Source organism: Microbacterium sp. CH12i (assembly GCF_000685355.1).
Classification (GTDB): Bacteria; Actinomycetota; Actinomycetes; order Actinomycetales; family Microbacteriaceae; genus Microbacterium.
Map to the genome: position 1 here is coordinate 1 of NZ_JHET01000007.1, position 227,408 is coordinate 227,408.

A 227,408-nucleotide genomic window follows, 5' to 3' on the forward strand; every position below is an offset into this window, starting at 1 on the left:
CCGGAGCCGTTTCGTCGCCGAGTCGCCCTTCTCCGGCGCGGCGTCGGCCGTGCCGGTCGCCGCGACTGCGCCGCCGAGGACACGCGGGCGCGAGCTCCTCGAACGTGCAGTCGAAGATGTCCAGCAGCGCCACCAGCGCCTGCATGTTCATCCGCTCCGGCTTCTCCGCCGCGAGCCGGTAGACCTGACTTGTCGACAAGTAGACACCGCGCTCTTCCAACAGCGGGACCAGCTTCGTCGTGGAGAACATCCCCGCCGCCGCCATCACCTCCCGCAGCCTCCACTCAAACCCAATCAATCTCATCGCCCTGCTCCTTCCTCATCGCTCGGCCTCAGCCGTGTCCGTTCAATCGCCTGACTCATCATCGTGTTCATGTAGTCAGCGCTCACCCCGGTGTAGATCGCCGTCGTCGACTGATGCAGATGCCCGACCTGGCGTTGCACGAACGCGGGATCGACGCCCGACTCGATCAGATGCGTCACGTAGGAATGACGCAGCGCATGCGGCGTCAGAACCTCATCCAGGCCAAGTGCTGTCCGGTAGGTGGCGAACCTCGTCTCGAGCTCCCGAGTGCGGAGCCTCGTGCCGCGTTCCGACAGCCAGAGCGCCGTCGAGCCGTCACGAACCATCAGTGGGCGCACCTGCTCGACATACTCCTGGAGAGCGTCGACCGCCCAGTCGAACAACGTCACGACGGCGCGCCGCTTCGGTGGTCCGCCGCGCGAGGATTTCCCGTGACGGATCTGCATCACCCCGAACTCCCCGAACTGCGGTGCCTTCGGGTTCCGGTAGAAGTCGGTGATGTCCAGCCCGACCGCCTCGCTCGCGCGCATGCCCCAGGCGTAGACGACCTTGAAGAGTGTCGCGTCCCGGAACGCCGGCAACGCACCCTTGCGGTGCTCGTCCAGCAACCGCGACACCTCCGCATCCGCATGATCCAGGAGGCGCTGCAACTCAGACCTGGTCAACGGGCGTCGGCCGGGCTTGCCTCGTAGTCCTGCAGGTGCGCGAGCGTGTTCCACTCATGACAGACCTGAACCGGATGCGTCCCGAAACGCTCCATGCACTCGGCGACCCAGCCGTAATGCGGCGAACAGACGTAATTGCAGAACGTGCGGACTGCACCCTGATACGACCGGATCGTCGACGCCTCCACCTGCCTCTGCGACACCAGCAGAGTCATCCACTCGTCGAAGTCTCCCGCCGACCACTCCCACGGCTTCTTCCCGGCGTAGGCCTCGAATCTCCGCACCACGCCCAGCGCCCGAGCCACCGAGTCCTCCCTGAGCCGGCGGCCACCGACCTGCTGCATCCGCCACCCCTCGAGCATCGCGTCAAAGACGGCTTCGTGGGCGTAAGGAACGACACCCCGCTCGCGAGATACAACGACGACGCACCATGCGGAATCCGACCCATCGACAATCCAATCCATCCGTATAACGCTCTAATCATGCATTAAACGCGAACCCTGAGGATGGACGCAAGACTTCCCCGCGGAATGTTGCGCGGTAGATCGAACGCACCGATAGTGTTTCCGACACAGACGACGACTCGGATCCTGCATCGGATGCAATACCGCGGGGAAATCGCCATCGTCGGAGCACGGGCCGCGACTCCGTATGGCGAGCACATGGCTTCGGAGCTCGCGGGTGATCTGGCCGCGACGGGAACCCTCATCGTCTCCGGCGGCGCCTATGGCATCGACGGCACGGCGCACAGGGCGGCTCTTGGCGTGGGCGGTGCGACTGTGGCGTTCCTGGCTGGCGGTGTGGATCGCGCCTATCCGAGCGGCCACCAGCAGCTGTTCGAGAAGATTCGCGGCGGCGGTGCCGTCCTCAGCGAGGTGCCGTGCGGCACAGCCCCCACAAAGTGGAGGTTTCTTTCGAGGAACCGACTCATCGCCGCGTTGGGCGGTGCGACGGTGGTTGTCGAGGCCGGGTGGCGAAGCGGTTCACTCAACACCGCGGGCCACGCGGCTGCGCTCGGGCGCCCGCTGGGCGCAGTGCCGGGCCCGGTGACATCTGCTGCCTCCGCCGGTTGTCACCGGCTGATGCGAGAGTACGACGCGCGTTGTGTCACGAATGCGGAAGAAGTTCGGGAGCTCCTCGGACTAGATGCAAAGGACGTCACGGCCGAGGAGCGGCGGGACCCTGATCAAATTCGCGTGCTCGATGCGTTGAGCGCACGGACGGCGCGTGCACCGCGCGATCTCGCGCGCACGGCTGGTCTCTCTGAGGAACGTGTCGCGGCGATGCTCGGCCTGCTCTCACTAGACGGAACGGCCATACGAACGAGCGCCGGCTGGCGTCTTGCTGCCGTGGACTGAGTCGATCAGGCGACAGACGGCGCAGCGGCGAGGCGCATCCGCACTAGGGAACACGCGGGGCATGCTGGAATGGTGGAACTGACCGTAGCGGCTGATGCGTTCGCCACCCACCTGGAACGGGTGCGGCGACTGTCTCCGGCGACGGTTCGTGCATATAGATCTGACCTGCGAGACCTTGTTCAGACCGTGGGCAGTGTGCCGTTGAACAAGATCGAGCTCGAACAGCTCCGCGACTGGCTGTGGCGTTCGACGCAACGCGGAGACGCACGCTCTACCCTTGCCCGGCGTGCGGCGGCTGCACGCTCATTCTTCGCGTGGGCGAAGGAAGAAGAACTGATCAGCGTCGACCCGAGCCTGCGTCTCATTTCGCCTAAACGCGGTCGCACACTTCCGGTCGTGGCATCCCAGGACGGCATGCGTACCCTGCTCGACTCGCGCCGCGATGCGGCCGCCTCCGGCGACGCCATCGCGTTACGCGACCATGCGATTCTCGAACTTCTCTATGCGTCTGGTATGCGCGTTTCGGAATTGTGCGGCATCGACATTGACGACCTTGATCAGGATCGGGCGACCGTTCGCGTCCTCGGAAAAGGGTCGAAGGAACGCGTCGTCCCATTCGGGATTCCTGCACGCGACGCGATCGGCGCGTACCTCACGCGTGGGCGCGCGGCGCTCGTTGCACGTACAGAACTTGCGACACCCGGTGTGTTCCTCGGTGCGCGCGGAGGCCGGCTCGGTCCGCGTTCGGTGTACACGATGGTGGCGAAAGCGCTCGGGCCGATCATTGGAGCGGATGCCGTGGGACCGCACGCACTGCGCCATTCTGCGGCCACGCACCTGCTGGACGGCGGAGCAGACCTTCGTGCCGTGCAGGAGATCCTCGGCCACGCGAGCCTCGGAACAACCCAGATCTACACGCACGTCTCGTCTGAGCGCCTCACGGCGACTTACCGGCTGGCGCATCCGCGCGCGTGACTGCCAGCGCCTCACAGCAAGGCAGCAGGATCGCACGTGGCACGTCGCCGAACATCAGCATCGGATTGATGTAAACGCTGTTGAAGCGAACACCGAGGTGTAGCTGATCCGCAGGGGAGTGTCCGCCAGTCACGACCGTGCCGATGTCGTCTCCGGCGCTGACGACTGTGCCAGGGGTGAGAGTTGAGTCCACCGGTTCAAATGTGGTCACGAGCCCCTCACCGTGGTCGATGGTGAGGAGCGGACGATCCACCACCACACCACGAAAAGCCACAACGCCGTCCGCCGGAGCATGCACGACACTGCCGATTGTCGCAGCCAGATCAATTCCGCGATGTCCTGGGCCATAGTCGTGCGCGGGCGCTTGGAACGGGGTGACGACGTGGCGCGAACCGTCGACCGGCCAGGCCCATGGCGTGTCGAGGCTCGGTGGGGGGAGTGCAGCGCCCGAAAGAAACCCGAGCAAAATGAGGAGCGCGACCGCTCGGCGCACGCGCATAATGCGTACTCGAGAAACGCGGGAAACTTGCATGGCATCATCCTGGAACAATCGCTGCGATCGCGCTCTCCGATACTCGAGCTCTGTGGAGAACACGCGACATTGCGATGGCTGTGCAGGGCCGGTTGGGCACCGCATGATCCTGTACACTGGGAGTCGCACCTCGAATATCGGGGTGACTACGCGTGCCCAGAGCGACTTCAGTCGCGGCATCCATTCCCGAAGGTCCTGCTCCTAAGAGCGGGTGGGAGTGCGCCGGGTACTAGGACTGCTGGTCATCAGACCGGCAAAATAACCTCAACGGCGCTCAACGCGCCAGAACCAGGAGACGACCATGGCTGTGGTCACCATTCGCCAGCTGCTCGACAGCGGCGTGCACTTCGGACACCAGACCCGTCGGTGGAACCCGAAAGTCAAGCGCTTTATCCTGACCGAGCGCAGCGGCATTCACATCATTGACCTGCAGCAGTCGCTGGGTTACATCGACAGCGCGTACGACTTCGTCAAGGAGACGGTTGCCCACGGTGGCACCATCCTCTTCGTCGGTACGAAGAAGCAGGCTCAGGAGATCCTCGCCGAGCAGGCAACGCGCGTTGGCCAGCCGTTCGTGAACCAGCGCTGGCTCGGTGGGCTCCTCACCAACTTCCAGACGATCTCCAAGCGTCTTGCACGCATGAAGGAGCTCGAGGAGCTTGACTACGAGGTGCCGGCCAACAGTGGCTTCACCAAGAAGGAGCTCCTGCTCAAGAAGCGTGAGCTCGACAAGCTGCACAAGTCGCTCGGTGGTATCCGCAACCTGACCAAGACGCCGTCGGCGCTCTGGGTTGTCGATGCAAAGCGCGAGCACCTTGCGATTGACGAAGCTAAGAAGCTCGGTATCCCGGTGATCGGCATCCTCGACACGAACGCTGACCCGGATGACTTCCAGTACCCGATCCCCGGCAACGACGACGCGATCCGCTCCGTCTCGCTGCTGACCCGCATCATCGCTGACGCAGCGGCCGAGGGCCTCCAGCAGAAGCACAACCCCGACTCGGGCGAGGCAGAGCCGCTGGCTGAGTGGGAAGCGGAGCTGCTCCAGGCTCCTGCTGAGACCACTGAGGCCGCCGCCGAGGCTCCGGCTGAGGCTGCTGAAGAGACCAAGGCTGAAGAGCCGGCCGCTGAAGAGACCAAGGCTGCTGACGCCGAGGTTGCTGAAGAGCCCAAGGCTGAAGAGCCCAAGGCTGCTGAAGAAGCTAAGCCTGCCAAGGCCAAGCCCGCTAAGGCTAAGGCTGATGAGGCTCCGGCTGACGAGGCGACCGAGGCTCCGGCCGAGGCTGCTGACGCTACCGAAGCCAAGTAACCCCTCTTACACACACATCACGAAGCAAGGAGCCACCACACATGGCCAACTTCACCATCGCTGACATCAAGGCGCTGCGCGAGCAACTCGGCACCGGAATGGTCGACACGAAGAAGGCGCTCGAGGAGGCCGACGGAGACCGTGAAAAGGCCGTCGAACTCCTCCGCCTCAAGGGTGCGAAGGGTAACGCCAAGCGCGCTGACCGTTCTACCAGCGAGGGCTTGATTGTCGCTCGCGAGCAGGCTGGCAGCGTCACGATTATCGAGCTCGCTTGCGAGACCGACTTCGTCGCGAAGAACGAGCGCTTCATCGCGCTTGCTGACAAGGTCGCCGACGCCGTGGCTGCCGCCAAGGCAAACACGGTTGACGAGGCTCTCTCGGCCGCTGCTGGCAGCCAGACCGTCGGTGTGCTGATCTCGGAAGAGGCAGCGATCATCGGCGAGAAGGTCGAGCTGCGTCAGGTTCGCACGATCTCGGGCGACTCGCTCGAGGTCTACCTGCACCGCACCAGCAAGGACCTGCCGCCGCAGATCGGCGTCGTTGTCGCCTACACAGGCGGCGACGCAGAGACCGCTCGCAGCATCGCTCAGCACATCTCGTTCGCCAACCCGTCGTACCTGTCCCGCGAGGACGTTCCGGCAGCTGACGTCGAGAAGGAGCGCGAGATCGTTACTGAGATCTCCCGCAACGAGGGCAAGCCTGAGGCCGCTCTGCCGAAGATCGTCGAAGGCCGTGTCTCTGCGTTCATCAAGCAGGTCGCACTGCTCGAGCAGGACTACGCCAAGGACAACAAACTCTCCGTCGCCCAGGTGGCGAAGGACGCCGGTATCACCGTGACGGACTTCGCGCGCTTCAAGGTCGGCGCGTAGCAGTTGTGGAGGGGTTCGGATCCGCAATGATCCGAACCCCTTTTTCATGCCCAAAAGGCACTATCTTGAACCGGGACGAGAGGATCTCACACCCATGACTGAACGCACACGACGCCGTCGCGTCCTACTCAAGCTCTCTGGCGAAGCATTCGGAGGCGGGCAGCTCGGCGTGAACCCTGACGTTGTCAGCCAGATCGCACGAGAGATCGCGCAAGCCGTTGACCGCGTCGAGATCGCGATTGTCGTCGGTGGTGGCAACTTCTTCCGGGGCGCCGAGCTCAGTCAGCGCGGCATGGACCGCGGGCGTGCCGACTACATGGGCATGCTCGGAACCGTGATGAATGCTCTCGCACTGCAGGACTTCCTCGAGCAGGCCGGGGCACCCACGCGCGTGCAGTCCGCTATCTCGATGACCCAGGTCGCTGAGCCGTACATTCCGCTGCGCGCAGAGCGACACATGGAGAAGGGCCGCGTTGTCGTATTCGGCGCGCGCCGGCTTGCCATATTTTTCTACCGACACAGTCGCCGCACAGCGCGCGCTTGAGATCGGTGCAGAGGAAGTGCTCGTCGCGAAGAACGGCGTCGACGGGATCTACACTGCCGATCCCAACAAAGACCCGTCGGCAACTCGAATCGAGAAAGTCACCTATCTCGATGCGCTGCAGCGTGGTCTGAAAGTCGTCGACTCCACCGCGTTTAGCCTGTGCATGGACAACAACATGGACATGCGCGTATTCGGTATGGAACCGGCCGGCAACGTCACGCGTGCGCTCCTCGGCGACCCGATCGGCACACTCGTCACTGCCTGATAGCGCGGTGCCAGGGGAGCGGATGCGCACCCCGTTAGAATCGAAAGACCACCCTGACGATAGGAGTCGCCGTGATTGCGGATGTCCTCGCTGAAACCACCACTCGCATGACGCGCGCGTTCGAATCTGCCAAGGAGGACTTCGCTACGGTCCGCACTGGCCGCGCGAACCCCCAGCTTTTCCAGAAGGTGATGGTCGATTACTACGGCACACCCACCCCGCTGGCCCAGCTCGCGTCGCTCGCAAACCCAGAAGCACGCTCGCTGATCATCACGCCCTACGACAAAACGGCGCTCAAGGCTATCGAGCAGGCCGTTCGTGACATGCCCAACCTCGGTGCAAACCCGACGAACGACGGCAACATCATTCGCGTGAGCATGCCCGAACTTACCCAGGAGCGCCGCAAGGAGTACGTCAAGCTCGTGCGGACCAAGGCTGAGGACGCCAAGGTTCACGTGCGTGGCATCCGGCGCAAGGCCAAAGACGAACTCGACACGCTCAAGAGTGATGTCGGCGAAGATGAGCTCGCGCGCGCCGAAAAGGAATTGGACGCTCTTACGCGTCAGCACGTCGACTTCATCGATGACGCACTCAAGCGCAAAGAGACCGAGCTTCTCGAGGTGTGATGCGGCATGAGTGATGCAACCGGAGCTGATGACGAGAATCGACCGCAGACGCGGCGCGAGGCTCGCGACGGCGCGACCCCGGAAGCAGAAGTCGCAAATGTGGAGATAGTCCCGATTGTCGACGAGGCGCTGGTTCCTCCGCGCCCACCGTTGCCAGTCAACTCTGATCTCACTGGCGACCCGGCCGCGCTCATGCGGCAGCAGTTACGTCAGGCGCGCGGAGAATTCGAGAGCCATGTCACCCAAGCACGCGAGCACCTCGACCAGGCCAACGAGCGGATCAAAGCACGAACCGGGCGCGACCTGATTCTGGCGATCCTCGTCGGACTGGCATTCGGAGGTGTGCTGCTGGCCTCGCTGCTATTCATCAAGGCTCTGTTCGTGCTGATCGCACTAGCCGTTGCTGTATTGGGTATCTTCGAGTTTTCTCGCGCGCTGCGCACCTCGGGTCGACGCATCGACATCGTGCCGCAGGTCATCGCAGGTGTAGCGCTGGTTCTCGCCGGGTACTTCGCCCCCGTGTGGTTGAGCTGGGTCGCACTGATCTCGGCAGTTGCCTTCGTCGTCGTGTGGCGCCTCATCGCCCAGATGCTTGCGCAAGATGGGCGCACCTACGGCGATGTGCTCACCGACGCGCTCGTGGGCGGATTCGTCCAGGTGTACGTGCCGTTCCTCACGAGCGTCGCGCTTATGCTGCTCGTCCAAGAGGGCGGCCAGTGGTGGGTGCTCGGTTTCGTTGCAATCGCGGTAGCCGCTGATACCGGCGCATATGCTTCGGGGCTCGCTTTCGGCAAGCATCCCATGGCTCCTCGTATCAGCCCGAAAAAGACCTGGGAAGGCTTTGCAGGCGGAGTGGTCGCAGCGATTGCAGCCGGAGTTCTCCTGGCCCTGTTCCTGCTTGAGCTGCCCTGGTGGGCCGGCGTCATCTTTGGCGCCGCGATTTTGCTGTCAGCAACTCTTGGCGACCTCGGCGAGTCGATGATCAAGCGCGACATCGGCGTCAAAGACATGAGTTCGTGGTTGCCGGGCCATGGCGGGCTTCTTGATCGGGTAGACAGCATTCTCCCGTCGACCATCCCCGCGTTGGCCCTTTACTTCTTGCTGTCGCCCTGGGCAGTGCTCTGATGACTTCGGATACGGTGAGTGATGTGACTGACATCGAACAGGATGAGACGCGCCACGCGTTCAGCGTGACCAGCGGCAGAACACGCGGCTACCACCGCGCCGCGGTCGACACCTTCCTCGCTGCAGCACGTGAGAGTTTCGAAAATGACGTGGACGAACTCTCCGCCACCGACGTACGTGTTGCATCGTTCCCACTGGTCAAGGGCGGCTACAGCATCGACGAGGTCGACGCCGCGCTCGGACGAATCGAGGACGCCTTCGCAGCGCGTGAGCGGGAGCGTGTCGTGCGTGAAGCGGGTGCAGAGGTCTGGGTTGGCGAGGCACGATCAGAAGCGCAGATCATCTTGGACCACCTTGCCCGTGGACGCCGACACAAGTTCGCGCGGACCGGTTTTCTCTCGTTCGGCTATCGGGTCGATGAAGTCGATCACGTCGCCGCGCGCATCGCGCGCTACCTACGCGATGGGGATGCGCTATCGGTCGAGCAATTGCGCTCGGCCGCTTTCCGGATGCAGCGCCGTGGGTACCGAGAAGAGCAGGTCGATGCGCTTCTTGACGCCACAATCGATGTGATCCTCGCCGTCCGCTGACTGTTCCCATGGTCATCTCAGGTGCGCCCGGATAGACTGGGGTTATTGTGACTTCTGGTACCGAGATCAATTCCGCTGGCAACGCTGCCGCGTCAGCGAACTCTGCGACCTCGAAGTCAGTGGGTTCCGCACCCGCGAAATTACGGGCGCCTCGCTCAGGTCACAGTCCGCGGCGTCGAAGCATGGTCGGCGTTCTTGCCGCTTTTGCTGTGGTCGCTTTTGCCGCCGCCATTGTCGCGCCGACGGGTATGGCACTGGCCGATCCGCCCACAGCCGATGTAGAGACCGCGTTCTCGTTGGCCGTGCAAGACACTCAAGATCTCACCGTCACCGCCGAGGGTGCGAGCATCACTCCCGTTCAGCGTGGTGGCTACAGCGTTTACGTGACGCCTACGCCCACTCCTACACCCGAGCCTGAGCCGGAACCAGAGGCCGCCTCTTCAGAGCCTTCCGGTGGCAGCGCTGGACCGCTTTTTTACACCGGCGGCGGTGCTCCCGCTGAATGGATGGCTGCGGCAGGTATTGCATCCAGCGACTGGGGCTTCGTCGACTATGTCGTCTCTAAAGAGAGCGGCTGGAACCCGAACGCCACCAACAGTTCTTCCGGCGCGTGCGGTCTCGTGCAGGCACTTCCGTGCAGCAAGGTGCCAGGCAACGGTTACGATCCGGTCGACAACCTCCGGTGGGCGAACGGCTATGCCACTGGCCGCTACGGCAGCTGGGCTGGCGCCTACCAATTCTGGATCAACAACAACTGGTGGTAATGCCTCGACATGCCACGTCCTCACAGACGGCGCCAAGATAACACCGGCGCTGACGATTCCTTCGAACGCCTGCTCGCTGGCTGGAAGCGCGGTGAGACGCGTCAAGGACGTGAGTGGACTGTGCAGCCGATTTCGGCACGGCAGGCACAGAAGGAGTACATCTGCCCCGGATGCCGGGGCGCAGTCACGCCGGGCACCGCGCACCTCGTTGTCTGGCGTGCAGACGGAGTGCTTGGCGATGCGGCCGATCTCGCCGCGCGCAGACATTGGCACACGCACTGTTGGCGGATGGCATGAGTATGGAAATTTAGCGCTCGTTCATCCGCGGAATGACCACCTGACGGTAGATGATCAGGATGCTCGCTGCGACGGGAATCGCGATGAGCGCACCGAGCAGGCCAAGTAGCGAGCCACCGGCGAGTGCTGCGACCACGACCACCGCGCCAGGAACAGAGACTGCGCGGCTCATGATGCGCGGAGAGATCACATACGCCTCGATCTGCATGTAAATCAGGTAGTAGATCCCGGCCGCCAGTGCGGTGGCGGGGGAGCCGAGTCCGGGGATGAGGCACGCGAGCACGATGATCGTCGAGCCGGTGAGAGTTCCCACCAATGGGATGAGAGAGAAGAAGAACGCTACGACGGCAAGCACAGCAGCGAACGGTGCGCCGATGATGCTCAGATAGATCGCGCTGAGAATACCGTTGATGACACCCAGTGTGACCTGCCCCATCACGTAGTAGCCGACGGAGTCGGTGATCTGCTCAGCGAGATCGACGAAGCGCGGACGCTTGGATGCCGGTACCAGCTGGTACACGGAGCGCTTTAGCGACGGTGTAGAAGCAGTGAGGTAGATCGTAAGGATCAGCACAATGAATGCGCCGAACAGCCCGGCCACCAGGCCGACGCTGGCGCTGATCACGCCGCCGGTAATGTCGCCCATGTTCGCCAGCAGCCAGGTCTGCGCCTCGTTGAGGAGGCGGTCAATGTCGAGCGCGGGGAACACATCGCCCAACCAGTTGCGCAGGTCTCCCCAGATGTCATTGCTGCTCTGGACCAACTGTGTGATCTGGCGGACCAATTGGCTCACCTGATCAATGATGATCGGCAGCACGATCAGGATGATGCCGGCGAAGATGCCGAGCACGCCCATAATCGTGACCAGGACAGCGAGCCAGCGCGGAAGTTTCCGGCGCTCGAAGAATGAGATGACCGGATCAAGTCCGAGACTGATGAACAGAGCTGTTCCCAGATACAGCAAAACTGTCGACAAAGACTCGACGCTGCCGATGAGCAGAATTCCGAGTCCCACGCCAAGCGTCGCCACCAGGGCGGTGCGGAACGGGTTATGGACCTTCATGCGCTCTCCTCGAGAAGACTGATCTCAGGGTAGTCGGCGGAACGCAGCTGCCATCCACGACGTGCCGAAAGAGACTCCTCGAAACCCCTCGTAGTCAACACACAGGAGATTTCGATAGTCTGAAACGTCGAGCGGAGATCTGGGCGAGGCGTCCAGATCACGTAAGGAGACTTTTCGTGCGTTTCGTTTGGGCCGTCGTGGCCTTCGTCCTGGCCACGCTTCTCATCGGAGCAGGCATCGCTCAGCGAACCATCTTTAAGGGCCCTTCCGCCCAACAGGTGGCGGTAACCGTTGAGGATCCGGCACCTTATCTGCTTGTTGATGGGGCAGTGCTTCGTGAGCACACCGGTCAGCAGACGCTGCTCATCCGGGGCGAGGGCGATATTTTCGCAGCTTACGGACGCACGGCTGACCTTGAGGCGTGGCTGTCGGATGCGACATACAGCTCGATTACGCCGAGCGCTGATGGCGGCACTGTTTCGAAGCTCGTCAAGCCGACTGCGGACGACGCGCCCGCCGATGCCGGGCGTAACCCCAGCGGGTCTGATCTGTGGCTCGACTCATTCAGCGAAACCGACCAACTCATCACCGACATGCAGTTGCCAGAGGGCATGAGCGTGCTCATCGCCAAAGACGGCACCGCAGACGCACCAGACGACATCGTCGTCTCATGGCCCTTGGACGACACAACGCCATGGGTCGGACCGCTCATCACCGCGGGCATAGCAGTTCTGCTGTTCGGAATTGTCATGTATGTACTGGCTATTCGCCATCAGCGACGTGGCCGCGGCCCGCGGCGTAAGGGCCCTGGTCCTCTTCCGGTGACGGAAGCGATCGATATGCAGCTCGAGCACGCTCCCGACCGTGGTGCTATCGAATCACCCGAGAACGACGCGCCCAAAGCGGAGCGCCGCGCTCTCAGCACGCGACGTCGCCTGTTGGTTCTGCCAGCGTTCGGCGTTGCCGCACTGCTTTTCGCAGGATGCTCAAGCGACTCATGGCCCCAGCTGGGCGAAGCTTCGCCGACGCCGTCGCCGACCCAGACGGTAATCACTCCCGAGAATCAGAAGCCACCGGCCGTCACCGAAGCTCAGGCCTCACGCATCTTGCAGAACATCGCAGCGACGTTAGAAGAAGCCGATACGACGCTCGACATCGACCTCGCGGGCACCCGCCTCGAGGGTGCCCCGCTCGATGCGCGGCGCACTGATTACACCTTGCGCACAACGCTCACAGATCGAGCGCTGCCCGCAACGATCCCCACCGATGTCGTCGAGGTGCTGCTCCCACAGGCGACAGACTCGTGGCCCCGGACAGTGCTGGCACTCACGAAGAGTAAAAACGACGACACGGTTCCGCCCGTCATCCTCACCATGACCCAGGAAGATCCGTGGGCGGAGTACAAGGTCACCAACGTTGCCGAGATGCAGGCGTCCTCGCAAGTGCCCGAACTTGCGCCCGCATGGCTCGGCACGAGCCTCATCACCGAGAACGCCGCGGCGTTCTTGGAGCTTGCGCCGAACGAACTCGCCGCGGCGTTCGCTGACGTGGTGGATTCGGCGGAGAAGAGCCCGTACTACGGGCTTTTTGATCCCGTTTCGATCACCCTCGCCACCTCGATCACGGCCAGCCGAGATGCTGTCGTACAAGCGCTCGTCGACAACGGCGCAGCCACGACTTCGAGCGCGGCTTTCGATATTGCGCCGAGCGCCGCACCGCCAGTTGCTCTCGCGACGCTCGACAGCGGTGCGATCGTTGCGGTCTCTATGATTGATAGTGAAACTATTGCCCCAACCTCGTCGGATGCCGTGATCAAGTTCGGTGACAACGCCGAGGCAAAGACTCTTACGGGCGTCGAGGAGGCCGCGAAGGGCGTAGTTACCACATACGGCCTGCAGCTGTTCTTCTCGGTGCCTGCGCAGGGTTCAACTGCGCAGATTCGACTTCTGGCAGTGCACCAAGACATTCTTAACGTGGAAGTGATCAAGTGAGCGATATCTCCGCAGCCGCCCTTCGAGGTGCTGTCGACCTTTCGACCCTGCGCAACCGTCCTGCGGCACCCGCGAATCCTGTCTCTGCTCCACAGGACGGCGATACACCGGCGCCCGGCGGCTTCATTGTCGACGTGACAGATGCCACGTTCGGGCAGATCCTTGAGCTTTCACGCACGGTTCCGATCGTGGTCGACCTCTGGGCCGAGTGGTGTGGCCCATGCAAGCAGCTCAGCCCCATCCTCGAGAAGGTCGTCACCGAGCTCGGTGGCCGCGTCGTGCTCGCCAAGGTTGATGTCGATGCGAATCCTCAGCTCGCTCAGAGCTTCCGCGCGCAGTCGATCCCGATGGTCGTGGCGCTCGTCGCGGGCCAGCCGGTGCCGATGTTCACCGGTGCGGTTCCTGAAGAGCAGGTGCGTCAGGTGTTCGACCAGCTGTTGCAGATGGCAGCGCAAAATGGTGTTACCGGCTCTGTCGGTGGCGCTGTGCCGGAAGATGGCGAGCCGGAGCAGCAGCCAGAGCCCGAATTGCCCCCGCTGCACGCCGAAGCGTTTGCGGCGATCGAGGCCGGCGACTTCGTCACGGCTATCACCGCGTACGAGAAGGCTTTGGCCGAGAATCCTCGTGATGAGGATGCCCGCGCCGGGCTTGGCCAAGTGCGGCTGCTCAATCGCGTGCAGGGCGTTGATCTTCAAGACGCACGTACCGCCGCCGCCGCCGCGCCGCTCGATCCAGAGGCACAGTTCACTGTCGCCGATCTAGATATCTCCGGCGGCCACGTCGAAGATGCGTTTGCGCGCCTCCTGGACCTGTTTGCTGCGATGCCGACCGACGAGCGTGCTCCTGTTCGCGAGCGTCTCGTGGAATTGTTCGGTCTCATCGGTGCGAGCGACGCACGCGCGTGGCAGCACGAAACCGGCTGTCATCATTGCTGTTTTGACCCTTTGACAGGGTCGGGGCTCAGCCCTGGTGTCGCAGCCAGATCGTTGAAAGCGCTGGCAGGGTGATTTTCGTCGTGGGCGTGCCATGCTCACCTGCGGTGTGTGCGGCGACGCGACCGTAATTGCCGATGCCGTGGCCGCCGTACTCGACAGCATCCGTGTTGAGGATCTCGGTCCACACGCCGTCCACGGGGAGGTCAAGCGCGAGTCCCGCCCGTTCGACGCCCGCGAAGTTGCTGATCACGACGACGCGCCCGCCGTGCGTGTCACGACGCTCGAAGGCGATGACGTTCGGGTCCCACGATGGCGCACCAAGGCGGCGGAAGCAGGTACTGTCACCGTCGCGCTCCCAGAGCGGTGCGGTGTCGCGGTACACGCCGTTCATCGCTCCCACGAATTGCTGTAGCTGCGCATGCGAGGGCTGATCGAGCAGCCACCAGTCCAATGACCTGGACTCGGACCACTCTGCCAGCTGGCCAAATTCTTGCCCCATGAAAAGCAGGTTCTTGCCGGGGTGGCCCCACATGTACGCGAGGTACGCGCGCACATTCGCGAGTTTGTGCGCGTGGTCGCCCGGCATCTTCGACAGCAGACTGCCCTTGCCATGCACGACCTCATCGTGACTGATGGGCAGGAGGTAGTTTTCACCGAAGGCGTAGACGAAGGAGAACGTCATCTCACCCTCGTGGTGTGCGCGATACATCGGGTCCCGGGAGATGTACTGCAGAGAGTCGTTCATCCAGCCCATGTTCCACTTGAACCCGAAGCCGAGACCGGCGTGGTCCGTGCGTCCGGTGACCCCGGGGAAGCTGGTGGATTCCTCGGCGATCATCACGATGCCGGGATGGGCGCGGTAGGCGGTGGCGTTGACCTCTTGGAGGAAGCGGATCGCCTCTAGATTCTCTCGACCGCCATGGATGTTCGGCTCCCACTGCCCGTCTTCGCGGGAGTAATCGAGATAGAGCATCGAGGCGACGGCGTCGACGCGCAAACCGTCGATGTGGAACTGGTCGAGCCAGTACAAAGCGTTTGCGACGAGGAAGCCGCGTACCTCCGGCCGACCGTAGTCGAAGATGAGGGTGCCCCAGTCCTGGTGTTCGCCGCGGCGCGGATCTGGATGCTCGTATAGCGGTCGCCCGTCGAAACGCGCCAGCGCGAACTCGTCCTTGGGGAAATGGCCTGGCACCCAGTCCAGGAGTACGCCGATTCCTGCCTGATGCAGACGATCGATCAGGTAGCGCAGATCATCAGGTGTGCCGAAACGTGCGGTGGGGGCGTAGTAGCCGCTCACCTGATAACCCCAAGAACCTCCGAACGGGTGTTCCGCGAGAGGCATGAACTCGACGTGCGTGAATCCGGTCTCGATCACGTGCGCGATCAGTGGATCGGCGATCTCTCGGTATCCGAGACCCGTTCGCCACGAGGCGAGGTGCACCTCGTAGATCGACATCGGCTGGGCGACCGCACGAGTGGCCGCACGCCGCGTCATCCACGCGCCATCACCCCAGGAATATGCGGAGAACGGCACGACCGAGGCCGTCTGTGGCGGCACCTGGGTTCGCTGGGCCATCGGGTCTGCCTTGAGAATCCAGCGACCGTCCGGCGTCAGAATCTGATATTTGTAGAGCGTGCCAGGAGTCATGTCGGGGATGAACAGCTCCCAGACGCCGCTGACGCCCATCGAGCGCATGCTGTGGCCTTCGCCGTCCCAGCCGTTGTGCTCGCCGACAACGCGCACAGCCTGGGCGTTGGGAGCCCAGACAGCGAACGAAACTCCGATCTCGCCGTCTACCAAGTGGGCGTTGGCACCCAAGACTTCCCAGAGCCGTTCGTGGCGGCCTTCGGCGATGAGATGAAGGTCCATGTCGCCGATGGTGGGGGTGTGCCGGTAAGGATCGCCTGCCAGTTGCTCTTCCCCGTCGGCGTACACAGTCGCCACGCGGTACGCCACGGGTGGCCCCTCGTGCTGCGCCGACCATATGCCGTTCGCGGCATGTTGGAGAGCCAGGCGCGTTCCGTCAGTGAAGACTGCCACGACGCTGGTTGCCAGCGGGCGACGCACCCGGATCGTCGTCTGGGGGTGACCGGCAGCATCCGTCGTCGGGTGGGCGCCGAGCAGATCATGCGGGGCATGGTGAGAGCCAGCGGAGATCGCTTTCCATTCCGGGGTTGCAATAGGGCTCTGCAGACCGTCGACGTTCTTTTCTTCGCTCATGATCGCACCTTCACCTTCAGGATGTGCACCGGTTCGGCGAACGCGTCGAGGCGCACAAAGTTGTGATCGGTCCAGGGCCACACGGCGCCGGTGACGAGGTCTTCAACCTCATATACCTCACCGGGTTCAACACCCCAGCCCGGGTATCCAGATGAACTGTGGTCTCGCGTACAGAGTGCGGGTCGACGTTCGCGACGACGATGATCGTGTCAGAGTGTCCGTCGTCGGTGAATGCTGCCTCGAGATGCTTCGAGTAGACCAAGATGGCGTCGTCATCGCTCCAGTGCACGGCGAGATTACGCAGCTGACGGAGGGCGGGGTGCGCTCTACGGATTGCATTCAGCTTTCGCAAATAGGGCGCAAGCGAGTCGCCAGCGGCTTCCGCGGCCGCAAAGTCACGGAACTTGTATTCGTACTTCTCATTGTCGATGTTCTCTTCAGCGCCGGGGCGCGCGACATTCTCGTAGAGCTCATACCCGGCGTACACACCGTAGGTCGGGGCGGCCGTAGCAGCAATCGCCGCGCGGATACGATAAGCGGCGCGTCCGCCGAACTGCAGGTATTCGGTGAGGATGTCTGGAGTGTTCACGAACAGGTTCGGCCGCAAGTAGTCGGCTGTCTCGGTGGCAAGGCCGGTAAGAAACTCTTCGAGTTCGGACTTGGTGTTGCGCCACGTGAAATAAGTGTAGCTCTGCTGAAAGCCCGCGGCGGCGAGCGCACGCACTGGCGCAGGACGCGTGAACGCTTCGGCGAGGAACACAATGTCCGGGTCTATCGCACTGACGCGAGCGATCAACCACTCCCAGAACCACAACGGTTTGGTGTGTGGGTTATCGACACGGAAGATCTTCACACCCTGGCTGATCCAATGCTTGACGATGCGGAGCACCTCATCGCGCAAGCCTTCAGGATCATCGTCGAAGTTCAGCGGATAGATGTCCTGATATTTCTTCGGCGGATTCTCGGCGTACGCGATTGTGCCGTCCGGGAGGGTGGTAAACCACTCTGGATGCGTGGTCACCCATGGGTGGTCTGGTGACGCCTGTAAAGCAAGGTCGAGTGCGACTTCCAAGCCGACCTTGTGCGCTTCGCGCACGAAGAAGCGGAGATCAGCAAGCGTGCCGAGGTCTGGATGCACCGCATCATGCCCGCCTTCGGCGGCACCAATGGCCCAGGGCGAGCCGGGATCTGAAGGACCGGCCACGAGACTGTTGTTCGGTCCCTTGCGATGCGTGCGCCCGATCGGGTGGATCGGCGGGAGGTACAGGACGTCGAAGCCCATCTCTGCGACCCCGGGAAGGCGCTTGGCCGCGCTCCGGAACGTACCGCTCTTGAGGGTGCCGTCCTTCTTGCGCTTGGCGCCTTCAGAACGAGGGAAGAACTCATACCAGGCGCCGACTGCTGCCATGGTGCGCTCGACGAGGATGGTCTGCTCCGGTGTGGCAGCGGAGAGGGAAAACAGTGGGCGTGCGGCGAACACAGCCGCGACGTCTGCATCCGTGGCGACGGCCAGCGCGACGGCAGAATCAGTCTTGCTCAGCGTCTCGGCGATCGACGCGAGACGCTTGCGCTCGGCGCCAGGACGGTTCTTGTCGCGGGCAGCGCGGCGGAACAGTTCCTCGCCGAGCGCAGACATCACCTCGACGTCCACACCCGCGACAATCTTCACGGATGCTGCATACGCCCATGTTGCGAAGTCGTCGCCAAAGCCCTCGAAGCGGTAACGCCAGATGCCCTGCAGGTCGAGCGCAACTTCGGTCTGCCACCTGTCGGTGCCGTCCTCAAGTGGGGTCAGGCGATGCAGGGTCTCGGCGCCGTCTGGCGCGGTGAGACGAAGATGAGCACCGATGCGGTCGTGTCCCTCGCGGAATGCCGTGACACGGAATGGCACCACCTCGCCGACGAATGCTTTCGAGGCGAAGCCGCCAGGGGTGAACGGCGTTGGCTCGGCGAGCGGAATTCTGCCCGTCCGCGTACCGGCGCTCGCATCGACGGCACGGGGCCGCAGGGGGATCTGTGCGGGGCTTCGAAGCGCCGCGGGACGATTGCCAGAACGTGCAGACACACCCCGAATGTACCGCGCTTGTGATGTCCTGCACACCCGTAGCGGACAGCGTGTCGAGCGTGCGTTACTCGACGCGGAAGAGCCGCATCGAAGTACCGGGCATCGGCAGCACATCGCCGGGTGCAAAAGTCTCGGATTCGACGTCAGGATGCTCGTCTGCGCTCGACCACAGCGACACGAATGCGGTCGCTCCTTCGATGGCATCCGGCAGCGTCACGTCGATCGGAGTCTCCGTGCCGTGTACGACGAGCAGGACGCGATTGAGTGGCTCGTCCACGGGCGTGGATGCCGCGACGTACTGCAGCGTGCGGTTACCGGGGTCGGTCCACTTCTCCGGTTCCATCGTCTCGCCGTTCTGGTCGAACCAGTCCATGACCGACGCATTCGGTGTGTGTTCACCCAACCGTGCGTACCGACTCGGACGCAATGCGGGGTTGGCGAGACGCAGCCTGGTGAGGGCTGCGACGTGGGCGCGCAGATTGAGCTGCCACTCCTCGTGTTCCCAACTCAGCCAGGTGAGAGCCGAGTCTTGGGCGTATGCGTTGTTATTGCCTCGCTGCGTGCGGCCGGTCTCGTCACCGGCGGCGAGCATGGGGATGCCGGCGGAGAGCAGCAGAGTGCCGAGGAGGTTGCGCATGGCCTTGCGGCGGGTGGCCAGGATCTCTGGGTTATCCGTCTTCCTTCAACGCCATGGTTGAACGAACGATTGGTATCGGCGCCATCGCGGTTTTCCTCGCCATTGGCCTCGTTGTGCTTCATGTCATAGGACACGAGGTCGTGCAGAGTGAAGCCGTCGTGCGCGGTGATGAAATTCACGCTTGCGAGCGGCCCGCGCTCGTCACTGAAGGTGTTTGACGACCCGGCAAGACGCGTAGCGAAGCCACCGACGCCGACCGGCGCCGATGCGCGGCGGGCGTAGTCGATATCGCTCAACCAGAAGTTGCGCACGCGGTCACGGTAGCGGTCGTTCCACTCGTGCCATCCGGGTGTGAAATTGCCGGTCTGCCAGCCTCCCAGCCCGACGTCCCATGGCTCAGCGATGAGCTTGACATCCTGCAGGGCAGGATCGTCTCGGATCGCGAGGAGCAGTGGATGCTCGCGGGTGTATTCGTGTGTCGCATCTCGGCCGAGCGCCGCGGCCAGATCGAATCGGAAACCGTCGATCTGCATTTCCTGGGCCCAGTATCGAAGCGAGTCGAGCACGAGCCTCGCGCCGGCGTCCTTCGAGGTGTCGAGGGTGTTCCCGCAGCCCGTGGTGTCGATGTATGCGCCGTCCGGCTGTTGCCGGTAGTAGTTGGCGTTGTCGATTCCACGCAGGCTCGAGCGGGGACCACCGATACCTTCTTCCGAGGTGTGGTTGTAGACCACGTCGAGGATGACCTCGAGTCCCGCCTCGTGCAACAGCCGCACCATGCCCTTGAACTCGGCGAGGACGGCCTCTGGGCCTTCCTTGCGAGCATCTTCGGTGGCGTAAGCGGCGTGCGGGGTGAAGAAGTTCAGGGTGTTGTAACCCCAGTAATTCGTCAGGCCACGTTCGAGGAGGCGAGGTTCGGGTACGAAAGCGTGAATCGGCAAGAGCTCAACGGCGGTGACACCGAGCGAATGGAGGTACTTGATCATCTCGGGGTGCGCGAGACCGGCGTAGGTGCCGTGCAACGCCGGCGGGATGTCGGGGTGACGCTTGGTCATGCCCTTCAGATGCCCTTCGTAGACCACCGTCTGGTCGAGCGGTGTCTGCGGCTTCTTCGAATCGCCCCAGTCGAAGCCGTCGATGATGACGACAGAGCGCCATTCCTCGTAGCCGTCGCCTTGCGCGAGCCCACGAGCGTAGGGGTCAAGAAGTAAAGTCTCGGGGTTGAACGTGTTGCCTGGAGCGTGGGGACCACCGACGCGGATGGCATAGCGAGTCCCTGGCTGCAGCAGATGGGTGGTGACTTCCCACACATCTGAATCGCCACGCTCGAGGGGCACCTCATCGGTAACCCAGTCGAGGTCGGTTTCGTCGAATGTGACGAGCTCAATGGAGGTGGCGTTCTCGGACCAGACCCGCAACGTTGCGACACCGTCGTGCAGGCGCACCCCGAGATCGTCGAGGGCGGGGCCGACGAACGCGGCAAGATCACTGGACTCAAGCATGAATACACAATAGGGGGGTGCGCTGGAGTCTCACGACCAGACGCACTCGGTTTCACGCCCTGGTTCGCAAGAAATAGGGGAGAGTTAAGGGATGCGGTTCTATCTTGACCATGCGGCGACCACGCCGTTGCGGCCTGAGGCACGGGATGCGTGGCTCGCGGCAACAGACGTCGTCGGCAATGCGGCATCCACTCATGGTGCAGGCCAGGACGCGCGGCGCCTGCTTGAGGAATCACGTGAGCGGATCGCTGCGGTGCTCGACTCGGATGCGATCGAGGTTGTGCTGACGTCGGGAGGAACCGAGTCAATCAACACGGCGCTTCGTGGGCTGTGGGCATCCCGCCCCGCCGATTCTGACGCGATCGTGCTACCAGACGGCGAGCATCACGCGAGCATGGACACAGTTGCTGCCCTCGCTCGTGAAAGCGCAGATGTGCGGGCCGTCCCAATCTCTTCGGACGGCCGCATCGGGTTGCAGGAATTTGTCGCTGCGCTCCCCGGCGCGGCGTTGGCGACCGCACTCGTTGCAAACAATGAGGTGGGAACGGTCAACGACGCGGGCGCCCTGACTGCCGCTGCGGCTTCCGCGAATGTGCCACTGCACGTGGATGCGATTGCTGCGCTGGGGCATCTTCCGGTGTCTTTCCGTGAATTACGGGCGGATGCTGCGCCTGGCGTCGGCCTCGTCGCCATGAGTGTCGCCGGGCACAAGATCGGCGCCCCCGTGGGCATCGGCGCGCTGGTCGTGGCGCGCACGGCCAAGATATCGGCGTTGCTGCACGGCGGTGCGCAGCAGCGTGGGCTTCGCGCCGGAACCCAGGACGTTGCCGGGGCTGCCGCATTCGCGGTCGCGCTGGAACTCGCCGAAGCCGAGCGCGAGACGGAGGCGTTGCGGCTTTCAGCGTTGCGGGATCGCCTCGTCGACGGCATCCGTGCGGTCATCCCTGCCGCGGAGCTTCTGGGCGACCCTGTTGACCGGTTGCCGAATAACGCGCATGTGCTGTTTCCGGGCGCGGTGGGGGAGAGCCTGCTGTTCATGCTGGATGTCGCCGGTGTCGCGGCATCCACCGGGTCTGCATGCCAGGCCGGGGTCGCAGAACCGTCACACGTGGTGATGGCGATGGGGCGCAGCGAAAGAGATGCCCGAAGTGTGCTGCGCTTCACGCTGGGACGCACATCGACCCACGAGGATGTTGATGCCGTGCTTGCCTCGATTTCGGATGCTTATCTCAGGGCATCCGGGAATCTGGGCGCTCGCTGAGCCTGTCGAAGCGTCACGCTCGTAGAATGGACTAATGCGAATTCTTGCGGCGATGAGTGGTGGCGTGGATTCTGCCGTGGCAGCTGCGCGCGCTGTCGAAGCAGGCCACGATGTCACCGGCGTGCACTTGGCGCTCTCGAGGGCTGGCGGCACGCTGCGCACGGGCAGCCGCGGGTGTTGCACGATCGAAGATGCGATGGATGCGCGTCGCGCCTCTGACAAGCTCGGCATCCCTTTTTATGTATGGGATTTCTCCGAGCGGTTCCGCGACGATGTGATCGATGACTTCATCTCCGAGTACCAGGCCGGCCGCACCCCGAACCCCTGCATGCGCTGCAACGAGAAGATCAAGTTCGCAGCACTCCTAGAGCGCGCGATCGAGCTGGGCTTCGACGCGGTCTGCACCGGCCACTACGCCACACTCATCGATGGTGAAGGCGGGCTCGAACTGCACCGCGCGTCTGACAACGCGAAAGATCAGTCCTACGTGCTCGGAGTGCTCACTGCTGAGCAGCTCGCGTACACGTACTTCCCGCTCGGCGAGACACCGTCGAAGGCACTCGTCCGGGCTGAGGCCGCCGAGCGTGGCCTGAGCGTCGCGCAGAAGCCGGACAGTCATGACATTTGCTTCATCCCCGATGGCGACACGCGCGGGTGGCTTGCAGAGAAGGTCGGCGCTGAGCAGGGCGAGGTTCTTGACCGCAGCGGCGCCGTTATCGGCTCGCACGACGGTGCGCACGCGTTCACGGTCGGGCAGCGTCGCGGCTTGAAGCTTGGCATTCCGGCGGCTGATGGGAAGCCCCGGTTCGTGCTCGAGGTGCGTCCGGTGTCGAACACCGTGGTCGTCGGTCCGAAGGAAGCACTTGCGATTGGCGAGATCTCGGGGGAACGCCACAGCTGGGCTGGTGCTGGACCAGTTTCTTCTGAGTTCGATTGCCATGTGCAGATCCGCGCGCATTCTGAGCCGGTTCCTGCACACGCGGCGGTGTCATCATCAGGGGTGACTGTGGTTCCCGAGGTGCCGCTTGATGGTGTGGCACCGGGGCAGACCGCGGTGCTCTACCTTGGCACTCGGGTTCTTGGCCAGTTCACGATCGATCGCACCGTTTCTGCTGTTCCGGTCGACGCTTAGCGCACTGCAAACGACTCGCATTGTCGGTGCCCGCTCGTAGACTGACCAGGTGCCTGAGAACATCTCGCTAGACGACGCCCGCACCGAGGCCGAAGAGCTGACCACGCGCATCCTCGATGCGAAGGATGCCTATTACGGGCGCGACACCTCTGTCGTTGACGACGCCACCTACGACGGGTGGATGCACCGACTTGAAGAGCTTGAGCGTCTTCACCCCGAGCTTCAAGGCCAAGACTCACCCACGCAGATGGTGGGTGCGGCAGAGGCCACCGGGCTCGACACGATCGAACACGCAGAGCGGATGCTGAGCCTCGACAACGTGTTCTCACTCGATGAGCTGCGTGAGTGGACGGCAAAGGCGCAGGCTGCAGCCGGCCGTGAGGTCGCCTGGCTCACCGAGCTGAAGATCGATGGCCTCGCGATCAACCTTCGCTACGAGAACGGCCTGCTGACTTCCGCCGCAACCCGTGGGGACGGGCGCGTCGGCGAGATCGTCACAGAGAACGCGCTGCGACTGGCAGATATCCCCGAGCGCCTCTCTGGTGAGGGGCATCCGTCGATCGTCGAGGTGCGTGGCGAAGTCTTCATCCCCGTCGCCGCATTCGAGCGGTTGAACGCTGCCCAGGCAGAGTTCCGTGACCGCGCGTACAACGACGCTCTGGCGCGGTGGGACGCCCGTGGTGGTGCGAAGAAGCCGTTTGATGAAGAGAAGGCACGCGCAGCCGCTGCACGCCGATTCCCGTCGTTTGCTAACCCGCGCAACGCGGCAAGCGGGGGTCTGCGACAGCAACTCGATAAGAAAGACGGGCTCGAGCTCGAAGCAGGCCTCCTGCGGGTAAATTCGCTGTCGCTGTACGTTCACGGCGTCGGTGCGTGGCAGAACCCTCCTGTCGCGGCGCAGAGCGAGGTCTACGACCTTCTCGCGCAGTGGGGACTGCCCACGAGTCCGCACTCGAAGGTATGTCATGGCATCGACGAGGTTGCCGCGTTCGTCGAGTATTTCGGTGAGCATCGTCACGATATCGAGCATGAGCTCGACGGGATTGTCGTCAAGGTTGACGAACTGGCGCTGCACGACGAGCTGGGGATCACGAGTCGTGCGCCGCGGTGGGCGATCGCGTACAAGTACGCTCCAGAAGAAGTGCAGACGAAGCTCATCGACATCGTCGTCTCGGTGGGGCGTACGGGGCGGGCGACGCCATTTGCCGTGATGGAGCCTGCACACGTTGCGGGTTCTGTCGTACGACAAGCGACGCTGCACAATAAAGATGTCGTGAAAGCTAAGGGCGTGCTCATCGGCGACACCGTGGTGCTGCGCAAAGCCGGAGACGTGATTCCCGAAGTACTGGGCCCGGTAGTGGAGAAGCGCGATGGCAGTGAGCGGGAGTTCGTCATGCCGGTCAACTGCCCCGAGTGTGGCACCCCGCTTCGTCCGATGAAGGAGGGCGATATTGACCTCCGCTGCCCGAATGCACGCTCCTGCCCGGCGCAGGTGCGCGGACGAGTCGAGCACATCGGCTCTCGAGGGGCCCTCGACATCGAGGCGCTCGGCGAAGTGACCGCCGCGGCGCTGACCCAGGCTGAGGCGCCCGCAGTTGCACCGCTCGATACCGAGGCTGGGCTGTTCAATCTCGCCCTGGAAGATCTGGTGCCAATCTCGGTCGTCGTGCGGGATGCTGAAACTGGGCTGCCCAAACAAGATGATGACGGGATTGTCAAGACTCGCTCGCCGTTCCGCCGCAACGCTACTGCTGCCGAGAAGAAGTCAGGGGCTGAAGGTCCTCTGCCGTCGTCGCAGGCCCACACGCTGCTCGCCGAACTCGAGAAGGCGAAGACCAAAGAACTCTGGCGCCTGCTGGTGTCGCTGAACATCCGGCACGTCGGACCGGTGGCAGCGCGAGCCCTGGCACAGTGGTTCGGCTCGCTCGACGCGATCCATTCAGCCTCACGTGAAGAGCTCGCCGCAGTCGAGGGCGTCGGCGTCATCATCGCCGACTCGCTGCTTGACTGGTTCACGGTCGACTGGCACGTCGACATCGTCGAGCGATGGGCGGCGGCGGGTGTGCAATGGGCGACGCCCGGTCATCCTGGGCCCGGTGCAGCCGTCGCCGAAGGGGGAGTGCTCGACGGACTTACGGTCGTTGCCACCGGCTCGCTCGACGGGTACACGCGTGACGGCGCGCAGGAGGCGATCATCAGCGCCGGCGGTAAAGCGGCTTCCAGCGTGTCGAAGAAGACCGACTTTGTTGCTGCCGGTCCGGGAGCGGGCTCCAAACTCGCGAAGGCAGAAGACCTCGGCATCCGCATCCTCGACGCAGCACAGTTCCACATCCTGGTGACGGAAGGTCCCGCCGCGCTGGACGTATGACGAAAAAACGGGCCCACGTGAGAAATGATGTCTCACGTGAGCCCGCCTGAAACTACTTAGTCCTTGTGGCGAGGCTTGCGGAACGGCTTGTCGCCGTCCGTGTGGGCCGGGCGATCCCGGCGCTCGTAGCCGCCGCCGTGCGATCCGTCGCGCGAACCGCTGTCGCGACGCCCGGGAGAGCCACGGTCGGCCTTGATCTCGATCAGGCGACCCGAGATGCGGGTGTCCTTGAGCTTCTCAAGCACGCGCGAGTCAAGGTTGACAGGCAGCTCGACGATGGTGAAGTCCGGCTTGATGTTGATCGCACCGAAATCGTCGCGGCCGAGGCCACCCTCGTTGGCAAGGGCTCCGACGATCTGACGCGGTTCGACGCGGTGACGACGACCGACCTCAATGCGGTACGCGGCGTAGTCGCCACGCCCACGACGCTCGCGCGGCTCGCGAGCCGGACGATCGCTGCGGTCGCGATCGTTACGGTCATTGCGAGGACGTGAGTCGCGCTCGACGGCAACAGTCAGCGGGTCGTTCGCGGGATCGAGCAGCAGGGGCGTCGCACCCTGCGCCACGACGGCGAGAGCAGCAGCGACATCCGACTCGGGCACATCGTTGTTGCGCACATAGTGCGCGACGATGTCGCGGAATGCTTCGATGCGTGCGGTCTCCGCGAGCGCCGCGGTGATGGCATCGTCGAAACGTGCGAGGCGGGTGGTGTTGACATCGTCTGTGCTCGGCAGCGTCATCTGAGTGGGCGCCTGACGCGTTGCCTTCTCGATGCTCTTGAGCAGGTAGCGCTCGCGCGGCGTGATGAAGCTGATCGCGTCACCCTTGCGGCCAGCGCGCCCGGTGCGCCCAATGCGGTGCGTGTACGACTCGGTGTCGGTCGGGATGTCGTAGTTCACGACGTGGCTGATGCGCTCGACATCGAGGCCACGCGCCGCAACATCGGTGGCGACCAGGATGTCGAGCTTGCCGTCCTTGAGCTGGTTCACGCTGCGCTCACGCTGTACCTGTGCAACGTCGCCGTTGATGGCAGCCGCAGAGTATCCGCGGGCCCGCAGTTTCTCGGCCAGTGTCTCGGTCTCGTTCTTCGTACGGACGAAGACGATCATGCCGTCAAAGTTCTCGACCTCGAGGATGCGCGTGAGGGCGTCGACCTTCTGCTGATACGAGACGACGAGGTAGCGCTGCGTGATGTTCGTGCTTGACGCGGTCTTCGACTTGACCGTGATCTCTTCGGCGTCGCGCAGGTATTTCTGCGCGAGTCGTCGGATCTGTGGGGGCATCGTCGCGGAAAACAGTGCGACCTGCTTCTCGGCAGGCGTCTGAGCAAGAATCTGCTCGACATCCTCGGCGAAGCCCATCTTCAGCATCTCGTCGGCCTCATCGAGCACGAGGTACTTCAATGCGGAGAGATCGAGGGTGCCTTTGGCGAGGTGGTCCATGATGCGGCCGGGGGTTCCGACCACAACGTGCACGCCACGGCGCAATGCAGAAAGCTGCACACCGTAGCCCTGGCCTCCGTAGACGGGGAGGACGTGGACGCCCTTCATCTTCGCGGCGTATGACTCGAAGGCCTCGCAGACCTGGAGCGCGAGTTCACGGGTCGGGGCCAGCACCAGCGCCTGAGGTGTCTTCTGCGAGACATCGAGGCGCTCTAACACTGGCAGAGCGAAGGCAGCGGTCTTGCCGGTCCCCGTCTGGGCCATGCCGACGACGTCGCGGCCGCCGAGTAGCGTCGGGATCGTTGCCGCCTGGATAGGCGAGGGGGTCTCATAGCCGAGGCCGCGGATTGCAGCAAGGACAGGGCCGGTAATGCCGAGTTCCTCGAATCCAGGGGTCGTCGGGGATTCGTCGGTGGGCTCGTTAAGCTGTGCGTCTTCAAGGGTCACTAACTAAGGGTAGCGCCCCGACGTGCGCCTTGCCTGTGAAGACGCGCTTTCAGACGCCGCTTGTCAGCTTGATAATGTTCGCTTTGACTTCGCGACGCAGAACTTTGCCGATCATTGACTTCGGTAAGTCGTCGACGGCGAAGAGACGACGCGGCACTTTGTAGGGCGTGAGGATGCCGCGCGCGAATGCGCGGATCGACTCTTCATCGAGCTCTGCGCCAGCCTCGAGGACCACTGCGGCCACAACCTCTTCGCCGGAATGTCTGCTGGGGAGACCGATCACAGCAGCATCTGCGATCGAAGGATGTTGGCGCAGTACGCTCTCCACCTCCGACGGCGAGACGTTGAATCCGCCGGTGATGATGAGTTCCTTGAGTCGGTCGACAATGCGCACGAATCCCGCGTCGTCGATCGTGACGATGTCGCCGGTGCGGTACCAACCGTCGACGAATGCTTCCTCGGTCGCTTCCGGCTTGCCGTAGTAGCCAGAGAACACCTGTGGCCCGCGGACCACGAGTTCCCCTGGGGTGCCCGGCGCGACATCCTGGGTCGGATTGTCCGGGTCGATGACGCGGCACTCGGTCCCGGGCAGGGGCAGGCCTACTGCGCCGGGCACCCGATTGTCCGCCACCGGGTTCGCCATCAGCACAGGGGAGCATTCGCTCAATCCATAGCCTTCGACGAGGTATCCGCCGGTGGCTTCTTCGAACGGTACGACCAGATCGTGCGGCAGGGCCATCGCGCCGGAGATCGCGTACTGGATCCCTTGGAGCGAGACACCTTTGGCCTTGGCTGCGGTGAGCAGTCGCTCGGCGATCGGCGGCACGAGAGGCAGGAAAGTAGCTGGATGTTTTTTGACGACGTCGAGCACCATATCCGGGTCGAATTTTGGAAACAGCACCAGCCGCGCACCCATTGACATCGCAACGGTCAGACAAAGGGTGAGTCCGTAGGAATGGAACATAGGCAGAACCGCGTAGAGGACGCAGCCGGGCCCGTGTGGGATGGCCGGGACCCAGGCCCGTATCTGTGCCGCATTCGAGAGCAAGTTGCGGTGGGTGAGTGCAGCGCCCTTCGGCGTTCCGGTCGTACCTGAGGTGTACTGAATGATGGCGAGATCGTCGGTCCCAGGCCGCGGATGCGAGGCGGGCAGTGCAGCAGAGCCCGCAACGTTCTCCCACGCGATGACATCACGAACAGTCTCGGTGAGGGCGGCGCGCGAGGCGCGGGCCTTCGCGATCGGCAACCGGAGTGCGAGGCGAGTGATGAGCGGCATCGCCCTCGTGATGTCAACCGAGATCAGTGAGCTCACAGCGAGGTCGGCACGGAATTCCTGCACCGTCGCCACGACCTTGCTCCACACGATGGCGTGTTTTGCGCCGTGATCCTCGAACTGTTTGCGCAGCTCGCGCGCGGTGTAGAGCGGGTTGTGTTCGACGACAACGGCGCCGAGGCGCAGCACCGCGTAAAACGCGATGATGTGCTGCGGGCAGTTCGGCAGAACGATCGCCACGGTGTCCCCGGCGCTAACGCCGAGGTCGCGGAGTCCTGTGGCTGCGCGGTCGATAGCTGCCTGCAATTCGACGTACGTGGTTTCACGACCGAAGAACTGCAGGGCGACGGCATCCGGGTAATCGCGCGCGGAGCTTGCGACGATATCGATGAGTGAGCCCTCAACGGGCGACAGATCTTCCGCCACGCCTTCGGCATAGCTTTCGACCCAGGGACGAGGGGGAACGAACGTCGTCATGCAACTCAGCCTAAGGCGATCCACGCACGCGCCGGTGAAGTGGACGCGGCGAACTAGACTGGAGGAGTGTCTGAAATCACCCCTGATCTCGTGCGCCACCTCGGTGTGCTCGCACGCATCCAGCTGAACGAGGACGAGGTGTCGCGGCTCACCGGCCAGCTTGACGCCATCGTCGACAACATCGCGAAGGTGTCGGAGGTGGCAACGCCTGACGTGGTCGCCACGAGCCACCCGATCCCGCTCGCGAACGTCTTCCGGCCCGATGTCGTCGGCGAGACTTTGACGCACGAGCAGGTGCTGCAAAACGCACCGGATGCCGCGGACGGCCGTTTCCGCGTAACCGCAATCCTGGGGGAAGAGCAGTGAGCGACATCATCCGCTGGACCGCCGCCGAACTCGCCGACAAGTTGGGTTCTGGCGAGGTCTCGAGTCGTGAGGCCACCCAGGCGCACCTCGATCGCATTGCCGCTGTCGATGGCGACGTGCACGCTTTCCTGCATGTGAATGCCGGCGCTCTGGCCGCGGCCGATGCCGTCGACGCGCAGCGCGCTGCGGGGGAGAAGCTCGGACCACTCGCCGGAGTCCCGCTGGCCATCAAAGACGTTCTGGTCACCACTGACCAGCCCACCACGAGCGGTTCGAAGATCCTCGAAGGGTACATGTCGCCCTACGACGCGACGGTCGTCGCGCGTTCGCGTGCTGCCGGCCTCATTCCGCTGGGTAAGACCAATATGGACGAGTTCGCGATGGGTTCCTCCACGGAGCACTCCGCGTACGGTCCGACGCGCAACCCGTGGGACCTTGACCGCATTCCGGGTGGATCGGGGGGTGGCTCTGCCGCTGCTGTGGCAGCATTCGAAGCCCCTCTTGCACTGGGCTCTGACACGGGTGGCTCGATCCGTCAGCCTGCGCACGTTACCGGCACCGTTGGTGTGAAGCCGACATATGGCGGTGTGAGCCGCTACGGCGCGATCGCACTCGCATCGAGCCTCGACCAGGTCGGGCCCGTCACTCGCACGGTGCTTGATTCGGGTCTGCTGCACGACATCATCGGCGGCCACGACGCCAACGACTCCACCTCACTCACCGACAAGTGGCCTTCGTTCGCGGATGCTGCGCGCGAGGGCGCTCGCGGAGATGTGCTGAAGGGTTTTCGCGTCGGCGTCATCAAGGAGCTTCCCGACTCTGGGTTCCAGCCCGGTGTGGCCGCATCCTTCCGCGCTGCGCTTGACCTGCTCGAGGCGAATGGCGCTGAGATCGTCGAGATCTCCACACCGCACTTCGAGTACGGCGTTGCGGCGTACTACCTGATTCTTCCTGCCGAGGCATCCAGCAACCTGGCGAAATTTGACTCGGTGCGCTTTGGCATGCGGGTCACGCCCGAAGGTGCTGCGACCGTCGAGGACGTCATGTCCGCGACACGCGAGGCCGGGTTCGGCGATGAGGTCAAGCGGCGAATCATCCTGGGCACTTACGCGCTGTCTGCGGGCTACTACGACGCGTACTACGGCAGCGCACAGAAGGTGCGTACGCTCATCCAGCAGGACTTCGACGCAGCTTTCGAGCAAGTTGACGTCATCGCGACGCCGACCGCCCCCACCACGGCATTCAAGCTCGGTGAGAAGATTGATGACCCGCTGCAGATGTACCTCAATGATTTCACGACGATCCCGGCGAACCTCGCCGGTGTTCCAGGAATCTCGATCCCGTCTGGACTCGCTGAAGAGGATGGGTTGCCCGTTGGCATCCAGTTCCTCGCGCCCGCACGCGAAGACGCACGTCTGTACCGGGTGGGTGCGGCGCTTGAGACCGCACTTGTCGACTCGTGGGGAGCCCCGCTGCTCACCCGCGCACCCCAGCTCGTAGGAGGGAACCGCTGATGGCCGCGCCAAAGCTGATGGATTTCGACAAGGCGCTTGAGCTCTACGAGCCGGTACTCGGCTTCGAGGTGCACGTCGAGTTGAACACCAACACGAAGATGTTCTCCGACGCGCCGAACCCCGCCAACGAGAAGTATCACGCAGCGACGCCGAACACGCTGATCGCGCCGGTAGATCTCGGTCTGCCCGGATCGCTACCGGTCGTGAACGAGACGGCGATCCGCTCGTCGATCAGCCTCGGGCTTGCTCTCGGTTGCTCGATCGCGGAGTCGAGCCGGTTCGCTCGGAAGAACTACTTCTACCCTGACCTGGGCAAGAACTACCAGATCTCGCAGTTCGATGAGCCGATCGCGTATGAGGGTTCGGTTGAGGTTGAGCTCGAGGATGGCACGCTCGTCACGATCCCGATCGAGCGCGCGCACATGGAAGAGGATGCAGGGAAGCTGACCCACATGGGCGGCGCAACCGGTCGCATCCAGGGTGCCGAGTACTCGCTCGTCGACTACAACCGCGCCGGCGTTCCGCTGGTCGAGATCGTGACCAAGGTCATCATCGGTGCAGAGCACCGCGCCCCCGAGTACGCCAAGGCGTACATCGCTGCCATCCGCGACATCGTGCGCGGCCTAGGTATCTCTGAGGCTCGGCTGGAACGCGGAAACCTGCGCTGTGACGCGAACGTCTCGCTGCGCCCGCGCGGTCAGGAGAAGCTGGGAACCCGCACCGAGACAAAGAACGTCAACTCCATGCGCTCTGTCGAGCGGGCCGTCCGGTACGAGATCCAGCGCCAGGCGCAGATTCTCGCCGACGGTGGTTCGATCACGCAGGAGACTCGGCACTGGCACGAGGACACCGGCACAACGTCACCTGGTCGCCCGAAGTCGGATGCCGATGACTACCGTTACTTCCCCGAGCCTGATCTGCTGCCGGTCCGTCCGACGGCTGAGCTGATTGAAGAGCTGCGCGCGGCCCTTCCAGAGCAGCCGGTGGCGCGCAGGCGGCGGCTGAAGGCTGAGTGGAACTTCACCGACCTTGAGTTCCAGGACGTCCGTAATGGCGCTCTGATTGACGAGGTCGAGGCGACGATCGCTGCCGGTGCGACGCCGGCCTCCGCACGCAAGTGGTGGACGGGGGAGGTCTCGCGTCTTGCGAACAACCAAAACAAGGATGCCGCAGGGCTCATCAGCCCCGCGAACGTCGCTGCCCTGCAGAAGCTCGTGGACGAGGGAACCCTCACCGACAAGCTCGCGCGGCAGGTTCTCGAAGGCGTTATCGCAGGCGAGGGCACGCCACAGGAAGTTGTCGCAGCCCGAGGACTCGCGGTCGTTTCTGACGACGGCGCACTCATCGCCGCGATCGATGAGGCGTTGGCCTCTCAGCCTGACGTGCTGGCCAAGATCAAGGACGGCAAGGTTCAGGCCGCCGGAGCCATCATCGGCGCGGTCATGAAGGCGATGATGGGCCAGGCTGACGCGGCTCGCGTGCGCGAACTGATTCTGGAACGCGCAGCGCAGTAGTTGCTGAGCGGCTGGCATCCGCTTCCTGAGCCTGTCTAAGGGGCGGATGTCAGACCTCACAGCGAGAATGGAACCATGGGTCGCGGGGATGGTCGAGAGCGGGTGGTCTCTCCGGACGGAGCGGACGACGCTGGCACGCGCATTCTGCACGTCGATATGGACGCGTTCTACGCGGCTGTTGAGGTCCTCGATGATCCTTCATTGCGCGGACTCCCGCTGATCATTGGCGCACCGGATGGCCGGTCAGTGGTCTCTAGCGCCTCGTACGAAGCGCGCCGCTATGGTGTGCGCGCGGCGATGCCGGTGGGGCAGGCGATGCGACTGTGCCCGACTGCCAAGATCGTTGCGCCGCACTTCGACCGCTATCAAGCGGTTTCGCGTCAGGTGATGATGGTCTTCGAATCGATCACGCCTCTGGTCGAGCCGCTATCTGTCGATGAAGCGTTCCTCGATGTGCAGGGCGTGCGGCGGCTGTGGGGGAGTCCTGCTCAGATTGCACGGCTCGTGCGGGAGAGAGTCCTTGCCGAGGTCGGCATCACCTGCAGCGTGGGTGTGGCGGCGACCAAACACGTTGCGAAGATGGCGTCAACGATTTCGAAACCCGACGGGATGCTGGTGGTCGCAGCAGCAGACACCCTCGATTTTCTTGCGCCGCGATCAGTGCGCGCGCTGTGGGGAGTGGGTCCCAAGGCCGCTGAGTCGCTGGAGGCACGCGGCATCCGAACCATCGGCGATATTCGCTCCACTCCTCAAGAGATGCTTGATCGGGCGGTTGGCGCGGCACTCGGTGGCCGTCTGAGTGAGCTTTCTCGTGGTTTGGATTCGAGGGCTATTGAGACTGCGCGGGTGGAGAAGAGCATCGGTCATGAGGAGACCTTCGAGACGGATGTGATGGATCGAGAGTTTTTGCGCGCTGAGCTGCTGCGTCTCGCCGATCGCGTCGCGGCGAGGCTGCGTCGCGCCGAGTGGGAGTGTGCGACGGTTGCGATCAAGATTCGCTTCGATGATTTCACTACGCTCAGCCGCTCGCAGACGCTGAGCGAACCGACCTCGGTCGGTCAGCGCATCGGCGAGGCGGCGCAGACGCTGTACGAGTCGATTGATCGCCGTGATCCCGTGCGCCTGGTCGGCGTGCGGGCAGAGAAGCTGCGCCCCGCGGGTGGCTCGGCATTCGCACTGTGGGACGATGACGAGCACTGGCGCAAGGTCGAAGGCGCCCTTGACGATGCTCGAGCTCGATTCGGCAATGCCACCATCAGTCGCGCCCGCCACGTCGGACGCGGTGACGGGCGCGGTGCGGCACAGCATCCGAAAGCGCACGGACTCGATTAGGCTCCCGCGCCCCGCGATCCTCGACTAGCGTGGAGATATGCCGAACATCGCACTGGACCTCGGAAAGCAATTCACCTCATTCGGCGTGAAGAGCGCCTACGGAGAACCGCAAGATGTCGACGGGGTGAGTATCACTCCTGTCGCCTTGACCTGGGCCGGATTCGGCGGTGGCGCTGATCAGGACGAGAACGGTGGCGGTGGCGGCGGTGGCATGTCCATTCCGCTCGGTGTATACGTTCGCCGTGAAGAGGGCCTTCGCTTCGAACCGAACATCATCTCGCTGCTCGCCGTCGCAATTCCTTTCGTGTGGGTTGCAGGTCGCGCCCTCGCGCGCATTATTCGTGCCCTCAAAAAGTAGCGACCCGGTCGCGCAGGCACTGAGGGGTGCCACCGCGCGGATCATCGACGCGGTGGTCGAAGTCTCGGTGGGTAATCCGGTCGTTTTGATCGATGGCCGCGCAGGAGCGGGAAAGTCCACTCTTGCGCGTCTTGTCGCCGCAAACTGGCCGTTTACCGGCACCCCTCAGCTCATCGCCCTCGACTCGCTGTACCCGGGATGGGACGGTCTGGATGCAGGCGCCGAGCGAGCGCTGCACGATATTCTTCGTCCCCATGCCAGGGGTCTGCTCAGCACCTGGCGTCGCTGGGACTGGGAACACGAGGTAGAGGCCGAAGCTCACGCCGTCGCGCCCGCCCTCGGCGTCATTCTCGAGGGGTGTGGAGCGCTGAACCCGGCGACAGCGCGCATTGCCGATGTGCGGGTGTGGGTCGAGTCGCCGGAAGCGTCTCGCAAGCGCAGAGCGCTCGAGCGCGACGGCGATGACTTCCGTCCGCACTGGGATCGCTGGGCAGCGCAGGAAGCGCGACACATCGAGCGGGACGATCCCCGTGCGCACGCCACGCTGCAGGTCACGATTCCTTAGCTCGTCGCGTCAGGCCCGTCAGGGGCGGTCGTCAGGCGCGGTCGTCAGGCGCGGTCCCATCGTAAGCATCGGCGATCGCGATGAGACCGTCCAGGCGGAAGCCCAGCCAGTCGTAGATACCGAAGCGCGGGTCTTCCGGGTCATGGTCGTCATCGTCGGTGGTGATGTCGAGGTGCGTGGCAATCACAAGTCGCAGTGCGGTCAGGGTGCGTAGCCACGCATCAACGTCGGCTACGGCAATGGTGACATCGCGTGGTTCCAGCACTTCGTCGCCGACGAGATCCTCTCCGGCAGTGTGGAGGAAAGGCATCAAACCTTGACGCACGACGGCGGCATCCGCGGTACGACGATCGAGCAGATCCCCGCGAGTCGCGGCCGAGAACTCGGCCGAAGCTTCGGCATCGTCGGGATATGCAGTAGGCGTCAAACGTTCGATACCCCGGTCGGGTGTCTCTGCGGAATCGTTGAGCATTGACATGAACTCGTCAACGAGACCCGCGAGATGCATGCCCTCCACGACTGCCAGTGAGAGGTTGATCGTGCGCTGACTCATTGCGGGGCCTTTCGAACCGTGGCCCAGAGCCCGTAGTCGTGCATCGCTTGTGCGTGCATTTCCATCGTCTCGCGCGGACCTGTTGCGACGATCGCATGTCCCTCGTGGTGCACCGAGAGCATGAGCTGGTTAGCGCGGTCTGCGGAATATCCGAAGTAGGTGCGAAAGACTCGGGCAACGTACGTCATCAGGTTCACCGGATCGTTCCAAACGACGACCTCCCACGGCTCGAGTGGAGCGGCGTGAAGGTCAACGAGTTCATCGATATCAGGTGTTGCGAAGGGAGTGCTCATGCCCATCCCAGTTCGTGCAGTTGCGCGTCATCGATGCCGTAGAAGTGCGCGATCTCGTGGACGAGTGTGGTGTGCACTTCGTCACGAAGCTCGTCCTCGGTGTCGCACTCGGCAAGATGCGGTTCGCGGAACACGACGATGCGGTCGGGCAACTCGCCCATGCCGTAATTTCCGCGCTCGGTGAGAGCAAGCCCATCGTAGAGTCCGAGCAGACCGAGGGATCCATCTTCAGGGCGATCCTCGACGACGAAGACGACGTTGTCCAGCCCGTCGACCATGTCGTCGGGTAGTCGATCCAGCTCGTCAGTGACAAGCTGCTCGAAAGCAGCAGCATCCATTTCCATCACCATCAAGCCTATTGCCCGTCCAGCGTCAGTGGACCAGCAACAGGAGCACTGCTACCGCGAGGAAGAGCACGCCGAAGACGATGTTGAGCGTCCGCTGCCCTCGGGCGGTTCGGGTCACGCGCTGGAACGGCTTCGCTGCGACGGCGAAGAACCCCCACATCACGAGGACGTCGACGACTACGACCGTCGCGATGAGAATCAGATACTGCGGAAGGGCAGGCTGATCAACTTTGATGAACTGGGGGATGAAAGCCAAGAAGAAAACGATGGCCTTGGGATTCAGCAGGTTCACCCAGAATCCGCGCCGCACCATCGACCAGCGTCCTTCGGCCAGCCGTTGCCCCATCTCCTCGTCGGTTACCGCGGCTACGGGGCGAGCAAAGATGAGCCGCAGGCCCAAGTACGCCAGGTAGGCAGAGCCGGCGTACCGGATGATGTCGAAGAGCAGGGGAGAGCTCGCAACGATCAGGCCGACACCCGCGGCAACAATGATCACATGCACGATCAGAGCGAGCTGCTGGCCGATCACGCCCCAGATCGAGCGTCGCCAGCCTTCTGCAAGCGAGTTCGACATCGTGTTGATCGCGCCAGCGCCGGGAGTGAAGCTGATGACGACGGATGCCGTAAGCAGCGAGAGCCAGACCGTCAGAGCCACGTGTTGATTCTACGGTGCGGTGGGAACGATGAATGCCCGCGTCGTGGGGTGGGCTCGCGTGACTTTTCACGTAACGCCGTGACACGAAGCGTCACGGATTTTGGCGGGGCGGCTCGGTGGCATCAGCATTCGAGAAGCGGCTGACACAAGCACAGCACTGTGGCTCCCTCATATTCCTACCCCGACCCGATTGCGCCTGGCAAATGATCAAAATCAAGAATCTCGTCAAGGAGTATACGAATGGCTCCGGCGTCACCCGCGTCCTTGACGGCGTGGATCTGACGATCCACCCGGGTGAGGTGCTCGCGGTCGTCGGCCCGAGTGGTGCCGGAAAAAGCACACTCGCACATTGCGTGAACCTGCTTGAACGACCAACATCAGGGAGCGTTGAGGTCAACAGCAACGACCTTACGCGCCTCAAGAGCCGAGAACTCCGGGTCGCACGTCGTTCGATTGGAACAATCTTTCAGAGTGCTGGTCTGCAAACACGCCGAACGGTCGCGGAGAATGTCGGACTGCCCTTGCGCTATCTCGGAGCAACGGATCGCGCGCATCGGCGTCGAGTCGCTGAGCTCCTCGATCGAGTCGGTCTGAGCGAGCGTGCTGACTTCTACCCGCATCAACTTTCCGGCGGGCAGCAGCAACGCGTCGGAATCGCACGTGCCCTCACCCTTCGACCCTCAGTGCTGCTGGCGGACGAGGCAACGTCTGGACTCGATCCCGAGACCACACGATCAATCACAACGCTCCTTCGCGAGCTCCGTGACGAGCTGGACCTTGCGATCCTCTTCATCACTCACGAGATGGACACGGTGGTCAATGTGGCTGACACCGTTGCTCGACTCGACCATGGCCGCATCGTCGAACATGGTCAGATTGGCGATCTTCTCGTCGATTCGCAGTCCGCCGTTGGCGCTGCCCTGATCGCAGTTGACTCGCGCGCGGCACGGTCATTCGCAGACGCCGCGAACGACGTGTGGCACATCGCATATGGCGCAGAAAATGTGCGATCAGATTGGCTCGCAGTCCTCAGCGCAGAGGTGGACCCGCAGATTGGACTCCTGCAAGCGGATGTCCGCATCGTGAATGGCTATGTCGTTGGCTACGCCCTCGTCCGTGCTGCGAACCATCGGCGCGAAGCATTCCGAGACAGCGTCCGTCGGCTTGGATTGAACGGCACTTTGCTCGAGGGCACGGATCTCCGCCAGCGCGAGCTTGAGGTGGTCGGGCAATGATCCGCGCTGCGCACGGTACCCCGTTCAGCGACATTCCAGCGCTGATTCTTCCCGCCCTCGGCCAGACGCTGCTCATGGTCGGAATTGTCATGGTCGTTGTGCTGCTTCTTGGCGGCCCTCTCGGCGTTCTCCTGTTCAATCTGGGGGAGGGGGGCTTGTTTCCAAACAGAACTTCGCACTCCGTTCTGAGTTGGACTACCAGCATCGGTCGGTCAATACCGTTTCTGGTGCTGATGGCCGCGATCATTCCCTTCACCCGCTTCATCGTCGGGACGAACATTGGGATCGCTGCAGCAGTGGTACCGATGTCGATCGCGGGAACCGCATTCTTCGCACGCATCGTAGAGAATGCGATTCGAGCAGTGCCTTCCTCGCTCGTGAAGGTTGCACGAGCGTCCGGAGCATCCAACCTCCAAATCATCACCTCAGTCCAGATCCATGAGGCCGTACCGATCCTCTTGGGCGGCCTAACGATCAACTCGATCGCGATGGTCGACTACTCGGCCATCGCCGGCACCATCGGCGCTGGCGGACTCGGATACGTTGCCGTCACTTACGGCTACCAGCGATTCGACCAGCCGGTGATGATCGCCACGATCGTCGTGCTTGTCGTGCTTGTCGGCGCGATTCAAGTCTTCGGTGATATTGCCGTCAAACGAACGACACCGCAGCTCCGCCGACGCAGCACTACGTCCGCAACCAAACGACCCATCAGCAACGAGAATCGCATCAAGGAGAACGCATGACGAACACAGCAACTGTTCGCAGCCAGCCAGAGCCAATCGACGAAATTGAACTGAAGAAGCGCAAGAAGTGGCCGTGGATAGTCGGGGGAGTCGTCGCCGTCACCGCGGTTGCCGCCGCGATCATCGTTCCTCAGCTCGGCGACACGCGCTCCGCGAACGAGATTGCAGGCGCGACGCTGTACGTGGCAACGGTCGAGGGCCAGCCAAGTGAGACAGCGCTGGTGAAGTTCGTGGCTGAGGAAGTGGCCCCGAAGTACGGCATCAAGGTGGAGTTTCGTGGACTCGCTGACAGCACCACGATCAACCGTGCAGTGAGCGAAGGAGAGATCGCCGCGACGGTCTACCAGCACAAACTGTGGCTCGGTCAAGTGCTGGAAGCGAACCCCGATTTCCTGGAAGAGGCCGCGACGCCTGTGTTCCGTTGGGGCTTCGGCCTCTGGTCCGATAAGTGGGCCACGCCGGATGACATTCCTGAGGGGGGCACGATTTCGCTTTACTCAGACCCTGCGAACGAAGCACAGGGACTTTACGTGCTGCAGGCGGCAGGCCTTATTGAGCTTGACCCATCCGTCCCTGTCTACGAGGTGACGGTGAAGGACATCGTGAGCAACCCGAAGAACCTGTCGTTCACGTTGCTTGACTTCGCTGCACAGTCCCGCGCGCTGCCTGATCTCGATGGCGCAGTTGGATACACCGAGTACTACCTATCCGCAGACATCCCTCTAGAACAGCTGATCTTCGCTCCTGCACCCCCCGATGAGTTCGTCGGGCAGCTCACCATCGGTAGCCGGTGGAAAGATACCGAGAATATTCAGAATCTCATCAAGGCTTTCCAGGACCCGGCCGTTCAAGATTGGCTGGCGACAAACCCCGAGTCGGCGAACCGTTTGCTTCCGCTCGACTGAAGCACGCACGGTGAAGGGCTCGGCGCGTGGCGCCGGGCCCTTCAGCTTTCCCTGAGCAAAGAAAGGTGGTGACGTTCACGCCGATCAAGAGTGGAACTCTTGTCGTGGGTGTGAACGTCACCACAGTGGGGTGGCTAACGGGGCTTGAACCCGCGACCCCCGCGACCACAACGCGGTGCTCTACCAACTGAGCTATAGCCACCATGCGCCTGCGTGAGCAGGCAACTAGACGAGTGTATTACACGTCTGGGGTGAACGACGAAACGACCCGATCGGATAGCGTGCGTGCCTGGTCGCTGGTGGGTCCTGGCTCGTCTACGAACACCGCTTCGCGGTAGTACCGGAGCTCGCGGATCGACTCGAGAATGTCGGCGAGGGCACGGTGACCGCCGTTTTTCGCCGGTGCTTGGAAGAAGACGCGCGGGTACCAGCGTCGTGAGAGTTCTTTGATGCTGGAGACGTCGACGTTGCGGTAATGCAGCCACTGATCGATTTGCGGCATGTACTTCGCGAGAAACATGCGGTCAGTGCCGATCGTGTTGCCGGCAAGCGGCGCCTTGCGCTCGAGGGGCACGAACCGCTTGATGTACTCGAGGGTCTGTGTCTCTGCATCCACCAGCGATACGCCGTTGGGGATCTCTTCGATCAGGCCGGATGTCTCGTGCATCTTCGTGACGAAATCGTTCATGTGTGCCAACGCAGAGTCGTTCGGTTTGATCACGACTTGGAAGCCAGGGTCGAGCACTCGTAGCTCGAAGTCTGTGATGACGACAGCGATCTCGACGAGCTCATCGTGCTCAAGATCGAGACCCGTCATCTCGCAGTCGATCCAGACGAGCCGGTCGTTCTCTGATGCAGATGCCATGTATTCATCCTAATGAGGGCGTCGACATCGTGACTTGTCCCCCAGGCACGATTCGAACGTGCGACCGGCGACTTAGAAGATCGATGCTCTTCCACTGAGCTACTGGGGGTCGGCTAACAGGATACCGACACTTCAGCGTGTGTGACATCACTCACCCAGTGAGTACCTTGATTCACCCATTGCGCAGCGACTGCACCGCGTCGTCGGCACGCCAGAATTCACCGACGACGCGGAAAGCACCGGTCGTGAGATGCAGGCGCTCGGCACGGTAGCGCAGGCCGAGCGGGTCGGCCACAGTGCGTAGATGGCCGAGGATGCGCCCGGCCGTGTCTTGCACACGCCAGAGATGATCGGAGGCGCGGACGAGATGCTCGCGCTTGGACGCAAGCTGTGGTGTCGCGTAAAGCACCTCAGGCAGGTGCTGGATCTGAGTATTGAACATCGGGATCTCCTTCCAACTCGAACATATGGCCGACCACAGACATTTCGAGGGGGAGCTTTCCTCCACTGATCAGGTGCTCTGGTGAATTGTCCACCGAACATGTTCTTCGGACTGCGAACCGAGGCCCAGCGGGCGCATCCTGTTGTGACCCGGGCATGTCCCGGATCACAGAGGAGAAAGCCATGAACGACACCGTCACGATTTTGGGGCGCGTTGGCGCCGATCCGAATCGGAGCGAAACAACCTCGGGAGTGCCCGTGGTCAACTTTCGGGTCGCCAGTCCGCAGCGTCGATACGACTCGAAGACGCAATCATGGATCGAAACCGGCACTAATTGGTACAATATTTCCGCGTTTCGTCAGCTCGCCGACCATGCAAAGGCTTCGCTGCGTCAGGGCGACGGTGTGATTATCACGGGGCGGCTGAAGGTACGTGAGTGGGAGACCGCCGGGCGTAAGGGGGTCAGCGTCGACGTTGAAGCGGAAGCGATCGGGCACGATCTGCGCTGGGGTGCGAGCGCCTTCATGAAAGCCAATCGGCTCGCGCCGTCACAGCAGGCGGCGCACGATCCCGACGGCGTCGACACTCCGCCAGCGGCGGATGCAGACACGCCGCAGGCCGACCACGAACTCGAGTCCAACGACGAAGCGGAAGAAGGCGAGGAGTCATCTATGGCGCTCAGCGGCTCAGGATGGGGAAGTACCGATTGAAGTCGCGCCCCGGTGAGCCGAAGCCTCTGTGAGGTGCAGCGCGGAGCGTGGGGAGCAACGGCGGGCCCGTAGAATCAGTGCGTGCCCCGCCGACTCCCCATCGCTCGCCAGCGTCTCGCTGCCGCGGCAGTGACCACTCTCATCGGTCTTACGCTGGTGGCCTGTACGCCGGAGCCTGCTCCATCTCCTGAGCCATCGGTGACCGCGTCGCTCGCGCCCACTACGTCGCCGACCCCGACCCCTGAGGGGCCGACGTTCCACCCGGATGGCACCGCCGAAGACAATCTGCCGATCTTCACATTGGTCACGCAACAGGTCTGGGATTCCGGCCAGACTGGTTCAGGTCGCGCATACATCGACGCGCTGATCGCGGCTGGCTTCAACCGCGACGACATGCAGGTCACACAAGATGCAACAACCGTGGGCAACCCGGCCGAGAGCATCCAGTTCTCGGTCCGCTGGGGAGCAGACTCCTGCCTTGTCGGACAGTTTGGGCCGTCGACTGGTGGAGCCGTGACCGCGATCATGGATCAACTCGCCGAAGGACGCTGCTTGGTTGGCAATACGCGTCCGATCGACTGGTGACCCAGAGCCGGTAGGCTGGAGTGTCGTTCTTCGACGCCTACATAAGGAGCGGTTTTCGGTGGCTGAGTACATCTACTCGATGGTTCGTGCACGTAAGGCAGTGGGCGAGAAGCTCATCCTCGACGACGTAACGATGTCGTTCCTGCCCGGAGCGAAGATCGGCATGGTCGGCCCGAACGGTGCCGGTAAGTCGACGATTCTTAAAATCATGGCAGGACTCGACATCCCGTCGAATGGTGAAGCGAAGCTGAGCCCCGGGTACACCGTTGGCATCCTCATGCAGGAGCCTGTGCTCGACGAATCGAAGACGGTGCTCGAGAACATCGAAGAGGGCGTTGCGATCAAGCCGAAGCTCGATCGTTTCAACGAGATTTCTGCCCTGATGGCAGACCCTGATGCTGATTTCGACACTCTGCTTGCCGAGATGGGCGTACTGCAGGAAGAGATTGACGCGGCAGAGGGCTGGGACCTCGACTCGCAGCTCGAGCAGGCCATGGATGCGCTGCGCACACCTCCAGGAGACGCTGAGATCGCTCCTCTCTCCGGTGGCGAGAAGCGTCGCGTGGCCCTCGCGAAGCTGCTTTTGCAGAAGCCAGATCTCCTGCTCCTCGATGAGCCCACTAACCACCTCGATGCTGAGAGCGTGCTTTGGCTTGAGCAGCACTTGAAGGCATACAAGGGCGCAGTCATCGCGATTACCCACGATCGGTACTTCCTCGACAACGTCGCAGAGTGGATCGCTGAAGTCGACCGCGGACGCCTCATCGGCTACGAGGGCAACTACTCCACCTACTTGGAGAAGAAATCTGAGCGCCTGAACATCCAGGGCAAGAAGGATCAGAAGCTCGCAAAGCGTTTGAAAGACGAACTCGAATGGGTGCGTAGTAGCGCCAAGGGCCGCCAGACCAAGTCGAAGGCCCGCCTGGCTCGTTATGAAGAGATGGCAACGGAGGCCGAGCGCACCCGGAAACTCGACTTCGAAGAGATCCAGATCCCCGCGGGTCCTCGTCTCGGAAGCGTCGTGATCGAGGCGAAGAAGCTCAACAAGGGTTTCGGCGACCGTGTCCTGATCGACAACCTCAGCTTCAGCCTGCCCCCGAACGGCATCGTCGGCATCATCGGCGCCAACGGTGTGGGAAAGACCACGCTGTTCAAGACCATCGTCGGCCTTGAGTCGCTCGATGGCGGTGACCTGAAAATCGGCGAGACCGTCAAGATCAGCTACGTCGACCAGTCCCGTTCGAACATCGACCCGAACAAGAACCTCTGGGAGGTCGTGTCCGACGGGCTCGACTTCATCACCGTGGGTAAGACCGAGATCCCCTCGCGTGCGTACGTCTCGAAGTTCGGCTTCAAGGGTCCCGATCAGCAGAAGAAGGCCGGTGTGCTCTCCGGTGGTGAGCGCAACCGTCTGAACCTCGCCCTGACGCTGAAAGAGGGCGGCAACCTGCTGCTCCTTGACGAACCGACTAACGACCTCGATATCGAAACTCTGAGCTCGCTCGAGAACGCGCTTCTTGAGTTCCCCGGCTGCGCCGTGGTCATCACTCACGATCGTTGGTTCCTCGACCGCATCGCCACGCACATTCTGGCCTATGAGGGCACCGACGAGAAGCCCGCACAGTGGCACTGGTTCGAGGGGAACTTTGAGTCGTACGAGAAGAACAAGATCGAGCGTCTCGGCGCGGACGCCGCGAACCCTCACCGCTCGACGCACCGCAAGCTGACGCGTGACTGAGGCACGAATCCACGTCCCCATCCACTTGCGGTGGGGCGATCTCGACGCGTTCAACCACGTCAACAACACCTCGATGCTCAAGCTTCTCGAAGAGGCACGGGTTCGTGCATTCTGGAAGCCAGAACCGGGAGAGACAGCGCCGCCGACGGCAGTGCTGAGCTCGAGCATCGAATCGGGAACGCTGACACTGATCGCGCGGCAAGAGATCGAGTACCTCGCGCCGGTGCCATATCAGCGGCGCCCGCTCGAGGTACAAATGTGGTTCGGTAAACTCGGCGGCTCCAGCATCGAGGTCTGCTACGAGGTTTTCAACGCTCCCGAAAGCGAGACGCGGGTCCTCTACGCGCGTTCGACGGGCGTGATCGTGCTCGTGGATGCAGAGTCCGGGCGCCGACGCGGATCATCCCCGAGATGCGTGACGCATGGATGCCATACGTGGGCGAGCCAATCACTTACGCGCACCGCTGAGTGCGAGGCTTGGCCGCGAGGCCGCTCAACTCGCCGGCACTCGGATCATGATCTCCTGCGCAACAGTCGCGGCGAGAACACCGTCTTGCGTGTAGATCCGTCCGGTGGCGAGCCCTCGCCCTCCGCGGGCGTTCGGCGACTCCTGCACGTAAAGGAGCCACTCGTCGACCCGTGCGTGGCGATGCCACCACATCGCATGGTCCAGGCTCGCGACCTTCAGGCCTGGAGTTGCCCAGGTCACCCCGTGTGCGCGCAGGATTGACTCCTGAATGGTCATGTCGCTGAGATATGCAAGTGCCGCGCGATGAAGCCGTGCATCGTCAGGCATCGGTGCGCGCATCCGCATCCACACGGCTTGCTGCGCGGACGGTTCGCCGTCCACGGATAGGTACATCGGTGACTCGACGTGGCGGGTATCGACCGGTCGTTCGCTCAGCATCCTCACGGCGAAGGCTGGTGCTCCCGCGACCCGCTGCTCATCGGGCGCGATGTCGTCGGGCTGCGGAATATCCGTTGGCATCGGCCGCGCGTGCTCGAGTCCCGGTGCCTCATCCTGGAACGACGCGATCATCGAGAAAATCGGAACGCCGTTCTGGTACGCCTGAGAGCGACGCGTCGAGAAGGACCGGCCGTCATGGATGCGGTCTACTGCAATCGTGACTCCCTGGGCGGAGTCACCAGGACGAAGAAAGTAGCCATGCATGGAGTGCACTGCACGGTCTTCCGGCATCGTGCGTTCGGCAGCGATGACCGACTGGCCGAGCACCTGGCCGCCGTAGATTCGACCGGTTGGCATGCTTTGCGATCGTCCGGTGAAGATGTCCTCCGTCGTGCGAGCTTGCGTTTCGTCGAGATCCAGCACGTCGATCAGATTGTCGACGGATGCCTGAGCCTGTGCATCTGCGCTCATAGCGCTCCTTCCGGCGACCACCGGTCGCGTCGTTGATAGTTTAGAACGCGTGCCCCCTCGTCTCGTTCTCGCCGATGCTGACACCGCCCGAGATGTCCTCACGTTCCTCGGTCGGGCCCGACTGATCTCAGACGACGGCGTGCGGCTGCAGGGTGCGCGGGGTGTTCTCGCGCTGACGGCTGCAGCGCTGGCACCCCAGGGTCTCTTCGACCGCACCCCGACGGTCCTCGCGATGCGAGTGGTGCATGCCGACCCCGAGCTGCAGTGCGACATCGTCGTCGACGAGCTCACACCAGATCAGGACGAGCGGATGCTCGCACTGCCCGAGACCGGCCGTTCACCCGCCTGGGCGGGGGTAGCACCGCCGCGCGGAGGCTGGGAGCACGTGGGCACTCTGGAAGCGTCGACGATCGCTCAGCGCGCGCAGTGGGGGATCTCCGCTGTCGCCCGTGGCACGCCTGCAGGATCGGGCGAGGAAGCAGTGCGGACGCTTCGCGCATCGATCTGGGGTGAGCCTGATGAGGATCTCGCTGACCTCGCGCGCGGTGTCGCTTTCGCCGCGCATGCGTTCGGGTTCATCTCTGGCGAGGAGACGGTGACGCTGACGTCATCCGGTCGCTGGACAAGGCTGGGGTTTCGCCGCGGTCACGTGCTCGCGCGCGGCCCGGTAGCGACAGGCTTGACGGCCGTGCGTGGAACCGGCCCTTCGACGGGCTCGGGGACTGAATCCTAGAAGCGCGCCGCCGCACGACCGGCCTGGCGGCCAGAGAACAAGCATCCGCCTAGGAACGTTCCTTCGAGCGCGCGATAACCGTGCACGCCCCCGCCGCCGAATCCGCTCGCTTCGCCCGCGGCAAAAAGGCCGGGGATCACCGCTCCGTCCGACGCGAGCGCGCGTCCGTCGAGATCGGTCTCGATCCCACCCAGCGACTTCCTGGTCAACACGTGCAGTTTCACGGCAACCATCGGCCCCGCTGACGGGTCCTGCAGGCGGTGCGGTGCCGCGGTGCGAATGAGTTTGTCCCCCCGGTAGCTGCGCATGGATCGCAGCATCCCGATCTGGGCATCCTTGGTGAAATCGTTGTCGATCTCCCGATCGCGTGCGACGACCTCGCGTCGCACCTGATCGATGTCAAGAAGCTCACCGCCGTCGGCCTGGCTCATCTGTTCGAGGAGGGTTTCGAGATCGTTCTCGACGATGAAATCCGTGCCCTCGTCGAGGAAGGACTGCACTGGCCCCGTCGGACCCTTCGCGAGTCTCGACTTCAGCAACAACCCGACGTCTTTGCCAGTCAGGTCGGGGTTCTGCTCACTGCCCGAGAGAGCGAACTCCTTCTCGACGATTTGGCGTGATGTCACAAACCACGAATGGTCGTGCCCGGTCGCGCGTAGGTGCGCGAGCGTTCCCAGCGTGTCGAAACCGGGAAACAGTGGCACGGGGAGGCGTGTGCCGGTGGCATCCAACCAAAGCGATGACGGACCGGGCAGAATTCGGATGCCGTGGGCTGGCCACACCGGATCCCAGTTGGTGATTCCCTCGACGTAATGCCACATTCGATCGCCATTGATCAGGTGCGCTCCGGCCGCTGCCGAAACGCCGTGCATCGATCCGTCGACATAGGCCGGCACGCCGGTCAGCATGTGCGCGGGGGGAGTGCCGAGTCGCTCTGGCCACGCCGCACGCACCAGGTCGTGATTGCCGCCAATACCGCCGGAGGAGACGATTGTTGCAGCGGCGATGATCTCAAACTCGCCTACGACCTCACGAGATGAGGGGATGCCGCGCGCTGCCGAGCTGTCCGTGAGATGCTCGCCACGTGCGCCGACGACGGCGCCGTCGGCGAGTATCAGCTCTGTCACCCGGTGGCGGGAGAGGATCGTCAGGTCCCCGCTTCCTCGGCGCGGTGCACAGCCTCAGCGAAAGGTGCCACGATGCCGGGCCCGGTACCCCAGGTGATGTGGAATCGCGGCACGGAGTTTCCCGGCCCGATCGCCCCATACCCGCCGCGCTCGGCCCAGCCGACCACCGGGAAGAACCCGACACCACGTTCGCGCAGCCACGCGCGTTTCTCCCCGGCAGCGAACTGCAGATAGGCCTCGGCCCAGGCGCGTGGCCAATGGTCCTCCGCGCGATCGAAGCCGGCATTGCCGAACCAGTCTTGTGTGGCAAGGTCCAGCGAATCCTTGATTCCCAGGCGTCGCTGCTCAGGGGAGTCGATGAAGAACAGTCCGCCAAACGACCACCAAGCTTGGCCTCCAAGGTTTGATCGGGGTTCCTGATCGATCAGGATCACGCGCTTGCCGGCCGAGATAGCTTCAGAAGCGGCCACGAGCCCTGCCAGCCCCCATCCGATCACAAGGACGTCTGCGGAAAGGGGTGTGGTGGTCATGCTTTCTCCGTTGAATCCTGACTGCTGCTGCGGGTTTCCAGAGTCGTACGTCCAGCGGAAGCTGGACCGATTCCCGATGGCTCCATAGTGTTCACCATTGCATATGCCGCGCGCTCGAGGTAGTCCCACAGCGTGGCATCGTGCAGTGGCGACAGCTGTATCTCGTCAAGGGAGGTGCGCATACAGCGCAGCCACCGGTCTCGTGCGTCGGGGTTCACGTGGAACGGCATATGGCGCATGCGCAGACGCGGATGGCCGCGCTGCTCGCCGTACGTCGTGGGTCCGCCCCAGTACTGCGCGAGGAACATCGTGAAGCGATTGGCCGCAGGGCCGAGGTCTTCTTCTGGATACATCGGCTTCAACACCGGGTCGAGCGCGACTTCGCGGTAGAAGATATTCACAATCTTCTCGAAAGTCGCGTACCCGCCGACCTCATCGTAAAAAGTCACTCGTTGTCCTTGGGGTCGGCGGGCTCGCCCGCAATGTTCTTCTTGCGCCAGATTCCTCTGGCGACGGGCGGAACTCCCGTGATCGGGTTCGGTTTGGTTCTCGGAGGGTTCGCACCGCGCACACGACGTGCGCCGTCGGGGCCTGTGGGCATCACGGATTCGAGGCTGGGCAGCGCAAGCCCCATCTCTTCGATCGCAGCTTTCAGCCGCATCCGCAACTCGCGCGCCACGTCATCCTTCGCGTTCGCTCTGGTCTTGAGCACAACGCGGATGACGAGAGCATCGCCGGTGATCGACTCCAAGCCCCATACCTCGGGGCGCTCGACGATTCGGGTGCGCCACTTCGGGTCTTTTGCGAGCCCTTGGGCCGCAGTGAGCAGCGCCGTCTCTACCTCGGGCACGTCGGCGTCCACGGGGACACCGAGATCGATGATCGCGCGTGCCCAGCCCTGGGACATGTTGCCGATGCGCAGGATCTCACCGTTGCGTACGTACCAGAGCGTGCCATTGACATCACGGATCTGCGTGACGCGAACACTCACGTGCTCGACGACGCCACTGGCCAGCCCGGTATCCACGACATCGCCGATGCCGATCTGGTCTTCCGCGACGATGAAGAGGCCGTTCAACACGTCCTTGACGATGTTCTGAGCTCCAAAACCGAGTCCTGCGCCGACGGCCGCAGTCAGCAGCGTAAGCGAGCTCAGGAGTGCCGGCGACAGCGTCCCGACGATCAGCAGCAGCACGACGACGACGAGGATGACGTTGATGATGTTCTGCAGGATCGAGCCGAGCGTGCGCGTGCGCTGAATCAAACGCATGTCTGCGAGCGGAGAGCGCTCCAGCGCCTGGGTGTCTTCGACGTTGGCCTTGGATTTCGCGCTGTTCACGATCCGCTGGACGACACGTCGGATCACGAGTCGCAGGACGAACCCGACGGCGATGGCGATCGCGATGATGATCGCGACGCTGAGCGCGTTTCGGCCGACCTCGCCGAGGATCGTCAAGAACGTGCTCCACGCCGCATTGACGTCGGGCGCAACAGCGGCGACGGACGTGTCAATCGGAAGTGTCAGCACCTCTTGATTCTAGTGAGCGGGCCTCTGCGTCGGCTGGAAAGCGTCGATGCAGAGGCCCGCTCAGAAGGTGTGGTGACTCAGGCTTCTGAGTCGGGATCTTCGGCGTCACGAGCCTGTGCCGCGAGGGCACGCTCGACATCAGCCAATCCTTCGCTCACGAGACGTCGGAGTGCGGGCGAGGCATCCGCGTGTGCAGACAGCCATGCACGCGTCGCATCGCGCAGCTGGACGCTTGCCAGCGGTGTCGGGTACAGGCCGACGATGAGGTAGCTGGCGATCTGGTAGGTGCGCGACTCCCATACCGGCAGCAGCATGTCGAAGTAGTCCTGCACGAACTCGCCGAGCACCTCAGTGCTGTTCGGGTGAGTGAATCCCAGAGCGGCGGAGCGCACGATCGTGTTGGGCAGGTCGGCGTTGTCCACGAGCGACGACCAAGCAACGCGCTTGTCCGCGGTGGTGGGCAGGGCTGCACGGGCCTGAGCCGCGAACTCTGCACCCTTTGAGGTGTTGTCAGCCGCCAACGCTGCATCGATGGATGCCGCGTCCGTCGCCCCAATTGTGGCGAGGCCGACCAGAAGCTGCCAAGACAGGTCTGCATCGATCTCGAGTCCAGCGAGAGGCTCTTCGCCGGAGCGAAGACGACCGATGATGCCGGCATGCTCGGGAGTCACGAGCGCGTTCGCGAACGCGGTGACGAACTGCAACTGGCTATCACTGCCACTCTTCGCGCTATGCGCAAGGTCCCACAGGGCATCAGCGACGCGAATACGCGCGGCGCTACGCTCTGCGGGCGCCACGTACTGCGTGACGGTCGTGCGCAACTGAGCAAGCGTCGTGCGCACCGTCGTCGACTCGGTCTCGCGGCCGATATTGCCGAGCACGAGATCGACGTAGTCGGATGCCGGAGTCTCGGCGTCGCGGATCTGATCCCATGCGGCGCCCCAGAGCAGCGAGCGAGCGAGCGGGTCAGAGATGTCGCCGAGGTGCGCGATCGCAGTGGCCAGCGAACGCTCGTCGAGACGGATCTTCGCATAGGCGAGGTCGTTGTCGTTGAGCAGCACGAGGTCGGGACGCTTCTTGCCCTGCAGCTCTGGCACCTCAGTGCGGTCGCCGTCGACGTCGATCTCGGCATAGTGCGTGCGGGTGAGCGTGCCGTCGACGAGGTCGTAGAAGCCGATACCGAGGCGGTGCGGGCGAATCGTCGGATAGTCGGCAGGAGCGGTCTGGGTGACAGCGAAGCGGGTGATCACGCCTTCTGCGCCTTCGGCGATGACGGGGGACAGCGTGTTCACACCAGCGGTTTCCAACCACTTCTTTGACCACGTGCTGAGTTCGCGTCCGCTGGTGGCCTCAAGCTCGGTGAGCAGATCGCTGAGCTCGGTGTTGCCCCAGGCGTGCTTCTGGAAGTACTGCCCGACGCCGGCGAAGAAGGCATCAATGCCGACCCAGGCAGCGAGCTGCTTGAGGACGGATCCGCCCTTGGCGTACGTGATGCCGTCGAAGTTGACCTGCACGTCTTCAAGATCGTTGATCTCGGCGACGATCGGATGGGTCGAGGGTAGCTGGTCCTGACGGTACGCCCAGGTCTTCTCCATTGCGTTGAACGTGGTCCACGCTTCGGTCCACTCGGTAGCCTCTGCCGTCGCAATGGTCGATGCCCATTCGGCGAACGACTCGTTCAGCCACAGGTCATTCCACCACTTCATGGTGACGAGGTCGCCGAACCACATGTGCGCGAGTTCGTGCAGAATCGTGACGACACGACGCTCTTTTACTGCATCCGTCACCTTGCTGCGGAAGACATACGTCTCGGTGAACGTGACAGCTCCGGCATTCTCCATCGCTCCGGCGTTGAATTCCGGGACGAAGAGCTGGTCGTACTTCGCAAACGGGTATGGCACACCGAACTTCGACTCGTAGTACGCGAAGCCCTCGCGCGTCTTGTCGAAGATGTAGTCGGCATCCAGGTGCTGCCAGAGGCTCTTGCGGCCGTAAACGCCCAGCGGGACGATCTCGCCGGATGCACTGGTGAGCTCGGAGAAGGTCGACTCGTACGGTCCTGCGACGAGCGCGGTGATGTAGGAGGAGATGCGCGGAGTGGGCTCGAAGCCCCAGGTAGCTGTCTCGTTCTCATCGTGAATGATCGGCTCGGGGGTGGGGGAGTTGGAGACGACCTTCCACGCCTGGGGAGCGGTGATGGTGAACTGGAACGTGGCCTTGAGATCCGGTTGCTCGAAGACAGCGAATACGCGGCGGGAATCCGGCACCTCGAACTGCGAGTAGAGGTACACCTCGCCATCCACAGGGTCGACGAAGCGGTGCAGACCCTCACCGGTGTTGGTGTACAGGCAGTCTGCATCGACGACGAGGACGTTCTCCTCCTGCAGACCAGACAGCGTGATGCGCGAATCGGAAAACACATCGCTCGGGTCGAGCTGCTCTCCGTTGAGCGAGATCTCACGCACGTCGCGAGCGATGAGGTCGATGAAGGTAAAACTTCCGGGCTTCGCGCTGAAGCGCACGACGCTGCGGGAGCCGAAGACCTCGGCACCCTTGGTCAGGTCCAGCGAGATCTCGTACGACTGGGTGTCGATGAGAGCGCGACGTTCCTGCGCTTCGATTCGGGTGAGGTTCTCTCCAGGCACAGCTATATCTCCCAGGGGTTCGGGGGCGGCCACCAAGATTCGGCACGGCTGGCGCCGACGGCAACCATGACAGCCTACGCCAGGACGCGCGACGCACGCACGAAGAGGTGAAAGGATGATGGGGTGACCGTGACTGATCAGAACGCTGTCCCTTTTGCTTCCGCCGCTGCCGCAGGCGGTGACAAGTTCATGGCGACCCCGGTGGCGTACGACGCCATCCTGCTCGCGGGATTCGGCGGTCCGGAGGGGCAGGACGACGTCATCCCGTTCCTGCGCAACGTCACGCGCGGCCGGGGAATCCCTGATGAGCGTCTCGAAGAGGTCGCGCACCATTATCGGCACTTCGGGGGAGTAAGCCCGATCAACGCGCAGAACCGCGCGCTCAAATCGGCGCTCGAAGCCGAGCTCGCCGAGCGCGGCATTGATCTGCCCGTGTACTGGGGAAACCGCAACTGGACCCCGTACCTCGCCGATGCTGTGTCGCTGCCGCCGATAACGCACACACCACTCTGCTTGCATTCGCGACGAGCGCATACAGCTCCTTCTCCAGCTGCCGTCAGTACCGGGAGGACTTCGCGCAGGTGCTCACTGAGACCGGGCTTGGCGAACGCGTAACGATCGACAAGATTCGCCCGTTCTACGATCACCCGGGATTCGTGGACGCATTCGTCGAGGGAGTGCGCGCGGCAGTCGAGAAGTTCCTCGCCGAAGGCGTCCACGCGGCCGACATTCAGATTCTCTTCTCGACCCACAGCATCCCTTCCGCGGATGCGGTGCGCTCGGGGCCTCGTGACATCGACTGGGGGGAGGGGGGCGCGTACGCGGCACAGCATGAAGCTGTCGCGGAATGGGTGATGGATCAGGTTCGCCAAACGCTCCCCGCTGCCGCCGACGCTTCGTGGGAGCTCGTCTACCAGTCGCGTTCTGGCCCGCCGTCCCAGCCGTGGCTGGAACCAGACGTGTGCGATGTGATTGGTGAGCTGGCCGGTCGCGGACGCCAAGCCGTCGCCGTCGTTCCGCTCGGCTTCATGAGCGATCACATGGAAGTCCTGTGGGACCTTGACACCGAGGCCGCAGAAGCCGCCGAAGCCGCTGGACTGAGCTTCACGCGGACTCCGACTCCGGGGGTTTCCGAGAAGTTCGTTGCGGGCATCGTCGATCTCATAATCGAGCGGTTGGAAGGACGACCGCGCTCCGAACGTGCTCATGTGACCGATCTGGGGCCGGCGTTCGACATTTGCCGCCCTGGATGCTGCGAAAAACGTTCGTGCCGGATTCAAACCCGCCGCGGCCGGCCTCGCCCCCTGAGCCAGTTGCAGCATGCGCTCATCAATATGATGGTGGGCATGCGCATCCACATCGCCACAGACCACGCGGGACTGGAATTTTCCACTCAGCTGCAGGACCACCTGCGCACCGCCGGCCACGAGGTCATCGATCACGGGCCGATCGAATACGACGCCGTTGACGACTACCCAGCGTTCTGCATTCGAGCAGCGCAGGCCGTCGTCATCGATCAGACGGCAGGCGTAGAGGCGCTGGGCATCGTTTTCGGAGGTTCCGGCAACGGCGAACAGATCGCGGCGAACAAGGTGCGGGGTATCCGTGCCGCGCTGGTCTGGAATCTCTCGACCGCTGAGCTTGCCCGCGAGCACAACGACGCCAACGTGATCTCGATCGGCGCGCGACAGCACACCTTCGAAGAAGTCGTCTCGTTCATCGACCGTTTCATCTCGACACCGTTCTCGGACGAGGAGCGTCACGTGCGCCGAATCGGACAGATCGCCGCGTTCGAGCACGACGGTTCGCTGCTGCCGGATCCTCGGGTCTGACGTGCCTGAGGGACATTCCGTCCATCGGATCGCCCGGCAGTTCGACCGCAACTTCCTCGGCAAGATCCTCCACGCGTCGAGCCCACAGGGGCGCTTCATCGAGGGCGCCGCTGTGCTCGACGGACGCGAGGCAGTGAGTGTCAAAGCTGTCGGCAAGCAGATGTTCCTTGAAGTCGAGGGTGACCTCTGGCTGCGCGTCCACCTCGGGCTCTACGGCGCCTGGGACTTCGCAGGCGAGATCGTCATCGATCCCACGATCGCCTCGGCTAATGGGCGAATGGGGCAGACCAATCAGCGCGGCACCGACCTCGCCGCTGACGAGCCCATCCTCGACAGCGCAGGCGAGAACTCACTGTCATCGATCGGCGCCCCGCGCCGGACGAGGGTGCACGTAAGAATGTCGGAGCAGACCAAGGGGCTCGCCGACGAAGGCGTCGAATGGCCGCCGCCGATTGTCGGCCAAGTGCGTCTGCGGCTGATGACCGACATCACTGCTGCCGACCTGCGCGGACCCACAGCCTGCGTTTTGCAGACACCAGACGAGATGCTCGCCACGGTCGCGAAGCTGGGGCCCGACCCTCTCGTCGGCGATCCTGCCGCGAACGAAGAGCGTTTCGTTCAGGCCGTGCGAAAGAAGTCGACGCCGATCGCCCTTCTGCTGATGGACCAGTCGGTCGTGAGCGGCATCGGGAACGTCTATCGCGCAGAGATGCTGTATCGGGCGCGGCTCAACCCCCACACCCCTGGTCGAGATGTTCCTGAGGAGCTCGTGCGCGCGCTCTGGCACGACTGGGTTCGCCTGCTGGCGATCGGTGTCGAGACCGGTCAGATGATGACCATGGACGATCTGGCTCCCGATCAGTACCGCGCAGCGATGGCGAGCCGCGACGACCGGCACTGGGTTTACCACCGGGCGGGCCTGCCGTGCCGCGTCTGCGGAACTGAGATCGTGCTCGAGGAGATCGGTGCACGCAAGCTCTACTGGTGCCCGAGGTGTCAGACCTGAGACGCACGCTCCCAGAGTCTGTCGAACGGCGCTGCCGCGCAGCATCCGTCCTAGGCTGAGCACATGCGTCAGAACCCGAGTTTCACGTTGGCCGACATCGCCGAGATGCGACGTGTGATCGAACAGAACCCTTGGGCGACGATCGTCAGTGCCACCGACGAAGGTCAGGTCGCATCGCACTATGTGCTCATGCTTGACGAAGACCGCGACGACCTGACGATTGTGGCGCACGTCGGGCGTCCTGACGACCTGATTCACGGGCTCGGGGAGCGGGAGTTGCTGGCCGTGTTCCAAGGCCCGCACGGTTACGTCTCGCCCGGCTGGTACGGCACCGACGTCAAGGCAGTTCCTACCTGGAACTACACGGCAGTTCACCTCTCCGGTGTGCCAGAGATTCTCAGCGCTGAAGAGAATCTTCGAGTGCTGGATCGGCTCGTTGAACGCTTCGAGGGACGGATGCCGGATCCGCGGCTGATGTGGGAGCGTCCGAACGACGAAGCATTTGTGCAGCGTCTCGCGGCGGGAACCGTGGGTTTCCGACTCACTCCGACGCGCGTGGTGGCGAAGCGCAAGCTCAGCCAGAACAAGGATGCTGCGACGGTTGAAAACATCATCGCCGAGCTGCAGGGGGACGGCGTCTACGCCAGCCCTGCCCTTGCCGCAGAGATGCGACGCGCACAGGAAGCCCGGCCTGGTCGTTCGTTATGACGGCCATCAATGACGCGGTCGGGATGATTCGTGAGGTGCGAATTGCCGGGCCAGGACGCGAATACCTCATGGATTCTGAGCCCGTCGATATTCTCCTGGACGGCGACCGGATTGTGGATATCGCGCCCACCGGCGCCCTGCGCGGTAGCGGCGCTGTCCTCGAAGGCCACGGAGCCTGGGTCGTGCCGGGACTGTGGGACAGTCACGTGCACACCGTGCAATGGTCGCTGGCTTCCGAGCGCGCGCAGCTCGCTCACACGAAATCGGCTGCGGAAGCCGCTGCGCAGATGTCGAATGTCGCGGCTCTTACGGACGGTCGACGCATCGGTACCGGGTTTCGAGACGCGCTCTGGCCGGACGCTCCCTCCATCGAGGCATTGGATGCCGCGACGGGAGAGGTACCGACGTATCTGATCAATGCGGATGTGCACAGCGTCTGGATGAACTCCGCCGCGCTCCGACGCGAAGGGTTCTCCACGCCGGACGGGATGTTGCGAGAAGACGATGCTTTCGACATCTCTCGGCGGTTGAACGCCGTGGAGTCTGCACACGGCGATCGCGCGGTGGCGGCCGCGGGAGCAGCGGCTGCGGCGCGGGGAGTGACGGGCATCGTCGACTTCGATATGGCGTGGAACGCAGAAGCCTGGTCGCGGCGCGTAGCGGCGGGATTCACTTCACAACGCGTGGAATTCGCGGTGTACCTCCGAGACTTGGCTCGCGCGATCAGCGAAGGACTCCGCACGGGGCAGCCGCTCCGGGGCGCACACGGACTCATCCACATGGGCCCGTTGAAACTCATCAGCGATGGTTCACTCGGCACGCGAACGGCGGCGTGCTCGCATCCCTATCCTGGCGACGCGACCGACTTTGGCGTGATGAACCTCTCGCCAGCTGATCTCATCGATTTGCTTGCGGAGGCGACAGGGGCAGGCCTCGAGGTCGCCGTTCACGCGATCGGGGATCGTGCTGTGACATCCGCTCTCGATGCCGTCACTGCCACCGGCGCCACCGGCACGATCGAACATGCGCAACTGGTGCGCCATACCGATATCGCACGTATTGCGCGCCTCGGTCTCGCAGCCAGCGTGCAGCCGCAGCATGCGATCGATGACCGCGACCTTGTCGATGGGTTCTGGGCCGTGCAGACGGCGATCGGCTACCCGATGGCTTCGCTGCTGCGAGCGGGCGTAGAACTGCGGCTGGGATCCGATGCGCCCGTCGCCCCCCTGGATCCCTGGACGGCGATCGCGGCTGCCGTGGAACGGACAGACGATGAACGCCCGCAGTGGCACCCGCAAGAGCAGCTGACACGCGACGAGGCGCTGAGCGCGAGCGTGCGTGGCTCGATCCGTCCGGGAGGTATCGCAGACCTCGTACTGTGCGGCGCAGACCCACAGGCAGCATCCGCCTCGATGCTGCGAAGGATGCCGGTGCTTGCGACTCTCCTGGCCGGACGCATCACGCATCTCGCCTGACGCGCTACCGTCGTAGGGTGCATCAACCTGCTTCCACACCTCCGACCACTCGAGCCCGCGCCAGGCGCGATCGATCACCGGAGCATTCCGCGACGTCGAGCTTCATTCCCCATGTCCAGGGCCTACGCGCGATCGCTGTGCTCTTGGTGGTGCTCTACCACTTCTGGCCAGGGCGACTGAGCGGCGGTTACGTCGGTGTCGACGTCTTCTTCGTGATCTCGGGCTTCCTGATCACCGCCCACCTCGCACGCGAGATCACGTCGACCGGCACGGTGAAGCTCGGACAGTTCTGGGCCCGGCGTGCGCGGCGGCTATTGCCCGCTTCGCTGCTCGTGTTGCTCTTCTGTGCGATCGTCGCAGCATCGCCATACCTGATGCCGACGTCGGGACTGCCTGCTGAGTTGAAAGAGATAGTCGCATCGACGTTCTACGTCGAGAACTGGTATCTCGCGTTCAACTCTGCGGACTATCTCGCACATTCGGGCGACCCGACGATGGTGCAGCACTACTGGTCGCTGTCGCTCGAAGAGCAGTTCTACGTTCTCTGGCCGTTGATCATGCTGCTGGCGGCCTGGATCGCGGTGAAGTGGTTCCGCGGAAGCCGGCTCAAGGCAGCGGCGATCGCCATCGGCGTCGTTTCCGTCGCGTCGTTCGTATTCTGCGTCGTCTTCACGCTGACGAACCCGGCACCCGCCTATTTCGTCACCTTTGGTCGCATGTGGCAGTTTGGCGTCGGTGCGCTCATCGCCCTCGTCCCTGCGTTACGCGTGCGCAATGCCGTGGTGAGTTTTGTGCTCGGCTGGGCCGGCATCATCGCGCTGCTGTACACGGCGTTCCGATTCGACGGACAAACTCCGTTCCCCGGCTACGCGGCGCTGCTTCCCACGCTCGGAGCAGCCGCGGTAATCGCAGCATCCAACACCGATCGCTGGTGGTACCCGACCAGACTGCTCTCGGTGCCGCCGATGCGCTTCACCGGTGACATTTCTTACAGCCTGTATCTGTGGCACTGGCCGCTCATTATCATCGCGCCGTCTGTACCGTTCTGGGGGCTCACGATCTATCACCGGGTGGCCCTCCTGGCACTGTGCTTCGTGCTCGCCTGGCTGACGAAGAAGTTCGTCGAGGATCCGGTTCGCTCTTGGAAACCGCTCACATCCAGGCCACCGAAGGTCTCGCTGTGGGCGGCCCTCGCCGCGATGATCGTGGTCGGTGCGGTCGCGCTGGGGGGCTGGGTGGTCAACGCTCCGGCATACCAGGCGGGCGTGCAAGCCATCACGCAGTTGCGTGAGAACCCGCCGGAGTGCTTCGGCGCGGCATCCGTGCTCGACCCATCGTGCGGGGATCAGTCACCCGATACGATCCTGCCCGCACCGGGGTTCGCGGGAGTCGATCGCCCCACTGATGAGCAGTGCTTCGTGCAACTCAATGATTCTCGCGCCGTGGCATGCGAGTTCGGATCGGATGACGCGGATGCCCCGCAGGTCGCTCTCGTCGGTGACAGCCACGCATTCCAGTTGCTGACGACGTTCGAGTCGATGGCCGATCGCGAGGGCTGGCACTTGAGACATTCTTCAAGGGTGCCTGCCCGTGGAGCACGACTCCGCTTGCCACGGGCGGTTCTTTTGGGACCGCATGCTCCGACTGGCGTGCGGGTGTGGCAGACGAATTGGCAGCGCGCGAGTTCGATGTTGTCTTCACCGCGGCGATCTCGAACACGCCGTATTCCGCGGCGGGCTTCGAGTCCCCTCACGCCGCGGCTGTCGCCGGTTACCAGGAGGCATGGGCGACGATGACCGATCGCGGCATTCCGGTGGTCACCGTGATCGACAACCCTGGGTGGGAGACCGACCCGAACAAGTGTCTACGTACGCGTGACGCCATTGAGTGCGAGGGACTCCGCACGGATGTTCTCACTGCGAACGATCCGCTTCGGGATGCCGCAGATGGTGCCTCGAACGTGACGCTGCTGGACTTCACCGACGTCTACTGCAACGACGACACGTGCCCGGCTGTCGTGGGCGGTGCGAACGTGTATCGCGATCAGGACCACCTGACAGTGACATTCGTTGACTCTCTCGCCCCGCAGTACGTCGAGGCCATTCAAGAAGCGATGGCCTCGAGAGGCAATTGACGACTGCATGCAATTGACGACTGCACGCAATTGACGACTGCACAGAGACGAAGAACGGGCACCGGGATGATCCCGGTGCCCGTTCTTCGTCTGATGCTTACTCGGCGATGTGTGCGACGAGGAACCAGCGGTCCTTCTCGAGGCCGCGCTTGATCTCGATCGCCACATCCTGGCTGGTGAGGTCGATGTCATCGAGGCCCTCGACTGCAGCTTTTGTGTCTACGAGAATCGCGTCGATGTCGGCGATCACGTTGCGGATCAGCTCGCTCGACTGGGTGAAGCCGGCCGGCACCTCGGAGCTGGACTTCTCTGCAACAGTGCTCACCCGCGCGTCGATCGGTAGTCCGAGAGCGACGATACGTTCTGCAGCGGTGTCAGCGAAGGCACCGGCGTGAGCGACGATCGTGTCGAAAAGTTCGTGGACGCCAATGAAGTTCGCGCCGCGGACGTGCCAGTGGGCCTGCTTGCCATTGATGGTGAGGGCCTGAAGTCCGAGGACAACCGGCGACAGGAACTGTGCTGCGGCTGCGGCCACAGTGGGGTCGCTGGCAGTGGTAGAGACGGTCTGTGACTTGCTCATTATTCTTCCTCCAGAACGGCGGTTTCGTGCCTGATGGGTACAACGCTACTCAGCCTGAATGATTCCGCAAGCAAGCTGAGGCTCGGCTTATCCGGTGCGACTTCCGCGGAATGACGCGGCAGTGAGGGTAGTCTCACCTCATGAGCATCTCGTCAACAGCATCCGTCCTTGCCCTGGGAAACAAGACGCCGCGTATCGCGGACGACAGCTTCATCGCCGACGGAGCGCGTATCGTCGGGGAGGTCACCCTCGAGTCCGGGGCGAGCGTCTGGTACAACGCTGTGCTGCGCGGAGACTCCGCAGGCATTACGCTCGGAGCCGGCAGCAACGTGCAGGACAACGTCTCTGTCCACGTCGACCGCGGGCATCCGGTTCTCATCGGCGAGAATGTATCGATCGGGCACAACGCCGTTGTTCATGGCTGCACGATCGGTGACGGTTCGCTGATCGGTATGGGCGCAGTGGTCCTGAGCGGCGCCGTGATCGGAAAAGGGTGCCTGATCGCCGGTGGTGCGGTCATCCTGGGTGGCACCGAAATCCCGGATGGTTCGCTCGTGGCGGGGGTGCCGGCAAAGGTTCGTCGCACCCTCAGCGACGAGGAGCGTGCAGACCTGATTGGGAACGCCGAGATCTATCGCGGACACCTGCAGACTCACCGCGACGCCACCGCTATTTGAACCTTCGCGGCACCGATAAGCTGGTGTCATACGGGGCGGTGGCCAAGCTGGTTAAGGCAGTGGGCTCATAACCCAACGATCGTCGGTTCAAGTCCGACCCGCCCCACCGTTGGTCTTCGATATACCGCTCTGCGACTAGAGCGGACGTGCGGTGATGTTCTCGCGGCCGAGATCCTTCCGGGCTGTTCGCAGGCACCTCGTGCAGAGGATCTCTACCGTCCGCGGGTGATCCTCGCCGCAGGTGCAGTCGATCGTCACCCGCCACTTCGCCTTTCGGCCGCAGGCTTCATACGCCTCTTCGCCGCCGTGGTCACACTCGCACAGCTGCGGTGCGTTCGAATCCAGACCCATCGCGATCTGTTCAAATGCCTCTGCGAAAGGATCGACGGTCTCACGCTGCTGCTCGCGCGCGGGCGCGTCTGTCTTGTGTCGCATCACATCACATCCCCGATGTAGGAGTACTTGACGAACACCTCTGCGGCGATGCCTGATTCTTCCAGGACGCCTTGCAGGGCGCTCATCATGTAGTTGGAATCCCAGCCCATGTAGAGGAAATGGGAGTGGTCCAGCGAGTCCCACTGACCTTTCCACGCCATTTCATCGTATATCGGTCCGCCCCGCCTGAGGCTGTACGTAATCGCCGACTCACGATCATCAGTCCACGCGCGACGGAAGATCCGGTTGAAAAGTGCGCGGACGTCCTTGATCTCCCAGTGCTCACCACGATATTCGACATAGGCGAACTCGCGATCCCAACCTGCCGGCCAGCCGCGGCGGCGCACAGCATCCAATATCGGAGTCAGACCGTCGTCGTCGATCTCGGGAAGATCTGGTCGCGCCCAGATGCGCAGCAAAGTCTCGGTGAGACGAGCGGTGCGGCGAGAAATCGCCGCCGTGCCCCAGGACGCCGTTTCGGTGAGCGCACGCGTCTCAGTGACCGCGCTGCGCGAATAGGCATCAGAACGCTTGTCGGGATACGACGCACCGAACACCCGCTGTGTCAGTTCCTCTTCCAGCAAAGTCAGGTTGCCCAGCGTGGGAGCCAACGCCCGGTGGCTGTTCTGCTCGTCCTCGGTGTACTCGCTCCAGGAACGTGTTCCATCGCCCGACCACGAGTCGCCGGGTGCGAGGGGCACAATGTGCTCCACGTCGAAATCAGAGGTGTCTTCGACGTCTTCCAGGCGTCCCAGCACATACGCCGGGTGGGGGAGTTCGCTGTACTTCAACACGGCGCTGACGCGCTCATCCGATGGTGTGATGCGTGCGATGGCGCGCATGAGAGTGTCACGGCCAGCGTCACGGGCGCGGCAGAGTCGAGCAATGAGGCGCTCGGTCGGCAGATTCACGAGTGCGCGACGAAGGTAGAGCGCCTGGACCCACTCGAGTGTCTCGATGAGTTCTTCGCGCGTCGAGAGCCCACGCGAATGGTCGCTGTACGCGCTCATCACCAGCGGGTATCCGGCCTTGCCGAAGGTGTTCACGAACTCGAGCTGGCGGCGGATCGCGGCATCTGGCTCAAGCGAGGGATCCAGCAGGATGCCGTAGATCTCGGCGTAATGGCGCCAGACAGCGGCATCCGCCTGCAAATGTTCGACATCTACGCGAGGGAAAGAATGACGGAATGCGCTGTACACCCCGTGCTCGCCGTGAGCTGCGACTTCGCGCCCGGTCGTCATCACAAGGTATTGGCGCCAGAACGCGCCGATGGCCTCGCCGGTGTGCTGTTCAATCGGCAGCCAGAAGCGTTCTTCAACGGCGAGCTGCTCGGCGTGGGTGAGTCCCATCAGGATGTAGTTGTGGATGAGCTCGTGATCGCGCAGCGGCTCACCGGTCGAGTTCAGGCTCTCGAAGATCTGCTGCGCGTTGGCTGCAACCCCCAGCGTGATGGATACGTGTTCGATCCTCTGCAGGCCGCGCCAGATGCGAGGCGCCTCATCGGCGTGCACCTGACTGCGGAAGAAGGCGTAATTGTCGTCGAAGCGTGACTCGCGGTCGGCATCCTCACGACGGTCGAGCACGACCGATTCGTAGAGCTCTGCCCAGGCCTGGTGAGGGCGCAGCTTGGTCCTTGATGCGTCATCCGCACGCACGAGTACGCGCTCGAGTTCCGCCGCCATCGCGGGGTTGCTGTCGCGAACGGTGTGATGGAGAGCTGCGACCAGCAACATCAGCGTGGTGATGCGCTGCTGGCCGTCGATGAGGATCAGATCTGTTTCTGATGCATCCTGCGCGCTCAGAATCGACCCGATGAAGTGGCGGTGGGTGTCGGTCTCGTCGGCAACAGCCCGTACGTCGGAGAGCAGACGTTCGCACCCGCCGATATCCCAGCGATATTGACGCTGGTAAACCGGAACGACAATCGTCGTGTCCGGCGCGGAAAGCCACTCAATCGTGTTGACGGCGGTCGCTTCGACATTGGTGGCCGTTGCCATGGTCTCGCTCTTGCTCCTCACGATGGCGAAATTCTGCGCTCCGCCGTCATCGAGTCTAATGGGGATCGATTCTTCCTCGACGTGTCCTGTGGAGTGTGGATTACTCGCTGTTAGGGTTGCCTTATCAGGCTTGTTAAAACGTGCTGGCCCCCGATGAAAGGACATGACCTAGATCATGGGATACATCAAATCCGCTGCTCTCGAGGAAACGGGCTTCGTCGTCCTCGACAGCTACAAGCAGGAACTCGATCCAAAAGAGTGGCTCGATATCGAGTACAACGACTGGAAGTCGTCGGGCGACACCCGCTTCGCCCCACTCGCCAGCGCCTTCGGCGACATCGAGTGCAACGGCTTCTGGAACCACAAGCCACCGCGCACTGACAAGGACGGCGTCTGGATCGAGTCGCAGGTTGCCAAGGCTCCGAATCTGGCGCGTCGCGCGCAGGAGCCTGGCGCGAACGTTGGCCGCTGCCGTGTCATCGAGTTGCAGCCGACTCCCTATGGCGAGTGCCTCTACAACCTGCACCAGGACGACAACAACCGTCTGAACCCCGACGGCACTGGCTGGGTTGTGCGTGGGTTCTTCAACCTGACGGATGACAAGGACAGTTACTTCGTGCTGCGCGAGAACCGCACCGACCCGAGCATTGAGTACCGCATTGCCCTCCCGGCTGGCGCGCAACTTATCGTCGACACTCAGCGTCTGTGGCACGCAGCCACCCACAACGGTGACGAGCCCCGCTACAACTTGATCACGTCGTGGACCTCGGGCCCCGAGCTGGACGCGTACATCGAGAAGTACCACGGCACTAATGATGTGACCAACTACGAGGTCGCTCAGGATGTCCTCGAGGCCGGCTACGCAGAGCAGGCCCGCAAGGATGCCGCTCGTGCGGCGTATTACGCAGCCAAGGGCCAGCAGGTCAAGCAGGCGATGAGCGAGGCCTAAGACTCGTTCCGCACAAGAATGCCCCGGTCAGCAGGCCGGGGCATTCTTCGTCTGAATCACACGCTTGTGATTTCCTCCGGAGTGAGCGATAATCGCCCTATAACCGCATATTGTTGCCACGCTTCGTGGATTAGGTCGTTGGGGAAGACGCACCTGAAGAAACGGAGAGATCATGGCGACGGCTTACGCTCGCGGAGTGGTGTACATCCACTCTGCCCCACGCGCGCTCTGCCCGCACCTCGAATGGGCGGTGGGACGCGCTATTGGTCGCGCCGTGAACTTCGACTGGAGCGACCAGCCCGTGCTCGAAGGTTCCCGCCGGGCCGAGTTCTTCTGGGACGGCCCGATCGGCACCGGTGCAGCGCTTGCGACGTCGATCCGCGGGTGGGAGCACCTGCGCTTCGAGGTGACGGAAGATCCAACCCCCCGCAGTGACGGTGGTCGCTGGCTGCACACTCCCGACCTCGGCATCCACTATGCGCAGACCGATGCCGCCGGCAATATCGTCATCGGTGAGGATCGCATCCGCTACGCGATGGAGATCGCGGCCGGCAGCGCGATCGAACTGCAGCGCGAACTTGATGTCGCGCTCGGATCCGCATGGGACGAAGAGCTGGAGAGCTTCCGCCACGCCAGTGACGACGCGAGTGTCGTCTGGCTGCACAAGGTCGGATAAAGCCTGGGTCGGGAGGCGTCAGTATCGGATGCCGGTGACTAATCCCGGACGCTGAGAACGCGAATCCCGACCCGAGTAACGAAGCGAAGGATCAGTCGTCGTAGCACGCGAATGCTGCGACGGCGTTGTGGCCGCCGAAGCCGAACGAGTTGCTGATGGCGAGCTGTGGCCCGTCGCCAAGCGGCTGCGGGTCGCCGGACACGTGCAGCGGGATCTCGGGGTCCTGGGTCGTGATGTTGATCGTCGGGGGAGCGACGCGGTCGCGGATCGCGAGAACAGTGAAGATCGCTTCGAGGGCACCCGTGCCGCCGAGCAGATGACCGGTGGAAGCTTTGGTCGCAGACACCGGCACATCGTGCACGCGGTCTCCGAGGACACTCTTCAGCGCGATGTACTCGTTCGGATCGCCGACGGGCGTGGACGTCGCATGCGCGTTGATGTGAGTGATCTCATCAGGCGTGCGCCCCGCGGCCTCGAGCGTCAGCTTCACAGCGCGAGCTGCACCCTCTGGGGCGTTCGCGGTGATGTGATAGCGTCCGCGGTGACGCCACCGCCGACAACTTCGGCGTAGATCTTGGCGCCACGTGCCTTGGCGTGCTCTTCGGTCTCAAGGATAAGGACTGCTGCGCCCTCACCCATGACGAATCCGTCGCGGTCTGCCGAGTACGGGCGAGAGGCGGTAGCAGGATCGTCGTTGCGGCGAGAAAGCGCCTGCATCGACGCAAACGAGGCGATCGTGATCGGGTGGATTGCTGATTCGGTGCCACCGGCGATCACGACATCAGCGAGACCTGCTTGCAGGTGCTCGTAGGCGTTGACGAGCGACTCTGTGCTGGACGCGCATGCTGAAGCGACGGTGCGGGCGAACGCGCGCGCCGTGAAATGAAGGGAAAGGTTGCCGGCGGCCGAGTTCGGCATGAGCATCGGCACCGTCATCGGCATGACGCGCCTTGGTCCCTTCTCGCGCAGGGTGTCCCAAGCATCCAAGAGAGTCCAGACACCGCCGATGCCAGTGGCAAAATCGACGCCGAGTCGCTCGGGGTCAACATCGGGGGAGCCCGCATCTGCCCAGGCCTCCATCGCCGCGATCAACGCGAACTGCGAAGACGGGTCAAGTCGCTTGGCGACGGGACGCGCGAGAACTTCTTCCGGACGCACGATCGCTTCTGCGGCAAACGTCACCGGGAGCTCGAGTTCAGCAACCCACTCGTGTTCGAGAGAGCGTCCACCGGACATTCCGGCCAGCAGGTTGGTCCAGTTTTCCGGTGCCGTTCCGCCGATGGCGGAGGTGGCACCAATACCGGTGACGACGATGCGCTTGGTCATGAATGTGGTTCCTTGTTCAGCGGGAGACGAACGAGAGTCGAACGGGTTGCCGGAAGATGGAGGATGCCACACGCCGCGCACAGCGGCGGTGGCATCCCTCAGGGTGTTACGCCTGGCCTGCGACGATGAAGCTGACAGCGTCGCCGACAGTCTTGAGGTTCTTGACCTCGTCGTCGGGGATCGTGACGCCGAACTTCTCCTCCGCGTTGACGACGATCGTCATCATCGAGATGGAGTCGATGTCGAGGTCATCGGTGAACGACTTCTCAAGCGCCACCTCAGAGCCGTCAATGCCGGTCTCGTCAGTGATGAGCTCGGCGAGGCCGGCGAGGACCTCATCGTTGGTGAAAGCCATGTGTCTTCCTCTTTCTTGCGGGTTGTTTTCGGAACCGTGGAACAGTCTAGAGAACGCGGGCGCGTTCTCAGGGGAGCACGACGACTTGAGCCGCGAACACGAGGCCAGCGCCGAAGCCGATCTGGAGTGCCAGCCCACCTGATAGCTCGGGGTGTTCGGCCATCAAACGGTGGCTGGCGAGCGGGATAGATGCGGCCGACGTGTTGCCGGTCGTCTCAATGTCGCGCGCGATAACGGTGGACTCTGGCAGCTTCAGCTGTTTCGCGAACTCGTCGATGATGCGCATGTTGGCCTGATGCGGGATGAACGCGGCGAGATCAGATGCCTCGATACCAGCGACCTCGAGCGCTTGACGTGCGACCTTGGCCATTTCCCAGACCGCCCAGCGGAACACGGTCGGCCCCTCCTGGCGAAGGGTGGGCCAAGGCACATTGCCTTCACCGTCGCGGAATTCGGTCAGCGTATAGTTCATGCCGACCGCGTCGCGCGGGAGCCGTCCGAGCCCCAGACGCGGGAGCAATGCCGGGGGTGTCGCTCGGGCCGATAAGGGCGCGCCCGCACCGTCACCGAGCAGGAACGAAATGCTGCGATCGGCAGGGTCGACGACATCTGACAGCTTTTCGGTGCCGATCACCAGCGCGTAGTGTGCGGCGCCCGTCCGGATGAGGGCATCAGCCTGAGCGATCGCGTAGGCATATCCGGCGCAGGCCGCGTTGACGTCGTACGCGGCTGCAGGGTTCGCGCCGACGCGGTCGGCGACGATTGCGGAGACGGACGGGCTCTGCTTCGGGTTGCTGATCGTCGCGACGATGACAAGGTCGACGTCGGATGCCGCGACCCCTGAACTCTCGATCGCTTCGGCGGCCGCAATGCTCGCGAGGTCGATGGCGTCGGTTTCCTTCAGCGCCCTCGCGCGGGTGATGATGCCAGTGCGCTGGCGGATCCACTCGTCGCTGGAGTCGATCGGACCGATCAGGTCCTCATTCGGAACCGCGTTCTCACCGCGTGCCGCCCCGTAGGCGTAGATGCGGGTGAATGCGGGGCCGGTCGCCTGCTTCAGTGTGGGGGTCATGCGGCTGCTCCGTTCAGCAGCTCAGCCGCTGCATCGAGGTCTTCAGGGGTTTTGACGGCGACTGTCGGCGTGCCGCGCAGTCCGCGCTTGGCGAGGCCGGTGAGGGCTCCCGCCGGTGCGAGTTCAATGAGGCCGGTGATGCCGTTGTCGGCAAACGACGTCATGCAGAGGTCCCACCGAACGGGGGAGGACACCTGGTTGACGATGAAGTCGAGCGCATCGGCGCCCGAGGTCACAACCGAACCATCTTTGTTTGTCCACAGCGTGATGCTGGGGTCGTTCGGCGTGATCTCGGCGACGGCGGCGCGCAACGCGTCGACTGCCTCGGACATATACGACGTGTGGAAAGCACCAGCGACCTGCAGCGGGATGACCCGGGTGCCTTTAAGGGGCTCCTCAGCGAGCGTGGCGAGCGCAGGCAGAGCGCCTGCGACAACGATCTGACCGCCGCCGTTGTAGTTCGCCGGGGACAGCCCCAGTTCGCCGAGGCGCTCGAGAACGGGTGCCTCATCGCCGCCGATGACCGCGCTCATACCGGTCGGAGTTTGCGCTGCGGCATCCGCCATCGCCCGCCCGCGGATTCCTACGAGGCGCATGGTCTCTTGATCCGAAATCACGCCGGCACCGACGAGCGCAGCGAGTTCGCCCACCGAGTGGCCGGCAAGCCCGTCCGGAGCGCGTCCGGCTCGCTGATTGAGTGCCTTGGCGGCGATCAATGATGCGGCAACGATGAGCGGCTGCGCGATGCGCGTGTCGCGGATCGTGTCGGCGTCGGACTCGGTGCCATGCAGGACGAGGTCGACCTCCGCAGCCTCAGAGTAAACGGCGAGGGCATCGGCTACGCCATCCAGCTCTAGCATGGGGAGAGGAAACCGGGGGTCTGTGAGCCCTGTCCAGGGCAAGCGACGACAATCACCTACTTAGTCTGCCAACGATCTCGCCGGAACGGTGGATGAACCCTCACAACATTCCGAGATTCCCTTGTGTGTGGCGTACAGAGGCGGATCAAGGTCAGCGTGCGCGGCGGTTCGCCGGCCGACGTCGAACCGACTCCGTGGTTCCGATCGAACCCAGGATCAGTGCCGTCTGCAGAATCAGTGCCTCACGAGGCCCGGTGGCGTCCCAGCCGATGACCTCGCTCACACGCTTGAGGCGATATCGCACGGTGTTCGGATGCACGAACAGCTCCCGCGCGGTCGCCTCGAGCGAACGGCCGTTGTCGAGATAGCTCCACAGCGTCGTAACGAGATCTGTGGAGTGCGCCTGCAGCGGCCGATAGATGCGCTCGATGAGCGTCTGCTTAGCCAGCGGGTCGCCGGCGAGGGCGCGCTCTGGCAACAGATCATCGGCCTCTACGGGACGCGGGGCTGTGCGCCAGGCGCGCGCAACTGCGAAGCCTGCGAGGGCCGCGCGGGCGCTTTGCCCGGCATCGACGAGAGCGGCAACCGGGGGACCGAGTACGACATAACCGACACCGAAAGAGGGCTCGAGTCGTGTGGCGATTTCTTCGAACGCGAGGTCATCGTCTTCTTCTTCACGTCCGGCGACACGCGCGCGGCCGAGCACGAGGACGAGTCGCGATCCCTGCACGCCGATGAGTACGTCAACGGCCAGCTTTCGTGCTGTACGACGGACATGGTCGACGTCGAACTGCGGGGGTGTGGTTCCCACGAGCACGCAGACTTCTCCATGACCGTGCCAGCCGAGGGCTGCGATGCGGCTGGGCAGTTCTTCGTCAGCCTCGCCCGTGAGAATGGAGTCGACGACCAGCGCTTCGAGACGAGCGTCCCAGAGACCGCGTGCCTCGGCGGCACGCGCGTACACATCGGCCGCGGCGAACGCGACGTCACGTGAGTACAGCAGGATCGCTTCACGCAGCATTTCGCCCTTGCCGGCGATGCGTTCTTCGGTGATCTCAACGGTGACGCGGATCAGCTGCAGCGTCTGAGTGAGGCTGACGCTGCGCAACAGTTCGCGCGGAGCGGCGGCGAAGATATCTGCCGCGATCCACGGGGTCGACGTCGGATCATCAAACCACTGGATGAACGACGTGATGCCCGCCTGTGCCACCAACCCGACAGCTGAACGTCGGGCCGGTGGCATATCGGCGTACCAGGGAAGGGTGTCTTCGAGACGCTGAATCGTCGCGGTCGCAAGGTCACCCGAGATGCGGCGCAACCATGTGAGCGTCGCTGGCTTGTCCAGTGACGCGGGAGAAGAGCCGGTCACGTGTGGCTCAGCTCTCGCCGCCGGCGTTTCCGCTCGCGCCAGCGTTCACGTTGTGGAGGTCATACTTCGCGATCGCCTGCGCGATGACAGAACGATCGAGCTGGCCTTTGTTAGCGAGCCCCTGAAGTGCGCGAACCACCATCGACGGTCCGTCGATCTTGAAGAAGCGACGTGCCGCCGCGCGAGTGTCTGCGAAACCGAATCCATCAGCACCGAGCGTGTAATACTCACCCGGAACCCACTGACGAATCTGGTCCTGCACCGCGTGCATGAAGTCGCTCGTTGCGACGAACGGTCCTTCAGCATGCTGCAGCTTCTGCGTGACGTACGCAACCTGCGGCTCTTCCTCAGGGTGCAGGAAGTTGTGCTCGTCTGCCGAGAGACCGTCGCGGCGAAGCTCAGTCCAGCTGGTGACAGACCAGACGTCGGCGACAACGCCCCAGTCCTGCTTCAGCAGTTCCTGCGCTTCGAGCGCCCACGGCACGCCGACACCCGAGGCGAGCAGCTGCACGCGGGGGCCCTCGCCTTCACCCTCGGCGATGCGGTGAAGACCCTTGCGGATGCCCTCGACGTCGACGTTCTCAGGCTCAGCGGGCTGCTTGAACGGCTCGTTGTAGACCGTCAAGTAGTACATGACGTTCGGGTCGGGGTGCGTCCCGCCGTACATGCGCTCGACGCCGTCTTGCACGATGTGCGCGACCTCATACCCGTATGCCGGGTCGTAGGTGACGGTGGCAGGGTTGGTCGACGCCAGCAGTGGCGAGTGACCGTCGGCGTGCTGCGTGCCTTCACCGGTCAGCGTGGTGCGTCCGGCTGTTGCACCGATCACGAAGCCACGTGCCATTTGGTCAGCGGCAGCCCAGAAGGCGTCGCCGGTGCGCTGGTAACCGAACATCGAGTAGAAGATGTAGATCGGGATCAGCGGCTCGCCGTGAGTCGAATACGAGGTGGCTGTCGCGGTGAACGCCGCGGTGGCGCCCGCCTCGTTGATGCCGACGTGCATGATCTGGCCCTGCGGGCTCTCCTTGTATGCCAGGAGCAGCTCGCGGTCAACGGCAGTGTAGTTCTGCCCGTTCGGGTTGTAGATCTTCGCCGTCGGGAAGTAGGCGTCCATGCCGAAGGTACGAGCCTCGTCAGGGATGATCGGCACGATGCGGTTGCCGAAGCCCTTGACCCGCATGAGGTCCTTGAGCATGCGGACGAACGCCATCGTCGTGGCGACCTCCTGGTTGCCAGAACCCTTCTTCGGGAAGGCGTAGTCCTTCTCTTCAGGAAGTGTCAGCCCCACGTGAGTGGTGCGACGCTCTGGCAGGAATCCACCGAGGTCGTGCCGGCGATCCAGCATGTACTTGATCGTCTCGTCCTCGGCACCCGGGTGGTAGTACGGCGGGCGGTACGGGTCGGCTTCGAGCTGAGCATCCGTGATCGGAATCTGCATGGTGTCGCGGAACAACTTGAGGTCGTCGAGCGTCATCTTCTTCATCTGGTGCGTTGCGTTACGCCCCTCGAAGTGCGGACCCAGGCCGTAGCCCTTGACCGTCTTCGCAAGGATGACGGTCGGCTGACCCTTGTGCTCCATCGCTGCCTTGTAGGCGGCGTACACCTTGCGGTAGTCGTGGCCGCCACGGCGCAGCTTCCAGATCTGGTCGTCGGTGTAGTCCTTGACCAGTGCGGCGGTGCGCTCATCGCGGCCGAAGAAGTGCTCGCGGACGAATGCGCCGTTCTCGGCCTTGTAGGTCTGGTAGTCACCATCGGGGGTGACGTTCATCAGGTTCAGCAGCGCGCCATCGGTGTCGCGGGCAAGCAGGTCATCCCACTCGCGGCCCCAGACAACCTTGATGACGTTCCAGCCGGCGCCGCGGAAATACGACTCCAGCTCCTGGATGATCTTTCCGTTGCCACGCACAGGGCCGTCGAGGCGCTGGAGGTTGCAGTTGATCACGAAGGTCAGGTTGTCGAGACCCTCGTTGGCTGCGACCTGCAGCTGACCGCGAGATTCGACCTCGTCCATTTCGCCGTCACCGAGGAAGGCCCAGACGTGCGAGTCGGCGACGTTCTTGATGCCGCGGTTCTCGAGGTACTTGTTCGTCATCGCCTGGTAGATCGCGTTGATCGGGCCCAGACCCATCGACACGGTCGGGAACTGCCAGAACTCCGGCATCATGCGCGGGTGCGGATAGGACGGGATGCCGTTGGGGGCGCCGGACTTCTCCTGGCGGAATGCGTCCAGCTGGTCTTCGCTCAACCGGCCTTCGAGGAAGCTGCGGGCGTACATACCGGGGGGAGGCGTGCCCCTGGTAGAAGATCTGATCGCCACCAGAGGCAGCGTCATCCTGACCTCGGAAGAAGTGGTTGTGACCAACCTCGTAGAGCGACGCGGCAGACGCGTACGTCGAGATGTGGCCCCCGACGCCGATGCCGGGCCGCTGTGCACGGTGCACGGTGATGGCAGCGTTCCAACGGATCCAGTGGCGATAACGTCGCTCGAGCTCTTCGTCGCCGGGGAAGGCCGGCTCGTTCTCGGATGCGATGGTGTTGATGTAGTCCGTCGTCGGGACCATCGGCACGTTGAGGTGCAGCTCTTTGGAACGCTTGAGCATGCTGAGCATGATCTCGCGCCCTCGGCCTGGGCCCTTGGCGTCAACGACGCCGTCAAGCGACTCCTGCCACTCACCGGTCTCTTCCGGATCGCTGTCAAGGGGGCCTTGGGAGTACGGATCCTGGTCGTGAACGGTCACGTGGAGCCTTTCGTCAAGCTGGCAGGTTGTGCCAAGGAAACGGGAAGCGACGCGGGGAGCCTTGTTGGCTCGGCACAACGCGCGCCATATTCAGCCTAGCCCTGTTCAACGTGTGCGTCGCGCATCCAGACACTGGATAGAATGGAGTCACCAGGGCCTGTAGCTCAGCTGGTAGAGCGCCACGTTTACACCGTGGATGTCGTCGGTTCGATCCCGGCCGGGCCCACCAAAATGTACTGCTTGTAGAGGTCGACAGGGTCGATCCTGAGCACTCGCGCGATGCCTTCGAGCTCGTCTGCGAGGAACGGGGACTTACCCTTCAGCCGCTCACTCATAGACGACGGTGCCAGGCCGATGCGAACGGCGACGAATCGAGCCGAGCGCTCTTCGTCGTCTATGAGGTTTTTGATGAACTGACCGCGTGCGCGGCGTAGGTCGCGCGCTTCGTCCTTCAGCGGGATCACGTTGCTCTGTGTGCTCATGATTCGAGTGTACGGGTTTCCGGTCAAGTTGACAATAAGAGCCGGTCAATTCGTGCGAAGATTCGGCAACACGCCCTTTGATGCGCTTGCAAGAATTCGGAATATCGCACACACTTACCGACATGACGAACCAGCAAATTGGTATTCCAGACAAGGTGCGTGGGGTTGCCGCCGAAAAGGGGTACACCCAGGAGCGCACGGCGCTGATCATCGGTATCTCCCGGACGCAGCTTGTGCAGCGGTACGCGGGCCGCACGGCATTCAAGGCTGACGAGATTCTGAAGCTCGCTGTCGAGATGCGTGTCCCTGTCGAACGGTTCTTCCCGAGCGAGACCGACCTTCACGAGTCCGCGCCAGTTGAACTTGCGGTTGCGTCATGACCGCCCGTTACGACAACCCGCTTCCTGCCGCCGAGTCTCGCCGCTATGCAGACGTGCTGTGTCGGTTATTGACCTCGCTGGATAGCGAGGTCGTCTTCGCGGCCTTGATCAGTGAGAGCAAGTCCGATCTCTTGGACGCCGAACGCGAGGAAGTGCATCGCTTCCGCGAGTTCCTGGATGGCCGGGTCTTGGTGCCCTTTGAGTCGTTCGATCTTCGCCGTCGCGCGCTGGCACTTTTGGATGCCTTCGAGGACGAGAGTTTGGCGGCTGGCGAGGTCCATGGTTCTCCTTCGATCGGTGCCGTCGACGTCCTACCGTCGCCGGTCTCTGACCCGATCGTAGGGGACGCGTCCGGCGCTCCCGCATCCCCAGCGGTTGCAGCGCCGGGCGCACCTTCGGGGAGCGCGTCATGAACGCGGCGCCGTTCGTTGCGCATTCCAGTCGTGGTGAGGTCGGCACTGCCGCCGACACTCTGACCGGTGCGCTCCGACACCAGAGGACGTTGCGCGGGGTGATCAAGCGCGCAGGCGAGGTTGTCGTCAAGGCGATTGCCGATCACGTGGCCGCTGAGATCGGTGAGGACCACCCGAATGCGCTGAGTCGTCTCGACATCCTTGACGGTGTCGGCAACCGCGGGCGTGACGCATGAGCGCGCTCGAAGTGTTCCGCTTCGACGGCGTCGAGGTGCGCACCGTCGTGATCGATGGCGACCCGTGGTTCGTTGCATCGGACGTTGCTCGCATTCTCGGTTACCGCGACGCGTCGAATTTCACGCGTCGGCTCGAAGACGACGAGAAGGGTACTCATCCAGTGAGTACCCCCGGCGGAGTCCAGAGCGTCACCGTGGTGAGCGAGTCAGGTTTGTACGTGGCCGTGATCGGTAGCCAGGTCGAGGGTGCCCGCGATTTCAAACGCTGGGTGACACGTGATGTCATCCCGGCGATCCGGCGCACAGGATCGTACGTCGCGGCGCCCGAACTCTCCGACGACGAGATCGTGCACCAGGCGCTCGCGATCACCGCACGCCGTGTGGAGCAGCTCGAGACGCGTGTCGCCGAGCTCGAACCGGTAGCGGCGCACGCAGAGACGTTCCGTCAGGCCGAGGGGCTCCGAACGATCGCGGATCTCGCGAACGACTTCAAGGCGCACTGCGCTGAGCGGTTCCCGGGCTTGAAGGTCAAGCACCAAGACGTATACGACCACGCCGGCCGACTTGGACTCATCATCCGTGGCGCGTCGGTTCGTCATAACCAGCCGACGGCGAAGGCGATCGAAGCCGGGTGGGCTCGCGCTCACCGCACGACCTACGGCACGAACACCCGTGGCACGCAGACCGCCGTGTCGACGCGACTGACCCCGCGCGGTGAAGCGCGCCTGTGGGACGGGCTCGCGGCCTGGCTCGGCGCTCACGGATCGCTTGCGATCCCCAACTGACCAGAAACAGCGAAGCACCCGCGGGAACGGGTGCTTCACCAAACCAGAAAGGCAACTCTGATGCCTCAGGACAATCCTAACTTCTTGGCTCTCGAAACGCGCGACGGTCGCGCGACGTTGGGCGGCAAGCGTCGTCTGCTCGACGACTTCGACGAGGCAGTCGAAGCGGCTGACGAGATCGACGGCCAGGTCTTCGCGATCGAGCCCATCGAGGCGGCACCGTTCGCACCTGTCGCCGCGATCACTCACGTACGCCTCTCTGCCGAGCCGATCTCCGCGATCCCGGACGTCGTCGTCTATCCGCCCTCGTCGCAGGCGGGGCTGCACGCGATCCGAAACCGGGTGGCGTGATGCGGCGCTGGTGGCCGCTTGAGCCGTGGCGGTTCGTGCTCGTCGCGACGGCGATCCTGCTCGCGATCCCGTGCGGCATCGCCGCCGCCGCACCGGTCTGGAACGGCGCCGACCTTGCCGTTCTCATCTGCCTGGCGATCTTCGTCGCCGCATTCACCATTCGATCGAAGGAGACGCGCTGATGGGCGTGAAGCTGTCGGGGAGCCTTCCCCAGGAATATGACCGAAACGGCATGGACCGGCTGCACTCGCAGCTCGTCGGCCATCCCGACCGTCGACACCTGATCGTGATGGTCGTGGACAACCTCCGCACGACGATCGAGCACGGCGGAGATGACGAGCGCTACACGCCGACAGCGGGCGTCCTGTTCATCGAGCCAGTCGTCGACCGCGACGACAAGGACACGATCACCGAGATCCTCGCCCGTGTCCGCGCCGAGCGCACCGGTGACGCGACCCTCGACTTCGACTTCGGGTTTGAGGATCCGCTCGCCGAGACCGTCCGGAAGATGGCCGCCGACGGCATGACTGTGAGCTTCAACCGGAGCGGAGACGATTCATGACCGCCACGATCAGCGCCGCGCGCATTGTCGTCCCTGAGGATGCACCCCGCGAGGTGTGGATGTTGGAACGTGGCGAGGGCCCGACGGCATCCGTGGTCTGGGAGATCGCCCGCGGCGGCATCAAGACGTGGCGGCGCATCCTCGAGCAGATGATGAACGGCTCCACGTTCCGCGGCAACCGTGCGACCCGCGCCGGGCACGCCCGCGAGGACGCACTGCTCGACGAGGCCGCCGAGCAGCTGCACTCCGTCGCTCCGAACGGTGCACTGTGGGCCGCCGCAAGCAATGACCTGCACCGGGCGACTCCGGACGGCATCGGCCGCAACACCGATGGCACGATCGTGGCGGTCGAGGTGAAGTCGCACGAGTTCGGCTGGGAGAAGGAGACAATCCCGCTCGAACACATGGCGCAGATGCAATGGCAGATCCACGTACTCGGTGCGATCTCCGCGCTTTACGGCTTCGAAGTCCGTGATGAGGACGACATGCCGCCCGCCGACGGCGCGACATGGATCGATGTTCCCCGCGATGACGACCTGATCGACTTCCTCGTGATGCGCGCGAACGCGTTCATCGCCTGGCGTGACGCCGGATGCCCTGACGTCGACGACCTGACCGAAGAGGTGCGCGCCGCGAACGACGAGTGGGCGCCGCTGAAGCGCGCACTCGACGACGCGGCCGCCGCGGAGAAGAAGGCGAACGCGGCGCTGAAGAAGGCCATCGCGAAGCTGCCGCACGCCGAGCGCTTCGGCGCCGTCGGCATGGGCGAGCACGGCGGCTTCCAGCTCACAGTGTCAGAGAAAACGGAGATCGACGAGGCCGCATGGTCGGACGCCGACCCGGACGTCTACGCCCACGTCGAGCATCTGCGCGAGCAGCTCGCGGCGATCGAGGCCGTCGGCAAGAAGAACTTCCCGCGCATCAAGCGCACCCCGTCGATGCGATTCCAGGATGTCGAGGTTGAAAATGTCTGAGCTGGTTGAGAAGAAGACGATCGGTGAGGTCGAGCACATCGTGCACGCCTCCCGTCAATGGGATGGCACCGGACCGGTCGAGTTCTCCGACGACGGCGAGACCTGGGTTCAGGCATGGTCCCCGACGGTCGAGCCAGAGACGAACGGCGCCGTGGCGGTTTCTCATCCGAAGTTCGCGCGAGTCGAAGTGTTTCGCAAGGACGTCCGCGTTCCGACGACGGTGACGATCCGCTGGGATGAGCAGTTCCCCGCCGCATCGGAGGAGTGGGCGGCGAAGTGGTTCCGCTCACCAATGCGGCACTTCGGCCGTACCGCCCGCATGGTCGGATTCCGGCAGACGTTCCGCGACCTGCTCGGCGACATCGTGATCGAGGACGAAGCGGACGACCGCACCACACCGGCTGCCGCGGCCACAGCTCCGGTCGCGCCGGTCGAGCGGAGATGGGCGAAGGAGATCGCAGAGGCGCAGTCTCCGGAGCTCCTCGACGCGATCGAGAAGGATGCCCGTGCCGCGCGGATATTCACCCCGGACGCGGAGGGCACTGCTTTGCACCGGCAGCTTCGCACGCGCCGCCGCGAGATTGAAGCCGCATCGAAGGAGAGCGCGAGCGCGTGGGATATCCCCGCCGAGGCACCCGCTGAGACGGTGTCCGGACGCCCTGCTCCGAACGACTACCTGCCTCCGGTGAATCGTGCCGCGCGTCGCAAGGCCGCTCGCAAGAAAGGCGGGAAGCGATGATCGTCGACCAGGAAACCGGAGAGGTCACCGAGAACGCGCCGACGACCGTCGAGCTCGTGCCGTTGAATCTCGCCGCGCTGAACGAAGACGAGATCGCGGGGATGTTCCCGACGCCGATGCAGTGCGCCGCGGCTCTGCTGCAGGCGCGCGGAATGATCGCGCAGGCTCCCGCTGTTCTCGCAGCACGTTCGAAGGCCGTCAAGGACGCGAAGCGTGAGCTGATCGTCGCCCGCGGCTACGCACGCCAGGCCGCGAACGGTCGTGATGCCGAGACCCGCCGCCTCGTCGCCGAGAGCGACGCCGAAGTACTCAAAGCGTGGGACCGGATCGACACCGCCGAGCTCGCGCTCGAGTACGCCCGCGAGCGCCGCAAGTCGCTGTCTGAGGACATCGACATCTTGCGGTCCTTGAATGCCAACTTCCGAGGAGAACACCGATGAGCGTTCAGCTGCTCGGATCAGCCCGCATAACGGCCTCGAACGCTTCGGCCGCCTTCCGGATGTCTTCGGCGAGATCATCGACCGAGATCTCCGATCGATGCAGATGTTCGAACTCATCGGGGTCCGCGACCCACTCTCGAGTAAGTGTGAAGCATCGCGCCACAGCAGCCGTGGAGGACTCGAAGTCGCCTCTCGCGACCGTGTCCTTAGCTCGGTCGAGAAGCGTGAGGAACATGAACGCTGCAGGTTCTCCGGTGCCGGTCACTCGCAGCATGAGTTCACGCTTGGCCTTTGGACGTTCCGGGTCCTTGAGGCCTCCGACGGCTGTGCGCAGGCAATCTTGCGAGAACATGTGGCACGCGGCCTCGCCGATCTCCGTGCGACGAATCAGGCGTTCGCGAGAGATCGCCTCAGCTGTCGTGCGCAATTGGATGCTGTTGGCCTCCTCGAGCGCGTCTGCCGCTCGTTTCCATGCATCGACGGCAGCGGCCTCGGCGGCCTCGGCGCTCTCCTTTGCTGCCAACGCGTCAGCTCGAGAGACCCACGCCATGATCGCGGCTGCGCCGGTGCCGAGCGCGCTGATGATCGCGATGAAGAGGGCAGCAATTTCCATGCCTCGCACTCTATCGGGGGTGACCCGATGACCGCGCCCGTCGGATACAAGCACCCGAGCGTGGGCTGGAACGGCCTCACGGTCACGGATCTGTTCTGTGGGGCTGGCGGATCATCGTCTGGGCTCGTCGAGGCGGGTTACCGTGTCGTGATCGCAGCGAACCACTGGGCGTTGGCGATCGAGTCGCATCAGGTGAATCACCCAGAGACGGATCACTCGCAGGCGGACATCTCGCAGGTCGACCCGCGTTACTTCCCGCGCACGCACGTGCTCTGGGGGAGTCCAGAGTGCACGAACATTCGATAGCGAAGGGCATCAAGCGTCAACGCCAGCAGGATCAGGCGCTGTTCGAGATCGACGGCACCCGACCGCTGCCGGATGAGGCCGCGAACCGGTCGCGAGCGACGATGTGGGACATCCCGCGGTTCGCTGAGCATCACCGGTATATGGCGATCATCTTGGAGAACGTCGTCGATGCGTACCGGTGGGATCAGTTCGAGGCCTGGCAGATGGCGATGAAGTCGCTCGGCTACCGGATGCAGATCGTGTGGCTGAACAGCATGCACGCACAGATCGGCGGGATGCCTGCGCCGCAGTCTCGGGACCGGATGTACATCGTTATGTGGCGTGAGGATCTCGCGACGAAGGAGCGGCCCGCACCGAACGTCGGCAAGTGGACCCGACCCATGGCGGTCTGCCAAGAACACGGAGAAGTCCAGGCAGTGCAAGCGTTCAAGAAGGCCGAGCAGTGGGGCCGATACCGCACGCAGTACCTCTACCGTTGCCCTGATTGTTTCCAGGTCATCGAGCCGGGGTGGTTGGCCGCTGAGTCGATCATCGACTGGTCGTTACCCGCGCAGCGCATCGGTGACCGGGTGAAGCCTCTCGCGGAGAAGACACGTGAGCGCATCCGGCGCGGCATCGAACGTCACTGGGCGCCGATCATCGCAAAGGCCGCCGGAAACACATACGACGGCGTCACGACGGGATCGAACTACCTCCGGGTGTCCGAGCTCGACGCACCGATGCCCGCGCAGCTCGGCACCGCAGAGCACGGACTAGCCGTGCCACCGCCGTTCCTCGCGCAGTTCCGTCAGCGTGAGCGCACGCAGACGCTCGGTGACGCGCTACCCACGGTTGTCGCGGATGGTGCGAACCATGCGCTGATCGTGAATCACGTCAGTGGAGCGGACGCATCACGGTCCGAGCCGGTCTCTCGAGTACTGCCGTCGATCGTCGCCGGTGGCACTCATGCGTCGCTGCTGGTTCCGGTGGAGGGGCGTGAGGGGAAGCTGGCGGCATCTGCTGCTGATCCGCTGCGCACACAGTCGACGCGAAATGAGACGGGGCTGTTGATCCCGCTCCGGAATCATGGCGTTGCGAAGCCATCTTCGCATCCGATCGACACTGTGAGCGCTGAGGGCAACCATCATGCGCTCGTCATGCGGAACAACAACGGTGGCGCGGAGATGTCCACACCGGTCACCGAGCCGCTGCGCACGCTGACCACGGCGGGGCATCAGTCGATGATCGAACCGCAAGCACCGATCAGTCTGGACGTCGATGACGCCGGGTTCCGGATGCTCGAACCACACGAGATACAGGCGGGCATGGGCTTCGCCCGCGACTACCTGCTGCTCGGGTCTAAGCGGGACAAGGTAAAGCAGGCAGGGAACGCGGTCACGCCTCCCGCCGCGCGTGACCTTGGGCATGCGGTCGCTGAGTTCCTATTGGCGGTGGCAGCATGAGCGCCCCGTCGACGAAGACTCGAACGGAGGTCTACGTACGGGATGGCTACCGGTGCGTGATGTGCAGTGCGGTGGAGGGTTTGTCGTTCCAGCATCGCCGCGCGGTGGGCATGGGCGGGTCGAAGAACCTCCCGGTCCCTGTCGATGGGCTCGCGTTGTGTGTGACGTGCAACGGTGCGTGCGAGGCGGAGCTGCAGGGTCCGGCGCTCGCAAACGGGTGGAAGGTTCGCCGGTGGGCGAACCCTGAACGTGTGCCTGTGTTCTACCCGTCCGAGTTTGCCTGGTATCGCCTTGAAGGTGTCCGGCGGGTGCGGATCTCGTCGGCGGTCGCAATGGAGATGGGCTGCTCGGTCTATGGCGATGAGTGGCTCAGATGGCGCCTGGCGGTGATCGCTGGTGGCCGATAACAAAGACGACTACGTCTTCGACGATGCTGCCCGCGCCCGTGCACGGGAAGCACTCGCGGTGGTCGACATGATCCACGAAGGCAAGCGACCTGTCGCCTTTGCGGGCAGATGTCGAATGCGCTCGACCGGTTCGGACTCTGCTCAAAAACATCCGAGACGCACAAGGACTGGCGTGCGGGTCTGCGCGCCGAAACGAAAGCAGGGGCGCGGTGAAGTACTGGATTGTCATCGAGTGGAACCAAGCATCCGGACAACCGCGGGCCGTCGACAACGGCGAGTTGTTCTGGACGAAGGGCGAGGCCGAGAGCGTGGCACTTGCTGAGCGCGAGAGCACCACCAAAGTCGGGCGCTGTGAAGAATACACCGTCCACGAGATTGAACTGGATCGATACCGATGAGCGCCATGCCGAAGTTCGCGATGACGTACGTCGTCTACTGGCCCGAGCAGGGCGTGCTGAAGGTGGGGCGCGCGTGGCGGTTCCATCGGGTGCAGATGATGGTCCGCTCCGGCGGTCACATTGTCGTCCTCGCTCGCGGCACTGACGCGACGTGGGAGACCGAAGCGCTCCGCGTGATGCGCCGCTGGTTCCCGGCCGCGTTCACCAGCGACGCCGCCGCGCACGAGCTGCTGTTCATGGGCCGCGGGTGGACAGAGTGCTTCAAGATCGACGAGCACCACCTGCAGCTCGCCGTCGATCTGTGTTTCGAAGGTTTCGCGAGAGGGAATGACCAAGGTGTCAACGAAGAGCGTGCAACGGAAGATCAGCGCCGAGGATCTGCAATTCCTGGGATACCTGCGGGCGCCGATGGCAGCGAAGCCGACAGCGCTCGGCCTGTGGGTGCACACGGACGGCCTCGGCCGACGGGAGATGGTGCCGGAGCTGATAGCCGCGGCGATCTACCCGGGCGAAGCCGCGACGGATCTGGTGATCGAGCATCTGCTGATGCTGGACGAGTCCGGGTTCCTGGAGCTGTATCAGGACGACGAGGGGGAGTGGATCGCACTCTCCAGACCGCTGAAGCTCGATGCGCGCCTGGCGCGGTCGGACTGTCCCGCGCCACCCTCACGCGCACGTTCGCGAAGCTTCGCGGCTGTGGGGGGAGCGAGGGAGCGGGCGGGCGCGAGGGTGCGAGCCGAGCAGGGCGAGCGGGCTGGGCAGTGGGCGACGTGGGCGGACGAGCAGGAGCAAGCGCCCCGCCTCCGGCACGACCGCTGCTGCTGGATGCTCCCCCCATCGGATGCCCGGATCACCCGCACGGCAGGTTCGCCAACTGTGGTCCCTGCGGCACTGCCCGGAAACGTCACGATCGCTGGGTCCAGGAGGCCAGATACGGCGAGCAGATGACCGAATTCGAGCAGACCCAGGGCAACGACGAGAGCGACGGGGGAGGTGTGGGGAGATGTCTTCTGACCTTGTGATGGACCGTCGCGACGACCGCTGGATGGTTGCCGATGAGCAGTTCGAACTCTTCGTCTCGTCCCTGCAAGTCCACGCCGGCCGCCGAACGAGATTGGCGCGTGAGCAGCCAGTAACCCCGCCCGAGGTCGAAGCGGAACGCGAGTTCGAAGAGAAGACAGAACAGCTGCGACGAGCGATCGCAGGAGAGCGCGAGCGGTGGCTCGCAGAGCAGAGGAGATCGGCATGAGCAACTGGCCCGAGACGATGAAGGTCGGTCCCATTGGAGACTGGCCGGGAGAACTCACCCGACAGCGGCGCGCATCGAATTTCAGTGCGACGTTCTCGGACACGCTGCGCATCCTGCGCCGAGAGATCTACAACATCGTGGACACGAAGGCGCAGCAGGACTCCGCCGAGGTGCTGATCGCGATCCCCGCTGGCGCATTCCGCCTCGACGGCGCCCGTACGCGAACGCGAAGGCCGAGCACCCGGGCATCATCTTCTCGATCGACTCCCGGCACGGCCACCTGTCCTATCCGTGCGACACCTTCACGTCATGGCAGGACAATCTGCGTGCCGTCGCGCTCGCGCTCGAAGCACTCCGGAAGGTCGATCGCTACGGGGTGACTAAGCGAGGCGAACAGTATCGAGGGTTCCTCGCCATCGAAGCGACCGCCGCGCCCGCCGGCTTCGCACGCATCGACGACGCGACTGCATTCCTGCTTGGACTCGCTGGCGACGAGCGCGAGGCACATCAGGTCAAGATCGGCAACGACCTGCGGGGAGTCCTGCGCGCCGCCCAGAGAAGCGCCCACCCTGACGCAGGCGGCGATGCGGCGACGTTCCAGCGGGTGTCTCTCGCTGAGGCAAAACTACGAGAGGAAGGTCTGGTCTGATGGCCGGCGAAACAGTAATCACAGTGGTGGGGAACCTGACGGCGGATCCGGAGCTGCGTTACACGCAGAACGGACTGCCGGTGGCGAACTTCACGATCGCGAGCACGCCAAGACACTTCGACAAGGCGTCGGGGGAGTACAAGGACGGCGATGCGTTGTTCCTTCGTGCGTCGTGCTGGCGTGAATTCGCTGAGCATGTCGCGGGGAGTCTGACGAAAGGCATGCGTGTTGTCGCGCAGGGTCGCCTACGTCAGCGTTCTTACCAGGACCGCGAGGGGAACCAGCGGACGTCGATCGAGCTCGAGGTGGATGAGATCGGACCGTCGCTGCGATACGCCACGGCCGTGGTCACCCGCGCCGCGCGCACCGATGGTCAGCAGCGCCCCGCGGCATCCGCACCGGCGGCCGCGTCCACCGATCAGTGGCCGACGCAGCAGCCTGCCGAGGGCGAGTGGGGAGGGTTCGGCGATGACACTCCGTTCTGATCTGCTCGTCGAGCTCGAGCGGGCGATCGCCGATGAGGCCTACGACGGCGGATTCGGTGTGCTCAGCGAGGGCCAGTTCACACAGCTGGTCAGCACCCTGGCATCGACCGCGCTCGCCGTGGTCGAGGAGAAGCAGAAGCCGAAGATCGAGATCCACATTCAAGAGGCGCGGTGCATGGCGTGCGGTCAGCTCGGGCATAACTGCCCGACAGGCGGGAGGTTGTTTCGATGAGCGAGCGTTACTGCATCCGTGGGTGCAAGCAGAGGGGATCGCACTATGCGACGTGCGCCTGGTACGGGATCGAGGAGGGCCTGGTGTCCGCCGTCGCCGCGCTGCCGAATACTCCGGAGAAGTGCACGGGCTGTGCTGAGAAACCTGCCCGTGATCATGCGCTGATCTGTGACAGCTGCTTCTACCGGTTGCGTGGCCTGGTGAGGGATGCGGATGATCTGATGGGGCGGCTGCAGTCGTTGGCGGACCCGTTGAAGGCGACGCCGACGGATAAGGCGCCGGGTGGGCGGGCGGCCGCGGTCGAGCCGCCGGCACCCGTGGACGCTGATCTGCTGGATGCGCTGAACGATGTCTGGCACACGCTGCACTCGTGGGAACGGTTCGCAGATCACCGCACGCTCGAGGCGGTTCTCCCGGATCTCGTGAACGACGCAGAGCATGTGCGCGTGCTGGGGATCGGGTTCCTGGATCGGCATCCACCGTTCGAGGGCCTCCGAGACTTCTGGTCCGTGCAGGACGCGGTCGATAAGTGGGGTGTGGAGCGTCGCACGAAGGGCGAGCCGACGTGGGAGGTCCCGAATGACCTCGACGAGGAGGCTGTCCCTCGCCCTGAGTGGGGAGACCCGCTGTTGAACCGTGACGACGCCGCGAAGGTCGCAGGCTCACTGCGCACGCTGCGCCGATGGCGAAAGAACGAGCAGATCACGCCGGCGGGGGAGATCTACGTCGCGGGCGTGCGCACGACCCTGTTCCGGCATTCCGAGCTCGTGAAGCTGAGGAGCGAGATGAAGGCGAAGACCGGGCGACCTGCCAAGACCACAAACCACGAGATTGGGAGACACGATGTCAAAGCGTGAGCGGTTGTACGACGTGAGCGTGTCTCAGGCGCTAGAGAAGATCCACGTAGTTCGGGCGCAAGCAAGGCCGAGGCTAAGCGCATCATCGTAGACCTGACGCGCGACCAGCTTGACGAAGATGATCCCCGCATCGTGGAGTCGTTCGGCGGCGCCATCGGGCCGGAGAAGGTCAGCAGTCTGGTGCGCCTTGTGTCGGGAGATCACAAGATTGAGAGTCAGGCATGAGCACGCACACGAAGGTCAACGAGGTCGTCTACTCGGATAGCGAGTGCCCCTTCGATTGCAGCCACGACGAGTGCCCGACCGAGCGCGTCGACATCTGCCAGGAATGCTCGCGAGAGAGCTGGGAGGAACACGAGGGCGGTGTCATCACCTGGGCCGAATGCCTGGACAACCTCGCGCTCGATGAGTTCGACCGCCCGGCAGATGTCGAGATTGGGAGGCATCGTGAGTGATCTTCGGATCGTGCCGGTGGACCTCAGGCACGCGCAGGAGTTCGTGGACGCCCATCACCGGCACCACGAGCGCCCGGTCGGGCACAAGTTCAGCATAGGCGTCGCGAAGGGCGAACAGCTGGTCGGTGTGGCGATCATCGGGCGTCCCGTGTCGTCCGTGATCCAAGCAGAGGGATTCACTCTCGAAGTGATCCGCACGGCGACGGACGGCACCCGCAATGCGAACTCGATGCTGTACGGGGCTGCACGCCGCGCTGCGTTCGCGCTCGGCTACGACCGGCTCATCACCTACACACAGGACGGCGAGAGCGGCGCGAGCCTCCGAGCAGCTGGGTATCGGGTTATCGCGAAGCGCCCGCCACGTAAGGGATGGGACACTCCGAGCCGCCCGCGCGTGAACAAGAACGATCGCGTCGCCCGCACCCTGTGGGACACGTCGGCAGATGTCGAGATTGAGAGACAGCCATGAAGTGCGGCTACTGCGGCAGGTTCATGGCAGCGATCGATTACGGACTCTCGTACGGCACCGAGTGGGTCTGCTCAAAGCAGTTCGATCACATCGTCGCCGATCCGGCGCACTGGACGGTCAGCGACCTTGACACGGCCGTGCGGGTGGCGAAGATGCGCGCTGGGCTTGATCCCGACCAGAAGCACCTACCAGCCACGTTCATCGATCACATGGATGAGGAATGGCGCATGCCGTTCTGGAAAGCACAACTTGAAGCGATCGTCGCGGCTGGGGCCGCTGCGGATGTCGAGATTGGGAGGCAGCCTATGGAGCCATCTCCCGGGGGAACCGATCGTCCCGGAGGCTGAGGAACAACTCGCGGCGCGCGTCCGCGTCAATCTCGTAACGCGTGGCGGGAGGAAACTCAAGGCGATCGGGGATGCCGTCCCACTCGGCTGTTACCGTCAGCCAGTCCCGTCCGGACTCCTTCACCACGGTTGTATCGAGGTGTTTGATCGACTTGCGTTCGACGAGGTGCCACTGGGTCTCGGCGGAATGGTTCGCGGAGTTGGCGGGCTTGTCGATGGTAACGAACAGCGCGAAACGCTCGGTCAAGCCGAAAAGTGTGAGGCGGGTTGACTCATACGCTCCAAACGCGTCTCGTCTGAGCTCAAGATACGTGAACTTTTCGCCGTCGAGCCAAAGCTCGATCCGATCGCTGAGCTGCTCAACCCAGTACGGGTACTGCTGCGGGTAGCGGCTGCCCTTCAGATCCGACCAGTTGTAGTCGATAGCCGATGCCAATTGTTCGGACAGGTTGTACATGGTCGCTCCTCGATGCTCGTGTGTCCACACACTATCGATAGGGGGCCATATAGAAGGCGCCAGAGGACACGCCGAGCAGATCGGCCGGAAACGTGGCCGCCACTCCTGTTATGCTGTGCATGCACTAGTAGTGACGGAAAGCCTCGCCCTGATCGGCGGGGCTTTCGTCGTTGCTGGGCACTGCCCCCGCCACCACACGCTCACATCCCTCTGCAAGCGACGTGCTGCCATGACCTCGCGTGACCTGGTGAGAGGGTCGGCGCTGAGAGAGCAGCCGAAGACGGTCGCATGATGCGCACACTCGAGCGGTGATGGGCGGCGGGGCACAGATTTAACTGGTGCTGGGCGAAGGTGCGCTCTTGCTCCTAGGCGTGAAACGGATGACGTCGGAACCTTTCAGGGTCGATCCGTCGCCGTCCCATGTGACACGCCCTTCCGCGCGCAACTCGAATAGAAGGTTCGCGAGCTCGCCAGGCTCCACATCTTCTCGCCGCGCAAGCGCCTTAGCAATCTCATCAAGGGTTAGCGATTCACTGTTGCGCTGCTGCCGAAACGAGAGCAAGCGGATAACACGTGACCGCAACGGAACTCTGCTGGCGAGCTCGTTGACTGACTCGCGAACCACCGGGTCCATTCGAGATTGCAGGCCAGCCACTTGCTCCCGCGTGATGCCGAGCTCTGTGCTTATCTTCGCCATCTGCTCTAGAAGTTCGGCGGACGCCTCACTTTCTTCCGAAGGGGAGGCAGCAGCGTCCTCCTTTCGCCAGATGTGACTGCTCATGTCGTCCATCGTCTTCTTGACGATGGAAAAACGTGTCCGAATACATCCTGTTGAACAGCAACTCGAGACGGTCGACGGCTCCTTCAATGCTGTTCGAAGCGGATCTCGCGCTCTCGGCTTGCTTCGACGCCAGTACGAAAAAAAACGATGGCCAGTGCAATAGCCACGATCGCGAGTACCAGCGAGGCTATAGACGAGACCAGGCTCATCAAGTTCAGTTGTTCGGTCATCGCGGGTCTCCTGACAGCGTCATTGTCGTACAGCAGCCTCTGATCCTATCGGCCGTGACTCGTCGGAGGTGCTTGCGTGGGTAGTCGTAGCATCCGTGACGGGAAGGGCCACCGTGCCTACCGTCGCCTGCAGGCCGCGCTCAAGCGCCGCACGAAGGCGCAGAGCCTCCCGTGCGGGTATGGATCACCGTCGGGCTGGGGATGCGGCGAGCAGATCGACACCGACCTGCCACACACTCACCGCCTATCGTTCACTGCTGACCATGACCAGGCGCTCGCGAACGGCGGCCGGCTCGTCGGCCAGATCCTCATCCCGATGCACAAGTCGTGCAACTCCCGGAAGAGCGACAACGCCGTCGCCGAGATCTGGGCAGCCACCTGACCGAGAGGACACCATCATGGCTATAAGCAACAAGGTAGACGTCGTCATCGCCGAGGGTGAGCCCGCACGCGGATGGGAACGCCTTGCCGGAGTGCTCAACGAGGTCGCCGCGACCCTCTATGTCGCACCTGACCCGGATCGCCGCTTCATCGTCCTTGCGCCATCGAAGCGTGCGGGCACTGAGCACGCTGCAGCCGTGGGCATCGATCCGGTCGCTATCGTCACGCCTCGCAGCATGCATGGTGCACGCGGACTCGTCGTCGACGAGATCATCGAGGCGCCCGGGCTGAGCACCGAGGAGCGCGCCGAGCTGATGGCCGAGACATCCCCGGCACTCGTGACGAGCAGCGCCGACTGATGGCCATGCTCGCCGGAACGATGAGCTTCGTGTGTTCCTCGCTGTGGGGGATGACGGAGAGCCTTGCGAGGTGGGTGCCGTGAGCGTCCCCCTGCGCGCATCTGAGGACTCGCCTGGCGTGATCACGATCCATACCGCTGAGGCCATGCAAGCCGTCGAGAACGCCCTCCGCGGCCTCTCCGATGGCCCTGACGCCCGCGCCTGATCCCAGATCGTCAGAAAATCCAGACATGCCCCATCACTGCCAGTCTCCCGCGCGGTCCTGGCAGTTCTCTCCGTGTGTTAATTCACGAATGTGGGGGAATTGAAGGGGGTGGGGGGAATGGGACGACCCAAAGCGCCTTGCGGCACCGAATCGGCGTACCGGCGGCATCTCCGCAACGGCGAGCCCGTTGATGATGCGTGTCGTGACGCGCATGCGGAGGGGCGTCGGAACTCGCGGCGGTCACCTGCTGCCTCGGCGGCGCCCGTCGCGCCTGCACTGAGCGATGCTGTCGACGATGACGTGGTTCAGGACGATATGAAGCTGATCGTCGACACTCTTCGTACCGCGTTCACTTCGATTGCGAAGAAGGACCCGACGCGGCTTGCGCCGATTGCGCGTGAGTTCCGTTCTGCCGTCGAGCTGTCAGCGGGCCGCGTGATGCGCCGAAGGAGCTGACCCTTGCCGAGCAACTCGCCGAAGCCCGCGCTGCTCGGGCTGCAAGAGCCCCGAGTAAGGGCGCTGCCTCTTAGTCGTCTCGACACTCTGATTGATGACGTTCTCGACATCTGTGACCTCGCCAACATTCGTTGCGATCCGTGGCAGGAAGGTGCGCTTGAGGCGACGCTTCGATTGACGCTGACGGGCAATGGGCGGCGACTGAGTTCGGGATCCTGGTCTCTCGTCAGCAGGGCAAGGGCAACATCTTGCTCCCGTATGAGCTTGCTCATCTGTTCTTGTGGCCGCGTGAGGATGGCGCGCCGAAGCTGATTGGTCACACCGCGCACGAGGGTGCCACGGCCCGCGAGGCTTTCCGCCGCGCGCGCCGCGCGATTCTCGCTTCTCCGATCCTCCGCGCTGAGCTTGTCGGCGGTGGTCGGCAGACGGCGCAGGGCGTTACTGGAATTTCGACTGGAAACGGCAACTGGGCGATCGAGCTGAAGAACGGCAACCGCCTGATCTTCTTCACCCGGACCGGATCTGCTGGCGTTGGAATCTCGTTCGACGTGCTGATCGTTGATGAGGCGCAGCACTCGCCTCTTACGATCCTTGAGGCGTTGCTGCCGACGACGGATGCCAGCCCGAACAAACAGGTGTTGTTCACGGGCACGGTCCCGAAGGAAGATCAGGACGGCGAGTACTTCGAGGGTCTGCGTGATCGTGGCCGCATGGGCGGTCTCGAACGTACCGGCTGGATCGAGCACACGCCGGTCGGGTCTGATGATCCGAAGACCGCGGCGAAACTTGACCTCGGCAGCCCGCAGGTGTGGCGTGAGGGTAACCCGGGGCTCGGCATCCGGCTTGCGTGGAAGACAGTCCAGGATGACTGGGATCGCATGGGGCAGACGAACCCAGATGCGTTCTCCCGGCAGCGGCTGTCGATCTGGCCGAGCCGCAAGGTTGAAGAAGCTGCGAAGCTCTCTGAGCTCGACATCGAAGTGTGGAAGCGTCACGCCGACGAGAACGCAGCCGTCGGCGGGGATGGCGTGGTGCTGTCCCTGGCGCTCGGCCGCGGCGGAGGATACGGCACCATCGGCGCCGCGGTGCGAGTGGACTCAGAGTCGATCGCCGTCGAGCACATCCACACTGAGTCAAGCACGCGCTGGATCGCACCGATGCTCAAGAAGCTGAAAACCGAGTACGGAAACGCCCTGGTAGTCCTCGATCCGAAGAACGCTGCGGCAGTTATCTCGGCATTGGAGCACGCGAAGGTGAAGTACCTCGCGATGAACCTCGACGAGATCGCTGCGGCACACACGCTGTTCATCGAGCACGTGAACGCCGGGCTCGTCCCTCACCGTCCGCAGAAAGAAGTCACGAAGTCGCTTGAGCTAGCGACGACGCGGAACATCGGCCGGGCCGGTATGACGTGGGAACAGTCCGACCCGAGCAAGCCCGTGTCGATGGTGCAGGCCGTGACCTGGGCGCTATGGGGCGTACTCAAGTCCGAAGCGTCCCCGAAGAAGCGCACGCCGCCGCCGCCGAAGGCTGCAGTACTCACTCGCGACGACGTCGCTCATAACGAAGTAGATCTCGCTATCGCGCGGTTCTGATGAAGGGGGTTCGCCTTGGCTGAGATCGGATATCAGACGGACGGCTCACTTCCCGGATGGGGCAGCTGGATCGGCGAGACCAACGAAGAGAATCCTGACCTTCAGTGGCCGAAGTCGATCAACGTGTTCGACCGGATGCGCCGCGAAGATCCGCAGGTAAAGTCCGTACTCCGCGCTGTCACGCTGCCGATCATGCGCACCGAGTGGGCGATCGACGGCACCGGATGCCGCCCCGAGGTCGTCGAGCACATAGCGGCAGACCTCGGTCTGCCGATCAAGGGCCAGCCCGCCGCCGCACCGCAGCGCACGAAGGGCCGGTTCTCGTTCAAGGAGTTCCTGCGCCTCGCGCTGCTCGAGCTCGTCTACGGTCACTCGTTCTTCGAGCAGGTCTACGACCAGTCCAACGGGGCGACGCATCTCGCGAAGCTCGCATGGCGGCCGCCGCGCACGATCTCGGATATCGAGGTCGCGAAGGATGGCGGCTTGGTCGCTATCAAGCAGGGTGGTCTCGCTGGGCGCGGTAGCGTGCGCATTCCTGTTGCTCGCCTCGTCGCTTTCGTGAACGAGCGCGAAGGCGCGAACTGGCTTGGCGAGTCGCTACTCCGTTCGGCCTACAAGATGTGGCTGCTCAAGGATCGCGTTCTGCGCATCCAGGCACTCGCAGCGGAACGCAACGGCCTTGGCCTTCCGGTGTTCACGGTCGGCACGCCGCCCGAGGGCGAGGACTTCGACAAGGTCGTCGCCTGGCTGGATGACGAGATCAAGCGCGGTCTGAAGATCGCGAAGGATGCCCGTGCTGGCGAGGCCGCCGGTGCTTCTGTGGGTCCTGGATCCAAGCTCGAGTTCGTCGGTGTGACAGGGAAGATTCCCGACCTCGACAAGCCGATCCGGTACTACGACGAGCAGATCGCTCGCGCAGTACTTGCCCACTTCTTGAACCTCGGAACCGAGACAGGATCGTGGGCCCTCGGGTCGACGTTCGCGAACTTCTTCACGGACTCGCTGAACGCTGTCGCGCAGCACATCGCCGACATCACACAGCAGCACGTCATCGAAGACCTCGTCGATCTGAACTGGGGACCGAACGAACCTGCACCGCGCCTGGTGCCGGCGGGGATCGGCGAGCAGCAGCAGATCACCGCTGAGGCGATCAAGTCGCTCATCGATTCCGGCGCGGTCAAGCCGGACGACGGACTACGGGCATACGTGCGTGACAAGTTCGGTCTGCCAGTCGAGGACCTCGCACCCGACGCGGGGGACGACGAGACCGCACGCGAACTCGCCAAGTTCATTGCTGAGGTCGTTCAGAAGATCTACCTCGGCACGGACAAGCCCGTGCTGAGACAGGACGAAGCGCGCGACATCATCCGCCGCGCCGGTGCCGACATTTCCGGTGATGGACCCGACGTGAGCCGGATGCCATCGACGCCAGCTGAGGAGGCCGCATGACGAACGAGCACGCCGGTGTGAACCGGTACTGGGGCAAGAACAGCCCGCCGAAGTCGAAGGCGGAGTTCTTCGACGCGATCACCATGCCCGCACCTGCCGGTGAGGGAAGCATCGCCACGATCCGGATGTACGGTCCGATCGACTCCTACGGCGGATGGTGGGGCATCAGCGCGAGCGACGTCAGCGACGTTCTCGACGGCCTGCCCGACACGGTGACGCAGATCATCCTGCGGATCAACTCACCTGGCGGCGAGGTATTCGAAGCGATGTCGATCCTCAACATGCTGCGCGCCCACAAGGCGAGCGTGATCGGAGTCATCGACGGCCTGGCCGCATCCGCAGCATCCGTGATCGCAGCGGGATGCGATGAGACTGTCATGTCGCCGGGCACGCAGATGATGATCCACTCGCCGTCGTCGATCGTCTGGGGTAATGCCGCTGACATGCGGAAGGTTGCTGACGTTCTCGATGGCATCGAGGAGTCGATCATCTCGATCTATCGCGACAAGGCAGGGGAGTCCGCATGGGGCGAATTGCTCTCGGCGGAGACCTGGTACACGGCGCAGCAGGCCGTTGAAGTCGGGCTTGCCGACCGCGTCGCAGTCGTGAAGGACGCGGGGGAGACCTCGACGGCCGGAGCGGACGACGATTCGATCGAGCCGCTTGAGGGCGACGATATCGACGACATGTACCAGGCCGCGCGCGCACGTCTCGGCTTTCACACCACTGGCGCTGTGGCGCCCATAAAGCTCCCGAGCTCGTCCGAGCCGGGTGACCCCAACCGAAAGGAGAACGTCGTGGCTTACGACGATCTGACGGCTGGCCTTCGCGAGCGGCTCGGCGTGACCGATGCCGCTGCAACCGACGAGACGCTGCTCGCAGCTGTCGACGAGGTACTCGCGGAGCAGTCCGAAACCCCCGCGGCTGCCGCCGCATCGATCCCGTCTGGCACGCAGCTGATCGAGGACAACGTCCTCACCCAGCTGCGCGCGGATGCCGTTGCTGGCCGCGAGGCACGTAACGAGCAGATCTCCGCACGCCGCGACGGCATCATCAGCGATGCATTGTCCGCGGGGCGTATCAGCGCGGCATCTGCTCCGCAGTTCCGCGCGATGCTCGACGCCGACGAGACGGCCGCCTCCGCGGTCATCAGCTCGCTGGCCGCCAACACGGTTCCGGTCGAGGAGGTCGGTCACTCCGACACCCTCACCAGCGCCGACGACTCGCTCTACGCCCAGGCGGGCTGGGGCAACGACGAGAAGGAAGGTGCCTGATCATGGCTGATTACCTGCCCAAGTTCAAGCCCGGACAGGCTGTGACCTTCACCGCATCGGCCAACGTGGTCGGTGGGCGTCTGGTCGAGGTCACCGGCAACCGCACGGTCGGCCCCGCGGGCGCTGACGCTGCCGATGTCGTCGGCGTCGCCGCGTTCGACGCTCTGGCCGGCGATCCGGTCACGGTGTACATGCGGCCCGGGGGCGTGCATCCGCTCACCGCCTCGGCTGCGATCGTCGCTGGCGTGAAGGTCTCTGCGGCTGCGGCCGGGAAGATCCAGACGATCGGATCGACCACCAACCCCGTCGGCCTCGCTCTTGAGGCCGCAGCCGCCGACAACGACGTCATCGACGTCCTGTTCATCTAAGGAGGGACGACATGCCGTCGTACACCTACCCGGTTGCCCGTCCCACGGGCACCCTGTCCACGGAGCAGATTCACCTGCTCCTCAGCAACCCCGCGCTCATCGCGCGGCGAGTGGCCGAGCTGACCGACCAGCGGTTCATCTCGGACTACCTGCTCGCGAACCGCTACACCGCTGAGGGTGGCGGAATCTTCTACGAGACGGGTGAGCAGATCTTCCCCGCCGATGCGTCGGAGTCTGTCGGCCCGAACGGCGAGTACCCCAAGACGGTACTCACCACGGGCGAGCTGGCCGCCGCGAAGACCGACAAGCGCGGTCTCGAGACGGACATCACCGACGAGAAGATCAAGCAGGCAGGTCAGGTCACGGTGAACCGTGCGCTGACCAAGCTCGTCAACGGCGTCGTCCGCGACGTCGACGCGATCGCCATGGCAGTCATCGCCTCGAAGGTGACCGACACGTTCGCCTCGAGCGCGTGGACCACTGTCGCGAACGTCGTCACGGCACTTGCCGCGGCGAAGGCGAACCGCGAAGATCTCGCACTGGGCCTCGACCTCGACACCGTCGCACTCTCGGGTGCGCAGTGGGCGAAGGTCATGGGGCTGTTCGCTTCGGCTGGCGTCCTGCCGCGAGAGGGCAACGGCAACCCGCTGGTGAACGGGAGCTTCCCGCAGAACCTGCTTGGGTACACCTGGGTCACCTCGCCGCACATCGTCGGATCGGATCCGATGCTGGTCGATCGCGTGCAGCTCGGCGGAATGGCCGACGAGGATCTCGGATCGCCGGACTACGTCCGCGCGGGTGAGTTCAACGTCGAGACCTACTCGAACCGCAACAAAACGGACAGCTACACCGTTCGTGCTCGTCGCGTGACGGTCCCTGTTGTCCTGGAGCCGCACGCCGGCCTGAAGATCACCGGAACGGGTCTCTGATGGCTGCCGCGCCGTCGGCTGAGCAGAAGGCGGCGGCCGACAAGGCTGCTGCTGAGAAGCAGGCCGCAGAAGAGAAGGCGAAGCAGGAGGCATCCGAGGCCGCCTCCACCGAGCCTGAGAAGGAAGCGGAAGATGCTGAGCCACGCTTCATCGTGACCGGCCCGGTCGCGGTCATCCGCACCCCGGACGGCTCGGAGCGGTACTTGTACCGCGGCGCGCACGTCCTCCCGGATGCCTTCGACGCGGACAGCATCAAGCACGTGGTGAGCCTCGGCCTAGTCGCCGAGATCAAATAAGAGATAGGGGGCGATGATCATGGCGGTCACGCACGACAAGATCGGCACCGATGAGGACCTCGCACGCGAGGTGCTCATCATTGGCCACGACATCGCCCCCTGCATCTCCTCGTTCGTCGATGACAGCGAGGACCAGAAGAACGCGATCGCGATCCTGCGTCGCGTCTACAAAGATCTTGCCGGTCGCGGTTCCCGGCTCGTGAAGGGCCAGCGGATCGGGTCGCGTCCGTCGACTACGCAGACGTCGAGTCAGCGTTTGACGGTCAGCCTGGGCGCGCTCTGCGGGCGCTGTGCAAAGCACCTGCATCCCCAGGTCTCTCTGTCGGGTCTTTCCCGATTGAGCGCCCCATCGCTCGCCTGTGGCCGGAGCGTTACTAATGGACTTTCCGTTCGGTCGTACCGTGTTCCGGTTGCGCGCGGGAACGATTACAGACCCGTACTCCGGGGATGAGACACCGGCGGACTGGTCGACCCCGGCGACGCTGGAGATTCCCGGCGCGTTCGTCGCGCAGACATCGACTTCGCTGCTCGGCAATGCGACCCGCGAGCAGGCAGTTGAGTCGAAGTCCCTGTTCTGTGAGGGCAGCTTCGACATCCAGAAGGGCGACCGCATCCGCGATGGCGCGGACGGCGCGCCGATCTACTCAATCGACGGCATCCCTCCGGCGGCGGATACGAACCCGTTCACTGGGTGGACGCCGCCTCGAGAGATCCCGCTGACCCGCGCGGTCGGCTGAGCGAAGGAGACCCCGATGGCTCGTAGTGGCAACACCGAAGTCGAGTTCAATGAGCGGTTCTTCGAGACTGTGCTTAGGCAGTCGAAGGTTGAAGCGCTCGTCGACGGCATCGGGAACAAGGCGCTCTCGAATGCACGCGCGAGCGCACCTGTTGACGATGGCGACTACCGCGACGGACTCCACCTGGAGCATTACGAATCCCGTTACCGGCGCACGACACGCATCGTCGGAGACGATGACAAGACGCTGCTGCTGGAAAGCAAGGGTGGCTACCTCGCTCGGGCATTGAAAGCGGCGAAGCAGTGAGAGTCACTCCGCCCGATCTTGAGCTGTGGCTGACGGGCTACGTGCGCGCCATCGCGGCTGCTGAGGGCGTGAACGTGTCGGTGTCAAACAAGGAGCCGCCGACGCTGTCATTGCCGCTCACGCGTCCGCTCATAGTGATTCGTGACGACTCCGGTCCACGCCTCTCGCATGTGACCTTCGACCGGTCTATCGGTGCGTCTGTTCTCGCCGGATCGCGGATGAACGACAAACCCGCGAACGACATCGCCCGATGGCTCGCAGCGGTCCTCTTCGACCTCGACCTTCCTCTCGGCCCGGACGTACCGGCGCCGATCTCCATGCCGCCGATCGCAGCCGTCGACCCGTCCGGGTGCAATGGCCCGTACGCGGTGCTTGAACAGCTCGACGTCGCACGCCGTTACCTGACGGCGCAGTACGTCGCGGCCGGCTCCTGGTGAGCTACCAACCCGACACACGGAGGAAGCATGCGGACGATTTGGAAGTTCCCTCTTGGGTATAGAGGAGACCCGCGGTTCGAAGTCGAGGTCCCTCGCGGCGCTGTGCCACTCCGAGTCGACTTCGACCCCGCCGGCGAGCTCGTGATGTGGGCGGAGGTAGATCCGAAAGCGGAGCGCTCGCTCGCTGCGGTCACTGTCGTCGGCACAGGGAACCCGATCCCGGAGGGCGTTGGGACGTATGTCTCGACATTCATGTCGGAGCCGTTCGTGTTCCACGCCTATGTCGTAACTCCGTCATAGAGTGAGAACGGCCCCGGGGAGTGCGTCAACACTCAACCCGGAGCCTGACCCAACAGATCGAGCTAAGGCGATCGGAGGGCTGCGATGCAGTCTACCCAGGCACGCGGATGCACCATCGATGGATGCGGCCGAAAGCACAAGGCGCGAGGTCTCTGCCTGCGTCATTACCAGCTGCAATGGTCGAGCGAGAACCGCGACAAGACCAACGCCGCGGCGCGTGCGTCGAAGGCCAAGAAGCCGGATTACTACCGCGAGCAGAACGCCCAATGGTGGCGTGACAATCCCGGTTACCATCGCGTGCGGTACGCGAAGAATCGCGATGTCCTCCTCGGGCGCAATGCCGCATACCGCGCCGCGCACCCCGAGCGCAGGCGAGACGCGGTGCGACGGTGGGCAGCGCGACACCCTGAGTCGATTCGCGCGAAGGATGAGCGATACCGCCAGGCGAACCGTGAGCGCTTTCGACAGAAGGAAGCCAAGCGGCGCGCACTGAAGGTGAGCAACGGTGCCTTCCAAGTAACTGAGCGCGACGTTCTTCGACTCGTTGCCCGCTTCGATCACCGCTGCGCGTACTGCGCAACCCCGTTCACTTCCAGGTTTCACCTGGACCACATCGTGCCGCTTGCTCGGGGCGGTCACCACGCAATCGGGAATCTCGCGCCAGCGTGCCCCGATTGCAACCTCAGCAAGGGCAAACGCCTCTTGACCGAGTGGCGGAAACGTCGGCAGGCGTAACCGCTCCATCCCATCCCACTAGGGCCTTGCATCGCGCGGGGCCCTTCGTATTTGAAGGAGTAATTATGGCTGCCGACTCAAGCGGCAATGACCTGAGCGCCGTTGGCGTCCCGATCACTGGCGTCGCCGCGTTCGCGCCGGTCGACGTCGCGAACGTCATCACCAAGGCCGAACTCGGTGCATCCCCGCTCACCCTCCCGGTGGCGGCGAAACGCCTCGGCCTGTACAAGGTCGACGGTGGCCCCGCCCCCGCTCGCGAGACTGGTGATGCGATCGAGTTCTTCCAGAAGGGCTACACGCTCGCTGGTGACGGAACTCGCTCCGTGGTCATCAACCTCGCCGAGCAGAACCCGAATGTGCAGGCGCTCACGGAGGGTGCTGAGCCGGATGCGAACGGCGTGATCGAGGTCTCCTCGTCGCTGCCCGACAACCGGTTCATCCTGTATGTGGTCACTCGATACCGAAACGGAATCGAGAAGCGCCAGATCGGTGTGGCATCGGTCACTGCCGTCGAGCCTGACCAGCAGACCCGAGGCGAGGTCGAAGGTCAGGCCGTGACGTTCACCTGGCAGGAAGACCCGCTGTTCAACAACGCGCCGTTCTGGCAGTGGGGCCCCGCGATCCCCGGTAACCCGGTCGTTGCCACGGGCGCTACGGCTGGAACACCCGGTTCGTTCACCCCCGTGGGCGCTACTGTGCCGGCGACTCTCGCTGCGCTGCAGGGACTGGGTGCGCTCGGCCAGACCGCTGCATGGACGACCGGTCAGCACGTCGTTCTCGGTAATGCCTCGCAGGCCTACTGGGATGGCGACAGCTGGGAGACCGGCACCGCCGCGTAGCAAGACCGGCTGGTCGGGGTGTCGTCGGGTCATCCCGACCAGCCATCAACACACATCACACCCGACATCCACCCGATAACCCCGACAAGGAGAACATCATGGCTACACCCAAGACCAAGTCCGAAGACCCCGGCTACGACTTCGACAACTGGACCGAAGACGACGAGACGAAGGCGATCCTCGCAGCCGTCCCCGACGTGCGTTTCATCATCGTGGAGCGTCGATTCGTTGGCCGTCTCACCGACGGCACGATCATCGAGGTTCCTCTCGCACTCAGCCTTGACGAGGTCGACGAACTCCAGGCGGACTACAGCACGCCGGTCGATCAGTTCAAGGCGATCCTGAAGAAGCTCGGCGGCGAAGAATCCGCGAAAGACTTCTCCAGCCGCGACATGGTCGAAGCAGCGATCCTCGCAGAGAAGTACTTCCGGACCCTTCAGCGCGTTCAGCAGGCGGCCTTCCCGGAATGATTGCCGTCGCCCAGATCATCCGAGAGCACCGAGGACCGGTCGCACGCGCTTTGCGCGGGTTCGGTGTAGGCATCTCTGATCTGGCGACGGCCTCACCTGGGGGGAAGCGAAACTCCTCATCGAGGAAGCTTCCGCTGATACCTCCACACACCTCGGCGCTGAGCTCGCCGGGTGGGCGTACCCGGCATCCACGCTCGAGCTACTGTCGCTGATCGCGCAGATCGGTGATCACAAGGCGTCGACGAAGCTCATGCCGTGGGTTCTTCCGGATCCACGGAAGAACGAACCGCGCGCGGATGCCGCAGAAATCGCAGAAGCTCAAGCAGCCCTCGACGACGGGTTGATCTTCTCGTCCTGAGTGGAGGGGTGTGCATGTCCTCTGAAGTCGGCTCCGGCCACGTTTCGATCTTCCCCGTGATGACGGGATTCAAATCTCGTGTCGCGAAGGGGACGAAGGAGGCCGGAGCCGCCGGGGCGAAGAGCTTTGACGGTGGATTCAAGGGTGCCGGGGCGACGGCTGGGCGCACGATCGGGAAGAACCTGAAGTCGGCGCTGTCGTCGTCTGCTGCAGATCTCGGTGCGGCTGAGTTGCGGAAGCTGAACACTGACGTTGCCTCGGCGTCGCGTGCACTGTCGTCCGTGCGACTGAAGCAGCAGGACGAGGCCGGCAAGGTTCGTGTCGCTGAGGTGAAGCTGCAGGAGGCGATCGCGAAGTCTGGGGCGGAGTCTTCTCAGGCGGTCGCCGCTGATGAGCGTCTCGCCGCGGCCCGCCGTCGTCATGCTGCCGCATCGGACGCCGTGACCGCGGCATCGCTACGTCTGAAGTCGGCGCAGGACGCTGTGCGTGTCGCGACGGAATCTGTGACGGGTGCTGTCTCACGGGGGACAGGTGGGCTGCAGGCGTTCACCAGCAATCTGCGCGATGGTTGGAAAGATTCGAAGGCGGCGCAGTCTGCCTTCACTGGCATCGCGGGATCAATCGGCGGCATCCTCCGAGCAACGTCCGACATCACTGGTCTCACTGGTCTGGCGCGTCTCGTGTCGGCACAGGTGTCGAAGCAGTTCACGTCCATGGCGACGATGGTCGGCGGCGGCATCGCCAAGGCGTGGTCCGCGTCGAAGTCGTGGCTCGGATCGGTCGGTTCCACGGTGCGTGGGGCGTTCGCTCCGATGGCGCAGTACATGGCCGCGGTGGGCACGACACTTGCATCCCCGTTCGTGAAACTCGGCTCGAAAGTATCGACATGGTTGAGCCCGGTCACGACACAGGTCTCTGCGTTGTTCTCGAAAATCGCAACGGTCGCTGGTCCCGCGGCCGGGCGACTAGTGTCAGCGTTCGGCTCTGGGCTGTCGCGCATTGGGTCTACCGCGGCGTCTGCGTTCCAGTCGGTTGTCTCCGCAGCTGGCCGTGCGGCGACCGCAGCAGGGGAAGCGCTCGGCCGCGGCATCCAGTCCGCCGCCACCGGTGCCGTCACTATCGCGGCCGCAGGGATCGGTATCGCGCTCACCTCGGGCTTCGGTCGCCTGGCTGCGATTGATACGGCACGTGCGAAGCTCACTGGTCTCGGGAACGATGCCACCGCTGTCGACAAGGTCATGTCCGACGCGATGGCCTCCGTCAAGGGGACCAGTTTCGGACTTGGCGAAGCAGCCACGGTCGCGGCATCCGCGGTCGCAGCAAACATCAAGCCCGGCGAGCAGCTGCAGTCCCATCTGAAGAACATCGCGAACAACGCTGCCGCGGCTGGCCTGTCCATGGAGGACATGGGGTCGATCTTCAACAAGGCGGCCACGCAGGCAAACGGTGTCCAGAACGACATCATTTCCCAGCTTGCCGACAAAGGCATCCCGATCTACCAGGCCCTCGCGGACCAACTCGGCGTCACCGCTGGCGAAGTCTTCAACATGGCCTCCGAAGGCAAGATCGACTTCGAAACGTTCTCCAAGGCCGCAGAGGCTGCCGCGGGAACTGTTGCGCAGGAGATGGGTAAGACCGTCCCCGGCGCGGCAAAGAACTTCATGGCCGCCATGGGCCGGATTGGCGCGAACGCGCTCGAGGGGATCTACGGCAAGATCGGTCCGTTGATCGCGGCGGCAACGTCAGCGCTCGGCCCGATCGAAGAACGCGCGAAGGTTTTCGGCGGCGTACTGCTCAGCGTTCTCGGCCCGGCACTGGACTGGATCACCAACCTGCTGAACAAGTTCGGCGAGGGTGGCGGTCTGGCGAGTATCGGTCTTGGTGGGCTTAGCAGCGTCATCGCGCCACTTGCGGGCGCGTTCGCTGCTCTCGGTGCTGGCGGGCTCGCGGGTGTGCTGACTCGGCTCCCGCTTCTTGGGCCGATGCTTGGTGGACTCGCAGGACCGTTGGCGTTGCTCGGCGGGCCGCTCGGTATCGCCGCGGCCGCGTTCGGTGCGTTCGCGCTCTCCGGCGGTGACGTCGGGTCCCTCGTTTCTGGGCTGACGAGCATCATCGACCAGGTTGTCGCAGCACTTCCTGGTCTGATTGATGCGGTCGTCGCCGCTGTGCCTGGCATTGTGAACGGGATACTCGGCGCAATCCCCCAGCTGCTTACCGCGGCGACGGGCATCGTCACCGCGCTGATCTCCGGCATCGTCACAGCGATCCCGCTGTTGGCCGCGGGTGCAGTCTCGCTGGTACAGGGCCTGATCACCGCGATCGTCGCCAACCTCCCGATGATCATTCAGGGTGCGATCCAGCTGGTGACCGCCCTGATTCAAGGGATCGTCACCGCGCTGCCGTTGCTGATCACTGCTGCTGTGCAGCTCGTGACAGGACTGCTGACAGCGATCGTAGAAGCGCTGCCGATGATCATCGAGGGCGGCATCCAGCTGCTCATGGCGCTCATCACCGGCATCATCGGGGCGTTGCCGATGCTGCTGCAGGCGGCGCTCGATCTTGTGATGGGCTTGCTCACGGCGATCATCGACAACTTGCCGTTGATCATCGAGGCCGGCATCCAGCTATTGATGTCGCTCATCACTGGGCTGATCGATGCGCTCCCGCAGCTGATCACCGCGGCGATCGAACTCGTGCTGCAACTCGTAGTCGGACTGTTGCAAATGCTCCCGAAGCTGATCGAGGCGGGTATCACGCTCGTGGTCGCTTTGATCACGGGGCTGATTGACGCGATCCCGAAGATCATCGCGATGCTGCCTCAGATCATCGAGGCGATCTGGAACGGTCTCGCTGAGGTCGACTGGCTCGGCTTGGGTGCGCAGATAATCCAGGGCATCATCGATGGTTTCTTCAGCATGATCGGGTCCGTCGGTGACGCCATCGGAGAGGTGCTTGGCGGCATCCTTGACTTCTTCCCGCACTCGCCAGCAAAGAAGGGGCCGCTGTCCGTAACAGGGTGGCGTCAGCTGAAGGCATCGGGCGCGGCGACGATGGAGCAGTTCAACGCTGGTGCGATGGACGAATCCGGGAGCTTCGGCGACGCGCTAGTAGGCATGGCATCCTCAGCATCGCGGAGGGCGCAGACGGCGATGAAGTCGGTGTCCGCGACTGTGAGCGCGGCCGCGACGCACTCAAGCGCCACATCCATGGAAGCAGGTGCTTCTGGGGAAAAGGCAGCAGGGTTCTCGTTCACCCATACCGGCGACATCATCACGGTCGATCCGGATGCGGCTATGCGTCGTCAGCAGCAACTATGGAGCCGCGCTCTTTCGGCGTTGCCCTCGATGTAGGAGGTCTTGATGCCGATCGTTTTCGCGTCTGCGGTATCCAATCCCGGTGCGGCATGGATGGACCGTGGTCTGTCGATGAGGTGGACCGGTGCGGATGGGTCGGTGTGGGATCTCGCTGATCCGCTCGGTGCTGTCCCTGGCATGGGTAGGGGAGTGACGGGGCTACACATGCCCCAGATGACATTGTTTGAGTCATCGTCTCCGCTCGTGCCAGGGGTGCAGCTCGTGGACTACGCGATCCAGAAACGGCCGGTCTATTGGCCGCTGATATTCAAGGGGAAGTCGATCCCTGCTTGGCATGCCGCGTACAGTGCGTTCTTCGACTCGATCCACCCGGTGAAGCCGGGGACGTGGACGGTCGGGAAAGGGAAGTCGGCGCGCACGTTGGAGCTGACCGGCACCTTTGAAGCTGACTATGCGTTCGATCGTGATCCATTCACGACGGGCCTCGCCATCATCGGCCTCGAGCTGGTTGCGTCCCGTCCCCTATGGCGTGGTGTCCCGATCTCGCAGGAGTTCGGCACGGCCGAGGGCGTGCCGTTCATCGACGCGATGGAGTTGGCGCCCACGTTCAACGTGAGCCCGGCGGCGACGTTTTCGAAGGCGGAGGTTTCCAATCCGGGCAATGAGCCGGCTTACCCGATGTGGACGGTGATGGGCCCGTTGGATTTGGTGCAGATCGGTATCGGTGACGCGCTCATTGATGTGCCGTTCGAGGTCGCTGCCGGTTCTGTGCTGGTGATTGATACTGATCCGTCTGGCCGGTTCGCGACTCTCGATGGTGTGGACTGCACCCGCGAGCTGGGTTTTCAGATGTTCGCGCCGGTCCCGCTGGTGGGTCTACACCCTTGGCGTTGGCTGCGTCTGGTGCGGGGACTATCCGTGTGGATTTGACGCCGCTGCACTGGCGGGCGTTCTGAGGGGGAGTCGATGTTGAAACGGTTCCTTCGCACGGTGGTCTCTGATGCGGCCGGTGAGTATCTGACGGACTTCACGTCCAGGGGTACGGTGGTGCAGCGGGCGTATGCGGCGCACACGGCGGCGATGGTGATCCCGGAGTCTCATCCGGTGGTCGCGACGATGCTGGGCGCGGACGGTGCGCGCGGTGCGGTGTGGATGGTGTCTGTTGATGAGGATGCCGGGACGCTGACTTCTGAGCTGGTCTGCTCTGGCCGGGTGCTGTCGCTGTCCGGTGAAGATGCCCCGTATGGCACGGTCGGCGTGAACGTCGTTGATGACAAGTCGCTGTTGGACAGCATCCTTGGCTGGCAGGTCCCAGGCGCGCCGCTGGCAGGTCAGAGCGCCGCGGAGTACGCGACTTATACCGGGCCGACAGAAACGCGTGTGAAGGCTGCTGTGGCCGCGAACGTCGCCCGGCTGGGGTTGGCGTGGGATGTCGTCCCCACACGGGGGAAAGGCACCACGGGAACGTTGGAACTGCGGATGCATGATCTGACTCGCAAGGTGATGCCGCTGCTCGAAGCAGACCGGCTGATCCTCTCCGTGATCCGTGAGGACACGGGACGGTGGACGGTCGACGTTGTTGAGGGTGCGACGTTCCCGCGGCCGCTGACACCGATGTCTGGTGTACTGCAGTCGTGGTCGTGGGTGATCGAGCAGCCCACGGCGACGAGGGTGGTGATCGGTGGCCGCGGTGAAGGCACCGAACGTGAGTTCCAACAGGTCACAGATACGGCGCGTGAGACTGCGCTCGGCCTCCCGCTGGAGGTGTTCATCGATGCGCGTAACACCGAGGAAGGTTCTGATATCACCCCTTCTGGGTGGGATGAGCTCGCTGACCGTTCTGGGAAAGCGGGGTTCACGGCAGACCTGTTGGAGTCGTCGTGGTTCAGCTTCCCGGACGGGTACAGGCTCGGCGACCGCGTGAATATCGAGGTCGGCGCGCTGTCGGTCGATGACGTGATTACGCAGGTCGTGATCAGTGACGATCCGGAGAACGGTTTCCGGGTGAAGCCGACGGTGGGGTTGGCGACCGCTGACCCGCAGGAGCAGCTGCTTGCCCTGGTGAAGAAGATCTCAACGCAGGTTCGCGGATTGGAGCGACGATGACTATCAGTTCGACGGGCTTTGCAGGGACTGTTGATTACGCCGAGTGGGCGGCGTTGGCGGCTCACTCGGGCACACAGTATGGCGTTGTTGGTAAGGATGCGTACGCTGCGGCGGTGGGGTCTGGTGACCGGAAGGTTGCGGTGCAGCCGGGTCTTGCGGCGGGTCAGGGCATCCTTGATGTTTCGGATGCTGTGGAGACGCTGACGGGTGCGCCTGTGGCGGCTGGTGATCGGTGGGATCTGCTGGTGTTGCGCCGCGACTGGTCGTTGAACACGTCCACGCTGGTGCTCGTCACTGGCGGGCCAACAGCGTCGATCCCGGTCCGTGAGATGACACCGGGTGTGAAAGATGATCAGCCGTTGTGGCTGGTGCGTTTCACGGCTGGGCAGTCCGCGGCGCAGGAGTTCATTGACTTGCGGGTGTGGAACGGTGACGGTGGCCTCGCGGCACGTCACCTGTTGGTTCGCAGCTATCTGGATCGGCTGGGCTCGCGGATCTGGATCAACGGGATCACCTGGGTTCTGGGTTTCAACGCGACCGGCGATCCGACGTGGGTGCCGGATTCCGTGTATGTCGGTACGACGGCGCCACCGTTTGCCGAGAACCTCGTCTGGGTCAAGAAACCATAGGAGGTTCCTGATGGCGCTTATCGCTTCCCGGAGTATCGGCAATGCCGGGACGATGGAGATCCACGATGACGGTGTGAATGTGACGATGCGCATTCGGTCTTCGGACGGCTCGACATACAGTGGTGCCATCCCAATTCAGGTGCTCGTCAACAACTCCTGGAGCGGATGGTTCAACGTCGGCTACCCCTCGGGATCACCGTGGGTGAACGTGTGGGCGGGCGGGCTTTATTTCTCGCAGTCTGTGGCGTTCCGTGTCGGCGCTACAGGCACGTGGGGCTTTGGAAACGGTGGCGAGCTGTGGGCCGCGGTCGGTAGGGCGACGGTCCCGGATGCGCCAACAATGACAGGATTTGGCCCAAACCCAGATCAGATCACGGCAACGTCGATGCGTGTCCGGTTCAACGGTCATGGCGACGGCGGCTCACCGATCACATCATGGGCGCTGCAGCGTGCGACAGATGCTGCATTCACGCAAAACGTTGTGACCATCGGCTCATCTGGCACATCGGTCGTCACTGGCCTGGCCCCGGGTACGCAGTACTGGTGGCGGGCTCGCGGCGGGAACGCCGTTGGCGTGGGTGCTTGGTCCCCGGACCCGGTGTCGGCCCGCACCCTGTCTGCCGCGTATGTCGGCAAGGGCAGCACTTTCCCACCGGCTGCGGCCGTGAATGTCGGCAAGGGGTCGACGTTCCCGCAGGCGGAGATCTTCGTCGGCAAGGGTGGCAGCTTCGTCACTCCCGCGTGAACCTCCCGCCCACACCATCTTGACCCCCGCATCGTCGGGGGTTTTCTTATTCGAAGGAGCCGCCATGACCAAGCTGCCTATCCCGTTCGGTAACCCGATGACGTATCCGGGTCATTCGGGTGTCGATTTTCCCCAGCCCGCTGGCACGCCGTTCCTGGCGTCCGGTCCGGGCGTGGTGACCTGGCTCGGCTCGAACTCTCGAGGCGGCTACTTCATCTGGGTGAAGTACGACGCGATCGGCCCTAAGGTCGGCTACCACCACATGCCGTCGCACGGCGCGTGCCCTCGTGAAGGGCAGCGCTTCTCGTACGGTGACCAGTTGGGGGTCGTCGGCAGCACGGGCAATAGCACCGGGCCGCACCTGCACTCCGAGGTTGAGGGCTACGCGACGACGGACGGGTACTGGCAGTTCTTCGACAGTAGCCGCGTCGTCGGCGCTAACTATCCGGCGTCCGCGCTGTACGGCGAAGCGTGGGTGAAGTCCGCACAGGGCAAGCTGATCCGCCTCGGATACGACCTCGGACAGTGGGGCGCTGACGGCAAGGACGGCGATGCGACGCAGGCCGCGACGAAGGATCTGCAGAAGCGTGGCGGTCTCGATCAGGACGGCGTCTATGGCCCGGCAACGAACACCTACGCTGACCAGTTGCTTGCGCAGGGGTTCCCCCCGTTCCCGCTCCCCGCCGAATGGTACTTCGGCCCGCAGGATGGGCCTGAGGAGTCCGTCAGCGGCTTCCACGGGTACAGCGCGCAACTGCGGGTGTGGCAGCAGAAGATGGCTGACCGTGGTTGGCACATCGACCCGGACGGGCTGTACGGCAGTGAGACGGATTCGATCGCCCGCCAGTTCCAGGCCGAGAAGGGTCTGACCGTTGATGGTTTGATCGGCCCCTCTACTTGGGATGCCGCATGGACGGCGGAGGTCACCCCAGTCGGCGAGTCGCCCGCCGGAGAGCAGGAGGCGCCGGCTGGCCCGAAGGATGCAGACAACCCGCGCGGGCTGCCAACGTACGCGCCGTTCTACCCTGGCGCATTCATCGGCCTGAAAGCACCGCTCGGTGACGGGCCGCGCGGGACTGGTTACGACGACCAGCGAAAGGTTGAGGTCGTCATCGACCAGTTTCACATTCACCGCACCGGCACGAACGGTGACGATGGGGAATGGTTCTCGTATCGCAACAGCCGATCCTCGTGCCCGCATCTGCATGTCATGGCCGACGCGAGGGTGCGCGAGTTCATCACGCCCGAGTTCAAGCCCGCGCTCACTGGCCCGGACTGGAACTGGCGCGGGTACGGTGTCGAGATTCAGGGCGCTGGTAACGGGGCTGAAGCGCAGTTCGAGGTTGTCGCCGATGCGATGGCGTGGCTTGCATCCTTCGAGGGCAAGACGCTTGACGGTATTCCCGTGAAGTACAACCTTCGCCAGCGGGCGAACACCACACTCACACACCGGGAGATGATTCCTGGCACCGAGTGCCCTGGCGACTGGTGGCAGGACCGCGTCGATGCGCTGATTGTCCGAGCACGGGTAATCCTTGCGGAGAAATACGCGCGCGGTGAGCCTGAGCCGACACCGGACTCGATCCCGGTGGATCGGTCGCTGTTGCAGTCGTGGTTCGACAAGCTCAAGTATCTGCTCGGAGGTGGTGCATGACTCGCCCTCGGAACATCCAGCACGGACGGAAACGGCGCATGCCAGCATCCGTCGTCGTGCCATGCGTGATCCTCGCTGTGTTCACGGGCCTTCTCGCCTGGGAAATCATGTTCTTCTTCGGGGGTGCCTGATGCCCCCCGAACTCATCACAGTGCTCAGCACAGCCGGCGCGGTCGTCGTGGCGCTCGCCGGTCTCGTCGGTGCGGTGATCGGACACCGGGTCGCTGACCGCAAGTCGAAGCGCGACACGAAGGTCGCCGTCGTCGTCGCCGAGACCTCCGGTCAGGACAAGCTCATCGACCAGCTGCAGGAAGAACTCAAACGGTACCGGGACGCGACAGACAAACGCCTCGACCACCTCGAGGACGAGAACCGCGGCTACCGCGCATTCATCGGCATCCAGCGCGACCACATGGCAGCGCACGGCATTCCACTACCTGACTGGCCTGAGGGCCTTCCCCGCTGAGGAGCATCATGAACAAGATCTGGTTTCCGAATCAGCGGGCGATCCGCACCGCCGTGCAGGTTGTCCTCGCTCTCGCATCCGGATTGGGGGTGTTCCTGCTCGTCGCTCCGCAGGTGTTGGAGGCGGTCCGCGAGTTCCTCCCTGAGTCCTGGTATCTGTGGCTGATCGGGTTCATCGCGTTCGTCGGCACGATCGCGGCGGCGTTATCGCGCATCATGGCGATCCCGCAGGTTGATGCGTTCCTCCGTAGGTGGGGCGCCGGTTCCGCGCCCGCGGATGCCGCTGTTGTTGTGGACCCCGTCACTGGGGAGATGTCCGGGCTGACGCGTCGGCAGTTCCGCGATCTGAATTCGAAGTAAGGAAAATAGACATGGCTGAGTTTCAGGACTACTTCGGCACACCGATCGCCTACAACCCGGCGACGGAAGACCTCGTCTCGGATGCCGAGTTCACCGTTCACGCCGTCGACGACCTCGCACTCGCGACCCCACTGCGTATCACCGACCCGACCTCAGGCGTGGAGATCTCCACGCTGAAGGCGTCGAACATCGGGGTGCTCCCGGACTTCCGGGCAGACGGTGACCCGGTGCAGGTCATCATCAAGTCTGGATCGTTCACGACGAAGCTCACATCGGTGTACGGTGCAGTCGTCGCGGCGGGGCTTGATCCGGCGACTGTGCAGTCTGCGATTCAGGCCGGCGCGGATGCCGTCGCGGCTCGCGGTCGCGCTGTCACCGCTGAGGAGAACGCTGCACAGTCCGAGCAGGACGCGGCCGAGCACGCCGACGAGGTGCGGGCCGTGGTCGCGACGAACGACGGCATCATGGCGCCGATCCTCGCTGACCCGGAGTCCACTTCGGGGGCTGTACTAAGAGACACGATAGGTGCGGAAATGACCATCGCGTTGCCGTGGTTCAACGTGCGCGACTTCGGGGCGGCAGGAGACGGCGTCGAGGACGACACCGCCGCCATCCAAGCGACCATAGATGCCGCTGCGACTGCCAATGGTGGCGTGGTTCAGATCCCACCCGGCACGTACAAATGCTCTGCCACTCTCCTCATCTCCACCTCCCGCATTCATGTGGCCGGGGCGGGCTGGGACATCACCACTCTCGTCTGGCCTGCCGCGCTCGCGGCTGGCAGTGCGGGCATCCGCATCCGCTCAGCAGCGACGCGCATCGGCGCTATCTCACTGTCCGAGTTCAAGGTGTCGGGCGACCCCCGCATCATAAATCCCGGCGCAGGCGACGTGATGAACATCCCGATCGGTGTCGAGATCGACCTTTCAAGCCTGGTCGAACTCAACCGCGTCTACGTAGATCACGCCGATATTGGCATCGCCACGTCGGGCGTGACCCCAGCGACGCACCCCGGCCCGGACCAGTTGATGCTTCGCGCGTGCAAGATCTCGGCAACCTCAAGCCACGGTTGGTGATCGCGCACGGGCACTCGTTCCACATGATCGGGGGGCTTGCTGAGTTCGCGGGCGGCTACGGCGTTTCGCTATCGAACGTCAACTCGATCTTCCTCTCCGATGTTGACATCGAGTCGAACCAGCTGGCAGGGGTTCGCGTCGCCAACAACCGCAATGTTGTCATCCGCAACTGCACGTTCGAGACAAATGGGCGATCCCTCGCGGACTCGAATAACGAGAAGGCGCATCTCCTCATCGGCACGTTCAACACGTCCCATGTCGTCACTGATACGTGTTTCTTTCACGCGGGAGGCATTCGCAACATCGTGCGCATCGACCGGGGCGTATACATCGACCGCGACTCGCAGATCTTCAACAGCGAGTCTTCGGCCGCATGGGTCGGCACCGGCTCGCGCGGGGCGGTCATGGTGTTCACCGACGCAGCCTACGCAGACGTGAGAGGGAACTTTGACGTAGCCCGGTGGCCGACTGGCCCCGCAGGAAATATCCCCATTTTCCCTTCGGGCCGTTCGAAGAACACGCACGGCAAGCAGGCTTCGACTTGGCTCGCGGCAACGCCCACGTACGGCACGTGGGAGAGGGGCGACCTTGTTCACAAACCTGACCCTGCACCCTCTGTTTCGCCGGGGTGGCGATGCACCGCGCCGGGTACGAGCGGCACGCTGAACGAAGGAGCCACGACAGGCTCGATCACGTCGGGCACGAAGGTGCTGACGGTTAACTCGACCACCGGCCTCTTCATCGGCGCATACATCAAGATCGGAGCAATCACTCAGACATGGAGAGTGCTGTCGATCAGCGGAACGACGATCGGTGTCGAGCAAGCCCTCAACCCCGCCGCTGGGGCCGGGAGCACGCAGACCGATGCGGCGATCACGTTCGCAGCGCCAGTCTGGACTCCCGAGGCTGCGTTGGGCGCATGATCGAATCCGCCACCCTCGCGGTGGGGCGTGTGAGCGTGTCGGCCATCAGCGCGGCGGGGATGAACCACGTCGGGAACGTGAGGTAGGACGAGTCGATTACCGCGCCGGTGAGGAGGACGACCAGGGCGATGCGCCACTCTGGTCGCCTCTTCATCAGCGCAACGACCGCGGCGACGAGTAGACCGGTGCCGACGAACCCGAGCTGCATAACGACACCGACCCAGCCGTCCGGCACCACGGCGCGGCTACCTGTCCCGAAGAGAAAGTCGGCCGGTGTCATCGTCGCGAGGTATTGCGCCCAGATAGCCGACCGGCCAGAGCCACCGGAGGCGAGCACGGAGTCGATCGTGTATCGGGCGGCGAGGTCAGGTTCGAGGATGAGCACCCCGGCAACGACGACCGCGCCGACCGCGACGACAAGCATCCGCCATCCGAGCTTGCCGCGTTGCAGGAGCAGGATGAACAGGGGAATCGCGGCGGCGATGATGGCGGTGCGGGAGCCGGATAGTCCGATCGCGAGGATCGCGCCGACCGATGTCGCGAAGTCGAGTCGCGACCCGTGGCCTCGGAACAGTCGGGTGAGGGAGAAGATCAAGAAGAACGCCGCGGCCAGGCCGTAGATGTTGCCGTTGTGGTACGTCGACGGAATCTTGGAGAAATCCTCGCCGCCTGTGACGTAGATGATGTTGTGCTTCTCGGTGATGTCGTCACCCAGCGCGTGAGTGAGTCCGGGAACCGCCGTCGCATCCAGCCCGCCCGCCAACTGGACGAGAGCGTATGCGACGGACAGCAGGAATCCCCACTGGAACGCGCGGATGAACCGCGGGTCCACGCTGGTCATGCTGGTCGAGAGCGTGAGAATGATGACGGGCAGCGCGGCCCACGCCACGAATGCGAACACGGCCGCGGGTCCGTCCTGCATGTAGAGCAGGGAGCGGGCGATAGCGACCGTCAGGAACGCGCCGACGATGAGCAGTGTCACCGGACCGTGCGGTGACCGGGGTGACCTCGCACGCATGATGAGCACGGCGACAATTAGACCGAACAGGAACACCGGCACCGGAAAGTCAGCGACCCGCACCCCAGCCTTGGGGAACGCGGCGGTCAAGAACGCGAGCGTGGATGCCGCGGCGACCGGATGTCGCCATGCCCATAGCGCGAACAGTAGTAGCGCGACGGCGGCGACGCCGAGGGTTGGCTGTTGCAGTGTGGCGATCGTGACTACCGCGACCAGGATGCCGATGGCGACCCAGCCCGCTATGGATCGCACGGCAGTCATGCAGGCCAGCCTAATGCCTCGCCCCGATGACCCCCTAAATCCCTCATTTAGTTGCACACGACTAGACCCCCTCTGTTTCAGCATCACGCTGAACAGAGGGGGTCTTTTGTCGTATCCGGGTGGCATCATGGGCGCATGGCGTCAGAGTGGCATCCGTTCCTCCTGCTCACGGAGACCGAGCCGGGCGTGTGGGCGGCGAAGAGTCCGACCGACTATGCACCGTTCGGTGGTATCGCGTTGCGTCGGACTGATGCGGGGCCGCGGTACAAGGTCACGCTCGGGAATGATGTCATCGGGTGGGCGACGAGTCTGCGGGTCGCATCGGAACGGTTGTGGCGTGCATACCTCGAACGGGATGCTGACGCGCGTAAGGGGCCACCGAACGGGGCGCGCTGATCAGCCGCCGTGGATACCAGGCCCGTCGAACTCGGGCGGTAGCGGTCCCGACATCGCTGACTCGAACCGTCCGCACTCTGGGCACTCCCACCCAGCGCCGACTTCACGCAGCAGCACACCGTCAGTCGGGCATGACGGGTGGTACAGGCTCAGATCGTCCATCGTCACAGCGTACGATGCAACAGAATCGCCTCGCACCGGTCATTGGCCATGCGGGGCGATTTCGTGCGTCTACGGGCCGTCAGGCTGCGATGACGCCACGCCCAGAATGTCGGGGGATCTGCCGAGGCCGCAGTGTGATGATCCCTGCTTGTTTTCGGCGCTCACTCACAGCCGTGTAGATCTGCGTTGTCGCGAGCGACTCGTGCATCATCAGCTCCTGGACAACACGGATGTCCACCTCAGCTTCGACGAGGTCGGTGCCGAAAGCATGCCGTAGTGAGTGCGGGGTGAGTCGTGGGTCGAGGATACCCGCACGGATCTTCGCCTTCGTGATCAGGTCGGTGACCGATGACGGCTTCACGTGGCCCGCGCCCTTTCGCGCCGGGAACCAGTATCCGTCCGATGGCATGGACTGCGAGAGCTCAGCGGTCACGGGATGCAGTGGGAGGCTCCGATCTTTGCCGCCTTTCCCGATGGTGCGGATCGTGTTCGAGAGACGGTCGACGTCGGTGCCGTGCACGCGTGCGATGGATGACACGCGGAAGCCCTGGTAGTACCCGAGGAGGATCATCGCCCGGGTGCGGGTGTACGCGCCACAGGTGAGCATCGCGTCGACCTGTTCGCGGGTGAACGGCCGCGGCTCACCCTTCGGTACGCGGATCATTGGCAGCTTCATGGCCGGGTTGTCGGGGCGTAGCTCTTCCTCTTTGAGGAACGTGTAGAACGCGACGATCGCGCCTCGCTCGGTGCGCCTGGTTCCTGCTGAGACGCCTTCGCGGCCGACGTGGCGGCGCAGCGAGAACACGTCGCAGTCAATGAGCGTCCCGGTGCGTCGTGCGAGCGTGGTGAGGATGCTCCGCCTGTTGCGTATCGTGGTCGCTGCGAGGTTCTGCGCGCGCTGGTAATCGACGAACATCTCAAGCGCTTCGAGGTCTTGGGCGTGCATGCGTTCTCCTGTCATAGGTCGGCTCGCTATTGGGCCTGACTCTGACGCTAGAGAAAAGGGCGCGTGCGCCGCGACGACCGCCGCGCCCAGATCTTCCCTCCGCATGCGGTGCGAGTCGTTCACGCGTGAACCACCGTAGCTTGCGGTAGGCGCGCGAGACGGCTAGAGGCGTCACAGATCCGCGCCGGATCGAACGGGGCGCCGGAGGTGTTCTCGAGTAGGAGAAGCCGGGGGATCGTCATACGCTTCACGTAAAGTCGAGTGCTCATGATTCGCTACCCCGCGTACGCCGTTGTTCGATGTACTGCGCAAGCTGTTTTTCTGCGAGTGGAAGCCCGAGCGTGGTGCGTAGATCCATGCTTGCGACATCATCAGACATGGCATCAAGGTCGTAAGTTTCGCCCCAACGGGTGCCGCGCAGTGCTAAGAGTGCATCCTCGGGGAGAGACGGTGAGATTGATAGTGCGGCATATGCTTCGAGCGCGAGGGATGACCGCACGATAGCGGCAATCACAATGCAACTACCGCAGGCGGGCAGGCCGGATGCCACGTCCACCGTGAGCGCTTCAGCTGGCTCGGTTTCCAGATCACAGAGTGATCGGAGATCCGGCAGATACACGTGGCGGGCTTTAGGCGACATCGGCGGAATCCTTCTGCTGTGACTGTCGTAATCGAGGGGCATCAGTGATTGAAGTTACCGGAGCGAGCGTATTTCTGAACCGCTCTGACTCCACCGTGGATGTCGTCGGTTCGATCCCGGCCGGGCCCACTTTGAGAGACCTAAACTCTGTTTATCTTTAGCGTGATGCCGCGTTGTTCACAGTCGAGTTGAAACGGGCGCGATACTCGCTCGGAGACACGCCGAATTGACGATGGAATGCTCGGCGCATCGTTTCATCAGCACCGAAGCCGCTGAGCTGTGCGGCCACTGTGATCGGGCGACCCTTGAGTATGAACTGCGCGGCGGCTCCGGTTCGAATTCTTTCGAGCCAGCGCGTCGGAGACTCTCCGAGTTCTTGTTGAAACATGCGGGCAAGGTGACGCGCGCTGATGTTCATGCGCTTGACCATACTTGATACCGAATAGAACTCGGCAGGAGACGCAATCACCTCGTCAAGGAGAACTCGTAGACAGTTGTTACTTGGTACTGGATATTCGAGCGGGGTCGAGAATTGTGACTGCCCGCCCGGACGCTGCATGAACATGACGAGGTGTCGGGCAACATGCCGAGCCTGCTCTGGCCCGAGGTCAGCTTCGACAAGGTGCAGCGCGAGGTCCATCCCTGCGCTTACGCCCGCTGAAGTGAAAACCTTGTCGTCGTGCACGAAAATAACGTCTCGTTCAACGGCAACGTTAGGGTAGCGCCTCGCCAGTGTGCTTGCATGCCGCCAGTGAGTGGTTGCGCGACGATGATCGAGGATGCCCAGTTCAGCGAGAATGAATGCGCCGGTACATATGGAAACCACGCGGCCAGAACAATCCACGAGATATCGAGCCGCCTCGATGACTTCCTGATTGATTTGCGTTGCTGGCAGGTGATCGGCTCCGCAGATGATGACGGTATCAAGTCCGGTGACGTGATCAGCTGAGATGGTGCGAGCGATGACCATGTTCGCAGATGTCTGCACGTCACCCCCTGCAGGTGACACGTACATGAGTTCGTAGTGTTCGGATCCATCGGCGTTCTCAGCCGCGTGGAGCACCTCGGCAGGACCGCTCAGGTCGAGCATCGTGACACCGTCGAATACGAAGAGTCCAACCCGATGCTTCATGTCTGAATCCGTGGGGTCTCTGTCTTTATGGACATGGCTTCAGGGTACCTGCTCGACCAGACTGTAATTATTCGACAGAAGGGCGAAGAAAATGGCTGAACAGATCGCAGGCATCACGATTCCCGACAGTGCACTCACGAACGCGGCGACCGCACTCGTTCGTGATGTGGCCACCCCGCTCATTTACGATCACTCGCGCCGGGTATTTATCTTTGGAGCACTTCGGGGAGAACGCGACGGCATCAAGTACGATCCTGAACTCCTCTACGTGGGAGCGATGTTCCACGACCTGGGTCTTACGGAGAAGTACCGTAGCGCTGATCAGCGCTTCGAGATCGACGCCGCTGACGTTGCGCGACAGTTCCTCATCGAGCACGGTATCGGCCAAGCGGAAGCCGAAACCGTTTGGCGGGCGATCGCTCTGCACACTACACCGGAGATTCCGTTGCACATGGCCGCTGAGGTTGCTCTTGTTACCCGTGGCGTCGAGCACGACGTCCTTGGACTCGGATACGACACCATCACCGACTCGCAGCGCGAGGAAATCGTCGACGCACACCCGCGCCCTGATTTCAAGAATCGGATCCTCGCAGCTTTTACTGAGGGCCTCAAGGATCGTCCTGACACGACATTTGGCAATGTGAAAGCCGACGTGCTTGAGCACTTCGTGCCTGGATTCAAGCGTGGTGACTTCGTCGAGGTAATTCAAGGTAACCCGTGGGCAGAATAGTCGCGGAGCAGCCGTAGCTCGGGCCTACGCCGTACCGGGCCCACCAAAAATCACGCTTCGTCCGCGGAAACTCGGATGAGAACCTTGCCGATCGTGCCCTGCTGCACGGCGTCGTGGGCGGCGGCGGTGTCCTCGAGCGGATACCACGTGAGCGGAAGCCCGGCCTCTGCACCGACGGGCAACGCGTTGTCCTTTAGCGCAGCCGTGATGTCCTCAGCTGCCGCAGCGAGCGCTTCGGTGCCGACGGTGTAAAGAAGAAGCCCCTGCCAGCGCGCATTCTTCGCGAAACTGGCGATGATGGGCACGGTGATCGTTTCACCCTTGTCATTCGCGTAGAACGCGATTGAGCCGTGATTGGCCAGCACTGCGACATCCAGAGCGGCGTTCATCGAGGGGGAGACCTCCACGATGTGGTCCACACCGCTGGGTGCGACCTCGAGGATGCGTTCCGCGAGTTGATCATCGGGATAACGGAACACGTGGTGGGCACCGGCCGCGCGAGCAAGAGCCTCCTTCGCGTCGCCGCTGACGGTGCTCAGAACCGTCGCACCAGCCCAGACCGCGAGTTGGATCCCCGCGTGACCGACTGCGCCAGCACCGCCCTGGACCAGGACTGTCCGGCCGGTGAGGCTGCCGGGCGAGAGACGCGATGGGCCGTACTCGTGGACGGTGAGGGCTCGATGAGCGGTCATCGCAGGCACGCCAAGACTCGCGGCGACATCGAAACCGATGTCCTCCGGAAGCCGAACGACGCGCGACGCTGGCACGACAGTGAATTCTTGGGCAGTGCCGGTAGGTCGTTCGTGTGCGGCGAGAAACAGCCACACCCGATCTCCGACTCGCAGATCTTCTACGCCATCACCGACCGCGTCGACAATGCCGGCGCCATCCTGGTTGGGAACGACTTCGCTGAACGGCATCGGCATCCCCGACGAGGCGCGGGCCTTCCAATCAGTGGGATTCACTCCCGCCGCGACTATCCGCACACGCACTTCATGCGCGCCAGGTAGGCCCGCTTCCCTCTCCACCAACTCGAGGGTCGAAGAATTTCCCTTGCGTGTGTACGTCACTGCTCTCATACGAGATGTAAGGAGTCAGCTCGGGTGGGTATTCCGCTTGACTCAGGACTCTTCGTGCGTACGAGGATCTGCGTCGAAGAGTCGCCCGTTCGAACGACCAAGTGCCGTGATCGCGTCAACCTCTGCCGCATCGAGCACGACAGAAACAGCCGCGAGGTTGGCCTGCTGGTGCTCCAGCGACGACGCCTTCGGAATCGCGACGATTTCGCGTGCGACGTGCCATGCCAGCACAGTCTGCGCCGGAGAAATATCGTGAGCGGCGGCAACCTCGAGGATCACCTGCTCGTTCATCAGATCCTTTGCGCGTCCGATCGGACTCCATGCCTCGGTGATGATGCCGTGCTCGCGGTGATAGGCGATCTGCTCTTCCTGCGGAAAGTAGGGGTGCAGTTCGATCTGGTTGACGACCGGGCGTACGCCGGTTTCACGCTCGATGCGCTCCAGATGCTCTGGCAGGAAGTTCGAGACACCGATCTGTCGTACGAGCCCGCGCTGCTGTGCGTCGACCAGAGCAGCCCACGCCTGTACATACTCGTCCTGGATTGGATTCGGCCAGTGGATCAGGTGCAGGTCGGTGACGTCGAGCCCGAGCCGGAATCGGCTCTCCTCGATGCTCGTGCGCGCCTTCTCGGACGGGTGATGGCGGCCGGGAAGCTTCGTCGTCACGACGACCTCGGTTCGATCGGTTTTGGCGTCCGCGACACCGCGTCCGACTGCGCCCTCGTTCTCGTAGTTGAAAGCGGAATCGACCAGCCGGTAGCCGGCGTCGATGCCGGCAGCGATTGCCGCGGCGCCCGCCTCGCCGTTCAAGCGGTACGTGCCCAGCCCGATAGCCGGAAGTGTGAAGCCGTTGTGAGCGATGCGAGTCGGCAGTGCGGTCATCGGGGTCTCCTTTGGGGGTCGGGCTTTCAGCCTAAGCGGCACAATGGATTCATGCGCTGCCCCTGTACCTCTGGTGATACCTACGAGGCCTGCTGTGGTCCGCTTCTGGCGGGGGATGCTGCGGCGCCGACCGCTGAACGTCTCATGCGCTCGCGATTCACTGCGTTCGCCACGGGCGATGCCGCGTACCTTTTGCGTTCGTGGCATCCGTCGACCAGGCCGAATGAGCTTGAAGTTGATGCAGAGACGCGCTGGACGCGGCTCGACATCCTCGCCAAAGAGGCCGGCGGTCCGTTCGATACGGCAGGTGTCGTCACGTTCGAAGCGTTCTATCGCGAAGACGGGGTGCGCGCCTCGATGAAGGAACGCAGCCGCTTCGTGCGAGAAGACCGGACCTGGTTGTACGTGGATGGCACGCCCGGCTGACTCATCTGCTGAGCGGATGTCGGTTGCCGCAGGTAGATTGGACACGTGAAAGCCAGCCCCGAGCACCAGCGCATCCTTCTTGACGTCGCCGAGCTGGATCGACGTATCCAACAGGCCGAGCGTGCACGCACGACTCCGGCCCAGGGTCCGCGCATCAATGAGCTCGTGAAAGAGCGCCAAGAGCAACTTCGTGAACTCACGGCATTGACCGGTGCGCGTGATGATGCCCGCACCGAGCTGCGCCGAATCGAATCCGATGTGAAGGTCGTCGAACAGCGGCGCACACGCGACACCGACCGGCTTGCGGCGTCTACGAATGCCAAGGATGCACAGGCTTTCGAGCACGAGCTGGCGAGTCTTGCCAAGCGTGTCAGCGACCTTGAAGATATCGAGCTTGAAGTGATGTCGCGCGTAGAAGCGGCTGATGCTGCTGTTGCCACGCAGCAGGCGCTCATCGACGTGACGACAGCCGAGGGATCAGAGCTCACCGCGCAGGCTAAGGCCGCCGTCGCGACAGCGACGGCGGAAGGCGAGCAACTCAACCGTGATCGTGCGGCAATTACCGCCGACGTCCCCGCTGAGCTGCTGGCTGACTACACCCGACGCGCATCCCGCGGCATTGCTGTCGGTCTGCTGAGTCGCGGCACTTGTGAGGGTTGCCGCATGATGCTTTCCGGCACTGACCTGAACAAGATTCGCCAGGCAGCTCCCGACGAGGTCCTGACCTGCCCCGAGTGCGGCGCCATCCTCGTGCGCACAGACGAATCCGGCCTGTGAGCATCTGGCCTGTGAAAGTCGGGCTTGTGAAAGTCGGGCTTGTGAAAATCCGGCCGGTGAGAACTCGGCCTGTGAACGGATGCCGAAGCCTCCCACGACGGTGACGTCGAAGGAAGCACCAGCGTCGGGTTCGAGAATCCTGCTGGCAGGCGCCGGAGCCGGCGACGTCATCGCGGTCGAACTTGGTGCCGACGACTCCGAACTCACCCGAACGACGCTGCGTAGCACGGAGTTCGGTGACTGGGTGCGCGAGGTCGAGGCGACCAGCTCGCCGCGGTGGGTCATTCGGAGCGCCCGAGAGATCTACCCGCGGCTGCTGGCCGCATCCGTCCCGCTCGTACGCACCCATGATCTGCTGCTTTGCCATGCGATCCTTCGTGACACGGATGCTGTTGCGCGACCGCTCGCACCCTCAGCTGACTGGCTTCCGCGCGCTCCAGACGTCGAGGTCGCGGTACCCGCACTGTTCGATGTCATCGATCACTCCTCAGTCGATCCCATCGCAGAGCTGCTCGAGCAATACCGCGAACAGCGCCGTGTTATCGCATCCGATAAGAACGGACGCCTCGCGCTGCTGTGCGCAGCGGAGTCGGCTGGCGGCCTGATAGCCGAAGAGATGCGAGCGGCTGGACTGCCGTGGGATCCAACAGAGCACGACCGCATTCTGGTCGAGACGCTCGGTTCGCGTCCTGCTGGCGGTGGGATGCCGTCACAGATGGCGGAGTTCGCGGACGCCGTGAGATTCCACCTCGGCGATCCGCACCTGCATCTCGACAGCCACACGAAACTCCTGCGGGCGCTTCACCGGGTGGGCGTGAATGTCGAGTCGACCAGCCAGTGGGAACTCAGCGAGATCACGCATCCCGTCATCGCGCCGCTGCTCGGCTATAAGAAGCTCGCCCGTCTTCTGAGTGCCAACGGGTGGGCGTGGCTGACGGAGTGGGTGCACGACGGCCGTTTCCGCCCGATCTACATTCCGGGTGGCGTCGTCACCGGCCGCTGGGCGTCGGCGGGCGGGGGAGCGTTGCAGCTTCCTCGAATGTTGCGACCCGCCGTGCGCGCAGACCCGGGGTGGACGCTCGTCGTCGCAGACGTCGCGCAGCTCGAACCGCGCATGCTCGCTGCGATGGCAGAAGACAAAGCTATGGCTGAAGCCGCGCGAGGTCGTGACCTTTATGCCGGGGTCGTCGCCTCTGGCGCGGTCGCCACTCGTGAAGAAGCGAAGTACGCGGTGCTCGGTGCGATGTACGGCGCGACGACCGGCGATAGCGGGCGTCTTGTTCCCCGGCTGCGCAAGGTCTATCCGCGTGCGATGCGCCTCGTCGATGAAGCCGCCCGCAAGGGTGAGGACGGCGGGGTCGTCTCGACGCGGCTCGGGCGATCCTCACCGTTGCCGGATACCGAGTGGCAAGAGCAACAGGCCGCGGCCGCAGGGGATGCCGCCGACCCCCTCGAGGTGAAGCGCGCACGCCAGCGTGCCCGTGAACGGGGCAGGTTCACCCGCAACTTCGTCGTGCAGGGCACCGCCGCGGAATGGTCGCTGATCTGGCTCGCAGAGATCCGCTATCGACTGCGACAGCTTCCCGAGGCGGCAACGGCAGCCCCGGCATCCGGTCCTTTCGCGAACTCCGCACATCTTGCGTTCTTCCTGCACGACGAAGTGATTCTGCATGTTCCCGAAGAGCAGGCGGATGCCGCGGCATCCGCGGTGCGCGATGCGGCAGCCGTCGCAACTCGTCGACTGTTCGGTGCGTTCCCCATCGATGTGCCGCTCGATCTGCGAATCATGCAGACCGCAGAGAAGTAGACTGAGCGGGCGAATGGGTCGGCTGGACGGTCGCGTGGCGGGCAACCGCACCGAGGAACGTCCGGGCTCCACAGGGCAGGATGGTGGGTAACACCCACCCGGAGTAATCCGCGAGATAGTGCCACAGAGAGTAGACCGCCGCGTTCTCCGCTTGTCGGGGTGCGCGGTAAGGGTGAAAGGGTGGTGTAAGAGACCACCGGGGGTCATGGTGACATGACCCGCCAGGTAAACCTCGTCCGGAGCAAGGTCAGACAGAGGGTGTTGACGCGGCTCGCTGAGTCCTCGGGTAGACCGCTGGAGCGGCACGGCAACGTGTCGCCGAGAGAGATGGCCGTCGAAGGGATACCTCGAGAGAGGCCCCGGAACAGAACCCGGCGTACAGGCCGGCCCATTCGCCTTCCTGTACGCCGAGTGTTTTTTGTTCGTGTTGATCAGTCGGCTGCGAGTGACGCGGCGCCGATGATGCCTGAAGAGTTGCGGTGAATCGCGGGGATGATTGGCGTGTTCAGCTCGAGCAACGGAATGAATTTCTCGGGATGCTTGGACACCCCACCGCCGACCACGAAAAGGTCGGGGGTGAACAAGAACTCGACGTGCTTGTAGAAGACCTGCAAGCGTGCCGACCACTCTTCCCAGCTGAGGTTCTCACGCTCCATCGCTGAGTATGCGCACCACTTCTCGATGGAAGCATCCTCGACACTCGTGCCGTTGTAAAGCAGGTGACCAAGCTCTGTGTTCGGCAGCAGTACTCCGTCGAGGAGGAAAGCGGAGCCGATTCCCGTACCGAGCGTGGTCAGGATCGTGAGTCCGCCCATGTCGCGAGCAGCACCGTGTCGCACCTCGGCGACGCCAGCTGCATCAGCATCGTTTACGAAGGTGATGTCACGACCGAGGCCGTCTTCGAAGAACTTCTCCGCTTCGAACCCGACCCACTCCTTGGAGACGTTGGCCGCTGAAAGCGTCTTCCCGTTTTTCACGATTGCGGGGAAGGCCACTCCCAACGGCAGATCTGACTTGCTGACGTCGAGCGTCTCGAGCACTTCGGTGACTGCTTTGAGTACGTCCTTAGGCGACGCACCCTTGGGTGTGTCAACGCGGACTCGATCAGATTCGAGCTTCCCGCGCTTGAGGTCGACAATGCCTGCTTTGATTCCCGTGCCGCCGATGTCGACGCCGATCGCTTTTGCCATGGCAATAGCCTAGCGAGAGCGCGCGTCGACAGTAGGATCATGACAGACGCTTACGAAGGGATTAACCATGTCTCACGGTGAAGATTCATACATGTCCAACGGCGAGCGAAAGTATTGGTACAACTCCGCTTCCGGCGAAGTCGAGTACGGCTACATGTCGCCCGCTGTCGATCGCGTCGGGCCCTTCGACACGAAGGAGCAGGCGGCGAATGCGATGGAGACCATTCATGCACGCTCCCAAGCCTGGGCCGTAGAAGAAGCGATCGACGAAGACTGGCGCAAGGCCAGCAACGTAGACGGGAAATAAGCAGCCAGATGGCCATGGACAAGCAGCGTGACTTCGTGTTGCGCACGATCGAAGAGCGCGGCGTAAAATTTGTGCGCCTGTGGTTCACTGACGTCATCGGCACGCTGAAGTCCGTGGCGATCGCACCCGCCGAGGTAGAAGGTGCGTTCGCGGAAGGGATCGGATTCGATGGCTCGGCCATCGAAGGACTGACGAGAACGTATGAGTCGGATCTGCTTGCGCAGCCCGATCCGACGACATTCCAGACGCTACCGTGGCGCGGCGAGATTGATCCGACCGCTCGCATGTTCTGCGACCTCACGACACCCGATGGTGAGCCGGCCGTCGCAGACCCTCGGCAGGTGCTCAAGCGCACGCTCGCCAAAGCCGCCGACGCGGGATTTACGTTCTACACGCACCCCGAGATCGAGTTCTATCTGCTCAAGTCTTCGGTGATCGGGCCAGAGGGTCCGGTTCCGGTCGACTCGGCCGGTTACTTCGACAATGTGCCTGGGGGCACAGCACACGATTTCCGTCGCCGTTCGGTGCGGATGCTGGAAGACCTGGGCATCTCCGTCGAATACAGCCACCATGAGGGCGGCCCGGGACAGAACGAGATCGATCTGCGCTATGCGGATGCACTCACGACGGCCGATAACGTCATGACGTTCCGCACGGTCATCAAAGAGGTGGCGATCGAACAGGGCGTCTACGCGACGTTCATGCCGAAGCCGATGAGTGATCAGCCCGGAAGCGGTATGCACACGCATATGTCGCTGTTCGAGGGTGACCAGAACGCGTTCTGGGAAGAGGGCGCGAAGTACCAGCTCTCTAAGACCGGACGTCATTTCATCGCCGGTCTCCTCAAGCACGCCAACGAGATCGCTGCGGTCACGAACCAGTTTGTGAACTCGTACAAGCGTCTCTGGGGCGGCGACGAGGCGCCGAGTTTCGTTACCTGGGGGCACACCAACCGTTCCGCGTTGGTGCGAGTGCCGATGTACAAGCCGAACAAGAGCCAGTCCTCGCGCGTCGAGTACCGCGGTCTTGATTCCGCGGCGAACCCTTACCTCGCGTACGCGCTGTTGCTGGCGGCCGGTCTCAAGGGCATTGAGAACGAGTACGAGTTGCCTCCAGAAGCTGAGAACAACGTGTGGTCACTCAGCGACGCTGAGCGCCGTGCGCTCGGTTATGCCTCGTTGCCGTCGAGCCTCGAACACGCGCTGGGGTTCATGGAATCCTCCGAGCTCGTCGCCGAGACGCTGGGGGAGCAGGTGTTCAACTATGTGCTGCTCAATAAGCGCAAGGAGTGGGAGGCCTACCGTGGTCAGGTCACGCCGTTCGAGCTGAAGAGCAACCTCGAGCTCCTCTGAGCAATGGCTCGACCCGACGCAGCATTTTCACTGTCGGCTCTGGCGCGCCTCGGGTTCGACGACCTCAGCGCTGCGGCGGCGGAACTTGAAGAGCTATCGACCCTGGTCGGCTTAGAGCGCTCAGTTCTGTTGGACGGCAGCGCGGCCGCCGACCCCGACGCTGCTGCCGCAGGTCTCGTGCGGGTCGCACGTCGCGATCCGTCCGCATTGACCCAGCTGCTCGCTGCCGAAGATACGCGCGCCATCGTCTGGCGTGTCTTCGGGGCCTCGAGCGGGCTCGCGGACTTCTTCCTGCGGCATCCCTCTGAGCTCTCGATTCTCGCCGAGGTCGGTTCTTTGGTGCCGAATGCCGTGAAGTTGCAGGAACGCATGCTGGCAGCGGTGGGCGCGAAAGACGGCTTCGCGGAGACCGGCGACGAGTCTGAGTGGATCGCGCTGCGAATCGCCTACCGTCGCTCGGTCGCAGAGATCGCTGCTATCGACCTTTCCGCTCCCGAGCCCGAGCTAAGAATTGCAGCAGTGTCAGCCGCGTTGGCGGATGCCGCCGGTGCTGCCCTGGAAGCATCCCTTGCCGTGGCGCGCACGCGACTGGCAAATACGTCCTCACGCGATGAAGTCGCGCTCACGCAGCTGGCGATCATCGGCATGGGCAAGGCCGGTGCACGCGAGCTGAACTACGTGAGCGATGTCGACGTGATTTTCGTTAGCGGCACCGCTGATGAAGAGCGACTCGACGAGGGGCGTTCGATCGACCTCGCCACCAGACTTGCCCGAGAGACGATGCGCGGCGTCTCAGCGATTGAGGTCGAGCCTCCGCTCTGGGAGGTCGATGCGAACCTGCGCCCAGAGGGAAAGCAGGGCGCCCTGGTCCGTTCGTTGGGGTCGCACCTGGCTTACTACGACCGCTGGGCGAAGAGCTGGGAGTTCCAGGCTCTGCTCAAGGCTCGTCCCCTTGCCGGCGACCCGGAACTCGGCGACGCGTACATCGAGGCTGTGCAGCCGAAGATTTGGTCGAGCGCGGCCCGCGAAGACTTCGTCGACAGCGTGCAGCGCATGCGCGAGCGGGTCACAGAGCACATTGACCCCGAAGATGCTCCGTACCAGCTGAAACTTGGCGCCGGAGGACTTCGCGACATCGAGTTCACGGTGCAGTTGTTGCAGCTCGTGCACGGTTTGACTGATCCCAGCATCCGCACACGAGGAACACTCGAGAGTCTGGATGCGCTCGTCGCGGGTGGCTATATCGGACGAGCAGATGCTGCGACCTTCGCCGCTGACTACCGCACACTTCGGCTCTTGGAGCACCGTCTGCAGATGCGCGAGCTCACGAGGACGCACCTGATGCCACGCACGCCGGCGGGGCTTCGTGTGCTCGCGAGGGCGACAGGTCTCGCTGATGACGGCAACGCGATCTGGGCGCTCTGGGGGAGCGTGCGGCGGGAAGTGCGCGACATCCACACCCGGCTGTTCTACCGACCGCTGCTGAGCGCCGTGGCGGCGCTGCCCGAAGAAGAACGCTCGCTCTCGACCGCGCAGGCGCACGATCGTCTCGCTGCGATCGGTTTCCGCGATCCCGCCGGGGCGCTCCGTCACATCGGCGCACTGACCTCCGGAATCAGCCGGAAGGTGACGATCCAGCGGCACCTCATGCCGATCATGGTGCGCTGGTTCGCCGACGGCAGTGACCCTGACTACGCGCTGCTCGCGTTCCGACGCATCAGCGAACGTCTCGGCGACACCTCTTGGTTCCTTCGCATGCTGCGCGATTCCAGTGGCGCAGCAGAGAACCTCACATTGCTGCTGTCGTCCTCGCGGTACGTCGGCGAGTTGATGGAATGGATTCCCGAATCTGTCGCGTGGCTCGACAAAAGCGAGCGGCTGCGTCCACGCGACGCGGCGCAGTTGAATGAGGAAGCACGGGCAATCCAGACACGCCACAGCTCGGTGGCATCGGCGTTGAAGGCAGTACGCGCGCTTCGCCGACGCGAGCTGTTGCGCACCGCCATGGGCGCTGTCCTGGACGTGCTGACGATCAATGACGTGGCGACGTCACTCACCACCATCACCGACGCGACGATTCAGGCGGCGCTGCGGGCCGTGCGGCGCGAGATCGTCCCGATCGAAGACGACGCGCTGGAGTTCGCGGTAATCGGAATGGGCCGCTTCGGTGGAGCAGAGCTCGGGTTCGGATCAGACGCTGACATCCTGTACGTGTATGACGCAAACGGCGTCGACGCAGAGCGTGCGCAGTCGCTCTCGAAGCTCCTGGTGGCAGGACTGCGAGAACATCTCACCGATCACCGTGTGCCCCTCGACCTCGACGCTGATTTGCGTCCAGAGGGGCGCCAGGGGCCATTGGTACGCTCTATCGCTGCATACACCGAGTACTACCGCCGCTGGTCGGTATCGTGGGAGGCACAGGCGCTGTTGCGGGCACGCGGCGTCGCTGGCAGCTCGCAGCTCATCACGAAGTTCATCACCCTTGCGGACAGCATCCGGTACCCGGACGAAGTCGACGAGCAAGGCATCCGCGAAATCAAACGCATCAAGGCGAGGGTAGAGGGCGAGCGGCTTCCCAAGGGGGCCGACCCGCATCGGCACCTCAAGTTGGGCCCGGGATCGTTGAGTGACGTCGAGTGGCTGGTCCAGCTCATCCAGCTCCAGCACGCACATGCCGTGCCAGGACTACGCACGACGTCCACGTTGGGGGCGCTCGAAGTCGCCGTCGAAGAAGGGCTCGTGTCGGCGGACGACGCCGAACGTCTTCGCGAGGCCTGGCTGTTCGCCAGCAGACTCCGCTCGGCGATCACGCTGCGTACCGGACAGACGAGCGACGTCCTGCCGTTCGATCGCCAAGAACTCGATGCGATCGGACGTGTGCTCGGATATCCCGACCGTTCAGCCAGCGCCATCGAGGAGGACTACTTCGGCGTCACACGGCGCGCGAGACGCGTGTTCGAGCAACTGTTCTACGGCTGAGTCAGCGTTGAGCCGCGCCTGAGTTGCGATTTGGCGGATGCTGACTCAGGCTGAGCACATGACAGCGACGAAGACCGGCATCATCTGGAACCCATCGAAGATAGATGAGGACACACTGCGCAACGCCGTTGCAAAAGCACTCGACGGCGAGGTGCAGTGGTGGGAGACCAGCAAGGATGATCCGGGCCGCGGAATGGCCCTGGAGGCCGTAGAAGCTGGTTGTGACACCGTCATCGCTGTCGGAGGCGATGGCACGGTACGAGCGGTCGCAGAGGCGCTGGCAGGCACGGACGCTGTGCTCGGCATAGTTCCGCAGGGAACCGGAAATCTCCTTGCGCGCAACTTGGAAATTCCCCTCGACAACATTGGCGCTGCGCTCAAACGCATCAGCGCCGGTGACACGCGCACGATCGACCTCGGGTGGGTGACGCTGGACGGCGAGGAACGCGCCTTCACCGTGATGGTGGGGTTCGGTGTCGATGCGCAGATGCTCGTTGAAACCGATGATGATCTGAAGGACCGTGCGGGGTGGCTTGCGTACGTCGAGGCGATGGGGCGCGCCATGGCAGGTACCGAGATGACCGACATCAGGATCACCCTCGATGACGAGGAACCGCGAGAAGTACACGGCCATACCCTGCTGATCGGTAACTGTGGGATGCTGCAGGGCGGAATCAGACTGCTACCAGACGCGAAACTCGACGACGCACAGCTGGACCTGCTGCTGGTGAGCGCCGACGGACCGCTGCAGTGGCTCGACACCGTGCGCTCTTTCGTCTGGGACAACGGCATCCGTCGCCTTCTCACCGGCGATGAACAGGCCGTCAGCACCGAGTCGACGCGACACCAGACCGCAGAACGCATCCGGGTCGAACTTCAGGCGCCGCTCGCGTTTGAGGTCGACGGCGAAGAACTCGGCGAGGTGTCATCGTTCGAGGTGCGTGTGCAGGCTGGCGCACTCCGGGTGCGCTGAAAGGCCCGCCACCTGTTGAGGCGACGGGCCTTCAGAAGGTCACGCGGTGATCAAACGCCGTAGTAGAGCTCGAACTCGAACGGGTGCGGACGCTGTGCGGTCGGGATGATCTCGTTGTCGATCTTGTACGAGATCCAGGTCTCGATCAGCTCTTCGGTGAACACACCACCTTCCAGCAGGAACTGGTGGTCGGCGCGCAGCGCCTCGAGCGAATCCAGCAGCGAATTCGGAACCTGCGGGATGTTCTTGGCCTCCTCGGGGGGAAGTTCGTAGAGGTCCTTGTCGATCGGCGCGAGCGGCTCGATGCGGTTCTTGATGCCGTCGAGGCCTGCCATCAGCTGCGCGGAGAACGCGAGGTACGGATTGCTTGAGGCATCCGGCACACGGAATTCGATGCGCTTGGCCTTCGGGTTCGAACCTGTCAGCGGGATGCGGATCGCGGCGGAGCGGTTACCTGCGGAGTACGCCAGGTTGACCGGGGCTTCGAAGCCCTTCACCAGACGGTGGTAGCTGTTCAGCGACGGGTTCGTGAACGCAAGCACCGCGTTGGCGTGCTTGAGCAGGCCACCGATGTACCAACGGGCGATGTCGCTGAGCTGACCGTAGCCGGCCTCATCGTAGAACAGCGGCTTGCCCTCGCTCCACAGCGACTGGTGCGTGTGCATACCGGAACCGTTGTCGCCGTAGAGCGGCTTCGGCATGAACGTGACCGTCTTGCCCCACTGCTCGGCGGTGTTCTTGACGATGTACTTGAACTTCAGAATGTCGTCTGCCGAGTGGACGAGCGTGTCGAAACGGTAGTTGATCTCCTGCTGACCGCCCGTGCCGACCTCGTGGTGCGAGCGTTCCAGCGCAAAGCCCGCCTCGATGAGGTTGAGCGTCATTTCATCGCGCAGGTCTGCCGTCTTGTCGACCGGTGCCACCGGGAAGTAGCCGCCCTTGTACGGCGTCTTGTTGCCGAGGTTGCCGCCCTCTTCTTCACGGGCAGTGTTCCACGCGCCCTCTTCCGAGTCGACGCTGTAGGAGCTCTGGTTCGACGTCACCGAGTAGCGCACGTCGTCGAAGATGTAGAACTCAGCCTCGGGGGCAAAGAAGGCTGTGTCGGCGATGCCGGTGGAGGCCAAGTACTTCTCGGCCTTCTTGGCGACCTGACGCGGATCCTTCGAGTAGATCTCACCGGTGCGCGGGTTGTAGATGTCAAACAGCATGACGAGGGTCTTGGCCTCGCGGAACTGATCGAGGTACGCCGTGGTCACGTCCGGGATGAGCTGCATGTCCGACTCGTGGATGCTGGCAAAGCCACGGATCGAGGAGCCATCGAACAGCTGCCCGTCGGTGAAGAATTCCTCGTCGACGGTCGCTGCAGGGATGTTGAAGTGCTGCTGCACACCCGGCAGATCCGTGAAACGGATGTCAAGGAACTTGACGTCGTTGTCCTTGATGTAGCTCAACACTTCGGATGAATCGGTGAACATTTATCACTCCTGATAATGCGGATCGGGACCTTGAGGCCTGCATGAAGGCTATGGCCGAGGCGTTACTCCGCCGTGTCTTCTATGTTTCGCCCATGTTACAGACCGCAGATAGGATGATCCGGTGACGGATGCTGAGAATTCATACCCCGGCGAACGTCTTGGGCTACCCACGGCGGGACCGGGAAGCGTCGCGCGGCCCGGCCGGCGGATCGGCGCTCTGCTGATCGACTACTTCGCGGCGACGATCATCGCTACGGGGTTCTTCGGCTACGACCAGTTCGCGCTTCCGGCCGAGGCCGGGCTGACGATGTTCGCACCGATGATGGTCTTCGCCGTGCTGCAGATCGTGTTCATCCCGACGATCGGCGGTAGCCCAGGGCACCGCATTTTGCGCATGCGTGTTGTTCGCTACGGTGGCGGATGGGTCGGCCTCTGGCGTCCGATCGTGCGGACTCTGCTCCTCATTGTCGTGATCCCGGCCGTGATCTGGGATGCCGATCAACGCGGACTGCACGACAAGGTCGCAGGAACACTGCTCATCCGCGTGTGAGTCAGTCGCGTCCGCGATTGCGACGCCGAGCTTCTTTCGGAGCGCGTCCGCCCAAGAATGAGCGGGCCGGATCAACGATGAATCCTCGACGGAGCGCTTCCCGGCCGATCAGCATTCGGAAGCCCATCTCATCACGATTGCTCAGCGTCACCTCGGAAACGATGAGTTTTTCTGCGAGCCGGATTGCCAGCAAGACCACCAGACGTTCTTGCGCATGCCCGGAGGAACTGCGTACCGCGCGTCGATCCTCAACGGGGCACTCAACGATTGTGGCATCCGCATTGCTGTCTTGCCAGGGATTCACGCGGAAGCGCACCCAGTCTTCACCTTCGCGCTTGAACTCGTGGATATCGAACGCGTGCAGCATGATGTGCGCGCACCTGTGTCGATTTTGGCTTTGATCCAATCAACTCCGGCATCGGGCAGGCTCACCCATTCACGCCACCCCGTAAGAGTGTTTGAATGAGATGTCTTAACCACGCGATACATCTTGGCAGGAAATCTTTGTGAAGCTCGCAGTTCTCTCTCGCGCCCCGCAGTCTTACTCGACTCAGCGCCTTCGCGCGGCCGCAATTCAGCGCGGTCATATCGTCAAAGTGCTCAATACGTTGAAGTTCGCGATCGACCTGACTGCGGATGAACCCGACCTGCATTATCGCGGGCGTCCGCTCAGCGACTACGACGCGATCCTGCCGCGAATCGGCAGCTCGATTACGTACTTCGGCACCGCGGTCGTGCGCCAGTTCGAGCAAATGGACGTGTACACCCCGAACACGGCGAACGGGATCTCTAGCGCCCGTGACAAGCTGCGGGCGAACCAGATCCTCTCTAGGCACGACATCGCAATGCCCGCTACCGCGTTCGTGCGCAATCGTGCCGATGTACGCCCGGCAATCGAACGCGTCGGTGGCGCTCCTGTCGTCATCAAGCTGCTGGAGGGGACGCAGGGCATCGGTGTCATCCTGGCGCCGCAGGTGAAGGTCGCTGAGGCGATCATCGAGACGCTGCACTCGACCAAGCAGAACGTGCTGATCCAGAAGTTCATCGCCGAAAGCCGTGGCCGCGACATCCGTGCCCTCGTCGTCGGAGACCGAGTCGTCGCAGCGATGCGGCGCGTTGCTGCCGGCGATGAGTTCCGCTCTAACGTGCACCGCGGTGGCAGTGTCGAGCCGGTGGTGCTTGACCCCATCTACGAGCAGATCGCCGTCCGCTCCGCGCAGATCATGGGCCTCCGCGTTGCCGGCGTCGACATGCTGGAGGGCGACGACGGCCCGCTGGTCATGGAGGTCAACTCCTCGCCTGGGCTACAGGGCATTGAACAGGCGACGAAGCTGGACGTTGCGGGCGCGATCATCGACTACATCGGCGGGCAGGTCGCGTTCCCCGAGATCGATGTGCGTCAGCGACTGACGGTCTCCACCGGGTACGGTGTCGCCGAGTTGCACGTGCACAACGCCGTAGAGCTGGTCGGTAAGACGCTGGGGGAGTCGGGGCTCTGGGAGCGTGACATCACCGTGCTCACGCTGCACCGTGGCGTGGGAGTCATTCCCAACCCGCGCAAGCACGTCGTGCTCGAGGCCGATGACCGTCTGCTGTGCTTCGGAAAGCTCGAAGAGATGCGCTCAATGATTCCCGAGCGTCGTCGACGTCGCGCAAAGGTGCGTCGTCTGCCGAAAGAGCCGCTGAGCTGACTCTCGATCCCTGAGCTGACTCCCGATCCCTGAGCCTGGCGAGGGGTGAGGGATCAGCGCGGGCGCTGGGCGCGAACCTTTGTCGGGTCGATACCCTTCGGAATCGGAAGCGACGAGACTGACTGAGACACCGAGTCGATACGACGGATGACGGCGGCAAGCGTCGTCTTGTCAATCTTGTTCGGGAGCTTCTTGATGGTCTTTGCCAAATCGGCGATGGCGACGTCATCTTCGCCGTGGCCGACGTAGAAGACGTGCACAGGAACACCGTGGGCGACGCGCTGCGCCTTGGTTCGCTCCTCGTTCATGAGGCGTGTCAGGCGCCCGCGGGCACCCTCACCGACGACGACGATGCCGCCGCGGCCGATGGCGCGGTAGACGGCTTCTTGCGTCTTCGGGTTGATGCCTACCGGAGTATCGGAGGCCTGCCACTTGCGGCCGAGACTTGAGCTTATGACGTGCCCGGTTGCACCGGGCATGCCGTCGATCTTCGCGTACATCGCCGTGGTCGAGAGCCGTGTCATCAGGAACAATGCGCCGAGGACACCGAGCATGAGGCCGGTGATCGCCCAGAGAACCAGCGTCCATACCTGGAATGGCGGGATGAGGTATCCGACGACGAGGCCGAGCAGCACACCGCCGACGAGGATCGCGATCTGCGCCCACGGCAACCAGCCGTACACCTCACGTGTGAAACGGAAGAGGGACTTGATCTGGGAGAAGAACCCCGGACGCTTCTCGGGGTCGGGAGCACGCTTAGCCATAGGTACAAGACTACCGAGTCAAGGCTGCCCTGATGCGCGCGTTCGCGGGCGGCGCACTTGGTCTGCACATGTTCGCCTTCACGGTTCTTGTGCACATTTGAGAGTTCTCGCCCCCGGCCGCTGGGTCAGCAGGCTGGGATGGGGTGATGACCGAGACGGATGCCGCAACTGATCGTTCTTCGCTCGTGCCTGGCGCCCATCGCCTGATTCGGGCGATCGACGGAAAGGAAGGTCCGTTCTCGGGGACGCTGATCACCTATGGCGATGGCGTCGCGGTGTGCGTGGATGCTGCGCAGCTGAGCGAATGGCCGGGATGGGCGTATTCCGATGCTGAACACGTGTGCGGCGTCCTAGACATCCGGCGACGTGCTGATGGGCATGATGCTCTGCTGCCCTGGTGCACACAGACTGTGGAGGTATTTCTCGGTCAACGATTGAGTGCTGATGTGCCGCTCGTCCCCGGCGAACTGGGCACGCTGATCGCAAGTCTGTTGCGGGGCATCCGTGAACTGGGCGATGAGGCCGTGAATGCGGCCGGAGACTGGTGGTTGACCGGTGATGGTCGCCCAGTATTCGTGCACGGCGGCGGTGGCGCGGCGCGAGCGCGCGCCGCTGGTCTTGTCGGACGCGCTGTGCAGCACACTGCTGATCGCGCCACGATTCGGATTCTTGAGAGTGTCGCCACCGCCTTAAAGGAGTCTCGTCACCACATGGACGATGACCGAAAATGGGAGAGACAGCTTTTCGCGATCGCCGCACCACGCGCATTGCGGCTCGACGTTTTTGCTCCTGAGCGGGCGAGCGACCTCGGATCACGTCGGGCATACCGGGGATTGCCCGCCGGGGAAGTCGTGGACGTGCGCGAGATCGCGGCGGGCGGCAAACGGGTGGTTGCTAGGGCGGATGTGCGCACGCGCAAGCCTCGCCGCCGCATTGATGTCATCGGTGGGCTGAGTGGGGCGCGGGAATTGCTCTTCGCGGTTCGAGAGCGAGCTGACGCAGTTCGCGCACGTGGCGAACAAGCTCCGAAGGAATCAAGTGAGCGTTCTCCGAGGCGTTCTCACGGACGGTCCTTGGCATTGGCGGGAGCACTCGGGGTGGTGGTGCTCGTGGTCGGGCTGATGTGGCCGAGCGGGGGAGCAGAGGACAACGCCGAGGCCGCGTCGCGAACGGCGGCAGATCCTGTTGAGCCGATCGAACCATCTCCCCTGGGCACTGAGGAATCGGTCGTGCCGATCGATGAGCCGGTGGATGCCGATGACGATATCGGCGCCCTCGCAGCTGTGCCAAAGCTGCTGGACAGCATCCAGAAGTGCGTTGACGCGGACGCCGAGACATGTGCTGACGCGATCAGGGAGGGTGCGCGCATACCTACCGAAGGACTCGTGAGCCAAGGAGCGGACGCGAGCTCGGCGGTTTTGGTAGATGACTACGGCGATGTGGCAGTCATGAGGCTTACGCCCCTCGACGTTGGTGGTGTCGAGCAGATGTTGGTGTTGGAGCGGCGAAACGAACTCTGGCTGTTGCGCGACGTGTATGCGTCGCGCAACAGCCAGAGTAGGTGTGGGTGCTACCTATGCGCCGAGGTTACCGGCGAAGTTTGCCGCTTCCAGACGAGCCTTGACCGCTCCGAGGAAGCGAGCAGCGTCTGCACCGTCGACGATGCGGTGGTCGTATGACAGCGCCAGGTAGACGTACGAGCGCACGGCGATCGCGTCGACGCCATCGACCTTGACAAGACCAGGGCGCTTGACAACGATGCCGGTACCGAGGATCGCGGACTGCGGCAGGAAGACGACCGGAGTGTCGAACAGCGCGCCACGCGAACCAGTGTTGGTCAGCGTGAACGTGCCGCCACCGAGCTCGTCGGGCTTCAGCTTGTTGTCACGCGTACGCGCAGCAAGATCGGCGATCTCGTGAGCAATCTCGGCGATGCTCTTCGATGCGGCATCACGCAGGACCGGTGTCAACAGGCCACGCTCAGTGTCAACCGCGATCGAGAGGTTCTCTGTCGCCGGGTAGACGATGTTCTCGCCGTCGACTGTCGAGTTGACGATGGGGTACGCCTGCAGCGCTTCGGCGGCAGCGAGTGCGAAGAACGGTAGGAAGGAGAGCTTGTCGCCCGTCTTCTGCTGGAACTCCACCTTGGTGCGGTCGCGATAGTCGGCGAGCTTGGTGACATCGACCTCAACTACGGTCGTGAGCTGCGCGGTCTGCTGCATCGACTCGACGGCGCGCTTTGCGAGCACCTTGCGCAGGCGCGACATCGGCTGGGTGGTGCCGCGCAGCGGCGAGACCTCGAGCGGAGCGGGAGCAGCAACAGCAGCTTCGGCTGCGGGAGCAGCACTCTTCGACTCGGCAGCCTTGAGGACGTCTTCCTTGCGGATGCGTCCACCGACACCAGAGCCGGTGACAGATGCGAGATCGACACCCTGCTGAGATGCCAAGCGGCGCACGAGCGGGGTGACGTAGAGGCTGTCGCTCTCGGTCGCAGCAGGAGCTGCGGGTGCCGGAGCTGCCTGGGCCGGTGCGGCGGCGGGAGCGGGTGCTGCGGGTGCAGGGGCAGCCGGAGCGGGTGCAGCCGCGGCAGGTGCAGCCGCGGCAGGTGCAGCCGCGGCAGGTGCAGCCGCCGGAGCGGGGGCAGCCTCGGCGGCGGGAGCAGCCTCTGCCGGAGCAGGCGCAGGGGCGGCTTCAGCCGCTGCCGGTGCACCGGAGCCGACACGAGCGAGGACGCTGCCGACTGCGACCGTTTCGTCTTCGGCAGCGAGGATCTCCTGCAATACGCCGGCGACCGGCGAAGGGATCTCGGTGTCGACCTTGTCGGTCGAGATCTCGAGCAGCGGCTCATCGACGGCGACGTCATCGCCGATCTGCTTCAGCCAGCGTGTGACTGTGCCCTCAGTGACGCTCTCGCCGAGTTCGGGAAGCACAACGTCTTTCGCGTCGCCAGCGGGCGGCGTGGCAGCCTCAGCGGCTGGGGCTGGTTCGGCTGCCGGAGCAGCTTCTGCAGGCGCAGCCTCTGCGGGCGCAGCCTCCTCTGCCTCTACAGGCGCTGCCGCTGCTGCTGCCGGTGCAGCCTCAGCTGCGGGTTCCTCAGCTGCAGGAGCGTCATCGGCGGGAGCCGCCGCGCTACCATCGCCGATTCGGGCCAGAAGCGCGCCGACCTCGACGGTTTCGTCTTCGGCGACCAGAATTTCTTCGATGACACCGGCGACTGGGGACGGGATCTCGGTGTCGACCTTGTCGGTCGAGATCTCGAGCAGGCCTTCGTCAGCCTCAACGGTGTCTCCCACCTGCTTCAGCCAGCGGGTGACCGTACCCTCTGTGACGCTCTCACCGAGAGCGGGGAGGACCACGGATGTGCTCATGACGGAGTCTCCTTCAAGAATGTTTGTGACACGTTCAGCTTAGTGACCCTGAGACCGGTTGGTGCTCAGAGGGCGTGCAGTGGTTTTCCGGCGAGCGCGAGGAATGCTTCTCCCAGCGCTTCGCTCTGCGTTGGATGCGCGTGGATCAGCGGCGCGATGTCTTCGGGGTGGGCCTCCCATGCGACGGCAAGCTGCCCTTCGGTGATGAGCTCTCCGACTCGGTCACCGAGAAGGTGTACGCCGATGACGGGTCCGTCCTTCAACCGGACGACCTTGACGAGTCCGCTCGTACCGATGATTTCGCTCTTGCCGTTGCCCGCAAGGTTGTACTCGTAGGAGCTGACGGCGTCGGCGCCGTGTTCGGCGACCGCAGCCTCCTCAGACAGCCCAACCGATGCGACCTCGGGGTTGCAGTAGGTGATCTTCGGGATCTGCGACTCCGGAATCGGCGCGGGGGAGAGACCCGCAATGCGCTCTGCGACGGCGATTCCCTGCAGAAAACCGCGATGCGCGAGCTGCAGTCCTGGAACGATGTCGCCCACCGCCCACAGACCTGGCACACCGGTTCGCAGCTGTTCGTCGACAGTCACGAAGCCACGATCGAGTGTGACGCCAGCATCCTCAAATCCGAGATCAGCAGTCACGGGACCGCGTCCGACAGCCACGAGCAGGTAGTCGCCGGTGAATGTCTTTCCGTCTTCGAGCGTCACGGTGACTCTCGAGTCATCCTGGCTTGCGGTCTGGAAGCGCGTGCCGAGCGAATATTGGATGCCGCGGCGGCGGAACGCGCGCTCGAGGCCCTTGCTGAGGGCGATGTCTTCGTTGGGTACCAGGTGCGGCAACGCCTCAATGATCGTGACCTCTGCGCCGAAGGACCGCCACACGCTGGCGAACTCGACGCCGATCACTCCACCACCCAGCACGAGAACGCGCTCGGGGATGACGTCGAGCGCGAGCGCCTGTTCGCTGGTCAGAACGCGGCCAGTGATCTCCAAACCAGGAAGCGAGCGGCTAAACGACCCGGTAGCGAGCACGACATCGGTACCGACGTAAACATCGTCGCCGACGCTCACGCTGCGGTCGGCGTTCAGACGGCCGGTACCTGTGACTGTCGTGATTCCACGCGCCTTGATCAGACCCTCGAGACCCTTGAACTTCTTGGCGACGATGTTCTCGCGGTACGCGCGCACCCCCGCGGCGTCAACGCCCTCGAACGATGCCGTCACGCCGACGGATGCCGCGCCGCGCACATGCTCTGCGACCTCTGCCGCATGCAACAGCGCCTTCGTCGGGATGCAGCCGCGGTGCAGGCACGTGCCGCCGACCTTGTCCTTCTCTACCAGCGCCACCGTTTTGCCGAGTTCGGCAGCACGCAGCGCCGCGGCATATCCACCGCTGCCGCCACCGAGTACGACGATATCGAAGGTGTGAGTTGTCATCATGCCTCCTTGGCGCTCGCCTCGGCGAACGCGATGAGTGAGCGGACCGTAGCGGCTGTCGCGCCCTTGTCAGTGAAGCCGTACGGGGCGCTCGCGTGTTCACCGGAGCCAGCGATGTCGAGATGCACCCAGGGAATCCGAGGGGCATCCTCTTCTTCACTGGTACGCCCGACGAAGCGCTGCAGGAAGAGCCCGGCGAACATCGAGCCCCCTGCACGGTCGCTCATGTTCGCGTTGATCATGTCGGCGATGGGGGAGTCGAGAGAGTCCTGCATGTACTCCGGCAGCGGGAGAGGCCAGGCCAGCTCGCCGGTCTTCTCGGATGCCGTCAAGTACTCGGCAACGGCCTGGTCATCGCCCATGACTCCGGTGTGGCGGTGTCCGAGCGCAACCAGGATGGCGCCCGTGAGGGTCGCGACGTCGAAGATCACATCGGGCTTCTCGCGGCTGGCCGCAACGAGTCCATCTGCGAGGACCAGTCGTCCCTCGGCATCCGTGTTCAGCACCTCGACGGTGCTGCCATCCAGCATCCGCAACACATCGCCCGGACGTGTCGCACGGCCGGACGGCATATTGTCCGCGATGCACATCCACGCCGTCACCCGCACCGGGAGCTTCAGACTCGCAATCGCCCGAAGGGCTGCGAGGACCGTGGCCGACCCCGCCATGTCGAACTTCATCCCGACCATGCTCGCCGCGGGCTTCAATGAAAGGCCGCCAGTGTCGAATGTGATGCCCTTGCCAACGAGTGCGATGTGGCGCACGCATCCGCCGGGGTGTAATCGAGTCGCACGAGGCGAGGTGGGCGATCAGAGCCTCGACCGACTCCGAGAATTCCGCCGTATCCCTGTTCTTCGAGCGCGGTCTCGTCAAGTACCTCGACGGAGATATCAAGGTCTGTCACGGCGTCAACGGCGCTCTGTGCCAGGTCTCGGGGACTCTGCCATTCGGCGGGGACCGACACGAGGTCCTTGACCAGAGCAAGCGCGTCGCCGACGATGCGCGCATGGGCGATATCTTCGTCTGTGACCCGCGAGCTGTGCAACGTGACCGAGGAAGCGCGTGCCTTACCCGGCTTTGCTCGATACCCCTCGAAGCGGTACCCGCCGAAGACGGCGCCTTCTGCGGCGGCCGCAGCGAATTCATGCAGTGAGGCGGCCAGTCCGATGGCGACGCTCTCGAAACCGGTCAGAGTGCGCAGGGCAACGCCAGCGGCGTCGCGCACTGCTGCGTCACTCGGGGTTGCCCCAATCCCGACGACAGCGAGTGGCAATTCCGTCAGCGCCGGAAAGTGAATGCGAGCGAAAGCGCCTGCGGAACCGGTGAACCCGATCCCGGCGAGGATGTCGGCGAGGCCAGGATAGGCATCGAGCGCATCGGGGAACGCGGTGGTATCGGGAACGAGCAGCACTGCGGCGTCAGCAGCGCTCCCCGGAAATGGATCATTGGTGTGCGAAAGCGCAGGAAGCGACATGCATCCATCCTATCCGTGGAGCGGTACGGGCATCCCAGGTGTGTTCGCTGTGAGCATGACGTACTAGACCCCTGAGGCGGTGCTGGCTCGTAGCATTGACCTATGCCCGTCTCCGGAGAGCTTTACGAACGAGTTGCTAACGCCCCTGTCGTCCCCCAGGGGCTTCCGCTAGTGATCCTGCTCACCGGCTTTACCGATGCTGGCAACGCCGTATCAGGGCTGATTGACCACCTGCGTGATGTCGCTGATCCGCAGCCCGTGATCATCTTCGACAATGATGTGCTCTTGGACTATCGCGCCCGCCGCCCGATCATCGTGTTCGAGCAGGACCATCTCAGCGAATTCCGCCCTGCACGGCTTGAGCTTTCGCTTGCTCACGACACCCTGGGCCAGCAGTTTTTGCTGCTCGCAGGCTTCGAGCCAGATTTCGCGTGGAACGCATTCACCCAGACCGTGCTGGAGTTCGCAACCGAATTTGGTGTCTCGGGCGTCAGCTGGGTGCACTCGATCGCCATGCCTGTTCCGCACACCCGTCCGGTTAGTACGACGGTCAGCGGTAATCGCAAAGAGATCACGGCAAGCCTGTCGGTATGGCGACCGCGCACGCAGGTGCCAGCAACCGCGGGGCATCTTCTCGAGTACCGCTTCGCAGAACGAGGCGACCGTGTCGTCGGCTTCGTGTTGCTTGTGCCGCACTACCTCGCCGAGACGGAGAATCCGTTGGCAGTGATGGCCGCGGCCGACCGAGTGATGGTTGCGACCGGACTCGTGCTCGCGCTGGACGATCTGCGGGAAAGTCGAGACGAGTACCTCGCCAAGATCAATGAGCAGGTCAGCAACAATGACGAGCTCGCCCAGATGGTGCGCACGCTTGAGCACCGGTATGACGGGTACATGGCCGGCCGGAGCCCCGATGACCTCGACGCTATGACGAGGGCGGCTTCGATGAGCGTGACCTGCCCAGTGCCGATGAGCTTGCGGCAGAGCTGGAACGCTATCTGGCCACGCGTCCGCCGGGGGATGACGACAAGCGTCCTCGTTCTTGAGTCGGAGTGCGTCGGCATTCTCATTCATGTGAGATACTGGTTATCCGACCCGTTGTCAACCATCGGCCGCAAGGCTGAAGACTTGACAAGGGTCTTACTAGTGTCCGAAATGTCCCGGGGCCGACGTGCTGCCCCGTGAAAGGCGAAACGTGACTCCTGCCGCGACCAAGAACTCCCGGACGACCAAGACCACAACTGCAGCGGCTGACGCTGACGTCGTCGAAACCGAAACACCCGTAGCCGCGAAGAAGCCGGCCGCGAAGAAGGCTCCTGTCAAGAAGGCTCCTGCTGCAGCGACGAAGACGGCTGCCGCGAAGACTGCTGCGGCAAAGCCAGCGGCGGCCGCGAAGGCTCCTGTCGCGAAGAAGGCGCCTGTGCGGCGCAAGAAAGCCTCGGACGACGATGCGCCCTCCGAGGCAGTGCCTGACGGCGTCGTCGAAGACAACGATGACGACGACAAGAAGCCTGCGTTCACCGAACCGCTTCCTACGGGCGCGATCGTTCTGAGTTCGAAGGATGAGGACGATGTCCCCGTCTACTCGACTCAGATCACCGGCGCGACTGCCGACCCCGTCAAGGACTACCTGAAGCAGATCGGAAAGGTCGCTCTTCTGAACGCGGCCGAAGAGGTCGAGCTTGCGATGCGTATCGAAGCTGGCCTGTTCGCCGAAGAGAAGCTGTCGGCGATGACTGCGTCCGAGAAGACCGATCAGCTCGGGTTGGACCTGCAGTGGGTCGCCCGTGACGGTCAGCGCGCGAAGAGCCACCTGCTGGGTGCGAACCTTCGCCTCGTCGTGTCGCTCGCAAAGCGTTACACCGGTCGTGGAATGCAGTTCCTTGACCTCATCCAGGAAGGAAACCTGGGCCTCATCCGTGCGGTTGAGAAGTTCGACTACACCAAGGGCTTCAAGTTCTCGACCTACGCCACCTGGTGGATCCGTCAGGCGATCACTCGTGCCATGGCCGATCAGGCACGCACGATCCGTATTCCGGTGCACATGGTCGAGGTCATCAACAAGCTCGCCCGAGTGCAGCGCCAGATGCTGCAGGACCTTGGTCGCGAACCTACCCCGGAAGAGCTCAGCCGCGAGCTGGACATGACGCCGGAAAAGGTCGTCGAAGTCCAGAAGTACGGTCGCGAACCCATCTCGTTGCACACGCCTCTTGGTGAAGACGGCGATAGCGAATTCGGTGACCTCATCGAGGACACCGAGGCTGTCGTCCCCGCTGACGCCGTTGGCTTCACGATGCTGCAGCGTCAGCTTGAGCAGCTGCTCGACTCGCTCTCCGAGCGCGAAGCCGGTGTGATTCGCATGCGCTTTGGCCTCGGCGATGGCCAGCCGAAGACTCTCGACCAGATCGGTGACACGTTCGGCGTTACACGCGAGCGCATCCGTCAGATCGAGTCGAAGACGATGGCCAAGCTGCGTCACCCGAGCCGCTCGCAGTCCCTGCGGGACTACCTCGAATGAGCCAGGAGAACCCGGGCAAGGCGAACGACGGCAAGGCGCTGGAAACGAGCGTCGACGGCAAAAAGTACGCCCGCATCCCGTTGCGCACGCGCGTCGTGATGCCCGAGGACGACATCGACCAGATCGTCACCGAGTATGCAACGGATGCAGTGCAGCCGGGTGATCTGCTGTTCGTGACGGAGAAAATCGTCGCGATCACGCAGGGTCGTTCGTACCGCCTCGACGCGATCACCCCGCGCAAGCTCGCGCTGTTCCTGTCGAAGTACGTCACCCGCACGCCCTACGGCATCGGCCTGGGCATGCCCGAGACGATGGAGATGGCGCTGCGGGAGTGCGGCACGCCGCGCATCCTGCTCGCGGCCGCTGTGGCGGCGGTAACCAAGGCGTTCGGACGCAAGGGCGATTTCTACCGCATTGCCGGCGACAAAGCACGCGCGATCGACGGCCCGACGAAGCACACCATCCCGCCGTACAACGAGGCGGTCGTGCTCGGACCGAAGAACCCGCGCCAGGTTGCAACGCATCTCAAAGCACTCATCGGTGGCAAGGCTGACGTCGCAGTGGTCGACATCAACGACCTCGGTGGGAACATCCTGGGTTCTACGCTCGACAAAGCTGGCGAACAGCGTCTGGTGCGTATCCTGAAGGACAACCCGCTCGGGCAGGGACGCGAGTCCACCCCGATGGGCATCATCCGCACCGTCTGAGATCGCACCGTCTGACGCCGTGATGTGATCACTGACGACGGGCGCTGAGGGGAATCACAACGCATGGGACTCGGTCGCGCCAGCGCCATGATTGCGGCGGGTACGCTGACGTCGCGAATCACCGGGCTGCTGCGCACGGTTGTGCTCATCACCGCTGTCGGCGCCATCGGCCAGGCCGGTGACGCCTTCGCGACGGCCAATATGCTGCCAAACAGCATTTACCAGGTGATCTCCGCAGGAGTACTGACCGGCGTGATCGTGCCTCAGGTGGTGCGGGCCACTGCGCAGAAGGACAGCGGACACGCATTCCTGGCGAAACTCCTCACACTCGGATTCGTGCTCGTCGGGGGCGTCACCGTCGTCGCATTCTTCTGCGCGCCGCTGCTGGTGAGCCTGTTCGCCTCAGCAGGCTATTCGCCGCAGCAGCTGGCACTGGCGACACAGTTCGCCTATTGGTGCATTCCGCAGCTGTTCTTCTACGGAATGTTCGCGCTGTTGGGCGAGATACTCAACGCCAGACGGATCTTCGCTCCGTATGCCTGGGCGCCGATCGTGAACAATGTCGTCTCGATCATCGGCTTCCTCGTCTTCATGATGCTGTTCGGTTCGAACCTCACCGACGTCTCGGAGTGGGATCCGATGATGGTCATGGTGCTCGCCGGCACCGCGACGCTCGGGATCGTCGGGCAGACCGTTGTGCTGGTGTTCTTCTGGCGCAGGGCAGGCATACCGCTTCGATTCGATTTCCGCTGGAGAGGCATGGGTCTCGGACACATGCGCACACTGGCGACCTGGACGCTGCTGACCACCCTCATCGGACAGCTCGTCGGCATCGTGCAGACCCAGACGCTTTCAGTGGCCTCCGGAGATCATCCCTCCGTGTTCGCGTCTCAGAACGCCTGGCTCGTCTACATGGTTCCCTACTCGATGATCATCCTCGCGATCGGAACCCCGTACTTCACCCGCATCAGTGAGCACGCCGCAGCCAAGCGCGATGTCGAGCTCCGCAGCGACGTCGCGCAGTCGATTCGCATCCTCGGACTCTTCATCGTCGTCGCGACTGCCGCGGTCGCGGCGGCGGCGGTCCCCGCATCACGTGTCTTCAGCAACGGTGCTGAAGAAGCCGTGTTGATCGCTCCGGTACTGCTCGCGTTCCTGGTGAGTCTGCTGCCCATGGCCGTGCTGTTCATCGTGCAGCGCACGTTTTACGCGTATGGCGACGCGCGCACGCCGTTCATGTTCACTCTCGTGCAGGCGTCGCTGGTGCTCGTGTTCACAATCGTGGTGGCCTTCACCGTCCCCGTCGAATGGCGTGCCGCTGCGGTCGCATTGGTCCAGGCGTGTGCAGGAATCGTGCAGACCGTGCTGGCCACGATTCTGCTGCGTCGCAAGATCGGTCCGCTCGGGCTCGGCAGTACCTGGTCGGCGCTTGTCCGCTTCGTGCTCATGGCGATCCCTGCGGGCGCTGCAGGCTACGGACTTTACCTGCTGAGCGGGGGAGCGGACGGCTGGATGCTCCAGGACAAGATCTGGGGCGCGCTCGGTGCTGTTCTGATCGCCGCCGTGTGCGGAATCGTCTACCTCGCGCTGCTCGCGCTGTCCCGTGCGCCGGAGCTCAAGATCGCCATCGACACCGTCAGGAGTCGCCGCGGCTAATAGTCAGCGGCGGTTGTCGACGACCTCTGCGCCGATCGCATCGCGATAGCGGTAGAGAAGCCCGGTGCGGATGCCGGATGCCGACGGCTTCATCTGGAACACACTGGAGTTGTGGTTAGCCTCGATCAGCGCGGGGCCCTCTGGCGTGACCGCGATGTCCCAACCGACGTATGGAACCGTGGGTAGACGCGTCGTGGCCTCGGCGATCATCGCGACGATCTCTGGGTAGTACGGCACCTGGAAACCCTGAATAGTGGTGCCGGTGACGGGATGCGTGAGATAGATATTGGACTGCTTATCCACGCCAGGATAGAGCGCGACGCCGTCGTCATCGAGCATGGTGAACACGCCACCACTCGCGAAGTTGTCAATCACAGAACCGTTGCCGATGCGCAGCACGGAGGCGATGACGTGCAGCTGCCCCTTCGGATCACGGTAGGTGATCATGCGCACGGTATTGACGCTGTCGGGATAGATCGACGATAGGGCTTCGTGCTGCGTCAGCACCTCTTCGAGAAGTGTCTGGTCCTTTGCGATGAGCTCCGCACGCCACGTCGCAACGTCTTCAACGTGTGCGGCTTCGTAGATCGCGATGCCCGCACCGCCCTCGCCGCGTTCCGGCTTTGCGATGACCCGAGGATGGCGCTCGAGGAATGCGCGCAGCTCATCGACAGAAGAATCGGCGGCATCGATCCACTCTCGACGAGTGAGATCGGCGAAGTCGGCGAGGAAGCGCTTTTTGTCTCCGACGATGGCGCCGGAGTCTGCACCGTTGAGTGAGCTGTTCAGACGGAACGCCTTGGGATGCGTCATCCAGGTCGCGCGCTCGCGGGCGTTGAGGATGCGGATATCCCAGACGACATAGTCGCGGAAACCCATCTCGTAGCGCACAGAACACCACAGCATGTCGGCAACGATGACCAGTAGCGGAGCCTTCGAGACGCGCTTGACCTGGTGCGCCAATTCGAACAGCTGAGAGGGATTCAGCCGCCGGGCCCGATCGAACAATACCGAACACGCAACCGCTTCTGATCCACTCGACCAGCCTACACCGCGCGCTCTGCCAGTCCCTGTTGGGCGGAGCGACTAACATTGGACGTTCTGGCATCACCGTGTCGAAAGGTTTTCACTCTTGTCCCGAGACGTCGCACTTAAGGCGCGCGTGAAGTACCTCTTCAAGCGACTCACCGCATTCAACCCGGGTCGCGTCTGGTCGTTCGCGACGCAGATTGCCGAGGAGCAGGGCAAGTGGGCGCCAAAGATCTTCGTCGACATGCTCATCTGGGCGGCCTTCCACGACACGGCCTACATCGACTATTACGAGGCCGACTTCGCCCTGTTGACACGTCGTGAGCGCAAGACCTTCATGACCTCGTTGATCCAGCATCATCTAGCCAACGCGCTCAACAACCGCACCGACGTGCTGCAGTTCGAAAACAAGTTGACGTTCAACCGACGGTTCGGCGAGTACCTTGGCCGCGAATGGATGGATCTCGAAGACACTGATGCCGAGCATTTCCGCGCATTTGCGAAGCGCCATCCGGTCATCATCGCGAAAATGCCGGTCGGACGCGAAGGCAAAGGCGTCTTCCGTTATGACACCGCTGAGATCTCCGATTGGGCTACCTTCCGCGCCGAGCTAATCGGCAAGGGGCAGAACCTGATCGAACAGCCGATCGTCCAGCATCCCTACCTCGCTGGGTATTGTGCGGGCACCGTCAATACGACGCGAGTGGCGACGTTCTTCGACGGCACGACGGTGCACGTGCTGATGGCCGCTCAGAAGTTCGGTCGCGGCGCTGTGAGCGACCAGTTCACATGGGGTGGTTTCTTCACGATGCTCGATGAGAATGGTCACTCGGTCGGACCAGGCCACACCGGTAAGCACAAGAGCCGTTACGAGACACACCCTGACTCTGGGGCTTCGATCACAGAGTTCCAGGTGCCGATGTGGGATCAGGTGATGGCGATCGTCGATCGCGCGGCGCGTGAGGTGGCCACTGTTCCCTACATTGGGTGGGATGTCGTAGTGGGCCCTGATGCTCCGCTACTCATCGAGGGCAACTGGACGCCGGGACTCTATGAGACGCGCGTGAGCGCCACCGGCATCCGCACCGGAAGCCGGGCACGCCACCAGCCGGTGATCGAGGCCAGCCGACGATGATTGCTGCGGACGCACGGCGGTGAGGGATTCTCGCAGCCTGCCACGCGCAGTCGTTTCAGAAGCGGCGATGCGCGCGTCCGTCGCGGCCGCGGTCGCGGACGGGGGCAGAGTCGCTGACCTTCGGGGAGATGCCTTCGGGCACGGAGCGATCCAGACCGCCCGCATTCTGGCTGAAGCCGGCGTCGCGGCTGTCGTCGTTGACGACCACGATGTTGCGCGGCGGCTGACAGACATCGATATCGTGACGGTTCTCGACGAAGCCCCCGATATCGACAGCGAGCTGCTTTACGGACTGCCTCCCGCGAGTGCCGTTTCGCCGATGCGCCTGATGGGCCGTGTGCTGTCCACCAAGCCGGTGAGAGCGGGCGAGGCCGTGTCGTACGGGCACACACATCGCTTTGACGCGCCAACCACTGTTGCGCTGGTCACAGGCGGCTATGCCCAGGGCATCGTGCGTGCGCTCGGTAATCATGCACACGTCGAGCTCGGGGGAGCACTGCACCCGATCGTCGGTCGCGTTGCAATGGACGTGTGCGTTGTCGACCTGCAGACCACGGATGCCGAGACCACAGCGCGACTCGAGGGCGCTGACGTGGTGTACTTCGGCGGTAGCGGTGCCATTGGCACCTCCCTGGCACAGTGGGCCGCAGTGACTGGCATGAGTGCGGCTGAACTCATCACGGTCGCCGGAGCGAAGGCGGTGCGGGAATGGACGAAATGAATCAGCCGGTGCTGCGCATCTCTCGGACACAGCTCATCAAGAACATCACCGCGGTGCAAAACAGGCTCGCGCCTTCAACCTTGATGCTCATCATGAAAGACGACGCGTACGGTCATGGCATCGATATGGTCGCCGATGTCGCGCAGCGACAGGCCGGGGTCTCTCTTTTCGGTGGCTACGACATTGCGACCTCGCTGCAGATTCGGTCCCGCGTCGAACCGAGTTCACGGGTTTTCGCCTGGGCAACGTCCGACAGTGATGAGGTTGAGCAGGCATTGCGTGCCGGTGTCGATCTCGGCGTCGGCACACTCCCGTACCTGCACAGAGTTATAGCCGCAGCCAGCATCACCGGGGTGACAGCGAAGGTGCATCTCAAGATCGATACGGGCCTGCGTCGCAACGGCGTCCGTTCCGAAGACTGGCCAGAATTCGTCGCGCAGGCTATCGCGGCGCAGCACGCGGGTTCGATTGAAATCGCCGGCGTGTGGAGCCACCTTGCTGAGGCGAGCGACGCCGATGACGATTTAGCTGCTGAAGAGTTCCGCGCTGCTGTCGAGATGCTTCGCCGGGCTGGCGCGCACCCCACTGACCTGCATCTGACCGCCTCTGCCGCGTCATGGTGGCGACCAGAGTTGCGCGGATCAGTGTCGCGCGTGGGGGCATTCTGCTACGGCATCCGCTCTGCTGACGGACCCGAACTCGAGGGAATACGCCCGATCGCGGCGCTGACCGCGCCGGTCATCGGCGTAGACGGCGACCGCGCCGTAATCGGCATCGGCGCTTTCGACGGACTTCCGTCCACGCTCAGCGGAATTGAGATCGGCACCACTGCGGGCAATCGACAGCTGCAACGAATCGGAGTGACTACGTCGGAGCTCGCAGCGTGGCCGGGTGCGACCGTCGGTGACGATGTCTGGATCTTCGGCCCGGGCCATCATGGCGAGCATTCAGCCACGACGCTCGCAGAGAGCATCGACACGGTGGGGGAAGAAATAATCACCCGCCTCACCTCAAGGGTGCGACGGGTGATTGGAGACTGAAGCGTTGCTGTCGAGCGATTCAGACTGCGTCGACGAGGCGGGCGGTCTCGTCGTGCCATGACGTCGCGATGCTACGAAGCTTCTCTTCGTACTTGCGGCCATGGTGGGCGCAGAAGAGCAGTTCAGAGCCGTTGACCTCAGCGGCAATGTACGCCTGTGCGCCACAGGAATCACAGCGGTCCATCGCGCTCAGACGGAACTCGACAGTGGAGGTCTCACGTTCGGTTGTAGCGTTCATCTCGGTGCCTCCTCGGGTATCGGCTTCCGTTCGGAATGTTCCCAATACAACCACGCCTGGCTGTATGTCATGCCCGTAAGAGGGCGTGTTTCGCTCACCGCGTACGTGCGAGACGCTGGCATACCCGTGTTGGGGAGTGTCTGCGCCACCACAGAGACTGCCCAGAATAGAATTGATCCTTGTGACCGCTGAGTATTCCGCCCATCATCTTCAGGTTCTTGAAGGCCTCGAAGCGGTTCGCAAGCGCCCGGGAATGTACATCGGCTCGAACGGTTCTCCCGGCCTTATGCACTGCGTCTGGGAGATCATCGACAACGCCGTGGACGAGGCGGTCGGCGGTAGCGGCAATCGCATCGAGATCATCCTGCACGCCGACGGCAGCGTCGAGGTGCACGATAAGGGCCGTGGTATTCCGGTCGATATTGAGCCGCGCACCGGCCTGACCGGCGTCGAGGTCGTGTTCACGAAGCTTCACGCCGGTGGAAAGTTCGGCGGCGGTTCGTACGCAGCATCCGGTGGTCTGCACGGTGTGGGCGCATCAGTCGTGAACGCGCTGTCTGAGCGCCTCGACGTTGAGGTGGATCGCGGTGGCAAGACTTACGCGATGTCGTTCCACCGCGGAGAGCCTGGCATGTTCAAGGACGACGGGGAAAAGCGCCCCGACGCACCGTTCTCGCCTTTTGAGAAGAGCAGCGAACTGCAGATCATCGGCAAGGCGCCTCGCGGCGTCACGGGTACCCGCGTGCGCTACTGGGCTGATCGTCAGATTTTCACGAAGGACGCCGAGTTCCAGCTTGGTGAGCTTGAGACGCGCGCACGCCAGACCGCGTTCCTGGTTCCTGGCCTCGAACTCGTCATCCGTGACCACCGCGGCGAAGAGAAGATCGAGACCTCGTACCACTACGAGGGCGGCATCTCTGAGTTCGTCGACTATCTGGCAACGGATGCCCCGATCACCGACACCTGGCGCATTCAAGGCACCGGTACGTTCAAAGAGACCGTCCCCGTGCTGCAGGCCAATGGACACATGGCCTCGACCGAGGTCGAGCGTGAATGCCAGGTCGACATCGCGATGCGCTGGGGCACGGGCTATGACACGACCACACGCTCGTTCGTGAACATCATCTCGACGCCGAAGGGCGGCACCCATCTGCAGGGTTTCGAGCAGGAACTGCTCAAAGTGCTGCGTTCGCAGGTCGAGCAGAACGCGCGTCGGCTGAAGGTCGGCAACGACAAAGTCGAAAAGGATGACGTGCTCGCGGGTCTCACCGCGGTGCTGACCGTCGAAGTACCTGAGCCGCAGTTCGAGGGTCAGACCAAGGAAATTCTCGGCACCCCAGCTGTGCGCCAGATTGTCGCCCAGGTCGTCCGCAAGGAACTCGGCGCACGGTTCACCTCGACCAAGCGCGACGACAAGAACCAGGCGAGCCAGCTACTCGACAAGGTCGTTGCGGAGATGAAGGCACGCGTGTCTGCGCGTGCGCACAAAGAGACTCAGCGCCGCAAGAACGCGCTCGAATCGTCCTCGCTGCCAGCGAAGCTAGTCGACTGCCGCTCAAGCGATGTCGCGCGCAGCGAGCTGTTCATCGTTGAGGGCGACTCCGCTCTGGGCACCGCTCGACGTGCCAGAGACAGTGAAGTGCAGGCGTTACTGCCGATTCGAGGCAAGATCCTCAATGTGCAGCGCGCCTCGATCGGCGACATGCTCTCCAACACCGAGTGCGCGTCGATCATCCAGGTGATCGGTGCCGGATCTGGTCGCAGTTTCGACATTGACGCTGCTCGTTACGGCAAGGTCATTTTGATGAGTGACGCCGACGTCGATGGCGCGCACATCCGTACGCTGTTGCTCACGCTGTTCTTCCGTTACATGCGTCCGCTGATCGAAGCGGGTCGCGTGTACTCCGCGGTGCCGCCGCTGCACCGCGTGATCGTAATGAATCCCGGTTCCAAGCCGAACGAGACGATCTACACCTACAGCGAGCAGGAGTTGCACGCGCTGCTCGCCAAGTTGCGCAAGGCGAACAAGCGTTGGAGCGAGCCGATCCAGCGATACAAGGGTCTCGGCGAGATGGATGCCGATCAGCTGGCCAACACCACGATGGACAGGGCAGGTCGCCTGCTGCGCCGGGTTCGTATGGAGGATGCCGAGGCCGCTGGCCGGGTATTCGAACTGCTGATGGGCAACGAGGTCGCCCCTCGTCGCGAATTCATCATCGATTCATCGGATCAGCTTTCGCGCGAGGCAATCGACGCCTGAGAGCCGGGCTTAGCGCACTCGCGGGTTAGATGACCGGGCGGCCGATCGAACCGATCACGCCGTCGATGAACTGACCAGATGCATCGCGCTTCACCGGCGCCTCTGGAAGCTTGCGCACCGCACCATCAGCACCGACGGCATATGCCGGCTGAGCGCCGACCCACGCGATCGTGAGCCGATCCTCGCCCTTCAAGAACGAGTGCGCGCGCACTCCACTAGTGGCGCGCCCCTTGGCGGGGAACTCCGAGAAGAGCGAGACCTTGGCGCGGCCCGCATCCGTGCCGGGAAGCACGCCATCGCGCCCGAAATCGTCGCGACCGTGATGTCGTCCGTTGGTGCCACGACACCGAAGAACAGCACCGTCGAACCGGAAGCGAGCTTGATCCCTGCCATACCGCCTGCTGCGGCGCCCTGCGGGCGGACAGCCGAAGCGGGGAAGTGCAGCAACTGGGCATCGGTCGTCACGAACACCAGATCGGTATCGTCTGGTGCAGAAGCCGCGCCCACGAGTACATCGCCGGCCCTGAGACCAATGACCTCGACCTCGGGACGCACGGGGAGTGCGGAAGGCACGATCCGCTTCACGGTGCCCTCAGCCGTGCCCAGAGCGATCGGCGTCTCAGATGCGAGATCCACAACCGCGAGCACCTTCTCAGAGCGAGAGGTGATGCCGAGGTAGTCGCGCAGCGGTGTGCCAGCAGCGAGCTGCACGGACGTCCCCGGTACGGACGGGAGATCGACGGGGGAGAAGCGCAGCAGTCGCCCGGTGCTGGTGATGGCGCCAACTTCGCCGCGCACCGTCGTCGAGACCGTCGAGAGGATGGCGTCGTGTTTGCTGCGACGAGCAGGACGACTCAGCTCCTGTCCCTCGGCCACATCCACCCGCACCGCTCGTCCCGTCGTTGACAGCGCGAGCAACGTCGGTGCGTCTGCGATCTGCAGATCAGCCTCGCCGGGTTTGACACGGCGGGGAGCTGCGGGCTTAGCGTTCATCAGCAGGGTGCGTCGCGGGGTGCCGTAGGCCTCTGCCGCGGCATCCAGTTCCTTCTCGACCTGCGCGCGCAACAGCGCTTGACTGCCGAGCAGCTCACGCAACTGGTCGATTTCGGTCTGCAGCGCGTCGCGCTCTGTTTCGAGCTCGACCCGGGAGAACTTCGTCAGGCGTCGCAGACGCAACTCGAGGATGTACTCAGCCTGCGCCTCGGAAAGATCGAACACGGTGCGTAGCCGCGAACGAGCCTCTTCCGAATCATCCGATGACCGAATCACCTGGATGACTTCGTCGATGTCGAGGATCGCAATAAGCAGCCCCTCAACCAGATGCAGGCGATCTTCCCGACGCGCCAACCGGTACCGGCTGCGCCGAGTGATGACCTCAAGGCGGTGCCCGACGTAGACGCTGAGCATCTCTTTCAGCCCGAGCGTGCGCGGCTGGCCCTCGACGAGGGCGACGTTGTTGATGCTGAAGGAGTCCTCCAGCGGCGTCAAGCGGTAGAGCTGCTCGAGCACTGCGTTCGGATCGAAGCCGGTCTTGATGCCGATTGCGACGCGTAGCCCGTGTTCGCGATCGGTCAGGTCGTTGGCGTCGCTGATTCCCTGCAGCTTCTTGGCTTGTACGGCATCGCGGATTTTCTCGATGAGCCGTTCGGGTCCGACCATGTACGGAAGCTCAGACACGATGATGCCGGTACGGCGTGGACCGAAGGATTCAACCGAGACCTTGCCGCGCACCTTGAAGGCGCCGCGCCCATTTGTGTAGGCATCTTTGATGCCGTCCAGCCCCATGATGATGCCGCCTGAAGGGAAGTCAGGACCCGGAACGAAGTCCATCAAATCTTCGAGCGTGGCATCCGGGTTGTGCAGCAGGTGAATTGCAGCGGCGACGACCTCGATGAGGTTGTGCGGCGCCATGTTCGTCGCCATGCCGACGGCAATACCGCTGGCACCGTTGACAAGCAGGTTTGGGAAGGCCGCGGGCAGCACAGCGGGCTGCTGGAACTGCCCGTCGTAGTTCGGGATGAAGTCGACAACGTCTTCGTCGAGGTTCTCGGTAAGTGCGAGCGAGGCGGGGGCGAGACGGGCCTCGGTGTATCGCGACGCGGCGGGGCCGTCATCGAGCGATCCGAAGTTTCCGTGACCATCGACCAGCGGCACACGCAGGGCAAAGTCCTGCGACAGGCGCACGAGCGCGTCGTAGATGGCGGAGTCCCCGTGCGGGTGTAGCTTTCCCATCACCTCGCCGACGACGCGGGCGCTCTTCACATGGCCGCGATCGGGGCGAAGTCCCATTTCGGCCATCTGGTACAGGATGCGACGCTGCACGGGCTTGAGCCCGTCGCGGGCATCCGGAAGTGCACGGGAGTAGATCACCGAGTAGGCATACTCGAGGAACGATCCCTGCATCTCTGCGGACAGATCGATGTCCTGGATGCGCTCCTCTACGGGCTCGACTGATTCGCTGCGGGGCATGAACTTCCTGGGATGTGCGGGGCCTGTGAAAGACTTATCGGGATGCCTCTCATGCTACCGTCCACACCCGAGTCAGCCCGGAGCCTGACCGGGGTGGCGGGCGACCTGTTGACGTCGCTCGCAGGGGACCAGGGGGCGCTGAAGCCTGCTCGCTCCGTCGTGCTCGTCGTCGTCGACGGTCTCGGGTCGATCCAACTGCGCGCCCACGCGGGGCACGCTCGACATCTCACCGCAGGGCTCGGAAAGAAGGACGTCGCCTACTCGGTGTTTCCTACGACCACTGCGGCAGCGCTGACCAGCATCCTCACCGGGCAGGCTCCGGGCGGGCACGGACTGGTCGGATACAGCGTGCTTGACCGCGCGCGCGATGTGCTCGTGAATCAGCTCTCCGGGTGGGAAAACGACGGCATCGACCCCCTCATCTGGCAACCAGAGCCCACCGTATTCGAGCGTGCTCGTGAGTCCGGGCACGCGAGCTACGCCGTCGGTATTGCGGCCTATGCGAACAGCGGCTTCACCCGCGCGACACTTCGAGGAGCGCAATTCGTGGCGGCGAAGACGCCGGCCGAGCGCGTGGCGGCGGCATACCGCCTCGCCGAAGACGAACCCGGCGCTCTGGTGTACTGCTACCTGCCTGAGATCGACAAGGCTGGTCACAAACACGGCGTCGACTCCGCGGAGTGGATCGAAGCACTGGAAGACATCGATTCCGCGCTCTCCCTCGCACCGCCTCGCCAGGTCGGGGTGCTCATCACCGCCGACCACGGCATGATCGACGTCCCCACGCATCGCCACGTCGTGCTCGAAGCAGGCGACTCACGATTTGACGGAGTTCGGCAGATCGGGGGAGAGCCCCGCATGCTCCACGTCTATCTCGATGACACCGCTGACCCGGTATCCGTGCTCGACACCTGGCGCCGCGAGAGCGAAGGGGATGCCGATGTCCTCAGTCGCGCCGAGGCCGAGGCTTCGGGACTCTTTGGCCCATTTGTCTCGCATGATGCTTCTTCGCGCATCGGAGAAATTCTTGTGATCGCTCGAGGCAATAGGGCTTTCTATGACGGAACGGCATCTGATCAGAGGGCGCGCGACATGGTTGGTCAGCATGGCGCGCTCACGCCGGAAGAGCGTCAGGTGCCCTACATCAGACGCGGCGCTTTCGCCGTCTGAGCGACCGTCGATCCTGGTAGAGCGTCAGTCGTCGCTGCGGGCCCCGAACACAATCTCGTCCCAGGATGGCATGGCGTTTCTACGCCGACGACGTCCAGCGGAATCAGCGTTCGGTTCGTCTCTGGCAGGTGCCGGTGCAGGCTTGGACTCGGCAGTGTGATCGTCATCGAAGGCGTCGAACAGCGCGATCGGGCTGTCTGCTTCCGGTCGCTGCGAGACAGAACCATCATCATCCAGCAGTGGCGCGCTTTCGCGCTGGCCACGGCGGCGCCGCAGCGCCTCCAGCAGATCAGCGGTTTCTGCGCTTGTCACCGACGAATCTGGGGCGCGTTTGATCGCGGCGTCCTGAACTGCAGCTGTGGCGCGCTCTGGAACCTGCGGGTCATCGACGTCAGCATCCGGCGTCGGTAACAGTCGAGGGCCGAATGCGCCGGAGTCAAATCGGCTGTCGTCCTTGTAGGGCGATTCGACACGATCGCTGTCGACGGCGCGAAGTCGGGGAATCAGCCCGTCAGGAAGCGAACCCTGGCGTGACAACTGGGTGGCGTCCGAGTTCAACGGCGCGAGTGCGCTGTGACGAGCGTCGAAGCTCCAGCGGGCGTCGTGCGAGACCTCGTTGGCGCTGAACTCGAGTTTGACGATCCAACCGGTCTCGTCTTTCCAGCTTGCCCAGCGCTCTTCGGTGGCCTGCACTTCGGTGAGCTTCGCACGAATCGCCGCACCGAACGTGGGCTGGGCGTCTGGCTCGACTTCGCTGCCGATGAGCACCGGCACTGCGAGAGCTTGACTGATGATGTGCTCGCGCTCAGCGAGGACCGGGCCTTCGAAGCGCGCCACGTCCTCGACGCTGATGCCGAGCAACTCCGCCACCTCGGCGGCGGTGAGCCCGGAGCGGATATGGGTCTGAATTTCCCGCGGTTGGCGGTCGAGCGCGGAGGCTCGTTCACGTCTCGACGGCGGGCGCGGCGGATCTCCCGCTGCAGCACGTCGTCGATAGCGAGCGCGAATCGCTCGCCCGAGCCGGTGGCGAGGATCAGCAGATCGTCTTCCGTGCCGACGATAGTGACGTTTTCCATGCGAATGCCCCTCTGATGGGTGTCCAATCATGGTGTCACGGACGTGGCCAGAGAGCCGGGAATACCCTGGGCGTGCCGTGAGTTTGATATGGCGCGCATGACGGCATTTGCTAAAAGCCGTCGCGTCGTGCAAACTATGCCCGCCGCGTACCCGACGGCGCACCGCCCACTAGCACCATGAAAGTGGAGATCTACCGCATGGCAACCGACTACGACGCCCCCCGAAAGAGCGAAGACGACTCCGAGTCGATCGAAGCCTTGAAGGAGCGTGTGCCGGACAAACTCTCCGGCACGACCGGCGACGAGGACTCCGATAACCCTCCGGGTTTGAGCTTCCTGGTGCCGACCTCTCAGACCTTGACCTCGACGTCGTTGTTCTTCCTGCCCAGGAAGACGAATTCACCTGCATGAACTGTTTCCTTGTGAAGCACCGCTCGCAGTTGGACCACGACGGCGCGGATGGTCCCATCTGCAAGGAGTGCGCTGCCTGATCGCAGACGCACCGCGTTCACGCGCCCCCGGCCAGTCGGCTCGGGGCGCGTTGTCGTCGACACCGGAGGTTGGTTCTTGGCCCGGCTTACGCTGAGGGCTGCTTACGACGACGCGGATGCTGCGAGCTGAGCATCCCGGATCGCCGCCGCAAGACGGTCGGGAGTGCGCGTCGAGATCGTCCAGCTCGGTGCCGGGTCAGCAGGGTCGATGTTCTGCACGATGACAACACCGTCGATTCCGCCGCGGATCAGATGCCAGCCGCGGGCGGGCAGTGCAGGACCTCGTGCCTCGCGAGCCGCGTCGCCCGTCAGCACGACGATGTCACCGAGCCATTGCGCGTCGATGTGAGCGCGGCCAGCGCGCAGCACGGTTCTCTCGACGCGGATCGCGGGCGACGCCACGATGAGCGTGGCGATCAACGCCGCTGCAGCGGCCACGCCGATGAGCAGCGCGAGCAACGAGCCCAGCGGAGTGAACGCCAAAGCAGCCATCGGAGCGACGACGGCTGCGGTGACGATGAGCCACAGGCTCGGCGACAGACGCTCGCGGTAGCGAACGCGCGTGTCTGGAACGATGTTCTGCATTAGCCTCTTGGGGTGAGTGAATCTGTCGATCTCCCCATTATCGCGTCTGTGCTGCCCCACTACGCGCACCCCGGGGATGCCGGTGCCGACCTGGTGTCAGCGCAAGCTGTGCGCCTGGAGCCGGGGCAGCGTACCTTAGTGCCCACCGGCGTGAGTATCGCGCTGCCGGATGGTTACGCGGCATTCGTTGTTCCGCGCAGTGGCTTAGCGGCCAAGCATGGCATCACGATCGTGAACTCTCCTGGCACGGTGGATGCGGGATACCGAGGCGAGATCAAGGTGAGTCTGCTCAACACCGACAGATCAAGCGCGTACGATGTGGCGGTCGGCGACAGAATCGCGCAGCTGATCATCATGCCGGTGACCCGGGCGAACTTCATCCCCGTCGACGAGCTTCCGGATAGCATCCGCGGCGCGGATGGATTCGGATCCACCGGGTATCAGGCGCCAACGCAAGGCTCCGAGCACGTAGGAGACACGAAATGACTGAAGAGATCACCCAGCCCACGTCCAAGTCGCGCCGGTAGACCGCGCCACTGAAGGCCCCTTCGACGAGACCGAGGCGAATCCTGTTCGCCCGTACATCGATCTCGGCGGCATCAAGATCCTCCCGCGTGAAGGGCTGAACCTGCGCCTCGAGGTCGAGGAGCAGACCAAGCGGATCGTCGCCGTCGGCCTCGACTACGCCGATTCGTCGCTCCAGGTACAGCCGTTCGCGGCCCCCCGCACGCTGGGGCTGTGGCACGAGACTCGCATGCAGCTTGTCGATCAGGTCCGCCAGCAGGGCGGACGCGTCGAAGAGCGTGAGGGACCGCTGGGCAAAGAGCTGTTGGCCGAGGTGCCAGCGCCCGCATCCGAAGGCTCTGAACTCAAGCTCGCGCGCTTCATCGGCGTCGACGGCCCCCGCTGGTTCCTGCGTGGCGTGATCGGCGGAGCCGCGGCATCCGACCCGGAAGCCGCCGCCCAGGTCGAAGACTTGTTCCGCTCAATCGTCGTGGTCCGTGGTGGCACACCGATGCCTCCGCGCGACCTCATCCCGCTGAAGATGCCGGCCACGCCGGGTTCGGCGTGAGCGAAGAGGCGCAGGGCGTCGAGCAGACGCCGGAGCCGAGTGCATCTGAACTCCTCGGCGCGGCGCTCGGCGGCGCGGCGCGCCGCGCTGGCATCGACCCGGCAGATGGTGCCAGCACGCAGACGGTCGTTTGGTCAGCGATGGGTGGTTGGCGCGGAATCCTCGAGTCGGTGCTGCCCAGCCTGGCCTTCGTCGTGTTGTTCACCTTCGCGCCGGAACCGCTGATCCTGCCGCTGGGCGTGTCGGTCGGCCTTGCCGCTGTTTTCACCATTGTTCGACTGGTGCAGAAGTCTCCACCGGCTGCTGCTCTCGGAGGGCTCATCGCTGCGTGCGCGGCAGCTGCGCTCGCGCTATTCACTGGGCGTGGCCAGGACAACTTCGTCCTGGGATTTTTTACGAACGCTGCTTACGGTTCTGCACTGCTGATCTCCGCGCTCGTTGGCTGGTCATTGATCGGTCTCGCTGCCGGATTTCTGATGGGTGAGGGAACTTCTTGGCGGCAGGATCGACGCAAGCGTCGGACATACTTTTGGCTCGCCATTGCCTGGGCCGCGCTGTTCGCGGCACGACTTGCCGTCCAGCTGCCGTTGTATTTTTCCGGAGACGTCACAGCACTCGGCATGTTGAAACTCGTGATGGGCCTGCCCCTTTTCGCGCCGATGATCGCTGTCACATGGTTGGTCGTTCGGGCACTGCATCCGCGCGAGTCGCAGGCGGACATAAATTCGCCAGCGTGATAGATTTATCTTGACGTCAAGATAAATCTCACACTTTCGCTGAGCGGCTGCACGGCGCACACTGTTAGGTGTGCCTTGCTAGCCGTCAGCGACGCAGGCGAGCAAGATGGAGTCGCCTGTCGCTCCCATCAGATTAGAAGGAGACGGATTCGTGTCCACGGTCAATAGCTTCGGTGCCAAGAGCACCCTGACGGTCGGCAGTACCGACTATGAGATCTTCCGCGTGGACGCTGTTCCCGGCTACGAGAAGCTCCCATTCAGCCTCAAGGTGCTCCTAGAGAACCTGCTTCGCACCGAAGACGGCGCGAATGTGACGAAGGCGCAGATCGAGGCGCTCGGCTCCTGGGATGCTGCGGCAGACCCGAGCACCGAGATCCAGTTCTCGCCTGCACGAGTCGTCATGCAGGACTTCACCGGCGTGCCCTGCATCGTCGACCTTGCCACCATGCGCGAGGCCGTCACGGCTCTCGGCGGCGACCCGAGCAAGATCAACCCGCTCTCACCCGCTGAGATGGTCATCGACCACTCGGTGATCGCCGACCTCTTCGGCTCGGAGAACGCTCTTGAGCGCAACGTCGAGATCGAGTACGAGCGCAACGGGGAGCGCTACCAGTTCCTGCGTTGGGGCCAGACAGCGTTCAACGACTTCAAGGTCGTTCCTCCTGGAACCGGCATCGTCCACCAGGTGAACATCGAGCACCTCGCCAAGGTTATTTACGACCGCACCAACGGTGGCGTGCTTCAGGCCTACCCCGACACGTGTGTCGGCACCGACTCGCACACCACTATGGTCAACGGACTCGGCGTACTCGGCTGGGGCGTCGGCGGCATCGAAGCAGAAGCTGCGATGCTCGGTCAGCCCGTCTCGATGCTCATCCCGCGCGTCGTCGGCTTCAAGCTCACTGGCGAGATTCCCGCCGGCGTGACCGCGACCGACGTTGTGCTCACGATCACCGAGATGCTGCGCAAGCACGGTGTGGTCGGCAAGTTCGTTGAGTTCTACGGTGCGGGCGTGGCATCCGTTCCGCTCGCGAACCGCGCCACCATCGGCAACATGAGTCCCGAATTCGGTTCGACCGCGGCAATCTTCCCGATTGACGATGTCACAACCGATTACCTGCGCCTGACCGGTCGTGACGAGCAGGCTGTCGCTCTCGTTGAGGCCTACGCAAAGGAACAGGGCCTCTGGCACGACGCTTCCAAGGAGCCGTCGTTCAGCGAGTACATCGAACTCGACCTCAGCACCGTCGTTCCCTCGATCGCCGGCCCGAAGCGCCCGCAGGACCGCATCCTGCTCTCTGAGGCGAAGTCGCAGTTCGAGAAGGACATTCTCAACTACGCCAGCGCGAGCACTTCGAACTCGATGGTCGATCTCGACTCGAAGCACTCCTTCCCGGCCTCAGACCCGGGTTCGGTGCCCGGCGAAGAAGAAGCAGACACCCGTCCGGTCCACATCTCGAGCGGCGTCAATGGCACGTCCCAGCCGGTTCCGGTGACCACACCCGATGGCGAGAAGTACATCCTCGACCACGGTGCGGTCACTCTGGCCGCGATCACGTCGTGCACCAACACGTCGAACCCCTCGGTCATGATGGCTGCTGGCCTTCTTGCTCGCAAGGCTCGTGAGAAGGGGCTGAAGCAGAAGCCGTGGGTGAAGACCACGCTCGGACCCGGCTCGAAGGTCGTCACGGACTACTACGAGAAGTCGGGCCTGGACAAGGACCTCGAGGGTCTCGGGTTCTACACCGTCGGCTACGGCTGCACGATCTGCATCGGAAACTCCGGCCCGCTGATCGAAGAGGTCTCGGCTGCGATTAACGAACACGACCTTGCGGTCACCGCCGTTCTCTCCGGTAACCGCAACTTCGAGGGTCGCATCAGCCCCGACGTGAAGATGAACTACCTCGCATCGCCGCCCCTCGTGGTCGCCTATGCGCTGGCAGGTTCCATGCACTTCGACTTCGAGACGGATGCACTCGGCAAGGACACTTCGGGCAACGACGTCTTCCTCAAGGACATCTGGCCGACACCGGCCGAGATCCAGGAGGTCATTGACTCGTCGATCTCGCGTGAGCAGTTCATCAAGCAGTACGCCACCGTCTTCGACGGCGACGAGCGCTGGACGAGTCTGCCGACCCCGACCGGACCGATCTTCGAATGGGATGAGAAGTCGACCTACGTGCGTCGTCCTCCGTACTTCGACGGCATGACGATGGAGCTCACGCCGATCGCCGACATCGAAGGCGCTCGCGTCCTCGCAACGCTGGGTGATTCCGTCACGACCGACCACATCAGCCCGGCTGGCAACATCAAGATCGGTACTCCGGCATCGAAGTACCTTGAGGAGCACGGCGTCCGTCAGAAGGACTTCAACTCTTTCGGATCGCGCCGCGGCAACCACGAGGTCATGATTCGCGGAACGTTCGCGAATATCCGCCTGAAGAACCAGCTGGTGCGAGCGGTCAACGACGGCAACGAGGTCGAGGGCGGTTTCACCCGCGACTTCACGCAGCCCGATGCTCCGCAGTCGTTCATCTACGACGCCAGCCAGAACTACCAGGATGCTGGCGTTCCACTGGTGATCTTCGGTGGCAAGGAGTACGGCTCCGGCTCATCGCGTGACTGGGCAGCCAAGGGCACGAGTCTTCTCGGCGTCAAGGCGGTCATCACCGAGAGCTTCGAGCGCATCCACCGCTCGAACCTCATCGGCATGGGCGTTGTCCCGCTGCAGTTCCCGGCCGGCGAGACCTGGGAGACCCTGGGCCTTGACGGCACCGAGGTCGTTTCGATCTCGGGCCTCGAAGAACTGAACAACGGCGCTACGCCGAAGACGGTTCACGTCACTGCCGCCCCCAGCGATCAGTCGCCCGAGGGCAAGCAGACGGTGGAGTTCGACGCGATTGTGCGCATCGACACCCCCGGTGAGGCGGACTACTACCGCAACGGTGGCATTCTGCAGTACGTGCTGCGTTCGCTGGTCTGATCTGACCTGTGCGAAGGGCTCGGATGCTTCGGCATCCGAGCCCTTCGTGGTCCGCATCCGGGGGATTCTCGGCGCGCGGCAGTAGGATCGAACGGTCGTCACCTGCTACCCGGGGCGATAGCCGAAGACATTCAGGAGGTGCAGATGCCCATTCTTCCCGGCATCGCAGGCCCACGAGATCTTGACGCCTTGAGCGTGTCTCAGCTGGAAGAACTGGCAGCTGAGGTTCGATCGTTCCTCATCGAGAACGTCTCGCGCACCGGTGGCCATCTCGGCCCGAACCTGGGCGTCGTCGAGCTCACCATCGCTCTGCACCGCGTCTTCGAGTCGCCCGATGACCCGATCATCTTCGACACCGGGCATCAGTCGTACGTGCACAAGCTGCTCACCGGTCGTCAGGACTTCTCTGCGCTTCGTGTGCGAGGCGGCCTCGCCGGTTACCCGCAGCGCAGCGAGAGCCCCCACGCGTCGTGGAGTCTTCGCACGCGTCGAGCTCGTTGAGCTGGGCGGATGGCATCTCACGCGCCTTGGCGGCGACGGGGCGTGATGACCGTCACGTCGTGGCGGTTGTTGGCGACGGCGCCCTCACAGGCGGAATGACCTGGGAGGCGCTCAACAACATCACCGATGACAATGATCGCAATCTTGTCATCGTGGTGAACGACAACGGTCGCTCATATGCACCGACCATCGGTGGCATGTCTCGCTATCTGAACCGCGTGCGCACCGCCGCTGCATACAAAGATCTGCACCACCGCTCTGACCGGTTCTTCCGTGCCTTCGGTCCGGCCGGACGCGCTCTCTTCCGCGGCGTCCGTGGTGGTGCTCACGGCTTCCTGTCGCGCTTCACGAACAACGAAGACCTATATTCCAATCTCGACATCAAGTACCTGGGGCCTGTCGACGGCCATGACGTCGCGGCGCTTATCGAGACGCTCGAGCTTGCGAAGTCGTATGGTGCGCCGGTGCTGGTCCATGCGATCACCGAGAAGGGGCGTGGATACCAGCCCGCTCGTGATGACGAAGCTGACCAGTTCCATGCCGTGAACCGTATTGATCCCGCCACGGGTGAGCCGCTCTCGAGCAGCGGCAAAGGCTGGACGGATGTCTTCTCCGAAGCGCTGGTCAGCGTGGGGGAGCGCGACTCGAAGATCATCGCGATGACCGCGGCGATGTTGCGACCGACGGGTCTTGCTCCGTTCGCCGAGCGGTTCCCCGACCGCGTGTACGACGTCGGTATCGCCGAACAGCACGCCGTGACGGCTGCTGCGGGGCTTGCTTATGGTGGCCTGCATCCGGTCGTCGCCCTCTACGCGACTTTCATGGGGCGCGCATTCGATCAGGTGCTGATGGACGTCGCGCTGCACAAAGCCGGCGTCACGTTCGTGCTCGACCGTGCTGGCGTGACGGGTCCCGATGGCCCGAGCCATCATGGGATGTGGGACCTGGCGATGCTGCAGATCGTTCCGCACATCCGCATTGCGGCACCGCGCGACGGTGCGCGTCTGAAAGAGGCGCTCGATGAGGCCGTGGCTGTGGATGACGCGCCGACGGTGATTCGCTATCCCAAGGGTGAAGTTGCCGTCGATCTGCCCGCCATCGAACGGCTGGATGACGGCGTCGATGTGCTCTCGCGCGGTGAAAGCGAAGACGTGCTGATCGTCGCTATCGGACCATTCGCTGCCCTCGCAATGGACGTCGCTGAGCGCCTTCGCGCACAGGGGATTGGCGCCACAGTGATCGATCCGCGCTGGGCTATTCCCGTTCAGCCGTCGATCGTTGAACTGGCAGAGCGCCATCGACTCGTGATCACGCTCGAAGACGGCATCCGGGTTGGAGGTATCGGCACACGCGTGCGTCAGGTTCTTCGTGAAGCTGGCGTTGATACCGCGGTGGATGAGCTGGGGCTTCCCGACGAGTTCCTCGACCACGCATCGCGTGATCAGATCCTTGCGGATGCCGGGCTCACAGCGTCAAAGATCGCTCAGGATGTCGTGGCGCAGGTCCTCGGCACCCGCATCCCGGTCGCACGCCATGCGGGCGAGACCGGCGCGATTGATTTGCCGTTGCACGAGCGCCGCTGAGGGTCAGACGTACTCCTCCGGCTCAGTTCAGTGCATGAAGCGCGGCGACCGCCTGCTGCTCGCGGTCGGTCGCTCGAAGAGCCTCTGATAGGAGATAGCCGTCGGTCAGGGCATCGCCGGTGATCATGATCCGGACGATCTCGACACCGCAGTCTCTCAGGGCTGTCTCTTCACAGGCTGCGAGCACCTGAGCCCCGAGCTCAACGTTGGTGGGGAGCGCGGCGCCCGGCAGATCTCGCACCACGTCGCGCATGGCTGAGCCGACGATATTCGCCGCGCGCTCTTTGACGTTCACGACATCCAGCTCGAACACGCGCATTGCGCGGCCAGACGGTATGGGCCGCCATTCGAACGACGCGTGCACGAGATGCTGGTGTCCGGCGGCACCAGTGAGCTGCCTGGCCGGTAGGTCTGTTGCGCGGCAGCGAACGTCGATGAGCTTGTACCAGTAGAACAGCGGAAATACGCCGTGCGTTCCCGGGGTGAGCACGACGACCTCGCCGACAGTGCCTTTTGCGGTTTTGGCGCTGCGGCTGTTCGGCTTGAGGATGATCGGCTTGCCGTTGCGGGTACGTATCGCCGCCCAGCCCTCGTCTATGGTCACGATGAACATCTTCAGAAGCATCGGAAACACCAACAGAGTGGTGAGAACTGCTGTGCCCGTCTTGACGAGGCCGTTTCCTGTAAAAGCGGCGATGATCGCGTCCATGACTCTCACAGTGCCCGATCGCACAGGTCGTGGACGACGAAATCACGACGACGGGGACGGTGTTCACCGTCATTTCGCCGTCCGTTATCGCAACAGAAAAGGGTGGGGCGACCTCTCGATCGCCCCACCCTTGATCTTTGCGCGTCAGCGGTGCGCGATGCCCCGAATCGGCGGCGTGTGGAACGTGCCGTTGAATACTCGTTCGGATGCGCCCTCACGATCGAGGTACACCGAAGCGCCACCATCGATGAACGGCCAGCCAGCGCCGAGGATCAGGCAGAGGTCGATGTCTTCGACCTCTGGCACGACACCCTCGTCCAGCATGATCTTGATCTCCTGCGTGAGCCCATCCTGAACACGCTTGAGGATCTCGGCAGCCGAGGCCGGGTTCTTACCAACGACAGGCTTGAGCAGCTTTTCAGCAGCCTTCGTGAACCCTGTAACGCGGCCACCCTTGTCTTTCTCGACGACATGTTCAAGTTCTGCAAGCGCATGGAAGTTGTCGTTGGCGTAGAACCGGTCGGGGAAGTGGCGCACCATCGTGTCCTGCACGTGCGCTGCGACCTTCCATCCAACGAGGTCGATGAGCTGGAACGGCCCCATCGGCAACCCCAGCGGACCGAATGCCTTCTCCACATCGGCGACGGGGGTTCCTTCGTACACTGCGCGGGCGGCCTCGCCCATGACCTTCGCGAGCAGACGGTTGACCACGAAGCCGGGGGCGTCGGCGGTGAGAACCGCGTTCTTGCCCAGTCCCTTGGCGACGACGAATGCGGTCGAGAGCGTCTGCTCGTTGGTGCCTGGAGTCTTCACAACCTCGATGAGCGGCATGACCGCGACGGGGTTGAAGAAGTGGAACCCGACGAGACGCTCGGGGTGAGCGAGCTTCGCGCCGATCTCCTCGACCGACAGTGATGAGGTGTTGGTGGCAAGGATGGCGTCATCGGCGATGAACTTTTCGATGTCGCCGAACACCTGCTGCTTGACGCCGACTTCCTCGAACACAGCCTCGATGACGAAGTCGCAGTCTGCGTATTCGCTCTTGTCGACCGTGCCGTGAATGAGACCGCGCAGTTTGTTCGCGTTGTCGGAGTCGAGCCGACCCTTCGCTTCGAGCTTGCCGATTTCCTCATGGATGTATGCCACACCCTTGTCAACGCGGGCTTGGTCGATGTCAGTGATGAGCACCGGCACCTGCAGCCTGCGTACGAACAGCAGCGCGAACTGGCTGGCCATTAGACCTGCACCGATGATGCCGACCTTCGTGACCTTCTTTGCCAGCGCCTTGTCCGGAGCGCCTACCGGACGCTTCGCACGCTTCTGCACAAGGTCGAACGCGTACATGGACGCCGCGAACTGGTCACCCGTGACGAGATCGGCCAGCGCCTCGTCTTCACGGGCGAACGCTTCGGCCTTGTCCTTGGTCGACGTGCCACTCTTTGCCTTGTCGAGCAGATCGAGGGCAACATAGGGCGACTTAGGAACGGTGCCGATCTTCGATTCCAGCATCCCGCGTGCCATCTTGATCGCAATGGGCCACTTCGTGAGACGCTCGATCTTGCCGGGCTCGTTCTTGCGCTCGATCTTCTTGCCGCCGAGAACAGCATCCGCCCACGCGAGTGAGTTTTCGAGGTAGTTGGCGGCGGGGAAGATCGCATCCATGATGCCGAGGTCGAATGCCTGCTGCGGCTTGAGCATGCGGTTCTGTTTCAGCGGGTTCGAGATCACGACCTCAAGGGCGTTCTCGATGCCGATGAGGTTCGGAAGCAGGTACGCGCCACCCCAGCCCGGAATGAGGCCGAGGAAGACCTCAGGGAGGGCTACAGCGGCCGCAGATGCGTCGACAGTGCGATAGTTCGAGTTCAGTGCGATCTCGAGCCCACCGCCCAGCGCCAGGCCGTTCACGAAAGCAAATGACGGCACACCGAGTTCACTGAGTGATCCGATCACCTTGTGACCCAGCTGTGCAATGAGAAGCGCGTCATCGCGAGATGTGACCTGCGAGATATCCGATAGGTCGGCGCCGGCCGCCAGGATGTACTGCTTGCCGGTGATGCCGACAGCCTGAATCTCGCCGGCCGCAGCGCGTGCGTTGAGCCGTGCGAGAGTTTCACCGAGTTCGGTGATGGTCGCAGGCCCCAGGGTGTTCGGACGCGTGTGGTCGCGGCCGTTGTCGAGGGTGATGAGTGCGAGCACCTTGCCGGAGGCGAGTCGCACGTCACGCACCACCGAGTGTGTAACGACCTCGTCTCCAGCGAGCGCCAAGATGGGCGAGAAATCAATCTTTTCGTAGTCAGTCATGTTCGCAGTCACTTCCGCTTCTTGCCGTCGTAGAAGGGGTTCTCCCAGATGACGCTGCCGCCCTGGCCCAGTCCCACGCACATGGCGGTGAGACCGTAACGCACGTCCGGACGCTCTTCGAACTGCGCCGCGAGCTGGATCATCAGACGCACACCGGATGCCGCGAGCGGATGCCCAACAGCGATCGCGCCGCCCCACTGGTTGACGCGAGGGTCATCATCGGCGATGCCGAAGTGGTCGAGAAGCGAGATCACCTGGATCGCGAATGCTTCGTTCAGCTCGAACAGTCCGATGTCATTGATCGTGAGCCCGGCCTTCTTGAGAGCCTTCTCTGTTGATGGGATCGGACCGATGCCCATGATCTCGGGCTGAACGCCGGCGAAGGCGAACGAGACGAGCTTCATCTTGGGCTTCAGAGAGAACTCTTTCACCGCACCGCCACCGGCGAGCAGCGACATTGTCGCGCCGTCTGTCAACGGGGATGAGGTTCCTGCTGTCACACGGCCATGAGGGCGGAACGGCGTCTTCAAACCAGCGAGGTCTTCCATCGTGGTCTGCGGGCGGCGGCCCTCATCCTCGGTGGCGAGACCCCAGGCGCCGTCCGCGCCCTTCACGGATACAGTCACGAGGTCGGGCTGGATCTTGCCTGCGTCGTATGCGGCTTGCACCTTCTGCTGGCTGAGCATGCCGAAACGGTCAGAGCGCTCTTTGGTGAGGTGCGGGAAGCGATCGAAGATGCGCTCCGCAGTGACGCCCATGTTCAGGGCACCGGGGTCGACCATCTTCTCCGCGACGAAGCGCGGGTTCGGGTCGGTGTTGGCGCCGATCGGGTGGTGGCCCATGTGCTCGACGCCACCGGCAAGAGCAAAGTCGTACATGCCGATCCCGATCGATGCCGCCATCGTGGTCACACTGGTCATAGCACCAGCACACATGCGCTCTACGGCTAGGCCGGGGACAGTGTTCGGGAGGCCAGCGAGAATCGCTACGGAGCGACCGAGGGTCAGCCCCTGGTCGCCGGTCTGTGATGTCGCGGCGATTGCGACATCATCGATGCGGTCCGCCGGAACACCGGTGTTGCGTTCCATGAGACCGATCGTCGCCTTCACAGCGAGGTCGTCTGCGCGGGTGTTCCAGTACATGCCTTTTTCGCCGGCGCGCCCAAATGGGGTGCGCATGCCATCGACGAAGAAAACGTCCGAGATCTCGGCCACTTTGCCTCCAAGGTTGGGGAATGACCTCAGCCTATGAGCCCGTAGGGCACCGGGGGAATCGCTTGGTTCGAATCTACGACTCGGGAGCGACTGCCTCATCGGGCACTTGCGTGGAGTCTACAAAGGCATCCAAGATCTTCTGTACAGTTTGCTCAATCTGCCATGGGCGCGCGCCAAGTCCAGCAAGGGTTTCGGAGATGGCATCCGTCGTGAAAGCGGGCGGAGCCCATGCGAGCTTGCGCAGCGTCTCAGGCTTGAGCAGGTTTTCCGTTGGCATCCCCAGCTCTTCGGCGACCGCTTCCACAGCGGGTCGCGCAAGCTTCAGACGTGCATCGGCCTCGGGATTGCGGTCTGCCCAGGCGCGTGGGGGGGGAAGGGTGTCGTTGTGCACCCGTACCCGGGGAACGAGGGTGCTTTCTCGTCCATCGACGATCGCCTGCCACCAGCGGTCAAGCTGCGAGCGGCTCGCACGACCGTTGAAAGCCTGCAAACTGGCGAGGGTCTGTTTGGTTTGGGGATCGGCGAGGACGGCGGCAACGAGCGAACGATCCGGCACGAGACGCCCCGGTGAAATATCTTGCTGCTGTGCAAACTCTTCGCGCGACTCCCAGAGCGATCGTGCGATCGCGAGAGCGCGTGCACCCTTGATCTGATGCAGCCCGGTGAGACGGCGCCACGGTTCTTCTCGTGGTGGACGTGGTGGCTGTGCGAGGGTCGCAGCGAACTCTTGCGTTGCGAATTCAGTCTTGTTCTGCTCTTCAAGCTCCGCGGCGATGGCGTCGCGGACATCGACGAGATGCAGCACATCCAGCGCCGCGTAATCCAACCACGTGTCTGGCAGCGGACGCGTCGACCAATCGGCGGCCGAGTGCTCTTTCTTCAGAGTGATTCCGAGGGTGTCCTCAACCACTGCGGCGAGGCCGACGCGCTCGTGCCCGAGCAAACGGGCGGCTAACTCGGTATCAAAGATTCGCGCCGGCTCGAGGTCGAGCTCGCGGAGGGAAGGGAGATCCTGGCTCGCCGCGTGAAACACCCATTCGATATCGCCGATCGCAGCTTGCAATGCTGAGAAGTCTCCGATTGCGGGCGGATCGAAGAGGAATACTCCGGCATCGCGACGAAATACCTGCACAAGATAGGCGCGCTGCGAATATTTGAAGCCGGACGCCCGTTCGACGTCTACGGCAACCGGACCTGTGCTGGCTGCGAGCAGTCGACAGGCCGCCTCGAATTCGGTCGAGTCGTCGATGACGGTGAACTCAGTCACGCCCTGCCTTTCGTGCGCCGAACACGGCGATGTTCTCTGAGCCGGGCGGGAGACCGGCAAGCATGCCGACGAGCTCGGCCCATGCTTCCACGTGCGGCCGGAACGGTTCTTCCGGCGTCCAAGAAGATCGTAGTTCGATCTGCGCCCCATCACCTTCGACAGCGAGAGCTCCGAACCCCTTCGATAGGGTTTTGGTCGATGTTCCGGATGCCGCGTGATACACGGCATCCCGCGACTCCAATGCATCCACCAGCCACGACCAGGTCACGTCGGCGAGCAGGGGATCGGTGCCGATCTCCGGCTCTAGCGGCGCTTGGGCAAATGTGATGACTCGCCATGCGCCGCCCCAGCCAGATGGGGCATCCGGATCATGCAGAAGCACGAATCGACCGGTCCCATAGATCGAGTCACCATGTCGTTCGGACGAACGTCCGCGGCTAGGGCAATCGAGAACGGGGCGAGCCCCTGTGGGGACGGAATCTCACGAACCACAATGTCATTACGGAACACCGTGTCACGCAGCTCTGCTGCGGCACGCTCGAAATGCGCTCCGGCATCGGGGTGGGCGGTCACGGCAACAGGCTAGAGTCAGGAAGCGATGAAGAGTCTCAGGCACGCCGTTGCGCTGTTGGTCCCCGCCGTTCTTGCACTGGGCACCTCAGCGGCCCTTCTCGTGTTCGCGGTCGCGCGCAAGGTCGTTATACCGACTGATCGCGCCACCGATACCGAGATCCTTGCGGTCGACACTGGGGCGCAGACTATCGAGTTGACGCGCACGCTCGACACCGAGTTGCCAGGACGCTACGGGCTGTTCACGACCGGCACTTACGGTTATGTGAAGGTCGGCGCAGTTCTGAGCGCCGACGCAAAGAGCGTGCGGCGAAAGCTGCTTACCCAGATTGAGACCGGGGCGAAGATCGACCGCGCGGCAGGTTTCAGCGGGTGGTATTACTCAACGCCCAGCGAACTACACCTCCCGTGGGAGAGCGTGCTCATCGGATCGCCCGCAGGGCCTTGCCCCGCGTGGCTGTTCCCCGCAGAGTCATCGACCGCAGAGTCATCGACCTGGGTGATCCAGGTGCACGGGCGCGGCACAACGCGCGCCGAATGCCTCCGCGCCGTGCCGGTGTTCCACGCGATGGGTTTGCCGAACCTCGTGGTTTCGTATCGAAACGACGGTGAGGCTCCGCGCAGTCGCGGTGGTTCGTACGCACTCGGCGCAGTGGAGTGGCGTGACGTGGATGCTGCGATCTCATACGCGCTGCGGCACGGGGCAAAACAGGTGTTGCTGATGGGCTGGTCGATGGGTGGCGCGATAGCGCTGCAGACGGCCGTGTCATCCGGCAATCATGACGCGATCGTCGGACTCGTTCTCGATTCTCCGGTCGTGGACTGGCGAACGGTGTTGCGCTTCCAAGCTCGGGCCGCGGGCATCCCGAATCCGCTGCCGACACTGGCGATGAACGCCCTCGGTTCGCCGCTGACCGCGCGCCTATCGGGTTCTGAAGCGCCGATTGCATTCGACCGACTCGATATGGTTGCCCGCGCGGATGAACTCACCGTGCCGATACTTTTGCTGCACAGCGACGATGACGGCTTCGTGCCCGCCGACGGCTCGCACGCTCTCGCCGAAGCGCGGCCCGATATTGTCACGATGCCGCGCTTCAGCGTCGCGCGTCACACCAAAATCTGGAACTATGACCAGATCAGCTGGACGGCAGCAATCACAGACTGGGCTGCCGCGAACGGGTTCACCGCTTCAGCGTGACCTGACGCTTGGCCCGCATCAGCATCCCCGTCATTCCGCCGATTCGCAACGGCGAGACTGCACGCGTGAGGCCGATGCTCTGCGGGTAGTCATCAGGGATCGCGAGTACCTCGTCTGGCGTAAGACCGGTGATGCCCTGAACGAGGATGCTGGCGAAGGCACGCGTCGTCGGCGCCTCCTTCGGCGCCGTCGCGTGCATCGCGACGACACCGTCAATGACCTCGACGAAGATGTAGACGGGAGACTGGCACTCTGCGACCCGCTCGGTCATCTCCGGGTGGTTCGCGATCTCGTCGGAAACCGCCGGAAGCTCATTGGCGTACTCCAGCAACAACTGAAGCCGATCGGCCTCAGGAAGCTCGAGGAAGTCGTCGCGGATCTCGGCGAGGGTGTCAGGGACGTTCGTGGTGCTCATCCCTGACATTCTCACACGCTCAGAGCGAACCAGGCTCAGCGCCCGTGACGATCGGCACCCGAACAGCGCTGCCCCACTCAGTCCACGAGCCGTCGTAGTTGCGCACCTTCTCGAAGCCGAGCAGGTGCTTCAGCACGAACCAGGTGTGGCTGGAGCGCTCACCGATGCGGCAGTATGCGACGACATCGTCATCGTCGTTGATGCCGGCGCCGTCGCGGTAGATCGCGTCGAGCTCGGCCCGCGAGCGGAAGCCGCCGTCTTCTGCCACTGCCTTCGCCCACGGCACGCTCTGTGCGGTAGGGATGTGTCCGGCGCGCAGCGAGCCCTCTTCCGGGTATGCCGGTGCAGTCGTGCGCTCACCGTTGTATTCCTCGGGGGAGCGCACATCGATCAGCGGACCGGTACCGATGAACGCGACGACATCGTCTTTGTAGGCACGCAGAGCGGAGTCATCGCGCTCGACGATCGGGTAATCAGTGGGAGTGACGTTCGACGCGTCAGTGGTGATCTCGCGGCCCTCAGAGATCCAGCGGTCGCGGCCGCCGTCGAGGAGGCGGACGTCTTCGTGTCCGAAGAGCGAGAAGACCCAGAGTGCGTATGCCGCCCACCAGTTGTTCTTGTCGCCGTAGATCACGACAGTGTCGTCGCGGGAGATGCCCTTGCGGCTGAGAAGCGCCGCGAAGCCCGCGCCGTCGACGTAGTCGCGTACCACCGGGTCGTTGAGTTCGGTGTGCCAGTCCACCTTCACGGCACCAGGGATGTGTCCTGTTTCGTAGAGCAGCACATCCTCATCGGATTCAACGACGACGAGTCCCGGTTCACCGAGGTGAGCAGCCAGCCACTCGGTCGACACCAGACGTCCTGGCTCGGCGTATTCAGCGAACTTGGGTGATGACGAATCGAACTCGATGGTCACGGGGCGCTCCTCGATGGTGGTGAGTGAAAGCTGATGCGGTGGCGGCGTAGTGTTGAGCCGTCCCTTAAGACGATAGAGCCGTTCGGTGTGCCCAGTACCCGTTCTGTAAGACTTCGACACAGGAAACGAATGACCGACACGATCAGCCCGAACGTCGCGCATCTCACAGAGCGTCAGCCCGTGGTCACCGGAGCAGAGATGCTTACGAGCCTCGTTCCGCCGCCACAGTTCGATACCGCGACTTTTGAGAGCTATCGATCGGATGACGCGTACCCGTCACAGGCGGAGTCGAAAAAGCTACTGCAGCGGTTTGCGGGGCGCGGCGAACCAGCGAAGCGCGGTGGGTTCTTCAGCCGTGCGAAGAAGGAGCCGCAGCTCAAGCCGGGTGTCTATCTGGACGGTGGCTTCGGCGTCGGCAAGACCCACCTCCTCGCGTCGATCTATCACGCGATGCCCGCCCGTCGGAAGTACTTCGGATCCTTCATCGAGTACACGGCGCTGGTCGGAGCGCTCGGGTACCGGAACACCGTCGATCTGTTGCGCGGAGCCGATCTGCTCTGCATCGACGAGTTCGAGCTCGATGATCCGGGCGACACGATGGTCATGACGCGCCTGCTCGCAGAGCTGGTTGCCTCGGGGACTCGGCTCGCCGCCACTTCGAACACACCCCCGAACGCCCTGGGCGAAGGCCGATTTGCCGCGCAGGACTTTCTGCGCGAAATCCACGCGATGTCGGACAGCTTCGAGACGATCCGCATCGACGGCGTCGACTTCCGCCAGCGCGCACTCGACGGTCGTGCCGTCGCACTAGAGGACGACGAGTACCAGGCGCGGATCGCGGCCGCTGCTCGCGAGGGCACAGCATCCGATGACGTTTTCGAGGATGTCGTCCGCCACCTCGCCAAGGTGCATCCCTCTCGCTACATCCGGCTGATCGACGGCATCACGCTCGTCGGCCTCCGAAACGTCCACGTGCTGACCGATCAGTCCGAGGCGTTGCGTTTCGTGGCTTTTGTCGATCGCGTGTACGACGCTCAACTGCCGCTCATCGCGACTGGCGTGAGCCTCGACCAGGTCTTCTCCGAAGAGATGTTGGGCGGCGGATACCGCAAGAAGTACCTCCGCGCCATTTCACGGCTGAATGCGCTGACCCATTCTGCACAACAGTCGAGCGTCGCGTAACGCGATGGTTACACGGCGTTCGAGAGCGTAACGTCGCGGAAACACTCAACGTGTATCCCGGAAACGGGGCCTCGCCACACTGAAGTTCTCAATTACTTCGGATGTGAGGTTTTCCTATGGATGCTCCCGGCAACATCTCTTGGGGTATTACCGCGACAGCCCTCGTGCTCTTGATGACACCAGGCGTCGCCTTCTTCTACGGCGGTCTGGTCAAGGCGAAGAGCGTGGTCAGCATGATGATGATGAGCTTCGGCTCCATCGGTCTGGTCGCAGTGCTCTGGATTCTGTATGGCTTCTCGATGAGCGCGGTCGACAGCCCAACAGCCTTCGCGGGCAACCCATTCGCAGACTTTGGTCTTGGCGGCTTGGCTTCAGGCGAGGGCTCGAACGTCGCTCTCATCGGTGTGGCCTACGGCGCGACCTTCGCGATCATCACCGTCGCCCTGATTTCGGGGGCGATCGCGGACCGGGCGAAGTTCGGCAGCTGGCTGATCTTCGCCGGTGTCTTCGCGACCGTCGGATACTTCCCGATTGCCGCATGGGTCTGGGGTGGCGGGTGGATCATGAACCTCGGCACCACGCTGTTCGGTGCGGACAGCGGCATCGCCGTCATCGACTACGCGGGCGGAACGGCCGTGCACATCAACGCCGGCGCTGCGGCCCTTGCGCTTGCGCTTGTCCTCGGACGGCGCATCGGGTTCCAGAAGGGCATCCTGAAGCCGCACAACGTGCCGCTCACGCTCATCGGTGCGGCGATCCTGTGGTTCGGGTGGTTCGGCTTCAACGCTGGCGCGGAATGGCTCTCTGAGGACATGGGTGGCGTGGGCCTGATCGGCCTGAACACGCTGGGCTCGACGGCCGCGGCAATCCTCGGCTGGATTCTTGTGGAGCGCATCAAAGACGGCAAGGCGACGTCGGTGGGTGCCGCGTCTGGCGCGGTTGCGGGTCTCGTTGCCATCACCCCGGCCTGCGCCAACCTGACCCCCGGGTGGTCTCTGCTGCTCGGTGCCGTCGCCGGGATCGTGTGCGCTCTCGCAGTGGAGCTGAAGTTCCGGCTCGGCTTTGATGACTCGCTCGATGTGGTCGGCATCCACCTCGTCGGTGGTCTTCTCGGCACGCTGTACCTCGGCTTCTTCGCCACCGAGACCGGATTGTTCGTCGGTGGAGATATCCGTCAGTTCGTCGTTCAGCTGATCGCTGCCCTGGGCGTTCTGGTCTACGCCTTCACCGTCGCGTTCATCATCGGAACGGTGATCCAGAAAACGATTGGGTTCCGCATCACGAACGAGGATGAAATCGCCGGAGTCGACTCGGTCGTCCACGGTGAGGAAGGGTACGCACTCGTCGAAGTGTGAGCGCTCGATAGGGTGACGGAGTGAGTTCTTCCAAGAGCATCCTCGCCCAGATCGCCGATCTCGTTATCACGGTGTTCACGTCCAGTACGTCCCGGTCTTCCGAAAAGACGCCGGGACGTACTGGCGTTTCCGCACCGGATTCAGCCGGGCACGCGCAGGGGAGCGAGACCGTGCGAATCGATCCCGACCGCATCAAGGACCTCCGCGTCAGCTACGCACCCCAGAAAGACGGTGACCCCGATGCAGGGGAAGTTATCTGGACCTGGGTTCCGTACGAAGAGAACGACGGGCGAGGCAAAGACCGGCCAGTGCTGGTCATCGGTCGGCAGTCAGGCACTCGGGTCTATGCCGTGCGCATGACGAGCAAACCCCACGAACGTGACCGTGACTACCTGTCGATCGGCAGCGGCGGCTGGGATTCGCAGGGGCGTGAGTCGTGGGTCGACATCGAGCAGCTGTACAGCGTGCACGAGCAAGGGATGAGGCGCGAAGCTGCAGTCCTTGACCGCAAGCGCTACGACCGGGTGGCATCGGCGCTGATCACGCGTTACGGCTGGGCGAAAGGCTGATCGCGATTAGCGCAGCACCTGGCTGAGTACGATTCCGCCGATCGTTGCGATAATCGCGAGAACGCTGACGGGGATCGCGATGAAAATCCAGAGGCTCTTGGGCATGCGCGACCGTAGCCGCTGCCCGTCGGCAGAGGCTTCTTCGAGGCGAAGTTCCGGCGCGACGCGATCGTCGGTGTACAACGTCACGCGGTCCCAGGTCTTCGCGGCGAGGGTCTGCTGAATCTGATCAAAACGCGTCCACGTCGCAGTGTCCGCGAGGTCGAACCCTCCGGGCTTGTAGACGATGAGTCTGTCGTCGCGAATTTCGACGTCAAGATCGCCGGTCTCGTCGATCAGAAGCGCCATGAGGTCCGGGGTGAAGACGTAGAGCGCGTCTGTCTCATAGCCAATTGGGGCGTAGAGGCGGAAGTGCGTGTCGAAGTCGCCCTCGAGTGAGAGGTGCTGGTCTGCTTGCGGTCGGCTGATCAAACTGGAGAAGGGCCCGGTGTCATTGCTGCGCGCGTCGAGGACCATGTGGGGGAGCCGGCGGGGGAGACGCACCGCGAGATAGCCGACGTCGATGCTTCGCTGCGGGGTGTCGACCGAGACCGTCTTGGTGATCGTGATGCGTCCACGCTGTTCGACGTTCGAGGCAGTGCGGTTGCCGCCGGTGATGAGACCTGCCTCCCAGGCGTCGCCGGAGATGCGATCACGTACGATTCCGGAGGACACCTGCTCCCAGAGACTCTCACCCATCGCGGGCGGCGCGGACTCGGCGTCATAACGCCATCCGTTGGCCTCAGCGAACGATCGGAGGTCCCGGGCGGCGAGGTATTCTGTTCCGGCGAGCATGCGCCCAGTATCTCAGGGCGACGGGGCCGAGAAACGCGCCGATCAGATCCGCTCTGCGACGACCGTCTTCGACAGCGTGGGGAACGCGTGCAGAACCATGTCGACAAGATCTTTCATCGGACGGGTCAGGGGATCGGTTGCGGGAACACCGAGATCGAGCTCGATCTCATCGATTGCCGCACCGATCTCGGCCTCAGTCAGGTTCTCGTGGTTGACGGTCACACCGATCACTCTGGTATTGGCGAAGGCCTCGATGAGCGCGACTTCACTCGCGACTGTCGGCATCGGCATCATCGGAAAGTCGCCGAGCACTCGGCGCCCTGGTGCGTGCTGGACGATGACGCCCTCAGGTCGGCTGCCTCGGAGAATATGCGCAGATGTCAGGTATGCGGGATGGCTCAGTGCCCCCTGGCCCTCCACGATGATGATGTCGGGGTTTTCGCCTTCGAAGGCTGCGACGACCTGGTTCTCGACCTCGCCGGAGCAGAACTGCGGCACGAGAGCGTCGAGTGCGACACCGTAGCGACCGCCCTGAATGATTGTTGTCTGGCCGGTACCGACCATGACCGCACGGATGCCGTGATCGTTGAGCGCCTGGACGAGCAGGGTTGCTGTGGTCCGCTTGCCGATCGCGCCGTCAGTGCCAAGCACCGCGATGCGGGGGCACGTGACGTCGAAGATCCTGCCGGAGAACAGGTGCAGATCCTTCTTGTCCTTTGGGCGGCGCACGTCGGTAATCGTGACGCCAGCAAGGATTGCCGCGGCGACGAACTCTGCGTCGTCGTTCAAGAATTCGTGGAGACCGTTGATGATGTGCATACCGCGGGCGATGCCATCCAGCAGCACTACACGCTGTGCGTCGGAGAGGAGGCCGTTGGCGGGGGCCACTCCGCAGATCAGGTAGTCGGGGGTGCGGCCAGCGTGCGCGATGGATTCGCGAAGATCAGTGAGGACCGGGATGCCGTTGGCGCTGCCGTCGAGGAACTGGCCAGCGTCGGCACCCGCGTGGCGGCTGTCGATGACGCTGAGGATCTCGTACTTCTCGGAGTGGCGGACCAGACCGTTTGCGGTCTTACCGTCCTGCTCACCGAATTGGCCTTCGCAGTAGACGATGGCGGTGGAACCGACCGGAAGTACCGGAACCAAGTCTGTAGATACGACTGTTGACGGGGTATGCGAGTGCACGGAAATCGGGTCTCCTCGGATAAATCCAGAGGAGGCGACGGAGAACGTAATGGCCGAGTGTGGGCCCGTTGGTCGACAAGAAGTCTTCCCTGATGTCGACAAGATGCCGACTCTCCTCACCGTAACAGGGAAGTCTGCGTGTCGGCCCGGATCCCATCCGAGGTGACGCCCCGCTGAGTGGTGGAGTTTCTCGACACCGTGCAGGTCAGTTGTTCTAGTTTAGGCGGCTGCGAGTTCTGGGAGGATTACCTCTTCATCGATGGCTTCGGCGGGCTCGTTCATCGTGGCGAGTTCGAGCATGGAGGCTTCGGAGAAGTAGCGTCGTTCGCCGGCTTCTCACTCGTCGTGTTGCTCGATCAGCACCGCCCCTGCCAGACGCAGCAGCGCGGCCGAGTTGGGGAATACCCCGACGACGTCCGTGCGGCGCTTGATCTCCTTGTTCACTCGTTCCAGCGGGTTCGTGGACCAGATCTGACGCCAGTGTCGCCGCGGGAAGGCGGCGAACGCGAGCAGGTCGGCTTCGGCGTCGGTGAGCATGGCAGCGACTTTCGGGTGGGACCGGCCAAGCATCGTGACAACCTCACGGAACTGCTTCAGGATGTGTTTCTTGTCGGGTTGAGCGAAGATCGTGCGGATGATCGAGGCGACCATGTCCTGGGATGCTTTCGGAACCACCGCGAGGACGTTGCGCATGAAATGCACCCGGCATCTCTGCCAGGACGCGCCTTGGAACACGGTCCCGATGGCTTTCTTCAACCCAGTGTGAGCGTCAGACATGACGAGTTTCACCCCGTCGAGACCACGGATCTTCAACGACCTGAGAAAGCTGGTCCAGAAGCCCTCGTTCTCGCTGTCTCCGACGTCGAAGCCGAGGACTTCCCGGCGGCCATCAGCGGCGACGCCGACGGCAACGACGATCGCCTGGGACACGATCCGGTGCCCAACACGGGCCTTGCAATATGTGGCGTCGAGGAAAATGTAGGGGAAGTCCTGCGCGGAGGGTGCGGTCACGGAACACGGCGACTTCCTCGTCCAGGCCCGCGCAGATCCGGGAGACTTCGGACTTGGAGATCCCGGTGTCCGCACCGAGCGCTTTGACGAGGTCATCGACCTTGCGGGTCGACACTCCGTGAACGTAGGCCTCCATCACGACCGCGAACAGTGCTTGGTCGACGCGGCGGCGCCGCTCCAGCAGCGCGGGGAAGAATGACCCGGCGCGCAGCTTGGGGATCTTCAGGTCGAGGTCTCCGGCTGTGGTCGACAGTGTTCGTGGGCGGGAGCCGTTGCGTTGAGTAGTGCGCGCTCCCGTGCGCTCGAAAGGGGCAGCGCCGATGAACGCGGTCGCTTCCGCATCAATCAGCTCCTGATACAACGTCTCCGTCGCGGAACGGATCCGATCAGTGACATCGGTGAGCTTCAGTTGAGCGAGCAGATCGAGCAGGGCAGACTGGTCTAGAGCCATCGTGGTTTGTGTCCTTCGTGAGTAGCTTTGATCGGTTCTCACTGACCATCCCACGATGGCTCACCACGTCAACGACGCGACGCTCACCACAGCCGAGATTTACACCACCCCACGGGGCATCACCCCCATCCGATATGCCGAGGGCACCGAACTGCTTGTGACAGCCGCTCTATTGCGGCCCCACTTCAAGGAGGAATCATGCGTTTTATACCAACCAAGGTCCACGGAGTCCTCGACTATCTCGTGGGCATCGCCCTCATCGCGGCACCGTGGCTGTTCGGCTTCGCTGGAGTCGGCGGCCCCGCCGTCATCATTCCGATCGTGCTCGGCGTCGGTCTCATCGTGTATAGCCTCTTCACGAAGTACGAGTGGGGCCCCTTCGGTTTCATCCCGATGCCTGTTCACCTCGTGTTCGACATCGTCGCCAGCCTCTTCCTCGCGCTGTCGCCCTGGATCTTCGGCTTCGCGGGTGAGGCGCTGAACGTCTGGCTGCCGCACGTGGTCGTGGGCGCGACTGTCATCGTCGTGGTGCTGTTCTCGCAGCCGCAGCCGGCCAACGCACCGCGCGCAGCACTTCGCAACGCGTGAAAGAAAAGGCCCAGAGCCTCGCAATTTATGCGTGGTCCTGGGCCTTTTTTTGGTGGGCGATGCGGGACTTGAACCCACGACCTCTTCCGTGTGAAGGAAGCGCGCTACCAGCTGCGCCAATCGCCCATGACCCATGGGGTCGAAAAACGATACTACCCGAACGAAACCGTCAGATTCGACCACGAGACCGGACACGCGCGAGATCGCGTTTCAGTTTTGCGTCCGCGAATTGATCGGCTAATGTTTTACGAGTGCCCGGTTCACCGGAACACGAAATGCGGATGTAGCGCAGTGGTAGCGCATCACCTTGCCAAGGTGAGGGTCGCGAGTTCGAATCTCGTCATCCGCTCGAGTGAAGAGAGTTTCCCCGGAAACTCACTGCACGTGGGGTCAATCCACACGGTGGCGTGGCCGAGCGGCTAGGCACCGGCCTGCAAAGCCGTTTACACGGGTTCGAATCCCGTCGCCACCTCGCGGCACAACTTAATAGCCTGAATAGGCGCGATTGGCGCAGCGGTAGCGCGCTTCCCTGACACGGAAGAGGTCACTGGTTCGATCCCAGTATCGCGCACACACAAAACCCCCGGATTTCCGGGGGTTTTTTCATGTCCGGGGCGAGGCGTGGGCTTGAACGCCGACAACATGCCGACGCCTGCTCGCCGCACCCGCGAAAACTTACGGCTGGGGCGCGGCGCGTGTGCGATAGCCGGGCTGTTCTGGCGGGGCGAGCTCGCCTTGCGGAAAATCAGCATCCGTAAGCCTGGAGAGAAAACGGATCACTACCTCGCGTTCGTCCTGAGTCATAGACGCGGCGGCGGAGAACCTTCTGGCGTGCTGACGCCCGATTGTGTCGTGGGCTGAGCGCCGAGTGTGCTCAGTGACCTCAAGGCACGTTGTACGCCGGTCGCTGGGATGCGGGAGCGAATGACATGGTCCCCGGCAACGAGTCGGTCTACCAGCTTGGTTGTCGACGCACTGGAAATTTCCACTTCACGCGCGATGTCCTTCGGTGTAATGATCTGACCCTGTTGCTTCGCGCGGATCAGCATCCGAATCGCACGCATGTCACTCTCGTTGAGCTTCATGTAGCGCTTCGAAGCCGCTGAGAGTGCGCGTGCTGCGTTTTGCCATTGGTGAAGCGCTTGCATCACCTGAACGCATTGCGCTAATTCCGCTTCAGACAGGTGGCTGCGATCGACGAGGTCGGAGTCGGTTGAGAAGTAACGCATGTTGGCGAGTTCGTCGGCTGATCGTTCTGAAGCGTCCACTCCCACATAGTACATTCTATGCTACTTAAATTCTCGCCTAGCTAACGAAATGGAGTGTGGGAGTGGAACAGGTAGTCCTCGTGGACAACTCCGGCGCACCGATTGGTGTGCACAACAAAGAGACTGTCCATGGCACTTCAACACCTCGGCATCTCGCGTTCTCATGCCACATCGTTGATCAGAATGGTCGTCTGCTCATCACCAGACGCGCTCTCACGAAGAAGACCTGGCCTGGAGTCTGGACGAATTCTTTCTGCGGCCATCCTGGCCCGAACGAGCGCCTTGAGGATGCTGTTCGCCGTCGTGCGCGTTTTGAACTCGGCCTCAGCGTCGAGGAGATCGTCTGCGCGCTGCCGAATTTCGGCTATTCAGCACGCGACCCATCCGGCATAGAAGAAAACGAGTACTGCCCCGTGTTCATCGCGAAGGCAACATCCACGCTGACGCCTAATCCTGATGAGGTGGCCGAGGCGCAGTGGACAAGCATCGCCGCGCTGGCCACTGCCACGGAAGCAGCGCCGTGGGCCTTCAGCCCATGGCTCATCGGCCACTTTCCTGACCTTCTCCCCATTCTTTCCGATTCGACCGGAAGACGGGACGATGATGTCTGAACCCGGTGCGACCGTTGACGAAATCACCCTCACAATTGAGGCAAGGCTGACGGAGGTGCTTGCGCAGGGTCGCGAGCGCTCCCGAGCATTCTCAGCTACCTACTTTCAGTTGTGGGACTCGTTGGAAGCTATGGCGAGAGGCGGGAAGAAGATCCGGCCGCGTCTACTAATGGACGCATACCAGGCGCTGGGCGGCATCGACGAGCGCGCTGCGGTGGAGGCAGCGTGCGCGATGGAGCTGCTGCACATTGCGCTGGTCATTCACGACGATGTCATCGATAAGGATCTGATCCGACGCGGCGAAATGAACATCACCGGCAGATTCGCTTCGGAGGCAATGCTGCGTGGTGTACCGCGACGTGAAGCTCATGCCTGGGGCGAGGCATCATCGATTCTCGCTGGCGACCTCATGCTCACCTTTGCGCACTCTTTGCTGGCCCGCCTTGATATTCAGGAGGACCGCCGCCACGCGGTTCTTGACGTGTTCGATGACACCGTCTTCGAGAGCGCAGCCGGCGAACACTTTGACGTGTGGCTCAGCCTGCATCTTGAGCGGTCGAGGCCCCAGGACGTCCTGGTCATGGTCGATCAGAAGACAGCGGCATACTCCTTTCACGCTCCGCTCGTTCTCGCGGCTGTACTGGCCGGGGCCACGACCGCAGTGATCGAAGAGCTGACGGTTATTGCGCGTCAGATCGGTGTGATCTACCAGTTACGCGACGACGTTCTCGGGTTGTTCGGTGACGAGCGAGCCACTGGGAAGTCCACACTCAGTGATCTGCGGGAGGGAAAAGAGACCCTCCTGATCGCCTACGCACGTGCGGACGCTGCCTGGGCTGACGTCGAACCATTTTTCGGAGACAACAACATCAGAGTTTCTGAGGCGCATCGCCTCAGGCGCGTCATCGAGGAATCAGGCGCACTCTTCTTCGTGGAGTCAGTCATCGCCGAACGGTGCGAGCACGTTCACGCCCTGATCCAGAACGCTGACCTTCCTGCAGCACTGAGCGAACAGCTCATTGCCCTCACATCCACGTGTAATTCACGAGCGTCATGAAACTGTCGGGGTTGGGACTCTATAACGCGACCGCGAATCAAAGCGCGTCGGTCATCATCAGGCGTTATTCAACGTCATTCGGCTGGGCAAGTCGTCTGCTTGATCACAGAGTCCGGCGTCACATTGCATGCATCTATGGACTTGTGCGCATCGCTGACGAGCTCGTCGACGGCCCGGCAGCGATTGCCGGGGTAGACGCTGAAATGCGCCGGACGATGCTTGACGAACTCGAACGGGAGACCGAACGCGCGCTGCGGCTGGGCTTCAGTACGAATATCGTTGTGCACGCTTTTGCGTTGACCGCGCGCGAACACGACATCGGTATGGACCTGTGCCGGCCCTTCTTCTCGGCGATGAGAACCGACGTTGAGAGCACGAGCTTCAATTCATCCGCTCTCCACGACTACATCTACGGCTCGGCTGAAGTGGTAGGTCTGATGTGCTTGGCCGTGTTCGAGCACGGAAGGATCCGCGACTCGCAGGAGCAGACGCAGCTGGTCGACGGCGCACGGAGGCTCGGCGCAGCCTTCCAGAAGGTCAATTTCCTTCGAGATTTCGCCGAGGATCATGACGTCCTGGGCCGCGTCTACTTTGCTGGAACTGAGAAAGCTCTTACCGAAGAATCAAAGCGCGAAATCATCGATTCGATCAGGGAAGACCTGCGTGCCGCAGATGCGTCGATCCCGTTGTTGACATCGGAGTGCCGTCCTGCGGTGTGGGCCGCGCGAACCATGTTCAGCGAACTCACCCACCGCCTTGATACGACATCGGTCGCCGCACTCACACACACCCGCGTTCGGGTGCCGAATACCGTGAAAGCGCGCATTCTGGGACGAGCAATCGGTATGCGGATCAGCCGATGAAGGCTTCGAGAGTCGTTGTGATCGGCGGCGGCGTCAGCGGGCTGGCTACAGCGTGTCTGCTGGCGCGTGACGGACATCAGGTGACCGTGCTTGAGAAGAACAGCGAGTTCGGCGGGAGGGCCGGATCGTGGGAGCGCGACGGGTTCACATTTGACACTGGGCCGTCGTGGTACCTCATGCCGGAGGTGTTCGAGCACTTCTACCGCATGATGGGAACGACCACGTCCGAGCATCTGGAGTTGGTCGCACTGCAGCCCGGCTATCGCATCTACGGCGAACCGACCGGCGAGGTGGGCAAGGAGGGGGAAGCCGCCATCGACGTGCTCTCCGGAACCAACGCCACCGCCACACTGTTTGAGAGCCGAGAAACCGGGGCAGGTAACCAAGTGCGCCGCTATCTTGCATCGGCGACGAAAACGTATCGCGCGGCGGTGAGTTCCTTCCTTTACAACCCGTTCTCCTCGTGGCGCGATTTTGTGTCGGCGAGGGTTCTCGCCTCGACACCCGCGGTGCTCCCTCTGCTCACGCGTTCGCTGTGGAGCTTTGTCAGGGCGCGCTTCACCGATCTGCGTCTTCGCCAGATACTCGGCTATCCAGCGGTATTCCTTGGCACATCGCCGTTCGATGCACCGGCCCTCTACCACCTGATGAGTCATATGGACCTCGTCGATGGGGTGAAGTATCCGCTCGGTGGATTCCGGAAGTTCGTCGTCTCGTTAGCAGAGATCGCACGTGAAAACAATGTTGAGCTTCTCAACAATTGCGACGTCGTCGCCATCTCCAGCGCGAGTGGTTCGGTGCGGTCCGTCGAATACGAGCTGGATGGCCAGCAGCATCGGATCGATGCCGACATCGTGGTTTCAGCCATTGATGAGCATCACACGGAGACAGTGCTGCTGGAGGCGGCCGATCGCTCCTACGCAGCGAAACGGTGGGACAAACAGATCTCGAGTCCGAGTGCCGTCCTGATCATGCTCGGTATCAGAGGAAAGCTGCCTGAGCTGTTGCATCACACGCTGTTCTTTTCGAATGATTGGAAGGACAACTTCGACGCGATTTTCCGGTCGCCGACACGCATCCCTGACCCGCCATCGTTGTACATCTGCAAGCCGAGCGCGACCGATCCGGAGGTCGCCCCCGCCGGCCACGAGAACATGTTCGTTCTTATCCCGTTGCCACCGGATACAACGATCGGCCAGGGCGGCATCGATACCTCGGGAGACGCCCTCGTTTCAGAGGTCGCCGATCGTGCGATCGCAGATATCGCCACTTGGGCAGGCATCCCTGATCTGGCCGACCGAATCGTGGTGCGACGTACCGTGGGACCAGCGGACTTTGCCGACACGTTCAACACATTTCGAGGTAGCGCACTCGGCCCCGCTCACACTCTTACTCAGAGTGCGTTCTTTCGCGGCGTTACGCGGTCTCGTCGCGTAGATGGCCTGTATTACGCCGGGGCCACCACCGCTCCCGGGGTTGGCCTACCGATGTGTCTCATCAGCGCAGAACTGGTACTCAAACACGTGCGCGGCGACCATTCGCCCGGCCCGCTGGCGGAGCCGTGAACGGCGTATACGCAGTATCGCTGATGATCAGCGCTGCATGTTTGGTCCTACTCGATATTCGTTTCGATCTGGTGTTCCGCCGGAAGCCGCTGGCCGCAGGACTCGCACTTGCCATCGGGATCGTCTTCTTCGTCGTTTGGGATGCCGTCGGCATCAGCCTCGGGGTCTTCCATCACATCGATTCGCGCTGGGCGACGGGCGTTCTTCTGGCGCCGGCGTTTCCCCTCGAGGAAATCATGTTTCTGGGCTTCCTGAGCTATTTGACCCTCATTCTGCTGAGCGGCTGGCGACGTTGGCGTGATTCGAGGGAAACAACCCGATGACGTATCTCCTCATGTCCGTGCCGTTCGTTGGTGTCGCCCTTGTTGTGTTCTGCGTAGGTGCTTTGCATGCCCGCAAAGGAGGATCTCTGCCTCACTACCTCACCTCCTGGGCAATGGCGTCACTCGCTCTTCTCGTTCTGACTGCCGTGTTCGACAACGTGATGATTGCCGCCGGGTTCTTCGACTACGGCGCAGAGGAGATCTCCGGCTTCAGGCTCGGCTTGATTCCTCTCGAGGACCTCTTATATCCCCTTGCTGCAGGGCTGTTGCTTACTGGTGTCTGGCAGCTTTTCGGCGGAAATCAGGCGGGAGAGAGCACCGATGTCTGAACGCAATTCCTTGGTTCGTGCGCTGCTGGTTGCGTCCCGACCACTGAGCTGGATCAATACTGCGTATCCGTTCGCTGCGATCTACTTTCTGACGACGGGGCGCATCGATATCGCGCTCATCGTCGGCACGATCTTCTTCCTCGTGCCGTACAACCTCGCGATGTACGGCATCAACGACGTCTTCGACTATGAATCGGATCTCGCGAATCCGCGGAAGGGAGGCGTGGAAGGCGCCAAGCTGCCGCCGAGGCTGCACCGAGCCACGCTGCTGTCGGCCACGCTTCTCGTCGTTCCATTCGTGATCGCGCTGGTGATTCTCGGCGCCGAACACCCGAATTCGTGGCTCATCCTCGCGGTGAGCCTGTTCGCTGTCGTCGCCTACTCGGTGCGCGGCCTGCGCTTCAAAGAGATTCCCGTGCTCGACTCGATCACGTCGAGCACACACTTCGTCACACCCGCGCTCTACGCGCTCGCACTTGCGGATACCACGATCACCCCTGGGATTGTGGTGACCATGCTCGCTTTCTTCTGCTGGGGCATGGCAAGTCACGCCTTCGGTGCGGTGCAGGACATCGTGCCGGATAGGGAGGCGGGGATCGGCTCCATAGCCACCGTCCTCGGCGCATCGACAACGGTCCGCTTTGCGCTGGCACTGTGGATCACAGCGGGAATCCTGATGCTCTTCGCGCCGTGGCCCGCGAACCTGGCAGCGATTGCGGTGTTGCCGTACATCGTCAGCGTCGCGCCGTATCTCAATGTCGACGACGCCCACTCCGGAACGGCCAACCGCGCCTGGCGGCGGTTCCTGGCCATCAACTATGCAGTGGGATTTGTGATCACGTTGTTGCTGATCCTCTGCGCCACGGAAGGGTTGTTCTCTTGACACGTGTACTCGTTACCGGTGCGACCGGATATATCGGCGGTCGTCTTGTGCCTCAGTTGCTCGAGGCAGGACACGAAGTCAGCGTGTACGTGCGTTCTCCGTGGAAGTTGAGAGACGTGCCCTGGCGTGAGCGAGTGCGCGTCTTCAAAGGAGATTTGACGGATGCCGTCGCGACCCGACGGGCGATGACCGACGTGGACGTGGCGTTCTATCTGGTTCATTCGATGAGTGCTGGCCGCGACTTTGTGACCGCGGAGAGAGACTCTGCAGAGACTTTCGCTCACGCCGCTTCGACAGCGCGAATCCAACGGATCGTGTACCTCGGCGGTCTTCATCCGCAAGGCACTGCGCTGTCGCAGCATCTCGCTTCACGGGCGGCTGTAGGGCAGACATTTCTCGATTCTCCGGTGCCTGCCATCGTCTTTCAAGCGGGCATCGTCATCGGTTCAGGGTCGGCTTCTTTTGAGATGATCCGCCATCTCACAGAGGTGCTGCCCTATATGCCAGCGCCTCGCTGGGTGCGCAACTACGTTCAGCCCATCGCTATTCGGGACGTATTGCGCTATCTCGTGCTTTCCGTAGATATCGAAACTGAGCTCAACCGGACGCTGGATATCGGTGGCCCAGACATCCTGCGGTATGGCCAGATGATGAATGGTTATGCCGTGGAAGCGGGGCTTCCGCAACGACATATTGCCGCTCTTCCGGTTCTCACGCCGTGGCTGGCCTCGCAGTGGGTGAGTCTGGTCAGTCCGGTCCCGCGCCAAATCGCGGTTCCGATCATCGCGTCGCTCCAGAACAACTGCGTCACAAGCGAACATGATGTTGACCGCTATATTGCACCGCCGGACGAAGGACTACTCCGGTATCGGACTGCGGTTCGGCTGGCACTCAAGCGTGAGGCCGAGGGCGAAATCGAGACCAGCTGGCAGAGCGCGACGGTGGCCGGCGCCCCGAGTGATCCACTTCCGAGCGATCCAGAGTGGGCGGGTCACACCGTCTTCACAGACCTGCGCACGCGTGAAAGCACAGCGTCCCCAACTGCGGTGTGGAATGTGATTGAAGCAATCGGCGGGCACAGCGGATGGCATTCCTTCCCCCTGGCATGGGCGGTTCGTGGCTGGATCGACCGCCTCATCGGCGGCGTGGGCATGCGCCGCGGGAGACGGCATCCCTCGCGAGTACACAGCGGCGACGTGATCGACGTGTGGCGGGTTGAGTCGATTGAACGCGGACGAATGCTGCGACTACGTGCCGAGATGCGGATGCCGGGCCGCGGTTGGCTCGAGCTGGGAGTCGAGCCGACTCAGGACGGTTCTCGTTACACACAGAGGGCGGTCTACTTTCCTAAAGGACTCTCAGGGCGGCTGTACTGGGTCTTTCTGTTGCCATTTCACGGAATCATCTTCAACGGAATGGCACGCAGCATCCTGCACGACGCCGAGCATTCGCAGATGGCGCGGACATGAGACTCTGGTCGTTGCACCCTCGGCACTTCGATCGTCAAGCACTCACCGCATGTTGGCGTGAAGGTCTGCTCGCCCAAGCAGTTATTATCGAGCCTGGGCGCGGGTACTCACACCATCCGCAGTTACGACGGTTTCGTCACACCGAGAATCCGCATAGCGCGATCGGTGACTATCTCAGTGCAATCGCTGACGAGGCTGAGGCGCGTGGGTATCACTTCGTCCGCGAGAAGATCCGAACAACAGGCGCACGCGAGGATATGGCGGTCACCGACCAGCAGCTTGCGTACGAGTGGGGGCATCTTCTCGCCAAGATGCAACAACGCAGCGTGGGGGTGTGGGAACGGTGGCAATCACTCTCGTTCCCCGATCCGCATCCCATGTTCACCGTCATCCCGGGCCCCATCGCCGAGTGGGAGAAACTCGCACCGCCTGGGTAGTCGACACGCAACCCCGGGGATGTCGGGGAAGCTACCGGTCTTCGAATGAATCCGCGGTCGGACGCAGCCGTTCGAGCCTTGAAACGATCTTGTCGATCGTGAGAATCACCGCGCAGAGAATCGCAATCGATCCTGGGATGAAGACCAGAAGGTCATCGATCATTTCCCACGCCGCCGGGCTCCACAGTGCAACCCAGGTGAGTACGAGCGCGAGGGCGGTCATGAGCTCTCCGACCAACGCGACAACGCCGAAGAACAGAATCGCCCGGTGGTGTTGACGAGCGGATCGCGTGGAAAAACGGAAGTCAATCGCGAAAGCGATGAGCAGCACTGCGAAGACGGACAGCAGTAGTCCGAGGTGGTCCGGGGTCAACTCACGCATGCCGTCAGGATGCCTGATGTACTCGACATTCGCCACTGGCGCGCCGGAGCAGCTGACGTGCCTCACCTTTCGCACTGTGCTGTCGCCGCCGCTATCGCCTGGTATCTCGCGCCCTTCGTGCCATTCGCTGACAACGACTACTCCTATTACGCACCGCTCGGCGTTCTGGTCAGCATGCATCTGACGCTGGCAGCATCTGCTCGCGTCGGCGCTCAGTCTCTCATCGGACTCGGCATCGGCATCGCGCTCGGCCTTGGCGGGCTTGGACTGGTACGAGTGGACGTTCCCGGGGTGATCGCTGTGGCCGCAGTGATCGGCATCGCCGATGCGCTGGTCCAGGAACCGATGAATAACGAAGAAATTGCAAAGGCCACCGATGGACTCACCACTCGAACTCGCGACGGCAGCGACACTTGAGCTCGCGGATCTTCTCGCGCGCTCTGAAGCCGACGAAACAGTACCGGATGCGACGGTGCGTCAACGTGTGGCGTATGCCGCACGGGCCTGCGGTCGTGTGCGTACGCCGAGTGTTCGACACCTCTCGAGACTTCGTCGCTTCAACCTCATGACACCGGCAGGTGGGCGAGCATGCGATACTAGAAGAGGTCATGCGTCGCCCCTTCTAGGCGAACATGATTCACGCGCCCGTGGACTTCCACTCCACGGGCGCACCTTTGTTTACAGCACGGGTTCAGCGGACGCCATCCAGACGAGTAACCTGGAAGGCGACCAAGATGGAGAGTTTCCGTGCCTGAAAAACGCCCAGCCGAATGACGGCTTCGCCCTGTTCTCTGACCGATCTGTTGTCGCCATGCGCGTCAACGGTGACTCAAGGATCTTGCGACCACAGTGACGACGAGCGACGAGGTCGAGCCTGTCACTATCGACAGCACCGATGGACTCAACATCCTGCGTCATTCGGCAGCTCATGTGCTCGCACAGGCGGTACAGCGCATCAACCCGCAGGCGAACCTCGGCATTGGTCCGCCGGTCACCGACGGTTTCTACTACGACTTCGGTGTCGAGACGCCGTTCACTCCGGAAGACATCAAGGCGATCTCCAAAGAGATGCAGCGCATCGTGCGTGACGGACAGCGCTTCGTTCGTCGCGTTGTGACCGACGACGAGGCCAGAGCAGAGCTTGCGAACGAGCCGTTCAAGCTTGAACTCATCGGGTTGAAGGACGGCAAGAACGAAGCCGCCGAAGGCGCATCCGTCGAGGTCGGCGCTGGCGAGCTCACGATCTACGACAACACGACCAAAGACGGTGAGGTCGTCTGGAAAGACCTCTGCCGCGGCCCGCACCTGCCCAGCACCCGCATGATCGGCAACGGCTGGGACCTCACTCGCATTGCCGCCGCCTACTGGCGCGGTAGTGAGAAGAACCCACAGCTGCAGCGCATCTACGGCACCGCGTGGCCGACCAAGGACGAGCTACGCGCCTACAAGGATCGCCTCGCCGAGGCAGAGCGGCGCGACCACCGCAAGCTCGGTGCCGAAATGGACCTGTTCTCGTTCCCCGATGAGATCGGCTCTGGTCTCGCGGTCTTCCATCCCAAGGGCGGCATCATCCGCTACGAGATCGAAGAAAATCTGCGCCGTCACCTACTGCGAAACGGCTACGACGTCGTCAACTCCCCGCACATCACCAAGAAGGACTTGTTCGAGACCTCCGGTCATCTGCAGACCTACGCAGACGGCATGTTTCCGCCCATGCATCTTGATGAGACCGTTGACGAAGACGGCAACATCACTCGGCAGGGCCAGGACTACTACCTGAAGCCGATGAACTGCCCGTTCCACAACCTCATCTTCCGCTCGCGCGGGCGCTCATATCGTGAGCTGCCGCTGCGACTGGCCGAATTCGGCACGGTGTACCGGTACGAAAAGAGCGGCACGCTGTCTGGCCTCACGCGTGTTCGCGGACTCACTCAGGACGACGCGCACATCTACGTCACGCAAGACCAGGTTCGTGACGAGCTCACGACCAACCTCAATCTCGTGCTCGAACTGTTGCGCGACTACGGGCTGAATGACTTCTACCTTGAGCTGTCGACGAATGAGGAAGGCAACCCGAAATTCCTCGGTGAGTCGGAGCAGTGGGAAACAGCGATCGAGTCGCTGCGCGAAGTTGCGGTCGCATCCGGCCTGGAACTCGTCGACGATCCAGGCGGAGCGGCGTTCTACGGCCCGAAGATTTCAGTTCAGGCTCGTGACGCCATCGGCCGCACCTGGCAGATGTCGACGATCCAGCTCGACTTCAACCAGCCCGAGCGCTTTGAGCTGGAATACACCGGCCCTGATGGCCAGAAGCATCGCCCTGTCATGATCCACCGCGCATTGTTGGGCTCGGTCGAGCGCTTCTTCGCGATCCTGCTCGAGCACTACGCCGGTGACTTCCCGGTATGGCTTTCGCCGGTGCAGGTCGTCGGAATTCCGGTCGCCGATGAGTTCGCCGACTATCTCGGTGAGATCATCACGACCCTCCGCGACGGCGGCGTGCGCGCTGACCTCGATGTCTCTGACGATCGGATGCAGAAGAAGATCCGTAATCACACCACCGGCAAGGTGCCGCTGTTGCTGATTGCGGGGGAGAAGGACCGGGATGCCGGTACCGTCTCGTTCCGCTTCCGTGACGGGACGCAGCAGAACGGTGTGCCGATCGCGGATGCTGTCGCACGTATCCGCACGGCTATCGACTCGCATGCGCTCGTGCACACGGCGGAGGACCTGGCGTGACGGACGGCGGTGTCGAGGATGCCGCGCACCTCGCCGGCGTTCCCGATGAGTTTCAGCGGCTGTGGACTCCGCACCGGATGGCGTACATCCAGGCCGGGCCTGAGCCGCTGCGAGAAGAGTGCCCGTTCTGCGAGGCCCCGAAGCATTCGGATGCCGAGCGGCTCATCGTCGCGCGAGGCAAGACCGCGTACGTTCTGCTGAATCTGTTTCCGTACAACTCTGGGCACCTGCTCGTCTGCCCGTATCGGCACATCGGTACCTACGACCAGGCGACTCCAGAAGAAGTTGCCGAGATCGGCGCGCTCACTCAGACCGGCATGCGCGTGCTCCGCGAAGTGTCGAACTGCGACGGCTTCAACCTCGGCATGAATCAAGGTGCAGTCGCCGGCGCCGGGGTAGACGGGCACCTGCACCAGCACATCGTGCCGCGGTGGAGGTCCGATTCGAACTTCTTCCCAATCATTGCGAAGACGAAGGCGCTGCCACAGCTCTTGGGCGAGGTGCGTGAAGCGGTCGCTGGCGCATGGCCGAACCCTTTGACGGGCTCAGAGATCGCTTAGCGAACCTGGCGTGCGCTGAACTGCATCTTCGGGTGCGCGTAGGACTCCTGGGCCTCGATGAGCTTCAATTCGCGGTCACCGGAGTCGAGCGTCAACTGCAACAGGTCGAACACGCTTGACGCCGTGCGCTCGAGTGCGATCTGAGCGCTGCCCGTCTCGACGTAGTGCGCGGTGAAGAGCGCAGCGGTAACATCGCCCGAGCCGTTCGCCTTCATCGGCAGATATGGCGTCTGCACGATCCAAGCACCCGCATCGTCGACTGCGAGCATCTCGATCGTGCCGTCTTCACGGTCGGGACGCTCGACGCTCGTCACGAGCACCGTGCTCGGACCCATGGCGCGAGCGAGATCGACCGAGGCGAGGGTGGACTCGAGGGTGTCGGGTTCAGTGCCGGTGAGGAACCCGAGTTCGAACTGGTTCGGCGTAATGATGTCTGCGACCGGAACGACCCGCTCCCGCAGTAGTTCTGGAATCGCAGGTGCGACGAAGCATCCGGACTTCGCGTTGCCCATGACCGGGTCGCACGCATACAGCGCCTTGGGGTTGGCGGCCTTTACCCGCGCGACCGCGTCGATGATCACATCGCCGATGCCTTCGCCGCCCTGGTAACCAGACAGAATCGCATCCACCTGCTCGAAAGCGCCGCGCTCTTCGATGCCGGTGATGACTTCAGCAACATCACTAGGAGCAATTAGCGGGCCACGCCAAGCGCCATAGCCGGTGTGGTTGGAAAAGTTCACCGTGTATACCGGGATCACATCCACGCCGATGCGCTGGAGCGGGAACACCGCGGCGGAGTTGCCGACGTGGCCGTAGGCGACAGCTGACTGGATCGAGAGGATCTTCATCCTTCGATCTTCTCACCCCACGGCCGCAGCGAGATCCGCGATCAACTGCGCGGCTTCATCACCGGTCAGATCGTGAACCGTGAGGCGCAGATGGTGGGAAGGCGCATCGCGCTCGGCAAGAGAGAAGCCGTCACCGGTGCGCACGAGCCACCCACGTCGCATCAACCGCTCGGCAACCGTCGGTGCGGGTATCGGCAGCTCCACCCAGAGGTTCATGCCGTCGGCATAGTGCGCGATGATGTCGTGTGCACGGAGGCGCTCGGCGAAGGCCGTGTTGCGTTCGGCATAGTGCAGGCCGGCGTCGCGAATCGAGGCACGTACGCTCGAATCACTCAACAGCCCATATGTCAGTCTTTGCAGCAAATGGCTGACCCAGGTTGTGCCTGGACTCAGGCGCATGGCCAGTCGGTCTGCGGTCTCGGGATCTGTGGCAGCGATCGCCAGACACATGTCAGGACCGAGGAACTTCGACACCGAACGCAGTAGCGCAAATCTTTTGTGTTCTGGGCCGATCAGGCTCTCGTACGGCTGGGCGGAGAGCATCGAGAAGTGATCGTCCTCGATGATCAAGACGTACGGATGCTGTGCCAGAACCGCACGAAGCGCGGCGGCACGCCGGGGGGAGAGGCTCGCACCCGTTGGGTTCTGCGCGCGTGGAGTGCAGATGACGGCTCGGACGCCGGCATCCAACGCAGCCTGCAGTCCTTCGATCGTCATGCCCTCGTCGTCGACAGGCACGGGAACGGCGCGATAGCCGCCGAGGCGGACGGTATGGATGCTGGCGAGGAAGCAGGGGTCTTCCAGTGCGACGGCATCATCTCTCGTCAGCGCCTGCGCGAGGAGTCGCTCAACGGCATCCACTGCACCACTCGTGATCGTAATCCGAAACTTTGGCGTTGAAAGGTCAGGGGAGACCCACTCGCGCGACCAGGCCTCCAGTGCGGTGTCGATCACCGGTTCTCCATAGAGAACGGGCCGGCCGGTCACACTTGCGAGGACGGGAGAGGGGTCAGGGATCAGTCGCGGATCTGGGTTTCCGGTGCCGATGTCACGGAGCACATTGTCTGCGGCGTAACCCTCTTGCGCGACGGTGTCATGCTCCACAAGTACCGTTCCGCCGCGTCCGCGAGTGACAACAAGGCCAGCCTGTGCCAGCTGTCGGTACGCGGCGACTGCGGTGTTGCGGTTCACTCCGAGACGCGCGGCGAGCTCACGCACTGGAGGGAGGGACGCACCGGGACGAAGCGCGCCACGCTCTCGCAGTTCGCGCACACTTGTTGCGATATCGGCTGCGGTCGCGCCTGTGATTTCGTCGTTCATGTCACCTCCAGACATGTGAGTCTACGGGCCGCTTGTGGAGTGCTATGTTTTGGCATAGATCAAACCAGACTTTGAATATGCCGAAAGGGTCAGCCATGACTGCAGATCAGAATTCGACCACTGGATCAGCCCGCGTGAAGCGCGGCCTCGCAGAGATGCTCAAGGGCGGCGTCATCATGGACGTTGTCACCGCCGATCAGGCGAAGATCGCCGAAGATGCCGGCGCCGTTGCCGTCATGGCGCTCGAGCGAGTGCCCGCTGACATTCGTGCTCAGGGTGGTGTTTCTCGAATGAGCGACCCCGACATGATCGACAGCATCATCGCGTCGGTGTCGATTCCGGTGATGGCGAAAGCGCGCATCGGTCACTTCGTCGAGGCTCAGGTGCTGCAGGAACTCGGCGTGGACTACATCGATGAGTCAGAGGTACTTTCACCCGCCGACTACGTGAACCACATCGACAAATTCGGCTTCAACGTACCGTTCGTCTGTGGCGCGACCAACCTGGGCGAGGCGCTGCGTCGGATCAACGAGGGCGCGGCGATGATTCGCTCCAAGGGCGAGGCGGGCACCGGCGATGTCTCAGAGGCGACCAAGCACATCCGCAAGATTCGCTCGGAGATCAACGTGCTCCGCTCGATGACAAAGGACGAGCTGTTCGTCGCGGCGAAAGAGCTGCAGGCGCCGTACGAGCTCGTCGCTGAGATCGCCGAGACCGGCAAACTTCCCGTCGTGCTGTTTGTTGCTGGCGGAGTGGCGACTCCCGCAGATGCCGCGATGATGATGCAGCTCGGTGCGGATGGTGTCTTCGTCGGGTCTGGCATTTTCAAGTCGGGCAACCCTGTCGAACGCGCCGCGGCGATCGTGAAGGCGACGACATTCTTCGACGACCCAAAGGTTGTTGCCGAGGTCTCACGCGGACTCGGCGAGGCAATGGTCGGCATCAACGTTTCTGACCTGCCCGCACCGCACCGCCTCTCTGAGCGTGGCTGGTAAAGCACAGCCGCCTCGCATCGGCGTTCTCGCTCTCCAGGGTGATGTGCGTGAGCACGAGACAATACTTCGAGAGCTGGGGGCCGACGTCGTGCGGGTTCGGCGACCGGAAGAACTCGAAAGCGTGCAAGGGCTTGTCATTCCGGGGGGCGAGTCGAGCGTCATCGACAAGCTGAGCCGCATATTCGGACTGCGAGAGCCACTGCGAGCGGCGATCCGCGACGGACTGCCCATCTACGGCACCTGCGCCGGGCTCATCATGCTCGCAGATACAGTGCTCGACGCGATCGAGGGTCAGGAGAGCTTCGGCGGGATCGACATCGCCGTCCGTCGCAACGCCTTCGGACGGCAAAGCGAGTCATTTGAGACCGAGCTCGATGTGCCAGCTCTGGGGAAGCCTCCCGTGCGAGCGACATTCATCCGTGCGCCGATTGTCGAGCGCGTGGGCCGGAACGCTCAGGTGTTGGCGACGCTCGTGGACGGGCGAATAGTTGCGGTAGAGCAGGGCAACCTCTTGGGCACGAGCTTTCACCCGGAAATGAATGGTGAGACTCGATTCCATCAGCGATTCCTCGCAAAAGTGAATTCGAGGACTGTTCGCTAGAATGGTCGATGCCCTGCGGGCCAAGCGGGGCGAACACACGAGCGGAGATATATGTCCGGGCATTCCAAGTGGGCGACGACGAAGCACAAGAAGGCTGTCATCGACTCGAGGCGCGCGAAGTCGTGGGCCAAGCTCATCAAGAACATTGAGGTCGCAGCCAAGCTCGGCGGCGCCGATATGTCCGGCAACCCAACACTTTTCGACGCGGTGTTCAAGGCGAAGAAGATGTCTGTCCCCAAGGACAACATTGACCGTGCCGTCAAGCGCGGTGCGGGCATCGGCGGCGAAGTGGTCGAGTACCTCTCGATCATGTACGAGGGCTACGGCCCGAACGGTGTCGCGCTCATGATCGAGTGTCTGACCGACAACAAGAACCGTGCTGCCGCAGAGGTGCGCACGGCGCTGAGCCGCAACGGCGGCAACCTCGCTGACCCCGGAAGCGTCGCATACAACTTCACCCGCAAGGGTGTCATCGTCGTCGGCTCTGAGGGCACGACCGAAGACGACGTGATGGAAGCTGTTCTCGAGGCAGGCGCCGAAGAGATCGAGCCGCACGGCGACGACTTCGGAGTCATCACAGAGGCCACCGACCTGGTTAAAGTCCGTACTGCGCTGCAGGATGCCGGTATCGACTATGAATCCGCCGACATCGAGTTCGTGCCGAACCTCAAGGTCGAAGTAGACGCGCACACTGCGCGGAAGATCTTCCGTCTCATCGACGCTCTCGAAGACAGCGAAGATGTGCAGAACGTGTACAGCAACTTCGACCTCACCGCAGAGGTGCAGGCCGAACTCGCCAACGACGAGGATGAAGAATAAGGCGCGCCGCCCTGGCCGTCGCTCCTCTGGCGCTTAGCCTGGGGGAGTGGCGGCTTCTTCTTTGCGTGTGCTCGGGATCGACCCCGGTCTGACCCGGTGCGGGGTCGGGATCGTCGACGTCGCGCGTTCGCGTCACGCAACACTCGTGCATGTCGGCGTCATCCGCACTCCACCGGATGCGCCGATCGGTGAACGTCTCGCGGCCGTCGCGGCCGGCATCCGATTGGTTCTCGAAGAGCACAGCCCGGATGCCGTCGCCGTTGAGCGCGTTTTCGCGCAGCACAACAGCCACACCGTGATGGGTACCGCTCAGGCCAGTGGTGTGGCGCTGCTCGTTGCGGCGGAAGCAGGGCTCCCCGCCGCTACGCATACTCCGAGCGAGGTCAAGGCGGCCGTCACCGGCTACGGCTCGGCTGACAAGAAGCAGGTGCAGGCGATGATTGCGCGCATCCTTCGGCTCGATGCGCCCCCTCAGCCCGCCGACGCAGCAGATGCGCTCGCGATCGCACTGTGTCATGCCTGGCGGAGGGGCGGAGCAGCGCCCGGATCCTCTGAATCTCTGACTCCTGCGCAGCGCGCATGGGCGGATGCTGAGCGTGTCGCTCGAACATATCTACGATCAGGCTCGTAGGCTGAGGGGATGATTTCCTCGCTGCGCGGGCTCGTGCTTTCCACTGGTGTCGACCACGTCGTGATCGAAGTCGGCGGCGTGGGCTTCTTCGTCTTTGTTCCCGGCGATATCGCGCACACCGCTCGAATCGGCGAGCAGCTGCGCCTGCACACCAGCCTCATCGTCCGCGAAGACGCGCTGACACTGTTCGGATTCACTGAGCCGCTCGAGCTTGAGGTGTTCGGTCATCTACTGAGCGTGACCGGTGTGGGGCCGAAGTCTGCGCTCGGTGTGCTCGGGCATCTCACTGTCGACCAGATCGCCACGGCTGTCGCCGATGACGATGACGCCCCGTTCCGCCGAGTGTCGGGCATCGGTCCGAAGACAGCCAAGCTCATCGTTGTGCAACTCGCCGGCAAGTTGCAGCCGCCATCCGCGGCCGCCGGTGGTCGAAGCGCGTCTGGCGAAACCGATGTGGTCACCCAGCTCAGCGCAGCGCTGATGGGTCTCGGTTGGTCAGAGCGAGTCGCCCTCGAAGCCGCTGCCGAGACTGCGGCTGCCGCAAGCGACGCTGACCGTAGGTCGGTGTCTGCGCTGCTGCGTCAGGCGCTCGCGGCTCTCGGGCCAGCCAAGGCGGGTGCGTCACGTGGATGACGGCATGAACATCGCCGACGGTAGAGATCCCGCTGAACCGATCGACGAGACCGAACTCGCGATCGAAGGCGCGCTGCGTCCCGGCAGCCTTGGTGAATTCGTCGGGCAGCCCAAGGTGCGCGGTCAGTTGCAGCTGCTGCTCGATGCCGCTCGTATCCAGAATCGCCCGCCGGATCACATCCTGCTCGCAGGCCCCCCTGGCCTCGGGAAGACCACGCTCGCGATGATCGTCGCGTATGAGAGCGAGCGCCCGCTCCGACTTTCCAGTGGTCCTGCGATTCAGCACGCCGGAGACCTCGCAGCGCTGTTATCGAGTCTTGTGCCTGGCGAGGTGCTGTTCATCGACGAGATCCACCGCATGGCGCGCTCTGCCGAAGAGATGCTGTACCTCGCGATGGAAGACTTCCGGATCGACATCATGGTAGGCAAGGGTGCAGGAGCGACCAGCATCCCACTCGACCTGGCCCCCTTCACCCTCGTAGGAGCCACGACACGCTCGGGCCTTCTTCCCAACCCGCTGCGCGACAGGTTCGGCTTCACGGGTCACCTTGAGTTCTATGAAGACAGCGACCTCGAAAAGGTCATCGCGCGCTCCTCGAGCGTTCTCGGCATCTCGCTGCCCACAGATGCCCGCTCAGAGATCGCGCGCCGCTCCCGGGGCACACCACGCATCGCGAACCGCCTGCTGCGTAGAGTGAGAGATTACGCGCTCGTGCACGGCGAGCTCAGCGATGCATCCATTTCGGACGTGCATGCGGCGCTCGATCTCTATGACGTCGACCCGATCGGTCTCGATCGCCTCGACCGCGCAGTGCTCGATACGCTCGTTCGACGCTTCCGTGGCGGGCCCGTGGGGCTCAGCACGCTGGCGGTGGCTGTCGGTGAAGAGGCTGAGACGGTGGAAAGCGTCGTCGAACCCTTCCTCGTGCGCATTGGGTTCCTCGGACGCACACCCCGAGGACGCGTGGCAACCCCAGAGGCATATGAGCACCTCGGCCTGCGGCATCCAGAGCAGGCCGCATTGCTCGATGACCTATAATCGCTGAAGGCTTCCCCTGATCCCCCTGCGCGCCCATCGATGCGCGCGCATTTGAAAGGCACTTCCTGATGGAAATCATCCTCTTCGGTCTTCTCGCTGTTCTTCTGGTGTTTATGATCTTCAACACCCGCAAGCGCACCAAGCAGCAGAAGGCTGACCAGGCAGAGAAGGCCACCAAGACGATTCCTGGCGCCAAGGTCCTGCTGCAGGGCGGCCTGTACGGCACGATCGTTGCATTCGACCCGGAGAACCTGGACGAGCCCGCGCTCGTTGAGATCGCGCCCGGCACCGTCATCGAGGTGCACAGCCAGGCAATCCTGCGCGTCGTTGAGCCGACGGATGCTCTCGAAGAGCAGATCGATGATGACTTCGCTGTCGACCTCGATGCGGACAGCCACCCGGTCGTTGAAGAGCACCCCGCCGCTCTCGAGACGCCTGAGGAGACCCGCGCTCGTCTCGACCGCGACTCCGACGGCAAGTAGTCCTTCAACGCCCGCCGGCATCGTAGAAAGCTGAACGTACGTGGCATCCTCTTCACCTGTTCGTCATGCCTGGAAGGTCCTTCTCACACTTCTTCTCGTGACGGCCGCTTTGTTCGGCGTCAACGCGATCGGCGTGTACGGATTCGGAAAGAGCTCCTGGAGCCCTGAGCTCGCCCTCGACCTGCAGGGCGGCACCCAGATCGTTCTCAGCGCTGTCACCCCGGACGGTGCTGATCCGACGCAGGACCAGCTCGACCAGGCTGCCGCGATCATCCGCCAGCGCGTTGACTCAGCTGGCGTTGCCGAGGCCGACATCACAACCGAGGGCGGACGCAACATTGTCGTCCAGATCCCAGGTGCGGCCGACGCGGAGACCCGCGCACGGATCGAGGCGAGCGCGCAGCTTGAGTTCCGATCGGTCATCTATGCCTCAGGCGCAGCCACCGAATTCGTCGGCGAAGATGGTAACTCCACGCCGTACCCGACTCCGGACCCTTCCGCGAACGCCATTCCCTCACCAGAGCCGACCGATGGCAGCGATCCGTCGTGGGTTACCGAGAAGTTGCAGGCCGAGTTCCTCGCGTTCGACTGCGCCAAGCCGCGGACTGATGCGACTAATGCACCCGCGGACCAGCCGCTGATCACGTGCGACGACACCAAGCAGTTCAAGTACATCCTCGGCCCGATGGAACTCTCCGGAGACGCCATCGACGACGCCACCAGCGGGCGCGACCAGCAAAGCGGCGCCTGGACGGTGCAGCTGAGCTTGAACGCGCACGGCACCAAGATCTTCGGCGAGACCAGCCAGCGGCTGTACCAGAACAAGCTCGCGAACCTCAGCCCGCGTGACCAGTTCGCGTTCGTTCTCGACGGCGAAGTGATCTCCGCTCCGCAGATGAACGGCGTCATCCTCAACGGCAAGCCCAGCATCTCTGGGTCGTTCACTCAGGAGTCGGCGAAGACGCTCGCCGACCAGTTGAAGTACGGCGCGCTGCCGTTGAGCTTCACCACTGAGAGCTCCGACACGATCTCGGCAACGCTGGGTACACAGCAGCTGCAGATCGGACTCATCGCCGGACTCATCGGGCTTGCGCTCGTCGCGCTCTACTCGCTGCTCAGCTACCGCGCACTCGGCACCGTGATCATCGCATCGATCGCCGTGATGGGTGTTCTCACCTACGTGATCGTGTGCATCCTCGCGTGGCGACTTGGTTTCCGCCTATCGCTCGCGGGTGTCGCAGGCCTTATCGTCTCGATCGGTTTCACGGCCGACTCGTTCATCGTCTACTTCGAGCGAATACGAGACGAACTACGCGACGGAAAGTCCATCACCAGCGCCGTCGAAGACGGCTGGGGGCGCGCGAAGCGCACGATCTACATCTCGAAGTCGATCAACGTGCTCGCCGCGGTCGTGTTGTACATCCTCGCGGATTCGACGGTCAAGGGCTTCGCCTTCACACTCGGACTCACGACGCTGATTGACGTGCTGATCTTCGTGATCTTCACGCACCCGGTAATGCAGATCCTCGCCAGGACCCGCTTCTTCGGCGGCGGTCACAAGCTGTCTGGTCTCGACCCAGAGGCGCTGGGCGCCGTTTACCATACGCGCACGCAGTTCCGTCAGATCACGCCGGCATCCGGGGGGCGGGCAGCAAAGAACGGCCGCTCCCGTGCCGAAGCAGAACGCCGACAAACTATCGCCGAGCGTAAACGTGCCGCGGTGTTGACCGGAGACAAAACTACGGATTCCGGAAGCGAGGGAAACCGCTGATGGCTTCCATGAATGAGTTCGGTAACAACCTTTACAGCGGGAAGACTTCTTTCCCGTTCGTCGGCAGACGCCGCCTTTGGTTCATCATCGCGATCGCACTGGTTGTGGCATCCGCTCTCGTGCCGCTGCTGCGTCCCGTGCAGTTCTCGATCGAGTTCACCGGCGGATCGCAGTTCATGGTGCTCGCACCGGATAGCGTCCAGCAGAGCACTGCAACTGACGCCGTGCACTCCGTTGTTCCAGGAGCCACCACCAAGGTCGTTATCGTCAGCGACACGAACGTGCGCGTCCAGACCGACCAGATGAGTGCTGAAGACACGCAGCTCGTCGCCACGGCCCTCGCCGACGCCTACAAGGTAGACCCGGCCGAGGTGACGTCATCCTTCATCGGTCCGGCCTGGGGTGAGAACGTCACACGGCAGTCGCTGTGGGGACTTGCGATCTTCCTCGCCCTGACGTTCCTGATCCTCGCGGTCTACTTCCGCACCTGGAAGATGTCCGCCGCTGCGATCCTCGGTCTGCTCGACGTGCTCATCATCACGGTCGGCGTCTATGCACTGGCCGGCTTCGAGATCTCGCCGGCTGCCGTTATCGGGTTCCTCACGATCCTGGCGTATTCGCTGTACGACACCACGGTCGTGTTCGACAAGATCCGAGAAAATACCACCGAAGACGGGGAGAACTCTGCCCGCACCTTCGGCGAATCGGTGAACCTTGCCGTCAACCAGACGCTGATTCGATCGATCAACACGTCGATCGTCGCGGCGCTCCCGGTGGGCGCGATCCTGTTCATCGGCGCGTTCTGGCTCGGTGCAGAGACCCTTACCGATATCTCGCTGTCGATCTTCGTCGGCATCCTCGTCGCGACATACTCAACGCTCTTTGTCGCAGCGCCGCTCTACTCGCTCTTCCGCGAAAAAAGAGCCGCAGATCGTCGAGCGCGACAAGCGCGTGCTCGAGTTGCGCGCTCGCGCGCTGACCGACGCGTAGAGCTGTTCGCTGGCGGAGGGTTCCTCTGCCGACACGCGTAAGATGTTCTGACCCGGAGGTGAAGTGATGGCGGAGGCTAACGCGCCGACGCAGGGATCGAGTCTCAGAAGACTCGTACCCCGCATCTTCTCGCGCGCCCCCCGCATCAACGACCTCGACAACCTGATCCGCACGGTGCGAGTGAATCACCCCAAGGGTGATCTCGCGATCATCAGCCGCGCGTATCAGGTCGCCAGCGAGAAGCATGCAGGTCAGAAGCGTCAGAGCGGCGAGCCCTACATCACCCATCCGCTTGCTGTCGCACAGATCCTCGCCGATATGGGTCTCGGACCTCGCGCAATCGCTGCGGCCTTGCTGCACGACACGGTAGAAGACACCGGCTACGCGCTCTCCGAGCTGACCGAGAAGTTCGGCGACGAAGTCGCCATGCTCGTAGATGGCGTCACGAAGCTCGACAAGGTCAAGTACGGCGAGAGTGCTCAAGCCGAGACCGTCCGCAAGATGATCGTCGCGATGTCCAAGGACATCCGTGTTCTCCTGATCAAACTCGCCGACCGTCTGCACAATGCCCGCACCTGGGGGTTTGTCCCGCCAGAGAAAGCAGAGCGCAAAGCCAGAGAGACGCTGGAGATCTACGCGCCGCTCGCGAATCGCCTCGGAATCCAAGCGATTAAGTCAGAGCTCGAAGATCTCTCGTTCGCGGTGCTGCATCCCAAGATCTACGCCGAGATCACCAGCCTCATCGCGCAACGCACCCCGCAGCGCGAGAAGTATCTGCAGTCGGTCATCCAGTCCATCAACGAAGACCTGCACGATCTCCGCATCCGCGGCAAGGTCGTTGGTCGGCCAAAGCAGCTGTACTCCGTCTATCAGAAGATGGTCATCCGCGGACGCGAGTTCGACGACATCTACGACCTCATCGGCATCCGGGTGCTGGTCGGATCGGTCCGCGACTGCTACGCGGTGCTCGGCGCGATCCACGCGCGCTGGACGCCGCTGCCCGGCCGGTTCAAGGACTACATCGCCACCCCCAAATTCAATCTGTATCAGTCGCTGCACACCACGGTGATCGGGCCCAGCGGGCGCACCGTAGAGATTCAGATTCGCACTCACGAAATGCATCAGCAGGCAGAGTTCGGGGTCGCAGCGCACTGGATGTACAAAGAGCGGATGAACGGCGGCCGCCCCGATTCTGGTCCCACCGACACCGATATGACGTGGCTTGCGCACATCTCTGACTGGCAGGCCGAGACCGCAGACCCCAGTGAATTCCTCGACTCGCTGCGCTTCGAGATCGGGGCGAAAGAGGTCTACGTCTTCACCCCGAAGGGGCGGGTCATCGGACTTCCCAGCGGTGCGACTCCCGTCGACTTCGCCTACGCCGTGCACACCGAGATCGGCCACCGCACCATGGGTGCGAAGGTCAACGGGCGCTTGGTGCCGTTGGAGACCGTCGTCAAGAGTGGTGACGTCGTCGAGGTCTTCACTTCGAAGAACCCGGATGCCGGCCCCAGCCAGGACTGGCTCGGCTTCGTCAAAAGCACCCGCGCACGCAACAAGATCAAGGGTTGGTTCACCAAGGAGCGCCGCGAAGAGGCGATCGAACAGGGCAAAGAGGCCATCGCACGCGCGATGCGACGACAGAACCTGCCGCTCCAGCGGTTGATGAGTCAGGACTCGTTCTCAGAGTCGCGCAGCAGCTGCACTACGAAGACGTCTCCGCCCTGTACGCAGCAGTCGGCGAAGGACATGTCTCTACGCAGTCCGTGCTCGAGAAAGTCACGGCGAACGTCGCGGCGAATGACACCGGCACCGGTGCGATCGAGATTCCCGGACGACCGCGCACTCGGGAGCCCCGCGCCGGCGATTCGGGCATTCTGGTGCGCGGCGCCGACGACATCCTGGTCAAGCTCGCCAAGTGTTGCACGCCGGTGCCTGGCGATCCGATCGTCGGCTTCGTGACGCGCGGAAGCGGCGTTTCTGTACACCGCTCGGACTGCGTCAACGTGAAGGCGCTGAGTGCTGAGGAGCAGCGCTTCGTTGAAGTCGAATGGGCGCCGACCACGAAGAGCGTCTTCCGCGTTCAGATTCAGGTCGAAGCTCTTGACCGCGCTGGATTGCTCTCGGACGTCACGCGCGTACTGAGCGAGCATCATGTGAACATCCTGTCTGCGACCGTGTCGACCACGAACGAGCGCCTCGCAATCAGCAAGTTCGTGTTCGAGATGGGCGACGCGGTGCACCTGGATCGGGTGCTCAACGCGGTCCGCCGCATCGACGCGGTCTACGACGTCTATCGCGTGACGTCCTAACCGTTTTCTCCTACCAATCTCTCCACCACCGTCAGTGCGGCACGACGGCCGGGCAGCCTCGGGCGTGCAGACAAGTGCTCATGCACATGCGGAAGTAACGTCGGCATTTGCTGGGCGAGGAGCTGCATCCACACGACGTACTCCGGGTACCGGCTGGCGCCGAGAATGAGGTCTGTGAGGGTGCGCTGCGCGGTCGTCACCGATACATCCGCGACGACGATGATGTCGGCATCCGGCAGTCTGCTTTCGTGCACGACGACGTTGTACGCAGCCGTCACGCGAGGTCGGCGATCGACAGCACGCTGAATATGGTGCCGCAGGGGTGCAGCGTCCCCAACACCATGCACCCACGCCGCGCTTGGTCCACTCACGGCGAAGCAGGGGACACGATCGGGATGAGCGCCGCCGCCCGCGCGTCGACGCCCTCAGGGATGTCGGCGGGCATATAGCCCGCACCGAGCTCAAACAGCAGCCCGTCTAGCCGCGCTGAGTTCAGCTCGGGCTGTGAGAGCAACCCACCGGGCAGATAGAACAGGGACTTGTGCACAGGTTCAGTGTGCCGTGCCCTTCCGTTGCCCGGAGCAGCCTGTGGATAACCGTCAGGCGCCGAGCGCGTTCAGCCACGCGCGACGAGCCTCGAGTGCATCCGCAGCTTCCTTGGCAGCCTTCTTGTTGCCGGATGCCTCTGCTGCGGCTTTCTCTGACTCGAGCTTCTCAATCGCGTCGAGCAGCTGCTGGCTCATGTCGTTCGCCCGCGCCTTGGTCTCAGGGTTGTTGCGCTTCCAATCGACCTCTTCGCGAGACTTGAGCGCCTGCTCAATCACGCGGAGCTTGTCATCTAGCGCACGTTCCTTGTCGCGGGGGAAGACTCGACCGACGGCATCCCATTGCGTCTGAATGCGCGTGAGCAGCGCGCGGGCCTGCTTGATGTTGGATTCATCGGCGACGGCCTTTGCTTCTTCAAGGAGCGCCTGTCGGGCCTCGATCTTCGGAGCCGATTCGGCTTCCTCTGCAGCCGACTGCTCGGCACGAGCCGAATAGAGAGCGTCGCCAGCAGCCTTGAAACGTGCCCAGAGTGCGTCGTCTGCCTTGCGTCCGGCCCGACCAGAGGCCTTCCAGTCATCGAGAAGGCTGCGGTACGCGGGGATTCCGTCGACGCCCTTCGGCTCGAGAGCCTCGGCACGTTCGATCAGCTGCGTCTTGCGGTCACGCGACGCCTTGTGCGTCTCGTCGAGGTCGGCATAGAAGGCGCGACGGTTCTTATCGACCACCGAGCGTGCGTCGCGGAATCGCTTCCAGAGCTGCTGCGAGGCGCCCTTCGGCAACCGGGGTCCGGTCTGCTGCTGCGCCTGCCAGGTGTCGAAAAGCGTTGTCACCTCTTCGGTGACCTGCTTCCACTGCACCTTCGAGAAATCACGCGCCGCGATCTCTTCGATGCTCTCGACGAGCACCGTGCGCTCGGCGATGGCCTTGTCTACGAGTTCCTTCGCCTGCTGGGCCTCAGCTGCACTGGCCTGCGCCAGCGCCTCAGTCAGCGTGGCGATTCGTGCCTGCAGCGATGCAAGGTCACCGACCGCGGCAGCTTCCGTCACCTCACCGACAAGCTTCTTCGCCTGCGCGGTCAGATCGCTGGCGGAGGCGCCACCGGCCTGGTGTCGCTGCTCGAGCGTGTTCACCTTGAAGGCGAGGTCATCAAACTTGCGCACGAAATACGCGAGCGCCTCATCTGGCGTGCCGTCCGGGTACTGCCCGACAACGCGCCAATCGTCGCCCTCGCGGACTTCAACGGTGCCGTCCTCAGCGACGCGACCCCAATCGGCAGAGTCAGCTGCCGCGACCGGAGAGACCGGGGTCACCGGCTTTGCTGGCACGGTAGGGCGCGACGGCATCGGGATGCGCGGGGGTGCGGGAACGGGGGGAGTCGGCTTCGAAGGCTCGGTGGCAGACACGATGTGCTCCTTGCGCGGTCAGCCCGCGGGAGGGGGAAAGGACGTTGTTCAGCCTAGTACGAGAGCGGACCCCCCGGAGATGCCTCAATTCTCACGCCACCGTTATCCGTTTGTGAGGAGAACGTTCGATGCGCGTAACAACAGTCGCCGGGTCCGTGAAACACCGCGCGCATAACGTCTGAGCATCACCGACCCGCAGGAGGCACCGTGAACGAGAACATCGAGAACACGACAGACATTCTCGTCGTAGGCGCCGGAATGGTTGCACACCGACTCGTAGAGAGCGTGCTCAGCCGGGCGGAGGCCGGGATGCGCATCACCGTGATAGGGGATGAGAACCGTGCCCCTTATGATCGCGTGGGACTAACCGGCTACTTCGCTGGCTCGACACCGCAACAGCTCACGCTCGACCCAGGAGTGTTCGACGACGATCGTGTCACCCTCATCGCTGACGACCGCGTCACCCGGATCGATCGAGTTGCGAAGACGGTGACAACGCGGGCTCATCGCTCGCTCGGATACGACACGCTCGTGCTTGCCACCGGCTCATACGCGGCGCGCGTCGCTGTGGACGGCGCAGATCTGCCGGGATGCTTCGTCTACCGCACGCTCGACGACGTACAGGCTCTGCGTCAATTCGTATCGCGTCGCGGTGCTGAACTCGGGCGCCCGCTTCGAGGGGCCGTCATCGGAGGGGGGCTGCTGGGCCTAGAAGCCGCGGGGGCGCTACAGAGCCTTGATGTCGAATGCACTGTGGTGCAGTCATCCGATCGCCTGATGTCTGCACAACTCGACATCGCCGGCGGTGGGATGCTGCGTCGCCTCATCGAAGCCAAAGGAATTAGTGTTCGTACGCAATCACGCACCACACGACTCGACCCCGACGCGTCAGGGGCTGTCACGGCACTCGAATTCCAGGACGGCAGCTTTCATCGCGCGACGTGGTCATCTTCACCGTCGGGGTCCGGCCGCGTGACGAACTCGCACGCGCCGCCCACCTGAATGTGCACCCCACCGGAGGCGTGCTCATCGACGATCGCTGCCGAACGAGCGACCCGTCGATTATTGCCATCGGCGAGGTCGCCAGCTTTGACGGTCGCAGCGTCGGACTTGTCGCTCCCGGTTATGCGATGGCGGAGATCGCGGCAACACGGCTCCTTGGGGGAGATGCGACTTTCCCCGGCTACGACGAATCCACCAAGCTCAAACTCTCCGGCGTGGATGTAGCAAGTTTCGGTGACGCATTTGCCCACACTACGAACGCGCTTGACGTCATATACGCGATCCGGTGGCCGGCGTATACAAGAAGCTCGTGCTCTCCGACGACGCGCAGACGCTGCTTGGTGGCATCCTGATCGGCGACGCGTCTGCGTACGGCTCGCTCCGGCCCCTGGTGGGCGCGCGTCTCGGCGCAGACCCGGTGGCCTATCTGATGCCTTCCGGTGGCGTGGAGGCCCCCACCGGGGAGCTCCCAGATGAGGCTGTCGTCTGCTCGTGCTCAAACGTGACCGCTGGTCGGATCCGACAAGCCGTGCATGATGAGGGGTGCACAGATGCCGGCGCGGTGAAGGCATGCACGAAGGCCGGCGCGACGTGCGGGTCGTGCGTGCTCATGGTCAAGAAGATCGTCGGACAGGAACTGACCAAACTCGGCCAGACCGTATCGAACGCTCTGTGCGAGCACTTCGATCTGTCGCGCCGACAGCTCTTCGATGCTGTGCGGGTGTCTGAGCTGACCACGTTTAGCGCGATCATCGAACGGTTTGGCCGCGGCCGCGGGTGTGATATCTGCAAACCGGCTCTTGCCAGCATCCTTTCGGCGCTGGTCGGCGCCCACGTACTCGATGGCGAAAATGCCAGCCTGCAGGACACGAACGACCACGTCATGGCGAATATGCAAAAAGACGGCACCTATTCGGTGGTGCCGCGGATGCCGGGCGGCGAAGTGACACCGGCGGGCCTGGTCGTGATCGGGCAGATCGCCGAGGATTTTGCTCTCTATACGAAAATCACCGGCGGCCAGCGCATCGACATGTTCGGGGCGAGGCTCGAACAACTGCCGTTGATCTGGCAGCGACTGGTCGACGCAGGGTTCGAATCAGGCCACGCCTACGGAAAATCGTTGCGCACGGTCAAGTCTTGTGTCGGGTCCACCTGGTGTCGCTTCGGAGTGCTCGACTCGGTCGGCATGGCCGTCCGCCTCGAGCTTCGATATCGGGGATTGCGCGCCCCGCACAAGCTGAAAATTGGCGTCTCCGGGTGTGCACGCGAATGCGCAGAGGCGCGGTCGAAGGATGTCGGCGTCATCGCGACAGAGACCGGATGGAACATGTATGTCGGAGGAAACGGCGGCTTCACGCCCCGTCACGCAGAGCTGTTCGCCTCCGATCTCTCCGACGAGGCCCTCATCCAAGCGATCGACCGCTTCTTCATGTACTACATCCGCACTGCTGACCGGCTGCAGCGCACTGCACCCTGGTGTGAGGAACTCGAAGGCGGCCTCGATGCGCTCCGCGCTGTCATCTTCGACGACGCTCTCGGGATCTGCGTGGATCTAGACACAGCGATGACCAGACACGTCGACAACTACGAGGACGAATGGGCAGCGACGCTGCGCGACCCGGCGAAGCTGGCACGCTTCCGCTCGTTCGTGAATGCCGCCGATGTGCCGGATCCATCCCTCGGCTACGTCGCAACAAGAGGCCAACTGCGTCCGGTAACAGCCGAAGAACGTGAGTCGGGCGCCGTGATGATCGCCGGAACAACGCTGGAGGTGCGTCGATGACCGTCGAGACCGAAGATCGCACTGCGGTGCGGGTGTGCACGATCCACGATCTTGTGATCGAGCGGGGAAGCGCCGCGCTCATCGGTAACGAACAGGTCGCTCTGTTTTTGCTCGCAGACGGGAACGTGCACGCGGTGTCGAACTTCGATCCCTTCAGCGGCGCACATGTGATGTCGCGCGGCATCGTCGGTACCAGGGGAGATGCGCCCACTGTCGCGTCACCGATGCACAAGCAGGTATTCGATTTGCGCACCGGCGAGTGCCTCGACGCGCAAGGCAAAGAGCCCGCGCATCTCGAGGTATGGCCGGTCATACGCGATGGCGACGAACTCGTCGTGTTGCGGCCCTTGAACCGTGAGAACCCGGAGGACTGAGATGACCACGATGATCGGACTCTCGCTGATCGGACGACAGGTGTTGCTCGTTGGCGGCGGCGTCGTCGCTGCCCGCCGACTCGGCAGATTCATCGCTGACGGTGCGGTGGTGCGCCTCGTTGCACCACAGCTTGCCCCTGAAACCCGTGCTCTCGTGATCGAGCACGAGATCGAGTGGCGCGAACGACGCTTCCGCGCACCCGACATCGACGACGTGTGGATCGCTCACACCGCCACCGGTGACGCCGCCGTCGACCGCGAGGTAGCCGCGTTGTGCGAGCGCAATCGGGTGTTCTGCATCAACGCATCAGACGGGGCGCACAGCAGTGCACGTATGACCGCTCAGACGACCTCGGGGGATGTCGTGATCGGCGTCGTCAGTGAAGCCGGCGTTGATCCTCGGCGCACAGCTGGAGTACGAGACGCGATCGAAAGCATGTTGGACGCCGGCCAACTTCCGCTGCGCAGGCGGCGCATCTCGCATGCAGGGCGGGTCGATCTCGTCGGCGGCGGTCCTGGCCCCATCGACCTCATGACCGTGCGTGCTCGACGATTGCTCGCCGAAGCCGACGTCGTCATCGCCGATCGGCTCGGCCCCACCGCCGAGGTGCTCGCCGAACTCGACCCCGACGTGCTCGTCGTTGACGTCGGCAAGCGCCCTGGTCATCATCTTGTGGCGCAGGAGGAGATCAACGCACTGCTGGTCGAGCACGCTGCGGCAGGGAAGCGTGTCGTTCGGTTGAAGGGCGGCGATCCGTTTGTGTACGGACGCGGGGGAGAAGAAGTGATCGCCTGCCAGCTCGCCGGCATTCCGGTGGAAGTGACGCCAGGACCCTCAAGTGCGATCTCGGTGCCGCAAGCAGCGGGCATCCCGGTCACACATCGGGGAACAGCATCCAGTGTGCTCATCGTGAACGGACAGGGTGAGGTGTCTGCAACGACGCTGAACGGCCTGGGTGACTCTGACGTCACAACCGTGATGCTGATGGGTGTCGCAGCGCTGCCGAAGATCGTACGTGCGGCGCGGGCGCACGGCATCTCCACCGATCTGCCCATGGCGATTATTGAAAGCGGTCATACTCCGCGTCAACGTACGACGCACTGCACGCTCGGGACGGTGCTCGCGCGTGCAGCCGAAGTCGGTGTGGCGAACCCGGCCGTGATTGTGTTCGGTGACGTGGCCCGCGCCGGGCTCCTCATTCCCACCCCGGCGAGAGTGGGAGACATTCGTTCGTGACGTCCCGCACGCTTCTGGATGCCGCACTCCTCGGCTGCACGTTCGTCGTTGCCGCAGACAGACGTGCCGGCGATCTTTCCAACGCGCTGGAGCGACGCGGTGCGCAGGTGTATCGAGCACCGGCACTGAGCATCGTTCCGAATGCCGATGACGACGATCTGATCAGACGCACGCGAGAACTCATCGCCACACCGCCGCACATCGTCGTTGTGACGACAGGTGTCGGGTTCCGTGGGTGGGTGGATGCCGCGCACGAGAACGATCTCGCAGAGGAACTGTCTGAGGCTCTACGCGCGACGCTCTTCGTGGCAAGAGGCCCGAAAGCACACGGCGCCATTCAGCAGGCGGGCTTCGTCGCCGACTGGGTCGCCGAGTCAGAGACGGCAGCAGAGGTGGGCGAGTATCTGCGCTCCATGCCGTTGTCTGCGAAGCGTGTCGCGGTGCAGCATCACGGCGCAGGATCAGATGGTCTGGACGAGGTCCTCTTAGCGGCGGGCGCGGATGTCGTGAGTCTCACCGTCTACCGTTGGGGTCCGCCGCCTGATCCACAGATCGTGGAGCGCTCGGTGGCCCAGGCCGCTTCCGGTGAAGTTGACGGTGTGTTGTTCACCTCAGCTCCCGGTGCCGCGGCCTGGATTCGCTTTGCGGAGCGTATGGGCGCGACGGAGGCGATCCGTGAACGCGCCGCGCGCGGTCGGCTTCTTCTGGCAGCCGTCGGACCGATCACCGCATCGCCGCTGCACGACGCCCGACTCTCTACGGTCATTGCGGAGCGAGGGCGGCTCGGCTCGCTCGCGCGCTGCGTTATCGGATATTTCGGCGTCGACGGGGGAGCGCCATCACTCAAGACTGCCGCCGGCGCACTCTCGATGCGCAGCGGTGGGGTTCTCCTCGACGGATCCTTCACGCCGCTTTCTCGTGCCGGAGCGAGTCTGCTCGGGGCGCTCTTCGACGCCCGGGGCGCAGTGTTGTCTCGCGATGAGATTGGCAGGCAGCTGCCGGGGGCCGGACAGAACGCACACGCCGTGGAGATGGCTGTTACGCGCGTGCGTGACGCGCTCGACGGCGTTGATGTCGTGAGAACCGTCGTGAAGCGGGGCTACCGCCTGGCCGTGGAGGAAACCGCATGACAACTCTCGTCGCTTGTTCACACGGAACTGCTGACCCGTCGGGCCAAGCCTCGATTCGCGCACTGATCTCGGAGGTGAGGGTTCTCCTCCCGCACACCAAGATCGTTGCCGCCGTCGTTGACGTCGAGCAGCCGCAGATCGACGAGGTCATCGCCCGAGAGTCCGCGCTTGATGACGTGATCGTGGTTCCGCTGCTGCTGTCGGTCGGCTATCACACAGCTGTGGATATTTCCCGAGCAGTGCACGCTCATGCGAACGTCCGCCAAACCGCACCGCTCGGCACTCATCCGCTCATCACCGATGTCCTCGTCGACAGGCTCTCGGTCGCGCTGCCCGGTGGATGGTTGCCCGGTGATCATGTCGTCCTTGCGGCCGCGGGCTCCAGCAACACAGCCGCGCTCGACGATGTGGAGTGCGTCGCAGCGCAGCTGCGGGACCGCATTCCTGTTCCGCTGACTGTTGGATACGCGTCGGCCTCGATTCCACGGATTACCGACGCGGTGGCGTTGGCCCGCGTCAACGGCGCATGCCGAGTCATTGCGGCTAGCCATGTGCTCGCCCCCGGATTCTTCGCCGGTCTCGTCAGCGACTCGGGTGCCGACATCGTCTCGGCGCCATTGGCCCCGGATCTGCGCATTGCCCGGGTCGTCGTCGATCGCTTTCATTCGGTTCTTGCTTCGGTCTGAACGCCTGTCGCACAAGACTGCCCCCGGAGAGCTTCGGTCTCTCCGGGGGCAGTCTGGTCTGCGCTCAGCCGACGCTGAGTGGTTCTGCGAGACGGTCTGAGTCCTTCGAGGACTCGGCAGCCGCCTCGACGACGGGAGCCGGGGTGGGGCCAGCGACTGGGGTGCGGCGCAGCCGCCTTGTCGTGCTCTTTTCACCACGAACCCGGCGAGCGGTGGGCTTGCCGTGCGTGAAGTAGAGCGGAAGTCCGACGAACAGCAGACCGCCGACGAGGTTGCCGATCACGGTCGGGATCTCGTTCCAGATCAGGTAGTCCATGAGGGTGAAGTCGGCACCGAGCAGCAGGCCGGATGGGAACAGGAACATGTTGACGACCGAGTGCTCAAAGCCCATGTAGAAGAACAGCATGATCGGCAACCACATGGCGAGGATCTTCGCGACCACGTTGTCAGACACCATCGACAAGACGACACCGGTCGACACCAACCAATTGCAGAGTACGCCGCGAATGAAGAGGGTGAGCATGCCTGCTGCACCATGGTCGGCGTATCCGACGGTACGGCTGTGGCCGATCTCGCTGATCGCGTGTCCGACTGCACTTGGCTCGGTAGAGAATCCGTAGGTGAAGTAGATCGCCATCAGGATGGCGATGAAAAACGCACCCCCGAAGTTGCCGAGGAATACCAGTCCCCAGTTGCGGAACATCGCCCCGAGCGTCGCTCCAGGTCGCTTATCGATCACCGCCAGCGGCCCGAGCGTGAACACGCCGGTCAGCAGGTCGTATCCGAAGAGGTAGAGGATGACGAAGCCGACCGGAAACAGCAGCGCGCCGAGCAGAGGCTGGCCGGTGTTGGTCGAGACGGTCACAGCAAACGCGGCACCCATAGTGAGAAAAGCCGCTCCCATGAAGGAACGGATCAAAGTGTCGCGGGTGGACAGTTGAAGCTTGTACGCGCCGGCGTCCACCATTCGGGTGACGAGTTCGGCGGGCTTGACATAGGACACGGGCAACCTCCACGGACGTATCGGATGAGCACAGATGCTGGGCTTGGACCCAGCGTGACTCACCGGCGTTTCCGGCTGAGGTGTTGATCGTTACGACTCTGGAGCGAACCGCTCACATTCGATATCGCGGGATGTGAGCTACTGCGCGGGTGCGCCGCCGGAGAACAGTCCGGAGAATGGGTTCTCCAGTGGTCCGGGGGTTGAGGTGTTCGTCGGCTCGGGTTCGGGAGCGAATACTGAGGCGTGGACGGACTGGCTGGCGATAGCGCCGACGACGATGAGACCGCCAACGACACCCGCGATCGTGTTGTCGAGGATGCGGCGGTGGATCTGCCCTTGATGCCAGTCGGTGCGGGCGGCATAGAGCCGAGCGCGCTCAGACTCGGCGCGTACGCGCTGTACGTCGTTTTTTTCTCGACGGGCCATCGACGGGCCATGGATGATCCTTCCTTCGGCGCCTCGCCTGGGCGCCGTCTGCGAGCCTACCGGTGCGTGCGATGCTGCACGCGTCGCCTCAGTGTCCGATGCGCGCATTAGCCTGGATGAATGACATCCGCGCCACTGCTCTCGGGACAGACCCCGCTCGCTGTGCGGATGCGTCCCGTGTCGCTCGGTGAAATCGCCGGTCAGCAGCACCTCCTTCGCGCCGGATCCCCGATCGTCGCACTGGCAGACCCCAAGGCATCGTCACCGGGCGCCGTGTCGATCATCCTCTGGGGCCCGCCTGGCACCGGCAAGACCACCCTTGCGCAAGCGATCGCTCGTTCCTCCGGCAGGCGCTTCATGGAGCTGTCAGCCGTCACCGCGGGCGTGAAGGACGTGCGCGAGGTGATGCAGGAGGCGATCACGCAGCGCGACCTCTACGGGCAAACGACGATCTTGTTCCTCGATGAGATCCACCGATTCACGAAAGCGCAGCAGGACGCATTGCTGCCCGGTGTCGAGAACGGTTGGGTGGTCTTGATCGCCGCGACGACCGAGAACCCCTCTTTCTCGGTGATCTCGCCGCTGTTGTCGCGATCGCTGTTGCTCACCCTTCAGCCGCTCGGCGATGAAGACATCGCACTGCTCATTGATCGTGCTGTCTCCGATGCACGTGGGCTGAACGACAAGGTGTCCATCGATGACGCCGCACGCGCCGCGCTCGTGCGGCTGGCCTCAGGCGATGCACGGCGGGCGCTCACCGGGCTTGAGGCGGCGGCAGCCGTCGCTTTGTCGTCGACCGCCGATGGTGATGATGCTGAAGAAGACGCAGCCTCTAAAGCCGACGAGACACCGTCGATCACCGCCGACGACGTTGCGCAGGCCGTTGATCGCGCGCTGCTGCGATACGACCGTCAGGGTGATGAGCACTATGACGTGATCAGTGCCTTCATCAAGTCGATTCGAGGCTCCGATCCGGATGCTGCGCTGCACTATCTCGCCCGCATGATTGAGGCGGGGGAGGATCCGCGCTTCATTGCGCGTCGACTCGTCATCTCCGCAGCCGAAGACGTCGGCCTCGCAGATCCCCAAGGGCTCGTCATCGCCAACGCCGCCGCAGACGCAGTCGCCTTCATCGGGATGCCGGAGGGGCGCATTCCGCTCGCCGAGGCAACCGTGTATCTCGCCACCACGGCAAAATCCAATGCTGCGTATGCCGGGATCAACGCGGCGATCGCTGACGTTCGTGCAGGAAAGTTCGGCCGCGTCCCGCCCCACCTTCGTGACGCGCACTACGCGGGCGCCAAACGACTCGGTCATGGCAAGGGCTATGTATACCCGCACGACAACGAATTCGGTGTGGTTCCTCAGCAGTATCTGCCCGACGAACTCGACCGTCGGCGCTACTACGAGCCGAAGCAACTGGGTGCCGAACGTGACATCTCGGCACGCCTGGAACGCATCCGCCGCATCCTTGGCGACCGCTGACGGTCGACACACCTCAATCTGTTAGACTTGAGCGGCTCGAAACACAGTTTTCGGGCATCCCCTCGTTCACACCCCACCTGTTCTGCGCCCCGGCGTGCGCTTTTCAGGCAGAACGGCGGAGATACGTCCGTGAGGCGTGAAAGACACGTCCACGTCATCGGAAGGAACGCTTCGTGGTTACGAAGTCCCAGGACCGCCGCAAGGTCCGCCTGTCCCGTGCCCTCGGCATCCCGCTCACGCCGAAGGCTGCCCGCTACCTCGAGAAGCGTCCCTACGCTCCGGGTGAGCACGGCCGTACCAAGCGCAAGACCGACAGCGACTATGCCGTCCGCCTGCGCGAGAAGCAGCGTCTCCGTGAGCAGTACGGCATCCGCGAGAAGCAGATGGTCATCGTCTTCAAGGAAGCACGTCGCAAGGACGGCCTGACCGGTGAGAACCTGGTCGAGCTGCTCGAGATGCGCCTTGACGCGCTCGTCGTGCGTTCGGGCTTCGCCCGCACCACCGCACAGGCTCGCCAGATGGTCGTGCACCGCCACATCATGGTTGACGGCCAGCTCGTCGACCGCCCGTCGTTCCGCGTGAAGCCGGGTCAGCTCATCCACGTCAAGCCCAAGAGCGAGGGCACCGAGCCCTTCCAGGTAGCAGCAGCCGGCGGCAACGCCGAGGTGCTTCCTCCGGTTCCTGGTTACCTTGAGGTCGAGCTCGACAAGCTTCAGGCTCGTCTGCTTCGTCGTCCGAAGCGCGCTGAGGTCCCCGTGACCTGTGAAGTGCAGCTCGTCGTCGAGTACTACGCGGCTCGCTAAGCGCGATTGTTCGCACGAGAGGCGTCGGGTTTTCCCGGCGCCTCTCGTCGTATCACTGGACGTTTCCGCATACGATGGATTGACCGCGTGTTGGCGGTCCAAGGGCAAGGATGACGACATGAAGACCTTTCTGTGGTTCCTGATCGGAGTGATCGGTGGATTCGTCGCCGCCCACTTCATGAACAAGGACCCCCGCGGACACGATCTCCTCGCAGACGTCGATGCGCGCATCACCGAATTCACCGGCATCCTCTCGGACGCCTACCGTGATCAGGAAGCTCGACTGGTAGACCCCAGCGACGCCTGACCCACATCGCCCGACGGCGCGATCGTCGCCGTGCCCACTCGTCTCACACAAGGACAGCCGTACTCTATGAAAAACTGCGGACATCGCGCAGCGTTATCTCAACTACTTTGAGAAAAACGAGCACACGATAGTGCCCTCCGCGTCGCTGGTCAGTGACGACCCGACGGTGATGTTCACAATCGCAGGTATGGTGCCATTCGTGCCGTACCTGACGGGGCTTGTCCCGGCGCCGTTCTTGCGTGCCGCTGACGTGCAGAAATGCATTCGCACCAATGACATCGAAGAGGTCGGCAAGACCGCGCGTCACGGCACGTTCTTCCAGATGATGGGCAACTGGTCATTTGGCGATTACTTCAAAGAAGGCGCCATCACTTACGCGTGGGACCTGCTGACTCGTTCAGAGGCCGACGGCGGGCTCGGCTTCGCTGAGAAGGACATCTGGGTCACCGTCTATGAGACGGATGATGAGGCTGCGCGTCTATGGCAGAAGATCGCTGGTCTTCCCGTCGAGCGAATTCAGCGCATGGGCAAGGAAGACAACTACTGGCACACCGGTCAGCCGGGCCCTGCCGGCCCCTGCTCGGAGATCTACATTGACCGCGGTCCCGCGTACGGACGTGACGGCGGCCCCATCGTTGACGACAACCGCTTCACCGAGATCTGGAACCTCGTGTTCATGCAGGAGTTGCTCTCCGACGTACGCACGAAGGTCGACTTCGACATTGCAGGTCCGCTTCCGAAGAAGAACATTGACACCGGTATGGGCCTTGAGCGCGTCGCGATGTTCAAGCAGGGCGTCGAGAACATGTACGAGACGGATCAGGTCCGCCCCGTACTCGACCGCGCCATGGAGCTCTCCGGCCGCAAGTACGGCGCCGTCCACGAGGACGACGTCCGATTCCGCGTCATTGCGGATCACGTCCGCTCGTCTCTCATGCTGCTCTCGGATGGCGTCAAGCCGTCCAATGAGGGTCGCGGGTACATCCTGCGGCGCCTGATGCGCCGCAGCGTGCGCTCCATGCGCCTGCTCGGCGTAGACGCGCCAACGTTCCCCGAGCTCTTCTCGGCATCCCGCGATGCCATGAAGGACTCGTACCCGGTCGTTGAAACTGAGTGGGACCGTCTTTCCGGCCTTGCCATCGCCGAGGAAGAGACCTTCTTGCGGACCCTTACTCAGGGCTCGACGATCCTTGATCTGGCGCTTGACACCACCAAGAAGACTGGCGGAGGCACGCTCGCGGGCTCTGAAGCCTTCTTGTTGCATGACACCTACGGCTTCCCGATCGACCTCACCCTAGAAATCGCTGAAGAAGCGGGTCTCAAGGTCGATCGTGGCGCGTTCGACAATCTGATGCTCGAGCAGAAGACGCGTGCGAAGGCAGATGCCAAGAGCCGTCGTCGTCAGCTTGCCGATGTCTCCGTGTATCGCGAGTTCCGCGCCCTCGGCGAGACGGGTTTCGCGGGGTACACCGATCTCGACATCGAATCGCGGGTGCTCGGCATCCTCGTCGACGGTCAGACAGTAGCGTCCGCCAGTGAGGGACAGGTCGCCGAGATCATCGTCGCAGAGACGACCCTGTACGCCGAGTCCGGTGGGCAGGTCGCTGACAAGGGCACGATCGTCGGCACAGGCTTCTCCCTTGAGGTGCTCGATGTGCAGAAGCCCGTCGCTGGTCTCATCAGCCACACGGTGCAGGTCACGAGTGGCACCGTTGCTGTTGACGATCGTGCGACAACCCTTGTGGATGCTGCGAACCGCCGTGCTGCTCGTCAGGCGCACTCAGCGACCCACCTCGTGCATGCAGCGCTTCGCGATACTCTCGGCCCCACCGCGACTCAGGCGGGATCACTCAACCGCGCGGGCTACATGCGCTTTGACTTCTCGTGGTCGCAGGCCCTTTCGGTCGACACCCGCACCGAGATTGAAGACATCAGCAACCGTGCGGTGCAGGAAGCACTCGAGGTCACGACACGCATCGTCTCACTTGATGAGGCCAAGAAGGCCGGCGCTATGGCGCTGTTCGGTGAGAAGTATGGCGACGTCGTGCGCATGGTCGATATTGGCGGACCCTGGTCGCGTGAGCTCTGCGCCGGAACTCACGTCAGTTCCAGTGCCGAGATCGGACTCGTGAGTGTCGTAGGGGAGTCCTCGGTCGGAGCATCCAACCGCCGCATCGAAGCACTCGTCGGACAGAATGCGTTCCGAGAACTCGCTGCGGAGCGGGCAATCGTGTCACAGCTGACCAGTGCGCTCAAGACACCGCGCGACCAGCTGCCCGAGCGGATCGCCGAGATCGCGGCGAACCTCAAGGCCGCAGAGAAGCGCATCGCGCAGTTCGAGGCGAAAGAGCGTGAGGGGCAGGTGCCCGCACTCGCTGAGGCTGCGAGCGGGTCGGCGCCTACCGCGTGGTTTCTGTTTCGGTGGGAGACGTTGACTCCGCTGACGACGTGCGCGGACTCGCATTGAGCGTGCGCGAGCGCATCGGATCTGATGCGGCTGTCGTCGCTCTCGGTGGCGTTGCTTCTGGCCGCCCCATCGTGGTCGTCGCGACGAACGACGCCGCACGTGCTTCCGGAGCGAAGGCGGGTGCCCTCGCGAAGCGAGCCGCTGGCGTGCTCGGCGGTGGCGGTGGTGGTCGTGACGATGTCGCCCAGGGCGGCGGCACCGACGTAGCGGCGCTGAACGCAGCCCTTGAGGCCGTGACACAGGAGCTACGCGGCGCGTGAGTGGTTACCGCCGCGGCGTGCGGCTCGGCATCGATGTCGGTAAGGCTCGGGTAGGGGTTTCTCGCTGCGATCCGGACGGCATGCTTGCCGTGCCAGTGGAGACGGTGGCGCGCTCAGAGCAGTCTTTGACGCGCATTGCGGAACTCGCCGTCGAACACGAACCGCTGGAGTTCGTTGTCGGCCTGCCTGTGAACATGCGCGGCGATGACACCCCGTCGACGACTGATGCCCGTGAGTTCGCGGCTGCTCTGCAACGGCTCACCGGAGTGCCGGTGCGCATGATGGACGAGCGTCTCAGCACAGTCACCGCGCACGCGGCTTTGCGATCTTCCGGGAGAACACAGCGGAAGTCTCGTAGCATTGTCGATCAGATCGCGGCTGTGGTGTTATTGCAGCACGCGATAGACACGGAGAAGAGCACTGGCAACCCGGCCGGCTCCGTGGTTCCAATGGACGAGGAGCCCATCTGAGCATGCCCGAACGTGACACCCCCAACGACGGTTCGAACGCGCTGTCCGGCGACCTCTTCGCCAACCTGCCAGCACCGTCGCACAAGGTGCCCTCCGTTGATTACACCCCTCCGAGCCCTGGATCGCGTCGGGCACGCCGTGAGGCTACGCAGTCTGACGCTGCGTCAGACACCGCCGCGTCGGCCGATGAGAGCTCGTCAGCCGCTGACGTCGCCGACGAGCCGCCGCTGACCCCGACTGCCGCCGCCTCCTCTTCTACTACGCCGAAGGCGGCTCCCGCATCCCTCGATGATCTGTTCCAGACAGAGCACGACATCGCCGACGGTGCGAGACCCCGCAAGAAGAAACGGCGTACGGGGTGCCTCGTCGCTCTCATCATCGTGCTGGCGCTGATCGGCGGCGCCGTAGCCGCAGGCTTCTGGGCGATGAACACTTATGGCGACAAGATCAATGAGGTCATGGGGTGGGGCGAGCCTGAGGATTGGGAGCCGGGACTCGCTTCGGGTGAGGCCCTGGTCACGATTCGCGAAGGCGACACCGGAGCGCCGGTTTCCGCGGCGCTGTACGAAGCGGGTGTCACGAAAACCAAGGACGTTTTCTATGACTACCTCGTGAAAGAGAATGTCGCGGTCACCTTCTATCCCGGCGTCTACACACTGCAAAAGAAGATGACGGCGGCGGCCGCGCTCGACGCTCTGCGTGATCCCGCAAACAAATCAGAAAACACGGTAGGCATCTCTGAAGGTGGAACCGTCGAATCTTCGCTCACTGCGATCAGTGAAGGGGTGGGTCTTCCCATCGAAGAGGTTCAGGCGGCTGTTGCAGACCCGCGCGCTTACGGCGTCGAAGCCGACAGCCTCGAAGGCTGGCTTTTCCCTGCCGTCTACACCTTCGATCCCGAGGTCACGGCGACCCAGGTCATTCAGCGAATGGTTGATCGCACTAGAGAGTCGCTGACCGCAGCGGGAGTACCAGCCGCCGATGAGCAGCGCATCCTGACGCTCGCCTCGATCATCCAGCGCGAGGGCCGTACTGACGACTTCGGCAAGGTATCGCGGGTCATCCAGAACCGACTCGCCGACGGCATGATGCTGCAGATGGATTCGACGGCACAGTACGGGTACGGCGAGTTGCACGCGGGTGTGGTCAGTACTTCTTCGGAAGCACAGTTCGATGACAACCCCTGGAACACCTACGTTCATGCTGGGCTCCCGATCGGCCCCATTGCGAACCCTAGCGACGCGGCGATCGACGCGGCAATGCACCCGGTTGACGGGCCGTGGTTCTACTTCGTGACGATTAATCCCCAAACGGGTGAGACGGTCTTCTCCACGACGTACGCCGAGCACCAGGCAGCCATCACGACGTGGCAAGACTGGTGCCGCGCCAACCCAGACCAGGGATGCTGACACAATGAGCGAAGTTCGCCTCGCGGTCTGGGGCGATCCGATCGTTCACAGCAAGTCACCACTTCTGCACGCCGCGGCGTACCGTGCGCTCGACCTCGACTGGGAGTATGGGCGAAGGCAGGTGAATGCTGCGGGATTCGGTACCGCCCTGGGCGAACTGGATGGTTCCTGGCGCGGACTGTCGGTGACGATGCCGCTGAAGGAGCAGGCGTTTCGCGCAGTTGCCGCACGTGACCGTGATGCGGAGCTGACCGGTGCCGTGAACACACTGTTGTTCGGCGACGTCCTTCGCGGATTCAACACCGATGTCGGCGGCATCATCGACGCTCTGAATGAGAACGGCATTCGCTCCGTGATGACGGCGCGAATCCTCGGAGCCGGAGCCACCGCCTCATCGGCGCTGGTCGCCGTTTCCGAGATGGGAGCGCGGCACATCGAGGTCCGTGCGCGACGTCCAGAGCGCGCTGCTGCCATTCGTTCACTCGGCGAGAAGCTCGGCGTTGAAGTCTCGGTGGCGGCATTCGACGATTCGGTCGCAGCAGTAGATGTCACGATCGCCACGCTGCCCGGCGGCACGATTCTGGATGACTCAACAGTCACCCAACTGGGTGCAAGCGGTGGAGCGCTACTTGACGCGGCGTACGCGCCCTGGCCGTCGGCACTTGCCAGCGCGTGGCAGAGCGGACCCGTCATTTCGGGCCTCGACATGCTGCTCAACCAGGCGGTCCGCCAAGTACGTGTGTTCGTCTACGCAGACCCTTTGCGTGAGTTGGATGACGAGGTTCGGGTGCGTGACGAAATGCGACTGGCGGTCATGGGAGACTAGAGCAATGCTCCGCGTGCTGACGGCCGGCGAATCGCACGGCCCCGAACTCATTGCCGTCATGGAGGGAATGCCTTCTGGCGTCCCGATCTCCTCCGAGGCGATCCAAGCCGACCTCGCTCGCCGAAAGCTCGGCTATGGCCGCGGTTCGCGGATGAAGTTCGAACAGGACGAACTGACGATCTCCGGCGGCGTCCGGCACGGCAAGACGATCGGCAGTCCGATCGCTTTGCGCATCGGCAACACCGAATGGCCGAAGTGGATCGAGGTCATGAACCCCGAGCCGGTCGAGATCACCGATAAATCGCGCGGGCGCTCGGCGCCGTTGACCAGGCCTCGCCCCGGTCACGCCGATCTGGTGGGCATGCAGAAGTACGACTTCGACGAAGCGCGCCCCATCCTCGAGCGTGCCAGCGCGCGCGAGACCGCGGCCCGCGTCGCGTTGGGCGCGGTTGCACGATCGTTCTTGGGCGAGCTCGGCATCCGTTTGGTCAGCCACACACTTTCCATCGGTCCGGTTCGAGTGCCGGCGGGTGCTGCGCTGCCGACGCCGGACGACGTCGGCGCACTCGACGCTGATCCGTTGCGGTGCTTCGACGCCGACACGTCTGCGCGCATGGTGACCGAAGTCGATGACGCTCGAAAAGACGGTGACACGCTTGGTGGCATCGTCGAGGTGCTCGCATACGGCTGCCGCCAGGGCTTGGTTCGCACGTGCACTGGGACCGTCGCCTGGACGCACGCCTCGCGCAAGCGCTGATGAGCATCCAGGCCATCAAGGGGGTCGAGGTCGGCGATGGCTTCGAGACCACGCGGCGACGCGGGTCTGCAGCGCATGACGAGCTGTTCGCCGCCGATGCTGGCATCACCCGCGGCTCTGACCGCGCGGGTGGCACCGAGGGTGGTATGTCCACCGGCACGGTGCTGCGCGTTCGCGCCGGCATGAAGCCGATCGCCACGGTGCCGCATTCGCTGCGCACCGTCGACGTCGCCACCGGAGAGACCGCCAGCGCGCACCACCAGCGCTCTGATGTCTGTGCGGTTCCGGCAGCAGGCGTGGTCGCCGAAGCGATGGTCGCCGTCGAGATCGCACGCGCAGTGCTCGAGAAGTTCGGCGGTGACAGCATCCGTGAGACGCGTCGCAACCTGCAAAGCTACCTCGACGCGATTCCGGACGAGCTGCGCACCGCCCCCGCCTCGGAGGCAGCGCTGATCGCCCACGATGAGCACGCCTGAGCGTCTGAGCGTCGTGCTCGTCGGCCCGATGGGTGCGGGCAAGACCAGTATCGGCCGAAAGGTCGCCAAACTGCTGGGTGCGCGCTTCATCGATACCGACAAGCGGATTGTGCTCGAGCACGGACCGATCGCGGACCTCTTCGTCGAGCACGGCGAGGCGCATTTCCGCGAACTCGAGCGCGAGGCCGTCGTTGCGGCTCTCGATGAAGGGGGAGTGGTCTCCCTCGGCGGCGGTGCTGTCACCTCCGCCGAGACGCGTGAGCTGCTGCGCCAGCATCCGGTCGTCTTCCTTGCCGTCTCGCCTGAGGCGGTTGCAGACCGGATCCGCAGCGGCACGCGTCCGCTGTTGGCGGGCGACGATGACCCGGTGGTGCGGTGGACCGAGATCTATGAGCAGCGGCGCTCCTGGTACGACGAGGTCGCAACCTTGACAATCGACACTTCCCGGCGGCCGATGCAGCGCATCGCCGACGAGATTGCAGCATGGAGGAGAGAACAGGCATGAGCACCACCACCATCAGCGTGACGGGACAGGCGTCCTATGACATCACCATCGGACGCGGCATCCTTGATCGAGTCTCGGCCGCGCTCGATCCTGCCGTACGAAAGATCCTGGTGGTGCACCCGCCGACGCTGGCAGCGCGCGCTGCCGAGTTGCGCGACCGGCTCCTTGCCGACACCGAGAACGGTCCCCGCGAAGTCTTGCTCGCTGAGATCCCGGATGCAGAGCAGGGCAAACGCATTGAGGTCGCTGCATTCTGCTGGCAGGTCATGGGTCAGGCGGACTTTACCCGTACGGATGCAGTCGTCGGCTATGGCGGTGGAGCCGTCACTGACCTGGCCGGGTTCGTCGCGGCAACCTGGCTACGTGGTGTGCAGGTCGTTCAGGTTCCCACCACCGTGCTCGGCCTGGTCGATGCCTCCGTCGGCGGCAAGACTGGCGTCAACACCGCGGAGGGCAAGAACCTGGTGGGCGCCTTCTGGGCGCCGCGTGCGGTCATCGGCGACCTCGATGAGCTCGCCAGCCTCAGCGCCCATGAGGCGACGGCCGGCTTTGCCGAGGTCGTCAAGGCAGGTTTCATCTGGGCTCCTGAGATCCTCGACATCATCGAGGCAGATCCTGCTCGCGCTGTCGACACCACGACTGAGGAGTTCCGGCGCGCGATCGAGCTCGCCATCGACATGAAGGCACGCGTCGTGTCAGAAGACTTCCGCGAGGCCGGTCAGCGCGAGATTCTCAACTACGGTCACACCCTCGGTCACGCCATCGAACACGCCGAGCGCTATCGCTGGCGTCACGGCGCGGCCATCTCGGTCGGGATGCTGTTCGCCGCCGAGATCTCGCGTCTCGCTGGGCGGCTACCGGATGCTGTGGCTGACCGACACCGCACGGTGCTCGAGTCGCTCGGCCTTCCGACCAGCTATCGGGCAGGCGCCTGGCCCCAGCTGCTCGCGAGTATGCAGCGTGACAAGAAGAGCCGCGGCGGAATGCTGCGCTTCATTGTGCTCGACGACATTGCCAAACCGTCGGTGTTGCGGGCTCCGGACGAATCGTTGCTATTCGCCGCCTACCAGGAGGTCGGCGCGTGAGCTTCACGATCCGGCGCGTGCGGGCCGATGAGTGGCAGCGTGTTCGTGATCTGCGGCTCGATGCCGTCCGCGATCCTGCGGCACCGATTGCCTTTCTGCACTCGTATGACAAGGAGTCCGCGCACGAAGATGCATTCTGGCAGGCACGTGCCGAGGGCGCGGCAGCCGGAGACGCCGTGGCGCAGTTCATCGCCGAAACGGACGATGAATGGATCGGGACGCTGACGGTGATCCGTTGGGCAGCGGGCTCGACCGATCACCAAGGACGCACCGTGACCACGCCACGCGGCGATGTTGTGGGAGTCTTCGTGCGTCCTGCAAACCGTGGCGACGGCTTAATCGATGCGCTGTTCGCCGCCGCAGCGGACTGGGTGCTGGCGCTCGGCGACAGCCGCCTCACGCTCGACGTTCACGCGAACAATGCGCGCGCCCAGGCTGCCTACCGGCGGGTCGGCTTCGCCGAAACGGGTGAAAGCTTCACCGGTTCGATCGGTCCGGAGATCGTGATGGAACGCACCCTCGACGCCAACGATAGGGTGCTGAAGTGACTACACCTCGCCGACTTCTTCTTGTCAACGGTCCGAATCTGAACCTGCTCGGCTTGCGGGAGCCCGCTCTCTACGGCACGGCGACACTCGCTGACGCCGAGCGGATCACGACGGATGCCGCGGCTGCCGCCGGCTTCGACGTGCGCGCTATCCAGAGCAATCACGAAGGCGTACTCATCGACGCCATCCACGCGGCGCGCGAAGACTGCGCCGGCGTGATCATCAACCCTGGCGGTCTGACGCACACCTCGGTGGCCCTGCGCGATGCGCTCACCGGCGTGGCGCTCCCCTTCGCCGAGGTGCACGTCACAGACGTCAACGCGCGCGAGGAGTTTCGCCACTTCTCCTACCTTCACGATGTCGCCGCAGTAAGGGTCATCGGCGAGGGCGTCGACGGCTACGCGAGCGCAGTTCGGCAGCTTGTCGCCTGATCCCGTAGAATCGACTGTCGGCCGGCACAAATCTGGTCTCTGAACTCTTCGACAGGCTCAGTGACCAGAGGCGAGCGGCCCTTCTCTCAAAACGAAATGGAACTCTGAACGCATGGCATCCACCGCAGACATCAAGAACGGCGTCGTTCTCTCCATCGACGGCCAGCTCTGGAACGTCATCGAGTTCCAGCACGTCAAGCCCGGTAAGGGTGGCGCGTTCGTACGCACCAAGCTGAAGAACGTCGTGTCCGGCAAGACCGTTGACCGCACCTACAACGCTGGCGCGAAGATCGAGATCGAGAACGTCGACCGTCGCGACTTCACGTACCTGTACGCAGATGGCGATGGCTTCGTGTTCATGGACACGAGCGACTACGACCAGATCACCGTCGGCTCCGCCACAGTCGGTGATGCGAAGAACTTCCTGCTGGAGAACCAGCAGGTCACGATCGCGCTGAACAACGGCAACCCGCTGTACATCGATCTTCCGGCATCCGTCATCCTCGAAGTGACGACTGCCGACCCCGGTCTGCAGGGCGACCGCTCTTCGGCTGGCACGAAGCCCGCCACAGTTGAGACCGGTTACGAGATGCAGGTGCCGCTGTTTGTCGAGCCGGGCACCAAGATCAAGGTCGACACCCGCACGGGTGAGTACCTGGGCCGCGAGAAGTAAGGCGTGGGTGCCCGCACGAAGGCGCGCAAACGCGCCCTCGACATTCTTTTCTCCTCCGACGTGCGTGGCGACGCCATAGCGTTGACCCTTGCCGCAGAAGCACAGCGCGCAGTCAGTGAGCCAGCGCGAGAGTCATCATGGCTGTACGCGCGCGAGATCGTGGACGGCATCGTCGATCACCAGGAAGAGATCGACGAGCAGATCATCACGAACAGCCGTGACTGGAAGCTTGAACGGATGCCGGCTGTAGACCGTGCACTGCTGCGCATCGCGGTGTGGGAGATCATGCACAACGATGAGATCCCCACTGCCGTTGCTATCGACGAAGCTGTTGAGCTCGCCAAAGAGTTCTCTACCGACGACTCTGGTGCCTTCGTGCACGGCGTGCTCGGCAGGGTCGCGCGCGCGGTGTGATCGCACCCCACATCGATCTATCCAACCTGCTGCGAGTCACCGACTCTGGCAGCGTCGACCGCGGGCGTAGCTACGCCCGCGGGGGGATGGTCATTCGATCGAGTTGGAACGACGACTACAGCGCGCTCTCGGCCGATGTCCGCGGTTCAGGAGACGCGGTATATCGGTGCGTCGTCAGGCTGACCACAGACACGGAGATCGCACAGGTCTCGTCTGCGTCCTGCAACTGCCCGGTGCAGCTCGGCTGCAAGCACATCGTTGCGGTCGTACTCACGAGTAATGAGACGCGCGAGCGCGAGAGCAAGAGTGCTGGGCCTGAGCCGGAAGCAGAACCGACCGGGCCGACGTGGCGCACGCTATTAGATATCCCCACGAAAGCGACCGGCGCTGTTGCGCTCGCGCTCGGAGTCGAAGTGCGCCATCGCGCTGCGCGCGGCATTCACCAGTGGGCTCCGCGTCCGGTTCGTCCGGCGACCGTGCGTGACGTGGTCAAACGTGAAGGCGAACTGCTGCTTGGTATCCGTCCGCTCATGCAGAGCACGTCGACCGGATCTTGGATCCAGGGCGGCGCCTCCTGGGACGCCGTGCGACGCCCAGGCACGCAGTTCCGCGCCGAGCAGGTGCGCTGGTTCACCGAGTTGCTGAGCATCTGTCGGGATTCGCTGCTCTCCGGCACAGCGGGTGACTCGCTGGTCCTGGACCAGGTGGAGTCGGGGCTGTTGTGGACGCACCTGCGCACGGGCGCGGAGATCGGCATCCCGCTCGTCAGCGCCCAAAAAGGATTCACGGTTTCGCTCGCATCCTCCGGCTCAGTCGCAGCCCAAGTGGAGCGAGTCGCTGACGGGGGGCTGTCGGTCACCGCAGATGTCAACGTGGACGGGCGCAGCATCGACGCTGAAGCCGTGCACACCATCGGTCGGTCAGGGATATATACCGTGGTTCCCTTCGGTGCCAGAGCGCAGGTGACACTCGCGGACGTACCGCTGAGCCCCATCGTGCATGCGCTGATCAATGCACGAACGACTCTCGCGGTACCCGAGGCAGACGAGGCCGCGTTCGTGCGCGATGCATACCCCGCGCTGGCACGGCAGGTTCCGGTGCGGGCAGTGGGTGCAGTGACGCTTCCGCCAGTACCGGTACCCATCGCAACGCTCGCGGTCGCACATCACCCGGGTGACAGGATCAGCTACGCCTTCGAGTGGGCGTATCGCGGCTATGGGCGGTTCTCGTTCGCCGCGACAGACGACACGGTACGCGATGAGACTGCCGAGCAGGAGGCGCGCCGCGACGTGGAGGCCCTCTGGCAATCCATAACCGGAGAACCCTTCCAGTCGACTGGGTCATTCCACGACATCGAGGCAGCAGAGTTCGTCACACATATCGTCACAGCCCTCGAGGAGGGCGGAATCGCCGTCGTTGTGACCGGCGAGCGAAAGACGTATCGAGAACTTAGCGGCGATCCAGAGATCACCGTGTCGACAGTCGAGAGCGCCGATTCGGACTGGTTCGACCTGGGCATCCTCGTCAAGATCGACGGCCATACCATCCCGTTCGCACCGTTGTTCACCGCTCTCAGCATGCGACGCACGAAACTGCTCCTCGTGGATGGCAGCTACTTCTCGCTCGCGCATCCCGCGCTCGACACGCTGCGTGAGCTCATCGACGAAGCCGGCGAGCTCGCCGAATGGGAGACCGGCCCACGCATCAGCAGGTATCAAACGTCGCTCTGGGAAGAGTTTGAGGACCTCGCCGATGAGGCGCTCCCGGCAACGAGCTGGCGGGCAAGCGCCGAGGGGCTTCGCGTTGAAACGGGTGTGCCACCCACCGCTCTTCCCGCGGGGTTGCACGCCGAACTTCGGCCGTATCAGAAGGCCGGCTTCGACTGGCTGGCCTTCCTCTGGCGTCACCGACTCGGTGGAATTCTGGCGGATGATATGGGTCTCGGTAAGACCCTCCAGCTGCTCACGCTGATGCTGCACGCACGTGAGACGGGGGAGCGGCGGCCGTTCCTCGTCATCGCTCCGACATCTGTGCTGCCGACCTGGCAGGAAGAGGCCGCGCGCTTCGCGCCGGGACTGCGGGTGCGAGTGATCGACAGCTCACAGAGTAAACGTGAGCGGCGAGTGGCGGATGCTGTCTCCGATGCCGACGTCATCGTCACCTCGTACACGCTCGCGCGTCTGGGCGAAGAGGAGTTTGCCGCGGTCTCATGGGCGGCCCTCATTCTCGACGAGGCGCAGTTCGTGAAGAATCCCACGACGAAACAACACCGCGCCGTCGCATCCCTGCGCGCGGATGCCACCTTCGTCGTGACCGGGACACCGATGGAGAACAGCCTCAGTGAGATCTGGGCGTTGCTGAAGCTTGCGGCGCCAGGGCTCTTTCCTTCGGCGCGCAAATTCCGTCAGGAGTACATCCAGCCGATCGAGCAGGGCAAGGTTCCCGAGAACGAAGAGGGCAGCGAGTACCGACAGCGGCGCCTCGAGCGGCTTCGTCGGCGCATCCGCCCACTGATGCTGCGTCGCACTAAAGAGCTCGTCGCACCCGATCTGCCTGCGAAACAGGAGCAGTTACTGCATGTCGAGCTGAGCCCAGCGCACCGGGCGATCTACGACACCGTGCTGCAGCGCGAGCGACAGAAGGTTCTCGGACTCCTGAAAGATCTCGACCGAAACCGCTTCATCGTGTTCCGCTCCCTCACGATGCTGAGGATGCTGAGTCTGGCGCCGGGTCTCGTCGACGAGGCCGATGCGAAGCTCGGCTCGCGCAAGCTCGACACGCTCGTGGAGCGCGTCACCGAATTGCAGGCGGAGGGCCATCGTGCGCTCGTGTTCAGCCAGTTCACGTCCTTCTTGAAGCTGGCCGCCGAACGACTGGAACGCGCGGGAATTGCGTACGTGTATCTGGATGGCTCGACGCGCCGTCGTCGCGAGGTCATCGACGAGTTCCGCGGGGGCGAGCAACCGGTATTCCTCATCAGCCTCAAGGCCGGTGGCTTCGGACTGACGCTCACCGAAGCGGACTACGTG

At 63.3% G+C, this 227,408-nt stretch carries 212 protein-coding genes, 8 tRNA genes, 1 other RNA gene and 24 pseudogenes (1 of these 245 running past the window's edge); 170 read left to right on the plus strand and 75 right to left on the minus strand.

Translation table 11 applies throughout. The features are described 5' to 3' along the window. From DC31_RS08360 to DC31_RS19390, 3 genes are all read right to left on the minus strand, one after another. A partial coding sequence (locus DC31_RS08360) for a helix-turn-helix domain-containing protein (RefSeq protein ID WP_152545380.1) occupies positions 1–304 on the minus strand: 304 nt, incomplete at its 3' end. Beyond that, complete coding sequence (locus tag DC31_RS19385; RefSeq protein WP_235201414.1) at positions 301–921, minus strand: tyrosine-type recombinase/integrase; 621 nt, start codon at positions 919–921, stop codon at positions 301–303. The genes DC31_RS08360 and DC31_RS19385, both read right to left, overlap by 4 nt. Positions 922–965: 44 nt before the next feature. Continuing rightward, the gene (locus DC31_RS19390; protein WP_235201415.1) at positions 966–1,433 is read right to left on the minus strand and encodes a hypothetical protein; all 468 of its coding nucleotides are present in this window, start codon (positions 1,431–1,433) and stop codon (positions 966–968) included. A 42-nt stretch (positions 1,434–1,475) separates the two neighbouring features. Here DC31_RS19390 and DC31_RS08370 point away from each other — a divergent pair, with 42 nt between their 5' ends. Together DC31_RS08370 and DC31_RS08375 are read left to right on the plus strand one after the other, a co-directional pair. Further along, the gene (locus DC31_RS08370) at positions 1,476–2,327 is read left to right on the plus strand and encodes a DNA-processing protein DprA (protein WP_081813782.1); all 852 of its coding nucleotides are present in this window, start codon (positions 1,476–1,478) and stop codon (positions 2,325–2,327) included. 69 nt (positions 2,328–2,396) lie between these two features. Then, positions 2,397–3,302, plus strand: coding sequence for a tyrosine recombinase XerC (locus DC31_RS08375; protein WP_200872891.1), 906 nt, complete (start codon positions 2,397–2,399; stop codon positions 3,300–3,302). Here the strand turns inward: DC31_RS08375 and DC31_RS08380 are convergent. Beyond that, positions 3,265–3,834: a murein hydrolase activator EnvC family protein gene (locus DC31_RS08380; protein WP_051606634.1), complete on the minus strand. Its 570-nt coding sequence runs from the start codon at positions 3,832–3,834 to the stop codon at positions 3,265–3,267. The genes DC31_RS08375 and DC31_RS08380 overlap by 38 nt on opposite strands. A 301-nt stretch (positions 3,835–4,135) precedes the next feature. Between DC31_RS08380 and rpsB the strand changes: the two genes are divergently transcribed. The 8 genes and pseudogenes from rpsB to DC31_RS08420 all read left to right on the plus strand — a co-directional run bounded on the left by rpsB (position 4,136) and on the right by DC31_RS08420 (position 10,223). After that, entirely contained in the window at positions 4,136–5,143 is a 1,008-nt protein-coding gene (rpsB, locus tag DC31_RS08385; RefSeq protein ID WP_036278966.1) for a 30S ribosomal protein S2, read from the plus strand. Between the two features lie 41 nt (positions 5,144–5,184). Beyond that, positions 5,185–6,012 carry a translation elongation factor Ts gene (gene tsf / locus DC31_RS08390; RefSeq protein ID WP_036278968.1) on the plus strand — a complete coding sequence of 276 codons (828 nt, stop codon included), beginning with the start codon at positions 5,185–5,187 and terminating at the stop codon, positions 6,010–6,012. Positions 6,013–6,106: 94 nt separating this feature from the next. Continuing rightward, positions 6,107–6,821 (plus strand): annotated as a pseudogene (pyrH, locus tag DC31_RS08395) (UMP kinase). Positions 6,822–6,892: 71 nt separating this feature from the next. Beyond that, complete coding sequence (gene frr, locus DC31_RS08400) at positions 6,893–7,447, plus strand: ribosome recycling factor (protein WP_036278970.1); 555 nt, start codon at positions 6,893–6,895, stop codon at positions 7,445–7,447. 6 nt (positions 7,448–7,453) lie between these two features. Continuing rightward, on the plus strand, positions 7,454–8,572 hold the full coding sequence (locus DC31_RS08405; protein WP_036278972.1) for a phosphatidate cytidylyltransferase: 1,119 nt from the start codon (positions 7,454–7,456) through the stop codon (positions 8,570–8,572). A 23-nt stretch (positions 8,573–8,595) separates the two neighbouring features. Beyond that, a complete protein-coding gene (locus DC31_RS08410) occupies positions 8,596–9,162 on the plus strand; it encodes a DivIVA domain-containing protein (protein ID WP_235201417.1) in 567 nt (188 codons plus the stop codon). A 182-nt stretch (positions 9,163–9,344) separates the two neighbouring features. Then, a complete protein-coding gene (locus tag DC31_RS08415) occupies positions 9,345–9,926 on the plus strand; it encodes a transglycosylase SLT domain-containing protein (protein WP_036278976.1) in 582 nt (193 codons plus the stop codon). Between the two features lie 9 nt (positions 9,927–9,935). Further along, positions 9,936–10,223 carry a hypothetical protein gene (locus DC31_RS08420; RefSeq protein WP_036278977.1) on the plus strand — a complete coding sequence of 96 codons (288 nt, stop codon included), beginning with the start codon at positions 9,936–9,938 and terminating at the stop codon, positions 10,221–10,223. A gap of 10 nt (positions 10,224–10,233) precedes the next feature. On the opposite strand, the gene DC31_RS08425 is transcribed toward DC31_RS08420, so the two are convergent. Beyond that, positions 10,234–11,286, minus strand: a complete 1,053-nt coding sequence (locus DC31_RS08425) for an AI-2E family transporter (RefSeq protein ID WP_036278978.1) — start codon at positions 11,284–11,286, stop codon at positions 10,234–10,236. Between the two features lie 176 nt (positions 11,287–11,462). On the opposite strand from DC31_RS08425, the gene DC31_RS08430 reads away from it, so the two are divergent. Continuing rightward, positions 11,463–13,277, plus strand: a complete 1,815-nt coding sequence (locus DC31_RS08430) for a hypothetical protein (protein WP_051606637.1) — start codon at positions 11,463–11,465, stop codon at positions 13,275–13,277. Continuing rightward, positions 13,274–14,217, plus strand: a pseudogene (locus DC31_RS08435) (tetratricopeptide repeat protein). The gene DC31_RS08430 and the pseudogene DC31_RS08435 overlap by 4 nt, the downstream one beginning before the upstream one ends. A 20-nt stretch (positions 14,218–14,237) precedes the next feature. Here the strand turns inward: DC31_RS08435 and glgB are convergent. From glgB to glgX, 3 genes and pseudogenes are all read right to left on the minus strand, one after another. Beyond that, entirely contained in the window at positions 14,238–16,433 is a 2,196-nt protein-coding gene (gene glgB / locus DC31_RS08440; protein WP_051606640.1) for a 1,4-alpha-glucan branching protein GlgB, read from the minus strand. After that, positions 16,430–18,612: pseudogene (locus DC31_RS08445) on the minus strand (maltotransferase domain-containing protein). Before DC31_RS08445 ends, glgB begins: the two are co-directional and overlap by 4 nt. Further along, positions 18,563–20,634: pseudogene (gene glgX / locus DC31_RS08450) on the minus strand (glycogen debranching protein GlgX). The pseudogenes DC31_RS08445 and glgX overlap by 50 nt, the downstream one beginning before the upstream one ends. Before the next feature lie 91 nt (positions 20,635–20,725). On the opposite strand from glgX, the gene DC31_RS08455 reads away from it, so the two are divergent. The 3 genes from DC31_RS08455 to ligA are packed head-to-tail and all read left to right on the plus strand — an operon-like array spanning position 20,726 to position 25,395. Beyond that, positions 20,726–21,895, plus strand: a complete 1,170-nt coding sequence (locus DC31_RS08455) for a cysteine desulfurase family protein (RefSeq protein ID WP_036278982.1) — start codon at positions 20,726–20,728, stop codon at positions 21,893–21,895. 34 nt (positions 21,896–21,929) lie between these two features. Beyond that, positions 21,930–23,027, plus strand: coding sequence for a tRNA 2-thiouridine(34) synthase MnmA (mnmA, locus tag DC31_RS08460; RefSeq protein ID WP_081813784.1), 1,098 nt, complete (start codon positions 21,930–21,932; stop codon positions 23,025–23,027). Between the two features lie 49 nt (positions 23,028–23,076). Next, the gene (ligA, locus tag DC31_RS08465; protein ID WP_036278984.1) at positions 23,077–25,395 is read left to right on the plus strand and encodes an NAD-dependent DNA ligase LigA; all 2,319 of its coding nucleotides are present in this window, start codon (positions 23,077–23,079) and stop codon (positions 25,393–25,395) included. A 56-nt stretch (positions 25,396–25,451) separates the two neighbouring features. Here the strand turns inward: ligA and DC31_RS08470 are convergent, their stop codons facing one another. Next, complete coding sequence (locus DC31_RS08470) at positions 25,452–27,284, minus strand: DEAD/DEAH box helicase (protein ID WP_036278986.1); 1,833 nt, start codon at positions 27,282–27,284, stop codon at positions 25,452–25,454. 49 nt (positions 27,285–27,333) lie between these two features. After that, entirely contained in the window at positions 27,334–29,034 is a 1,701-nt protein-coding gene (locus tag DC31_RS08475) for a long-chain-fatty-acid--CoA ligase (RefSeq protein WP_036278988.1), read from the minus strand. A 66-nt stretch (positions 29,035–29,100) separates the two neighbouring features. Here DC31_RS08475 and gatC point away from each other — a divergent pair, with 66 nt between their 5' ends. From gatC to DC31_RS08505, 6 genes are all read left to right on the plus strand, one after another. Continuing rightward, entirely contained in the window at positions 29,101–29,400 is a 300-nt protein-coding gene (gene gatC, locus DC31_RS08480) for an Asp-tRNA(Asn)/Glu-tRNA(Gln) amidotransferase subunit GatC (RefSeq protein ID WP_036278991.1), read from the plus strand. After that, positions 29,397–30,914 (plus strand): Asp-tRNA(Asn)/Glu-tRNA(Gln) amidotransferase subunit GatA, encoded by a 1,518-nt coding sequence (gatA, locus tag DC31_RS08485; protein WP_036278993.1) that lies wholly within the window; start codon positions 29,397–29,399, stop codon positions 30,912–30,914. The genes gatC and gatA overlap by 4 nt, the downstream gene beginning before the upstream one ends. Continuing rightward, positions 30,914–32,428: an Asp-tRNA(Asn)/Glu-tRNA(Gln) amidotransferase subunit GatB gene (gene gatB / locus DC31_RS08490; RefSeq protein WP_036278995.1), complete on the plus strand. Its 1,515-nt coding sequence runs from the start codon at positions 30,914–30,916 to the stop codon at positions 32,426–32,428. Before gatA ends, gatB begins: the two co-directional genes overlap by 1 nt. Positions 32,429–32,503: 75 nt before the next feature. Continuing rightward, positions 32,504–33,760 (plus strand): DNA polymerase IV, encoded by a 1,257-nt coding sequence (gene dinB, locus DC31_RS08495; protein WP_036278997.1) that lies wholly within the window; start codon positions 32,504–32,506, stop codon positions 33,758–33,760. 37 nt (positions 33,761–33,797) lie between these two features. Beyond that, entirely contained in the window at positions 33,798–34,118 is a 321-nt protein-coding gene (locus DC31_RS08500) for a hypothetical protein (RefSeq protein WP_036278999.1), read from the plus strand. Next, positions 34,102–34,683 carry an aminobenzoate synthetase gene (locus DC31_RS08505; protein ID WP_036279001.1) on the plus strand — a complete coding sequence of 194 codons (582 nt, stop codon included), beginning with the start codon at positions 34,102–34,104 and terminating at the stop codon, positions 34,681–34,683. Before DC31_RS08500 ends, DC31_RS08505 begins: the two co-directional genes overlap by 17 nt. A 31-nt stretch (positions 34,684–34,714) precedes the next feature. Here DC31_RS08505 and DC31_RS08510 read toward each other — a convergent pair whose 3' ends face one another. From DC31_RS08510 to DC31_RS08525, 4 genes are read right to left on the minus strand one after another with little or no spacing between them, the layout of a single operon-like run. Continuing rightward, positions 34,715–35,236, minus strand: a complete 522-nt coding sequence (locus DC31_RS08510) for a DUF2017 family protein (protein WP_036279003.1) — start codon at positions 35,234–35,236, stop codon at positions 34,715–34,717. Continuing rightward, positions 35,233–35,535, minus strand: a complete 303-nt coding sequence (clpS, locus tag DC31_RS08515) for an ATP-dependent Clp protease adapter ClpS (protein ID WP_036279005.1) — start codon at positions 35,533–35,535, stop codon at positions 35,233–35,235. Before clpS ends, DC31_RS08510 begins: the two co-directional genes overlap by 4 nt. Then, entirely contained in the window at positions 35,526–35,873 is a 348-nt protein-coding gene (locus DC31_RS08520; RefSeq protein ID WP_036279007.1) for a metallopeptidase family protein, read from the minus strand. Before DC31_RS08520 ends, clpS begins: the two co-directional genes overlap by 10 nt. Positions 35,874–35,901: 28 nt before the next feature. After that, entirely contained in the window at positions 35,902–36,531 is a 630-nt protein-coding gene (locus tag DC31_RS08525) for a LysE family translocator (protein ID WP_036279009.1), read from the minus strand. Positions 36,532–36,734: 203 nt separating this feature from the next. Here DC31_RS08525 and DC31_RS08530 point away from each other — a divergent pair, with 203 nt between their 5' ends. From DC31_RS08530 to DC31_RS08540, 3 genes are read left to right on the plus strand one after another with little or no spacing between them, the layout of a single operon-like run. Beyond that, positions 36,735–37,766 carry a methionine ABC transporter ATP-binding protein gene (locus DC31_RS08530; protein WP_036279012.1) on the plus strand — a complete coding sequence of 344 codons (1,032 nt, stop codon included), beginning with the start codon at positions 36,735–36,737 and terminating at the stop codon, positions 37,764–37,766. Beyond that, on the plus strand, positions 37,763–38,512 hold the full coding sequence (locus DC31_RS08535) for a methionine ABC transporter permease (RefSeq protein WP_036279013.1): 750 nt from the start codon (positions 37,763–37,765) through the stop codon (positions 38,510–38,512). The genes DC31_RS08530 and DC31_RS08535 overlap by 4 nt, the downstream gene beginning before the upstream one ends. Then, complete coding sequence (locus tag DC31_RS08540) at positions 38,509–39,417, plus strand: MetQ/NlpA family ABC transporter substrate-binding protein (RefSeq protein WP_036279015.1); 909 nt, start codon at positions 38,509–38,511, stop codon at positions 39,415–39,417. The genes DC31_RS08535 and DC31_RS08540 overlap by 4 nt, the downstream gene beginning before the upstream one ends. 126 nt (positions 39,418–39,543) lie before the next feature. Here the strand turns inward: DC31_RS08540 and DC31_RS08545 are convergent. From DC31_RS08545 to DC31_RS08560, 4 genes are all read right to left on the minus strand, one after another. Further along, positions 39,544–39,619, minus strand: a tRNA-His gene (locus tag DC31_RS08545). A gap of 36 nt (positions 39,620–39,655) precedes the next feature. Next, positions 39,656–40,282 (minus strand): oligoribonuclease, encoded by a 627-nt coding sequence (gene orn, locus DC31_RS08550; RefSeq protein WP_036279017.1) that lies wholly within the window; start codon positions 40,280–40,282, stop codon positions 39,656–39,658. A gap of 37 nt (positions 40,283–40,319) precedes the next feature. Then, a tRNA-Arg gene (locus DC31_RS08555) sits at positions 40,320–40,391 on the minus strand. 63 nt (positions 40,392–40,454) lie between these two features. Next, on the minus strand, positions 40,455–40,724 hold the full coding sequence (locus DC31_RS08560) for a hypothetical protein (protein ID WP_036279019.1): 270 nt from the start codon (positions 40,722–40,724) through the stop codon (positions 40,455–40,457). 182 nt (positions 40,725–40,906) lie between these two features. Here DC31_RS08560 and DC31_RS08565 point away from each other — a divergent pair, with 182 nt between their 5' ends. The 4 genes and pseudogenes from DC31_RS08565 to DC31_RS17605 all read left to right on the plus strand — a co-directional run bounded on the left by DC31_RS08565 (position 40,907) and on the right by DC31_RS17605 (position 44,225). Further along, a complete protein-coding gene (locus DC31_RS08565; RefSeq protein ID WP_036279020.1) occupies positions 40,907–41,434 on the plus strand; it encodes a single-stranded DNA-binding protein in 528 nt (175 codons plus the stop codon). Between the two features lie 81 nt (positions 41,435–41,515). After that, positions 41,516–42,019: a DUF6993 domain-containing protein gene (locus DC31_RS17600; RefSeq protein ID WP_081813785.1), complete on the plus strand. Its 504-nt coding sequence runs from the start codon at positions 41,516–41,518 to the stop codon at positions 42,017–42,019. Between the two features lie 58 nt (positions 42,020–42,077). Further along, positions 42,078–43,757 carry an energy-dependent translational throttle protein EttA gene (gene ettA, locus DC31_RS08575; protein WP_036279021.1) on the plus strand — a complete coding sequence of 560 codons (1,680 nt, stop codon included), beginning with the start codon at positions 42,078–42,080 and terminating at the stop codon, positions 43,755–43,757. Beyond that, a pseudogene (locus DC31_RS17605) lies at positions 43,750–44,225 on the plus strand (acyl-CoA thioesterase). Before ettA ends, DC31_RS17605 begins: the two are co-directional and overlap by 8 nt. Before the next feature lie 25 nt (positions 44,226–44,250). Here DC31_RS17605 and DC31_RS08580 read toward each other — a convergent pair. Next, complete coding sequence (locus DC31_RS08580) at positions 44,251–45,135, minus strand: acyl-CoA thioesterase (RefSeq protein ID WP_051606642.1); 885 nt, start codon at positions 45,133–45,135, stop codon at positions 44,251–44,253. Between the two features lie 49 nt (positions 45,136–45,184). On the opposite strand from DC31_RS08580, the gene DC31_RS08585 reads away from it, so the two are divergent. Next, entirely contained in the window at positions 45,185–45,868 is a 684-nt protein-coding gene (locus DC31_RS08585; RefSeq protein WP_036279022.1) for a hypothetical protein, read from the plus strand. On the opposite strand, the pseudogene DC31_RS08590 reads toward DC31_RS08585, so the two are convergent. The 4 genes and pseudogenes from DC31_RS08590 to pepN form a co-directional block, all read right to left on the minus strand. Then, positions 45,865–47,525 (minus strand): annotated as a pseudogene (locus tag DC31_RS08590) (FAD-binding dehydrogenase). The gene DC31_RS08585 and the pseudogene DC31_RS08590 overlap by 4 nt on opposite strands. Further along, positions 47,522–47,974: a globin gene (locus DC31_RS08595; RefSeq protein ID WP_036279024.1), complete on the minus strand. Its 453-nt coding sequence runs from the start codon at positions 47,972–47,974 to the stop codon at positions 47,522–47,524. Before DC31_RS08595 ends, DC31_RS08590 begins: the two are co-directional and overlap by 4 nt. After that, positions 47,971–49,050: a mechanosensitive ion channel family protein gene (locus tag DC31_RS08600; protein ID WP_051606755.1), complete on the minus strand. Its 1,080-nt coding sequence runs from the start codon at positions 49,048–49,050 to the stop codon at positions 47,971–47,973. The genes DC31_RS08595 and DC31_RS08600 overlap by 4 nt, the downstream gene beginning before the upstream one ends. 80 nt (positions 49,051–49,130) lie before the next feature. After that, positions 49,131–51,698: an aminopeptidase N gene (gene pepN / locus DC31_RS08605; protein WP_036279026.1), complete on the minus strand. Its 2,568-nt coding sequence runs from the start codon at positions 51,696–51,698 to the stop codon at positions 49,131–49,133. A gap of 189 nt (positions 51,699–51,887) precedes the next feature. On the opposite strand from pepN, the pseudogene DC31_RS08610 reads away from it, so the two are divergent. The 6 genes and pseudogenes from DC31_RS08610 to DC31_RS20525 all read left to right on the plus strand — a co-directional run bounded on the left by DC31_RS08610 (position 51,888) and on the right by DC31_RS20525 (position 58,853). Then, positions 51,888–53,006, plus strand: a pseudogene (locus tag DC31_RS08610) (ferrochelatase). A gap of 38 nt (positions 53,007–53,044) precedes the next feature. Beyond that, positions 53,045–53,530, plus strand: coding sequence for a ribose-5-phosphate isomerase (locus DC31_RS08615; protein WP_036279765.1), 486 nt, complete (start codon positions 53,045–53,047; stop codon positions 53,528–53,530). A 1-nt stretch (position 53,531) separates the two neighbouring features. Then, the gene (locus DC31_RS08620; RefSeq protein WP_036279028.1) at positions 53,532–54,536 is read left to right on the plus strand and encodes an Fpg/Nei family DNA glycosylase; all 1,005 of its coding nucleotides are present in this window, start codon (positions 53,532–53,534) and stop codon (positions 54,534–54,536) included. Positions 54,537–54,599: 63 nt separating this feature from the next. Next, positions 54,600–55,244: an FMN-binding negative transcriptional regulator gene (locus DC31_RS08625; protein WP_036279029.1), complete on the plus strand. Its 645-nt coding sequence runs from the start codon at positions 54,600–54,602 to the stop codon at positions 55,242–55,244. Continuing rightward, positions 55,241–56,719, plus strand: coding sequence for an amidohydrolase (locus tag DC31_RS08630; RefSeq protein WP_036279031.1), 1,479 nt, complete (start codon positions 55,241–55,243; stop codon positions 56,717–56,719). The genes DC31_RS08625 and DC31_RS08630 overlap by 4 nt, the downstream gene beginning before the upstream one ends. 149 nt (positions 56,720–56,868) lie before the next feature. Beyond that, positions 56,869–58,853, plus strand: a pseudogene (locus DC31_RS20525) (acyltransferase family protein). Positions 58,854–58,950: 97 nt separating this feature from the next. Here DC31_RS20525 and DC31_RS08640 read toward each other — a convergent pair. Then, entirely contained in the window at positions 58,951–59,433 is a 483-nt protein-coding gene (locus DC31_RS08640) for a Dps family protein (protein WP_036279033.1), read from the minus strand. A gap of 140 nt (positions 59,434–59,573) precedes the next feature. Here DC31_RS08640 and DC31_RS08645 point away from each other — a divergent pair, with 140 nt between their 5' ends. Both DC31_RS08645 and DC31_RS08650 read left to right on the plus strand, forming a co-directional pair. Then, on the plus strand, positions 59,574–60,110 hold the full coding sequence (locus DC31_RS08645; RefSeq protein ID WP_036279035.1) for a gamma carbonic anhydrase family protein: 537 nt from the start codon (positions 59,574–59,576) through the stop codon (positions 60,108–60,110). A gap of 32 nt (positions 60,111–60,142) precedes the next feature. Continuing rightward, positions 60,143–60,216 (plus strand) — tRNA-Ile (locus DC31_RS08650). Positions 60,217–60,245: 29 nt separating this feature from the next. Here DC31_RS08650 and DC31_RS08655 read toward each other — a convergent pair. Both DC31_RS08655 and DC31_RS08660 read right to left on the minus strand, forming a co-directional pair. Then, a complete protein-coding gene (locus DC31_RS08655) occupies positions 60,246–60,545 on the minus strand; it encodes a hypothetical protein (RefSeq protein ID WP_036279037.1) in 300 nt (99 codons plus the stop codon). Continuing rightward, on the minus strand, positions 60,545–62,542 hold the full coding sequence (locus tag DC31_RS08660) for a DUF262 domain-containing protein (protein WP_036279039.1): 1,998 nt from the start codon (positions 62,540–62,542) through the stop codon (positions 60,545–60,547). Before DC31_RS08660 ends, DC31_RS08655 begins: the two co-directional genes overlap by 1 nt. A gap of 175 nt (positions 62,543–62,717) precedes the next feature. On the opposite strand from DC31_RS08660, the gene DC31_RS08665 reads away from it, so the two are divergent. Both DC31_RS08665 and DC31_RS08670 read left to right on the plus strand, forming a co-directional pair. Further along, entirely contained in the window at positions 62,718–63,491 is a 774-nt protein-coding gene (locus DC31_RS08665) for a hypothetical protein (RefSeq protein ID WP_036279041.1), read from the plus strand. 172 nt (positions 63,492–63,663) lie between these two features. Beyond that, a complete protein-coding gene (locus DC31_RS08670; RefSeq protein WP_036279043.1) occupies positions 63,664–64,167 on the plus strand; it encodes a DUF3145 domain-containing protein in 504 nt (167 codons plus the stop codon). Between the two features lie 91 nt (positions 64,168–64,258). On the opposite strand, the pseudogene DC31_RS08675 reads toward DC31_RS08670, so the two are convergent. From DC31_RS08675 to aceE, 6 genes and pseudogenes are all read right to left on the minus strand, one after another. Next, positions 64,259–65,493: pseudogene (locus DC31_RS08675) on the minus strand (beta-ketoacyl-[acyl-carrier-protein] synthase family protein). A 106-nt stretch (positions 65,494–65,599) separates the two neighbouring features. Next, positions 65,600–65,848 (minus strand): acyl carrier protein, encoded by a 249-nt coding sequence (locus tag DC31_RS08680; protein ID WP_036279045.1) that lies wholly within the window; start codon positions 65,846–65,848, stop codon positions 65,600–65,602. 67 nt (positions 65,849–65,915) lie between these two features. Then, positions 65,916–66,920 (minus strand): beta-ketoacyl-ACP synthase 3, encoded by a 1,005-nt coding sequence (locus tag DC31_RS08685; protein WP_235201418.1) that lies wholly within the window; start codon positions 66,918–66,920, stop codon positions 65,916–65,918. Further along, positions 66,917–67,836 (minus strand): annotated as a pseudogene (locus DC31_RS08690) (ACP S-malonyltransferase). Before DC31_RS08690 ends, DC31_RS08685 begins: the two are co-directional and overlap by 4 nt. A 95-nt stretch (positions 67,837–67,931) precedes the next feature. Next, positions 67,932–69,125, minus strand: a complete 1,194-nt coding sequence (locus DC31_RS08695) for a PucR family transcriptional regulator (protein WP_152545398.1) — start codon at positions 69,123–69,125, stop codon at positions 67,932–67,934. A 31-nt stretch (positions 69,126–69,156) separates the two neighbouring features. Continuing rightward, positions 69,157–71,887, minus strand: a pseudogene (gene aceE, locus DC31_RS08700) (pyruvate dehydrogenase (acetyl-transferring), homodimeric type). Between the two features lie 153 nt (positions 71,888–72,040). Here aceE and DC31_RS08705 point away from each other — a divergent pair. The 11 genes from DC31_RS08705 to DC31_RS08760 all read left to right on the plus strand — a co-directional run bounded on the left by DC31_RS08705 (position 72,041) and on the right by DC31_RS08760 (position 77,249). Then, positions 72,041–72,116: transfer RNA gene (locus DC31_RS08705), tRNA-Val, on the plus strand. 375 nt (positions 72,117–72,491) lie between these two features. Further along, the gene (locus DC31_RS08715; protein ID WP_200872892.1) at positions 72,492–72,749 is read left to right on the plus strand and encodes a helix-turn-helix domain-containing protein; all 258 of its coding nucleotides are present in this window, start codon (positions 72,492–72,494) and stop codon (positions 72,747–72,749) included. Next, entirely contained in the window at positions 72,746–73,162 is a 417-nt protein-coding gene (locus DC31_RS18120) for a hypothetical protein (protein ID WP_152545381.1), read from the plus strand. Before DC31_RS08715 ends, DC31_RS18120 begins: the two co-directional genes overlap by 4 nt. Next, entirely contained in the window at positions 73,159–73,398 is a 240-nt protein-coding gene (locus tag DC31_RS08725; RefSeq protein ID WP_036279053.1) for a hypothetical protein, read from the plus strand. The genes DC31_RS18120 and DC31_RS08725 overlap by 4 nt, the downstream gene beginning before the upstream one ends. After that, a complete protein-coding gene (locus DC31_RS16945) occupies positions 73,395–74,183 on the plus strand; it encodes a BRO family protein (RefSeq protein WP_051606644.1) in 789 nt (262 codons plus the stop codon). Before DC31_RS08725 ends, DC31_RS16945 begins: the two co-directional genes overlap by 4 nt. A gap of 60 nt (positions 74,184–74,243) precedes the next feature. Beyond that, positions 74,244–74,534 carry a hypothetical protein gene (locus DC31_RS08735; RefSeq protein ID WP_051606646.1) on the plus strand — a complete coding sequence of 97 codons (291 nt, stop codon included), beginning with the start codon at positions 74,244–74,246 and terminating at the stop codon, positions 74,532–74,534. Beyond that, positions 74,534–74,716, plus strand: coding sequence for a hypothetical protein (locus DC31_RS08740; protein ID WP_036279055.1), 183 nt, complete (start codon positions 74,534–74,536; stop codon positions 74,714–74,716). Before DC31_RS08735 ends, DC31_RS08740 begins: the two co-directional genes overlap by 1 nt. Further along, positions 74,716–75,096 (plus strand): hypothetical protein, encoded by a 381-nt coding sequence (locus DC31_RS08745; RefSeq protein ID WP_036279057.1) that lies wholly within the window; start codon positions 74,716–74,718, stop codon positions 75,094–75,096. Before DC31_RS08740 ends, DC31_RS08745 begins: the two co-directional genes overlap by 1 nt. After that, positions 75,093–76,070 (plus strand): hypothetical protein, encoded by a 978-nt coding sequence (locus DC31_RS08750; protein ID WP_036279059.1) that lies wholly within the window; start codon positions 75,093–75,095, stop codon positions 76,068–76,070. Before DC31_RS08745 ends, DC31_RS08750 begins: the two co-directional genes overlap by 4 nt. Beyond that, positions 76,063–76,809, plus strand: a complete 747-nt coding sequence (locus tag DC31_RS08755; protein ID WP_036279060.1) for a hypothetical protein — start codon at positions 76,063–76,065, stop codon at positions 76,807–76,809. Before DC31_RS08750 ends, DC31_RS08755 begins: the two co-directional genes overlap by 8 nt. Next, complete coding sequence (locus tag DC31_RS08760) at positions 76,806–77,249, plus strand: hypothetical protein (RefSeq protein ID WP_036279062.1); 444 nt, start codon at positions 76,806–76,808, stop codon at positions 77,247–77,249. The genes DC31_RS08755 and DC31_RS08760 overlap by 4 nt, the downstream gene beginning before the upstream one ends. A gap of 4 nt (positions 77,250–77,253) precedes the next feature. Here DC31_RS08760 and DC31_RS08765 read toward each other — a convergent pair whose 3' ends face one another. Beyond that, positions 77,254–77,862: a hypothetical protein gene (locus tag DC31_RS08765; RefSeq protein ID WP_036279064.1), complete on the minus strand. Its 609-nt coding sequence runs from the start codon at positions 77,860–77,862 to the stop codon at positions 77,254–77,256. Between the two features lie 27 nt (positions 77,863–77,889). On the opposite strand from DC31_RS08765, the gene DC31_RS19915 reads away from it, so the two are divergent. The 14 genes from DC31_RS19915 to DC31_RS08830 all read left to right on the plus strand — a co-directional run bounded on the left by DC31_RS19915 (position 77,890) and on the right by DC31_RS08830 (position 85,158). Beyond that, the gene (locus tag DC31_RS19915; protein WP_268748227.1) at positions 77,890–78,168 is read left to right on the plus strand and encodes a DNA cytosine methyltransferase; all 279 of its coding nucleotides are present in this window, start codon (positions 77,890–77,892) and stop codon (positions 78,166–78,168) included. Then, the gene (locus tag DC31_RS08770; protein ID WP_268748228.1) at positions 78,150–79,610 is read left to right on the plus strand and encodes a DNA cytosine methyltransferase; all 1,461 of its coding nucleotides are present in this window, start codon (positions 78,150–78,152) and stop codon (positions 79,608–79,610) included. The genes DC31_RS19915 and DC31_RS08770 overlap by 19 nt, the downstream gene beginning before the upstream one ends. After that, on the plus strand, positions 79,607–80,017 hold the full coding sequence (locus DC31_RS08775; protein WP_152545382.1) for a hypothetical protein: 411 nt from the start codon (positions 79,607–79,609) through the stop codon (positions 80,015–80,017). Before DC31_RS08770 ends, DC31_RS08775 begins: the two co-directional genes overlap by 4 nt. Before the next feature lie 209 nt (positions 80,018–80,226). Next, positions 80,227–80,415 carry a hypothetical protein gene (locus tag DC31_RS08780; RefSeq protein ID WP_036279068.1) on the plus strand — a complete coding sequence of 63 codons (189 nt, stop codon included), beginning with the start codon at positions 80,227–80,229 and terminating at the stop codon, positions 80,413–80,415. 327 nt (positions 80,416–80,742) lie between these two features. After that, positions 80,743–81,363, plus strand: coding sequence for a hypothetical protein (locus DC31_RS16950; RefSeq protein WP_051606648.1), 621 nt, complete (start codon positions 80,743–80,745; stop codon positions 81,361–81,363). 55 nt (positions 81,364–81,418) lie between these two features. Then, complete coding sequence (locus DC31_RS16955) at positions 81,419–81,664, plus strand: hypothetical protein (protein WP_051606649.1); 246 nt, start codon at positions 81,419–81,421, stop codon at positions 81,662–81,664. Then, entirely contained in the window at positions 81,661–82,044 is a 384-nt protein-coding gene (locus DC31_RS16960; RefSeq protein WP_051606650.1) for a hypothetical protein, read from the plus strand. Before DC31_RS16955 ends, DC31_RS16960 begins: the two co-directional genes overlap by 4 nt. Further along, a complete protein-coding gene (locus tag DC31_RS16965) occupies positions 82,041–82,313 on the plus strand; it encodes a hypothetical protein (protein WP_051606652.1) in 273 nt (90 codons plus the stop codon). The genes DC31_RS16960 and DC31_RS16965 overlap by 4 nt, the downstream gene beginning before the upstream one ends. Beyond that, positions 82,313–82,798, plus strand: a complete 486-nt coding sequence (locus DC31_RS08800; protein WP_036279077.1) for a single-stranded DNA-binding protein — start codon at positions 82,313–82,315, stop codon at positions 82,796–82,798. The genes DC31_RS16965 and DC31_RS08800 overlap by 1 nt, the downstream gene beginning before the upstream one ends. Beyond that, positions 82,782–83,030 (plus strand): hypothetical protein, encoded by a 249-nt coding sequence (locus DC31_RS08805; RefSeq protein WP_036279080.1) that lies wholly within the window; start codon positions 82,782–82,784, stop codon positions 83,028–83,030. The genes DC31_RS08800 and DC31_RS08805 overlap by 17 nt, the downstream gene beginning before the upstream one ends. Continuing rightward, complete coding sequence (locus DC31_RS08810) at positions 83,027–83,887, plus strand: hypothetical protein (protein ID WP_152545383.1); 861 nt, start codon at positions 83,027–83,029, stop codon at positions 83,885–83,887. Before DC31_RS08805 ends, DC31_RS08810 begins: the two co-directional genes overlap by 4 nt. 221 nt (positions 83,888–84,108) lie before the next feature. Then, positions 84,109–84,342, plus strand: a complete 234-nt coding sequence (locus tag DC31_RS18125) for a hypothetical protein (protein ID WP_036279089.1) — start codon at positions 84,109–84,111, stop codon at positions 84,340–84,342. Then, positions 84,335–84,811: an XF1762 family protein gene (locus DC31_RS08825; RefSeq protein WP_051606661.1), complete on the plus strand. Its 477-nt coding sequence runs from the start codon at positions 84,335–84,337 to the stop codon at positions 84,809–84,811. The genes DC31_RS18125 and DC31_RS08825 overlap by 8 nt, the downstream gene beginning before the upstream one ends. A 23-nt stretch (positions 84,812–84,834) precedes the next feature. Next, positions 84,835–85,158 carry a hypothetical protein gene (locus tag DC31_RS08830; RefSeq protein WP_152545384.1) on the plus strand — a complete coding sequence of 108 codons (324 nt, stop codon included), beginning with the start codon at positions 84,835–84,837 and terminating at the stop codon, positions 85,156–85,158. Here DC31_RS08830 and DC31_RS08835 read toward each other — a convergent pair. The 3 genes from DC31_RS08835 to DC31_RS18420 form a co-directional block, all read right to left on the minus strand. Next, positions 85,115–85,615 (minus strand): hypothetical protein, encoded by a 501-nt coding sequence (locus DC31_RS08835; RefSeq protein ID WP_036279099.1) that lies wholly within the window; start codon positions 85,613–85,615, stop codon positions 85,115–85,117. The genes DC31_RS08830 and DC31_RS08835 overlap by 44 nt on opposite strands. 331 nt (positions 85,616–85,946) lie before the next feature. Continuing rightward, positions 85,947–86,396, minus strand: coding sequence for a hypothetical protein (locus tag DC31_RS08840; RefSeq protein ID WP_152545385.1), 450 nt, complete (start codon positions 86,394–86,396; stop codon positions 85,947–85,949). 83 nt (positions 86,397–86,479) lie between these two features. After that, positions 86,480–86,626, minus strand: a complete 147-nt coding sequence (locus DC31_RS18420) for a hypothetical protein (RefSeq protein WP_160173216.1) — start codon at positions 86,624–86,626, stop codon at positions 86,480–86,482. 76 nt (positions 86,627–86,702) lie between these two features. Between DC31_RS18420 and DC31_RS08845 the strand changes: the two genes are divergently transcribed. From DC31_RS08845 to DC31_RS08975, 28 genes are all read left to right on the plus strand, one after another. Then, the gene (locus DC31_RS08845; protein ID WP_051606664.1) at positions 86,703–87,008 is read left to right on the plus strand and encodes a hypothetical protein; all 306 of its coding nucleotides are present in this window, start codon (positions 86,703–86,705) and stop codon (positions 87,006–87,008) included. A 16-nt stretch (positions 87,009–87,024) separates the two neighbouring features. Continuing rightward, entirely contained in the window at positions 87,025–87,366 is a 342-nt protein-coding gene (locus tag DC31_RS08850) for a hypothetical protein (protein ID WP_036279105.1), read from the plus strand. A 79-nt stretch (positions 87,367–87,445) separates the two neighbouring features. Further along, positions 87,446–87,571, plus strand: coding sequence for a hypothetical protein (locus DC31_RS19920; RefSeq protein ID WP_268748229.1), 126 nt, complete (start codon positions 87,446–87,448; stop codon positions 87,569–87,571). Positions 87,572–87,688: 117 nt separating this feature from the next. Next, a complete protein-coding gene (locus DC31_RS08855; protein WP_036279107.1) occupies positions 87,689–88,027 on the plus strand; it encodes a hypothetical protein in 339 nt (112 codons plus the stop codon). A 248-nt stretch (positions 88,028–88,275) separates the two neighbouring features. Beyond that, entirely contained in the window at positions 88,276–89,622 is a 1,347-nt protein-coding gene (locus tag DC31_RS08860; protein WP_036279110.1) for a hypothetical protein, read from the plus strand. Between the two features lie 15 nt (positions 89,623–89,637). Then, a complete protein-coding gene (locus tag DC31_RS08865; RefSeq protein ID WP_036279113.1) occupies positions 89,638–91,071 on the plus strand; it encodes a phage portal protein family protein in 1,434 nt (477 codons plus the stop codon). Continuing rightward, positions 91,068–92,345, plus strand: a complete 1,278-nt coding sequence (locus DC31_RS16975; RefSeq protein ID WP_152545386.1) for a head maturation protease, ClpP-related — start codon at positions 91,068–91,070, stop codon at positions 92,343–92,345. The genes DC31_RS08865 and DC31_RS16975 overlap by 4 nt, the downstream gene beginning before the upstream one ends. 2 nt (positions 92,346–92,347) lie before the next feature. Next, positions 92,348–92,713, plus strand: a complete 366-nt coding sequence (locus tag DC31_RS08875; protein ID WP_036279116.1) for a DUF2190 family protein — start codon at positions 92,348–92,350, stop codon at positions 92,711–92,713. Positions 92,714–92,724: 11 nt separating this feature from the next. Then, positions 92,725–93,642, plus strand: coding sequence for a phage major capsid protein (locus DC31_RS08880; RefSeq protein WP_036279118.1), 918 nt, complete (start codon positions 92,725–92,727; stop codon positions 93,640–93,642). Next, positions 93,642–93,938, plus strand: coding sequence for a hypothetical protein (locus DC31_RS18695; RefSeq protein WP_036279121.1), 297 nt, complete (start codon positions 93,642–93,644; stop codon positions 93,936–93,938). The genes DC31_RS08880 and DC31_RS18695 overlap by 1 nt, the downstream gene beginning before the upstream one ends. A gap of 377 nt (positions 93,939–94,315) precedes the next feature. Next, positions 94,316–94,675: a hypothetical protein gene (locus DC31_RS08895; RefSeq protein ID WP_036279127.1), complete on the plus strand. Its 360-nt coding sequence runs from the start codon at positions 94,316–94,318 to the stop codon at positions 94,673–94,675. Between the two features lie 15 nt (positions 94,676–94,690). Further along, the gene (locus tag DC31_RS08900) at positions 94,691–94,981 is read left to right on the plus strand and encodes a hypothetical protein (protein ID WP_036279130.1); all 291 of its coding nucleotides are present in this window, start codon (positions 94,691–94,693) and stop codon (positions 94,979–94,981) included. Beyond that, the gene (locus DC31_RS08905) at positions 94,978–95,418 is read left to right on the plus strand and encodes a hypothetical protein (RefSeq protein WP_036279132.1); all 441 of its coding nucleotides are present in this window, start codon (positions 94,978–94,980) and stop codon (positions 95,416–95,418) included. The genes DC31_RS08900 and DC31_RS08905 overlap by 4 nt, the downstream gene beginning before the upstream one ends. 27 nt (positions 95,419–95,445) lie before the next feature. Further along, a complete protein-coding gene (locus tag DC31_RS08910; RefSeq protein ID WP_036279135.1) occupies positions 95,446–95,718 on the plus strand; it encodes a DUF7352 domain-containing protein in 273 nt (90 codons plus the stop codon). An 84-nt stretch (positions 95,719–95,802) separates the two neighbouring features. Further along, positions 95,803–96,453, plus strand: a complete 651-nt coding sequence (locus tag DC31_RS16980; protein WP_051606665.1) for an HNH endonuclease — start codon at positions 95,803–95,805, stop codon at positions 96,451–96,453. 65 nt (positions 96,454–96,518) lie between these two features. Continuing rightward, complete coding sequence (locus tag DC31_RS08920) at positions 96,519–97,292, plus strand: hypothetical protein (RefSeq protein WP_036279138.1); 774 nt, start codon at positions 96,519–96,521, stop codon at positions 97,290–97,292. Between the two features lie 98 nt (positions 97,293–97,390). Beyond that, the gene (locus DC31_RS08925; protein WP_036279141.1) at positions 97,391–97,762 is read left to right on the plus strand and encodes a hypothetical protein; all 372 of its coding nucleotides are present in this window, start codon (positions 97,391–97,393) and stop codon (positions 97,760–97,762) included. Between the two features lie 372 nt (positions 97,763–98,134). Then, positions 98,135–101,470: a phage tail protein gene (locus tag DC31_RS08930; protein WP_036279143.1), complete on the plus strand. Its 3,336-nt coding sequence runs from the start codon at positions 98,135–98,137 to the stop codon at positions 101,468–101,470. Between the two features lie 9 nt (positions 101,471–101,479). After that, positions 101,480–102,364, plus strand: a complete 885-nt coding sequence (locus DC31_RS08935; RefSeq protein ID WP_036279147.1) for a hypothetical protein — start codon at positions 101,480–101,482, stop codon at positions 102,362–102,364. A 36-nt stretch (positions 102,365–102,400) separates the two neighbouring features. Then, entirely contained in the window at positions 102,401–103,540 is a 1,140-nt protein-coding gene (locus DC31_RS08940; protein WP_036279149.1) for a Gp37-like protein, read from the plus strand. Next, positions 103,537–104,169, plus strand: coding sequence for a hypothetical protein (locus DC31_RS08945; protein ID WP_036279152.1), 633 nt, complete (start codon positions 103,537–103,539; stop codon positions 104,167–104,169). Before DC31_RS08940 ends, DC31_RS08945 begins: the two co-directional genes overlap by 4 nt. Positions 104,170–104,179: 10 nt before the next feature. Beyond that, positions 104,180–104,914: a fibronectin type III domain-containing protein gene (locus tag DC31_RS08950; RefSeq protein WP_036279155.1), complete on the plus strand. Its 735-nt coding sequence runs from the start codon at positions 104,180–104,182 to the stop codon at positions 104,912–104,914. A gap of 64 nt (positions 104,915–104,978) precedes the next feature. Continuing rightward, positions 104,979–106,568 carry a peptidoglycan-binding protein gene (locus DC31_RS16985; RefSeq protein WP_051606667.1) on the plus strand — a complete coding sequence of 530 codons (1,590 nt, stop codon included), beginning with the start codon at positions 104,979–104,981 and terminating at the stop codon, positions 106,566–106,568. Further along, a complete protein-coding gene (locus tag DC31_RS19925) occupies positions 106,565–106,699 on the plus strand; it encodes a hypothetical protein (protein WP_268748230.1) in 135 nt (44 codons plus the stop codon). Before DC31_RS16985 ends, DC31_RS19925 begins: the two co-directional genes overlap by 4 nt. Continuing rightward, positions 106,699–107,034, plus strand: coding sequence for a hypothetical protein (locus DC31_RS08960; protein ID WP_152545387.1), 336 nt, complete (start codon positions 106,699–106,701; stop codon positions 107,032–107,034). The genes DC31_RS19925 and DC31_RS08960 overlap by 1 nt, the downstream gene beginning before the upstream one ends. An 8-nt stretch (positions 107,035–107,042) precedes the next feature. Beyond that, on the plus strand, positions 107,043–107,393 hold the full coding sequence (locus DC31_RS08965; RefSeq protein ID WP_036279157.1) for a hypothetical protein: 351 nt from the start codon (positions 107,043–107,045) through the stop codon (positions 107,391–107,393). 11 nt (positions 107,394–107,404) lie between these two features. Continuing rightward, positions 107,405–108,469 carry a glycosyl hydrolase family 28-related protein gene (locus DC31_RS18700; RefSeq protein ID WP_036279160.1) on the plus strand — a complete coding sequence of 355 codons (1,065 nt, stop codon included), beginning with the start codon at positions 107,405–107,407 and terminating at the stop codon, positions 108,467–108,469. Further along, positions 108,433–109,392 (plus strand): right-handed parallel beta-helix repeat-containing protein, encoded by a 960-nt coding sequence (locus tag DC31_RS08975; RefSeq protein ID WP_036279164.1) that lies wholly within the window; start codon positions 108,433–108,435, stop codon positions 109,390–109,392. Before DC31_RS18700 ends, DC31_RS08975 begins: the two co-directional genes overlap by 37 nt. Here the strand turns inward: DC31_RS08975 and DC31_RS08980 are convergent. After that, positions 109,343–110,671 carry a hypothetical protein gene (locus tag DC31_RS08980; protein WP_036279167.1) on the minus strand — a complete coding sequence of 443 codons (1,329 nt, stop codon included), beginning with the start codon at positions 110,669–110,671 and terminating at the stop codon, positions 109,343–109,345. The genes DC31_RS08975 and DC31_RS08980 overlap by 50 nt on opposite strands. A 135-nt stretch (positions 110,672–110,806) precedes the next feature. Here DC31_RS08980 and DC31_RS08985 point away from each other — a divergent pair, with 135 nt between their 5' ends. After that, positions 110,807–111,067 carry a hypothetical protein gene (locus DC31_RS08985; protein WP_051606669.1) on the plus strand — a complete coding sequence of 87 codons (261 nt, stop codon included), beginning with the start codon at positions 110,807–110,809 and terminating at the stop codon, positions 111,065–111,067. Here the strand turns inward: DC31_RS08985 and DC31_RS18425 are convergent, their stop codons facing one another. The 4 genes from DC31_RS18425 to DC31_RS09005 all read right to left on the minus strand — a co-directional run bounded on the left by DC31_RS18425 (position 111,068) and on the right by DC31_RS09005 (position 113,947). After that, entirely contained in the window at positions 111,068–111,229 is a 162-nt protein-coding gene (locus DC31_RS18425) for a hypothetical protein (RefSeq protein ID WP_160173217.1), read from the minus strand. Positions 111,230–111,308: 79 nt separating this feature from the next. Then, a complete protein-coding gene (locus DC31_RS08995; RefSeq protein ID WP_051606670.1) occupies positions 111,309–112,175 on the minus strand; it encodes a tyrosine-type recombinase/integrase in 867 nt (288 codons plus the stop codon). A gap of 265 nt (positions 112,176–112,440) precedes the next feature. Next, entirely contained in the window at positions 112,441–112,815 is a 375-nt protein-coding gene (locus DC31_RS09000) for a hypothetical protein (RefSeq protein WP_152545389.1), read from the minus strand. A gap of 157 nt (positions 112,816–112,972) precedes the next feature. Continuing rightward, entirely contained in the window at positions 112,973–113,947 is a 975-nt protein-coding gene (locus DC31_RS09005; protein ID WP_036279173.1) for a GlxA family transcriptional regulator, read from the minus strand. A gap of 91 nt (positions 113,948–114,038) precedes the next feature. Here DC31_RS09005 and DC31_RS09010 point away from each other — a divergent pair, with 91 nt between their 5' ends. Continuing rightward, positions 114,039–114,677, plus strand: a complete 639-nt coding sequence (locus DC31_RS09010) for an HD domain-containing protein (protein WP_036279175.1) — start codon at positions 114,039–114,041, stop codon at positions 114,675–114,677. Positions 114,678–114,727: 50 nt separating this feature from the next. On the opposite strand, the gene DC31_RS09015 is transcribed toward DC31_RS09010, so the two are convergent. Beyond that, positions 114,728–115,756, minus strand: a complete 1,029-nt coding sequence (locus tag DC31_RS09015) for an NADPH:quinone reductase (protein ID WP_036279177.1) — start codon at positions 115,754–115,756, stop codon at positions 114,728–114,730. 42 nt (positions 115,757–115,798) lie between these two features. After that, entirely contained in the window at positions 115,799–116,638 is an 840-nt protein-coding gene (locus DC31_RS09020) for an aldo/keto reductase (RefSeq protein WP_036279180.1), read from the minus strand. A 51-nt stretch (positions 116,639–116,689) separates the two neighbouring features. Here DC31_RS09020 and DC31_RS09025 point away from each other — a divergent pair, with 51 nt between their 5' ends. The 4 genes from DC31_RS09025 (at position 116,690) to rnpB (ending at position 120,043) form a co-directional block, all read left to right on the plus strand. Continuing rightward, positions 116,690–117,064, plus strand: a complete 375-nt coding sequence (locus tag DC31_RS09025) for a YchJ family protein (protein ID WP_036279181.1) — start codon at positions 116,690–116,692, stop codon at positions 117,062–117,064. A 45-nt stretch (positions 117,065–117,109) separates the two neighbouring features. Then, positions 117,110–117,841 (plus strand): zinc ribbon domain-containing protein, encoded by a 732-nt coding sequence (locus DC31_RS09030; protein WP_036279183.1) that lies wholly within the window; start codon positions 117,110–117,112, stop codon positions 117,839–117,841. A gap of 79 nt (positions 117,842–117,920) precedes the next feature. After that, positions 117,921–119,648, plus strand: coding sequence for a bifunctional 3'-5' exonuclease/DNA polymerase (locus DC31_RS09035; RefSeq protein ID WP_081813789.1), 1,728 nt, complete (start codon positions 117,921–117,923; stop codon positions 119,646–119,648). Between the two features lie 14 nt (positions 119,649–119,662). After that, positions 119,663–120,043: RNase P RNA component class A (gene rnpB, locus DC31_RS17035), an RNA gene on the plus strand. A gap of 36 nt (positions 120,044–120,079) precedes the next feature. On the opposite strand, the gene ppgK is transcribed toward rnpB, so the two are convergent. Next, a complete protein-coding gene (gene ppgK / locus DC31_RS09040) occupies positions 120,080–120,838 on the minus strand; it encodes a polyphosphate--glucose phosphotransferase (protein WP_036279184.1) in 759 nt (252 codons plus the stop codon). Between the two features lie 91 nt (positions 120,839–120,929). Between ppgK and DC31_RS09045 the strand changes: the two genes are divergently transcribed. From DC31_RS09045 to DC31_RS09060, 4 genes are read left to right on the plus strand one after another with little or no spacing between them, the layout of a single operon-like run. Continuing rightward, positions 120,930–121,145, plus strand: a complete 216-nt coding sequence (locus DC31_RS09045) for a hypothetical protein (protein ID WP_036279798.1) — start codon at positions 120,930–120,932, stop codon at positions 121,143–121,145. A gap of 14 nt (positions 121,146–121,159) precedes the next feature. Then, complete coding sequence (locus tag DC31_RS09050) at positions 121,160–122,497, plus strand: glutamine synthetase family protein (protein WP_036279801.1); 1,338 nt, start codon at positions 121,160–121,162, stop codon at positions 122,495–122,497. Between the two features lie 3 nt (positions 122,498–122,500). Continuing rightward, on the plus strand, positions 122,501–125,476 hold the full coding sequence (locus DC31_RS09055) for a bifunctional [glutamine synthetase] adenylyltransferase/[glutamine synthetase]-adenylyl-L-tyrosine phosphorylase (protein ID WP_036279187.1): 2,976 nt from the start codon (positions 122,501–122,503) through the stop codon (positions 125,474–125,476). A gap of 58 nt (positions 125,477–125,534) precedes the next feature. Further along, complete coding sequence (locus DC31_RS09060; RefSeq protein WP_036279803.1) at positions 125,535–126,449, plus strand: diacylglycerol/lipid kinase family protein; 915 nt, start codon at positions 125,535–125,537, stop codon at positions 126,447–126,449. A 50-nt stretch (positions 126,450–126,499) separates the two neighbouring features. Here DC31_RS09060 and glnA read toward each other — a convergent pair whose 3' ends face one another. After that, the gene (gene glnA / locus DC31_RS09065; protein ID WP_036279189.1) at positions 126,500–127,924 is read right to left on the minus strand and encodes a type I glutamate--ammonia ligase; all 1,425 of its coding nucleotides are present in this window, start codon (positions 127,922–127,924) and stop codon (positions 126,500–126,502) included. Between the two features lie 121 nt (positions 127,925–128,045). Here glnA and DC31_RS09070 point away from each other — a divergent pair, with 121 nt between their 5' ends. Then, positions 128,046–128,474, plus strand: coding sequence for an RDD family protein (locus DC31_RS09070; RefSeq protein WP_036279191.1), 429 nt, complete (start codon positions 128,046–128,048; stop codon positions 128,472–128,474). A gap of 1 nt (position 128,475) precedes the next feature. Here the strand turns inward: DC31_RS09070 and DC31_RS09075 are convergent. Then, positions 128,476–128,963 (minus strand): annotated as a pseudogene (locus DC31_RS09075) (ATP-dependent zinc protease family protein). A 17-nt stretch (positions 128,964–128,980) separates the two neighbouring features. Here DC31_RS09075 and DC31_RS09080 point away from each other — a divergent pair. Then, the gene (locus DC31_RS09080) at positions 128,981–130,165 is read left to right on the plus strand and encodes a RimK family alpha-L-glutamate ligase (protein WP_036279193.1); all 1,185 of its coding nucleotides are present in this window, start codon (positions 128,981–128,983) and stop codon (positions 130,163–130,165) included. Between the two features lie 53 nt (positions 130,166–130,218). Here the strand turns inward: DC31_RS09080 and DC31_RS09085 are convergent, their stop codons facing one another. Continuing rightward, entirely contained in the window at positions 130,219–130,929 is a 711-nt protein-coding gene (locus tag DC31_RS09085; protein WP_036279196.1) for a DUF4191 family protein, read from the minus strand. A gap of 146 nt (positions 130,930–131,075) precedes the next feature. Here DC31_RS09085 and DC31_RS09090 point away from each other — a divergent pair, with 146 nt between their 5' ends. Further along, the gene (locus DC31_RS09090) at positions 131,076–132,608 is read left to right on the plus strand and encodes a hypothetical protein (RefSeq protein WP_036279199.1); all 1,533 of its coding nucleotides are present in this window, start codon (positions 131,076–131,078) and stop codon (positions 132,606–132,608) included. On the opposite strand, the gene sucB is transcribed toward DC31_RS09090, so the two are convergent. The 3 genes and pseudogenes from sucB to DC31_RS09105 all read right to left on the minus strand — a co-directional run bounded on the left by sucB (position 132,504) and on the right by DC31_RS09105 (position 137,210). Continuing rightward, complete coding sequence (gene sucB, locus DC31_RS09095) at positions 132,504–134,297, minus strand: 2-oxoglutarate dehydrogenase, E2 component, dihydrolipoamide succinyltransferase (protein ID WP_036279202.1); 1,794 nt, start codon at positions 134,295–134,297, stop codon at positions 132,504–132,506. The two genes, DC31_RS09090 and sucB, sit on opposite strands and share 105 nt — an antisense overlap. A 65-nt stretch (positions 134,298–134,362) precedes the next feature. Next, positions 134,363–135,736 carry a dihydrolipoyl dehydrogenase gene (gene lpdA, locus DC31_RS09100; protein ID WP_036279205.1) on the minus strand — a complete coding sequence of 458 codons (1,374 nt, stop codon included), beginning with the start codon at positions 135,734–135,736 and terminating at the stop codon, positions 134,363–134,365. After that, positions 135,736–137,210, minus strand: a pseudogene (locus DC31_RS09105) (leucyl aminopeptidase). The gene lpdA and the pseudogene DC31_RS09105 overlap by 1 nt, the downstream one beginning before the upstream one ends. 102 nt (positions 137,211–137,312) lie before the next feature. On the opposite strand from DC31_RS09105, the gene DC31_RS09110 reads away from it, so the two are divergent. From DC31_RS09110 to murJ, 4 genes are all read left to right on the plus strand, one after another. Next, the gene (locus DC31_RS09110) at positions 137,313–138,395 is read left to right on the plus strand and encodes a proteasome assembly chaperone family protein (protein ID WP_235201419.1); all 1,083 of its coding nucleotides are present in this window, start codon (positions 137,313–137,315) and stop codon (positions 138,393–138,395) included. A gap of 10 nt (positions 138,396–138,405) precedes the next feature. Then, positions 138,406–139,728 carry an RNA polymerase sigma factor gene (locus DC31_RS09115; RefSeq protein WP_036279208.1) on the plus strand — a complete coding sequence of 441 codons (1,323 nt, stop codon included), beginning with the start codon at positions 138,406–138,408 and terminating at the stop codon, positions 139,726–139,728. Further along, on the plus strand, positions 139,725–140,435 hold the full coding sequence (locus tag DC31_RS09120) for a coenzyme F420-0:L-glutamate ligase (RefSeq protein WP_036279211.1): 711 nt from the start codon (positions 139,725–139,727) through the stop codon (positions 140,433–140,435). The genes DC31_RS09115 and DC31_RS09120 overlap by 4 nt, the downstream gene beginning before the upstream one ends. A 63-nt stretch (positions 140,436–140,498) precedes the next feature. Then, on the plus strand, positions 140,499–142,091 hold the full coding sequence (murJ, locus tag DC31_RS09125) for a murein biosynthesis integral membrane protein MurJ (RefSeq protein WP_036279214.1): 1,593 nt from the start codon (positions 140,499–140,501) through the stop codon (positions 142,089–142,091). 3 nt (positions 142,092–142,094) lie between these two features. Here the strand turns inward: murJ and DC31_RS09130 are convergent, their stop codons facing one another. Further along, positions 142,095–143,054, minus strand: a complete 960-nt coding sequence (locus tag DC31_RS09130; RefSeq protein ID WP_235201420.1) for a sugar-transfer associated ATP-grasp domain-containing protein — start codon at positions 143,052–143,054, stop codon at positions 142,095–142,097. Positions 143,055–143,223: 169 nt separating this feature from the next. On the opposite strand from DC31_RS09130, the gene DC31_RS09135 reads away from it, so the two are divergent. From DC31_RS09135 to DC31_RS09145, 3 genes are all read left to right on the plus strand, one after another. Then, positions 143,224–144,255: a sugar-transfer associated ATP-grasp domain-containing protein gene (locus tag DC31_RS09135; protein ID WP_036279219.1), complete on the plus strand. Its 1,032-nt coding sequence runs from the start codon at positions 143,224–143,226 to the stop codon at positions 144,253–144,255. Positions 144,256–144,322: 67 nt separating this feature from the next. Continuing rightward, positions 144,323–144,976, plus strand: a complete 654-nt coding sequence (locus tag DC31_RS09140) for an alanine racemase C-terminal domain-containing protein (protein WP_036279222.1) — start codon at positions 144,323–144,325, stop codon at positions 144,974–144,976. After that, a complete protein-coding gene (locus DC31_RS09145; RefSeq protein ID WP_235201421.1) occupies positions 144,964–146,016 on the plus strand; it encodes an alanine racemase in 1,053 nt (350 codons plus the stop codon). Before DC31_RS09140 ends, DC31_RS09145 begins: the two co-directional genes overlap by 13 nt. Positions 146,017–146,035: 19 nt before the next feature. Here DC31_RS09145 and DC31_RS09150 read toward each other — a convergent pair whose 3' ends face one another. After that, a complete protein-coding gene (locus tag DC31_RS09150) occupies positions 146,036–146,254 on the minus strand; it encodes a DUF7455 domain-containing protein (RefSeq protein ID WP_036279227.1) in 219 nt (72 codons plus the stop codon). A 181-nt stretch (positions 146,255–146,435) separates the two neighbouring features. Between DC31_RS09150 and DC31_RS09155 the strand changes: the two genes are divergently transcribed. Then, the gene (locus DC31_RS09155) at positions 146,436–148,514 is read left to right on the plus strand and encodes a DNA gyrase/topoisomerase IV subunit B (protein ID WP_036279230.1); all 2,079 of its coding nucleotides are present in this window, start codon (positions 146,436–146,438) and stop codon (positions 148,512–148,514) included. Positions 148,515–148,539: 25 nt separating this feature from the next. Here the strand turns inward: DC31_RS09155 and DC31_RS09160 are convergent. Next, positions 148,540–150,983: pseudogene (locus DC31_RS09160) on the minus strand (DNA gyrase/topoisomerase IV subunit A). A gap of 42 nt (positions 150,984–151,025) precedes the next feature. On the opposite strand from DC31_RS09160, the gene DC31_RS09165 reads away from it, so the two are divergent. After that, complete coding sequence (locus tag DC31_RS09165; protein WP_036279232.1) at positions 151,026–152,153, plus strand: alkaline phosphatase family protein; 1,128 nt, start codon at positions 151,026–151,028, stop codon at positions 152,151–152,153. A gap of 24 nt (positions 152,154–152,177) precedes the next feature. On the opposite strand, the gene sepH is transcribed toward DC31_RS09165, so the two are convergent. Continuing rightward, on the minus strand, positions 152,178–153,260 hold the full coding sequence (sepH, locus tag DC31_RS09170) for a septation protein SepH (RefSeq protein WP_235201422.1): 1,083 nt from the start codon (positions 153,258–153,260) through the stop codon (positions 152,178–152,180). 167 nt (positions 153,261–153,427) lie between these two features. On the opposite strand from sepH, the pseudogene DC31_RS09175 reads away from it, so the two are divergent. Further along, positions 153,428–153,720: pseudogene (locus DC31_RS09175) on the plus strand (DUF4193 domain-containing protein). Positions 153,721–153,822: 102 nt separating this feature from the next. On the opposite strand, the gene DC31_RS09180 reads toward DC31_RS09175, so the two are convergent. Next, entirely contained in the window at positions 153,823–154,305 is a 483-nt protein-coding gene (locus DC31_RS09180) for a DUF3093 domain-containing protein (RefSeq protein ID WP_036279235.1), read from the minus strand. 12 nt (positions 154,306–154,317) lie between these two features. Here DC31_RS09180 and dut point away from each other — a divergent pair, with 12 nt between their 5' ends. The 5 genes and pseudogenes from dut (at position 154,318) to dxs (ending at position 161,181) form a co-directional block, all read left to right on the plus strand. Next, complete coding sequence (gene dut, locus DC31_RS09185) at positions 154,318–154,791, plus strand: dUTP diphosphatase (RefSeq protein WP_036279237.1); 474 nt, start codon at positions 154,318–154,320, stop codon at positions 154,789–154,791. A gap of 31 nt (positions 154,792–154,822) precedes the next feature. Further along, positions 154,823–155,377 (plus strand): annotated as a pseudogene (locus DC31_RS09190) (DUF3710 domain-containing protein); the annotation flags it as partial. Further along, positions 155,374–156,114, plus strand: a complete 741-nt coding sequence (locus DC31_RS09195) for a DUF3159 domain-containing protein (protein WP_036279240.1) — start codon at positions 155,374–155,376, stop codon at positions 156,112–156,114. The pseudogene DC31_RS09190 and the gene DC31_RS09195, both read left to right, overlap by 4 nt. Before the next feature lie 106 nt (positions 156,115–156,220). Next, on the plus strand, positions 156,221–159,097 hold the full coding sequence (locus DC31_RS09200; RefSeq protein WP_200872893.1) for an aconitate hydratase: 2,877 nt from the start codon (positions 156,221–156,223) through the stop codon (positions 159,095–159,097). 144 nt (positions 159,098–159,241) lie between these two features. Next, positions 159,242–161,181 (plus strand): annotated as a pseudogene (gene dxs, locus DC31_RS09205) (1-deoxy-D-xylulose-5-phosphate synthase). A gap of 22 nt (positions 161,182–161,203) precedes the next feature. On the opposite strand, the gene DC31_RS09210 reads toward dxs, so the two are convergent. The 5 genes and pseudogenes from DC31_RS09210 to DC31_RS19405 form a co-directional block, all read right to left on the minus strand. Further along, positions 161,204–161,890 (minus strand): SPFH domain-containing protein, encoded by a 687-nt coding sequence (locus tag DC31_RS09210; RefSeq protein ID WP_036279245.1) that lies wholly within the window; start codon positions 161,888–161,890, stop codon positions 161,204–161,206. Between the two features lie 144 nt (positions 161,891–162,034). Further along, positions 162,035–164,191, minus strand: coding sequence for a 3-hydroxyacyl-CoA dehydrogenase NAD-binding domain-containing protein (locus tag DC31_RS09215; protein WP_036279806.1), 2,157 nt, complete (start codon positions 164,189–164,191; stop codon positions 162,035–162,037). A gap of 8 nt (positions 164,192–164,199) precedes the next feature. Continuing rightward, positions 164,200–165,405 carry a thiolase family protein gene (locus DC31_RS09220; RefSeq protein ID WP_036279248.1) on the minus strand — a complete coding sequence of 402 codons (1,206 nt, stop codon included), beginning with the start codon at positions 165,403–165,405 and terminating at the stop codon, positions 164,200–164,202. 73 nt (positions 165,406–165,478) lie between these two features. Further along, positions 165,479–166,672, minus strand: coding sequence for a ribonuclease D (locus DC31_RS09225; RefSeq protein ID WP_036279251.1), 1,194 nt, complete (start codon positions 166,670–166,672; stop codon positions 165,479–165,481). After that, positions 166,665–167,245, minus strand: a pseudogene (locus DC31_RS19405) (DUF3000 domain-containing protein). The gene DC31_RS09225 and the pseudogene DC31_RS19405 overlap by 8 nt, the downstream one beginning before the upstream one ends. Before the next feature lie 25 nt (positions 167,246–167,270). On the opposite strand from DC31_RS19405, the gene DC31_RS09235 reads away from it, so the two are divergent. Continuing rightward, complete coding sequence (locus tag DC31_RS09235) at positions 167,271–168,440, plus strand: alpha/beta hydrolase family protein (RefSeq protein WP_036279253.1); 1,170 nt, start codon at positions 167,271–167,273, stop codon at positions 168,438–168,440. Here DC31_RS09235 and DC31_RS09240 read toward each other — a convergent pair. Then, positions 168,424–168,855 (minus strand): SufE family protein, encoded by a 432-nt coding sequence (locus DC31_RS09240; RefSeq protein WP_036279255.1) that lies wholly within the window; start codon positions 168,853–168,855, stop codon positions 168,424–168,426. The two genes, DC31_RS09235 and DC31_RS09240, sit on opposite strands and share 17 nt — an antisense overlap. A gap of 19 nt (positions 168,856–168,874) precedes the next feature. Next, complete coding sequence (locus DC31_RS09245) at positions 168,875–169,771, minus strand: sulfurtransferase (RefSeq protein WP_036279257.1); 897 nt, start codon at positions 169,769–169,771, stop codon at positions 168,875–168,877. A gap of 129 nt (positions 169,772–169,900) precedes the next feature. Between DC31_RS09245 and zapE the strand changes: the two genes are divergently transcribed. The 3 genes from zapE to DC31_RS09260 all read left to right on the plus strand — a co-directional run bounded on the left by zapE (position 169,901) and on the right by DC31_RS09260 (position 172,877). Next, positions 169,901–170,953, plus strand: coding sequence for a cell division protein ZapE (zapE, locus tag DC31_RS09250; RefSeq protein ID WP_036279260.1), 1,053 nt, complete (start codon positions 169,901–169,903; stop codon positions 170,951–170,953). Between the two features lie 116 nt (positions 170,954–171,069). Then, a complete protein-coding gene (locus DC31_RS09255; RefSeq protein WP_036279263.1) occupies positions 171,070–172,308 on the plus strand; it encodes an ammonium transporter in 1,239 nt (412 codons plus the stop codon). Between the two features lie 20 nt (positions 172,309–172,328). Continuing rightward, positions 172,329–172,877: a type II toxin-antitoxin system PemK/MazF family toxin gene (locus DC31_RS09260; RefSeq protein ID WP_051606676.1), complete on the plus strand. Its 549-nt coding sequence runs from the start codon at positions 172,329–172,331 to the stop codon at positions 172,875–172,877. A 6-nt stretch (positions 172,878–172,883) separates the two neighbouring features. Here the strand turns inward: DC31_RS09260 and DC31_RS16990 are convergent, their stop codons facing one another. The 3 genes and pseudogenes from DC31_RS16990 to DC31_RS09275 all read right to left on the minus strand — a co-directional run bounded on the left by DC31_RS16990 (position 172,884) and on the right by DC31_RS09275 (position 176,358). Beyond that, a complete protein-coding gene (locus tag DC31_RS16990) occupies positions 172,884–173,711 on the minus strand; it encodes a hypothetical protein (RefSeq protein WP_051606679.1) in 828 nt (275 codons plus the stop codon). Positions 173,712–173,753: 42 nt separating this feature from the next. Continuing rightward, positions 173,754–174,896 (minus strand): DUF1611 domain-containing protein, encoded by a 1,143-nt coding sequence (locus DC31_RS09270; RefSeq protein WP_235201423.1) that lies wholly within the window; start codon positions 174,894–174,896, stop codon positions 173,754–173,756. Between the two features lie 219 nt (positions 174,897–175,115). Beyond that, positions 175,116–176,358 (minus strand): annotated as a pseudogene (locus tag DC31_RS09275) (IS256 family transposase). A gap of 198 nt (positions 176,359–176,556) precedes the next feature. Between DC31_RS09275 and DC31_RS09280 the strand changes: the two are divergent. Next, entirely contained in the window at positions 176,557–176,946 is a 390-nt protein-coding gene (locus DC31_RS09280) for an SPW repeat domain-containing protein (RefSeq protein ID WP_036279266.1), read from the plus strand. Between the two features lie 50 nt (positions 176,947–176,996). Here DC31_RS09280 and DC31_RS09285 read toward each other — a convergent pair. Next, positions 176,997–177,072 (minus strand) — tRNA-Val (locus DC31_RS09285). A gap of 151 nt (positions 177,073–177,223) precedes the next feature. Between DC31_RS09285 and DC31_RS09290 the strand changes: the two genes are divergently transcribed. From DC31_RS09290 to DC31_RS09300, 3 genes are all read left to right on the plus strand, one after another. Continuing rightward, positions 177,224–177,295 (plus strand) — tRNA-Gly (locus DC31_RS09290). Positions 177,296–177,347: 52 nt separating this feature from the next. Continuing rightward, a tRNA-Cys gene (locus DC31_RS09295) sits at positions 177,348–177,418 on the plus strand. Between the two features lie 27 nt (positions 177,419–177,445). Beyond that, positions 177,446–177,517, plus strand: a tRNA-Val gene (locus tag DC31_RS09300). A 229-nt stretch (positions 177,518–177,746) separates the two neighbouring features. On the opposite strand, the gene DC31_RS09305 is transcribed toward DC31_RS09300, so the two are convergent. Then, complete coding sequence (locus tag DC31_RS09305; protein WP_051606681.1) at positions 177,747–178,214, minus strand: MarR family transcriptional regulator; 468 nt, start codon at positions 178,212–178,214, stop codon at positions 177,747–177,749. Positions 178,215–178,270: 56 nt separating this feature from the next. Here DC31_RS09305 and idi point away from each other — a divergent pair, with 56 nt between their 5' ends. From idi to DC31_RS09350, 9 genes are read left to right on the plus strand one after another with little or no spacing between them, the layout of a single operon-like run. Next, positions 178,271–178,825 (plus strand): isopentenyl-diphosphate Delta-isomerase, encoded by a 555-nt coding sequence (gene idi, locus DC31_RS09310; RefSeq protein WP_036279268.1) that lies wholly within the window; start codon positions 178,271–178,273, stop codon positions 178,823–178,825. Next, complete coding sequence (locus DC31_RS09315) at positions 178,815–179,882, plus strand: polyprenyl synthetase family protein (RefSeq protein ID WP_051606683.1); 1,068 nt, start codon at positions 178,815–178,817, stop codon at positions 179,880–179,882. Before idi ends, DC31_RS09315 begins: the two co-directional genes overlap by 11 nt. Continuing rightward, positions 179,879–180,745, plus strand: coding sequence for a phytoene/squalene synthase family protein (locus DC31_RS18705; protein ID WP_036279270.1), 867 nt, complete (start codon positions 179,879–179,881; stop codon positions 180,743–180,745). The genes DC31_RS09315 and DC31_RS18705 overlap by 4 nt, the downstream gene beginning before the upstream one ends. Then, on the plus strand, positions 180,742–182,310 hold the full coding sequence (gene crtI, locus DC31_RS18710) for a phytoene desaturase family protein (protein ID WP_036279272.1): 1,569 nt from the start codon (positions 180,742–180,744) through the stop codon (positions 182,308–182,310). The genes DC31_RS18705 and crtI overlap by 4 nt, the downstream gene beginning before the upstream one ends. Then, positions 182,307–182,633, plus strand: coding sequence for a lycopene cyclase domain-containing protein (locus DC31_RS09330; RefSeq protein ID WP_268748231.1), 327 nt, complete (start codon positions 182,307–182,309; stop codon positions 182,631–182,633). The genes crtI and DC31_RS09330 overlap by 4 nt, the downstream gene beginning before the upstream one ends. Next, complete coding sequence (locus tag DC31_RS09335) at positions 182,630–182,962, plus strand: lycopene cyclase domain-containing protein (protein WP_036279275.1); 333 nt, start codon at positions 182,630–182,632, stop codon at positions 182,960–182,962. The genes DC31_RS09330 and DC31_RS09335 overlap by 4 nt, the downstream gene beginning before the upstream one ends. Further along, complete coding sequence (locus DC31_RS09340; RefSeq protein ID WP_036279277.1) at positions 182,955–183,845, plus strand: prenyltransferase; 891 nt, start codon at positions 182,955–182,957, stop codon at positions 183,843–183,845. The genes DC31_RS09335 and DC31_RS09340 overlap by 8 nt, the downstream gene beginning before the upstream one ends. Beyond that, on the plus strand, positions 183,842–185,314 hold the full coding sequence (locus tag DC31_RS09345; protein ID WP_036279280.1) for an SDR family oxidoreductase: 1,473 nt from the start codon (positions 183,842–183,844) through the stop codon (positions 185,312–185,314). The genes DC31_RS09340 and DC31_RS09345 overlap by 4 nt, the downstream gene beginning before the upstream one ends. Next, on the plus strand, positions 185,311–185,751 hold the full coding sequence (locus tag DC31_RS09350) for a pyrimidine dimer DNA glycosylase/endonuclease V (protein WP_036279283.1): 441 nt from the start codon (positions 185,311–185,313) through the stop codon (positions 185,749–185,751). The genes DC31_RS09345 and DC31_RS09350 overlap by 4 nt, the downstream gene beginning before the upstream one ends. A 31-nt stretch (positions 185,752–185,782) precedes the next feature. On the opposite strand, the gene DC31_RS09355 is transcribed toward DC31_RS09350, so the two are convergent. Next, on the minus strand, positions 185,783–186,133 hold the full coding sequence (locus DC31_RS09355; protein WP_036279286.1) for a hypothetical protein: 351 nt from the start codon (positions 186,131–186,133) through the stop codon (positions 185,783–185,785). A 9-nt stretch (positions 186,134–186,142) separates the two neighbouring features. Here DC31_RS09355 and DC31_RS09360 point away from each other — a divergent pair, with 9 nt between their 5' ends. The 3 genes and pseudogenes from DC31_RS09360 to DC31_RS09370 all read left to right on the plus strand — a co-directional run bounded on the left by DC31_RS09360 (position 186,143) and on the right by DC31_RS09370 (position 189,432). Further along, positions 186,143–186,550 carry a hypothetical protein gene (locus DC31_RS09360; RefSeq protein WP_036279289.1) on the plus strand — a complete coding sequence of 136 codons (408 nt, stop codon included), beginning with the start codon at positions 186,143–186,145 and terminating at the stop codon, positions 186,548–186,550. Positions 186,551–186,944: 394 nt separating this feature from the next. Next, positions 186,945–188,872: pseudogene (thrS, locus tag DC31_RS09365) on the plus strand (threonine--tRNA ligase). After that, positions 188,869–189,432, plus strand: a complete 564-nt coding sequence (locus DC31_RS09370) for an HIT family protein (RefSeq protein ID WP_036279293.1) — start codon at positions 188,869–188,871, stop codon at positions 189,430–189,432. Before thrS ends, DC31_RS09370 begins: the two are co-directional and overlap by 4 nt. Here DC31_RS09370 and pdxY read toward each other — a convergent pair. After that, the gene (pdxY, locus tag DC31_RS09375) at positions 189,429–190,280 is read right to left on the minus strand and encodes a pyridoxal kinase PdxY (RefSeq protein WP_036279295.1); all 852 of its coding nucleotides are present in this window, start codon (positions 190,278–190,280) and stop codon (positions 189,429–189,431) included. The two genes, DC31_RS09370 and pdxY, sit on opposite strands and share 4 nt — an antisense overlap. A gap of 12 nt (positions 190,281–190,292) precedes the next feature. Further along, positions 190,293–191,600: an aminotransferase class I/II-fold pyridoxal phosphate-dependent enzyme gene (locus DC31_RS09380; protein WP_152545392.1), complete on the minus strand. Its 1,308-nt coding sequence runs from the start codon at positions 191,598–191,600 to the stop codon at positions 190,293–190,295. A 95-nt stretch (positions 191,601–191,695) separates the two neighbouring features. Here DC31_RS09380 and pdxS point away from each other — a divergent pair, with 95 nt between their 5' ends. From pdxS to DC31_RS09430, 10 genes and pseudogenes are all read left to right on the plus strand, one after another. Then, entirely contained in the window at positions 191,696–192,595 is a 900-nt protein-coding gene (gene pdxS / locus DC31_RS09385) for a pyridoxal 5'-phosphate synthase lyase subunit PdxS (protein WP_036279301.1), read from the plus strand. Next, complete coding sequence (pdxT, locus tag DC31_RS09390; protein WP_036279304.1) at positions 192,585–193,196, plus strand: pyridoxal 5'-phosphate synthase glutaminase subunit PdxT; 612 nt, start codon at positions 192,585–192,587, stop codon at positions 193,194–193,196. The genes pdxS and pdxT overlap by 11 nt, the downstream gene beginning before the upstream one ends. A 51-nt stretch (positions 193,197–193,247) precedes the next feature. Then, positions 193,248–194,015 carry a YebC/PmpR family DNA-binding transcriptional regulator gene (locus DC31_RS09395; RefSeq protein WP_036279306.1) on the plus strand — a complete coding sequence of 256 codons (768 nt, stop codon included), beginning with the start codon at positions 193,248–193,250 and terminating at the stop codon, positions 194,013–194,015. 46 nt (positions 194,016–194,061) lie between these two features. Further along, on the plus strand, positions 194,062–194,646 hold the full coding sequence (gene ruvC / locus DC31_RS09400; RefSeq protein ID WP_036279308.1) for a crossover junction endodeoxyribonuclease RuvC: 585 nt from the start codon (positions 194,062–194,064) through the stop codon (positions 194,644–194,646). A 9-nt stretch (positions 194,647–194,655) separates the two neighbouring features. Continuing rightward, the gene (gene ruvA / locus DC31_RS09405; RefSeq protein ID WP_036279310.1) at positions 194,656–195,279 is read left to right on the plus strand and encodes a Holliday junction branch migration protein RuvA; all 624 of its coding nucleotides are present in this window, start codon (positions 194,656–194,658) and stop codon (positions 195,277–195,279) included. Between the two features lie 10 nt (positions 195,280–195,289). Further along, positions 195,290–196,318: a Holliday junction branch migration DNA helicase RuvB gene (gene ruvB, locus DC31_RS09410; protein ID WP_036279822.1), complete on the plus strand. Its 1,029-nt coding sequence runs from the start codon at positions 195,290–195,292 to the stop codon at positions 196,316–196,318. 68 nt (positions 196,319–196,386) lie between these two features. Further along, positions 196,387–196,800 (plus strand): preprotein translocase subunit YajC, encoded by a 414-nt coding sequence (locus DC31_RS09415; protein WP_051606685.1) that lies wholly within the window; start codon positions 196,387–196,389, stop codon positions 196,798–196,800. 40 nt (positions 196,801–196,840) lie between these two features. Next, on the plus strand, positions 196,841–198,571 hold the full coding sequence (gene secD, locus DC31_RS09420; protein WP_036279313.1) for a protein translocase subunit SecD: 1,731 nt from the start codon (positions 196,841–196,843) through the stop codon (positions 198,569–198,571). Further along, on the plus strand, positions 198,571–199,602 hold the full coding sequence (gene secF / locus DC31_RS09425) for a protein translocase subunit SecF (protein WP_081813791.1): 1,032 nt from the start codon (positions 198,571–198,573) through the stop codon (positions 199,600–199,602). The genes secD and secF overlap by 1 nt, the downstream gene beginning before the upstream one ends. Before the next feature lie 25 nt (positions 199,603–199,627). Further along, positions 199,628–201,873 (plus strand): annotated as a pseudogene (locus DC31_RS09430) (RelA/SpoT family protein). Here the strand turns inward: DC31_RS09430 and DC31_RS16995 are convergent. From DC31_RS16995 to DC31_RS09440, 3 genes are all read right to left on the minus strand, one after another. After that, on the minus strand, positions 201,870–202,151 hold the full coding sequence (locus DC31_RS16995) for a hypothetical protein (RefSeq protein ID WP_051606687.1): 282 nt from the start codon (positions 202,149–202,151) through the stop codon (positions 201,870–201,872). The pseudogene DC31_RS09430 and the gene DC31_RS16995 overlap by 4 nt on opposite strands. An 89-nt stretch (positions 202,152–202,240) precedes the next feature. Next, complete coding sequence (locus DC31_RS17000; RefSeq protein ID WP_051606692.1) at positions 202,241–202,420, minus strand: hypothetical protein; 180 nt, start codon at positions 202,418–202,420, stop codon at positions 202,241–202,243. A 52-nt stretch (positions 202,421–202,472) separates the two neighbouring features. Then, positions 202,473–203,822 carry a DUF349 domain-containing protein gene (locus DC31_RS09440; RefSeq protein WP_235201424.1) on the minus strand — a complete coding sequence of 450 codons (1,350 nt, stop codon included), beginning with the start codon at positions 203,820–203,822 and terminating at the stop codon, positions 202,473–202,475. 258 nt (positions 203,823–204,080) lie between these two features. Between DC31_RS09440 and nirB the strand changes: the two are divergent. From nirB to DC31_RS09465, 5 genes and pseudogenes are all read left to right on the plus strand, one after another. Further along, positions 204,081–206,607 (plus strand): annotated as a pseudogene (gene nirB, locus DC31_RS09445) (nitrite reductase large subunit NirB). After that, entirely contained in the window at positions 206,604–206,981 is a 378-nt protein-coding gene (gene nirD / locus DC31_RS09450) for a nitrite reductase small subunit NirD (protein WP_036279315.1), read from the plus strand. The pseudogene nirB and the gene nirD overlap by 4 nt, the downstream one beginning before the upstream one ends. A gap of 1 nt (position 206,982) precedes the next feature. Next, positions 206,983–208,218, plus strand: a complete 1,236-nt coding sequence (gene cobA / locus DC31_RS09455) for a uroporphyrinogen-III C-methyltransferase (RefSeq protein ID WP_036279317.1) — start codon at positions 206,983–206,985, stop codon at positions 208,216–208,218. Next, positions 208,215–209,348, plus strand: coding sequence for a uroporphyrinogen-III synthase (locus DC31_RS09460; RefSeq protein WP_036279319.1), 1,134 nt, complete (start codon positions 208,215–208,217; stop codon positions 209,346–209,348). The genes cobA and DC31_RS09460 overlap by 4 nt, the downstream gene beginning before the upstream one ends. Next, positions 209,345–210,034 (plus strand): sirohydrochlorin chelatase, encoded by a 690-nt coding sequence (locus tag DC31_RS09465; RefSeq protein ID WP_036279321.1) that lies wholly within the window; start codon positions 209,345–209,347, stop codon positions 210,032–210,034. The genes DC31_RS09460 and DC31_RS09465 overlap by 4 nt, the downstream gene beginning before the upstream one ends. A 64-nt stretch (positions 210,035–210,098) precedes the next feature. On the opposite strand, the gene DC31_RS09470 is transcribed toward DC31_RS09465, so the two are convergent. Both DC31_RS09470 and DC31_RS09475 read right to left on the minus strand, forming a co-directional pair. Then, on the minus strand, positions 210,099–211,037 hold the full coding sequence (locus tag DC31_RS09470) for a formate/nitrite transporter family protein (protein WP_081813792.1): 939 nt from the start codon (positions 211,035–211,037) through the stop codon (positions 210,099–210,101). 138 nt (positions 211,038–211,175) lie between these two features. Next, positions 211,176–211,463: a hypothetical protein gene (locus DC31_RS09475; RefSeq protein WP_036279324.1), complete on the minus strand. Its 288-nt coding sequence runs from the start codon at positions 211,461–211,463 to the stop codon at positions 211,176–211,178. A gap of 120 nt (positions 211,464–211,583) precedes the next feature. Here DC31_RS09475 and DC31_RS09480 point away from each other — a divergent pair, with 120 nt between their 5' ends. The 15 genes and pseudogenes from DC31_RS09480 to DC31_RS09550 all read left to right on the plus strand — a co-directional run. Further along, positions 211,584–212,948: a replication-associated recombination protein A gene (locus tag DC31_RS09480; protein ID WP_081813793.1), complete on the plus strand. Its 1,365-nt coding sequence runs from the start codon at positions 211,584–211,586 to the stop codon at positions 212,946–212,948. A 173-nt stretch (positions 212,949–213,121) separates the two neighbouring features. Next, positions 213,122–213,751, plus strand: a complete 630-nt coding sequence (gene rpsD / locus DC31_RS09485) for a 30S ribosomal protein S4 (RefSeq protein WP_036279327.1) — start codon at positions 213,122–213,124, stop codon at positions 213,749–213,751. 118 nt (positions 213,752–213,869) lie between these two features. After that, positions 213,870–214,058, plus strand: a complete 189-nt coding sequence (locus DC31_RS09490; protein WP_036279330.1) for a hypothetical protein — start codon at positions 213,870–213,872, stop codon at positions 214,056–214,058. An 82-nt stretch (positions 214,059–214,140) separates the two neighbouring features. Then, positions 214,141–216,785: pseudogene (gene alaS / locus DC31_RS09495) on the plus strand (alanine--tRNA ligase). Then, positions 216,782–217,255 carry a Holliday junction resolvase RuvX gene (gene ruvX, locus DC31_RS09500; protein WP_036279332.1) on the plus strand — a complete coding sequence of 158 codons (474 nt, stop codon included), beginning with the start codon at positions 216,782–216,784 and terminating at the stop codon, positions 217,253–217,255. Before alaS ends, ruvX begins: the two are co-directional and overlap by 4 nt. A gap of 2 nt (positions 217,256–217,257) precedes the next feature. Further along, positions 217,258–218,664: an endolytic transglycosylase MltG gene (gene mltG, locus DC31_RS09505; RefSeq protein WP_036279333.1), complete on the plus strand. Its 1,407-nt coding sequence runs from the start codon at positions 217,258–217,260 to the stop codon at positions 218,662–218,664. Positions 218,665–218,668: 4 nt separating this feature from the next. Beyond that, the gene (locus DC31_RS09510; protein ID WP_036279334.1) at positions 218,669–219,490 is read left to right on the plus strand and encodes a shikimate dehydrogenase family protein; all 822 of its coding nucleotides are present in this window, start codon (positions 218,669–218,671) and stop codon (positions 219,488–219,490) included. Positions 219,491–219,494: 4 nt separating this feature from the next. Then, positions 219,495–220,723, plus strand: a pseudogene (gene aroC, locus DC31_RS09515) (chorismate synthase). Then, positions 220,710–221,228 carry a shikimate kinase gene (locus DC31_RS09520; RefSeq protein WP_036279336.1) on the plus strand — a complete coding sequence of 173 codons (519 nt, stop codon included), beginning with the start codon at positions 220,710–220,712 and terminating at the stop codon, positions 221,226–221,228. Before aroC ends, DC31_RS09520 begins: the two are co-directional and overlap by 14 nt. Then, a complete protein-coding gene (gene aroB / locus DC31_RS09525) occupies positions 221,225–222,313 on the plus strand; it encodes a 3-dehydroquinate synthase (RefSeq protein WP_036279337.1) in 1,089 nt (362 codons plus the stop codon). Before DC31_RS09520 ends, aroB begins: the two co-directional genes overlap by 4 nt. Then, on the plus strand, positions 222,310–222,861 hold the full coding sequence (locus tag DC31_RS09530; RefSeq protein WP_036279338.1) for a GNAT family N-acetyltransferase: 552 nt from the start codon (positions 222,310–222,312) through the stop codon (positions 222,859–222,861). The genes aroB and DC31_RS09530 overlap by 4 nt, the downstream gene beginning before the upstream one ends. Beyond that, on the plus strand, positions 222,858–223,292 hold the full coding sequence (locus DC31_RS09535; RefSeq protein ID WP_036279339.1) for a type II 3-dehydroquinate dehydratase: 435 nt from the start codon (positions 222,858–222,860) through the stop codon (positions 223,290–223,292). Before DC31_RS09530 ends, DC31_RS09535 begins: the two co-directional genes overlap by 4 nt. A gap of 112 nt (positions 223,293–223,404) precedes the next feature. Continuing rightward, positions 223,405–223,965, plus strand: a complete 561-nt coding sequence (efp, locus tag DC31_RS09540) for an elongation factor P (protein ID WP_036279340.1) — start codon at positions 223,405–223,407, stop codon at positions 223,963–223,965. A 3-nt stretch (positions 223,966–223,968) separates the two neighbouring features. After that, the gene (nusB, locus tag DC31_RS09545; protein WP_036279341.1) at positions 223,969–224,379 is read left to right on the plus strand and encodes a transcription antitermination factor NusB; all 411 of its coding nucleotides are present in this window, start codon (positions 223,969–223,971) and stop codon (positions 224,377–224,379) included. Beyond that, positions 224,376–227,408, plus strand: the 5' portion of a protein-coding gene (locus tag DC31_RS09550; RefSeq protein WP_051606694.1) for a DEAD/DEAH box helicase. Its footprint extends 240 nt past the window's final position; only the first 3,033 of its 3,273 coding nucleotides appear in the window; the start codon lies at positions 224,376–224,378; its stop codon lies beyond the right edge, outside the window. Before nusB ends, DC31_RS09550 begins: the two co-directional genes overlap by 4 nt.

What these genes read in the sequence shown, in the direction of transcription:
- DC31_RS19390 (WP_235201415.1), bottom strand. Translation starts at nt 1,433, where the DNA reads ATGGATTGGATTGTCGATGGGTCGGATTCCGCATGGTGCGTCGTCGTT.
- DC31_RS08370 (WP_081813782.1), top strand. Translation starts at nt 1,476, where the DNA reads ATGGACGCAAGACTTCCCCGCGGAATGTTGCGCGGTAGATCGAACGCA.
- DC31_RS08375 (WP_200872891.1), top strand. Translation starts at nt 2,397, where the DNA reads ATGGTGGAACTGACCGTAGCGGCTGATGCGTTCGCCACCCACCTGGAA.
- DC31_RS08380 (WP_051606634.1), bottom strand. Translation starts at nt 3,834, where the DNA reads ATGCAAGTTTCCCGCGTTTCTCGAGTACGCATTATGCGCGTGCGCCGA.
- rpsB (WP_036278966.1), top strand. Translation starts at nt 4,136, where the DNA reads ATGGCTGTGGTCACCATTCGCCAGCTGCTCGACAGCGGCGTGCACTTC.
- tsf (WP_036278968.1), top strand. Translation starts at nt 5,185, where the DNA reads ATGGCCAACTTCACCATCGCTGACATCAAGGCGCTGCGCGAGCAACTC.
- DC31_RS08405 (WP_036278972.1), top strand. Translation starts at nt 7,454, where the DNA reads ATGAGTGATGCAACCGGAGCTGATGACGAGAATCGACCGCAGACGCGG.
- DC31_RS08415 (WP_036278976.1), top strand. Translation starts at nt 9,345, where the DNA reads ATGGTCGGCGTTCTTGCCGCTTTTGCTGTGGTCGCTTTTGCCGCCGCC.
- DC31_RS08420 (WP_036278977.1), top strand. Translation starts at nt 9,936, where the DNA reads ATGCCACGTCCTCACAGACGGCGCCAAGATAACACCGGCGCTGACGAT.
- DC31_RS08425 (WP_036278978.1), bottom strand. Translation starts at nt 11,286, where the DNA reads ATGAAGGTCCATAACCCGTTCCGCACCGCCCTGGTGGCGACGCTTGGC.
- glgB (WP_051606640.1), bottom strand. Translation starts at nt 16,433, where the DNA reads ATGAGCGAAGAAAAGAACGTCGACGGTCTGCAGAGCCCTATTGCAACC.
- DC31_RS08455 (WP_036278982.1), top strand. Translation starts at nt 20,726, where the DNA reads ATGCGGTTCTATCTTGACCATGCGGCGACCACGCCGTTGCGGCCTGAG.
- mnmA (WP_081813784.1), top strand. Translation starts at nt 21,930, where the DNA reads ATGCGAATTCTTGCGGCGATGAGTGGTGGCGTGGATTCTGCCGTGGCA.
- DC31_RS08475 (WP_036278988.1), bottom strand. Translation starts at nt 29,034, where the DNA reads ATGACGACGTTCGTTCCCCCTCGTCCCTGGGTCGAAAGCTATGCCGAA.
- gatB (WP_036278995.1), top strand. Translation starts at nt 30,914, where the DNA reads ATGGCCGCGCCAAAGCTGATGGATTTCGACAAGGCGCTTGAGCTCTAC.
- dinB (WP_036278997.1), top strand. Translation starts at nt 32,504, where the DNA reads ATGGGTCGCGGGGATGGTCGAGAGCGGGTGGTCTCTCCGGACGGAGCG.
- DC31_RS08500 (WP_036278999.1), top strand. Translation starts at nt 33,798, where the DNA reads ATGCCGAACATCGCACTGGACCTCGGAAAGCAATTCACCTCATTCGGC.
- DC31_RS08510 (WP_036279003.1), bottom strand. Translation starts at nt 35,236, where the DNA reads ATGAGTCAGCGCACGATCAACCTCTCACTGGCAGTCGTGGAGGGCATG.
- clpS (WP_036279005.1), bottom strand. Translation starts at nt 35,535, where the DNA reads ATGGGCATGAGCACTCCCTTCGCAACACCTGATATCGATGAACTCGTT.
- DC31_RS08520 (WP_036279007.1), bottom strand. Translation starts at nt 35,873, where the DNA reads ATGGAAATGGATGCTGCTGCTTTCGAGCAGCTTGTCACTGACGAGCTG.
- DC31_RS08530 (WP_036279012.1), top strand. Translation starts at nt 36,735, where the DNA reads ATGATCAAAATCAAGAATCTCGTCAAGGAGTATACGAATGGCTCCGGC.
- DC31_RS08535 (WP_036279013.1), top strand. Translation starts at nt 37,763, where the DNA reads ATGATCCGCGCTGCGCACGGTACCCCGTTCAGCGACATTCCAGCGCTG.
- DC31_RS08540 (WP_036279015.1), top strand. Translation starts at nt 38,509, where the DNA reads ATGACGAACACAGCAACTGTTCGCAGCCAGCCAGAGCCAATCGACGAA.
- orn (WP_036279017.1), bottom strand. Translation starts at nt 40,282, where the DNA reads ATGGCATCTGCATCAGAGAACGACCGGCTCGTCTGGATCGACTGCGAG.
- DC31_RS08560 (WP_036279019.1), bottom strand. Translation starts at nt 40,724, where the DNA reads ATGTTCAATACTCAGATCCAGCACCTGCCTGAGGTGCTTTACGCGACA.
- DC31_RS08565 (WP_036279020.1), top strand. Translation starts at nt 40,907, where the DNA reads ATGAACGACACCGTCACGATTTTGGGGCGCGTTGGCGCCGATCCGAAT.
- DC31_RS08580 (WP_051606642.1), bottom strand. Translation starts at nt 45,135, where the DNA reads ATGAGCGCAGATGCACAGGCTCAGGCATCCGTCGACAATCTGATCGAC.
- DC31_RS08615 (WP_036279765.1), top strand. Translation starts at nt 53,045, where the DNA reads ATGCGCATCCACATCGCCACAGACCACGCGGGACTGGAATTTTCCACT.
- DC31_RS08625 (WP_036279029.1), top strand. Translation starts at nt 54,600, where the DNA reads ATGCGTCAGAACCCGAGTTTCACGTTGGCCGACATCGCCGAGATGCGA.
- DC31_RS08630 (WP_036279031.1), top strand. Translation starts at nt 55,241, where the DNA reads ATGACGGCCATCAATGACGCGGTCGGGATGATTCGTGAGGTGCGAATT.
- DC31_RS08640 (WP_036279033.1), bottom strand. Translation starts at nt 59,433, where the DNA reads ATGAGCAAGTCACAGACCGTCTCTACCACTGCCAGCGACCCCACTGTG.
- DC31_RS08645 (WP_036279035.1), top strand. Translation starts at nt 59,574, where the DNA reads ATGAGCATCTCGTCAACAGCATCCGTCCTTGCCCTGGGAAACAAGACG.
- DC31_RS08655 (WP_036279037.1), bottom strand. Translation starts at nt 60,545, where the DNA reads ATGCGACACAAGACAGACGCGCCCGCGCGCGAGCAGCAGCGTGAGACC.
- DC31_RS08660 (WP_036279039.1), bottom strand. Translation starts at nt 62,542, where the DNA reads ATGGCAACGGCCACCAATGTCGAAGCGACCGCCGTCAACACGATTGAG.
- DC31_RS08665 (WP_036279041.1), top strand. Translation starts at nt 62,718, where the DNA reads ATGGGATACATCAAATCCGCTGCTCTCGAGGAAACGGGCTTCGTCGTC.
- DC31_RS08670 (WP_036279043.1), top strand. Translation starts at nt 63,664, where the DNA reads ATGGCGACGGCTTACGCTCGCGGAGTGGTGTACATCCACTCTGCCCCA.
- DC31_RS08680 (WP_036279045.1), bottom strand. Translation starts at nt 65,848, where the DNA reads ATGGCTTTCACCAACGATGAGGTCCTCGCCGGCCTCGCCGAGCTCATC.
- DC31_RS08685 (WP_235201418.1), bottom strand. Translation starts at nt 66,920, where the DNA reads ATGACCCCCACACTGAAGCAGGCGACCGGCCCCGCATTCACCCGCATC.
- DC31_RS08715 (WP_200872892.1), top strand. Translation starts at nt 72,492, where the DNA reads ATGACGAACCAGCAAATTGGTATTCCAGACAAGGTGCGTGGGGTTGCC.
- DC31_RS18120 (WP_152545381.1), top strand. Translation starts at nt 72,746, where the DNA reads ATGACCGCCCGTTACGACAACCCGCTTCCTGCCGCCGAGTCTCGCCGC.
- DC31_RS08725 (WP_036279053.1), top strand. Translation starts at nt 73,159, where the DNA reads ATGAACGCGGCGCCGTTCGTTGCGCATTCCAGTCGTGGTGAGGTCGGC.
- DC31_RS16945 (WP_051606644.1), top strand. Translation starts at nt 73,395, where the DNA reads ATGAGCGCGCTCGAAGTGTTCCGCTTCGACGGCGTCGAGGTGCGCACC.
- DC31_RS08735 (WP_051606646.1), top strand. Translation starts at nt 74,244, where the DNA reads ATGCCTCAGGACAATCCTAACTTCTTGGCTCTCGAAACGCGCGACGGT.
- DC31_RS08740 (WP_036279055.1), top strand. Translation starts at nt 74,534, where the DNA reads ATGCGGCGCTGGTGGCCGCTTGAGCCGTGGCGGTTCGTGCTCGTCGCG.
- DC31_RS08745 (WP_036279057.1), top strand. Translation starts at nt 74,716, where the DNA reads ATGGGCGTGAAGCTGTCGGGGAGCCTTCCCCAGGAATATGACCGAAAC.
- DC31_RS08750 (WP_036279059.1), top strand. Translation starts at nt 75,093, where the DNA reads ATGACCGCCACGATCAGCGCCGCGCGCATTGTCGTCCCTGAGGATGCA.
- DC31_RS08755 (WP_036279060.1), top strand. Translation starts at nt 76,063, where the DNA reads ATGTCTGAGCTGGTTGAGAAGAAGACGATCGGTGAGGTCGAGCACATC.
- DC31_RS08760 (WP_036279062.1), top strand. Translation starts at nt 76,806, where the DNA reads ATGATCGTCGACCAGGAAACCGGAGAGGTCACCGAGAACGCGCCGACG.
- DC31_RS08765 (WP_036279064.1), bottom strand. Translation starts at nt 77,862, where the DNA reads ATGGAAATTGCTGCCCTCTTCATCGCGATCATCAGCGCGCTCGGCACC.
- DC31_RS19915 (WP_268748227.1), top strand. Translation starts at nt 77,890, where the DNA reads ATGACCGCGCCCGTCGGATACAAGCACCCGAGCGTGGGCTGGAACGGC.
- DC31_RS08775 (WP_152545382.1), top strand. Translation starts at nt 79,607, where the DNA reads ATGAGCGCCCCGTCGACGAAGACTCGAACGGAGGTCTACGTACGGGAT.
- DC31_RS16950 (WP_051606648.1), top strand. Translation starts at nt 80,743, where the DNA reads ATGACCAAGGTGTCAACGAAGAGCGTGCAACGGAAGATCAGCGCCGAG.
- DC31_RS16955 (WP_051606649.1), top strand. Translation starts at nt 81,419, where the DNA reads ATGTCTTCTGACCTTGTGATGGACCGTCGCGACGACCGCTGGATGGTT.
- DC31_RS16960 (WP_051606650.1), top strand. Translation starts at nt 81,661, where the DNA reads ATGAGCAACTGGCCCGAGACGATGAAGGTCGGTCCCATTGGAGACTGG.
- DC31_RS08800 (WP_036279077.1), top strand. Translation starts at nt 82,313, where the DNA reads ATGGCCGGCGAAACAGTAATCACAGTGGTGGGGAACCTGACGGCGGAT.
- DC31_RS08805 (WP_036279080.1), top strand. Translation starts at nt 82,782, where the DNA reads ATGACACTCCGTTCTGATCTGCTCGTCGAGCTCGAGCGGGCGATCGCC.
- DC31_RS08810 (WP_152545383.1), top strand. Translation starts at nt 83,027, where the DNA reads ATGAGCGAGCGTTACTGCATCCGTGGGTGCAAGCAGAGGGGATCGCAC.
- DC31_RS18125 (WP_036279089.1), top strand. Translation starts at nt 84,109, where the DNA reads ATGAGCACGCACACGAAGGTCAACGAGGTCGTCTACTCGGATAGCGAG.
- DC31_RS08830 (WP_152545384.1), top strand. Translation starts at nt 84,835, where the DNA reads ATGGCAGCGATCGATTACGGACTCTCGTACGGCACCGAGTGGGTCTGC.
- DC31_RS08835 (WP_036279099.1), bottom strand. Translation starts at nt 85,615, where the DNA reads ATGTACAACCTGTCCGAACAATTGGCATCGGCTATCGACTACAACTGG.
- DC31_RS08840 (WP_152545385.1), bottom strand. Translation starts at nt 86,396, where the DNA reads ATGAGCAGTCACATCTGGCGAAAGGAGGACGCTGCTGCCTCCCCTTCG.
- DC31_RS18420 (WP_160173216.1), bottom strand. Translation starts at nt 86,626, where the DNA reads ATGACCGAACAACTGAACTTGATGAGCCTGGTCTCGTCTATAGCCTCG.
- DC31_RS08850 (WP_036279105.1), top strand. Translation starts at nt 87,025, where the DNA reads ATGGCTATAAGCAACAAGGTAGACGTCGTCATCGCCGAGGGTGAGCCC.
- DC31_RS08855 (WP_036279107.1), top strand. Translation starts at nt 87,689, where the DNA reads ATGGGACGACCCAAAGCGCCTTGCGGCACCGAATCGGCGTACCGGCGG.
- DC31_RS16975 (WP_152545386.1), top strand. Translation starts at nt 91,068, where the DNA reads ATGACGAACGAGCACGCCGGTGTGAACCGGTACTGGGGCAAGAACAGC.
- DC31_RS08875 (WP_036279116.1), top strand. Translation starts at nt 92,348, where the DNA reads ATGGCTGATTACCTGCCCAAGTTCAAGCCCGGACAGGCTGTGACCTTC.
- DC31_RS08880 (WP_036279118.1), top strand. Translation starts at nt 92,725, where the DNA reads ATGCCGTCGTACACCTACCCGGTTGCCCGTCCCACGGGCACCCTGTCC.
- DC31_RS18695 (WP_036279121.1), top strand. Translation starts at nt 93,642, where the DNA reads ATGGCTGCCGCGCCGTCGGCTGAGCAGAAGGCGGCGGCCGACAAGGCT.
- DC31_RS08895 (WP_036279127.1), top strand. Translation starts at nt 94,316, where the DNA reads ATGGACTTTCCGTTCGGTCGTACCGTGTTCCGGTTGCGCGCGGGAACG.
- DC31_RS08900 (WP_036279130.1), top strand. Translation starts at nt 94,691, where the DNA reads ATGGCTCGTAGTGGCAACACCGAAGTCGAGTTCAATGAGCGGTTCTTC.
- DC31_RS08910 (WP_036279135.1), top strand. Translation starts at nt 95,446, where the DNA reads ATGCGGACGATTTGGAAGTTCCCTCTTGGGTATAGAGGAGACCCGCGG.
- DC31_RS16980 (WP_051606665.1), top strand. Translation starts at nt 95,803, where the DNA reads ATGCAGTCTACCCAGGCACGCGGATGCACCATCGATGGATGCGGCCGA.
- DC31_RS08920 (WP_036279138.1), top strand. Translation starts at nt 96,519, where the DNA reads ATGGCTGCCGACTCAAGCGGCAATGACCTGAGCGCCGTTGGCGTCCCG.
- DC31_RS08925 (WP_036279141.1), top strand. Translation starts at nt 97,391, where the DNA reads ATGGCTACACCCAAGACCAAGTCCGAAGACCCCGGCTACGACTTCGAC.
- DC31_RS08930 (WP_036279143.1), top strand. Translation starts at nt 98,135, where the DNA reads ATGTCCTCTGAAGTCGGCTCCGGCCACGTTTCGATCTTCCCCGTGATG.
- DC31_RS08935 (WP_036279147.1), top strand. Translation starts at nt 101,480, where the DNA reads ATGCCGATCGTTTTCGCGTCTGCGGTATCCAATCCCGGTGCGGCATGG.
- DC31_RS08940 (WP_036279149.1), top strand. Translation starts at nt 102,401, where the DNA reads ATGTTGAAACGGTTCCTTCGCACGGTGGTCTCTGATGCGGCCGGTGAG.
- DC31_RS08945 (WP_036279152.1), top strand. Translation starts at nt 103,537, where the DNA reads ATGACTATCAGTTCGACGGGCTTTGCAGGGACTGTTGATTACGCCGAG.
- DC31_RS08950 (WP_036279155.1), top strand. Translation starts at nt 104,180, where the DNA reads ATGGCGCTTATCGCTTCCCGGAGTATCGGCAATGCCGGGACGATGGAG.
- DC31_RS16985 (WP_051606667.1), top strand. Translation starts at nt 104,979, where the DNA reads ATGACCAAGCTGCCTATCCCGTTCGGTAACCCGATGACGTATCCGGGT.
- DC31_RS19925 (WP_268748230.1), top strand. Translation starts at nt 106,565, where the DNA reads ATGACTCGCCCTCGGAACATCCAGCACGGACGGAAACGGCGCATGCCA.
- DC31_RS08960 (WP_152545387.1), top strand. Translation starts at nt 106,699, where the DNA reads ATGCCCCCCGAACTCATCACAGTGCTCAGCACAGCCGGCGCGGTCGTC.
- DC31_RS08965 (WP_036279157.1), top strand. Translation starts at nt 107,043, where the DNA reads ATGAACAAGATCTGGTTTCCGAATCAGCGGGCGATCCGCACCGCCGTG.
- DC31_RS18700 (WP_036279160.1), top strand. Translation starts at nt 107,405, where the DNA reads ATGGCTGAGTTTCAGGACTACTTCGGCACACCGATCGCCTACAACCCG.
- DC31_RS08980 (WP_036279167.1), bottom strand. Translation starts at nt 110,671, where the DNA reads ATGACTGCCGTGCGATCCATAGCGGGCTGGGTCGCCATCGGCATCCTG.
- DC31_RS08985 (WP_051606669.1), top strand. Translation starts at nt 110,807, where the DNA reads ATGGCGTCAGAGTGGCATCCGTTCCTCCTGCTCACGGAGACCGAGCCG.
- DC31_RS18425 (WP_160173217.1), bottom strand. Translation starts at nt 111,229, where the DNA reads ATGGACGATCTGAGCCTGTACCACCCGTCATGCCCGACTGACGGTGTG.
- DC31_RS08995 (WP_051606670.1), bottom strand. Translation starts at nt 112,175, where the DNA reads ATGCACGCCCAAGACCTCGAAGCGCTTGAGATGTTCGTCGATTACCAG.
- DC31_RS09000 (WP_152545389.1), bottom strand. Translation starts at nt 112,815, where the DNA reads ATGTCGCCTAAAGCCCGCCACGTGTATCTGCCGGATCTCCGATCACTC.
- DC31_RS09005 (WP_036279173.1), bottom strand. Translation starts at nt 113,947, where the DNA reads ATGAAGCATCGGGTTGGACTCTTCGTATTCGACGGTGTCACGATGCTC.
- DC31_RS09010 (WP_036279175.1), top strand. Translation starts at nt 114,039, where the DNA reads ATGGCTGAACAGATCGCAGGCATCACGATTCCCGACAGTGCACTCACG.
- DC31_RS09015 (WP_036279177.1), bottom strand. Translation starts at nt 115,756, where the DNA reads ATGAGAGCAGTGACGTACACACGCAAGGGAAATTCTTCGACCCTCGAG.
- DC31_RS09020 (WP_036279180.1), bottom strand. Translation starts at nt 116,638, where the DNA reads ATGACCGCACTGCCGACTCGCATCGCTCACAACGGCTTCACACTTCCG.
- DC31_RS09025 (WP_036279181.1), top strand. Translation starts at nt 116,690, where the DNA reads ATGCGCTGCCCCTGTACCTCTGGTGATACCTACGAGGCCTGCTGTGGT.
- DC31_RS09035 (WP_081813789.1), top strand. Translation starts at nt 117,921, where the DNA reads ATGCCGAAGCCTCCCACGACGGTGACGTCGAAGGAAGCACCAGCGTCG.
- ppgK (WP_036279184.1), bottom strand. Translation starts at nt 120,838, where the DNA reads ATGGCAAAAGCGATCGGCGTCGACATCGGCGGCACGGGAATCAAAGCA.
- DC31_RS09045 (WP_036279798.1), top strand. Translation starts at nt 120,930, where the DNA reads ATGTCCAACGGCGAGCGAAAGTATTGGTACAACTCCGCTTCCGGCGAA.
- DC31_RS09050 (WP_036279801.1), top strand. Translation starts at nt 121,160, where the DNA reads ATGGACAAGCAGCGTGACTTCGTGTTGCGCACGATCGAAGAGCGCGGC.
- DC31_RS09055 (WP_036279187.1), top strand. Translation starts at nt 122,501, where the DNA reads ATGGCTCGACCCGACGCAGCATTTTCACTGTCGGCTCTGGCGCGCCTC.
- DC31_RS09060 (WP_036279803.1), top strand. Translation starts at nt 125,535, where the DNA reads ATGACAGCGACGAAGACCGGCATCATCTGGAACCCATCGAAGATAGAT.
- glnA (WP_036279189.1), bottom strand. Translation starts at nt 127,924, where the DNA reads ATGTTCACCGATTCATCCGAAGTGTTGAGCTACATCAAGGACAACGAC.
- DC31_RS09085 (WP_036279196.1), bottom strand. Translation starts at nt 130,929, where the DNA reads ATGGCTAAGCGTGCTCCCGACCCCGAGAAGCGTCCGGGGTTCTTCTCC.
- DC31_RS09090 (WP_036279199.1), top strand. Translation starts at nt 131,076, where the DNA reads ATGACCGAGACGGATGCCGCAACTGATCGTTCTTCGCTCGTGCCTGGC.
- sucB (WP_036279202.1), bottom strand. Translation starts at nt 134,297, where the DNA reads ATGAGCACATCCGTGGTCCTCCCCGCTCTCGGTGAGAGCGTCACAGAG.
- lpdA (WP_036279205.1), bottom strand. Translation starts at nt 135,736, where the DNA reads ATGACAACTCACACCTTCGATATCGTCGTACTCGGTGGCGGCAGCGGT.
- DC31_RS09110 (WP_235201419.1), top strand. Translation starts at nt 137,313, where the DNA reads ATGCCCGTCTCCGGAGAGCTTTACGAACGAGTTGCTAACGCCCCTGTC.
- DC31_RS09120 (WP_036279211.1), top strand. Translation starts at nt 139,725, where the DNA reads ATGAGCCAGGAGAACCCGGGCAAGGCGAACGACGGCAAGGCGCTGGAA.
- murJ (WP_036279214.1), top strand. Translation starts at nt 140,499, where the DNA reads ATGGGACTCGGTCGCGCCAGCGCCATGATTGCGGCGGGTACGCTGACG.
- DC31_RS09140 (WP_036279222.1), top strand. Translation starts at nt 144,323, where the DNA reads ATGCGCGCGTCCGTCGCGGCCGCGGTCGCGGACGGGGGCAGAGTCGCT.
- DC31_RS09145 (WP_235201421.1), top strand. Translation starts at nt 144,964, where the DNA reads ATGGACGAAATGAATCAGCCGGTGCTGCGCATCTCTCGGACACAGCTC.
- DC31_RS09150 (WP_036279227.1), bottom strand. Translation starts at nt 146,254, where the DNA reads ATGAACGCTACAACCGAACGTGAGACCTCCACTGTCGAGTTCCGTCTG.
- DC31_RS09165 (WP_036279232.1), top strand. Translation starts at nt 151,026, where the DNA reads ATGCCTCTCATGCTACCGTCCACACCCGAGTCAGCCCGGAGCCTGACC.
- sepH (WP_235201422.1), bottom strand. Translation starts at nt 153,260, where the DNA reads ATGATTGGACACCCATCAGAGGGGCATTCGCATGGAAAACGTCACTAT.
- DC31_RS09180 (WP_036279235.1), bottom strand. Translation starts at nt 154,305, where the DNA reads ATGCAGAACATCGTTCCAGACACGCGCGTTCGCTACCGCGAGCGTCTG.
- DC31_RS09200 (WP_200872893.1), top strand. Translation starts at nt 156,221, where the DNA reads ATGGAGTCGCCTGTCGCTCCCATCAGATTAGAAGGAGACGGATTCGTG.
- DC31_RS09210 (WP_036279245.1), bottom strand. Translation starts at nt 161,890, where the DNA reads ATGGACGCGATCATCGCCGCTTTTACAGGAAACGGCCTCGTCAAGACG.
- DC31_RS09215 (WP_036279806.1), bottom strand. Translation starts at nt 164,191, where the DNA reads ATGACTGACTACGAAAAGATTGATTTCTCGCCCATCTTGGCGCTCGCT.
- DC31_RS09235 (WP_036279253.1), top strand. Translation starts at nt 167,271, where the DNA reads ATGAAGAGTCTCAGGCACGCCGTTGCGCTGTTGGTCCCCGCCGTTCTT.
- DC31_RS09240 (WP_036279255.1), bottom strand. Translation starts at nt 168,855, where the DNA reads ATGAGCACCACGAACGTCCCTGACACCCTCGCCGAGATCCGCGACGAC.
- zapE (WP_036279260.1), top strand. Translation starts at nt 169,901, where the DNA reads ATGACCGACACGATCAGCCCGAACGTCGCGCATCTCACAGAGCGTCAG.
- DC31_RS09255 (WP_036279263.1), top strand. Translation starts at nt 171,070, where the DNA reads ATGGATGCTCCCGGCAACATCTCTTGGGGTATTACCGCGACAGCCCTC.
- DC31_RS16990 (WP_051606679.1), bottom strand. Translation starts at nt 173,711, where the DNA reads ATGCTCGCCGGAACAGAATACCTCGCCGCCCGGGACCTCCGATCGTTC.
- DC31_RS09280 (WP_036279266.1), top strand. Translation starts at nt 176,557, where the DNA reads ATGCGTTTTATACCAACCAAGGTCCACGGAGTCCTCGACTATCTCGTG.
- DC31_RS09315 (WP_051606683.1), top strand. Translation starts at nt 178,815, where the DNA reads ATGATGTCTGAACCCGGTGCGACCGTTGACGAAATCACCCTCACAATT.
- DC31_RS18705 (WP_036279270.1), top strand. Translation starts at nt 179,879, where the DNA reads ATGAAACTGTCGGGGTTGGGACTCTATAACGCGACCGCGAATCAAAGC.
- crtI (WP_036279272.1), top strand. Translation starts at nt 180,742, where the DNA reads ATGAAGGCTTCGAGAGTCGTTGTGATCGGCGGCGGCGTCAGCGGGCTG.
- DC31_RS09335 (WP_036279275.1), top strand. Translation starts at nt 182,630, where the DNA reads ATGACGTATCTCCTCATGTCCGTGCCGTTCGTTGGTGTCGCCCTTGTT.
- DC31_RS09340 (WP_036279277.1), top strand. Translation starts at nt 182,955, where the DNA reads ATGTCTGAACGCAATTCCTTGGTTCGTGCGCTGCTGGTTGCGTCCCGA.
- DC31_RS09350 (WP_036279283.1), top strand. Translation starts at nt 185,311, where the DNA reads ATGAGACTCTGGTCGTTGCACCCTCGGCACTTCGATCGTCAAGCACTC.
- DC31_RS09355 (WP_036279286.1), bottom strand. Translation starts at nt 186,133, where the DNA reads ATGCGTGAGTTGACCCCGGACCACCTCGGACTACTGCTGTCCGTCTTC.
- DC31_RS09360 (WP_036279289.1), top strand. Translation starts at nt 186,143, where the DNA reads ATGCCTGATGTACTCGACATTCGCCACTGGCGCGCCGGAGCAGCTGAC.
- pdxY (WP_036279295.1), bottom strand. Translation starts at nt 190,280, where the DNA reads ATGAAGATCCTCTCGATCCAGTCAGCTGTCGCCTACGGCCACGTCGGC.
- DC31_RS09380 (WP_152545392.1), bottom strand. Translation starts at nt 191,600, where the DNA reads ATGAACGACGAAATCACAGGCGCGACCGCAGCCGATATCGCAACAAGT.
- pdxS (WP_036279301.1), top strand. Translation starts at nt 191,696, where the DNA reads ATGACTGCAGATCAGAATTCGACCACTGGATCAGCCCGCGTGAAGCGC.
- DC31_RS09395 (WP_036279306.1), top strand. Translation starts at nt 193,248, where the DNA reads ATGTCCGGGCATTCCAAGTGGGCGACGACGAAGCACAAGAAGGCTGTC.
- ruvA (WP_036279310.1), top strand. Translation starts at nt 194,656, where the DNA reads ATGATTTCCTCGCTGCGCGGGCTCGTGCTTTCCACTGGTGTCGACCAC.
- DC31_RS09415 (WP_051606685.1), top strand. Translation starts at nt 196,387, where the DNA reads ATGGAAATCATCCTCTTCGGTCTTCTCGCTGTTCTTCTGGTGTTTATG.
- secF (WP_081813791.1), top strand. Translation starts at nt 198,571, where the DNA reads ATGGCTTCCATGAATGAGTTCGGTAACAACCTTTACAGCGGGAAGACT.
- nirD (WP_036279315.1), top strand. Translation starts at nt 206,604, where the DNA reads ATGACCGTCGAGACCGAAGATCGCACTGCGGTGCGGGTGTGCACGATC.
- cobA (WP_036279317.1), top strand. Translation starts at nt 206,983, where the DNA reads ATGACCACGATGATCGGACTCTCGCTGATCGGACGACAGGTGTTGCTC.
- DC31_RS09465 (WP_036279321.1), top strand. Translation starts at nt 209,345, where the DNA reads ATGACAACTCTCGTCGCTTGTTCACACGGAACTGCTGACCCGTCGGGC.
- DC31_RS09475 (WP_036279324.1), bottom strand. Translation starts at nt 211,463, where the DNA reads ATGGCCCGTCGAGAAAAAAACGACGTACAGCGCGTACGCGCCGAGTCT.
- DC31_RS09480 (WP_081813793.1), top strand. Translation starts at nt 211,584, where the DNA reads ATGACATCCGCGCCACTGCTCTCGGGACAGACCCCGCTCGCTGTGCGG.
- DC31_RS09490 (WP_036279330.1), top strand. Translation starts at nt 213,870, where the DNA reads ATGAAGACCTTTCTGTGGTTCCTGATCGGAGTGATCGGTGGATTCGTC.
- mltG (WP_036279333.1), top strand. Translation starts at nt 217,258, where the DNA reads ATGCCCGAACGTGACACCCCCAACGACGGTTCGAACGCGCTGTCCGGC.
- DC31_RS09510 (WP_036279334.1), top strand. Translation starts at nt 218,669, where the DNA reads ATGAGCGAAGTTCGCCTCGCGGTCTGGGGCGATCCGATCGTTCACAGC.
- DC31_RS09520 (WP_036279336.1), top strand. Translation starts at nt 220,710, where the DNA reads ATGAGCACGCCTGAGCGTCTGAGCGTCGTGCTCGTCGGCCCGATGGGT.
- aroB (WP_036279337.1), top strand. Translation starts at nt 221,225, where the DNA reads ATGAGCACCACCACCATCAGCGTGACGGGACAGGCGTCCTATGACATC.
- efp (WP_036279340.1), top strand. Translation starts at nt 223,405, where the DNA reads ATGGCATCCACCGCAGACATCAAGAACGGCGTCGTTCTCTCCATCGAC.